This window comes from Actinomadura meyerae (assembly GCF_900188445.1).
GTDB classification, from domain to species: Bacteria; Actinomycetota; Actinomycetes; order Streptosporangiales; family Streptosporangiaceae; genus Spirillospora; species Spirillospora meyerae.
Window position 1 is genome coordinate 1 of the sequence record NZ_FZOR01000016.1, and the last position, 165,283, is coordinate 165,283.

153 protein-coding genes and 2 rRNA genes are annotated in these 165,283 nt (G+C 72.5%); 53 read left to right on the top strand and 102 right to left on the bottom strand.

Translation table 11 applies throughout. The annotated features are described in order from the left end of the window. Nucleotides 1-506: 506 nt before the first annotated feature. From tyrS to argC, 10 genes are all read right to left on the bottom strand, one after another. A complete protein-coding gene (gene tyrS, locus CHF16_RS17755) occupies nucleotides 507-1,784 on the bottom strand; it encodes a tyrosine--tRNA ligase (RefSeq protein ID WP_089327179.1) in 1,278 nt (425 codons plus the stop codon). A 123-nt stretch (nucleotides 1,785-1,907) separates the two neighbouring features. Then, the gene (locus CHF16_RS17760; protein ID WP_089327180.1) at nucleotides 1,908-2,543 is read right to left on the bottom strand and encodes a DNA-3-methyladenine glycosylase; all 636 of its coding nucleotides are present in this window, start codon (nucleotides 2,541-2,543) and stop codon (nucleotides 1,908-1,910) included. A gap of 76 nt (nucleotides 2,544-2,619) precedes the next feature. Then, nucleotides 2,620-4,035 (bottom strand): argininosuccinate lyase, encoded by a 1,416-nt coding sequence (argH, locus tag CHF16_RS17765; protein WP_089327181.1) that lies wholly within the window; start codon nucleotides 4,033-4,035, stop codon nucleotides 2,620-2,622. A 149-nt stretch (nucleotides 4,036-4,184) separates the two neighbouring features. Then, nucleotides 4,185-5,387 (bottom strand): argininosuccinate synthase, encoded by a 1,203-nt coding sequence (locus tag CHF16_RS17770; protein WP_089327182.1) that lies wholly within the window; start codon nucleotides 5,385-5,387, stop codon nucleotides 4,185-4,187. 65 nt (nucleotides 5,388-5,452) lie between these two features. Then, entirely contained in the window at nucleotides 5,453-5,956 is a 504-nt protein-coding gene (locus CHF16_RS17775; RefSeq protein WP_089327309.1) for an arginine repressor, read from the bottom strand. A gap of 8 nt (nucleotides 5,957-5,964) precedes the next feature. Continuing rightward, the gene (argF, locus tag CHF16_RS17780; protein ID WP_089327183.1) at nucleotides 5,965-6,882 is read right to left on the bottom strand and encodes an ornithine carbamoyltransferase; all 918 of its coding nucleotides are present in this window, start codon (nucleotides 6,880-6,882) and stop codon (nucleotides 5,965-5,967) included. 2 nt (nucleotides 6,883-6,884) lie between these two features. Further along, complete coding sequence (locus tag CHF16_RS17785) at nucleotides 6,885-8,075, bottom strand: acetylornithine transaminase (RefSeq protein ID WP_281259369.1); 1,191 nt, start codon at nucleotides 8,073-8,075, stop codon at nucleotides 6,885-6,887. Then, a complete protein-coding gene (argB, locus tag CHF16_RS17790; protein ID WP_089327184.1) occupies nucleotides 8,072-9,010 on the bottom strand; it encodes an acetylglutamate kinase in 939 nt (312 codons plus the stop codon). The genes CHF16_RS17785 and argB overlap by 4 nt, the downstream gene beginning before the upstream one ends. Further along, nucleotides 9,007-10,164 (bottom strand): bifunctional glutamate N-acetyltransferase/amino-acid acetyltransferase ArgJ, encoded by a 1,158-nt coding sequence (argJ, locus tag CHF16_RS17795; RefSeq protein ID WP_089327185.1) that lies wholly within the window; start codon nucleotides 10,162-10,164, stop codon nucleotides 9,007-9,009. The genes argB and argJ overlap by 4 nt, the downstream gene beginning before the upstream one ends. Continuing rightward, nucleotides 10,161-11,189, bottom strand: a complete 1,029-nt coding sequence (argC, locus tag CHF16_RS17800; protein ID WP_089327186.1) for an N-acetyl-gamma-glutamyl-phosphate reductase — start codon at nucleotides 11,187-11,189, stop codon at nucleotides 10,161-10,163. The genes argJ and argC overlap by 4 nt, the downstream gene beginning before the upstream one ends. A 238-nt stretch (nucleotides 11,190-11,427) precedes the next feature. Between argC and CHF16_RS17805 the strand changes: the two genes are divergently transcribed. Genes CHF16_RS17805 through CHF16_RS17815 form a run of 3 tightly spaced genes read left to right on the top strand, consistent with a single transcriptional unit; the run spans nucleotide 11,428 to nucleotide 13,768 of the window. Next, the gene (locus CHF16_RS17805) at nucleotides 11,428-11,955 is read left to right on the top strand and encodes a MarR family winged helix-turn-helix transcriptional regulator (RefSeq protein WP_089327187.1); all 528 of its coding nucleotides are present in this window, start codon (nucleotides 11,428-11,430) and stop codon (nucleotides 11,953-11,955) included. Further along, nucleotides 11,952-12,920, top strand: coding sequence for an ABC transporter ATP-binding protein (locus CHF16_RS17810; RefSeq protein WP_089327188.1), 969 nt, complete (start codon nucleotides 11,952-11,954; stop codon nucleotides 12,918-12,920). The genes CHF16_RS17805 and CHF16_RS17810 overlap by 4 nt, the downstream gene beginning before the upstream one ends. Beyond that, nucleotides 12,917-13,768, top strand: a complete 852-nt coding sequence (locus CHF16_RS17815; RefSeq protein ID WP_089327189.1) for an ABC transporter permease — start codon at nucleotides 12,917-12,919, stop codon at nucleotides 13,766-13,768. The genes CHF16_RS17810 and CHF16_RS17815 overlap by 4 nt, the downstream gene beginning before the upstream one ends. Before the next feature lie 472 nt (nucleotides 13,769-14,240). Here the strand turns inward: CHF16_RS17815 and CHF16_RS17820 are convergent, their stop codons facing one another. From CHF16_RS17820 to infC, 10 genes are all read right to left on the bottom strand, one after another. After that, nucleotides 14,241-14,975 carry a DUF7873 family protein gene (locus CHF16_RS17820; protein WP_089327190.1) on the bottom strand — a complete coding sequence of 245 codons (735 nt, stop codon included), beginning with the start codon at nucleotides 14,973-14,975 and terminating at the stop codon, nucleotides 14,241-14,243. A 67-nt stretch (nucleotides 14,976-15,042) separates the two neighbouring features. Further along, nucleotides 15,043-16,662: an ABC-F family ATP-binding cassette domain-containing protein gene (locus CHF16_RS17825; RefSeq protein ID WP_089327191.1), complete on the bottom strand. Its 1,620-nt coding sequence runs from the start codon at nucleotides 16,660-16,662 to the stop codon at nucleotides 15,043-15,045. Between the two features lie 316 nt (nucleotides 16,663-16,978). Beyond that, nucleotides 16,979-19,462, bottom strand: a complete 2,484-nt coding sequence (pheT, locus tag CHF16_RS17830; protein ID WP_089327192.1) for a phenylalanine--tRNA ligase subunit beta — start codon at nucleotides 19,460-19,462, stop codon at nucleotides 16,979-16,981. Further along, a complete protein-coding gene (gene pheS, locus CHF16_RS17835) occupies nucleotides 19,462-20,571 on the bottom strand; it encodes a phenylalanine--tRNA ligase subunit alpha (protein ID WP_089327193.1) in 1,110 nt (369 codons plus the stop codon). The genes pheT and pheS overlap by 1 nt, the downstream gene beginning before the upstream one ends. A 135-nt stretch (nucleotides 20,572-20,706) precedes the next feature. After that, nucleotides 20,707-21,795, bottom strand: a complete 1,089-nt coding sequence (locus CHF16_RS17840; RefSeq protein WP_089327194.1) for a sensor histidine kinase — start codon at nucleotides 21,793-21,795, stop codon at nucleotides 20,707-20,709. Nucleotides 21,796-22,123: 328 nt separating this feature from the next. Then, entirely contained in the window at nucleotides 22,124-22,597 is a 474-nt protein-coding gene (locus tag CHF16_RS17845) for an anti-sigma factor antagonist (RefSeq protein ID WP_218826716.1), read from the bottom strand. Nucleotides 22,598-22,947: 350 nt separating this feature from the next. Continuing rightward, on the bottom strand, nucleotides 22,948-23,763 hold the full coding sequence (locus CHF16_RS17850) for a TrmH family RNA methyltransferase (protein ID WP_089327196.1): 816 nt from the start codon (nucleotides 23,761-23,763) through the stop codon (nucleotides 22,948-22,950). A gap of 34 nt (nucleotides 23,764-23,797) precedes the next feature. Continuing rightward, nucleotides 23,798-24,175 (bottom strand): 50S ribosomal protein L20, encoded by a 378-nt coding sequence (gene rplT / locus CHF16_RS17855; protein WP_089327197.1) that lies wholly within the window; start codon nucleotides 24,173-24,175, stop codon nucleotides 23,798-23,800. A gap of 69 nt (nucleotides 24,176-24,244) precedes the next feature. Next, a complete protein-coding gene (gene rpmI, locus CHF16_RS17860; RefSeq protein WP_067468638.1) occupies nucleotides 24,245-24,439 on the bottom strand; it encodes a 50S ribosomal protein L35 in 195 nt (64 codons plus the stop codon). A gap of 183 nt (nucleotides 24,440-24,622) precedes the next feature. Then, complete coding sequence (infC, locus tag CHF16_RS17865) at nucleotides 24,623-25,168, bottom strand: translation initiation factor IF-3 (RefSeq protein WP_217711773.1); 546 nt, start codon at nucleotides 25,166-25,168, stop codon at nucleotides 24,623-24,625. 583 nt (nucleotides 25,169-25,751) lie between these two features. On the opposite strand from infC, the gene CHF16_RS17870 reads away from it, so the two are divergent. Both CHF16_RS17870 and CHF16_RS17875 read left to right on the top strand, forming a co-directional pair. Further along, complete coding sequence (locus CHF16_RS17870; protein WP_089327198.1) at nucleotides 25,752-26,246, top strand: NUDIX domain-containing protein; 495 nt, start codon at nucleotides 25,752-25,754, stop codon at nucleotides 26,244-26,246. 7 nt (nucleotides 26,247-26,253) lie between these two features. After that, nucleotides 26,254-27,192 (top strand): carbohydrate kinase family protein, encoded by a 939-nt coding sequence (locus CHF16_RS17875; RefSeq protein ID WP_089327199.1) that lies wholly within the window; start codon nucleotides 26,254-26,256, stop codon nucleotides 27,190-27,192. Here the strand turns inward: CHF16_RS17875 and CHF16_RS17880 are convergent. After that, nucleotides 27,168-27,896 (bottom strand): HIT family protein, encoded by a 729-nt coding sequence (locus CHF16_RS17880; RefSeq protein WP_089327200.1) that lies wholly within the window; start codon nucleotides 27,894-27,896, stop codon nucleotides 27,168-27,170. The two genes, CHF16_RS17875 and CHF16_RS17880, sit on opposite strands and share 25 nt — an antisense overlap. Nucleotides 27,897-28,066: 170 nt before the next feature. On the opposite strand from CHF16_RS17880, the gene CHF16_RS17885 reads away from it, so the two are divergent. After that, nucleotides 28,067-29,473 (top strand): prenyltransferase/squalene oxidase repeat-containing protein, encoded by a 1,407-nt coding sequence (locus tag CHF16_RS17885; RefSeq protein ID WP_143228029.1) that lies wholly within the window; start codon nucleotides 28,067-28,069, stop codon nucleotides 29,471-29,473. Between the two features lie 6 nt (nucleotides 29,474-29,479). Here the strand turns inward: CHF16_RS17885 and CHF16_RS17890 are convergent, their stop codons facing one another. From CHF16_RS17890 to CHF16_RS17920, 7 genes are all read right to left on the bottom strand, one after another. Next, nucleotides 29,480-30,298: a shikimate dehydrogenase gene (locus CHF16_RS17890; RefSeq protein WP_089327202.1), complete on the bottom strand. Its 819-nt coding sequence runs from the start codon at nucleotides 30,296-30,298 to the stop codon at nucleotides 29,480-29,482. After that, a complete protein-coding gene (gene mltG / locus CHF16_RS17895; protein ID WP_089327203.1) occupies nucleotides 30,295-31,464 on the bottom strand; it encodes an endolytic transglycosylase MltG in 1,170 nt (389 codons plus the stop codon). Before mltG ends, CHF16_RS17890 begins: the two co-directional genes overlap by 4 nt. Further along, entirely contained in the window at nucleotides 31,461-31,919 is a 459-nt protein-coding gene (gene ruvX / locus CHF16_RS17900) for a Holliday junction resolvase RuvX (protein WP_089327204.1), read from the bottom strand. The genes mltG and ruvX overlap by 4 nt, the downstream gene beginning before the upstream one ends. Before the next feature lie 40 nt (nucleotides 31,920-31,959). After that, nucleotides 31,960-34,629, bottom strand: coding sequence for an alanine--tRNA ligase (gene alaS, locus CHF16_RS17905; protein ID WP_089327205.1), 2,670 nt, complete (start codon nucleotides 34,627-34,629; stop codon nucleotides 31,960-31,962). Nucleotides 34,630-34,631: 2 nt separating this feature from the next. After that, a complete protein-coding gene (locus CHF16_RS17910) occupies nucleotides 34,632-34,967 on the bottom strand; it encodes a hypothetical protein (RefSeq protein ID WP_089327206.1) in 336 nt (111 codons plus the stop codon). Beyond that, complete coding sequence (locus tag CHF16_RS17915) at nucleotides 34,964-35,380, bottom strand: DUF948 domain-containing protein (RefSeq protein WP_089327207.1); 417 nt, start codon at nucleotides 35,378-35,380, stop codon at nucleotides 34,964-34,966. The genes CHF16_RS17910 and CHF16_RS17915 overlap by 4 nt, the downstream gene beginning before the upstream one ends. A 103-nt stretch (nucleotides 35,381-35,483) precedes the next feature. Further along, nucleotides 35,484-36,746, bottom strand: coding sequence for a replication-associated recombination protein A (locus tag CHF16_RS17920; RefSeq protein WP_179271581.1), 1,263 nt, complete (start codon nucleotides 36,744-36,746; stop codon nucleotides 35,484-35,486). Nucleotides 36,747-36,977: 231 nt separating this feature from the next. On the opposite strand from CHF16_RS17920, the gene CHF16_RS17925 reads away from it, so the two are divergent. The 4 genes from CHF16_RS17925 to CHF16_RS17940 all read left to right on the top strand — a co-directional run bounded on the left by CHF16_RS17925 (nucleotide 36,978) and on the right by CHF16_RS17940 (nucleotide 39,360). Next, nucleotides 36,978-37,385 carry a hypothetical protein gene (locus CHF16_RS17925; protein WP_143228030.1) on the top strand — a complete coding sequence of 136 codons (408 nt, stop codon included), beginning with the start codon at nucleotides 36,978-36,980 and terminating at the stop codon, nucleotides 37,383-37,385. Between the two features lie 102 nt (nucleotides 37,386-37,487). Continuing rightward, the gene (locus CHF16_RS17930) at nucleotides 37,488-38,105 is read left to right on the top strand and encodes a thioredoxin-like domain-containing protein (RefSeq protein ID WP_089327210.1); all 618 of its coding nucleotides are present in this window, start codon (nucleotides 37,488-37,490) and stop codon (nucleotides 38,103-38,105) included. Next, nucleotides 38,102-38,728, top strand: coding sequence for a DUF305 domain-containing protein (locus tag CHF16_RS17935; RefSeq protein ID WP_089327211.1), 627 nt, complete (start codon nucleotides 38,102-38,104; stop codon nucleotides 38,726-38,728). Before CHF16_RS17930 ends, CHF16_RS17935 begins: the two co-directional genes overlap by 4 nt. Before the next feature lie 65 nt (nucleotides 38,729-38,793). Beyond that, a complete protein-coding gene (locus CHF16_RS17940) occupies nucleotides 38,794-39,360 on the top strand; it encodes a TIGR03086 family metal-binding protein (protein WP_089327212.1) in 567 nt (188 codons plus the stop codon). Nucleotides 39,361-39,634: 274 nt separating this feature from the next. Here the strand turns inward: CHF16_RS17940 and CHF16_RS17945 are convergent, their stop codons facing one another. Beyond that, complete coding sequence (locus CHF16_RS17945; RefSeq protein WP_089327213.1) at nucleotides 39,635-40,870, bottom strand: DUF349 domain-containing protein; 1,236 nt, start codon at nucleotides 40,868-40,870, stop codon at nucleotides 39,635-39,637. Nucleotides 40,871-40,942: 72 nt separating this feature from the next. Then, the gene (locus CHF16_RS17950; RefSeq protein ID WP_089327214.1) at nucleotides 40,943-41,689 is read right to left on the bottom strand and encodes a peptidylprolyl isomerase; all 747 of its coding nucleotides are present in this window, start codon (nucleotides 41,687-41,689) and stop codon (nucleotides 40,943-40,945) included. 212 nt (nucleotides 41,690-41,901) lie between these two features. Between CHF16_RS17950 and CHF16_RS17955 the strand changes: the two genes are divergently transcribed. The 3 genes from CHF16_RS17955 to aspS are packed head-to-tail and all read left to right on the top strand — an operon-like array spanning nucleotide 41,902 to nucleotide 45,646. Beyond that, a complete protein-coding gene (locus CHF16_RS17955) occupies nucleotides 41,902-42,597 on the top strand; it encodes an MBL fold metallo-hydrolase (RefSeq protein WP_089327215.1) in 696 nt (231 codons plus the stop codon). A gap of 11 nt (nucleotides 42,598-42,608) precedes the next feature. After that, nucleotides 42,609-43,889, top strand: a complete 1,281-nt coding sequence (hisS, locus tag CHF16_RS17960; protein WP_089327216.1) for a histidine--tRNA ligase — start codon at nucleotides 42,609-42,611, stop codon at nucleotides 43,887-43,889. After that, complete coding sequence (gene aspS, locus CHF16_RS17965; protein WP_089327217.1) at nucleotides 43,886-45,646, top strand: aspartate--tRNA ligase; 1,761 nt, start codon at nucleotides 43,886-43,888, stop codon at nucleotides 45,644-45,646. The genes hisS and aspS overlap by 4 nt, the downstream gene beginning before the upstream one ends. 106 nt (nucleotides 45,647-45,752) lie before the next feature. Here aspS and CHF16_RS17970 read toward each other — a convergent pair whose 3' ends face one another. From CHF16_RS17970 to pgsA, 17 genes are all read right to left on the bottom strand, one after another. After that, a complete protein-coding gene (locus CHF16_RS17970) occupies nucleotides 45,753-48,317 on the bottom strand; it encodes a RelA/SpoT family protein (RefSeq protein WP_218826722.1) in 2,565 nt (854 codons plus the stop codon). A gap of 304 nt (nucleotides 48,318-48,621) precedes the next feature. Beyond that, nucleotides 48,622-49,146, bottom strand: coding sequence for an adenine phosphoribosyltransferase (locus CHF16_RS17975; RefSeq protein WP_089327312.1), 525 nt, complete (start codon nucleotides 49,144-49,146; stop codon nucleotides 48,622-48,624). A 16-nt stretch (nucleotides 49,147-49,162) separates the two neighbouring features. Beyond that, entirely contained in the window at nucleotides 49,163-50,350 is a 1,188-nt protein-coding gene (secF, locus tag CHF16_RS17980; RefSeq protein ID WP_089327218.1) for a protein translocase subunit SecF, read from the bottom strand. Nucleotides 50,351-50,353: 3 nt separating this feature from the next. Continuing rightward, entirely contained in the window at nucleotides 50,354-52,156 is a 1,803-nt protein-coding gene (gene secD, locus CHF16_RS17985) for a protein translocase subunit SecD (RefSeq protein WP_218826717.1), read from the bottom strand. A gap of 42 nt (nucleotides 52,157-52,198) precedes the next feature. After that, the gene (gene yajC / locus CHF16_RS17990) at nucleotides 52,199-52,705 is read right to left on the bottom strand and encodes a preprotein translocase subunit YajC (RefSeq protein ID WP_089327219.1); all 507 of its coding nucleotides are present in this window, start codon (nucleotides 52,703-52,705) and stop codon (nucleotides 52,199-52,201) included. A gap of 177 nt (nucleotides 52,706-52,882) precedes the next feature. Continuing rightward, nucleotides 52,883-53,950: a Holliday junction branch migration DNA helicase RuvB gene (gene ruvB, locus CHF16_RS17995; RefSeq protein ID WP_089327220.1), complete on the bottom strand. Its 1,068-nt coding sequence runs from the start codon at nucleotides 53,948-53,950 to the stop codon at nucleotides 52,883-52,885. After that, nucleotides 53,947-54,549 (bottom strand): Holliday junction branch migration protein RuvA, encoded by a 603-nt coding sequence (gene ruvA, locus CHF16_RS18000; protein ID WP_089327221.1) that lies wholly within the window; start codon nucleotides 54,547-54,549, stop codon nucleotides 53,947-53,949. The genes ruvB and ruvA overlap by 4 nt, the downstream gene beginning before the upstream one ends. Next, on the bottom strand, nucleotides 54,546-55,139 hold the full coding sequence (gene ruvC / locus CHF16_RS18005; RefSeq protein WP_245868723.1) for a crossover junction endodeoxyribonuclease RuvC: 594 nt from the start codon (nucleotides 55,137-55,139) through the stop codon (nucleotides 54,546-54,548). The genes ruvA and ruvC overlap by 4 nt, the downstream gene beginning before the upstream one ends. Before the next feature lie 215 nt (nucleotides 55,140-55,354). Further along, complete coding sequence (locus CHF16_RS18010; protein ID WP_089327223.1) at nucleotides 55,355-56,110, bottom strand: YebC/PmpR family DNA-binding transcriptional regulator; 756 nt, start codon at nucleotides 56,108-56,110, stop codon at nucleotides 55,355-55,357. A gap of 3 nt (nucleotides 56,111-56,113) precedes the next feature. Further along, complete coding sequence (gene pdxT / locus CHF16_RS18015) at nucleotides 56,114-56,731, bottom strand: pyridoxal 5'-phosphate synthase glutaminase subunit PdxT (protein ID WP_089327224.1); 618 nt, start codon at nucleotides 56,729-56,731, stop codon at nucleotides 56,114-56,116. 109 nt (nucleotides 56,732-56,840) lie between these two features. Next, nucleotides 56,841-57,455: a DUF6928 family protein gene (locus tag CHF16_RS18020; RefSeq protein WP_089327225.1), complete on the bottom strand. Its 615-nt coding sequence runs from the start codon at nucleotides 57,453-57,455 to the stop codon at nucleotides 56,841-56,843. A 107-nt stretch (nucleotides 57,456-57,562) separates the two neighbouring features. Then, complete coding sequence (gene pdxS, locus CHF16_RS18025) at nucleotides 57,563-58,486, bottom strand: pyridoxal 5'-phosphate synthase lyase subunit PdxS (protein WP_089327226.1); 924 nt, start codon at nucleotides 58,484-58,486, stop codon at nucleotides 57,563-57,565. Nucleotides 58,487-58,616: 130 nt separating this feature from the next. Then, nucleotides 58,617-59,654, bottom strand: coding sequence for a DUF3048 domain-containing protein (locus CHF16_RS18030; RefSeq protein ID WP_089327227.1), 1,038 nt, complete (start codon nucleotides 59,652-59,654; stop codon nucleotides 58,617-58,619). A gap of 110 nt (nucleotides 59,655-59,764) precedes the next feature. Further along, the gene (locus CHF16_RS18035) at nucleotides 59,765-60,307 is read right to left on the bottom strand and encodes a LemA family protein (RefSeq protein ID WP_089327228.1); all 543 of its coding nucleotides are present in this window, start codon (nucleotides 60,305-60,307) and stop codon (nucleotides 59,765-59,767) included. Nucleotides 60,308-60,318: 11 nt separating this feature from the next. Beyond that, entirely contained in the window at nucleotides 60,319-61,485 is a 1,167-nt protein-coding gene (locus CHF16_RS18040; protein WP_089327229.1) for a glycosyltransferase family 4 protein, read from the bottom strand. A gap of 10 nt (nucleotides 61,486-61,495) precedes the next feature. Further along, nucleotides 61,496-62,443 carry a phosphatidylinositol mannoside acyltransferase gene (locus CHF16_RS18045; protein WP_089327230.1) on the bottom strand — a complete coding sequence of 316 codons (948 nt, stop codon included), beginning with the start codon at nucleotides 62,441-62,443 and terminating at the stop codon, nucleotides 61,496-61,498. Then, nucleotides 62,440-63,102 (bottom strand): phosphatidylinositol phosphate synthase, encoded by a 663-nt coding sequence (gene pgsA / locus CHF16_RS18050; protein ID WP_089327231.1) that lies wholly within the window; start codon nucleotides 63,100-63,102, stop codon nucleotides 62,440-62,442. Before pgsA ends, CHF16_RS18045 begins: the two co-directional genes overlap by 4 nt. A 330-nt stretch (nucleotides 63,103-63,432) precedes the next feature. Between pgsA and CHF16_RS18055 the strand changes: the two genes are divergently transcribed. From CHF16_RS18055 to CHF16_RS18065, 3 genes are all read left to right on the top strand, one after another. Continuing rightward, complete coding sequence (locus CHF16_RS18055; RefSeq protein ID WP_089327232.1) at nucleotides 63,433-65,601, top strand: elongation factor G-like protein EF-G2; 2,169 nt, start codon at nucleotides 63,433-63,435, stop codon at nucleotides 65,599-65,601. A 118-nt stretch (nucleotides 65,602-65,719) separates the two neighbouring features. Further along, nucleotides 65,720-66,175 (top strand): hypothetical protein, encoded by a 456-nt coding sequence (locus tag CHF16_RS18060; protein ID WP_089327233.1) that lies wholly within the window; start codon nucleotides 65,720-65,722, stop codon nucleotides 66,173-66,175. Next, nucleotides 66,172-67,113 carry a hypothetical protein gene (locus tag CHF16_RS18065; RefSeq protein WP_089327234.1) on the top strand — a complete coding sequence of 314 codons (942 nt, stop codon included), beginning with the start codon at nucleotides 66,172-66,174 and terminating at the stop codon, nucleotides 67,111-67,113. The genes CHF16_RS18060 and CHF16_RS18065 overlap by 4 nt, the downstream gene beginning before the upstream one ends. Before the next feature lie 21 nt (nucleotides 67,114-67,134). Here the strand turns inward: CHF16_RS18065 and CHF16_RS18070 are convergent, their stop codons facing one another. Together CHF16_RS18070 and CHF16_RS18075 are read right to left on the bottom strand one after the other, a co-directional pair. Further along, entirely contained in the window at nucleotides 67,135-67,578 is a 444-nt protein-coding gene (locus CHF16_RS18070) for a thiol-disulfide oxidoreductase DCC family protein (RefSeq protein ID WP_245868737.1), read from the bottom strand. After that, entirely contained in the window at nucleotides 67,578-68,204 is a 627-nt protein-coding gene (locus CHF16_RS18075; RefSeq protein WP_245868739.1) for an HIT family protein, read from the bottom strand. Before CHF16_RS18075 ends, CHF16_RS18070 begins: the two co-directional genes overlap by 1 nt. A gap of 155 nt (nucleotides 68,205-68,359) precedes the next feature. Here CHF16_RS18075 and CHF16_RS18080 point away from each other — a divergent pair, with 155 nt between their 5' ends. Beyond that, nucleotides 68,360-68,980 carry an Asp23/Gls24 family envelope stress response protein gene (locus tag CHF16_RS18080; protein WP_089327235.1) on the top strand — a complete coding sequence of 207 codons (621 nt, stop codon included), beginning with the start codon at nucleotides 68,360-68,362 and terminating at the stop codon, nucleotides 68,978-68,980. Here the strand turns inward: CHF16_RS18080 and CHF16_RS18085 are convergent. From CHF16_RS18085 to CHF16_RS18100, 4 genes are all read right to left on the bottom strand, one after another. After that, the gene (locus tag CHF16_RS18085; RefSeq protein ID WP_089327236.1) at nucleotides 68,962-69,573 is read right to left on the bottom strand and encodes a hypothetical protein; all 612 of its coding nucleotides are present in this window, start codon (nucleotides 69,571-69,573) and stop codon (nucleotides 68,962-68,964) included. The two genes, CHF16_RS18080 and CHF16_RS18085, sit on opposite strands and share 19 nt — an antisense overlap. Before the next feature lie 130 nt (nucleotides 69,574-69,703). After that, nucleotides 69,704-71,689, bottom strand: a complete 1,986-nt coding sequence (gene thrS / locus CHF16_RS18090; RefSeq protein WP_089327237.1) for a threonine--tRNA ligase — start codon at nucleotides 71,687-71,689, stop codon at nucleotides 69,704-69,706. Nucleotides 71,690-71,954: 265 nt separating this feature from the next. After that, on the bottom strand, nucleotides 71,955-73,418 hold the full coding sequence (locus tag CHF16_RS18095; RefSeq protein WP_089327238.1) for a sugar porter family MFS transporter: 1,464 nt from the start codon (nucleotides 73,416-73,418) through the stop codon (nucleotides 71,955-71,957). A gap of 52 nt (nucleotides 73,419-73,470) precedes the next feature. Further along, entirely contained in the window at nucleotides 73,471-74,103 is a 633-nt protein-coding gene (locus CHF16_RS18100; protein ID WP_089327239.1) for a class I SAM-dependent methyltransferase, read from the bottom strand. Between the two features lie 160 nt (nucleotides 74,104-74,263). Here CHF16_RS18100 and CHF16_RS18105 point away from each other — a divergent pair, with 160 nt between their 5' ends. Both CHF16_RS18105 and CHF16_RS18110 read left to right on the top strand, forming a co-directional pair. Further along, nucleotides 74,264-75,529: a sensor histidine kinase gene (locus tag CHF16_RS18105; protein ID WP_089327240.1), complete on the top strand. Its 1,266-nt coding sequence runs from the start codon at nucleotides 74,264-74,266 to the stop codon at nucleotides 75,527-75,529. A gap of 10 nt (nucleotides 75,530-75,539) precedes the next feature. Then, on the top strand, nucleotides 75,540-76,214 hold the full coding sequence (locus tag CHF16_RS18110) for a response regulator (RefSeq protein WP_089327241.1): 675 nt from the start codon (nucleotides 75,540-75,542) through the stop codon (nucleotides 76,212-76,214). Between the two features lie 36 nt (nucleotides 76,215-76,250). Here CHF16_RS18110 and CHF16_RS18115 read toward each other — a convergent pair whose 3' ends face one another. Together CHF16_RS18115 and CHF16_RS18120 are read right to left on the bottom strand one after the other, a co-directional pair. Next, nucleotides 76,251-77,207 carry a quinone oxidoreductase family protein gene (locus CHF16_RS18115; RefSeq protein WP_089327242.1) on the bottom strand — a complete coding sequence of 319 codons (957 nt, stop codon included), beginning with the start codon at nucleotides 77,205-77,207 and terminating at the stop codon, nucleotides 76,251-76,253. Nucleotides 77,208-77,235: 28 nt separating this feature from the next. Further along, on the bottom strand, nucleotides 77,236-77,982 hold the full coding sequence (locus CHF16_RS18120) for an SDR family oxidoreductase (RefSeq protein WP_089327243.1): 747 nt from the start codon (nucleotides 77,980-77,982) through the stop codon (nucleotides 77,236-77,238). Nucleotides 77,983-78,028: 46 nt separating this feature from the next. On the opposite strand from CHF16_RS18120, the gene CHF16_RS18125 reads away from it, so the two are divergent. Next, the gene (locus CHF16_RS18125; RefSeq protein WP_089327244.1) at nucleotides 78,029-79,252 is read left to right on the top strand and encodes an acyl-CoA dehydrogenase family protein; all 1,224 of its coding nucleotides are present in this window, start codon (nucleotides 78,029-78,031) and stop codon (nucleotides 79,250-79,252) included. Next, on the top strand, nucleotides 79,249-79,911 hold the full coding sequence (locus CHF16_RS18130; protein WP_089327245.1) for a TetR/AcrR family transcriptional regulator: 663 nt from the start codon (nucleotides 79,249-79,251) through the stop codon (nucleotides 79,909-79,911). The genes CHF16_RS18125 and CHF16_RS18130 overlap by 4 nt, the downstream gene beginning before the upstream one ends. Nucleotides 79,912-80,103: 192 nt before the next feature. Here CHF16_RS18130 and CHF16_RS18135 read toward each other — a convergent pair whose 3' ends face one another. The 8 genes from CHF16_RS18135 to CHF16_RS18170 all read right to left on the bottom strand — a co-directional run bounded on the left by CHF16_RS18135 (nucleotide 80,104) and on the right by CHF16_RS18170 (nucleotide 86,862). Further along, nucleotides 80,104-80,307, bottom strand: a complete 204-nt coding sequence (locus CHF16_RS18135; RefSeq protein ID WP_067468803.1) for a cold-shock protein — start codon at nucleotides 80,305-80,307, stop codon at nucleotides 80,104-80,106. Between the two features lie 172 nt (nucleotides 80,308-80,479). Beyond that, nucleotides 80,480-81,748, bottom strand: a complete 1,269-nt coding sequence (gene kynU / locus CHF16_RS18140) for a kynureninase (protein ID WP_245868742.1) — start codon at nucleotides 81,746-81,748, stop codon at nucleotides 80,480-80,482. After that, complete coding sequence (locus CHF16_RS18145) at nucleotides 81,745-82,788, bottom strand: amidohydrolase family protein (protein ID WP_089327246.1); 1,044 nt, start codon at nucleotides 82,786-82,788, stop codon at nucleotides 81,745-81,747. Before CHF16_RS18145 ends, kynU begins: the two co-directional genes overlap by 4 nt. 10 nt (nucleotides 82,789-82,798) lie before the next feature. Then, nucleotides 82,799-83,371 (bottom strand): 3-hydroxyanthranilate 3,4-dioxygenase, encoded by a 573-nt coding sequence (locus tag CHF16_RS18150; RefSeq protein WP_089327247.1) that lies wholly within the window; start codon nucleotides 83,369-83,371, stop codon nucleotides 82,799-82,801. After that, nucleotides 83,368-83,874 (bottom strand): RidA family protein, encoded by a 507-nt coding sequence (locus CHF16_RS18155; RefSeq protein WP_218826718.1) that lies wholly within the window; start codon nucleotides 83,872-83,874, stop codon nucleotides 83,368-83,370. The genes CHF16_RS18150 and CHF16_RS18155 overlap by 4 nt, the downstream gene beginning before the upstream one ends. Beyond that, complete coding sequence (locus tag CHF16_RS18160) at nucleotides 83,871-84,614, bottom strand: 2-keto-4-pentenoate hydratase (RefSeq protein ID WP_089327249.1); 744 nt, start codon at nucleotides 84,612-84,614, stop codon at nucleotides 83,871-83,873. Before CHF16_RS18160 ends, CHF16_RS18155 begins: the two co-directional genes overlap by 4 nt. Next, complete coding sequence (locus CHF16_RS18165) at nucleotides 84,614-85,414, bottom strand: 2-keto-4-pentenoate hydratase (protein ID WP_281259370.1); 801 nt, start codon at nucleotides 85,412-85,414, stop codon at nucleotides 84,614-84,616. Before CHF16_RS18165 ends, CHF16_RS18160 begins: the two co-directional genes overlap by 1 nt. Before the next feature lie 11 nt (nucleotides 85,415-85,425). Beyond that, nucleotides 85,426-86,862, bottom strand: a complete 1,437-nt coding sequence (locus tag CHF16_RS18170; RefSeq protein ID WP_089327250.1) for a 2-hydroxymuconic semialdehyde dehydrogenase — start codon at nucleotides 86,860-86,862, stop codon at nucleotides 85,426-85,428. Between the two features lie 254 nt (nucleotides 86,863-87,116). Between CHF16_RS18170 and CHF16_RS18175 the strand changes: the two genes are divergently transcribed. Genes CHF16_RS18175 through CHF16_RS18195 form a run of 5 tightly spaced genes read left to right on the top strand, consistent with a single transcriptional unit; the run spans nucleotide 87,117 to nucleotide 91,612 of the window. After that, nucleotides 87,117-87,404, top strand: coding sequence for a hypothetical protein (locus tag CHF16_RS18175; RefSeq protein ID WP_089327251.1), 288 nt, complete (start codon nucleotides 87,117-87,119; stop codon nucleotides 87,402-87,404). Between the two features lie 49 nt (nucleotides 87,405-87,453). Next, nucleotides 87,454-87,774, top strand: coding sequence for a hypothetical protein (locus CHF16_RS18180; protein ID WP_089327252.1), 321 nt, complete (start codon nucleotides 87,454-87,456; stop codon nucleotides 87,772-87,774). A 3-nt stretch (nucleotides 87,775-87,777) separates the two neighbouring features. Next, nucleotides 87,778-88,806, top strand: coding sequence for an MvdC/MvdD family ATP grasp protein (locus tag CHF16_RS18185; RefSeq protein WP_089327253.1), 1,029 nt, complete (start codon nucleotides 87,778-87,780; stop codon nucleotides 88,804-88,806). Then, nucleotides 88,806-90,641 carry an ABC transporter ATP-binding protein gene (locus tag CHF16_RS18190; protein ID WP_089327254.1) on the top strand — a complete coding sequence of 612 codons (1,836 nt, stop codon included), beginning with the start codon at nucleotides 88,806-88,808 and terminating at the stop codon, nucleotides 90,639-90,641. The genes CHF16_RS18185 and CHF16_RS18190 overlap by 1 nt, the downstream gene beginning before the upstream one ends. Before the next feature lie 44 nt (nucleotides 90,642-90,685). After that, nucleotides 90,686-91,612, top strand: coding sequence for a LysR substrate-binding domain-containing protein (locus CHF16_RS18195; RefSeq protein ID WP_089327255.1), 927 nt, complete (start codon nucleotides 90,686-90,688; stop codon nucleotides 91,610-91,612). Here CHF16_RS18195 and CHF16_RS18200 read toward each other — a convergent pair. The 3 genes from CHF16_RS18200 to CHF16_RS40320 form a co-directional block, all read right to left on the bottom strand. Further along, nucleotides 91,602-92,471 carry an alpha/beta hydrolase gene (locus CHF16_RS18200; protein ID WP_245868745.1) on the bottom strand — a complete coding sequence of 290 codons (870 nt, stop codon included), beginning with the start codon at nucleotides 92,469-92,471 and terminating at the stop codon, nucleotides 91,602-91,604. The two genes, CHF16_RS18195 and CHF16_RS18200, sit on opposite strands and share 11 nt — an antisense overlap. Before the next feature lie 69 nt (nucleotides 92,472-92,540). Next, nucleotides 92,541-92,948 (bottom strand): ATP-binding protein, encoded by a 408-nt coding sequence (locus CHF16_RS18205; RefSeq protein WP_179271576.1) that lies wholly within the window; start codon nucleotides 92,946-92,948, stop codon nucleotides 92,541-92,543. Then, nucleotides 92,945-93,262 carry a hypothetical protein gene (locus CHF16_RS40320; RefSeq protein WP_179271577.1) on the bottom strand — a complete coding sequence of 106 codons (318 nt, stop codon included), beginning with the start codon at nucleotides 93,260-93,262 and terminating at the stop codon, nucleotides 92,945-92,947. The genes CHF16_RS18205 and CHF16_RS40320 overlap by 4 nt, the downstream gene beginning before the upstream one ends. 184 nt (nucleotides 93,263-93,446) lie before the next feature. On the opposite strand from CHF16_RS40320, the gene CHF16_RS18210 reads away from it, so the two are divergent. Together CHF16_RS18210 and CHF16_RS18215 are read left to right on the top strand one after the other, a co-directional pair. Continuing rightward, nucleotides 93,447-94,316: a helix-turn-helix domain-containing protein gene (locus CHF16_RS18210; RefSeq protein WP_179271578.1), complete on the top strand. Its 870-nt coding sequence runs from the start codon at nucleotides 93,447-93,449 to the stop codon at nucleotides 94,314-94,316. A 23-nt stretch (nucleotides 94,317-94,339) separates the two neighbouring features. Further along, nucleotides 94,340-94,543: a DUF397 domain-containing protein gene (locus CHF16_RS18215; protein ID WP_089327258.1), complete on the top strand. Its 204-nt coding sequence runs from the start codon at nucleotides 94,340-94,342 to the stop codon at nucleotides 94,541-94,543. A 244-nt stretch (nucleotides 94,544-94,787) separates the two neighbouring features. Here the strand turns inward: CHF16_RS18215 and CHF16_RS39520 are convergent, their stop codons facing one another. The 3 genes from CHF16_RS39520 to CHF16_RS18225 all read right to left on the bottom strand — a co-directional run bounded on the left by CHF16_RS39520 (nucleotide 94,788) and on the right by CHF16_RS18225 (nucleotide 105,965). After that, on the bottom strand, nucleotides 94,788-95,219 hold the full coding sequence (locus CHF16_RS39520; RefSeq protein WP_143228031.1) for a hypothetical protein: 432 nt from the start codon (nucleotides 95,217-95,219) through the stop codon (nucleotides 94,788-94,790). An 11-nt stretch (nucleotides 95,220-95,230) separates the two neighbouring features. Next, nucleotides 95,231-101,920, bottom strand: a complete 6,690-nt coding sequence (locus CHF16_RS41880; RefSeq protein WP_143228032.1) for an RHS repeat-associated core domain-containing protein — start codon at nucleotides 101,918-101,920, stop codon at nucleotides 95,231-95,233. Nucleotides 101,921-102,050: 130 nt separating this feature from the next. Then, nucleotides 102,051-105,965, bottom strand: coding sequence for an RICIN domain-containing protein (locus tag CHF16_RS18225; RefSeq protein ID WP_179271579.1), 3,915 nt, complete (start codon nucleotides 105,963-105,965; stop codon nucleotides 102,051-102,053). Between the two features lie 1,125 nt (nucleotides 105,966-107,090). On the opposite strand from CHF16_RS18225, the gene CHF16_RS41460 reads away from it, so the two are divergent. Together CHF16_RS41460 and CHF16_RS18230 are read left to right on the top strand one after the other, a co-directional pair. Next, nucleotides 107,091-107,411 carry a hypothetical protein gene (locus CHF16_RS41460; protein ID WP_245868777.1) on the top strand — a complete coding sequence of 107 codons (321 nt, stop codon included), beginning with the start codon at nucleotides 107,091-107,093 and terminating at the stop codon, nucleotides 107,409-107,411. Then, nucleotides 107,408-107,989 (top strand): LLM class flavin-dependent oxidoreductase, encoded by a 582-nt coding sequence (locus CHF16_RS18230; RefSeq protein WP_245868771.1) that lies wholly within the window; start codon nucleotides 107,408-107,410, stop codon nucleotides 107,987-107,989. Before CHF16_RS41460 ends, CHF16_RS18230 begins: the two co-directional genes overlap by 4 nt. 123 nt (nucleotides 107,990-108,112) lie before the next feature. Here the strand turns inward: CHF16_RS18230 and CHF16_RS18235 are convergent, their stop codons facing one another. Next, complete coding sequence (locus tag CHF16_RS18235) at nucleotides 108,113-108,760, bottom strand: NAD(P)-dependent oxidoreductase (protein ID WP_089327261.1); 648 nt, start codon at nucleotides 108,758-108,760, stop codon at nucleotides 108,113-108,115. Between the two features lie 87 nt (nucleotides 108,761-108,847). Between CHF16_RS18235 and CHF16_RS18240 the strand changes: the two genes are divergently transcribed. Further along, entirely contained in the window at nucleotides 108,848-109,264 is a 417-nt protein-coding gene (locus tag CHF16_RS18240) for a winged helix-turn-helix transcriptional regulator (RefSeq protein WP_089327262.1), read from the top strand. A 74-nt stretch (nucleotides 109,265-109,338) separates the two neighbouring features. Here the strand turns inward: CHF16_RS18240 and CHF16_RS18245 are convergent, their stop codons facing one another. Both CHF16_RS18245 and CHF16_RS18250 read right to left on the bottom strand, forming a co-directional pair. Next, a complete protein-coding gene (locus tag CHF16_RS18245; protein ID WP_089327263.1) occupies nucleotides 109,339-109,788 on the bottom strand; it encodes a hypothetical protein in 450 nt (149 codons plus the stop codon). Nucleotides 109,789-109,886: 98 nt separating this feature from the next. Continuing rightward, on the bottom strand, nucleotides 109,887-110,804 hold the full coding sequence (locus CHF16_RS18250) for a MerR family transcriptional regulator (protein WP_089327264.1): 918 nt from the start codon (nucleotides 110,802-110,804) through the stop codon (nucleotides 109,887-109,889). An 82-nt stretch (nucleotides 110,805-110,886) separates the two neighbouring features. On the opposite strand from CHF16_RS18250, the gene CHF16_RS18255 reads away from it, so the two are divergent. Beyond that, complete coding sequence (locus CHF16_RS18255; RefSeq protein ID WP_245868750.1) at nucleotides 110,887-111,414, top strand: putative immunity protein; 528 nt, start codon at nucleotides 110,887-110,889, stop codon at nucleotides 111,412-111,414. Here CHF16_RS18255 and CHF16_RS18260 read toward each other — a convergent pair. Genes CHF16_RS18260 through CHF16_RS18270 form a run of 3 tightly spaced genes read right to left on the bottom strand, consistent with a single transcriptional unit; the run spans nucleotide 111,411 to nucleotide 113,752 of the window. Beyond that, on the bottom strand, nucleotides 111,411-112,007 hold the full coding sequence (locus CHF16_RS18260) for a dihydrofolate reductase family protein (protein ID WP_089327265.1): 597 nt from the start codon (nucleotides 112,005-112,007) through the stop codon (nucleotides 111,411-111,413). The genes CHF16_RS18255 and CHF16_RS18260 overlap by 4 nt on opposite strands. 36 nt (nucleotides 112,008-112,043) lie before the next feature. Continuing rightward, nucleotides 112,044-112,820, bottom strand: coding sequence for an ABC transporter permease (locus tag CHF16_RS18265; protein WP_089327266.1), 777 nt, complete (start codon nucleotides 112,818-112,820; stop codon nucleotides 112,044-112,046). Continuing rightward, on the bottom strand, nucleotides 112,817-113,752 hold the full coding sequence (locus CHF16_RS18270; protein ID WP_089327267.1) for an ATP-binding cassette domain-containing protein: 936 nt from the start codon (nucleotides 113,750-113,752) through the stop codon (nucleotides 112,817-112,819). The genes CHF16_RS18265 and CHF16_RS18270 overlap by 4 nt, the downstream gene beginning before the upstream one ends. Nucleotides 113,753-113,819: 67 nt before the next feature. On the opposite strand from CHF16_RS18270, the gene CHF16_RS18275 reads away from it, so the two are divergent. Further along, nucleotides 113,820-114,635 carry a TetR/AcrR family transcriptional regulator gene (locus CHF16_RS18275; RefSeq protein WP_089327268.1) on the top strand — a complete coding sequence of 272 codons (816 nt, stop codon included), beginning with the start codon at nucleotides 113,820-113,822 and terminating at the stop codon, nucleotides 114,633-114,635. On the opposite strand, the gene CHF16_RS18280 is transcribed toward CHF16_RS18275, so the two are convergent. Further along, nucleotides 114,581-116,152 (bottom strand): ABC-F family ATP-binding cassette domain-containing protein, encoded by a 1,572-nt coding sequence (locus CHF16_RS18280; protein ID WP_089327269.1) that lies wholly within the window; start codon nucleotides 116,150-116,152, stop codon nucleotides 114,581-114,583. The two genes, CHF16_RS18275 and CHF16_RS18280, sit on opposite strands and share 55 nt — an antisense overlap. 74 nt (nucleotides 116,153-116,226) lie before the next feature. Between CHF16_RS18280 and CHF16_RS18285 the strand changes: the two genes are divergently transcribed. Further along, a complete protein-coding gene (locus CHF16_RS18285) occupies nucleotides 116,227-116,886 on the top strand; it encodes a TetR/AcrR family transcriptional regulator (protein ID WP_089327270.1) in 660 nt (219 codons plus the stop codon). On the opposite strand, the gene CHF16_RS18290 is transcribed toward CHF16_RS18285, so the two are convergent. Genes CHF16_RS18290 through CHF16_RS18305 form a run of 4 tightly spaced genes read right to left on the bottom strand, consistent with a single transcriptional unit; the run spans nucleotide 116,873 to nucleotide 121,571 of the window. Then, a complete protein-coding gene (locus CHF16_RS18290) occupies nucleotides 116,873-119,227 on the bottom strand; it encodes a penicillin acylase family protein (protein WP_089327271.1) in 2,355 nt (784 codons plus the stop codon). The two genes, CHF16_RS18285 and CHF16_RS18290, sit on opposite strands and share 14 nt — an antisense overlap. Nucleotides 119,228-119,287: 60 nt before the next feature. Next, nucleotides 119,288-119,713 (bottom strand): NUDIX hydrolase, encoded by a 426-nt coding sequence (locus CHF16_RS18295; RefSeq protein ID WP_218826720.1) that lies wholly within the window; start codon nucleotides 119,711-119,713, stop codon nucleotides 119,288-119,290. Between the two features lie 14 nt (nucleotides 119,714-119,727). Continuing rightward, complete coding sequence (locus tag CHF16_RS18300; protein WP_089327273.1) at nucleotides 119,728-120,366, bottom strand: LuxR C-terminal-related transcriptional regulator; 639 nt, start codon at nucleotides 120,364-120,366, stop codon at nucleotides 119,728-119,730. Continuing rightward, on the bottom strand, nucleotides 120,354-121,571 hold the full coding sequence (locus CHF16_RS18305; protein WP_089327274.1) for a sensor histidine kinase: 1,218 nt from the start codon (nucleotides 121,569-121,571) through the stop codon (nucleotides 120,354-120,356). The genes CHF16_RS18300 and CHF16_RS18305 overlap by 13 nt, the downstream gene beginning before the upstream one ends. A 184-nt stretch (nucleotides 121,572-121,755) precedes the next feature. On the opposite strand from CHF16_RS18305, the gene CHF16_RS18310 reads away from it, so the two are divergent. From CHF16_RS18310 to CHF16_RS18345, 8 genes are all read left to right on the top strand, one after another. Continuing rightward, the gene (locus tag CHF16_RS18310) at nucleotides 121,756-122,595 is read left to right on the top strand and encodes a DUF4253 domain-containing protein (protein ID WP_089327275.1); all 840 of its coding nucleotides are present in this window, start codon (nucleotides 121,756-121,758) and stop codon (nucleotides 122,593-122,595) included. Between the two features lie 234 nt (nucleotides 122,596-122,829). Further along, complete coding sequence (locus tag CHF16_RS18315) at nucleotides 122,830-123,663, top strand: STAS domain-containing protein (RefSeq protein WP_089327276.1); 834 nt, start codon at nucleotides 122,830-122,832, stop codon at nucleotides 123,661-123,663. After that, a complete protein-coding gene (locus CHF16_RS18320) occupies nucleotides 123,663-124,037 on the top strand; it encodes an STAS domain-containing protein (protein WP_171068859.1) in 375 nt (124 codons plus the stop codon). The genes CHF16_RS18315 and CHF16_RS18320 overlap by 1 nt, the downstream gene beginning before the upstream one ends. Next, on the top strand, nucleotides 124,034-124,444 hold the full coding sequence (locus tag CHF16_RS18325) for an anti-sigma regulatory factor (RefSeq protein ID WP_089327277.1): 411 nt from the start codon (nucleotides 124,034-124,036) through the stop codon (nucleotides 124,442-124,444). Before CHF16_RS18320 ends, CHF16_RS18325 begins: the two co-directional genes overlap by 4 nt. Then, the gene (locus tag CHF16_RS18330) at nucleotides 124,432-125,490 is read left to right on the top strand and encodes an ATP-binding SpoIIE family protein phosphatase (protein ID WP_089327278.1); all 1,059 of its coding nucleotides are present in this window, start codon (nucleotides 124,432-124,434) and stop codon (nucleotides 125,488-125,490) included. Before CHF16_RS18325 ends, CHF16_RS18330 begins: the two co-directional genes overlap by 13 nt. 3 nt (nucleotides 125,491-125,493) lie before the next feature. Further along, nucleotides 125,494-127,215, top strand: a complete 1,722-nt coding sequence (locus CHF16_RS18335) for an ATP-binding protein (protein ID WP_089327279.1) — start codon at nucleotides 125,494-125,496, stop codon at nucleotides 127,213-127,215. A 5-nt stretch (nucleotides 127,216-127,220) separates the two neighbouring features. Beyond that, nucleotides 127,221-128,816 (top strand): SpoIIE family protein phosphatase, encoded by a 1,596-nt coding sequence (locus tag CHF16_RS18340; RefSeq protein ID WP_089327321.1) that lies wholly within the window; start codon nucleotides 127,221-127,223, stop codon nucleotides 128,814-128,816. A gap of 61 nt (nucleotides 128,817-128,877) precedes the next feature. Next, on the top strand, nucleotides 128,878-130,041 hold the full coding sequence (locus tag CHF16_RS18345; protein ID WP_089327280.1) for a VldE C-terminal domain-containing protein: 1,164 nt from the start codon (nucleotides 128,878-128,880) through the stop codon (nucleotides 130,039-130,041). 34 nt (nucleotides 130,042-130,075) lie between these two features. Here CHF16_RS18345 and CHF16_RS18350 read toward each other — a convergent pair whose 3' ends face one another. The 8 genes from CHF16_RS18350 to CHF16_RS18385 all read right to left on the bottom strand — a co-directional run bounded on the left by CHF16_RS18350 (nucleotide 130,076) and on the right by CHF16_RS18385 (nucleotide 139,446). Beyond that, complete coding sequence (locus CHF16_RS18350) at nucleotides 130,076-132,085, bottom strand: ATP-binding SpoIIE family protein phosphatase (RefSeq protein ID WP_245868753.1); 2,010 nt, start codon at nucleotides 132,083-132,085, stop codon at nucleotides 130,076-130,078. A gap of 61 nt (nucleotides 132,086-132,146) precedes the next feature. After that, nucleotides 132,147-132,920: an SDR family oxidoreductase gene (locus tag CHF16_RS18355; RefSeq protein ID WP_089327282.1), complete on the bottom strand. Its 774-nt coding sequence runs from the start codon at nucleotides 132,918-132,920 to the stop codon at nucleotides 132,147-132,149. Between the two features lie 17 nt (nucleotides 132,921-132,937). Further along, the gene (locus CHF16_RS18360; RefSeq protein WP_089327283.1) at nucleotides 132,938-133,798 is read right to left on the bottom strand and encodes a spermidine synthase; all 861 of its coding nucleotides are present in this window, start codon (nucleotides 133,796-133,798) and stop codon (nucleotides 132,938-132,940) included. Nucleotides 133,799-133,857: 59 nt separating this feature from the next. Then, the gene (locus tag CHF16_RS18365) at nucleotides 133,858-134,877 is read right to left on the bottom strand and encodes an ABC transporter ATP-binding protein (protein ID WP_089327284.1); all 1,020 of its coding nucleotides are present in this window, start codon (nucleotides 134,875-134,877) and stop codon (nucleotides 133,858-133,860) included. Beyond that, complete coding sequence (locus CHF16_RS18370) at nucleotides 134,861-135,883, bottom strand: ABC transporter ATP-binding protein (protein ID WP_179271580.1); 1,023 nt, start codon at nucleotides 135,881-135,883, stop codon at nucleotides 134,861-134,863. Before CHF16_RS18370 ends, CHF16_RS18365 begins: the two co-directional genes overlap by 17 nt. Nucleotides 135,884-135,890: 7 nt before the next feature. After that, nucleotides 135,891-136,883: an ABC transporter permease gene (locus CHF16_RS18375; protein ID WP_143228033.1), complete on the bottom strand. Its 993-nt coding sequence runs from the start codon at nucleotides 136,881-136,883 to the stop codon at nucleotides 135,891-135,893. Between the two features lie 7 nt (nucleotides 136,884-136,890). After that, entirely contained in the window at nucleotides 136,891-137,817 is a 927-nt protein-coding gene (locus CHF16_RS18380; RefSeq protein ID WP_089327285.1) for an ABC transporter permease, read from the bottom strand. A gap of 6 nt (nucleotides 137,818-137,823) precedes the next feature. Continuing rightward, nucleotides 137,824-139,446 carry a peptide ABC transporter substrate-binding protein gene (locus CHF16_RS18385; protein WP_143228034.1) on the bottom strand — a complete coding sequence of 541 codons (1,623 nt, stop codon included), beginning with the start codon at nucleotides 139,444-139,446 and terminating at the stop codon, nucleotides 137,824-137,826. 224 nt (nucleotides 139,447-139,670) lie between these two features. Here CHF16_RS18385 and CHF16_RS18390 point away from each other — a divergent pair, with 224 nt between their 5' ends. Beyond that, entirely contained in the window at nucleotides 139,671-140,972 is a 1,302-nt protein-coding gene (locus tag CHF16_RS18390; protein ID WP_089327287.1) for a M20/M25/M40 family metallo-hydrolase, read from the top strand. A 75-nt stretch (nucleotides 140,973-141,047) separates the two neighbouring features. On the opposite strand, the gene CHF16_RS18395 is transcribed toward CHF16_RS18390, so the two are convergent. From CHF16_RS18395 to CHF16_RS18405, 3 genes are all read right to left on the bottom strand, one after another. Further along, nucleotides 141,048-141,884: an ABC transporter permease gene (locus CHF16_RS18395; protein WP_218826721.1), complete on the bottom strand. Its 837-nt coding sequence runs from the start codon at nucleotides 141,882-141,884 to the stop codon at nucleotides 141,048-141,050. Continuing rightward, nucleotides 141,881-142,858 carry an ABC transporter ATP-binding protein gene (locus CHF16_RS18400; protein WP_089327288.1) on the bottom strand — a complete coding sequence of 326 codons (978 nt, stop codon included), beginning with the start codon at nucleotides 142,856-142,858 and terminating at the stop codon, nucleotides 141,881-141,883. Before CHF16_RS18400 ends, CHF16_RS18395 begins: the two co-directional genes overlap by 4 nt. Before the next feature lie 144 nt (nucleotides 142,859-143,002). Next, on the bottom strand, nucleotides 143,003-143,647 hold the full coding sequence (locus CHF16_RS18405) for a PadR family transcriptional regulator (protein ID WP_089327289.1): 645 nt from the start codon (nucleotides 143,645-143,647) through the stop codon (nucleotides 143,003-143,005). A gap of 111 nt (nucleotides 143,648-143,758) precedes the next feature. Here CHF16_RS18405 and CHF16_RS18410 point away from each other — a divergent pair, with 111 nt between their 5' ends. The 3 genes from CHF16_RS18410 (at nucleotide 143,759) to CHF16_RS18420 (ending at nucleotide 146,547) form a co-directional block, all read left to right on the top strand. Further along, nucleotides 143,759-144,721, top strand: a complete 963-nt coding sequence (locus tag CHF16_RS18410; protein ID WP_089327290.1) for a hypothetical protein — start codon at nucleotides 143,759-143,761, stop codon at nucleotides 144,719-144,721. 81 nt (nucleotides 144,722-144,802) lie between these two features. Next, nucleotides 144,803-145,840, top strand: a complete 1,038-nt coding sequence (locus tag CHF16_RS18415; RefSeq protein ID WP_089327291.1) for an MBL fold metallo-hydrolase — start codon at nucleotides 144,803-144,805, stop codon at nucleotides 145,838-145,840. Between the two features lie 68 nt (nucleotides 145,841-145,908). After that, nucleotides 145,909-146,547: a pyridoxamine 5'-phosphate oxidase family protein gene (locus tag CHF16_RS18420; RefSeq protein WP_089327292.1), complete on the top strand. Its 639-nt coding sequence runs from the start codon at nucleotides 145,909-145,911 to the stop codon at nucleotides 146,545-146,547. 55 nt (nucleotides 146,548-146,602) lie between these two features. Here the strand turns inward: CHF16_RS18420 and CHF16_RS18425 are convergent, their stop codons facing one another. Further along, nucleotides 146,603-146,791 (bottom strand): DUF5302 domain-containing protein, encoded by a 189-nt coding sequence (locus CHF16_RS18425; protein WP_089327293.1) that lies wholly within the window; start codon nucleotides 146,789-146,791, stop codon nucleotides 146,603-146,605. A 144-nt stretch (nucleotides 146,792-146,935) separates the two neighbouring features. Between CHF16_RS18425 and CHF16_RS18430 the strand changes: the two genes are divergently transcribed. Both CHF16_RS18430 and CHF16_RS18435 read left to right on the top strand, forming a co-directional pair. Beyond that, nucleotides 146,936-148,330, top strand: a complete 1,395-nt coding sequence (locus CHF16_RS18430) for a cytochrome P450 family protein (RefSeq protein ID WP_089327294.1) — start codon at nucleotides 146,936-146,938, stop codon at nucleotides 148,328-148,330. 79 nt (nucleotides 148,331-148,409) lie between these two features. Beyond that, nucleotides 148,410-148,808 carry a DUF2795 domain-containing protein gene (locus CHF16_RS18435; RefSeq protein WP_245868757.1) on the top strand — a complete coding sequence of 133 codons (399 nt, stop codon included), beginning with the start codon at nucleotides 148,410-148,412 and terminating at the stop codon, nucleotides 148,806-148,808. Here CHF16_RS18435 and CHF16_RS18440 read toward each other — a convergent pair. From CHF16_RS18440 to CHF16_RS18465, 6 genes are all read right to left on the bottom strand, one after another. Continuing rightward, nucleotides 148,802-150,766 (bottom strand): aconitate hydratase, encoded by a 1,965-nt coding sequence (locus CHF16_RS18440; protein ID WP_089327296.1) that lies wholly within the window; start codon nucleotides 150,764-150,766, stop codon nucleotides 148,802-148,804. The genes CHF16_RS18435 and CHF16_RS18440 overlap by 7 nt on opposite strands. 4 nt (nucleotides 150,767-150,770) lie before the next feature. Beyond that, nucleotides 150,771-152,327 (bottom strand): FAD-dependent monooxygenase, encoded by a 1,557-nt coding sequence (locus CHF16_RS18445; RefSeq protein WP_089327297.1) that lies wholly within the window; start codon nucleotides 152,325-152,327, stop codon nucleotides 150,771-150,773. Between the two features lie 120 nt (nucleotides 152,328-152,447). Further along, nucleotides 152,448-154,049 carry an acyl--CoA ligase family protein gene (locus CHF16_RS18450; protein ID WP_089327298.1) on the bottom strand — a complete coding sequence of 534 codons (1,602 nt, stop codon included), beginning with the start codon at nucleotides 154,047-154,049 and terminating at the stop codon, nucleotides 152,448-152,450. Between the two features lie 80 nt (nucleotides 154,050-154,129). Next, complete coding sequence (locus CHF16_RS40325; protein ID WP_089327299.1) at nucleotides 154,130-154,993, bottom strand: hypothetical protein; 864 nt, start codon at nucleotides 154,991-154,993, stop codon at nucleotides 154,130-154,132. A 73-nt stretch (nucleotides 154,994-155,066) separates the two neighbouring features. Further along, nucleotides 155,067-156,368, bottom strand: coding sequence for a UDP-N-acetylglucosamine 1-carboxyvinyltransferase (gene murA, locus CHF16_RS18460; protein WP_089327300.1), 1,302 nt, complete (start codon nucleotides 156,366-156,368; stop codon nucleotides 155,067-155,069). Between the two features lie 81 nt (nucleotides 156,369-156,449). Continuing rightward, entirely contained in the window at nucleotides 156,450-156,872 is a 423-nt protein-coding gene (locus CHF16_RS18465; protein ID WP_089327301.1) for a nuclear transport factor 2 family protein, read from the bottom strand. Between the two features lie 87 nt (nucleotides 156,873-156,959). Between CHF16_RS18465 and CHF16_RS18470 the strand changes: the two genes are divergently transcribed. The 3 genes from CHF16_RS18470 (at nucleotide 156,960) to CHF16_RS18480 (ending at nucleotide 159,338) form a co-directional block, all read left to right on the top strand. Further along, nucleotides 156,960-157,730, top strand: a complete 771-nt coding sequence (locus tag CHF16_RS18470; protein ID WP_089327302.1) for a helix-turn-helix domain-containing protein — start codon at nucleotides 156,960-156,962, stop codon at nucleotides 157,728-157,730. After that, the gene (locus CHF16_RS18475; RefSeq protein ID WP_089327303.1) at nucleotides 157,727-158,614 is read left to right on the top strand and encodes a phosphotransferase family protein; all 888 of its coding nucleotides are present in this window, start codon (nucleotides 157,727-157,729) and stop codon (nucleotides 158,612-158,614) included. The genes CHF16_RS18470 and CHF16_RS18475 overlap by 4 nt, the downstream gene beginning before the upstream one ends. A gap of 223 nt (nucleotides 158,615-158,837) precedes the next feature. Continuing rightward, nucleotides 158,838-159,338, top strand: a complete 501-nt coding sequence (locus CHF16_RS18480) for a tetratricopeptide repeat protein (RefSeq protein ID WP_245868759.1) — start codon at nucleotides 158,838-158,840, stop codon at nucleotides 159,336-159,338. 20 nt (nucleotides 159,339-159,358) lie between these two features. Here CHF16_RS18480 and CHF16_RS18485 read toward each other — a convergent pair whose 3' ends face one another. Continuing rightward, nucleotides 159,359-161,836, bottom strand: coding sequence for a hypothetical protein (locus CHF16_RS18485; protein ID WP_089327305.1), 2,478 nt, complete (start codon nucleotides 161,834-161,836; stop codon nucleotides 159,359-159,361). 41 nt (nucleotides 161,837-161,877) lie between these two features. On the opposite strand from CHF16_RS18485, the gene CHF16_RS18490 reads away from it, so the two are divergent. Next, nucleotides 161,878-162,804, top strand: a complete 927-nt coding sequence (locus CHF16_RS18490; RefSeq protein ID WP_143228035.1) for a hypothetical protein — start codon at nucleotides 161,878-161,880, stop codon at nucleotides 162,802-162,804. Between the two features lie 33 nt (nucleotides 162,805-162,837). Further along, nucleotides 162,838-163,572: an alpha/beta hydrolase-fold protein gene (locus CHF16_RS18495; RefSeq protein ID WP_089327307.1), complete on the top strand. Its 735-nt coding sequence runs from the start codon at nucleotides 162,838-162,840 to the stop codon at nucleotides 163,570-163,572. Nucleotides 163,573-163,674: 102 nt separating this feature from the next. On the opposite strand, the gene CHF16_RS18500 is transcribed toward CHF16_RS18495, so the two are convergent. From CHF16_RS18500 to CHF16_RS18510, 3 genes are all read right to left on the bottom strand, one after another. After that, entirely contained in the window at nucleotides 163,675-164,760 is a 1,086-nt protein-coding gene (locus CHF16_RS18500) for a DUF6461 domain-containing protein (protein ID WP_089327308.1), read from the bottom strand. Between the two features lie 145 nt (nucleotides 164,761-164,905). Further along, a 5S ribosomal RNA gene (gene rrf / locus CHF16_RS18505) occupies nucleotides 164,906-165,022 on the bottom strand. A 157-nt stretch (nucleotides 165,023-165,179) separates the two neighbouring features. Beyond that, nucleotides 165,180-165,283, bottom strand: a 23S ribosomal RNA gene (locus CHF16_RS18510); the annotation flags it as partial.

Consider the following 165,283-nt stretch of genomic DNA (forward strand, 5'->3'; position numbering starts at 1 on the left):
GCCACGGGGCGACTCAACCCTCCGAAGAGGACCGAGCCGATAAAGGCACTGGCTTTTAACACGCTGTTGAGTTCTCAAGAAACGGACACCCACCGCGCCGAACCCCGCTCTCGCGGACCCCGGCTCCGGGGCAACCCTTCAAGCTTATCCGATCTGTCCCGTTAGTCCAACTTCGGGGTAGATCGTCCTCGTACGTCCCAATCGACGGAGACGTGCGTCCCCACCGTGCTGGTCTGTAGAGGATCCCCGTCGGGGCCGGCCGCCTGCTCGGCGTCCCGCTCCCCCTTGGGGCGAGTAGAACACTAGATCCACCCGCCAGGAGCGTCAAATCAGCCCCTGCTACCGCGTAACCCCAGGTCAGATGTAGTTTTCCGGCCTTGGATGATGCCCCGTAGGGGCCCTCGTAACCGCACTGTGACGTGTATCTACCGAAGTTTGACCGTTCATGGCGAACGCCCGCCCGGTCGCCGGACCGGACGGGCGTTCGCGGGACGGTTCCCGGCGGCTCAGGCCGTCGCCACCTCCACGCCTCCCACGTTCCGCTTCCCGCGCCGCAGGACGAGGAACCGGCCGTGGAGGAGGTCGGATGGCGCCGGCACGGCGTCCTCCGACTCGACCTTGGCGTTGTTGAGGTACGCGCCGCCCTGGGCGATCGCGCGGCGCGCCTCCGACTTGCTCTTGCACAGGCCGGACCGCGCGAGGAGGTCCACCACGCTCGGCAGGTCACCGGACGGCACCTCGGCGCGCGGCACCTCCGCGAGCGCGGCCTGCAGCGTCCGCTCGTCCAGCTCCTCCAGGGAGCCCTGGCCGAACAGCGCACGGGAGGCCGCGATGACGCGGGCGGTCTCGTCCGCGCCGTGGACGAGCGTGGTCATCTCCTCGGCGAGCGCCCGCTGCGGGGCGCGGGCCGCGGGACGGTCGGCGCCCTGCTTCACCAGCTCCTCGATCTCCTCGCGGGAACGGAAGCTGAAGAACTTCAGGAACTTCTCCACGTCCCGGTCGTCGGCGTTGATCCAGAACTGGTAGAACGCGTACGGCGAGGTCAGCTCCGGGTCGAGCCAGTAGGTCTCGCCGCCGGCGGTCTTGCCGAACTTCGACCCGTCCGCCTTGGTCAGCAGCGGCGTGGTGAGCGCGTGCGCGGTGCCGCCCTCGACGCGGCGGATCAGGTCGACGCCCGCGGTCAGGTTGCCCCACTGGTCGCTACCGCCGGTCTGGAGCAGGCAGCCGTACCGCCGGTACAGCTCCAGGAAGTCCATCGACTGGAGCAGCACGTAGCTGAACTCGGTGTAGCTCATGCCGGTCGAGTCGAGGCGGGCCTTGACCGTCTCGCGGGCGAGCATCCGGTTGACCGGGAAGTGCTTGCCGATGTCGCGCAGGAACTCGATGGCCGACATCGGGCCCGTCCAGTCGAGGTTGCTGACCATGGTGGCGCCGGTCGGCCCCTCGTGGAAGTCGAGGAACTTCGACACCTGCCCGCGGACCCGCTCGACCCAGGCGGCGACGGTCTCCTCCGAGTTCAGGACGCGTTCGGCGCTCTTGCCGCTCGGGTCGCCGATCAGGCCGGTGGCGCCGCCGACGAGGCCGATGGGCCGGTGGCCGGCCCGCTGGAAGCGCCGCAGCGTGAGGATCTGGATCAGGTTGCCGAGGTGCAGGGAGGGCGCCGTCGGGTCGAAGCCGCAATAGAGCGTGACCGGTCCCGCGGCGAGCAAGGCCCGCAGTTCGTCCAGGTCGGTGGACTGCGCGATCAGGCCGCGCCACGCGAGATCGTCCAGGATGTCGGTCACGGTCTCCCTCGTCTCCGGCTTGCTTCCGTACGCCCACCAGCCTGCACGGGCGGGCGCGTGTCACGCCAACGATATTTCAACGGCCGGGGACCGCGCGGCCCGCGGTGGGCAGGACGCCGCGAGTCAGCCGTCGGCGGGGACCTTCCGGCGCTGCCGCGGGACGTGCGCGCGGTACGGGGACACGGTCGGATCGCCGTCGATCCAGAACCGCCACGGCACCTCCTTGGCGCCGTTCACGCCGGTGCGCGGGCCGTTGCGGATCAGCGCCGGGTCCGCGGGCTCGCCCGCGAGGACGGTCATCTCCCCGCCGGGCGTGCACACGTCCAGGCCGTTCTGCTCCCGGGCGACGCCGAGCGCCTGGCAGAGCCGCGCCGGGCCGCGGGCCAGGTCCCGGACGGTCGAGCGGGGGCGGCGCGCCCGCGCGAGATCCTCCCCCGCGATGATCTCGCCCGCGCGCAGCAGCACCGCCATGGACGTCCCGTCCGGCCCGCAGACGAGGTTCATGCAGAAGTGCATGCCGTAGGTGAAGTACACGTAGACGTGCCCGGGCGGCCCGAACATGACCTCGTTGCGCGGGGTCCGGCCGCGGTAGGCGTGGGACGCGGGGTCGAGCGGCCCCGCGTACGCCTCCACCTCGGTGAGCCGGGCGGCGACCTCCCCGTCCGGGGTGCGGTGGGCGATGACGTGGCCGAGCAGCGACGGCGCGACCTCCTCCACCGGGCGGTCGAAGAAATCCCGTGGCAGCAGCGCTCCGTCCATCGCCTCACCGTGGTCTAGGGGGCCGTTCTCCGCCGCCCAGCGTATTCCTCCGCCCGCACCGCCGCGGACGCGCCCGTCAGTCCTCGGCGGACGCCCACGCGGCGTGGTCGTTGACCAGGGCCCGCAGCGACTCGATCTGCTCGCGGACGCGGTCGGGCGCCGTCCCGCCGTACGCCTTGCGGGACGCCAGGGCCCCCTGGACGTTCAGCACCTCGCGGACGTCGGGCGTCAGGTGCGGCGACACCTTGGCGAGCTCCTCGTCGGTGAGGTCGTCGAAGTCCTTGTCGTTGACCTGGCACCAGACGACGAGGTGGCCGACGACCTCGTGCGCGTCGCGGAACGCCGTGCCGCGCCGGACGAGCAGCTCGGCGAGGTCGGTGGCGAGGGCGAAGCCGTCCGGGGCGAGGGCCTCCAGGCGCTCGGTGTTGACCCGCATCGTCGCGATGAGCCCGGACATGGCGGGCAGGACGAGCAGCAGCGTCTCGACGGCGTCGAACGCGCCCTCCTTGTCCTCCTGCAGGTCGCGGTTGTAGGTGAGGGGCAGGCCCTTGAGGGTGGTGAGCAGGCCGACGAGGTGGCCGATGAGGCGGCCCGCCTTGCCGCGCGCCAGCTCGGCGACGTCGGGGTTCTTCTTCTGCGGCATGATCGACGACCCGGTGGCGTAGGTGTCGTCCATCTCGATCCAGCGGAACTCCTGCGACGCCCAGAGGCAGATCTCCTCGCCGAGGCGCGACAGGTGCACGCCGATCAGCGCGGCGGCGAACAGGAACTCGGCGACGAAGTCGCGGTCGGCGACGGCGTCCATGGAGTTCGGCGCGGCGGCGTCGAAGCCGAGTTCGGCGGCGGTGGCCTGCGGGTCCAGCGGCAGCGACGAGCCGGCGAGGGCGCCGGAGCCGAGCGGGGAGACCGCCGCGCGCCGGTCCCAGTCGCGCAGCCGGTCGATGTCGCGGGTGAGCGGCTGGACGTGCGCGAGGAGCTGGTGCGAGAACAGCACGGGCTGGGCGTGCTGCAGGTGCGTCATGCCGGGCGCGGCGACGCCGAGGTTGTGCTCGGCCTGCGCGATCAGCGCGGTCTCCAGCTCGACCAGCCGGGAGACGATCTGCCGGGCGTGGTCGCGCAGGTAGAGGCGCAGGTCGGTGGCGACCTGGTCGTTGCGGCTGCGGCCCGCCCGGAGCTTGCCGCCGAGGGCGCCGAGGCGCTCCAGCAGGCCGCGCTCCAGGGCGGTGTGGACGTCCTCGTCGGCGACCGTCGGGCGGAACTCCCCGGAGCGGCACGCCTCCTCCAGGTCGTCCAGGGCACCGATCATCCGCTGCAGCTCGTCGTCGGTGAGCAGCCCCGCCCGGTTGAGGACGCGGGCGTGCGCGCGCGAGCCCATCAGGTCGTAGGGGGCGAGCCGCCAGTCGAACTGGACGCTCACCGAAAGCCGCGCGAGCGCGTCCGACGGTCCGCCCTCGAACCGGCCGCCCCACAGCCGCGTCGGTGCCTTCGTCACGAAATTCCCTCTTCTTCCCAACCGGTGATCGTTTGTCGTCCGCGCGCCACGCCCCGGCGCGCGGGAACGCCCGTGGAGAGCGTCCCCGCGCGCGGTGGCACGTCCGCCACAGGGTACGGCGAAACCGCCGTCCCCCGCGGCGCGTCCCGTCAGGCGCCCAGGTCGCGGTCGCGCTTGGCGGCGATCTTGCCGGGCAGGCTCCAGAGCTCGACGAACCCCTTGGCGAGGCTCTGGTCGAAGGCGTCGCCGGTGTCGTAGGTGGCGAGGTCGTAGCTGTAGAGCGAGGCGTCGCTGCGCCGGCCGGTGACGACGGCGCGCCCGCCGTGCAGGGTCATCCGGACGTCGCCGGACACGTGCTTCTGCGCGTCGGCGATGAAGGCGTCCAGGGACTGCTTGAGCGGCGAGAACCACAGGCCGTCGTAGACGAGCTCGCCCCAGCGCTGGTCGACGGACCGCTTGAAGCGGGCGAGGTCGCGCTCGACGGTGACGTTCTCCAGCTCCATGTGCGCGGCCATCAGCGCGATCGCGGCCGGGGCCTCGTACACCTCGCGGCTCTTGATGCCGACGAGCCGGTCCTCGACCATGTCGATGCGGCCGACGCCCTGCGCGCCCGCGCGCCGGTTCAGCTCGGCGACGACCTGGTACGGGGTGAGCGGGCGGCCGTCCAGCGCGACCGGCACGCCGGACGCGAAGGTGATGACGACCTCGTCGGCCTCGCGCGGCTCGGCCGGGTCGGCGGTGTACTCGTAGACGTCCTCGATGGGCCCGTTCCAGATGTCCTCCAGGAAGCCCGTCTCGACGGCGCGGCCCCACAGGTTCTGGTCGATGGAGTACGGCGACTTGGCCGACACGTCGATCGGCAGGCCCTTGTCCTCGGCGAACGCGATGGCCTTGTCGCGCGTCCAGGCGAAGTCGCGGGCGGGCGCGATGACCTTGAGGTCGGGGGCGAGGGCGGACAGGCCGGCCTCGAACCGGACCTGGTCGTTGCCCTTGCCGGTGCAGCCGTGCGAGACGGTGGTGCCGCCGAACTCCTTGGCGGCCGCCACCAGGTGCTTGACGATCAGCGGCCGGGACAGCGCCGACACCAGCGGGTAGCGGTCCATGTAGAGGGCGTTGGCCTGCATGGCCGGGACGCAGAAGTCGGCCGCGAACTCCTCCCTGGCGTCCACGACGACGGCCTCGGCGGCGCCGCAGGCGAGGGCCCGCTTGCGGATGGTGTCGAGGTCCTCGCCGCCCTGGCCGACGTCGACGGCGACGGCGATGACCTCGCCGCCGGTCTGCTCGGCGAGGTACGGGATGGCGACGGAGGTGTCCAGGCCCCCGGAATATGCGAGTACGACGCGCTCGCTCATGGTCTGTGTCTCCTGTGCGAAGTGTTCGGATTCGGAACGCTGGGATGCGGGGCCGCGCGCGGCCCCTAGCTTCGTCGTTCGCGCCCGCCGGTCAGCCTGAGGAGCGCCTGCGCGACGTCCTCCCCGCCGGTCGGGTCGCGGGCGATGACGAGGATCGAGTCGTCGCCCGCGACGGTCCCGAGGATCGTCGGCCACTCGGCGTGGTCGATCGCCGAGGCCAGGTACTGCGCGGCCCCGGGCGGGGTCCGCACCATGACCAGGTTGGCCGACGCCTCGGCCGAGACGAGCAGCTCCGCGGCGAGCCGGGAGAGCCGTCCGGTGAAGGTCTCGGCGGCCCCGGTGCGGGCCCGCCGGATCCGCTCGCCGCCCTCTCCGGGGACGGCGTAGATCAGGCTGCCGTCGTCGGCGCGCAGCTTCACCGCGCCGATCTCGACCAGGTCGCGCGACAGCGTGGCCTGGGTGACCTCGACGCCCTCGTCGCCGAGGAGCTTGGCGAGCTCCCCCTGCGAGTGGACGGGGTGCCGGGTCAGCAGCTCGATCACCCGGGCGTGCCGGGCGGCCTTGGTCATGGGGGTGGTCACCGGGAGCGCTCCAGCAGCCAGACGAGCAGCGCCTTCTGCGCGTGCAGCCGGTTCTCCGCCTCGTCCCAGACGCGGCTCTGGGGGCCGTCCAGGACGGACGCGGCGATCTCCTTCCCGCGGTAGGCGGGCAGGCAGTGCAGGACGACCGCCGCCGGGTCGGCGAGGGCGAGCAGCTCCTCGGTGACGGCGTACGGCTCGTAGCGCGAGGTGTCCTTGCCGTCCTGGCCCATCGAGACCCAAGTGTCGGTCGCGAGGACGTCGGCTCCGGCGGCGGCCGCCGCGGCGTCGGCGGTGACGGTCACGGACCCGCCGGTGGCGGCGGCGATCTCGGTGGCGCGGGCGACGACCGCGGGGTCGGGGGGCGTCGCGGCGGGGGCGCCGACGCGGACGTGCATCCCGGCGGTGGCGCAGCCGAGCAGGTAGGAGTGCGCCATGTTGTTGGCGCCGTCGCCGAGGTAGGCGAGGACGGCGCCGGCGAGGGCGCCCTTGGCCTCCCGGACGGTCTGCAGGTCGGCGAGGATCTGGCAGGGGTGGAACTCGTCGGTGAGGGCGTTGACGACCGGGACGGTGGTGCCGGCGGCCATCTCGTCGATGCGCTCCTGCCCGGCCGTCCGCCACACGATGGCGCTGACCTGCCGCTCCAGCACGCGGGCGGTGTCGGCGATCGTCTCGCCGCGGCCGAGCTGGCTCGTTCCGGCGTCCATGACGATGGGGTTGCCGCCGAGGTCGGCGATGCCGACGGTGAACGACAGCCGGGTCCGGGTGGAGGGCTTGTCGAACAGGACGGCGACCGACTGCGGGCCCTCCAGCGGCCGGTGGGCGAACCGGTCCTTCTTCACGGCCGCGGCGAGGTCGAGGACCTCGGCCTGCTCGGCGGGGGTCAGGTCGTCGTCGCGGAGGAAGTGCCTGGCCATGGTCACCCTTCCTGCGGGGAGGCGGCGTCGAGGATCGCGGGGAGCGCGTCGGTGAACGAGCGCGCCTGGGCGGCGGTGAGGACGAGCGGCGGCGCGATGCGCACCGCGTCCGGCTGCACCGCGTTGACCAGGAAGCCGGCGTCGCGGGCGGCGGCCTCCACGGCGGGCGCGTGCGGCCCGGTGAGGACGGCGGCGCGCCACAGCCCGCGGCCCCGCACGCCCGCGAGCAGCGGGTGCTCGACGGCGGCGATCCCGTCGGCGAGGACGTCGCCGACGGCGACGGCGTTGGCGAGCAGGCCGTCCTTCTCGATCGTGCCGAGGACGGCGAGGGCGGCTGCGGCGGCGACCGGGTTGCCGCCGAAGGTGCTGCCGTGGTCGCCCTTGGCGAACAGGTCGCCGTGCGGGCCGAACGCGACGCACGCCCCGATCGGCAGGCCCCCGCCGAGGCCCTTGGCGAGGGTGAGGACGTCGGGCCGCGCGCCCTCGTGCTCGAACGCGAACCAGGTGCCGGTGCGGCCGATCGCCGACTGGATCTCGTCGCCGACCAGCAGCGCGCCGGCGGCGTCGCAGATCTCGCGGGCGGCCGCGAGGTAGCCCGCCGGCGGCGGGACGACCCCGCCCTCGCCCTGCGCGGGCTCCAGGAACACGGCGGCGCAGTCCGCGCCGACGGCGGCCTTCAGCGCGTCCGCGTCACCGTAGGGGACGAACCGGACGTCGATGCCGAACGGCTCGAACGGCTCCCGGATCGACGCCTTGCCGGTCAGCGACAGCGCGCCCATCGTCCGGCCGTGGAACCCCTTCTCCGCGGCGACGAAGTACGACCGGCCGTTCGCCCTGCCGTACTTGATCGCGAGCTTGAGCGCGCACTCGTTGGCCTCGGTACCGCTGTTGGCGAGGAACACCCTCCCCTCGCCGCCGAGCAGCTCCCGCAGCCGCTCGGCGAGCAGCACCTCCGGCTCGTGCAGGAACAGGTTGGAGGTGTGCGCGAGCGTCGCGACCTGCGCCGACACCGCCTCGACGAGGGCCGGGTGCCCGTGCCCGAGCGAGCTGACCGCGATCCCGGCGATCAGGTCGAGGTACTCGCGGCCGGCGGTGTCCCACACCCGGCAGCCCTCGCCGCGGGCCAGCGCCAGCGGCGGCACGCCGTAGTTCGGCATGAACGCGGCCTCGAACCGCTCCCTGAGGCCGCTCACGGCGCCACCTCCGGGGACGCGCCCGGGAGGCTGGGCAGCACCATCGTTCCGATCCCTTCGTCGGTGAAGATCTCCAGCAGCAGTGAGTGCGGGACGCGGCCGTCCAGCACGTGGGCCTGCGGGACGCCGCCGCGCACGGCGGTCAGGCAGGCCTCCATCTTCGGGACCATGCCCGCCGACAGGCCCGGCAGCAGCGCGGCCAGCTCGTCGGTGGTGAGGCTGTCGATCACGTCGTCGCTGTCGGGCCAGTTCGCGTAGAGGCCGTCGACGTCGGTGAGGACGACCAGCTTCGCCGCGTCCAGCGCCACGGCCAGCGCGGCGGCGGCGGTGTCGGCGTTGACGTTGTAGACCTCGCCGTCGTCGCCGCGCGCGATGCTGGACACGACCGGGACGCGGCCGTCGTCCAGCAGTGCCCGCAGGGCGCCGACCTGGACCTCGACGATCTCGCCGACCTGGCCGATGTCGACGCGCTCGCCGTCGACGACCGCGTGCTTGCGCTCGGCGGTGAGCAGGTTCGCGTCCTCGCCGGACATGCCGAGCGCGAACGGGCCGTGCCGGTTGATGAGCCCGACCACGTCGCGCTGCACCTGCCCGGTCAGCACCATCCGGACGACCTCCATGGCCTCCGGCGTGGTGACCCGCAGCCCGGCGGTGAACGTCGAGTCGATGCCGTTGCGGGCGAGCGCCGCGTTGATCTGCGGGCCGCCGCCGTGCACGATCACCGGCTTCAGCCCGGCGTAGCGCAGGAACACGATGTCCTCGGCGAACGAGTGCCGCAGGGCCTCGTCCGTCATCGCGTGCCCGCCGTACTTGATCACGACGGTCTTGCCGTGGAACCGCTCCAGCCACGGCAGCGCCTTGATCAGCGTCTCGGCCTTCGGCAGCACGCCCGCCCGGTTGCCGCGGATCCGCGCCCCGCTGGTGACCGCGCTCATGTCGAGTACGCCGAGTTCTCGTGGACGTAGTCGGCCGTGAGGTCGGTCGTCCAGACGGTGGCGCTGTGCGGGCCCGCGGCGAGGTCGACGGTGATCGTCACGTCGCGGGGCCGCAGGTCGACCTTGTCGCGGTCGTCGCCGGACGCGCCGTTCCGGCACACCCACACGCCGTTGATCGCGACGTTGAGGTGGTCGGGCTCGAACACCGCGTCGGTGGTGCCGACCGCCGACAGCACCCGGCCCCAGTTCGGGTCCTCGCCGTGGATCGCGCACTTGAGCAGGTTGTTGCGGGCGATGGAGCGCCCGACGGCGACCGCGTCGTCCTCGGACGCGGCGCCGACGACCTCGATCGCGATGGCCTTGGACGCGCCCTCGGCGTCCACCAGCAGCTGCCGGGTCAGGTCGGCGCACACCTCGGTGAGCAGCGCGGTGAACTCCTCCTCGTCCGGGACGGTCCCGGCGGCGCCGGACGCCAGCAGCAGGACGGTGTCGTTGGTGGACATGCAGCCGTCGGAGTCGAGCCGGTCGAGGGTGGCGCCGGTCGCCGCGCGCAGCGCCCGGTCGAGCGTCGCGGCCGGCAGGTCGGCGTCGGTGGTGACGACGCAGAGCATGGTCGCCAGGGACGGCGCCAGCATGCCCGCGCCCTTGGCCATCGCGCCGATCATGTAGCCGCCGGCGCCCTGCCGGAAGGAGATCTTGGCGACGGTGTCGGTGGTGCGGATCGCGTCGGCGGCGGCGAGGCCGCCGTCGCCGCGCGACAGCTCGGCGGCGGCCTTGTCGACGCCGGGCAGCAGCAGGTCCATGTCCAGGCGCTCGCCGATCAGCCCGGTGGAGCAGACCGCGATCTCGCCGGCGGAGTCGTCCAGCAGCTCGGCGGCCTTCTCGGCGGTGGCGTGGGTGTCCTGGAAGCCGGGGGCGCCGGTGCAGGCGTTGGCGCCGCCCGCGTTCAGCACGACCGCGCGGACGCGGCCGCCCTTGAGGACCTGCTCGGACCACAGGACGGGCGCGGCCTTCACGCGGTTGCGGGTGAAGACTCCGGCCGCCGCGCGGGACGGCCCGTCGTTGACCACGAGGGCCAGGTCGCGGTTGCCGCTGGGCTTGAGCCCGGCGACGACGCCCGCTGCGCGGAAACCCCGGGGGGCGGTGACGCTCAAGGGGACACTCCGATCGTGGTCAGCCCGAGTTCTTCCGGGAGGCCGAGGGCGATGTTGGCGCTCTGGACCGCGCCGCCCGCGGTGCCCTTGGCGAGGTTGTCGACGGCGGCGACCACGACGATGCGGCCCGCCGCCTCGTCCAGGGCCGTCTGGAGGAGGACGGTGTTCGCGCCGAGCGTCATGGACGTGGCGGGCCACCGGCCCTCGGGGAGCAGGCCGGCGAACGGCTCGCCGGCGTAGGCCGCGGTGTAGGCGGCGCGCAGCGCCTCGGCGGTCACCCCGGGGCGGGCCTTGGCCGTGCAGGTGGCGAGGATGCCGCGGCTCATCGGCGCGAGCGTCGGGGTGAAGGAGACCGTGACCGGCTCCCCCGCGGCGGCGCTCAGGTTCTGCACCATCTCGGGCGTATGCCTATGCGTCCCGCCGACGCCGTAGGCGGACATCGAGCCCATCACCTCGCTGCCGAGCAGGTGCGGCTTGAGGGCCCGTCCCGCCCCGGAGGTGCCGGACGCGGCGACGACGACGGCGTCGGGTTCGGCGAGCCCGGCCGCGTACGCCGGGGCCAGCGCGAGCGACACCGCGGTCGGGTAGCAGCCCGGGACGGCGATCCTCCTGGCGCCGCGCAGCGCCTCCCGGTGGCCGGACAGCTCGGGCAGGCCGTAGGGCCAGGTGCCGGCGTGGGGGGTGCCGTAGAAAGCCTCCCAGGCGGCGGCGTCGCGGAGCCGGTGGTCGGCGCCGCAGTCGACGACCAGGACGTCCTCGCCGAGCTGCGCGGCGAGCGGCCCGGACTGGCCGTGCGGCAGCGCCAGGAACACCAAGTCGTGGCCGGACAGGGTCTCGGGGGTGGTCTCGGCCAGGACGCGCCCGGCCAGGGATCGCAGGTGGGGCTGGTGCGCGCCCAGTTCGGTGCCCGCGTTGGAGCCCGCCGTCAGCGCGCCGATCTCGAACTCTGGATGTCCCGCCAGGATGCGCAGCAGCTCGCCGCCCGCGTACCCGCTGGCGCCGGCGACCGCCGTCCGGATTCCCATCTCCCTGCCCTCTCGAAGACAACAAGCAAGAGTATGCAGGACCCTGGATGTCTATTCAACGCCGGGGCCCGGTTTTCCCACCTGTCGAGACGAGCGCCACACCGCGCGCCTCCTGCACGTCAACCGAAGTTGACATCACCCCAGCGTCAACCTATGTTGACGAGCATGGAGCTGCGAAGCGAGTATTTAGGGGGCTAAAGATTTGCTATCTAAAGTTCAGGCCCCTAACATCACCGCCATGGGGAACTTCGGGATCGACGACCTCAAGCTGTACGGCCCCATGGAGGAGTGGCCGGTCGGCCGGCTCTTCGCCGCGGCCTCGCGGCTGGCGGGCCCCGTCGTCTGGCGGATCGTCGAGAAGCACGGCATCAGCCCCGCCGGGTACTTCCTGCTGCGCCTGCTGATCGTCGAGGACGGCCTGCGCCCCGGCGAGGTCGCCAAGCGGCTGCACGTGACCCCCGCCACGGTCACCTCGGTGGTCGACACGCTGGAGCGCAACGGGCACGTGCGGCGCGAGCCGTCCTACCGCGACCGGCGCGGGGTCATGCTGCGCATCACCGACTCCGGCCGGGAACTGCTCGCCGAGAAGGCGGAGCCCATCGGGCGGGACCTCGGCCGCCTCTACGACGTCGCCGACCCGGAGGACGTCGAGGCGGTCCGCCGGTTCCTGCTCAGGCTGATCCAGCGGCTCGAGAACTACCCCCACGACAACGACCTGCACGACGACAACGACGACGACGAGGAAGCGGAGGGAGACGGCGCATGACCGAATCCCCGGAAGCGGCCGTCCGCACGGTCGGCCTGCGGAAGACCTATCCCCCGTCCGGGCCCCGCCCGGAGGTGCGCGCGGTGCGGGGCATCGACCTGGACGTCCCGCGCGGCGAGTTCTTCGGGCTCCTCGGCCCGAACGGCGCGGGCAAGTCCACCACCATCGGCATGCTCACCACGCTGGTCGTGCCGACCGGCGGCAGCGCCCACGTGACCGGCCTGGACGTGGTGAAGGACGCGGTCGAGATCAAGCGGCGCATCGGCGTGGTGTCGCAGAACAACACCCTCGACAGCGACCTGACCGTGGCCGAGAACCTGGAGTTCCGCGGCCGCTACTTCGGCCTCGGCGCCCGCGACGCCCGGCGCCGGGCCGGCGAGCTGCTGGAGCTGTTCGGGCTCACCGAGCAGCGCGGCGGCAACCCGTTCGAGATCTCCGGCGGGCAGGCCAAGCGGGTGATGATCTGCCGGGCCCTGATGCACGGGCCCGAGGTGCTGTTCCTGGACGAGCCGACCGCCGGCCTCGACCCGCAGACCCGCACCAACCTGTGGGAGGTGCTGCGCGGCCTCCAGGCGGGCGGGCAGACGATCCTCCTCACCACCCACTACATGGAGGAGGCCGAGGCGCTCTGCGACCGGGTCGCGGTCGTCGACCACGGCGAGGTCCTGGCCAGCGGCACCGTCGACCAGCTGAAGTCCAGCGCCGGCGCCGACACCGTCATCACCGTCAGCTACGACGCCCCCGCGCCGCAGGAGATCAAGAAGCTCTCCGACCGGGACGGCATCAGCAAGGTCGAGGTCACCGACGGCCAGGTGCGGGTGTTCGCCTCGGCCCCCGACGGGATCCTCGGCGAGCTCGTCACGATCGGCTCGTCCGCCGGCGTCGGCGTCACCGACGCCACCCAGCTCCGGCCCAGCCTGGAGACCGTCTTCCTCACCCTCACCGGAAGGGACTACCGCGAATGACCGCCTCCACGGCCCCCGCCGTCCTCGCCCCCCCGCCGCCGGCGCGGGCGACGGTCCCGCGCACGTTCGCCGCGATGATGGCGCGCGAGGCGCGCGTCATGCGCAAGAACTTCCTGTCGACGTTCGTCCGGGTGCTGGTGCAGCCGGTGATGTTCGTGTTCGTGTTCGCCTACGTCCTGCCGAAGCTCGGCGGCGGCGCGATGGCGGGCGGGCCGGGCGGGCCGTCGTTCTCCACCATCCTGCTGCCCGGCCTGGTCGGCTCGTCGATCATCATGCAGGCGATGATGGCCGTGATCTTCCCGCTGATGATGGAGCTGACCTGGCAGAAGTCGATCACCGACCGGGCGCTGGCACCGGTGCCGGTCCCGCTGCTGGCCGCGCAGAAGATCATCGCGGCGGCGGCGCAGGGGCTGATCGGCGGGCTGCTGGTGTTCCCGGCGGTGCTGTTCATCCACGCCGAGGGCGAGGCGCCCGATGTGCACGTGGACAACTGGCCGGTGCTGATCCTGGTCATGGTGGCCGGGGCGCTGCTGTCGGCGGCGGGCGGCCTGCTGCTCGGCACCCTCATGAACCCGCAGAAGGTCCAGGTCCTGTTCGCGATGGTGCTGCTGCCGATGACGATGCTCGGCTGCGTCTACTACCCGTGGTCGGCGCTCGACAGCATCCGCTGGCTGCAGATCGCGAGCCTGTTCAACCCCCTCGTCTACGTCAGCGAGGGGCTGCGCAGCGCGCTCACCCCAGACATCCCGCACATGCCGGTCTGGGCGTTCCTGCTGGCCATCGTCGGCGGGACGGTCCTGCTGACCTGGGCCGCGATGCGCACCTTCACCAAGCGCGTCCTCACCTGACAGGGAACGACCTGACCGGGAACGAACTGACCGCGAGCGCGAGCGGGGCCCGAGGGTTTTGCCAGCCCCCGGGCCCCTGTGGTTGCCGCCCAGTTCGCACGCCGGTCCCGGATGAACGCGGATCAGTCTGAACGCTCCGGCGCGTTGCCGTTACGCCATCGCCCCACGAGCGGAGCGAGCCGGATTCGAACCGGCATTTCCGGAGTCGCGTCCACGTCCGGGCGGACCGGCGATGAGCGGCGGATGCTGAGCTTCGAGCGAGAATCTGAGGTTGAGCGGGCGGCTGCCTCTACCGGTTGGGCCACCCCGGCGCGGGTGCCGGGGGCGGGATTCGAACCCGCACTGAACGCTCACCCTGGTCAGCTTCGGCTTCAGCTTCAGCTTGCGCTCCTCGCGCACCCCCCGCCTGGCGGGGGGAGTCCATTCTGTCGTCGCGGGCGGCCGGCCGCGGCGCGGGCGCCGCGGCCGGGACTCACCCGAAGATGTAGCCGAACACCGCGTCCCCGACCCGCTGGTCGGTCACCTCGGTGCCGTTGGCCTCCTCCCGCGCGAACTTCACCGCGTCCCGGAGCCGCTCGACGCGGTCGAGCAGCTCGTTGACCCGCCGGGCGGGCAGCGCGCCGGAGAACTTCACCGTCGTCCAGTGGCCGACGGCGATGTCCTCGTAGTACACCTCGACCTGCGCCGGGTGCTTGTCGGTCGCCTCCGCCTTGACGTGGTTGCGCGGCACCTTCTTGGTCTTCACCGTGCGGACGGGCTCCGTCCGCCACACGTCGGTGGACGGGTCGAAGGTCCACGTCTCGGCCGCGTCCAGGATCGGCAGCTTCCGCAGGAAGGCGTGCAGGTCGGTCAGCTGCTTCTCCAGGAACAGCAGGTAGGTGACCGGCACGTCGCGCAGCAGTGTCGTGCCGTCCACCGCCACGTCGGCGCGGGCGAGGCAGTTCGCCCAGTCCTTGGTGGCGGTGACGTCGAGCAGCCGCGTGAGCGAGCGCGTCACGTCGCGCAGGACGCCCTCCACCGTGACCTGCACGCGGGTGGACTCGGCGGGCAGCGGCTCGCCGTCCTCGTCCTTCGGCTGGTAGGTCCGCGAGATGCCCGACAGCAGCGGGGCCTTCTGCGTCGACTGGTGCGCCGCAGCCAGGTCCTGGGCGGACTTGCTCTTCACGCCCTTCTCGACCGCGATGATCTGGTTGAGCTTGGTCGGCATCGTTCACTTCCCCTCGTTCGCGACACGACCGTAGCAGCGGCGATATCGCATGATCACACCATTTTCGCTACTCCTCCAGGTCGGTCTCGGTGAGGCCGGACGCGCGGTCCATGCGCAGCCGGCGGGTCAGGCCGAGGGTCCGCAGGAACCGCAGGTCGTGGCTGACCACGATCAGCGCTCCCTCGTAGGCGGACAGGGCCTGGGCGAGCTGCGCGGCGCTGGCCATGTCGAGGTTGTTCGTCGGCTCGTCCAGCAGCAGCAGCTGCGGGGCGGGCTCGGCGAGCAGCAGCGACGCCAGCACGGCGCGGAACCGCTCGCCGCCCGACAGCGTCCCGGCGCGCTGCTCTGCGCGCGCGCCGCGGAACAGGAAGCGCGCGAGCCCGGCCCTGATGTCGGTCACCTTGGCCGAAGGCGCCTGGGCGCGGACGTTGTCGATGACGCTCAGGTCGTCGTCCAGGACGTCGAGCCGCTGCGGCAGGTAGCGGACGCCGTCGACGCCCATCGCGACCTCCGTCCCGGCGGGGACGCGCTCACCGGTGAGCATCCGCAGGAACGTCGTCTTGCCGGACCCGTTCGGGCCGGTCAGGGCGATCCGCTCCGGGCCCCGGACGATCAGCTCGGTGAGCGTCCCGGCCTCCGGCTCGGGCGCCGCCAGGCCGGTCACGGTGACGACCGTGCGGCCCGCCGGGACGCGGGTCGCCGGCAGCGCGACGCGGATCTCGGCGTCCGTGCGGACGGCCTCCTCCGCCTCGCTGAGCCGGGTCCGGGCACCGTCCAGCTTCTCCTCGTGCATGATGCGGTGCTTGCCGGCCGCGACCTGCGCCTGCCGCTTGCGCTCCTGCATGATGATCTTCGGTTCGCGCTTGCTCGCGTACATCTTGTCGCCGTACCGCCGGCGCCTGGCGAGTTTGACGTGGGCCTCCTCCAGTTCGCGCTTCTGCCTGCGCAGGTCGGTCTCGGCGGCCCTGACCGTGCGCTCGGCCGCCTCCCTCTCCACGGCGAGCAGCTCCTCGTAGCCGGTCAGGTTGCCGCCGAACGTCCGGATCGCGCCGTCCCGCAGGTCGGCGATCTCGTCGACGCGGTCGAGCAGCTCCCGGTCGTGGCTGACGAGCAGGAGCACGCCCGTCCAGGAGCCGACCGCGTCGTAGAGGCGCCGCCGGGCGTCCAGATCGAGGTTGTTGGTGGGTTCGTCGAGGAGCAGGACGTCGGGCCGGGCGAGGAACTGCGCCGCCAGTCCGACCATCACGGCCTCCCCGCCGGACAGGGTCGCGACGGTGCGGTCCAGGTCGAGGCGGTCGAGCCCGAGCCGGTCGAGCTCGGCGCGGGCGCGCTCCTCGACGTCCCAGTCGTCCCCGACCGCGGCGAAGTTCTCCTCGGTGGCCTCGCCGCGCTCGATAGCGTGCAGCGCGGTGCGGGCGGGGGCGATGCCGAGCAGGTCCGCGACGGTGGCCGCGCCGTCCAGGACGAGGTTCTGCGGCAGGTAGCCGACCTCCCCGTCGACGGCGACGGTGCCCGACGCGGGCCGCAGCTCACCGGCGATGATCCTCAGCAGGGTGGACTTGCCGGAGCCGTTGACGCCGATCAGCCCGGTCCGGCCGGTGCCGAACGCGGCGTCCAGGCCGTCCAGGACGACGGTGCCGTCGGCCCAGGCGAAGGACAGGTTCGAGCAGACGATGGCGAAAGACATGTGGGGCGGTCTCCATGGGTGTCGAAGCGGTTTCGGGCTGCATGGAGACACCGCGGGTCGCGCTACGCGCCGGCGGGCATGAGAAAGCCCGGCGGGACGAGAGTCCGCTCTGAGGTCACGTGCGCGGGCCGCCGACGGCCATACGCGCGGTGTCGGACCTCAGATCCTCAATGGACTCCCCTGCCGGGCGACAATGTGACGGCGTCAAGGTTACCCCACGCCTTAACGCAACACAAGTAGCAATAAGAGCCGATCCTGGAACGCGACCGCGCCCCCGGACCCGCGTCGGCGGGAACCGGGGGCGCGGCGGGACGCGTCAGGCGCCGCGGAGCACGGCTCCGGTGCGGTCGGACGCCACCGCCACGGCGGCGTCGCGGGCCTGCGACGCCTCCTCGGCGGTCAGCGTGCGGTCCGGCGCGCGGAACCGCAGCGAGTACGCCAGGGACTTGCGGCCCTCCCCCACCTGCTCGCCGGTGTAGACGTCGAACAGCCGGATCGACTCCAGCAGCTCGCCGGCGCCGTCGCGCAGCGCCGACTCGACCTCGGCGGCGGGCACCGCGGCGTCGACGACCAGCGCGACGTCCTGCGTGGCGACCGGGTAGGACGACACGTGCGGCGCGCGGACCGCGACCGGCTCGCCCAGGCGGCGCAGCTCCAGCTCCATCGCGCACGACCGCGCCGGCAGCCCGTACGCCTTGGTGACGCGCGGGTGCAGCTCGCCGGCGTGCCCGACGAGGGTGTCGCCCGCGTACAGGGCGGCGCAGCGGCCCGGGTGCCAGGGCGCGTGCTGGTCGGCCCGGACCGTCAGCTCCACCCCGACCTCGCGGGCCACCGTGCGGGCGGCCTCGATCGCGTCCGCCCACAGCGCCGGGCGCCCCTCGCCCCACCAGCCGGCCGGCTCGCGGTCGCCGGACAGCGCGACCGCCACCCGGTGCGGCTGGTCCGGCAGCGCCGCCTCCAGCTCCGCGACCTCCGCGGCCGTCGGGCCGCGGTCGACCGCGAGGCGGGGCGCGCGGTCCGGGGCGTCCGGGCGCGGCCGGAACACCACGCCCAGCTCGAACAGGGCGGTGTCGGGGAAGCCGCGCCCCACGTTGAGCGCCAGCGCCTTCAGCAGCCCCGGCAGCAGCGTGGTGCGCAGCAGCGGCTCCTGCTCCGACATCGGGTTGGCGAGGCGCAGCGTCCGGCGCCGCGCGTCGTCGTCCGGGAGCTGGAGGCCGTCCAGGTCCTTCTCGGCGATGAACGGGAAGGCCAGCGCCTCCACGTAGCCCGCGCCGGCGAGGGCGCGGCCGACGCGGCGGCGCAGCCGCTGCCGCGCGGTCAGCCCCTTCCCCGCCGCCGGGCGGGGCGCCCGCGCCGGGATGTCCTCGTAGCCCTCGAGGCGGATGACCTCCTCGGCGAGGTCGTTGGGGTCGGTCAGGTCGGGCCGCCACGACGGCGGGACCACGGTCAGCACGTCCTCGCCGGTCACCGCGCAGCCGACCTGCTCCAGCCTGCGGACGACCGCGTCCCGCCCGTAGGAGACGCCCGCGACCCGGTCGGGATGCCCGGCCGGAATCGTGATCTCGACCCGCTCGACCGGGGCCTGCACGTGCGTCACGCCCGGCACGACCTCCGCGCCGCCGAGCTCGGCGAGCAGCCGGACCGCCCGGTAGGAGGCGTACAGCGGCAGCTCGCGGTCGACGCCGCGCTCGAACCGGTGCGACGCCTCGCTGTGCAGCCGGTGCCGGCGGGCCATTCGGGCGGTGCCCATCGCGTCGAAGTGCGCGGCCTCGATGACCATGTCGGACGACCGCTCGTCGATCTCGGTGGCGAGCCCGCCCATCGTGCCGGCCATCGAGATCGGCCCCGACTCGTCGGTGATGAGGATGTCGTCGGGGTCGAGGGTCCGCTTGACGTGGTCGAGCGTCTCCAGCATCTCGCCGGGCGCGGCGCGCCGCACCGTGATCGGGCCGGTGAGCTTGCCGCGGTCGAACGCGTGCAGCGGCTGGCCCAGCTCCAGCATCAGGTAGTTGGTGACGTCGACCGCGAGCGACACCGGCCGCATCCCGGCGCGGTGCAGGCGGACCTGCATCCACATCGGGGTCCTGGCGTCGGGGTCGAACCCGCGCACCTCCCGCAGCACGAACCGGTCGCAGGCGGACGGGTCGCCGATGCCCGCCGGGTACGCCCCGCCCTGCTCGTCCGCGGCCGGGAGCTCCACATCGGCCGGGTCCCGGAACGGGACGCCGTAGGCGGTGGCCGCCTCGCGGGCGATGCCGCGGATCGACAGGGCGTAGCCGCGGTCGGGCGTGACGGCGATGTCGAGGACGTCGTCGCGCAGCCCGAGCAGCTCGACCGCGTCGGCGCCGACCGGCGCGTCCGGCGGCAGGACCAGGATGCCGCCGTGGTCGTCGCCGATGCCGAGCTCGGTGACCGAGCAGATCATGCCCTCCGACATGCGCCCGTAGGTCTTGCGCGCGCCGATCTCGAACCCGCCGGGCAGGACCCCGCCGGGCAGGACCACCACGACGCGGTCGCCGACCGCGAAGTTGGTGGCGCCGCACACGATGCTCTGCGGCTCGCCGGTGCCGTTGGCGTCGCCGACGTCCACCCGGCAGTGCCGGATCGGCTTCTTGAAGCCGGTCAGCTCCTCGATCTCCAGCACCTCGCCGACGACGAGCGGGCCGGCGATGTCGGCGCCGGCCTCCTCGACCGTCTCGACCTCCAGGCCCGCCGCGATCAGCTCGGCGGCCAGGGCCCGGCCCGTGACGCCGGCGGGCAGCTCGACGTACTCGCGCAGCCAGGAAAGCGGGGCCCGCATCAGATCTCCATCCCGAACGGGAGGGTGAACCGGACGTCGCCCTCCACCATGTCGTACATGTCCTCCACGCCGTGCCGGAACATCAGCGTCCGCTCGACGCCCAGCCCGAACGCCCAGCCGCTGTAGCGGTCGGCGTCGACCCCGCACGCCACCAACACCCGCGGGTTGACCATGCCGCAGCCGCCCAGCTCGATCCAGCCCTCCGAGCTGCACGTCCGGCACGGCTCGCCGCCCGGCTCCGCGGACGCGCCGCGGCACACGAAGCACTGCATGTCCACCTCGGCGGACGGCTCGGTGAACGGGAAGTACGACGGGCGGAACCGCGTCTTCAGCCCCTCGCCGAACATCCCGGTGACGAACGCGTCGATGCCGCCGCGCAGGTCGGCCATCGTCAGCCCCTCGTCGACCGCGAGGCCCTCCAGCTGGTGGAAGACGGGGCTGTGCGTGGCGTCCAGCTCGTCGGTGCGGAACGTGCGCCCCGGCGCGACCACGTACACCGGCAGCTCCCGGGACAGCAGCGACCGGATCTGCATCGGCGAGGTGTGCGTGCGCATCACCAGGCCGGACCCCTCCGACTCCACGAAGAACGTGTCCTGCATGGTGCGGGCCGGGTGGTCGGGCAGGAAGTTGAGCGCGTCGAAGTTGTACCACTCCGCCTCGACCTCGGGGCCCTCGGAGACCTCGAAGCCCATGGAGACGAAGACGTCGGCCATCCGCTCCTGCATCGTGGTCAGCGGGTGGCGGGCGCCGCGGGGCGCCCGGTCCCACGGGAGGGTGACGTCGACGGTCTCCTCGACGAGGACGCGCCGGTCGCGCTCCTCCTCCAGCTCCGCCTGGCGCTCCTTCAGCGCCTTGGACACCGCGCCGCGGGCGGCGCCGATGCGCTTGCCCGCCTCGGCGCGGGCGGCGGGCGGCAGGGCGCCGATCTCGCGGTTGGCCAGGGCCAGCGGGGAGCGGTCGCCGGCGTGCGCCAGGCGGACCTGCTTCAGCGCGTCGAGGTCGGGCGCCGCGGCGATGGCCGCGAGCGCCTCCGTGCGGGCCCGCTCCACCTCCTCGGGCTTCAGCGCGGAGACCTCGACGGGGTCATAGGACTTGTTGGGTGCAGACATGGTGGTGTGATCGACTCCGGTCGGCGTGGGACGCCCGCAGTCTAGTCCGCGGGCGGTGAAGATCCGGAAAGTGTGCGCGTGACGCGCTGGCCCGATCAGGGGCCCGGTGCCGTGCCGGCGGCGGCGGCGCGCCGCTCAGCCGGCGTAGTCGGGGGCCCCTGCGGGCACGGTAAATCGGAACTCGGCGCCGCCGCCGGGCGCCCGCCGCACGGTGATCACGCCGCCGTGCGCCTCGACCAGGCCCTTGACGATGTAGAGCCCGAGGCCGGTGCCGCCGCGGCGGTTGCCGCCGGGGCCGCGCCAGAACTGCCGGAAGACGCGCTGGGCGGCCTCGGGCGGGATGCCCTCGCCCTCGTCGCGCACCGACACGGCCGCTCCCTCCTCATGCGCGTCCGGCTCCACCACGATTGTGACGGTACCCGCTCCGTGCCGCACCGCGTTTTCCAGAAGGTTGCCGAGGATCTGGTCCATCTTGTCGGGATCGAGCCACATCTCGGGCAGCTCGCCGCGCGCCTCGAACCGGAACCGGTCGGCCGGGTCGCCGGCCGCGACCCGGCCCGCGATGACCTTGCGGACCTCCTCGGGCAGGTCGACGACCTGGCGGCGCATCTCCAGCCGGCCCGCCTCGATGCGGGACACGTCCAGCAGCTCGGTGATCAGCCGGGTGACCCGGTCGGCGTCGGCGTTGACGGTCTCCAGCATGACGCGCTTCTGGTCGTCGTTGAACCGGTGCCACTTGGCCAGCAGCGTCGCGGTGAAGCCCTTCACGCTGGTCAGCGGCGAGCGCAGCTCGTGCGCCACGGTCGAGACGAGGTCGGCGCGGTCGCGCTCCTGGCGGGCGCGGTGCACGGCGTCGCGCAGGCAGACGGTGAACCGTTCCACCCGGCCCCGCTCGTCGCGCCGGTACGCGGCCGTCACCAGGACCTCGGTGCCGCCCGGCAGGAACAGCACGCGCTCGGGATGGCGGGTGCGGGTGCGCAGGCCCTCGTAGGGGGCCAGGCACTTCCACCAGTCGCGGCCCTCGGCGTCGTGCAGCGACAGCACGTCGCGGAAGTCGCGGCCGACGGCCGACTCGGCGCGGACGCCGGTGATCCGCGCGGCGGCGGCGTTGAACACCAGCACGCGGGCGTCCCGGCCGGCGACCAGCAGCCCGTCGGGCAGGTCGTCCGCGGCGTCCCACCCGGTGCCCGCCGCGTCCCCTCGCCCGGGCACGCGCGCGGCCACGAGAGGGGACTCCTCTCCGCCCACAGCGGCCTCCAGAACACCGTTGAGAACGCGGCCTGTCGAAAAGAGACTCTAGCCGGAACCGGCCGTCTTGCGGGACCCGGAAACCGCCCGGCGGCAAGGCATCTGTAGCCTCCCGGGCGGGGTGCCGCCCCGCCCGGAGGCGGCCTCACCAGCCCGTACCCGTGCCCCGCGCACGGCGCCCGGGGCGGGCTCCTGACCCGGGCCCCTGACCCCGGCTCCGGTGATCACGGCTCCGGTGATCACGAGCCCGGTGATCACGAGCCCTGCGAGCGCGGCCGGGTGACCGCGGCCCCGGCCGGGGCCCTCAGCGGGACCCCGCCGACGGGCCGTAGGCGGCGCACGCGGCGTCGGCCCCGGCGTTGATCGCGAACAGCCGGTGCAGCCCGGTGATGCGCAGCAGCCGCAGCTGGGCGGGCCGCACCCCGGTCAGCGCGATCTCGCCGCCGTCCGCCGCGATCTGGTTGTGCGCGGCGACCAGCGCGCCGAGCCCGGCCGCGTCGCAGAACGGGACGGCGCCGAAGTCGGCCACCAGCCGGCGCGTCCCCGTGCCGCGCAGCCGGCCGTGCAGCTCGACGAGCCCGTCGCGCAGCGCGCCCGCGGTGCGCAGGTCGATCTCCCCGGCCACGGTCACCACGGCCGCGTCGCCGCGGACCCGGGCGACCTCGATCCGCAGCCCGGCGGCCACCGCCGGGCCCGCCGCGGAACCCGCCGCGGGGGCGGGCGCCCCGCCCGGGGCGCGGCCCGCGGCCGCCCCCGCCCGGCACCGGACCTCCGGCACGCGCCGGCCCGATCTCCCGGCCGGCCTGCTCCCCTCGGTCATCACGTTCGCCCCCACTCTGCTCGGCGTCCTCGCCGCCCCTGGTCGACGCACTGGTCAACGCACTGATCAACACGGTAGGCGCGGGCCCGGGGCGGCGTTGTCCCCCGCCGGCCCCAACCCGGCCTCCTCCCTGCGGACGAGCCGCACGGCCGCGGCGGGCCCCCGCCTGCCGCGTGTGCGCGATCCATCCTCCCAGCTCAACCGCCGGAGAGCGGCACTGAACGCGACCGCTTGCGGCCATCCGATCACAGATCGCAGTGAACCGCCGCGACCTTCCGCCCGTACGGCGCCGGGTCGGCGCGCGGGCGTCACGCGCCGCGCTGGGCGCGCGCCGAGGCGTAGAGGCATACGGCTGCGGCCGTCGCCAGGTTCAGGCTCTCGGCCCGGCCGTAGATGGGCACGCGCACGACCTCGTCCACGTGCCGGAGTATCTCGTCGGGCAGGCCCCAGGCCTCGTTCCCGAACACCCATGCGGTGGGCCGGGCGAGCAGCCCCGCGTCGATCGCGTCGTCGAGGGTGCGCTCGCCCGCGCCGTCGGCGGCCAGCACGGTGAGCCCCGCGCCCTTCAGCTCGGGGATCAGCGCGTCGAAGCGCGGGCCGGTGACGACCGGCAGGTGGAACAGGCTGCCCGCCGACGCCCGCACGCACTTGCCGTTGTAGGGGTCGACGGACGCGTCGGTGAACACGACCGCCTCCGACCCGGCCGCGTCGGCGGTGCGCAGGACCGTGCCCGCGTTGCCGGGGTCGCGGACGTGCGCGAGGACGGTCACCAGCCGCGGCCGGGCCCGCAGGGCCTCGGCGAGCGGCACGTCGACGAACTCGCAGACCGCCAGCAGCCCCTGGGGGGTGACGGTCTGCGCCAGTTCGGCCATGACCTCGCCGCTGACCCGCAGCACCGGCGCGCCGGCGCGCTCGGCGGCGGCGACCAGTTCGGGGTGGCGGGCCTCCGCCTCGGCGGTGGTGAACAGCTCGGCGAGGCCGCCGGGGATCTCCAGCGCCTCCCGGACCGCCTGCGGCCCCTCGGCGAGGAACCGGTTCTCGCGGCGCCGGAAGGCTCGCTTGGCGAGCCGCCGAGCGGACTTCACCCGTGGTGATCGGAGGGAGGTCAGCTCGCGGCCCGCCATGTCGCCGTACTCGCCCGTATGCCGGTCGCCCGGCTCAGGCCGCCTCCGAACCCTCGGTGGGCAGGGCGTCCTTGGCGACCTGGACGAGCGCGGCGAACGCCGCGGCGTCGTTGACGGCCAGCTCGGCGAGCATGCGGCGGTCGACCTCGACCTCCGCGGCCTTCAGGCCCTGGATGAACCGGTTGTAGGTGATGCCGTTGGCGCGGGCCGCGGCGTTGATCCGCTGGATCCACAGCCGGCGGAACTGGCCCTTGCGGTCCTTGCGGTCCCGGAACGCGTAGGTCATCGAGTGGAGCTGCTGCTCCTTGGCCTTGCGGTACAGGCGCGAACGCTGACCGCGGTAGCCGCTCGACCGCTCCAGGACGACCCGACGCTTCTTGGCGGCGTTGACTCCCCGCTTCACGCGTGCCACGTGCTGAACTCCTTCGTGGGGGCCGGGCCGCACGGGCCTCGGCCGGTCGCTGATGTTCCTGGTCGAGTGCTACTTGCGCAGCAGCTTCTTGATGTTCTTGGCGTCGGCGTCGGCCACCACGGCCGGGCCGGACAGGCGGCGCGTCCGCTTGGTGGGCTTGTGCTCGAGCAGGTGGTTCTTGTTGGCGCGGCGGCGCATCACCTTGCCGGAGCCGGTCAGCTTGAAGCGCTTCTTGGCACCGCTGTGGGTCTTCGTCTTCGGCATGGTCGCCGTCGTCTCCCTCTTTCCCGGCCCCCGTGCTCCCGCACGGGGGCGCGCCTGATCGGCGCTCCGCACGGGGATCCGTGGGGCGCCGGGTCAGGCTTCAATGTACGTGCGCCGCGACCCCGCTCAGCCGCGAGGTCGCGGAGTCGGGGCCCGCCGCGCTCGGCCGGTCCCGGGCGGCCGTCAGGCGGTCTCGGTCTCCTGCCCGCGGGCCGCCTTCTTCTTGTGCGGACCGATCACCATGATCATATTCCGGCCGTCCTGCTTGGGGCGCGACTCGACGAAGCCGAGCTCCTCGACGTCGTCGGCGAGCCGCTGCAGGAGCCGGTACCCGAGCTCGGGGCGGGACTGCTCACGACCACGGAACATGATCGTGACCTTCACCTTGTCCCCGGCCTTCAGGAACCGCACCACGTGACCCTTCTTGGTCTCGTAGTCGTGCGGGTCGATCTTCGGGCGGAGCTTGATCTCCTTGATGACCGTGTGCGCCTGGTTCTTCCGCGCCTCACGCGCCTTCATCGCGGACTCGTACTTGAACTTGCCGTAGTCCATGAGCTTCGCGACGGGCGGACGCGCGGTGGGCGCCACCTCGACGAGGTCGAGGTCCGACTCACGCGCGAGTTCAAGGGCCTTGGCGATGGGCACGATGCCCACCTGTTCGCCGTTCGGGCCGACGAGCCGGACCTCGGGCACGCGAATGCGGTCGTTGATACGCGGTTCGGCGCTGATGGGACCTCCTTGGGGCCGTTCTCAAGTTCGTTGGACCGGTCGTACCCCGAGGCTTCCACGAGAAAAGCCCCGCACGACTCACGCACGGGGCCACCTTCGGTCTCCCAGGACGGCGGAGCCGTCCGAGGACGACGGCGCGACGGACACTCCGTGCCCGTTCGCCGGACCGATGACCCACCGGCCTTGCGGCCGGTCAGGTGGGAGGTGGCCTCCGCTTGAGCGCCCGGCGCGCACCATCGCTCGGATCGCGCGCACTGGGCCGGTCGACCACCAATAATACCACCTTCGGAAGCCGCCCGGAGCAGGCTCCGCCGACCGCCGGAGGGCGCCTCCCGATCCGCGTGCCGGACGGGTCCGCCCCGCGGCGAGTACGTCTTGGCGGGGTACGTCATTCATCTCAACGGTTGCGAGGGCCTCGCAATTCCCCCGCGCGCCCGTGCCGCGAGGCGGTTCCGCCCGCTGGGGCCGGGCGGAGAGGTGAGGGTGTTGTGGCCGGTCGGGCGTCTCGGCGCTCGGGACGGTCGTTGTTACGGTGGAGCGGAGACGGCCCCGCGGGGCCGGCACCAGGGAGGTTGTTCCCGCGATGCCCCCGGTCGACGCCGGCGCCGCCGGTCCCCTGGGCGCGCTCGCGCCCGTCGCGCTGCAGTTCGCGCAGAAGGCGTTCATCGTGTCCGCGCGGCGGCTGCTGCTGGTCCGCAAGGCCGCGTCCGACCCGTTCCAGCCGGGCCGCTGGGAGGTGCCGGGCGGGCGCCTGGAGGTGGCCGCCGACCTCGACCTCGACGACCACATCCGGCGGGAGGTCTGGGAGGAGGTCGGCCTCAAGGTCGACCCGGGCCCGCCGTTCCACCTGTGGCAGTGGTTCATGCCCGATCGCGGCGGGCCGCGCGGCGCGCGCGTGCGGGTCGTCGCGGCGGCGCGCCGCTGCCGGCCGGTGACGCTGGACGCGACGCTCGGCAACCAGGACGCGGGCGACCACCTGGACGGCTGCGCCTGGGTGCCGCTGGCGGAGATCGGCGGGTACGACCTCATCCCGAGCCTGCGCCCGGTGATGCGGGCGTTCCTGGCCGCGGACCGCTGACGGCCGCGTGGTGCCGCCGCGGTCGCCCGCCGAGTGGCCCGGCCTGGACGGCGCCGCCGAGCGCCGGTTCGGGCTGCTGGTGATCGGCGACGCGGGGATCGAGGTGCGCGCGTCGCTGCCGGACGCCCGGTTCACCGACCTGCGGGCCGACCGGCTCTGCTACGCCCCGGCGCGGGCGGTGGTCGCCGGGACGGCGGTCAACCTGGCCCGGTGCGCGGTCCGCCATTTCCGCCGGGTGGGCGTGCTGGCGAAGGTCGGGCACGACGCGTACACCCCCGTCATCCGGCGGGAGCTGAGGCGCATCGGCGCGGCCGACCACCTGGCGGTCGAGGAGGGCGCGCCGAACGGCGTGTCGGTGATGCTGCGCGACCGCCCGCGCGGCGCCGGGGCGGGCGTGCGGCTGCTGGTCGTCCAGGACGAGCCGCCCGGCCGCCGGCTCACCGCGGCGGAGGTCGCGGCGGCGGCCCCCGCGATCGCGGACGCGGACGTGCTGGTCCTCGACGGGTACTCGGTGCTGTCCCCGGTCTCGCGGGCGGCGCTGGAGGAGGCGGCCCGGATCGCGGTCGCGGCGGGGACGCGGGTCGCCTTCGACCTCGTCCCGCACGACATCGACGCGCGCCTGCCCGCGGCGGACGTGCTGCCGGCGCTGGCCCGCGCCGACCTGGTGTTCTCCGAGGCGCACACGCTGGCGCGCCTGCTCGGGCAGCCGCCGCCGTCCGGCGGGGAGGCGCCGCGCGCGCTGCCGGCCGTGCTGGACGGCGCGGTGCCGGGCCGCCCGCTGTGGCTGCTGCGGTACGGCCCGACGTCGCTGGAACGGGTGCTCGCCTACCGGCGGGGGCGGCTGCTGATGGAGTACGCGACCGGCTACGGGAACGGCGTGGAGCGCGCGGGTTTCGGGGACCGGCTGGCCGCCGGCGAGCTCTACTGGTGGCTCTCGGGCGGCTGACCGCCGTCCGGCGGGGCGGGCGGAGGCTCGGTGAGGACGGCGCGCAGCGTGGTGAGGGTGCGCAGGAAGCGCCGCCTGCCGGCGGGGAGGCCGAACGTCTCCTGCCAGCGCCATGCCCGGCCCGCCGCCCCGCCCGCGAGGGCGGTCGCCGCGGCCCGCCGCAGGAGCTGGCTCTCGGCGCCGTCCCCCGGGTGGACGGTCATGGCGCCGGCCTCCTCGATCAGCAGGTAGGAGCGGCCCGCACGCAGGCGGGCGCGGAGGGCGGCGCGATCGGCGGGCGTCCCGGGTCTGCCCCACCCCTCGACCACGGCGCGGACGCCGGGCGTCCCCGGCAGCAGGTGCCAGTGCGCGTGGTCGATGCACGCGCCGCCGCCCTGCGGGGCCGCGGGCCCGTGCTCGAACAGCAGCAGATCGCCGCTGCCGTAGGCGGCGCGGTAGAGCCCGGCGACGCGGTCGCGCCAGCGCAGCGCCCGCTCCCACATGAGCGCGCCGAACTCCCCGGCGCAGGCGTGGTGGTCGCGGGTCACCAGCAGGACGTGGCCCTCGGCGAGCGGTGCCACGTCCGGGATGAGCAGGAAGTCGCGGTCTGCGGCGATCACTCCGGTCTCGCCCGGCAGGCCGGCCATGCCGTTGAAGCGGAACCGCAGCGGCGGGCACAGGACGCAGTCGCGACCGGGCTCGCGCCACGCCGTCGGCTCGGCCAAGCCTCCTCCAGCACCTGTGGGACGGGGGCATCCGCTCTCCCTCCAGCGTGCCCGGCGCCCGGCCCCGGCGATCTGTGCGGCCGCGGCCACATACCCGGGACCCCAGGGGTAGAAAGCCTGCCCCTAAGGGAACAAAAAGGATAAAGAGCTACTAACTACATCGAAATAGAGTGAATCTGACACCCCCGCCTCTGCGGCCGCCCCAGCGGCCGGCTCCCCGCACCGGCGCCCCGGCCATCGACATGGCCGTCCTCGAGACCCGGCTGAACGAGTCGCTCGACGTGCTGCGCGACACCTACACCCCCGCGCTCGGCTCCGGCGGCGGCTGGTACCACGAGCTGGCGCGGCCCGAGCCCGGCACCACCGCGACGGCCCTCGGGCTGCTGGCGTTCACCGAGGCGGGGCGCCCCTTCGAGCACTTCGACGCCGGGCTGGCCTTCCTCGCCGCCCGGCAGGCCCGCTCCGCCGACCCGCTGCGCGACGGCGGCTGGGCCACCAAGACCAGCCTCGGGATGCCGGTGGTGGAGGCGACCGGCTGGATCGCGCGGTTCCTCGCCCGCGCCCGCTGCGGCCTGCGCGACGACGCCCCCGACACGCGCCGCGCCTACCGGTGGCTGCTGCGCAACCAGAACCCCGACGGCGGCTGGGGCTCGCTGCGCGGCTGCGCGTCCCGGGTGTGGCTGACCTGCCTGGCGCTGCGCGCGCTCAGCCAGCTCAACCCCTACGACCCGGCGGTCGGCCGGGGCGTGGAGTGGCTGACCGCCGACCGGACCGCGCACCGCCCCGGCTGGGGCCCGACCCCCGACTCCCCGCCGACCGTCACCCACACCGCGTTCGCGCTGGTGACGCTGGCCGAGGCGCGCCCGGACCTGCGGACCGAGCGGCTGCTGGACGCCTACGACTGGCTGCTCGAGAACCTGGACCCCGACGACGACCACACCTGGATCGAGACGTACGACGTCTCCCCGCACGACACCGGCGAGCACAGGACGGGCGAGCACGGCTCCGACTCCGGCTCCGGCTCCGGCTCCGACCGGGTCTGGCGGCTGGCCCTGTGGCACTACGGGCTGCCCATCGCGCTGACCGCGCTGCTGAAGGATCCGCGCGGCCCGCACGGCGCCGTCGTCGCGCGGGCGTTCCGGACGCTGGCGCGCGGCGAAGGCGCCGATCCGCGCCGCAACGGCCCTCCCGGCAGCGCGCGCACGTCGCTGTGGACGCTGTGGTGGCGGCTGGAGACGCTGATCGCGCTGCGCCGCGTCCCGCTCGCCGGGGCGGCCGACGTCCTGCACTGGCTGCCGGACGCGGCCGTCGTCCAGCGCTCGCACGCACGGGAGCGGGCGCTGGGCGAGCTGCTGCCGCGGCGCCGGATCGTCGACCCGGCGGGCCTCGCCCGCCGGCACTGGGCGGCGTTCCTGCTGAGCCTCGTGTGCGCGGCCAGCGCTCTCGGCGTCGCCGCGGGCCTGTGGGGGTGGAAGGACTTCTGGCTGAGCGTGATCCTGCCCGTCGTCCTCACCGGCGTCGACGAGTCGGTGAAGCGGCGCCGCACCCCGCGCGGCCCGCCGCCCGCACCGCCCTGACCGGCGTCAGGCGCGGCGAGCCAGCTCGGCCTCCCCGGCGGCGCGCATCGCCGCGACCGGGACGTCCGCGCGGCCCGTCATCAGCTCCACCTGCCGGACGGCCTGGTGCAGCAGCATCGCGAAGCCGCCGACGACCGTCCCGCCGGCCCGCTCCACCGCCGCCGCGAGCGCCGTGGGCCACGGCGCGTACACCACGTCGAACAGCGCGCCGCACGACCCGGCGACCTGCCCGGCGAGCGCGTCGGCCGCGCGGCCCGGAAGCGTCGAGACGACCAGGTCCGCCGGCAGGTGCGCGGCGATCCGGTCCAGCGGCACGACCCGGACGGCGAGCCCGGACCGCTCCCCCACCGCGGCGGCGCCGGCGGCGCGCTCGGGGGTGCGCGCGGCGAGCACCGCCTCCGCCGTGCCGAGCCGGGCGAGCGCGGCCAGCGCGGACGCCGCGGTCGCGCCGCCGCCCAGCACCAGCGCCGACGGCGGGGCCTTCACGCCCGCCTCGGCCAGCGCGGTCTCGATGCCGTGCACGTCGGTGTTGTCGGCGTGCCGGCGCCCGTCCCGCAGGACGAGCGTGTTCGCGCCGCCGACCCGCGCCGCGAGGTCGGACACCGTGTCGGCGAGGTCGAGCGCGACCCGCTTGAGCGGCATGGTCAGCGACAGGCCCGCCCACTCGGGGCCGAGGCCGCCGAGCAGCGCGGCGAGGCCGTCCTCGCGGCACTCGATCGCCTCGTAGGACCAGCCGTCCAGGCCCATCGCCGCGTACGCCGCGCGGTGCAGCACCGGCGACAGCGAGTGCGCGACCGGCGACCCCAGGACCGCCGCGCGAGTCACTGGCCGGGGTGCTTGCGCTGCCACTCGCGGAACTCCTCCTCGATCTTGACCCGCTGCGCCTCGGTGGTGGCGAACTTGGTGATCTTGTTGGTCGGGTCGGTGGCGATGAAGAACAGCCACGTCCCCTCTTCTGGGTTCAGCGCCGCCTCGAGCGCGTCCGGCCCGGGGTTGGAGATCGGGCCGGGCGGCAGGCCCGCGTGCAGGTAGGTGTTGTACGGCGACGGGGTCTGCAGGTCCTTCTCGGTGACCGTCAGCCGCCGCTCGTTCAGCGCGTACAGCACCGTGGTGTCGAACTGCAGCTTCATGCCCTTCTCGACCCGGTTGTAGATCACCCGGGAGATCTTGGGCAGGTCGCTGGGCTTGCCGCCCTCGGCCTGGACGAGGCTGGCGAGCGTGACGACCGTCGCCGGGTTCATCTTCGCCTGGCGGGCCTTCGCGACGAGGTCGCTGCCGCGCGCCTCCTCGTTGAACCGCGCGACCATCTGCTTGAGGATCTGCTCGGCCGAGCCGTTCGGGTCGAGGTCGTAGCGGCCCGGGAACAGGTACCCCTCCACCTTGCCCTTCGCGTACGACGGCAGCCCGAGCGCCTTGCCCTTCTTCGCGGCCGCCTGGAACTCCTTGACCGGGATGCCGGTCTTCTTCGCCAGCAGCTCGTAGGTCTCGACGGCCCGCTTGCCCTCCGGGATCGTGATCTGGTTCCCGGCCCGCGACTTCGGGTTCAGCAGCAGCGCCATCGCCGCCGACGACGACATCTCCCGCCGCATCTGGTAGAAGCCCGGCTGGATGCTGGAGGCCCGCGTCTCCTTGGTGTACACCTTCACGAACGCGCGGGCGCTCTTGACCACGCGGTGCTCCTCCAGCGTCGCGCCGATCACCGAGCCGCTGGCGCCCTCCTTGATCTGGACCGTGACGGCGCCGGTCCCCTGGCCGGAGTAGTCCGGCGGGTTCCACTTGTTGTCGAGCCACGCGTACCCGAGGACGCCGCCGGTGCCGAACACCGCCACCAGGAACGCCATCGCGAACAGCGCGGCGGCGCGGCCGTTGCGGCGGCGCCGCTTCTGCCGCTTGCGGACGCGCCGCTGGTCGCGGCCGCTCCGCCGGCCGGGCGGCCGGCCGTCCCCGTACGGGTCGTGGTACGGGTCTGAGAAAAGGTCCAAGTCGTTCATGAGCTCCCCCGGACGATCTCCCCTGGGGGGGTGCCCGTCAACCGTTCCGCGTCGAGCGCGGCCTGGAGCAGCACCGCCGCGGCGGCCTGGTCGACGACCTTGCGGCGCGCCTGGCCGTGCACGCCGCCGGCGCGCAGCCCGCTCTCGGCGGTCACGGTGGTGAGCCGCTCGTCGTGCAGCCGGACCGTCCCCGGGGGGAGGCGGTCCGCGAGGCGCGCCGCGAACCTGCGCGCCGACGCCGCGGCCGGGCCCTCCCGGCCCGACAGCGACGTCGGCAGGCCGACGACGACCTCGATCGCCTCGTACTCGGCGGCGAGCGCCACGAGCCGGTCGACGTCGCCCTTGCCGCTCTTCACCGTCTCCAGCGGGGAGGCGAGGATTCCCCCGGGGTCGCACTTGGCGACGCCGACCCGCACGCTCCCCACGTCGACCCCGAGCCGCACGCCCTGCCTCATGGCGCCGGCTCCGGTCGCGTCATGCCCCGTGGTGCCGGGCTCACGCGGCCCCTACTGCTCGTTCGACCGCGGCGAGCGCGTCGCCGACGGCGGCCGGGTTCGCGCCGCCGCCCTGCGCCAGGTCGTCCTTGCCGCCGCCTCCGCCGCCGAGGGCCTTGGCGGCGAGGCCGACCAGCGCGCCCGCCTTGAGGCCGCGCTCGCGCGCCCCCTCGGTGACGGCGACGACCACGACCGGGCGGTCCTTCGGCACGCCCGCGACCATCACGACCGCGGGACGGGAGATCAGCCGGCCGCGCACGTCGACGGCGAGCTTGCGCAGGTCGTCGGCGCCGGTGCCGTCCGGAACGCGGTACCCGACGAACGCGATGCCGTTGACGTCCGCCGCCCCCTCGGCGAGCGACCCGGCGATCGCGAGGACCTGCTGGGAGCGGAGCTTCTCCAGCTCCTTCTCGGCGTCCCGCAGCCGGGAGACGACGCCGGAGATCCGCTCGGGCAGCTCCTCCTTGCGCGCCTTCATCTGCTCGGCGAGCTGCGCGACGAGCACGCTCTCGCGGGCCAGGAAGCGGAACGCGTCGATGCCGACGAGGGCCTCGACGCGGCGGACGCCGGCGCCGATCGACGACTCGCCCAGCACCTTGATCAGGCCGAGCTGGCCGGAGCGCGCGACATGGGTGCCGCCGCACAGCTCGCGGGAGTAGTCGCCGACCTCGACGACCCGGACCTCGTCGCCGTACTTCTCGCCGAACAGCGCGAGCGCGCCCATCGCGCGGGCCTCGTCGATCGAGGTGTGGAACGCCCGGACGTCCAGGTCGCCGATCAGCACCTCGTTGACCTCGTCCTCGACGTCGCGCAGCACGCTCGGCGGGACCGCGCCGGAGGCGGTGAAGTCGAACCGGAACCGGCCGGGCGAGTTCTCCGAGCCGGCCTGCGCGGCGGACTCGCCGAGCGCGCGGCGGAACCCGGCGTGCACCAGGTGGGTCGCGGTGTGCGAGCGGGAGATCGCGCGGCGGCGCTCCACGTCGACCTCGGCGTAGGCGGTGTCGCCGGCCTGCGCCTCGCCGCTGCGGACCCGCCCGCGGTGCACGATCAGCCCGGCGAGGGGCGACTGCACGTCCGTCACCTCGATGACGGCGCCGTTGCCGAGCCGGATCAGGCCGTGGTCGGCGAGCTGGCCGCCGCCCTCGGCGTAGAACGGGGTGCGGTCGAGGACGACCTCCACCTCGGTGCCCTCGCCGGCGGCGGGCGCGTTCGCGCCGTTCACGAGCAGCCCGACGAGGCGGGCGTCGCCGGCCAGGCTGCCGTAGCCGGTGAAGTCGACCCGGCCGCCGGCGCCGGTGAGCAGCTCGTCCAGCACCGAGACGTCGAGGTTGCCGGTCTTCTTGTCGCGGGCGTCCTTCTTCGCGCGCTCGCGCTGCTCCTGCATGAGCCGGCGGAACCCGTCCTCGTCGACCTGGAGGCCCTGCTCGGAGGCCATCTCCAGGGTGAGGTCGATCGGGAAGCCGTAGGTGTCGTGGAGCTTGAACGCCTGCTCGCCCGCCAGCGTCGCGCCGCCGGAGCGCTTGGTCTCCTCGACGGCCGTGTCGAAGATCGCGGTGCCGGTGCGGAGCGTCTGGAGGAAGGAGTCCTCCTCGGCGTCGATGACGGTGTGGATGTTGGCGGCGGTGCGCTCCAGCTCCGGGTACTGCTCGCCCATCGCGCCGATCGCGACGGCGGTCAGCTCGTGCATGAGCCCGGCGTCCTGCCCGCCGAGCAGCCGCAGGTTGCGGATGGAGCGGCGCAGGATGCGGCGCAGCACGTAGCCGCGGCCCTCGTTGCCGGGGCGGATGCCGTCGGCGACCATCATCGTGCCGCTGCGGACGTGGTCGGCGACGACGCGCAGCGACACGTCGGCGCGGTGGTCGCGGCCGTACTTGGCGCCGGTCAGCTCCGCGGCGCGGTCGAGGACCCGCCACAGCGTGTCGGTCTCGTAGATGTTGTCGACGCCCTGCAGGATCGCCGCCATGCGCTCCAGGCCCATGCCGGTGTCGATGTTCTTGGCGGGCAGGTCGCCGAGGATCGGGAAGTCGGTCTTGCTCTGCCCGGGGCCCCGCTCGTACTGCATGAAGACGAGGTTCCAGACCTCGAGGTAGCGGTCCTCGTCGGCGACGGGGCCGCCCTCGCGCCCGTACTCGGGGCCGCGGTCGTAGTAGATCTCCGAGCAGGGCCCGCAGGGGCCCGGCACGCCCATCGACCAGAAGTTGTCCTCCATGCCGCGCCGCTGGATGCGGTCGAGGGGGACGCCGACCTTGTCGTGCCAGATGCCCTGGGCCTCGTCGTCGTCCTGGTAGACGGTGACCCAGAGCTTCTCCTCGGGGAACCCGAAGCCGCCGTCCTCGCGGGAGCGGGTCAGCAGCTCCCAGGCGAACGGGATCGCCTGCTCCTTGAAGTAGTCGCCGATCGAGAAGTTGCCGAGCATCTGGAAGAACGTCGCGTGCCTGGTGGTCTTGCCGACCTCCTCGATGTCGGGCGTCCGCACGCACTTCTGCGCGCTGGTCATCCGCACCGACGGCGGGGTGCGCTGGCCGAGGAAGTACGGCTTGAACGGGACCATGCCGGCGTTCACCAGCAGCAGGGTCGGGTCCTCGGCGACCAGGCTGGCCGAGGGCACCACCGTGTGCCCGCGCTCCTCGAAGAACCTGAGGAAGCGGCGTGCGACCTCTGCCGACTCCATGATCAGTGGCCATCCTTGTCGTCGTCGATGATCGTGTATCGCGCCTTCAGCACCCGGCGCGGCGGGGAGCCCCGCAGGCCGGGGACCTCGGCGTCCGGCGGAGCCTGGTCCATGCGGACGGCCTCGCGCAGCTCCTCCTCGCGGGCCCGCATCTCGGTACGGACGTCGGCGGCGAAATGCCTCAACCGCTCCCCGGTGCCCTTACCGGTCGCCACCGCGCGCATCGCGACCCCCTCCGGGGACAGGCTCCGCGCGACCCGCTCCACGCGCCGCTTCACGCGGTGGGTGACGTAGACGCCGGCGCCCGCGCCGACGGAGAGCCAGAACAGCCGCCTCATCGGCGCCCCTTCCCGGTGGAGCGGGCCTGGAGCTGCGGCCGGCCGGACGCGGCCCGCCCGTCGCCGTCGCCGTTCCGCAGGGCCTTGCGGACGCCGTAGGAGAACGCCGCCGCCTTCACCAGCGGCCCGCCCACCACGGACGTCATCACGGTGGTGACCGCGGAGACGTTCTGGGTGACGCCGGCGACCTGCTTGGTGATGACGTCGGTGCGGCCGAGCTGCTCGTTGGCGCGCTTGACCGTGCGGGCCATGTCGTCCATCAGCGGGCCGGCCTGGTCGCCGAGCTCGCGGACGAGGTCGCCCGCCTCGCCGAGGAGGCGGGAGAGCTTCAGCAGGGTCAGCGCGATGAACGCGACGAGCACCGCCCAGAAGACGGCCACGATGAGACCTGCGAGCTGTCCACCAGTGAGCATCGGGCTTTCCGTTCGTGCGAATTCGGTTCGGGCCGGTAACGGCGTGACAGACCTTACCGGTCGGCACGGCCTTGTGCCGGTATCACCGGTCCGGCGGGAACGATCAGTGCCGGTCACCGGTGCCGCGCAGCACCGAGCGGATCCGCGCGAGCACCTCGGTGAACCGCGACTCGGCGCCGTGCCTGGTCGGGCGATAGTACTCCCGTCCGTCCACGGAGTCGGGCGCGTACTGCTGGCGGACCACCCCGCCGGGGTGGTCGTGCGCGTACTTGTAGCCCTGCCCGTGGCCGACCTTCGCGGCGCCCTTGTAGTGGGCGTCGCGCAGATGCCCGGGGACGGGCCCGGCGAGGCCCTTGCGGACGTCGCCGAGCGCCCCGTCCACCGCCATGATCACCGCGTTGGACTTGGGCGCCAGGGACAGGTGGATGACCGCCTGCGCGAGGTTGATGCGGGCCTCGGGCAGCCCGACGAACTCGACCGCCTGCGCGGCGGCGACCGCGGTCTGCAGGGCGGTCGGGTCGGCCATGCCGACGTCCTCGCTGGCGTGCACGATGAGCCGCCGGGCGATGAACCGGGGGTCCTCGCCGGCCTCGATCATGCGGGCGAGGTAGTGCAGCGCCGCGTCGACGTCGCTGCCGCGGATGCTCTTGATGAACGCGCTGATGACGTCGTAGTGCTGGTCGCCCTCGCGGTCGTAGCGGACGGCGGCCCGGTCGACGGCCCGCTCCAGCACGTCCGCGTCGATGACGCCGCCGCCGTCGACGACGAGGGACGCGGCCTCCAGGTAGGTCAGGGTGCGGCGGGCGTCACCGCCGGCGAGCCGGACGAGGTGGTCCTCGGCGGCGGGGTCGAGGGTCACCGCGCCGGCGAGGCCGCGCTCCTCGGTGAGCGCCCGGCGGATCACCTCGCGCAGGTCGTCGTCGCCGAGCGGCTCCAGCGTGAGCAGCAGCGAGCGCGACAGCAGCGGGCTGATGACGGAGAAGAACGGGTTCTCGGTGGTGGCGCCGATGAAGGACACCCAGCGGTTCTCCACGGCGGGGAGCAGCGCGTCCTGCTGGGCCTTGTTGAACCGGTGGACCTCGTCGACGAACAGGACCGTCTGCCGCCCGGTCATGCCGAGCTCGCGGCGGGCCAGGTCGATCTCGGCGCGGACCCGCTTGACCCCGTCGCTGACCGCGGAGATCTCCACGAACCGGCGGGACGTGACATGGCTGACGACCGTGGCGAGCGTCGTCTTGCCCGTCCCCGGCGGGCCCCACAGCACCAGCGACATCGGCACGTCGCGGTCGACGAGCTGCCGGATCGGGGTACCGGGCCCGAGCAGGTGGCCCTGCCCGACGACCTCGTCGAGGGCGCGCGGCCGCATCCGCACCGCGAGCGGCTGCTCCGCGCCCGGCGCGGCGGCGACGGCCGGCGGCGGCGCCGCGACCGGGCCGGACGGTTCCCGCCCCGGCGCGTCGAAAAGGCCCTCAGGCTCGCCCGAATCCGCCCTGCTGGTCACGCTCCGACACTATCTCGCGGCACGGACAGGCCGGGACGGGGAACCCGGCGGCGGGCTGCGGCGTTGGAACAGCCCGGAAGGCGCATCTTCAGGAGCGTGACGGTGTCCGGTACGGCCCCTCGGAGTCGCCACGGGACGGCTGGGCTGCTCGTGGCGCTGTTCGTCGTGGCCGGGCTGGTGTTCAGCTACGGGCTCGGCGGCCACGGCCCGCCGCTCCGCGTCTGCACCGAGCACGCCGTGACCGCGCCCGCCGACACGGCGCCCGCGGCCGGGGACGCCCTTCAAGCGTCCGCGATCGGCGCGCCCGTCAAGGCGCCCGCGCCCGCGCTGGACCTCTGCCTGTGCATGGCCGTCCTGTTCACCCTCGTGCTGCTCGCGCTCGCCCTCGGGCTGCGCCGCCCGCTGTCCCGCCTGCCCGCGCGGGCCGGCTGGTCGCTCGCGCCGCCGCCCGGCACGGCGTCCGCCGCCGCGTTCCCGCCCGTCCTCCAGGTGCTCCGGCTGTGATGAGCCGGCCGTAAGGCCGCACGCACCGCCGTATCGCCGTCGCGATGCGGCGCTGCCCGCATCCCCGTACGGATCCACAGCACCCCTGAGAGGACCGCTCTCATGTCCAAGAGCGCCCGTGTCAAGAACGCACGCACCCAGAACGCCCGCAAGAAGAACGCGCTGACGCAGCGCGAGGTCCCGTGGGGCGGCATCGCCTTCTTCGCCGTCATCGGCCTGGTCGCGGTCGTCGCGATCGGCGTCACGTTCATGCAGACCAGGTCGTCGTCGGCGGACGCGTCCATCGCGGGCGTGGTGACCAGGGACGACCTCGGCCGCGACCACACCACCGGTGCCGTCAGGTACGACGACACCCCGCCGATGGGCGGCGACCACAACCCGGTGTGGCAGAACTGCGACGGCCGCGTCTACGACGCGCCGCTGCAGAATGAGAACGCCGTGCACTCCCTGGAGCACGGCGCCGTCTGGATCACCTACCGCCCCGGCCTCGCCGCCGCCCAGCTGGACGCGCTCAAAGCGAAGGTCTCCGGCACCGACTACACGATGCTGAGCCCCTACCCGTCCCAGGACGCGCCGGTCAAGCTCACCGCCTGGGGCCACCAGCTCAAGCTGGACGACGCCTCCGACGCCCGGGTGGACGAGTTCCTGCGCGCCTACGTCAAGGGCCCGCAGACGCCGGAGCCGGGCGCGGCCTGCGACGGCGCCAAGGACGCGGCGTGAGCGAGGGCACCGCCGCACCGCGCGGGCGGCGGGCCACCGCCGTCCTCGCGGTGCTCGTCCTGGCCGCCGGCGCCGTGCTGGTGGCGCTGGCGGTCGCCCGCTCGGACCGGCCCGGCACGGACGGCCCCGAGGCCGGGTTCGCCCGCGACATGAGCGCCCACCACGCGCAGGCGGTGCGGATGTCGTTCATCGTCCGGGACCGCACCGACGACCCCGACGTGTCGCTGCTGGCTTACGACATCATCACCACCCAGCAGGCGCAGATCGGCATGATGACGGCCTGGCTGGACGAGTGGGAGCTGCCGAAGGCCGACCCGTCCGGCCCGATGCGCTGGATGTCCGGGCACGGCGGCCACCGGGGCGGCTCGTCCGCGATGCCGGGGATGGCCACCCGCGAGCAGCTCGCCGAGCTGGAGCGGGCGTCCGGCAGGGACGCCGAGACGAGATTCCTGCGGCTGATGGTCGCCCACCACCGCGGCGGGGTCGCGATGGCGGAGGCGGTGCTGGCCCGCACCGGGCACGACCGGGTCCGGCGCCTGGCCCGCACCATGGTGGAGGGCCAGCGGTCGGAGATCACCCTGATGAACGGGATGCTCCGGGAGCGGGGCGCCGCCGCCGCGTGATCCGTGGCCCGCGACCTTGGCGATAGCGCTTGACAGCGCGCCCGGATCGCGGGTCACTGACCACCATGGCTCAGAACCTCAGCGGCTACCACCGGGCCCTCGACCTGTTCGAGGGCCTCGTCGCCGGCGTGTCCCGCGACGGCTGGGACGCGCCGTCGCCCTGCGCGGGGTGGACCGCGCGGGACGTCGCCGGCCACGTGACCGGCGGCCAGCACCTGATCCGGGCACTGGCCGACGGCGAGCCCGAGCCCGACGTCCACCGGGACCCGGAGCGCTTCGTCCCGGGCGACGTCCTGATGAGCTGGCGGACGGCGCGCAAGGAGTGCGCCGCGGCCCTCACCCCCGACGCGCTGCGCCGCCCCATCCCGTTCGGCGGCCTGGGCGACCTGCCGCTGGCCGACTACCTGGAGGGCTACATCCTGGAGCCGCTGGTGCACGCCTGGGACCTGGCCAAGGCCACCGGCCAGCCGTCCCGCCTGGACCCGGACCTCGTCCACCACGCCTTCGCAACGGCCCAGGTGGTAGCGGCCCCCCTACGCGCCAAAGGCCACCTGGCCCCACCCCGACGCCCCCCACAGGGCGCAGACGAACAAACCAGAATGCTCGCCTTCCTCGGCCGAGAAAGCACGTAGAACAAGCCCCCAGGGCCGGGAATCTCAAACCTCAACCCCCAACACGGGTCGGGCGGCCGGAGGGCGCTCTAGCGCCCGGAGGCCGCACGACCCGCCGAGCCGGTCGACCGCAGCGACACGGTCACCAACCCGCACGGTCACAGAAACCCGCACCGTGGCGTGAGGATCGACCGGCTCGTGACGGGGGTTCCAGGGGGTCGCCCCCCTGGGCCAACACAGCGTGAGGATCGACCGGCTCGTGACGGGGGTTCCAGGGGGTCGCCCCCCTGGAAAACTACGAGAATTCGGCGAGGGTGCGTTCGGCCTCTTCCAGCCATGCGCGGCGGGCGGTGAGGGCCTCTTCGGCTTCCTTGACGTCCTTGTCGCGGCCGGCGTCGCGGGCCTTGGCGAGGCGCTTCTCCAGTTGCTCGATGGAGTTGCGCAGCTGGCCGACGGTGGCCTCGGCGCGGGCGCGGGCCTCGGGGTTGGTGCGGCGCCACTCGTTCTCTTCGGCGGAGCGGATCGCGTCCTCGATCTTGCGGAGGCGGCCTTCGAGGCGGTCGCGCTGGTCGCGCGGGACCATGCCGGCGGCCTCCCAGCGCTCCTGGATGGCGCGCAGCGCCTGGCGGGCCTGCCGGACGTCCTTGACGGGGACCAGCCGCTCGGCCTCGGCGAGGATCTTCTCCTTCTCCTCGGCGTTGCCGCGGAACTCGGCGTCGCGTTCGGCGAAGGCGGCGCTGCGGGCCTGGAAGAAGGTGTCCTGCGCGCCTTTGAAGCGGGCCCACAGCTCCTCTTCGGCGTCGCGGGAGGCGCGGCCGGCGACCTTCCAGCGGCGCATCAGGTCGCGGTAGGCGGCGGCGGTCTCGCCCCAGTCGGTGGAGCCGGCCATCGCCTCGGCCTCGGCGACGAGGCGCTCCTTCTCGCGGCGGGCCTCCTCGCGCTGGTCGTCGAGGGTGGCGAAGTAGGCCTTGCGGCGCTTGGTGAAGGCGTTGCGGGCCGACGACAGCCGCTTCCACAGGGCGGTCTCGGTGGGCCGGTCGATGCGGTCGGCGGCCTTCCACTCCTCGACGAGCTGGCGGAGGCGCTCGCCGCCGTTCTTCCAGTGGGTCTCCTCGGCGGCGATGCGCTCGGCCTCGGCGACGATCCGCTCCTTGATCTCGCGGGCCTCGTGGCGGTGCTGCTCGCGCTGGGCCTTGACCTCCTCGCGGCGGCGGCCGACCTGGTCGGTGAGGCCGTCGAGGCGCCGGGTGAGGGCGTCGAGGTCGCCGACGGCGTGCGCCTCGGCGACGGCTTCGCGGAGCCGGTCGATGCTCTGCTGCGCCTGGGCGGGCTGCAGGTCGGTGGTGCGGACCCGCTGCTCGAGCAGGCCGATCTCGGTGACGAGCGCGTCGTACTTGCGCTTGAAGTAGGCCAGGGCCTCTTCGGGCGCGCCGGCCTGCCAGGAGCCGACGACCCGCTCGCCGCCGGACGTCCTGACATAGACGGTGCCGTCCTCGTCCACCCGGCCCCAGGGATCGGTCGCGCTGGACACCCTTGCCTCCTGAATCGCGGGTCCGGACAACTTACGCTCTCCGGACCCTCCACACCTTAGTATCCCGTTCGCCTATTTCCCGGCGATCGTGACGTCCTGGATTTCGACCTTCTTCTTGGGCTTGCCGTCCCCCTTGGAGTCCGATCCGCCCTTGGCGATCTTCTGGAGCACGTCCAGCCCCTTGGTGATCTTTCCGAACACCGTGTAGTCCGGCGGGAGCTGCGAGTCCTTGTAGACCATGAAGAACTGGCTGCCGTTGGAGTCCGGCAGTTTCGAGTGCGCCATCGCGAGGGTGCCCTCGGTGTAGGTGGCGCCGCTGGTGTTCTCGTTGGCGAACCGGTAGCCGGGGCCGCCGCTGCCCGACGCCGTCGGGTCGCCGCACTGCAGCACGTTGAGGCCGCCACTGGTCAGGCGGTGGCACTCGGTCTTGTCGTAGTAGTCCTTCTGTGCCAGGAACGCGAAGGAGTTCACCGTGCACGGCGCCTTGTCGCCGTACAGCTGCATGACCACGTCGCCCTGGTTCGTCTTGACCGTGGCCTGGACGATGCCGGGGTGCGCGGGGTCGCCCGGCGGGCGCCCGACCTTCTTCGGCACGCTGCCCTGCTCGTCGGTCTTGTAGACGCACCGCGGGGCGGCCGCGGTCGACTCGTCCTCCCTGACCACCATGAACACCGCGACGCCTGCGGCGACGACCGCCACCGCGGCCACCGAGCCGATGATCTTCAGCCGGCGCGCCCGCGCCGCCTCCCGCGCCAGGCGCTCCTGCTGGCGCTCGTACCGCTGCCGTGCGAGCTGCTTCTTGCGGTCCTTCCCCGCCACGGTGCCTCGCCCCTCCGGTGTGATCAGGTGAACGTGCAGCGCATAGTAGCGGTACCCGGGAGTAAACGCGCTTTCGCGTTCAGGAATCGCCGCCGGGCCCCGCGCCGGCGCCGGACGCGACACGGCGACGGCCCCAACTCGTTCGCGGTGGCCGCGGCGCCGCCGGTACCCTCGGACACGCCCACCCGAGATGGTTCTAAGGAAGGACGACCGTGCTCGTCGCCGGGTTCCCCGCTGGATCGTTCGCCGCGAACTGCTACGTCGTGGCGCCCGCCGCGGGTGAGGAGTGCGTGATCATCGACCCCGGGCAGGACGCCGAGGGCGGGATCGAGGAGATCCTGCGCGAGCACCGGCTCAAGCCGGTCGCGGTGCTGCTGACGCACGGCCATATCGACCACGTCTGGTCGGTGGCGCCGGTCTGCGGCGCCAAGGACGTCCCGGCCTACGTCCACCCCGACGACCGCGACCTGCTGACCGACCCGGCGAAGGGCCTGTCGCTCGGCCCCGGGCAGCAGCTGTTCGGCGGCCTGGAGCTGGCCGAGCCGGACGACGTGCGGGAGCTCGCGGACGGGGCGGCGCTGGAACTGGCCGGGCTGAGCTTCACCGTCGACCACGCGCCGGGCCATACCCCCGGGTCGGTGACGTTCCGCACCCCGAGGAGCGAGCAGGTCCCGGACGTGATGTTCACCGGCGACCTGCTGTTCGCGGGGTCGATCGGGCGCACCGACCTGCCGGGCGGATCGTACGAGGAGATCCTCGCCAGCCTGTCGCGGGTGTGCCTGAGCATGCCCGACGACACGGCCGTGCTGCCCGGCCACGGTGAGCAGACCACAATCGGCCGCGAGCGCGCCACCAATCCGTTCCTCACCGGGCTCGCGCCCGCGGACGGACCCAACAAGGGATTCTGAGCCGAGAGACCATGAGTTCGAGCTTCCGGGCCCCGAAAGGGGTCAGTGAATACGTTCCGCCGCGCGCGGACCTCTTCTACGCCATCCGGGAGGCGTTCGCCGAGCAGGCGCGGCTGGCCGGCTACGGCTACCTGGAGCTGGCCGTCTTCGAGGACACCAACCTGTTCCGCCGCGGCGTCGGCGAGTCCACCGACGTGGTGTCCAAGGAGATGTACACCTTCGAGGACCGGGGCGGCCGGTCGCTGACGCTGCGCCCCGAGTTCACCGCGTCGGTGCTGCGCGCCGTCCTGGAGAACAACCTGCACAAGGGCGCGCTGCCGGTGAAGGTGTGGACGACGGGCGCCGCGTTCCGCGCCGAGCGCCCGCAGCAGGGCCGCTACCGCCAGTTCTACCAGCTCGACCTGGAGGCGATCGGCAGCGAGGACCCGCAGGTCGACGCCGAGACCATCGCGATCGCCGCGAACTGGTACCGCTCCCTCGGGCTGACGCGGGTGCGGCTGCTGCTGAACTCGCTGGGCTGCAAGGAGTGCCGTCCCGCCTACCGGGCCCTGCTGCAGGAGTTCCTGCGCGGCCTCGACCTCGACGAGGACACCCGCGCCCGCGTGGAGATCAACCCGCTGCGGGTGCTGGACGACAAGCGGCCCAGGGTGCGCGAGCAGCTCGCCGGGGCGCCGCTGATGGCCGACCACCTGTGCCCCGCGTGCAAGGCCCACCACGACCGCGTCCGGGAGCTGCTCGCCGACCTCGGCATCGCGTGGGAGGACACCCCCACCCTCGTCCGCGGCCTGGACTACTACACCCGGACGACCTACGAGTTCGACCACCCGCTCCTCGGCGCCCAGTCCGGCATCGGCGGCGGCGGCCGCTACGACGGCCTGTCCGAGGACATCGGCGGCCCCCCGCTGCCCGGCATCGGCTTCGGCCTCGGGCTCGACCGCACCATCCTCGCGCTGGAGGCCGAGTCGCGGGAGCGGCAGGGCGCGGCGTTCGCCGCGAAGCCGCGCTGCGAGGCGTTCGGCGTCGCGCTCGGCGACACCGCCGAGCGGCGCATGTTCGCGCTCGTCGCCGAGCTGCGCCGCGCCGGGATCGCCGCCGACATGGCGTTCGGCGGCAAGAAGCTGAAGGGCGCCATGAAGGACGCGGACCGCTCCGGCGCCCGCTACGCCGTGATCCTCGGGGAGCGAGATATCGCGGACGGCGTCGCCCAGGTCAAGGACCTGGCCGAGGGCGAGCAGACCGCCGTCCCGCTCACCGACCTCATCACGACGTTGAAGGAGAGGCTCTCCAAATGATCCGCACCCACGAGGCGGGCACGCTCCGCAAGGAGCACGCCGGGCAGCAGGTCACGCTGGCCGGCTGGGTCGGCCGCCGCCGCGACCACGGCGGCGTCACGTTCATCGACCTGCGCGACGCCTCCGGCACCGCGCAGGTCGTCTTCCGCGAGGAGGACGCCGCCCACGACCTGCGCTCGGAGTTCTGCGTGAAGGTCGTCGGCGAGGTGCGCGTCCGCCCCGCGGGCAACGAGAACCCCGAGCTGCCGACCGGGGACATCGAGGTCGCCGCCACCGACATCGAGGTGCTGTCGGACGCGGCGCCGCTGCCGTTCCCCATCGAGGGGGACGTCAACGTCAACGAGGAGATCCGGCTCAAGTACCGGTACCTCGACCTGCGCCGCGACGCCGTCGCCCGCGCGATGCGGATCCGCTCGGAGGCGTCGTTCCTCGTGCACGACGTGATGCGCGAGCACGGCTTCGTCAACGTCGAGACGCCGACCCTCACCCGGTCGACGCCCGAGGGCGCCCGCGACTTCCTCGTCCCCGTCCGGCTCAAGCCCGGCCACTGGTACGCGCTGCCGCAGTCGCCGCAGCTGTTCAAGCAGCTGCTCATGGTCGGCGGCCTGGAGCGCTACTACCAGATCGCGCGCTGCTACCGCGACGAGGACTTCCGCGCCGACCGGCAGCCCGAGTTCACCCAGATCGACATCGAGATGTCGTTCGCCGGCCAGGACGACGTCCTGGCGGTCGGCGAGGACCTCGTGGCCCGGCTCTGGAAGGACATCGCCGGCTACGAGATCCCCCGGCCGATCCCCCACATCACCTACGCCGACGCGATGGCCCGGTACGGCTCCGACAAGCCCGACCTGCGCTTCGGCCTGGAACTGACCGACATGACCGAGTACTTCGCCGGCACGTCGTTCCGCGTGTTCCAGGCCCCGTACGTCGGCGCGGTCGTGATGCCGGGCGGCGCCGCCCAGACCCGCAAGGAGCTGGACGGCTGGCAGGACTGGGCGAAGGCCCGCGGCGCCCGCGGCCTCGCCTACGTGCTCGTCCAGGAGGACGGCACCCTCGGCGGCCCGGTCGCGAAGAACCTGTCGGACGCCGAGAAGGACGGCCTGGCCGCCAAGACCGGCGCCGCCCCCGGCGACGCGGTCTTCTTCGGCGCCGGCAAGCGGCACGCCACCCAGGAGCTGCTCGGCGCGGCCCGCCTGGAGATCGGCCGCCGCCGCGGCCTGATCGACGAGTCCGCCTGGGAGTTCGTCTGGGTGGTGGACGCCCCGATCTTCGAGCCCGTCGAGGACGACAAGGGCGAGCAGATCGGCTGGACGTCCGTCCACCACCCGTTCACCGCGCCGAAGCCGGAGTACGCCGACACCTTCCACGAGGACCCGGGCAGCGCCCTCGCCGACGCCTACGACCTCGTCCTGAACGGCAACGAGATCGGCGGCGGCTCCATCCGCATCCACCGCGCCGAGATGCAGCAGCGGGTCTTCGACGTGCTCGGCCTGTCCAAGCAGGAGGCGGAGTCGAAGTTCGGCTTCCTGCTGGAGGCGTTCAAGTTCGGCCCGCCCCCGCACGGCGGCATCGCGTTCGGCTGGGACCGCACGGTCATGCTCCTCGCCGGCCAGGACTCGATCCGCGACGTGATCGCCTTCCCGAAGGCGGCGTCCGGCTACGACCCCCTGACCGCCGCCCCGACCCCGATCACCGAGCAGCAGCGCGCCGAGGCCGGCGTGGACGTCGTCCCCGAGGACGAGCCCGCCGAGGGCTGACCCCCGGCACCCTCCGCACGACGAAGGCGGCCGCCGTCCGGCGGCCGCCTTTCGCGCGTCTCCGCTGTCCCGGCTCCGCTGTCCCGTCTTCCTGGACCGCCCGCTGCTACCTGGTGGCGCCGCTCGTCACCCGGTAGACGTCGTAGACGCCGTCGATGGAGCGGACGGCCTTCAGCACGTGGCCGAGGTGCTTGGTGTCGCCCATCTCGAAGGTGAAGCGGCTGACGGCCACCCGGTCGCGGGAGGTGGTGACCGAGGCCGACAGGATGTTGACGTGCTGGTCGGACAGGACGCGGGTCACGTCCGACAGCAGCCGCGGCCGGTCGAGCGCCTCGACCTGGATCGCGACGAGGAAGACCGAGTCCTCGCTGGGGGACCACTTGACGTCGATCAGCCGGTCGGGCTGCGACTTCAGGCTGGCGACGTTGGCGCAGTCGGCGCGGTGCACGGACACGCCGTGGCCGCGGGTGACGAAGCCGACGATCTCGTCGCCGGGCACCGGGGTGCAGCACCGCGACAGCCGCACCCACACGTCCGGGTCGCCGGCGACGACGACGCCGGGGTCGCCGGCGGGACGGCCCCGCTTGCGGCGGGTCGGCAGGGCGATCTCGGCGAGGTCCTCCTCGGCGCTCTCCACCCCGCCGAGGGCGTCCACCAGCCGCTGGACGACGTGCTGCGCGGAGACCTGGCTCTCGCCGACCGCGGCGTACAGGGACGAGACGTCCGGGTAGCGCATGTCGCGGGCGAGGGCGAGCAGGGCCTCGCCGGACATCATCCGCTGGAGCGGCATGTTCTGCTTGCGCATCGCGCGGGCGATGGCGTCCTTGCCGGACTCGATCGCGGTGTCGCGCCGCTCCTTGGAGAACCAGTGCTTGATCTTGTTGCGGGCGCGGGCGCTCTTGACGAACCCGAGCCAGTCGCGGGAGGGGCCCGCGTCCGGCGACTTGGAGGTGAAGACCTCGACGGTGTCGCCGTTGTCGAGGGCCGATTCGAGGGGGACGAGCCGCCCGTTGACGCGGGCGCCGATACATCGGTGCCCGACCTCGGTGTGGATCGCGTACGCGAAGTCGACGGGCGTCGCCCCCTGCGGCAGCGCGATCACGTCGCCCTTCGGGGTGAACACGAACACCTCGGAGACCGACAGGTCGAAGCGCAGCGACTCCAGGAACTCGGCCGGGTCGGCGGTCTCCTTCTGCCAGTCGAGGAGCTGCCGGAGCCACTGCATGTCACCGGCCTTGCGGCCGCCGACCGTCTCCTCCTTGTACTTCCAGTGCGCGGCGACGCCGTACTCGGCGCGGCGGTGCATGCCCCAGGTGCGGATCTGCAGCTCCACGGGCTTGCCCTCGGGGCCGATCACCGTGGTGTGCAGCGACTGGTACATGTTGAACTTCGGCATCGCGATGTAGTCCTTGAACCGGCCGGGGACCGGGTTCCACCGCGCGTGGATCGAGCCGAGGGCGGCGTAGCAGTCGCGGACGCTGTCGACCAGGACCCGGATGCCGACCAGGTCGTAGATGTCGTCGAAGGAGACGTCCCGTGCGATCATCTTCTGGTAGATCGAGTAGTAGTGCTTCGGCCGGCCGGTCACGGTCGCCTTGATCCGGGCGTCGCGCAGGTCGGTGGAGACGTTCTCGATCACTTCCTGCAGGTACACGTCGCGGCGCGGGGCGCGCTCGGACACCAGCCGGGCGATCTCGTCGAACCGCTTGGGGTACATCGTGGCGAACGCGAGGTCCTCCAGCTCCCACTTCAGCGTGTTCATCCCGAGGCGGTGCGCGAGCGGCGCGAAGACCTCCAGGGTCTCGCGGGCCTTCTTCTCCTGCTTGTGCCGCGGCATGTAGCGCAGCGTGCGCATGTTGTGCAGCCGGTCGCCGAGCTTGATCACCAGGACGCGGATGTCGCGGGACATCGCCACGACCATCTTGCGGACGGTCTCGGCCTCGGCGGCCTCGCCGTACTTGACCTTGTCGAGCTTGGTGACGCCGTCGACCAGCGCGGCGATCTCCTCGCCGAACTCGGCGCTGAGCTGGTCGAGGGTGTAGGGGGTGTCCTCGACGGTGTCGTGCAGCAGCGCCGCGCAGAGCGTCTCGGTGTTCATGCCCAGCTCGGCGAGGATGGTCGCGACCGCGAGGGGGTGCGTGATGTACGGGTCGCCGCTCTTGCGCTTCTGGTTGCGGTGGTAGTGCGCGGCGACGTCGTAGGCGCGCTCGATGAGCCGGAGGTCCGCCTTCGGATGGGTGTTGCGGACCGTCTTGATCAGTGGTTCCAGTACCGGGTTCATAGCGGATCCGCGCTGGGCGCCCAGCCGGGCGAGCCTTCGGCGCACCCGGGCGGCGGACGGTGGGATCGTGGCCGGCGTGGGCCTGGACGGGGCATCGGGCTTGGACGCGCCATCGGCGTCCTCCGTGGATCCTGGGGCCTCGGCGGGGGGGCTCTGCGGTCGGGGGGCCCGCGCGGCGGGCCTCCCCTGCTGGGGATCGCTCTGCTGGGGGGCGCTCTGCTGGGGACCGTCGGCGGGAGCCTCGGTCGCCGGTGCCGCGCTCGCGGCGGTCGCACCGGCGGGGGCCTCGACCTCAGGTGTCCCGGCGGTGCCGGTCTCCGCGGTGTCCGGCTCTGCGGCGGATGTTTCAGTGGCGGATGTCTCGGTGGCGGATGTCTCGGTGGCGGGGATCCCGTTGGCCGGGGGGCCTTCGGCGGGCGGCCCGGACGGCTGCGGCGGCGGCCGGCGGTCGGCCCGCCGCGCCGGCGCGGTGGAGGCCCCGGCCGCCTTGACGGCCCGCTCCCCCGCGGTCTCCCGCGCGGAGCGCGCCGCGGCCTGGTGCGCCGCGGCCGTGTCGCTCACCGCGCCGGTCGATACCGCCTCACCGGGCACCCAGCCTCCTCTGACGATCCCGGGCACCGCCCTGCACACCCCGCGGGGAGCGCCCGTCTCACCGGACCCTGATGGCGCCAGTGTATCCGGCGGCCATTTCGCTCTAGACCGTAACCAGCGAATGGACGTCCAGATTCCCCAGCTTGTCGCGGCCGTTCAGGAACGACAGCTCCAGCAGGACCGACAGCCCGGCCACGTCACCGCCGCCGCGGCGGACGAGCTCGGCCGCGGCGCGGGCCGTCCCCCCGGTGGCGAGGACGTCGTCGACGATCAGCACGCGGTCGCCGGGTTCGAGGGCGTCGGCGTGGATCTCGATCGTCTCGGTGCCGTACTCGAGATCGTAGGTCTCCCCGTGCGTCGCCGCGGGCAGCTTGCCCTTCTTGCGCACCGGGACGAACCCGGCGCCGAAGTGGTAGGCGACGGGCGCGGCCAGGATGAAACCGCGGGCCTCGATACCGACGATCTTGTCGATCGTGCCGCGGCCGTGGTGGTTGACGATCGTGTCGACCACGCCCGCGAACGCGACGTGGTCGGCCAGCAGCGGGGTGATGTCCTTGAACATCACCCCGGCCTTGGGATAGTCGGGGATGTCGCGGATCCGCTCCTGGATCAGCTTTCCGAGGTCCACTTCCGGCACTCCCCGCCTACTTGCCGCCGCGGCGCTGCTGCCGCGTCCCGCGCTTGGGCTGCTGCCGCGGCCCGGTCTGCACGACCTTGCGCACCGTGACGGCGCCGCGGACGTCCTCGCCACCGCCGCCGGAGCCGCCCTCGCCCGCCGGGTCGTCCGCGTTGGAGCCGCCCCCCTCGTCCGGGGCCGGATCGCCCGGCGCGCCCGCGCCGGCCTTGACCTTGGCGGTCTTGACCTGCTTGGCCGCGTTCCGCTCGCGGCGGGCGATGTTCTCCCGGATCTGCCGGTACAGCGGCTCGCGCTCCTTCAGCTGGACGAGCAGCGGCGTCGCCACGCAGATCGACGAGTACGTCCCGACGATCATGCCGACGAACAGCGCCAGCGAGAGGTCCTTGAGCGTCCCGGCGCCGAACAGCGTGGTGCCGATGAACAGGATCGCGCCGACCGGCAGGATCGCCACCAGCGAGGTGTTCAGCGAGCGGACGAGCGTGCTGCTGAGCGCCTGGTTCGCGGCCTCGCTGTAGGTGGTCTTGGAGGTCGGGCCGAGCGGCTTGGTGACCTCCTTGATCATGTCGAAGACCACGACCGCGTCGTACAGCGAGTAGCCGAGGATCGTCAGGAAGCCGAGCAGTGTCGCCGGGGTGACCTCGAACCCGGACCAGGCGTAGATGCCCGCCGTGATCACGAGGTCGTGGACCAGCGCGACCACCGCGGCCACGGCCATCCGCCACTCGAACGCCACCGACAGGTAGGCGATGATCAAGATCATGAAGACGATCAGCGCCTGCCAGGCCTTCTTCTGGATCTCGCCGCCCCACGAGGCGCCGACGACCTGGGTGCTGACCTTGGCGGCGGGGACGTCGAGCCGCTCGGTGACGCTCGTCTTGACCTCGGTCACGCGGGTGGAGCTCATGCTCTCCGTCGTGACCCGCCAGTCCTCGCCCGCCTTCTGCACGATCACCTGGTGGGCGCCGCCGTCGTGGACGGCGGTGCGCACCTGCTCGATCGAGGCGCTCGGCGCCTTGAAGGTGAAGACGGAGCCGCCCTTGAACTCGACCCCGAAGTTCAGCCCCTGGACGAGCAGGCCGGCGATCGACAGCGCCAGCAGCAGCCCGGAGATGGTGTACCAGATCTTCGGGCGGCCGACGATGTCGGCGCTGATCTCGCCCCGGTAGATCCGCGAGGTGGCCGCGCGCAGTCCCATGGGTCAGGCCTCCTGGCTCGTCTTGCGGGCGGTGCCGGCGGCGGCCGCGTCCCTGGTGGGCTGGTGCAGCCGTTTCGGATCGAGCCCCGACATCGGATGCCCCCGGCCGAAGAACTTGGTCCGCGACAGCAGCGCGACCAGCGGCTTCGTGAAGAAGAAGACCACGACGACGTCGATCAGCGTGGTGAGGCCCATCGCGAACGCGAACCCGGCGACGCCGCCGACCGCGAGGAAGTACAGCACCAGCGCGGCGAGGAAGGTGACGGCGTCGGCGACGAGGATCGTGCGCCGCGCCCGCTTCCAGGCGGTCTCGACCGAGGGGCGCAGCCTGCGGCCGGCTCTCAGCTCGTCCCGCACCCGCTCGAAGTAGACGATGAACGAGTCGGCGGTGATGCCGATCGAGACGATCAGGCCGATGATGTGCGGCAGGGAGAGCCGGAAGCCCATGCCCTCACCGAGGATCACCACCGACAGGTAGGTGATGACGGAGGCCACCACGAGGCTGGACACGGCGACCAGGCCGAGGCCCCGGTAGTAGAACATGCAGTACAGCACCACCAGGCCGAGGCCGATCGCGCCGGCGATGAGGCCGCCGGTGAGCTGGTCGGAGCCCAGCGTGGACGACACCTCGTCGATGGAGCTCTGCGTGAACTCCAGCGGCAGCGCGCCGTACTTCAGGACGTTGGCGAGGTCGGTCGCGTACTGCTGGTCGAAGCTCTCGGGCGGCCCGTCGATGCTGGCGGTGCCGCCGGTGATCGGGCCCTCCCGGATCGCGGGCGCCGAGACGACCTGGCCGTCCAGCACGATCGCGACCTGCGCCTGCGGGGCCGACGGGTTCGCCTGGTAGGCGCGGGAGGCGTCGGTGGTGACCGCGCCGAACTGCTTGGCGCCCTTGCCGTCGAACTTCAGCGACACCGACCAGCTCGCCTGGCCCTGCTGGCCGTTCGGCGGCATCGCGTCGGCCGCGTCGACGTTCTCGCCGAGGACCCGGACGGGCCCGAGGATGTACTTGGTGACCTGGCCGTTCTCCTCGTCCTGGTCACAGGCGGCGACGAACTGGCGGTTCGGGTCGTTCGCGCCCGGGGCGTGCCGGTCGCCGCCGTAGCAGTCGAGGGCCTCGAACTGCTTGATGACGGCCTTGTCGGTCACGCCCGGGTAGTCGCCGCCGGCGGCGGGCTGCCCGGACGGCGGGATGAGCGGCGACGACGGCGACGCCGACGGGCTCGCCCCGTCCGACGGCTTCGGCGTCGGGGCGGTCAGCGCCCCGGACAGCGCCCGGCCGCGCGGGCTCGCCGTCTCCGACGGTTTCGCGCTCTCCGACGGCGACGCCGACGATGACGGCGAGGCCGACGGGGACGGGCTCTTGCCGCCGCTCCCGGCGGTGCTGCCCGGCGAAGGCGACGGCGCCGCCGCGGTGGCCGGACGCCCGTCCGCGCTCGCGAACACCTGGCGGAACTGCAGCTTCGCCGTGGTGCCGATCAGGCTGACGACGCGGCTCTGCCCCTCACCGGGGACGTTCACCACGATGTTGTTGCTGCCCTGCTTGGCGACCTCCGCGTCGGAGACCCCCAGACCGTTGACGCGCTGCGTCATGATCTTCACGGCCTGGTCCATCTGGGCGGCCGGGGGGTTCTTGCCGTTCGGGGTCTTGGCCGTGAGGGTCACGGTCGTCCCGCCGGCGAGGTCGAGTCCGAGCTTGGGCGTGGTGCGCCCCTGCCAGACCGCCAGGCCGGCGAGGACGACGAGGACCGCGAACAGCGCGAGGAGCGTGCGTCCGGGCCTGGGAGCGTTGCTGGACGGAGCCACTGGTCGTCGTACTTCCCGTCTTTGTCGTCGCCGTGGGAGGGGTCAGGCGGAGGGCTTGTCCGCCGCCTCGACCTTCGTTTTCCCCTTCGGCTCGGACGCGGGCTCGCCGTCCTCGTCCGACGCGGTGTCCTCGGCGCGGGGCTCGCCGTCCTTCGACAGGTCGACCTCGGCGCCGTCCTTCGACAGGTCGACGGCGTCGTCGTCCTCGTCGCCGCCGTCCTCGTCGAGCTCGTCGTCGATCTCGTCCGGCTCGTCGTCCTTCAGGACCTGCATGACGGCCTGCTTGACGAAGTGCACCTCGACACCGTCGGCGATCTCCAGCAGGAGGCCGTCGTCGTCGACCTCGACCACGGTGGCGCGCATGCCGCTGGTCGTCAGCACGCGGGCACCGGGCTGGATGTCGTTCTGCATCTGCATCTGCTCTCTGCGCCGCTTGCTCTGCGGGCGGATGAGCAGGAAGTAGAAGACAAGCGGAATGGCCAGGAGCAGGAGCAGATTGAAGGCTCCGCTGCCGCCGGATTCCGCCGCGAGAATCATGTCGCTGCCCATTACGGGAGCATCCTTCCGATGTCGATTGCCCAGCCTGTGGCCGGAACGGCCACGCGCACGGGACCGCCGGCTGGAGACGGTGAACCAAGTCCCGGAGTCTAGAGAGTACGCGAGACCCCGGCAACGACGCGACGAGCGGCGACGCCGGGAAGTTCCCAAGCCGTTACCGGATGATCACTATTCCGGTGAGGCGGCGTCCTCGTCCACGTCGAACAGGGTCCCCGCCAGCGGCGCCGTCGACGGCTGGGCGAGACCCAGATGCGCCCACGCGGCGGCCGTGGCGACCCGCCCGCGCGGCGTCCGCGCCAGCAGTCCCTGCCGGACGAGGAACGGCTCGGCGACGACCTCGACGGTCTCCGGCTCCTCCCCCACCGACACGGCGAGGGTGGACAGGCCGACCGGGCCGCCGCCGAACTTGCGCATCAGCGACTCCAGGACGGACCGGTCGAGCCGGTCCAGCCCCCGTTCGTCCACCTCGTACAACGCGAGTGCCGCCCGGGCTGATTCCTGGGTGATGACGCCGTCGGCGCGGACCTCGGCGTAGTCGCGGACGCGGCGCAGCAGCCGGTTGGCGATGCGGGGCGTGCCGCGGGACCGGCCGGCGACCTCGGCGGCGGCGTCGTCGGTGATCTCCACGTCGAGCAGCTTCGCCGACCGGCGGACGATGACCTCCAGTTCGGCGGGCTCGTAGAAGTCCATGTGCGCGACGAAGCCGAACCGGTCGCGCAGCGGGCCGGGCAGCATGCCCGCCCGGGTGGTGGCGCCGACCAGCGTGAACGGCGCGATGTCGAGCGGGATCGCGGTCGCGCCCGGCCCCTTGCCCACGACGACGTCGACCCGGAAATCCTCCATCGCCATGTAGAGCATCTCCTCGGCGGGGCGCGCCAGCCGGTGGATCTCGTCCAGGAACAGGACCTCGCCCTCGGCGAGGGTGGACAGCACCGCCGCGAGGTCGCCGGCCCGCTCGATCGCGGGGCCGGAGGAGATCCGCAGCGGCTGCCCGAGCTCCGCCGCGATGATCATGGCGAGGGTGGTCTTGCCGAGGCCGGGCCCGCCCGACAGCAGCACGTGGTCGGGCGTCCGGCCGCGCCGCAGCGCGCTGTGCAGCACCAGTGACAGCTGCTCGCGGACCCGCTCCTGGCCGACGAAGTCGTCCAGCTTCTTCGGCCGCAGCGCGGCCTCGATCCGCTGCTCCTCGGCGCCGTCGGCGCCCGCCGAGACCAGCCGCTCGAAATCCTCGCTCATTTGCTCAGCTTCTTCAGGGCGGCCTTCAGCAGCGCGGCCACCGGCGGGGTCTCGCCGCCGTCGAGGTCGGCGGCGACGGCGTCCACGGCGGCGTCGGCGTCCTTGGCCGACCAGCCGAGGTTCACCAGGCCCATCTGGACCTGGTCGCGCCATGCCTCGCCGCGCGCGGGGGCGCGAACGTCGTCGCCGCCGCCGACGGGCCCGCCGAGGCGGTCCTTGAGCTCCAGGACGATGCGCTGGGCCCCCTTCTTGCCGATGCCGGGCACCTTGGTCAGGGCGGCGACGTCCTCGGCGGCCACGGCGCGGCGCAGCGCGTCGGGGGTGTGGACGGCGAGCATCGCCAGCGCGAGCCGCGGCCCGATGCCGCTGGCGGTCTGGAGCAGCTCGAACACCGCGCGCTCGTCGTCGTCGGCGAACCCGAACAGGGTCAGGGAGTCCTCGCGGACGACGAGGGACGTCGGCACGTGCGCGGGGTCGCCGACCCGCAGCCCGGCGAGGGTCGCGGGCGTGCACTGCACCGACAGGCCGACGCCGTGCACGTCGATCACCGCCCCGTCGGGCCCGGCGGCGGCCACCCGGCCGCTGACGAAGGCGATCACTGGACACTTCCTCCTCTGCTGCGCGCGGCGAGCCGCGCCCGCTCGGCCCGGGCCGCCTCCTCGACGCGCGACCGTCGGGCCTGTGCGAGCCGCTGCTGGGCTCCCCCGCGCCACACGTGGCAGATGGCGAGGGCGAGCGCGTCGGCCGCGTCGGCCGGGCTGGGCGCCGTCTCCAGGGCCAGCAGCCGGGTCACCATCCGGGTGACCTGCGCCTTGTCGGCGCGGCCGTTGCCGGTGACGGCGGCCTTCGCCTCGCTCGGGGTGTGCAGCGCGACGGGCAGCCCGCGGCGGGCCGCCGCCAGCATCGCGATGCCGGCGGCCTGCGCGGTCCCCATCACGGTGCGGACGTTGTGCTGGGAGAACACCCGCTCGACGGCGACGGCGTCGGGCCGGAACTCCTCCATCACGGCCTCGATGCCCGCCTCGATGCCCACCAGGCGCAGGGCGTGGTCCTCGTCGGCGGCGGTCCGCACGACCGACACGTGCACCAGGCGGAGCCGCTTGCCCGGGGCGCCGTCGACGACGCCCACCCCGCACCGGGTGAGCCCGGGGTCCACCCCCATCACCCGCACGGCCGCTCCTTCGATCATCTGTTCGGCCGCCAACGCTACCAATCCGGAGGGCCTCGCGTGGAGGGGCTCCGCGGGCGTGTCCCCGGCGGGGCCGGGCCCGACGCGCGACGCCGCCGCGTCCCGGGCGGGGCGCGGCGGCGTCGGAGCCCGAAGGCGCGCCGTCGGGCGTCAGTCGTTCAGGCGTTCAGTCGTCAGGCCGTGCGCACCAGGCGGTGCGCACCAGGCGGTGGGCGTCAGGCGTCGATGGACGCCATGACCTCGTCGGACACGTCGAAGTTGGCGTAGACGTCCTGGACGTCGTCGGAGTCCTCCAGGGCGTCGAGGAGGCGGAACACCTTCTTGGCGTTGTCCTCGTCGAGGGGGACGGTGACGCTCGGCAGGAACTTGCTCTCGGCCGACTCGTAGTCGATGCCGGCCTCCACCAGGGCGGTGCGGACCGCGACCAGGTCGCCGGCCTCGCTGACCACCTCGAAGTTGTCGTCGTCGAGGTCGTTGACCTCCTCGGCGCCCGCGTCGAGGACGGCCATCATGACGTCGTCCTCGCTGGTGCCGGCCTTGGGGACGATCACGACGCCCTTGCGGTTGAACATGTACGACACCGAGCCCGGGTCGGCGAGGGAGCCGCCGTTGCGGGTGAGCGCGACGCGGACCTCGGAGGCGGCGCGGTTGCGGTTGTCGGTGAGGCACTCGATCAGGACGGCGACGCCGCCGGGCGCGTAGCCCTCGTAGGTGATCGTCTGCCAGTCGGCCCCGCCGGCCTCCTCGCCGGCGCCGCGCTTGCGGGCCCGCTCGATGTTGTCGTTGGGGACCGAGTTCTTCTTCGCCTTGTAGATGGCGTCGTAGAGGGTGGGGTTCGCGTCGGGGTCGCCGCCGCCGGTGCGGGCCGCCACCTCGATGTTCTTGATCAGCTTCGCGAAGAGCTTGCCCCGCTTGGCGTCGAGGGCCGCCTTCTTGTGCTTGGTCGTCGCCCACTTGGAATGGCCGGACATCTGTCACTCCTCCTCTGTCGTCCGGCGCACCAGATCGGCGAAGTAGTGGTGCACGCGGAAGTCGCCTGTCAACTCCGGATGGAACGAGGTCGCCATGAGACGTCCCTGACGAACGGCGACGATCCTACCGGCGTTCGGACCGCTCTCGGCGCGTCCGAGGATCTCGACGGCGGCGCCGACGGACTCGACCCAGGGCGCGCGGATGAAAACGGCGTGGTACGGCGTGTCCCCCATGCCGGCGAGCGGCACCGCGGCCTCGAAGGAGTCGACCTGCCGGCCGAACGCGTTGCGCCGCACGGTCATGTCGATCCCGCCGATGGTCTCCTGCCCGGCGGCGCCGTCCCGGATCCGGTCGGCCAGCATGATCATGCCGGCGCAGGACCCGTAGGCGGGCAGGCCCGCCTCGATCCGCTTGCGCAGCGGGTCGAGCAGCTCGAACGAGCGCGCCAGCCGCCACATGGTGGTGGACTCTCCGCCGGGCAGGACCAGCCCGTCGACGCGCTCCAGCTCCTCGGGGCGGCGCACGGCCAGGGTGCGCGCGCCCGCCGCCTCCAGGGCGCGGACGTGCTCGCGCACGTCGCCCTGGAGGGCGAGCACACCGATCGTCGGCTCAGTGGTCACGAGGGAACCTTCCGGGATGAGGGGGCCGCGTCAAACCCTAGACGTTGCTTACAACACGGCGCGACCTGCCCGGTCTTCCCCCCGGACGCGCGGGCGCCTCAGGCGGCGGTCAGGCCAGTTTGAAGCGGCGCAGCGGCAGTTCGAGGGGCAGGAAGCCGTCCTTGCCGCGGTCGGCGATGCCGCGGCCGAACATGTGCGCGGCGGCGAGCGCGAGCCCGAACTCCTCGGGGTCGAACGGCAGCGGGACGTCCGGCGCGCCCGCGTCGACGGCATGCCAGAACGGGCGCTCGGCGGGCAGCCGGGCGCCCTGGTCGACGACGACGCCGTCCTCGGCGGTGACGAACACGTCGCGCAGCAGCGTCCCCGACTCGTACCAGCGGAACCAGCAGCCGCGGATCACCGTGTGCAGGACGAGGACGCCGCAGCGGGACCCGGGCAGGGCCGCCGCCGCGGTGTCGGCGATGCGGCGGGCGTCGTCGTCGAGGCAGAACAGCCGCCGGTCGCACAGCAGCAGCGCGCGGTCGAACGCCCCGACGAACAGCTCGTCCTCGTACGGCCAGAGCGCGAAGTCCAGGACCGTGTCACCGGTCTCGGTCAGGGCGGCCGCGGGATAGAGCCGGTGGGCGATCCGCGCGGCCCCGTCCGGGTCGGGCGCGAGGCCCGGCCCGAACACCTCGGTGGGTTCACCCGCGCTCGCGCAGGCCAGCGCGACCGACCAAGCCATGCTCTCCCCTCCCGCGGCCGGACACCGCCCGAGGGTGCGCCCCTCGCCGGCCACGCCGCCAGGTTAACCCTGCCGGGCGGCGCTGTGGAGCCCGGGTCCCGGTCACCTCACCAGCCGCGGCCCGCGAACTTCTGGTCCTCGCCGAGGGAGGCCGCGTTGATGCCGACCATGGCCTCGCCGAGCCCGCGGGACACCTTGGCGATCACGTCGGGGTCGTCGTGGAAGGTGGTGGCCTTCACGATGGCCTCGGCGCGCTGGGCCGGGTTGCCGGACTTGAAGATCCCGGAGCCGACGAAGACGCCCTCGGCGCCGAGCTGCATCATCATGGCCGCGTCGGCCGGGGTGGCGATGCCGCCGGCGGTGAACAGCACGACGGGCAGCTTGCCGTCCCGCGCGACCTCCTTGACCAGCTCGTACGGGGCCTGGAGCTCCTTGGCGGCGACGTACAGCTCGTCCTCGGGCAGGTTCTGCAGCCGCCGGATCTCCTGCCGGATCCTGCGCATGTGGGTGGTCGCGTTGGAGACGTCCCCGGTGCCGGCCTCGCCCTTGGAGCGGATCATCGCCGCGCCCTCGGTGATGCGGCGCAGCGCCTCGCCGAGGCTGGTGGCGCCGCACACGAACGGCACGGTGAACGCCCACTTGTCGATGTGGTTGTCGTAGTCGGCCGGGGTGAGCACCTCGGACTCGTCGATGTAGTCGACCCCGAGGGCCTGCAGCACCTGGGCCTCGACGAAGTGCCCGATGCGGGCCTTGGCCATCACCGGGATGGAGACCGCGCTGATGATCCCGTCGATCATGTCGGGGTCGCTCATCCGGGAGATGCCGCCCTCGGCGCGGATGTCGGCGGGCACCCGCTCCAGGGCCATGACGGCGACCGCGCCCGCGTCTTCGGCGATCTTCGCCTGGTCGGGCGTGACGACGTCCATGATCACGCCGCCCTTGAGCATCTCCGCCATGCCGCGCTTGACGCGGGCGGTCCCGGTCTCGGGAGCGGCGTTGTCAGTGGCGGGAGTGGAAGTGGACACGGGCATTCCTCACGTGGACGGACGACAAATCACTTTCCATGATATTGCCTGCTCGCGGGACCTCTCGACCCCGCAGAGTGTCAGTCGCCACGGCCGTCCGCTTACGGAGTGACCGCCGCCCCCTCCTGGCGGAGCGTCAAGGGGTGTAGGGCTTGCCGTCGTTGACGAGCACCACCCAGACCTGGCCAGGCGCGAACGTCATCGGCTCGCCGTCGGCGGTGGTGAAGGTGGTCCCCTTGTCCTCCGAGGGGCGCGACCACTTGGCCTTGTAGGACTTCCCGTCGCGGAGGACGACCGCCCGCCCGCTCCCGGTGGTGTGGATCAGCGGCGTGTAGCTGCCGAGGAAGTCGTGGAACTTCGAGCGGGTCGTCTTGGCGTACTGGATGACGACGGTCTTGCCGCCGAGCCGGCCGCCCTCGGCGGCGCGGTCGGGCCTCCCGCCCCAGCTGGCCAGCCACCGCTTCTGCTCGGCCGACCACGTGAACCCCATCGTCGCGCTGGGCCAGCGCGCGGTGAAGGACCGGGCCGGCTCGCCGCCCTCGGGCGCGGCCCCGAACCGGAAGCCGATGTCGCGCGGCTTCGCGGCCTTCGGCGCCCGCTTGAGCAGGTCCTTCGGGTCGGCGTACAGGTTGTAGGGGATGCGCTTGGCGCTGGAGCGGGAGTAGGCGCCGCCGGCCTTCTCCTGGGAGAGGTCGTACACCGGCGCCTTGCGGATGTACTTCTTCATCTTGCTCTGGACGCCGGAGAACGCGAAGGCGGGGCGGCCGAACTGCGGCAGGATGTGCAGGTCGGAGATGCGGGCGCTGCGCACCGGCCCGACCCGCTTCGGCAGCCTGGACGAGTAGACGGCCATCAGCCGGGTCTCGCCGCCCTCGACCTGCTCGACGTAGACGATGTCGGCGTCCTTCACCCCGCTCTGCGGCAGCGCCGGCGCGGTGTTCTCGATCTTGACGGCGAGGACCGGGCCGGTCAGCCCCTTCCGGCCGCCGTTGAACGGGTGCACGGCGGGCTCGGGCGTCCCGGACGGCGGCGCGGGCGTCCCCGTGCTGCGGGGCGGCGGCGCGCTGTCCGGCTTCTCCGAGCCGGAGCAGGCGGCCAGGCCGGCCCCGAGGACGAGGGCGCCCAGGCCCGCGGCCGCGCGGCCGCGGGCGGTGCCGGTCCAAGCGGATCGCACGATGTACCCCTCCCTGTGGACGATCTGCCAGAGGGTAGCGAACGCCGCCGCGTGCGCCCGCCCGTCCAGCGGTACGGCCGCGGGGCGGCGCTGTGATCAACGTCGCACCGTCAGATTCCGGGCGGGTCGTCGTCGATCTCGAAGAAGTCGGGGAGCGCGGCGCGGCCGGCGAGCGGCAGCACCCTGATGAGCAGCTTGCGGCGCGCGGTGCGGGCCTGGGCGACCGCGTCGTTGTAGAAGCGGCGGGCGTAGGCGACCTTCGCGGCGGCCGACGACAGCTCGTCCAGCACCTCCCCGCCGTCGCCCGCGCCCCGCTCGGTGATCGTGCGGACGAACTCGGGCTGGTCGACGACCGCGCGCAGCGCCCGGGACAGGTCGCTCTCGGCGAACTCGCGGCGCTCGGCGTCGGCGGTGCGCGCCTCGTGCGCGGCCGTCGCCAGCACCAGGCTGGTGGCGGGGTCCAGCAGCCGGGACGCGGCCAGCTCCAGCGCGGCCGCGGCCCGCCGCACGAGCGCGGCGTCCAGCGCGGCGCGGGCGGTCTCGACCCGGACGTGCAGCCGGTCGAGGCGGGTGGCGCGCCACGACACGTACACGCCGACCAGGAAGACGACGGCGATCCAGAACAGGACGTCGATGATCCAGTCGTAGGACATGCGGTGCGCTCCTAGAGCCCGGGGCCGGACTCGACGACCCCTTCGCCGCCGCCGGTGACGGTCTCGTACACCCGCAGCACGTCGCGCGCCACCGCCGACCAGTCGTAGGCGCGGACTGCGGCGCGGGCCTCCGCGGACAGCTGCTTGCGCCGCGCCGGGTCGTCGAGGAGCTCACCGGCCGCCGCCGCGAGCGCCTCGTGGTCGCCGACCGGGAACAGCGCGCCGGCGCGGCCGCCGAGCAGCACCCGGTCGAACGCCTCGATGCCGCTGGCGAGGATCGGGGCGCCCGCCGACATCGCCTCGGCGAGCACGATGCCGAAGCTCTCGCCGCCGAGGTTCGGCGCGACGAAGACGTCCACCGAGTGGTAGGCGCGGACCTTGTCGGCCTCGCTGACCATGCCGAGCACGGCGACGCGGCCGCGCAGCTCGGGCGACACCCGGGCGAGGACGTCGCCGGCGTCGCCGGGCCCGGCGAGCAGCAGCCGCAGCCCGGGGCGGCGGCGGCCGAGGATCTCGAAGGCGCGCAGCAGCACCGGCAGGCCCTTGCGGGGCTCGTCCATCCGGCCGAGGAAGCCGAGCGCGCCGCCGTCGCCGTCGCCGGCGCCCGGGGCCTCGGTGCGGCCGCGCCAGCCGGGCAGCGGCTCGGCCATCGCGTACCGCTCGGTCGCGACGCCGTTGGGGATGAGCACGGCGTCGCCGCCGAGGTGCTCGACGAGGGTGGTGCGGGCGGCCTCGGACACGGCGATCCGGCCGGTGATCTTCTCCAGGGCGCTCTGCAGGATCGGCGCGGTGACCGACACCACCCGCGACTTCTCGTAGGACGCGTGGAAGGTGCCGACGATCGGCCCGTCCGCGGCCCAGCAGGCCAGCAGGCCGAGCGAGGGCGCGGCGGGCTCGTGGACGTGCAGGACGTCGAAGCCGCCCTCGCGGATCCACCGGCGGACCCGCCCGGCGGACAGGAACCCGAACGACAGCCGCGCCACGGACCCGTTGTAGGGGACGGGGACGGCGCGCCCGGCGGACACGGCGTAGGGCGGCAGCTCGGCGTCGTCGTCGGCCGGCGTGATCACCGAGACGTCGTGGCCGAGCCCGATCAGCGCCTCGGCGAGGTCGGCGATGTGCCGCTGCACGCCGCCGGGGACGTTCCAGGTGTAGGGGCAGACGATCCCGATCCTCATCGGCCGGCCCTCATCTCCCGCCGCCCGCTCCCCGGCCTCCGGCCAGGTCGTCCACCCAGACCTTCTGCAGCATGTGCCAGTCCTCGGGGTGCGCGGCGATGCCCTCCTCGAAGGCGTGCGCCAGCTCCTGGGTCATCGCCTGGATCTTCTCCTGTCTGGCGCCCTCGTCCGGGACGGGGATCTCGTCGTGGACGCGGGCCGCCCAGTACTCCCCCTCGTACCAGAGTGTCACGGGGATGAGGGCGGCGCCGGTCTGGACCGCGAGCGCGGCGGAGACGGCCGGCATCCGGGCGGTGGCGCCGAAGAACTCGACGTCGACCCCGCTGTCGGTGAGGTCGCGGTCGACGACGAGGCAGACCGGCCGCCCGGCGCGCAGCCGCTGCGCCATCCGCCCGTAGGCGGACGCGCCCTTGTGCGGGAGCACCTCCATGCCGAGGCTCTCGCGGAACTCGACGAACCGGTCGAACAGCGACGCCGGCTCCAGCCGCTCGGCGACGGTGGTGAACGGGTACCCGCAGTGCACCAGCCACGCGCCCGCGTGCTCGTAGTTGCCCATGTGGGGCAGCGCCAGGATCACGCCGCGCCCGGCCTCGAGGTTGGTGAAGATCTTCTTCTCGCCGGTGACGCGCATCCGGCCGAGGATCCGGGCCCGGTCGTACTCGGGCAGCCGGAACACCTCCAGCCAGTAGCGCAGGTAGGAGCGCAGCACCTTCTTGCTGAGGACGCGGACCTCGTCGTCGACGGCGTCCTTGCCGAGGACGCGGCACAGGTTCTTCTCGAGCTGCCGCACGCCGGCCCCGTACCGGTGCCAGGTGCGGTCGGCGATCGCGGCGAAGACCAGCCGCGCCGCGCTCTCGGGCATCTTGCGGACGACCGTCCAGCCCAGCGCGTAGACGGCGTCGGTCACCTCGTCGCGGAGGGAGGGCGGCGCGCCGTCGCGGCGGCGGGGCGTGGTCACGGTCGCGGCTCCGGCGTCTTCGCGGCGCCGTTCCCCTTCTTCGCACCGGCCGCGGCCGGGGAGTCGTCCCTGGCCTGGACGTACACGGTGGCGAACCGCTGCCCGACGGTGACGGTGCTGAGCACGGCGAGCGCCCACAGGGCGACGGCGAGGATGAACGGGACGCCGAGGCCGTCGAACCCGGCGGCGACGAGCGCGACGATGAGGCGCTCGGCGCGCTCGGCGATGCCGACGTCGCAGGTGTAGCCGAGCCCTTCGGCGCGGGCCTTGGCGTAGGACACCACGACCCCGGCGACGAGGCAGTACAGCGCGACCCCGGCGAGCGGCTCCTGGCCGTCCCGGTACAGGCCGATCATCAGCCCGGCGAAGATCGCGGCGTCGGCGACGCGGTCCATGGTGGAGTCCAGGAACGCGCCGAACTTTGAGATCTTGCCGGTGACGCGGGCGACCGCGCCGTCCAGCATGTCGAACAGGACGAACGCGGTGATGACCAGCGTCCCCCAGAAGAACTCCCCGCGCGGGAAGAGCACGAGCGCGCCGGCGGCCACGCCGACCGTGCCGATGACGGTGATGGCGTTGGGCGAGACTCCGGTCCGCGCGACCGCCTGCCCGATCGGGGTGAGGACGCGCCCCAGCGCGGGCCTGATCTTGTTGAGCATCGCCGTCCGTTCTCGTGTCTCTCGGGGGTGCGGGCCCTGCTCCGGCCTGGGGGCGGGCCTCCGCGGCGGGCCCAATCGTAGTGCGGCCGGGGCGGCGGCGTGGTCGGCCCGGGGTTTGGGGGCCGGGCGGCCGGGACAGATGACGGTTGATTGCGGTTCCCCCCTTGTGGTCCCGGCCATCACGGGAAAGGGTGGTGGTACGGGTGTGACGTCGGTCACGCGCGATGGGACGAGGTCGGACGCCGCACTCGGACGTCGGGGCCGGGCCCGCCGGGCCGGGCCCAAGCCGCACGCGGGCCTCCGCGCGGAGACCCGTCCGAGGAGGTAGTCATGGCGGACAAGGGAGGCCACCCGGGAGCCCCCGGCAGGGCACCGGAGGCCGGCGGGTGCGACAGGGTGCGCAACGTCGCGCTGGTCGGCCATTCGGGAGCCGGCAAGACCACGCTGGTGGAGGCGCTGCTCGCCGCGACGGGCACGCTGCAGCGGGCGGGCAAGGTCGAGGACGGCACCACGGTCAGCGACTTCGACGAGGTCGAGGTGCGCCAGCAGCGCTCGGTGAACCTGGCGCTCGCCCCGCTCATGCACGGGGACGTCAAGGTCAACCTCATCGACACGCCCGGGTACGCCGACTTCGTCGGCGACCTGCGCGCCGGGCTGCGCGCCGCCGACGCGGCGCTGTTCGTGATCTCCGCGGTGGACGGCATCGACGGCCTCACCCGGATGCTGTGGGAGGAGTGCGCGGCGGTGCGGATGCCCCGCGCGGTCGTCATCACCAAGATCGACCAGCAGCGCGGCGACTTCGACGACGTCGTCATGACCTGCCAGGACGTCTTCGGCGAGGGGGTCGCCCCGCTGTACTTCCCCGTGTCGGACGGGGACGGCGGGCTGAAGGGCCTGATCGGGCTGCTGTCGCAGCGCTGCCTCGACTACTCCACCGGGCGGCGCACCGAGTGCGAGCCCGACCCCGAGTACCTGGAGCAGATCGCCGAGCAGCGCGCGTCGCTGATCGAGGGGATCATCCAGGAGAGCGAGGACGAGACCCTCATGGACCGGTACCTCTCCGGTGAGGACATCGACGTCAAGGCGCTCATCGGGGACCTGGAGACCGCGGTCGCGCGGGGCAGCTTCCACCCCGTCCTCGCGACGTCGGTCCCGCACGGCGACCACCCCGGCCCGGTCGTCGGCATGCTGGAGCTGCTGGAGGTCGTCACCCAGGCCTTCCCGTCCCCGCTCGAGCACGGCATCCCCCCGGTCACCGCGGTGAGCGGCGGCCCGCCGAAGGAGATCTCCTGCGACCCCGAGGGCCCGCTGGTCGCCGAGGTCGTCAAGACCACCTCCGACCCGTACGTGGGGCGGATCTCGCTGGTCCGGGTGTTCTCCGGGACGCTGCGCCCCGACTCCACGGTGCACGTGTCCGGGCACGGCATGGCCGACCGCGGGCACGAGGACCACGACGTCGACGAGCGGGTCGGCGCGCTCACGTCCCCGCTCGGCAAGACGCAGCGCACCGTGTCGTCCTGCTCGGCGGGCGACATCTGCGCGGTGGCGAAGCTGAGCCGCGCCGAGACCGGCGACACCCTCTCCGACCCGGGCGCGCCGCTGCTGATGGCGCCCTGGTCGATGCCCGACCCGCTGCTGCCCGTGGCGATCCGCGCCAAGTCCAAGGCCGACGACGACAAGCTCAGCCAGGCGCTCGCCCGGCTCGTCGCCGAGGACCCGACGCTCCGCCTGGAGAACAACCCCGAGACGCGGCAGCTGGTGCTGTGGTGCATGGGCGAGGCCCACGCCGACGTCCTGATCGACCGGCTGAAGACGCGGTACGGCGTCGAGGTCGACCGGGTGGAGCTGCGCGTCCCGCTGCGGGAGACGTTCGGCGCCCCGGCCAAGGGCCTCGGCCGGCACGTCAAGCAGAGCGGCGGGCACGGCCAGTACGGCATCTGCCACATCGACGTGGAGCCGCTGCCCTCCGGCGAGGGCTTCGAGTTCGTCGACAAGATCGTCGGCGGGGTGGTGCCGCGGCAGTTCATCCCCTCGGTGGAGAAGGGCGTCCGGCAGCAGATGGCGCGCGGGGTGTCGGCCGGGTACCCGCTCGTCGACATCAAGGTCACCCTGCACGACGGCAAGGCGCACTCGGTCGACTCCTCCGACATGGCGTTCCAGGCCGCCGGGGCGCTGGCGCTGAAGGACGCGGCGGGCCGGGTGCCGGTCCTGCTGCTGGAACCGGTCGACGAGGTGGAGGTGCTGATCGCCGACGAGTACGTGGGGCCGATCATGTCCGACCTCACCTCGCGGCGCGGCCGGGTGCTCGGCTCCCAGGCGGTGCCCGGCGGCCGCACCATGATCAAGGCGGAGGTGCCGCAGCTGGAGATCGTCCGGTACGCGATCGACCTGCGGTCGATGTCGCAGGGCACCGGCACGTTCAACCGCACGTTCCTGCGCTACGAGCCGCTCCCGACGCACCTGGCCGACAAGGTCGCCGCCGAGTCCCGCGACGACTAGCCGCACTCGTCGCCGTACTCGGCCACGGCCCGGCGCCGCGGCCGGCTGCGGCGACCGGCGCCGCGCGCGTGCCGCAAGCCCCGCCCGGGACGGCCGGGCGGGGCTCTAGGCTTTGCCTGTGGATCTTCCTGCCCTCCGGCTGGGGCCGCGCGCGCGGCTCTGGCGGTCACTCTCGGGCGCCGCCGTCGTCGGCGCCCTCTGCTACACCAGCGCGTACGGGAGCAACGACGACTTCCCGCTCGGGCCGATGACGCAGTTCGCGTTCTCGGTGAAGAACGACGGCGGCGTGATCGGCTCCTACTGGCTGGAGGCCGACACCGCCGCGGGTGAGCACGTGAAGCTGTCCTTCGACGCGGTCGGGACGGGCATGAAGCGCGCCGAGATCGAGGGGCAGATGCCGCGCATCGTCCGCGACCCCTCGCTGCTGCAGGGCATCGCCGACGCGCAGCGCAGGCTCCACCCCGAGCAGCCCCGCTTCACCCGGATCTACGTCGTCCGGGAGATCAGGAAGCTGGAGCACGGCAAGGTCGTGTCGACCTCGCGGCAGAACCGCGTCGTCTGGGACGTCCGGTGACGGCCGCGGCGACGCCGGAAGCCCCCCGGCCCGTCCGGCCCGGCGCGGACGCGCCCGAGCCCGCCCGCAACCCGTGGGACCGCTGGTGGTTCGGGCCCGTGCCCCGCGCGCGGATCGCATGGCTGCGGGTCATCGGCTACGTGTTCCTGCCGTTCGACATGCTGCTGCTGACCGGCAGCACGCTGTCGCACGCGCGGCTGCCCGCCGACCTGTACCAGCCGGTGCTGGTCGGACGGCTGCTGCACCTGCCCGCGCCCACCCTGTGGTCGATGTACACGCTGCTGGTGGTGACGGTCGCGTCCGGGCTGGTCGCCATGACCGGGAAGGTGCTGCCCCGCGCGAGCGGCTACGTCGCCGCGTGCGGGTACCTGTGGTGGGTCACGATCAGCATGTCGTACGGCAAGGTCGACCACGACCACCTAGCCCTGATCGTTGCGCTGTTCGTGCTGCCGAGCGTCGGCCGCGCGGGCGTCGGGGACGCGCGGCGCTGCGAGGCATCGGCGTGGTCGGTACGCTGCGTCCAGATCGGGGTGGTCGCGGCGTACTTCCTGTCCGCGTGGGCGAAGGTGCGCATCGGCGGGTTCCCGGCGTGGCCGAACGGGTCGACCGTCCAGTGGGCGCTGAGCCGGCGCGGGACGCCGATCGGCCGCGCCCTCATCGACTACTCGGTGCTGCTGAAGGCCAGCCAGTGGTTCATGTTCCTCGCCGAGGCGCTCTCCCCGGTGATGCTGTTCCTGCGCGGCAGGCCGCTGTACGCGCTCGTGCTGTTCTTCGCCGGCTTCCACGCCGTCACCTACGCGCTGATGACGATCCACTTCCTGCCGCACGCGATCTGGCTCGCCGCGTTCCTGCCGCTGGAGCGGCTGACGGGGCTGCTGCCCGAGCGCCTGCGCGGCCCGGAGCCCGCCGCCGGGCCGGCCTCCGGTTCCGTCGGCTGAGGGAGGCGCGCCGGCGCCGGGTCAGGTCCCGGCGCCGGGACGCCGGTCGGCGGGCAGCATGCACGCCGCCGTCCCGCCCGGCATCCGGTGCCGGTTGTTCGCGACGAGCCGGTAGACGCCGTGCGCGAGCCAGCTCGCCGGCGGGACCCGCAGGAGCACACCGGGCACCCGCCACAGGCCGCCGGCGGCCGTCAGCATCCGCCCGATGGCCTCCGCTCCGCCGCTGACGCGCCCGGCCCGGTCGACCCACAGGACTTCGTACTGGGCCCGCTCCGCCGTGGTGCCGAGGGCGTCGAGGTCGGTGAACTGCCAGGCGACGACCGCCGCCCGGACGGGCACGCGCCGCTCCAGGAACCGCGCCGACGACGTGCAGAACCCGCAGTCGCCGTCGAACACCAGCACCGGCGGCTCCGGCACGCCCGCCACAGGTCCGGCCCCGCCCATCAGGCCACCGGCCCCGCCCATCAGGCCACCGGCCAGGCGTCGGCGAGCATCTGGCGGGTGTCGCGCAGCAGCTGCGGCAGCACCCGGGTCCGCCCGACCACCGGCATGAAGTTGGTGTCGCCGCCCCAGCGGGGGACGACGTGCTGGTGCAGGTGCGCGGCGATCCCGGCGCCCGCGACGAGGCCGAGGTTCATGCCGACGTTGAAGCCCTGCGCGCCGCTGGCCTTGCGCAGCGCGGCGAGGGCGCGCTGGGTGTACGTCGCCAGCTCCACGTACTCCCGCTCCTCCAGCTCCGTGTAGTCGGCGACGTGCCGGTAGGGGACGACCATCAGATGCCCGGAGTTGTACGGGTAGAGGTTCAGCACCGCGAACACCGACTCGCCGCGGGCCACGACGAGGCCCTCCTCGTCGGCCATCTTCGGGATCTCGCAGAACGGGCAGCCGTCGCCCTCGCCCGCGCCCGTCGGCTTGCCCTCGCCCTTGATGTAGGCCATCCGGTGCGGGGTCCAGAGCCGCTGGAAGTCGTCGGGCGTGCCCGCGCCGCCTCTCTCCTCCTCGAAGCGGGGCGTGCGCGCGTTCCCGGCACCGGCCCCGGGCGCGTCCTCGCGCCCCTGCTGCACCACGGACTCCTCCGGCTCTGCGGTCAAGGCGGCGGTCTCCTTTTGTTCACGGCCTGACCAGCAGCATAGAGAGACGAGGGGCCGGGGCTGTAGCCGGGATGCCCTTCGGGGCACCGGTCCGCGCGTGACGTTTGCCCGCGACTCCGACACCATGGTCATCTCACCACACCACGGGAGCGATCATGACCGGGCTCGACAGGCGGCAGAGCGGCGGCGGCGAGCCGAGGCCGGACCCCGGCGCCAAACCGTTCTTCCCGGGTGCGCCGGACCGCGCGACGACCGTCCCGCCGCCCGGCGTGCCGCTGCCCGCCCCGCCGCCCCCGGGTCCGGCGGGGCCCGGTCCCGGCGCGTCCGGCCCGGCGGCGTCCGGCCCGGCGGCGTCCCGGCCGGGTCAGGCACCCGCGCCTCCGGCGTCCGGGGCCACCGCGCCGCCGATGACGCTGCACGGCTCCCCCTCCGACGTCACCGTGGCGGTGGAGGGCCGCGTCACCATCGACGACGCCGTGCTGGGGAAGATCGCCGAGCTGGCGGCGCTGGAGGTGGCCGGGGTCGCCTGCCTCGCCCCGGCGGGCGCGCGCATCGCCGTGGGCGAGGAGGAGGCCACCGTCGACGTCGCCATCGCGGTCGAGTACGGCACCGTGATCAAGGACGTCGCCGCGATGGTGCAGGGGAACGTCGCGCGGGTCGCGGGCGTGATGCTCGGCTCGCGGGTCGCGGCGGTCAACGTGTCCGTGGCCGACGTGCGGATGCCCGCGGCGCCGGCCGGCGGCCGCGGCGGGGCGGGTCAGACGCCGCGCGCGTAGCAGCTCTGCATGCCGCCGCCGACCGAGACCGTCGTGACCTTCACCCGTTCGATGAGGTTCGCGGAGACGCCGGCGAAGTAGAAGCTGTGCGGCCGGCCCGCCTGCGCGGTCGCCTGCTGCGACTTCGGCGCCCGCCCCTTCAGCATGACCTCGGCCCGGATCAGCCCGCTGGCCGACACGGTCACGAGCACGTTCACGCCGGCGGACGTGACCCGGTAGAGGCCCGTCCCGTCGGGGCACCAGTCGGCGGCGGAGCCGCCGGAGTTCTGCTCGGGGATCGTGGGCCCGCCGCCCTGCCCGCCGGACCCGGCGCTCGGATACGGGCTGCCGCCGCCGTTCTGCTGCGGCACCGGGTTGGTCGGCGTCGCCGACGCCCCCGGAACGCCCGGGGCACCGGCCTGCCCGGGGACGGCCGGCGCGGACGGGCTCACCGCGCCCCGCGCCCCGGCCGCGCCCTTGTCACCGTCGTCCATGAGCGGCTGGAGCAGCACGAGGACGGCCGCGACGACGAGCGCCAGCGTGCCGCCGTAGCCCGCGATCCGGCCCCAGAGCCGGGCCCGCAGGCTCCGCCGCGCCGGCCTCCTGGACTTCATCTCCGCCGTCTCCCCGTCGTGGCATGTGATCGAAGAGGCTACCAACTCCGGGCGGCCCGCATCCCGCCGTCGCCCGGGCCCGCCGGTGCCGCACCGGCCCCGGCGGGCCGGGTGCGGCACCGGCCCGCGGTCAGACCTGGACGCGGGCCTCGACGGCCTTGACGATCTCCTCGACCGCCTCGCCGATCGGGACGCCGTTCTTCTGCTCCCCGCTGCGGTACCGGAACGACACCGCGTCCTTGGCCACGTCGTCGTCGCCCGCGAGCAGCATGTACGGGATCTTCTGCTTCTGCGCGTTGCGGATCTTCTTCTGCATCCGGTCGGAGGAGGTGTCGACCTCGACGCGGATCCCCCGCTCGCGCAGCCTCGCCGCGACCCGCTCCAGGTGCGGGACGTGCGCGTCGCCGATCGGGATGCCGACGGCCTGCACCGGCGACAGCCACGGCGGCATCGCGCCCGCGTAGTGCTCGACGAGCACGCCGAGGAACCGCTCCACCGACCCGAACAGCGCCCGGTGGATCATCGCGGGGGTCTGCCGGGTGCCATCCGCCGCCTGGTACTCCAGCCCGAACCGCTTCGGCTGGTTGAAGTCGAGCTGGATGGTGGACAGCTGCCAGGTCCGGCCGATGGCGTCCTTGGCCTGCACGGAGATCTTCGGCCCGTAGAACGCGGCGCCGCCCGGGTCGTCCACGAGCTCCAGCCCGGACTCCCCGGCCGCCTGGCGCAGCGCCTCGGTGGCCTCCGCCCAGTCGGCCTCCTCGCCGATGAACTTGTCGGAGTCGTCGCGGGTGGACAGCTCCAGGTGGAACTCCGACAGGCCGAAGTCGCGCAGGACGCTGAGCACGAAGGTAAGCAGCGACTTGATCTCCTCGCCCATCTGCTCCTTGGTGGTGTAGATGTGCGAGTCGTCCTGGGTCATGCCGCGCACGCGGGTGAGCCCGTGCACCACGCCCGACTTCTCGTACCGGTACACCGACCCGAACTCGCAGAGCCGCAGCGGCAGCTCGCGGTAGGACCGGCCGCGCGCCCGGAAGATCAGGTTGTGCATCGGGCAGTTCATCGGCTTGACGCGGTATTCGACGTCGTCGACCTCGAAGGGCGGGAACATGTCCTCGCCGTAGTACGGCAGGTGGCCGGAGGTCTCGAACAGCGACGACTTGGTGATGTGCGGGGTGTTGACGAACTCGTAGCCGGCCTCCTGCTGCCGGCGGCGCATGTAGTCCTCCATCTCCTTGCGGATGATGCCGCCCTTGGGGTGGAAGACCGGCAGGCCGCTGCCGAGTTCCGGCGGGAAGGAGAACAGGTCGAGCTCGGCGCCGAGCCGGCGGTGGTCGCGCTTCTCGGCCTCCTCCAGGAACTTCAGGTACTCGTCCTGCTTCTCGCGGGACTCCCAGGCGGTGCCGTAGATCCGCTGGAGCTGCGGGTTCTTCTCGCTGCCGCGCCAGTAGGCGCCGCCGGAGCGCATCAGCTTGAACGCGGGGATGACGCGGGTGGACGGCAGGTGCGGGCCGCGGCACAGGTCCTTCCAGCGCAGCTCGCCGGACTTGGCGTCGAGGTTGTCGTAGATGGTCAGCTCGCCGCCGCCCACCTCGACGTCGGCGCCGTCGGCGGCGTCCCCGACCGGGCCGGAGCCCTTCAGGCCGATCAGCTCCAGCTTGTAGGGCTCGCCGGCCAGCTCCGCGCGCGCGTCGTCGTCGGAGACGGCGCGGCGGGAGAACCGCTGGCCCTGCTTGACGATCTCGCGCATCCGCTTCTCGATGCGCTTCAGGTCGTCGGGGGTGAACGGCTCGGCGACGTCGAAGTCGTAGTAGAAGCCGTTCTCGACCGGCGGGCCGATGCCGAGCTTCGCCTCGGGGAACAGCTCCTGGACGGCCTGCGCCATCACGTGCGCGGCGGAGTGCCGCATGATCGCCCGGCCGTCGGCCGAGCCGATCTCGACGGGCTCGACGGCGTCGCCGTCGCGCAGCTCTGACGCGAGGTCGCGCAGCTCGCCGTTGACCCGGGCGGCGATCACGGTGCGGCCGTCGGCCTCCAGGGCCTCGCCCGCGGTGGTGCCCGCCGGTACCGCCCGCTCGCCGCCGTCGAGTCTGATGCGCAGTTCGGGCACGGTGGACACGGGTACTCCTCGCGATGGTGGTCTGGGATCAGCGGGTTCCGATGCTATCGACTCGTCGTCCGCGCCGGACGCATCCGGTTCCATCGGGTCTCCTCTCGTGGGGAGGGCCCGCGGGCGGTCCCGGGAACGCCGAAGGGCCCCGGGGATCGCTCCCGGGGCCCTTCCGCGTTGCAAGGTCAGTGCATGCCGCGGCGCCGGGAGTGACCCGGCGTCGTCGTCTCCACGTGGACGTGCGGCATGCAACCACTGTAGCCGAGGGGCGCGGTCACGCGCGTGCCCTCGGCCCGGCGAGCTTGTCCATGTCCTCCAGCTCGCGCCCCTTCGTTTCGGGGACGGCCCGGAGCACGAACACGACCGCGAGGACGGAGAACAGCGTGTAGAGGCCGTAGGCGAGGCCGAGCGAGAAGCCGGAGATGCCGGGGAACGTGGTGGTGATCACCCAGTTGGCGATCCACTGCGCGGCCGCGGCGACCGCGAGCGCCGACGCGCGGATGAAGTTGTTGAACATCTCGCCGAGCATCACCCACACGACCGGTCCCCAGGTCGCGGCGAACGACGCGACGAACACGTTGGCGGCGACGAGCGCGACCGGCCCGGCCACGTTCCCGAGGTGCGGCTCCCCGTCCACGACCGGGGCGGTGGCGAAGCAGACGGTGAGGGTGCCGAGGGACAGCGCCATCCCGGTGGCCCCGCCGAGCAGCAGCGGCCGCCGCCCGATCCGGTCCACCAGCGCGATCGCGACCAGCGTGAACGCCACGTTCACCAGCGAGTTGATCACCGAGGTGAGCATCGCGTCGTTCTCGGAGAACCCGACCGCCTGCCACAGCGACGACGAGTAGTAGAAGATCACGTTGATGCCGACGAACTGCTGGAAGACCGACAGCAGGATGCCGACCCACACGATCGGCAGCAGGCCGAGCCGGGGCCCGCGCAGGTCCCGCAGGTGGACGGGGCGGTCCTCGGCGATCGACCGGACGATCTCCCTGATCTTGCCGTCCACGTCGCCGTGCCCCATCACTCGCCGGAGCACGTCGCGGGCGCGGGCCGTCTGGTGCTTCTTGACCAGGTAGCGGGGCGACTCGGGGATGGTCGTGGCGATCACGCCGTACATGACGGCGGGCACGACCGCGCTGGCGAACATCCAGCGCCACGCGTCCCCGCCCCAGGGGAACGTCCCGGAGGCGCCGCCGTCCGACACCCGCGCGATCACGTAGTCGACGACGAGGGCGGCGAAGATGCCGAGGACGATCGCCATCTGCTGGAGTGAGCCGAGCCGGCCGCGCAGCTCCGCGGGCGCGATCTCGGCGATGTAGGCGGGCGCGATCACCGACGCGGCGCCGATGGCCAGGCCGCCGACCACCCGCCAGGCGGTCAGGTCGGCGGCGCTGAAGGCCAGCGCCGAGCCGATCGAGCTGACCACGAACAGCACCGAAGCGATGAGCATCGTGCGGACGCGGCCGATGCGGTCGGCGATCGGCCCGGCGAACCAGGCGCCGGCGGCGCAGCCGAGCAGCGCGGCCGACACCACGAACCCGACGGCGAAGCCGCTCAGCTCGAACCGCTCCTTCAGCGCGTCCACGGTCCCGTTGATCACCGAGGAGTCGTAGCCGAACAGGAACCCGCCGAGGGCGGCGGACCCGGCGAGCAGCACGGCGGTGGCGGTGGCGTGGGAGGGGCCGTCCCCCTCCGGGTCGTCCGAGGGCCGGGGCGCGGTGCCGGAGGTCGTCATGGGCCCTGATCTTCCCCGGGAGACGGGCCTTATGCGGGGTTCCGGACGCGCCTCAGTCGCGCACGGCGACGCCGAGGACGTGCGGCGAGGCGGGGTTGCCCCGGCCGCCCTCGGGGAAGTCGAAGCGCCGCTCGGTCCGCACGGTGAAGCCCGATCCGGCGATGTAGGCGTCCGTCGGGCGGGAGACGTGGCAGCCCGCGGCGAAGAACGGCCACAGCACGTCGGCGTACCGCTGGAACCGCCGCTTGCCGGGCGTGGGTCCCCGGACGTGCTCGTAGTAGCGCAGCTCGCCGCCCGGCCGAAGGACGCGCCGCAGCTCGGCCAGCGCCCGGACGGGGTCGCGGACCGAGCACAGCACGAGCGAGGCCACCGCGACGTCGAAGGAGGCGTCGTCCAGGTCGAGGTCCTCGGCGCGGCCGGGCCGCACCGTGACGGGGACGGGCGCCCGCGCGGCGTTCCGGTCGGCCTGCGCGCGCAGCCGCGGCTCCGGTTCGATCGCGACCACCTCGGTCACCTCGGGCGGGTAGTGCGCGAAGTTGGCCCCGTATCCGGCGCCGACCTCCAGCACCCGGCCGGACGCCCCGGCGAGCAGCTCGGCACGGTGCGCGGCCCCGCCCGCCCTGGCGCAGCCCGCGTCGAGCCGCGGGTAGAGCCGGGCGAAGATCGGGTGGCTCAGATCGGTCATGCCCGCAGTCTCCGCCGCCGCGCCCGGTCACCGCAAGATCGCAGGCGGGCGGCCGCCCAGTTCAGGCCGCCCAGTTCAGGCTGATACCGCAGGGGCGGGTCGGATCTCCCTCCCCGGGGTCAGGCCGTCCGGGCGCGGCGGGTTCTAGGCTTCCGGGCAAATGAACGATGCAGACCGCGCCGCCCCAACCGCCCGCACCCGGCTGGCCGCCGGGGTCCGGGCCGCCCTGCTGCCCGGCGGGGACGGCCCGCCCGTCACCCTGCTGCCCGGGGCCCTGCCGCTGCGGGTGCCGATCCTGCTGGTGCTCGCCGCGCTGACGATCGGCCTCACCGCGGGCTCGATCGCGATCGCGATCACGGCGTACCACGTCGATCCCGGGCTGGCGTGGCCGCTCGGCCTGCTGCAGGGGGCACCGCTGATCTTCGCGGTCCGGTGGCCGCTGGCCGCGTGGCGGACGGCGGCGGCCGGCATGCTGCTGACGGTGCTCGTCCGGCACGGCGAGGGCTTCATGCCGTGGCCGGTCACGGCGTTCCTCGCGCTCGTCGTGATCCTGTTCTTCACCGGTGTCGGCTCGGACCGGCAGACCACGGTCGGCGTGGGCGCGGTGACGGTCGCCGGCGTGCTGGTGCCCGCCGTGCTGTTCGGCATGCCCGGCTGGTTCGGCATGATCCTCGCGGGGATCGCGGTGGTGGCGCTGACCTTCGGCGACGCGGTCGGCGGGCGGCACTCCGCGGTGGAGGAGCTGCGCCGCCGCGAGGAGCAGCACCGGCAGGACCTCGCCCGGCAGGCGGTGCTGGAGGAGCGCGCCCGCATCGCCCGCGAGCTGCACGACGTCGTCGCGCACCACATGTCGGTGATCGCGATGCAGGCGGAGGCCGCCCCCTACAAGATCCCCGACCTGCCGGACGCGGCGCGGCAGACGTTCGGGGTGGTGCGGGACGCGGCGCGCGAGGCGCTCACCGAGACCCGCCGCGTCGTCGGGCTGCTGCGCGCCGACGGCGAGGGCGCCGAGCGCGCCCCGCAGCCGGGCCTGGACCGGCTGGACGACCTCGTCGCCGCGGCCCGCCGCTCCGGGCTGTCGGTCGCGACCGTCGTGGTCGGGCTGCCCCGCCCGCTGAACGCGGGGGTGGACCTGTCGGCGTACCGGATCGTGCAGGAGTCGCTGAGCAACGCGTCCCGGTACGCGCCGGGCTCGCAGGTGCACGTCGAGGTGAAGTACGCGGCCGAGGCGCTGTCGGTGACGATCACCGACGACGGCGCCCGCGAGGAGCCGGAGGAGTCGCAGGGCGGCGGCCACGGCCTGGTGGGGATGCGCGAGCGGGTCATGATGCTCGGTGGCCGGCTGGAAGCGGGCCCCCGCGCCGGCGGGTGGTCCGTCACGGCCGAGCTCCCCTACGGGGACGCGGACCGACCGCCGGGTCCGTAGGCTTTGCGTCGTGACGATTCGGGTGCTTATCGCCGACGACCAGGTGATGATCCGCGACGGGCTCGCGGCGCTGCTGTCCTCCGACCCCGGAATCGAGGTGGTCGGGCAGGCGGGGAACGGCCGGGAGGCGGTGGAGCTGGCCCGGGCGCTCGACCCGGACGTCGTCGTGATGGACATCCGGATGCCGGAGATGGACGGCCTCGCCGCCACCGCCGAGCTGGCCGGCGCGCCCGATCCGGACGCCGACCCGGCCGACGCGCGGCCGAAAGTGCTGGTGCTCACCACGTTCGACCTGGACGAGTACGTCTATGAGGCGCTCGGCGCGGGCGCCAGCGGGTTCCTGCTGAAGGACGCCTCGGCCGCCGACCTGGTGAACGGGGTGCGGGTGGTGGCGGCGGGCGACGCGCTGCTCGCCCCGTCCATCACCCGGCGGCTGATCGGCGACTTCGCGCGCCGGCGCCGGCACCAGCGGCCGAGCCCGCAGGCGACCGCGGGGCTGACGCCGCGCGAGCTGGACGTCCTGCGGCTCATGGCGCGCGGGCTGTCCAACGCCGAGATCGCGGCCGAGCTCGTCCTGGCCGAGCAGACGATCAAGACGCATGTCGGGCACGTGCTGACGAAGCTGGCGCTGCGCGACCGCACCCAGGCCGTGGTGTACGCGTACGAGAACGGCCTGGTGGGCTGACCGCGCGGGCTGACCGGCGGGTGGGTCAGCGGCGGCCTACCGCGAGGGGTCCAGGACGAGCTTGCCGGTGGTGCGGCGGGCCCGCAGGTCCTCGTGCGCCCGGCGGGCCTCGCTGAGCCCGTACTCGCCGCCGCCGATCACGCGGAGCCGGCCTTCGGCGACGAGGCCGAACAGCTCCCCGAGGGCGGTGCGCATCACGTCGCCGGGGAGCTGGAAGACGTGCGCCAGCCACATGCCGGAGATCGTGGTGGAGTGCGCCATCAGCGTGGCGGGGCGGACGGGCGAGGGCTCCTTGCGCGACGCCATCCCGTAGAAGGCGAGGCGGCCGAACGGGGCGAGGGCGCGCAGGCTCTGGTCGGTGACCTCGCCGCCGGTCATCTCCAGGACGGTGTCGACGCGGCGGCCGCCGTTGGCGTCGATGAGCGCGTCCTTGAGGTCGGGCTGCCCGGCGTCGATGGCGACGTCGGCGCCGAGTTCGAGGGCGAGGGCGCGCTTCTCCGGCGAGGAGGCGGTGGCGATGATCCGGCCGGCGCCCCAGGCCCTCGCGAGCTGGACGGCGAGCGTGCCGACGCCGCCGGCGGCGGCGTGCACGACGACGGACTCGCCCGGCGCGAGGTGGACGCTGCGGCGCAGCAGCACCCACGCGGACGCACCCTGGATGATCATGCCGAGGGCGGTGACGTCGTCGATGCCCTCGGGGACGTCCCAGGCGAGCGCCTCGGGCGCGACGGCCTTCTCGGCGTAGCCGCCGGTGCCGGTGAGCGCGACGACGCGGCGGCCGTCCGGGGTGGTGCCGACGACCTCGCCGCCGGGCACCATCGGCAGCGTGGACGCCGACAGGTAGCTGTTCTCGGCCTGGTGGGTGTCGGCGTAGTTGACGCCGGCCCGGGAGACGTCGATGAGCAGGTGCCCGGGGCCGGCCTCCGGCTCGGGCAGCTCGGTGACGGTGAGGACCTCCGGCCCCCCGAACTCGGTGATCTGTATCGCGCGCATGTCTCTCCTGTCGTCTCGGGCGGGCGGCTCAGCGGGGTCCGGGGACGCCGCGGAACCTGAACGGCTCGGACGGGCGGCCCGGCACCACGTACCAGGCCTCGCCGGCGCCGTCGGCCTCCAGGACCCGCATGAAGGCCTCGACGACGTCGGCGACGTCCAGGATCGGGAAGCCCGTCTCCTCGAGTTGCCCCTTCATCGGCACGAGGATGTCGGTGTCGGCGAACGAGGGGCACAGGGCGTTCACCCTGATGCCCTCCGGGGCGAACGTGGGGCCGAGGGCGCGGACGAGCCCGACGACGGCGGCCTTGTTCGCGCCGTACACCGGGTCGAACGGGGTCGCGGTGAGCGCCGCCATGCTGGCGGTGGCGATGATGTCGCCGCCGCCGCGGGCGCGCAGCGCGGGCAGCGCGGCGTGCACGCCGAAGAAGACGCCGTCGAGGTTGATGCCCATGGCGCGCCGGTAGGCGGCGAGGTCGAAGTCGTCGCCCACTCCCCCGCCGCCGGCGACGCCGGCGTTCAGGAACGCCACGTCGAGGCCGCCGAACCGCTCGACCGCGGCGGCGACGGCGGCCTCGCTGTCGGCCGGTTCGCGGACGTCGCAGCGGACGAACGCGCCGTCCAGCTCCTTCGCGAGCCCGGTCCCCGCGGCGGTGTCGACGTCGGCGAGGACGACGCGGGCGCCCGCGGCGGCGAGGCGGCGCGCCACCGCGGCCCCGATGCCGTTGGATCCGCCCGTGATCAGCGCGACCTTGCCGGTGCCGTCGAAGGCTGCCATGGGGACTCCCTCCCAAAGTAACTGACTAGTCAGTTACTCTAGCGGAATGGACTTCGGTTTGAGCGAGCGGGCCCAGGAGTACCTCGGCCGCCTCCAGGACTTCATGGACTCCCACGTCTACCCGGCCGAGCCGGTCTACGCGGCGCAGCGGGCGGAGCTGCGCGCGGCCGGGCAGGAGCACACCGTGCCCCCCGTCGTCGAGGACCTCAAGGTCGAGGCGCGCGAGCGCGGCCTGTGGAACCTGTTCCTGCCCGGCAGCGAGGACCCGGCGCACGGCCTGAGCGTCACCGACTACGCCTCCCTCGCCGAGGTGACCGGCCGCTCCCCGAGCCTGGCGCCCGAGGCCACCAACTGCGCGGCGCCCGACACCGGCAACATGGAGGTACTGCACCTGTTCGGCACGCCCGAGCAGAAGCGGACCTGGCTGCGGCCGCTGCTGGACGGCGAGATCCGCAGCGCGTTCGCGATGACCGAACCGGACGTCGCGAGCTCCGACGCCACCAACATCTCCACCCGCATCGAGCGGGACGGCGACCACTATGTGATCAACGGCCGCAAGTGGTGGATCAGCGGCTCCGCCGACCCGCGCTGCAAGATCATGATCGTGATGGGCAAGACCGACCCGGACGGCCACCCGTACCGGCAGCAGTCGATGGTGCTGGTGCCGCTCGACACGCCCGGGGTGGAGGTCGTCCGGCCGCTGCCCGTGTTCGGCTACTCCGACCAGCACGGCCACTGCGAGATCACCTTCACCGACGTCCGGGTGCCGGTGGAGAACCTCGTCGGCGAGGAGGGCGGCGGCTTCGCGATCGCGCAGGCCCGGCTCGGCCCCGGCCGCATCCACCACTGCATGCGCGCGATCGGGATGGCCGAGCGGGCGCTGGAGCTGATGTGCGAGCGCGCGGTGTCGCGGGTGGCGTTCGGCGGCCCGCTGGCCAAGCAGGGCGTCGTCCGGCAGCAGATCGCCGAGTCGCGGATGGCGATCGAGCAGGCCCGGCTGCTCACCCTCAAGACCGCCTGGCTGATCGACAAGCACGGCGTGCAGGCGGCCCGGTCGGAGGTCGCGGCCATCAAGGTGATCGCGCCGCGGGTCGCGCTGGACGTGGTCGACAAGGCGATCCAGGTGCACGGCGGCGCGGGCGTCAGCGACGACACCCCGCTGGCCGCGATGTGGGCGGGCCTGCGCACGCTGCGGCTCGCGGACGGCCCGGACGAGGTGCACGTGCGGTCGGTGGCCCGCGCGGAACTGGGCAGGTACCTCGCTAAATGACCGGTGATACGGGGGAGGCGGCGGGCGTGCGGCGGCGGATGCCGTACGCCCGGCGCCGCGAGCAGCTGCTGCAGGTGGCGCTGGCGGAGTTCGGCCGCCGCGGCTACCACCTGACCCAGATGGAGCACGTGGCCGGGGCGGCGCAGGTGTCCAAGGCGCTGCTGTACCAGCACTTCGCGTCCAAGGAGGAGCTGTTCGCCGAGGTGACGGAGGCGATCGTCGGCGAGCTCACCGCGCGGCTGAACGAGGCCGTGCTCGCCGCGCACGGCTCCGCCGGCGGCATCCGGGCGATGATCCGGGTGCTGTTCGACTACGCCACGGCCGAGCCGGACGCGTGGGCGCTGCTCGTCCGGCACATCGACAAGCCGGAGGTGGGGCTGGAGCTGCGGGAGCTGCGCGACCGGCTCGGCGCGGCGTTCGCCGACCTGCTGCTGCGCCGCCGCCGCGCCGACCCGGCGCTGTCCCCGGCCGCGCTGGAGGTCAACGAGCGGCGGGCGCGGCTGCTCGTCCCGCTGATGTACGGATCGATGCTGTCGATGGTGTCGTGGTGGCTGGACCATCCCGACACGCCGCGCGAGCGCGCCGAGCAGATGGCGGTGGAGTTCATCTGGCTCGGCCTCGACCGGCTCCGCACCGGCGAGCGCCTGCCCAAGGCGTAGCCGCCGGACCGGAGGCCGGCCGAAGATCTCGCCGAGGGCGGCCGGCACGGCCTCGCGCCGCACCGCCGTGCACCTATCCCCGTCGACCTATCCGAGGTGACGGGCGCGGACATGCGAAAGGCCGGGGACGGCGACCGTCCCCGGCCTTCCACCGGGTCTAGACCAAGGGTCTATATCGAGAAGGGCGAAGCCTTAGAGCGGGTAGACGCCCTCGGCCTGCGGGCCCTTCTGGCCCTGGGTGATCTCGAAACCGACGCGCTGGTTCTCGTCCAGGCTGCGGTACCCGCTGGTGGTGATCGCCGAGTAGTGGACGAACACGTCGGGGCCGCCGCCGTCAGGCGCGATGAACCCGAAGCCCTTTTCGGCGTTGAACCACTTCACGGTGCCTTCGGCCATGCTGTCTTTCCTTCTGGTGTAACCTCACCGGCCCGCCGGACGGCTGACCGGGCTGCAAGCGGACTCATCCCACGTCCGCCGGTCACCCGGAAAAACGCTTCGAGACTGCTAGACGCCGGCGTGGCCGACGTCATCGTGCAACGTGTTCGAACCTACCCGATACCGGCCCGGCTCATGCACCGACACACCTAACAAGATCCGACAGTGCCTCGGCGGCGCGGTGGCAGTCGTGGAACGTGCAGTACAGCGGGACGGGCGCGAGCCGGACGACATCGGGTTCGCGGGCGTCGGCGACCACGCCGTGCGCCGCGGCGAGCCGCCGGACGAGCCCGCCCGCGTCCGGGACGCGCAGCGACAGCTGGGCGCCCCGCGCCGCCGGGTCGGCCGGGGTGATGACCTCGACGCCGCCGGCGGAGGCGAGCCGGCCGGCCAGGTAGCCGGTGAGGCGCTCGCTCTTGGCGCGCAGCGCGGCCATCCCGACCCGGTCGAAGATCTCCAGGGAGGCCAGGACGGGCGCGAGCGCGAGGATCGGCGGGTTGGACACCTGCCAGGCGTCGGCGGACGCGGGCGGCGCGATCTCGGGATCCATCCGGAACCGGACGGCCGGGTCGGTCCCCCACCAGCCGGACAGCTTGGGCACGGAGGCGTCCCGGACGTGGCGCTCGTGCACGAAGCAGCCCGCGACCGCGCCCGGACCGGAGTTCAGGTACTTGTAGGTGCACCAGGCGGCGAAGTCGACGTCCCAGTCGTGCAGCCGCAGCGGGACGTTCCCGGCGGCGTGGGCGAGGTCCCAGCCGACCGCGGCGCCGGCGGCGCGGCCCGCCTTGGTGATCGCGGGGATGTCCATGAGCTGGCCGGTCAGGTAGTTGACGCCGCCGAGCAGGACGAGCGCGACCGTGCCGCCCTCGCGTTCGAGGAAGGCGAGGACGTCATCGGTGCGCAGGTTGTCCTCGCCGGGGCGCGGCTTGAGCCGCACGACGGTCGCGGCCGGGTCGAGCCCGTGGTGGACGGCCTGGCCCGCGACGGCGTAGGAGTCGGACGGGAACGCCGAGTCCTCGATGACGATGCGGGTGCGCTCCCCGGCGGGCCGGTAGAAGCTCGCCATCAGCAGGTGCAGGTTGACCGTGAGCGAGTTCATCGCGACGACCTCGTGCGGCAGCGCGCCGACGAGACGGGCGGAGGGTTCGCGCAGCAGCTCGTGGTAGTCCACCCAGGGGCGGCGGCCCTGCGTGTGGGCTTCGACGGCGAGGCGCGCCCAGTCGTCCAGCTCCTCGCGGAGCCGTGCCGCGACGGTGCGCGGCTGGAGGCCGAGGGAGTTGCCGGCGAAGTACGCGGCCTCCTCGTACCGGCCGCCGGGCGCGGGCGGGACGAGGAACTCGCCGCGCAGCGTGGGCAGCGGGTCGGTCTCGTCGAGCCGCCGCGCCTCGTCTTCCAGGGTCACTGCGTCCTTCCTTCGGTGGTCACGAGTGCGGGCGCGGGCTCGGGCGCCTCGAGGGCGAAGAACTCCGCCGCGTTGCCGCCGAGCAGGCGGGCGCGGTCGGCGTCGTCCAGCCCGGGGCACGCGCGGATCGTCGCGCCGGGCTCCTGCTCGCCGAGCGGGAACGGGTAGTCGGTGCCGAGCATGACGTGGCCGGGCCCCATCACGTCCACGAGCAGCCGGAGCGCGCGCGGGTCGAACACGGCGGAGTCGACGTGGAACCGGTCGAGGTACTCCGACGGCGGGCGCGGCGAGTCGGCGCGGACGATGTCGCGGCGGTGCCAGGCGTTGTCGGCGCGGCCGAGCAGGAACGCGAAGCTGCCGCCGCCGTGGCAGAAGCACAGCCGCAGCGACTCCGGGATGCGCTCGAACGCGCCGGACAGCATCAGCCCGAGGATGCTGAGCTGCGTCTCGGCGGGCATCCCGGACAGCCACGGCAGCATGTGGCCGCGCATCCGGTCGGCGCCGAGCATGTCCCACGGGTGCGCCAGGACGGGCAGGCCGAGGTCGGCGCAGTGCGCGAGGAACGCGGTGATGCCCTCGTCGTCGAGGTTGCGGTCGCCGACGTGGTTGCCGATGTGGACGCCGCGGTGCCCGGCCGCCTTCGCGCGGGCCGCGACCCGGCAGGCGAGCTCAGGGTCCTGAAGGGGGACCTGGCAGAGCGGGAGCAGCCGGTCGGGGGCGTGCGCGCAGAACGCGAGGATGCGCTCGTTGACCAGGTCGCACCAGTCGGCTGCGCGGGACGGCTCGGCCGCGTACCCGAACATCAGCGGGGTGGAGGAGACGGCCTGGACGTCCACGCCGGCGGCGTCCATGTCGGCGACGCGGCGCGCGGGGTCCCACAGGGCCGCGCCGACCGGCCGGTACTCCTCGTCCCCGGACATCATCATGCCGGTGCCGCCGCCGTCGGCGCGCAGCCACGGCTGCCCCTCGTCGGCGAGCACGCGGCCCTCGTCGCGGGTGATCTCCGGGAAGACGTGGGCGTGGACGTCGATGACCGTCACGGCGCCCCCGTCAGGCCCGGGGCGCGGTGGTCGGCGTCATCGCCCGCGGCCACGTCCTGCCCGGGTGGACGGCCCCGCAGTTCGGGCACTTCCGGTCGCTGTTGTAGAAGCCCTCGAAGGCGGGCGGCAGGTCGTCCACGATGGAGCGGACCTGGAGCTCGGCGCGGTGGACGAGGTGGTGGCACTCGGTGCAGTACCACTCGAACGCCTCCGTGAGGCCCTCCGGCCGCGGGATCTCCACGACCAGCCCGATCGAGCCGGGCTCGGGGCGCTGCGGCGAGTGCCGGACGTGCGGCGGCAGCAGGAAGACGTCGCCCTCGTTGATCTGCACGTCGGTCGGCGGGCGGCCCTCCTCCTCCATGACGCGCAGCACCATGTTCCCCTTGAGCTGGTAGAAGAACTCCTCGGTCGGGTCGTCGTGGAAGTCGGTGCGCTGGTTCGGGCCGCCGACCACCATGATGATCAGCCCGGCGTCCTCGAACACCTGGACGTTGCCGACGGGCGGCTTCAGCAGGTCGCGGTGCTCGTCGATCCAGCCCTGGAAGTTGAACGGTCGTCCGTGCGACAGCTGCGGCAGGGTCATGCCCCGGCCTCCTTGCCTCTCGGGTGCGGGCCTCTCTGCTGGCCTTGCGGGCTCTGCGGGCTCTGCGGGCCTTGCGGGGTTTGCGGGCCCTGCGGGATGTACGCGACGCACGAGATCTCGATGAGCAGGTGCGGGTGCGGGAGCTGGTGGACGGCCACCGTGGTGCGGGCGGGGCCGCTCTCGTCGAAGTACTCGCCGTAGACCTCGTTGTAGCCGCCGAAGTCGTTCATGCTCACCAGGTAGGTGGTGACGTTGACGACGTCGCTCAGGTCTCCCCCGGCGGCGGCGAGCAGGTCGCGGATGTTCTCGATGACGGCGCGGGTCTGCGCCCGGACGTCGAGGTCGGTGACGCCCATCGGGTCGGCGCTCGCCCCGACGAACGTCCCGTCGGGGCGGCGGGAGCTGGTCCCGGACACGAACACGAAGTCGCCGGCCCGCTTGAGGTGCGGGAACCGCCCCCGGGGCTTGGCCTTGCCGTCGACGAGGAACGCGTCGCCCATCATGTGGTCACCTCCACCGAGCCGAGGCCGGCCCCGGTGACGCGGACGTGCGCGTCCTTCGGCAGCGGGACGGCGGCCGTGGCGGCGCCCGCGAGGACGATCCAGCCGGGTTCGAGCGCGATCCCGGCGCCGAGCGCGAGCCGCGCCGCCGCGCGCAGCGACCGTGCCGGGTCGCCGAGGATCGCGGCGGACGACCCGGCCTGCGCCGGCCGCCCGTCGATCTCCAGGAGGAGCCCGGCGTTCGACAGGTCGCGCGGCGCGTGCCACGTCCCGTACCCGTACAGCGCCGCCGAGGCGTTGTCGGCGATGACGTCCGGGAGAGTGAACTCGAAGTCCCGGTAGCGGGAGTCGAGGATCTCGAACCCGACGGCGACCCCGGCCACGGCCGACTCGGCCTCGGCGGGCGAGCGGACCTCCCGCCCGATCAGGTAGGCGATCTCCGGCTCGACGCGCGGGTGGATGAGGCGGGACACGTCCACGGTCGGCCCGGCGAGCATCCGGTCGGTGAGCAGGCCCCAGATGACGTCGTCGACGCCCATCTGCACCATCTTGGCGCGGCTGGTGAAGCCCATCTTCACCCCGGCGGCCCGCTCGCCCCGGCGGCGGCGCAGCTCCATCCCGGCGCGCTGCACCGCGTACGCGGCGGGCACGTCGAGCGGTGCCGTGCCGGTCAGCTTCGGGACCGCCCGGACGTCGCGGGCGGCGTCGTCCAGGATCCGCGCGAGCGCTTGCACGTCGACCATCAGGAACCCTCCCCGTCCCGCTCGGCGCGGCCGAAGGCGACGCGGACGTCGCCGAGCCCGTCGATGCGGGCCTCGAACACCTCGCCGGGCGCGGCCGGGACGACCGGGCCGAGCGCGCCGGTCAGCACCGTGTCGCCGGCGCGCAGCGGGCGGCCGACGCGCACCAGCGTGTCGGCGAGCCACAGCGCCGCGTTCAGCGGGTGGCCGAGGCAGGCGGCGCCGTTGCCGGTGGAGACCTGCTCGCCGCGCCGCTCCATCACCATCCCGCACAGCCGCAGGTCGACGTCCTTGAGGGGGACGGGCCGGTTGCCGAGCGCGTACATGCCTGAGGAGGCGTTGTCGGCGACGGTGTCGGCGAGGGTGATGTCCCAGTCGCGGACGCGGCTGCCGACGACCTCGATCGCGGGCAGCGCGAACGCGGTCGCGCGGATGACGTCGGCGACGGTGTGGCGCTCGTGGGTGAGGTCGTGCTCCAGCACGAGCGCGACCTCCGCCTCGGCGCGAGGCTGCAGGACGGCTCCGGCGGGGATCTCCTCGCCGTCCGGGACGGCCATGTCGGCGAACAGCATCCCGAAGTCGGGGCTGTCCACGCCGATCTGCCGCTGGACGGCCTTCGAGGTCAGCCCGATCTTGCGTCCGGCGAGGCGGCGGCCCTCGGCCAGCCACCGCTCGGTGAGCCGGTCCTGGACGGCGTAGGCGTCGTCGGCCGTCGTGATCAGGTCGCGGACGGGCGCGCACGGGGTGCCGCTCGCGTAGGCGCCGAGCAGCCGGTCGGCGGCTTGGTCGATGGTGGTCGTCACGGGGCTCGCTCTCAGATCTGGATGCAGACGTTGACGGGTTCGGAGAAGAAGTCCAGGGAGTACTCTCCCCCTTCCCTGCCGATTCCGGACGCCTTGACACCGCCGAACGGGGTGCGCAGGTCGCGCAGGTTCCAGCAGTTCACCCAGACGATCCCCGTCTCGATGCGCGGCGCCACCCGGTGCGCCCGCGACAGGTCGGTCGTCCAGACCGTGGAGGCGAGGCCGTAGGGGCTGTCGTTGGCGAGGTCGAGGGCCTCGTCCTCGGTGTCGAACGGCGCGACGTGGCAGACCGGGCCGAAGATCTCCTCCCGGACCGTGCGGGCGGTCTCGGGCAGGCCGGTGAGGACGGTCGGCTCGACGTAGAAGCCGCCGTCGCGCTCGTCGCCGAACTCCGGGACGCCGCCGCCGGCGAGGACCGTGGCGCCCTCCTCGCGGGCGAGCCGGTAGTACGACAGGACCTTGTCGCGGTGCTCGGCCGAGATCATCGGCCCGTACCCGTCGAGTTCGCGCGCGCGGGCGCCGAGCCGCTCCACGAACTCCTCGAAGACCGGCCGCTCGACGTAGACGCGCTCGGTGCACAGGCAGATCTGGCCGGAGTGGGTGAAGGACGAGCGGACCGTCCCGTCCACGGCGGCGTCGAGGTCGGCGTCGGCGAAGACCAGTGCCGGGTTCTTGCCGCCCAGCTCGAACGACACGGGCGTCACGTGCTCGGCGGCGCTGCGCATGATCGCGGCGCCGGTCGCCGACTCGCCGGTGAACGCGATCGCGTCCACCCCGCCGTGCCCGGTGAGGAACTCCCCCGCCGCGCCCGCGCCGTGCCCGTGGACCAGGTTGAACGCGCCGTCCGGGAGCCCGGCCTCGTCGATGACGCGGGCGAGCAGCGTCGCGGTGGACGGCGTCTCCTCCGACGGCTTGACCACGACCGCGTTCCCGCACGCGAGCGCCGGGGCGATCTTCCAGGTGGACAGCAGCAGCGGGAGGTTCCACGGCGAGATGATCGCCACGACGCCGAGCGGCCGCCGCACCGTGTAGTTGAGCGCCTCGCCGGTGCCCGTGCTCCACCCCGGGACCCGCGTCGTGTAGGCCCGCTCGGGACGGCCATACAGCAGGTCTGCGTAGGCGCGGAAGTTCCCGGCCGCGCGCGGCACGTCAACGGTCTCGGCGAACGAGCGCGGCCGGCCGGTGTCGGCGACCTCGGCCTCGACGAACTCCTCGAACCGGGCGTCGATGCCGTCGGCGACGCGCCGCAGCGCGGCGGCCCGCTCCTCGGCTCCTGCCCGGCCCCACTCGCCCTTCAGCGCGGCCCGCGCCGCCGTGACGGCGTCGTCGACGACCTCGCGGGTGGCCTCGGGGACGGTGCCGAGCTCGGCGCCGGTCACCGGGTCGACGAGCGGGAAGCCGGGGCCGTCCGAGCGGAAGACGCCGCCGACGTAGTGCTCAGCCTTCATCCGTGTGTCCTCCCGCGTGGCTCGACACGTCCGATCCTCTGTCCGCCGAGCTATGCCTGGCAAATACCAAATCCCCTAGCCGGTATCACTCACCGGATATAGACCCGCCGGCCGGCGACGTGGCCGGATGCGGCCAAGATCGCGGCCTTGCCGGGACCGGCCGCCCGTGTCACTTTGATCATGTACCGCCGGTGATCTTCGGGAGGCCCCGAGCATGACCCACGGCACCGGAGCATGACCCGGGGAACCGCAGCATGACCCGCGGCGCCCGCCCCCTCGACCCGCCGTCCTTCCTCCGCCTCGACCCGCCCGAACTCGACGGCGGCGACCTCGTCGTCCGCGCCCGGCCGACCGCGTCCCGCGCCCGGACCCGCACCAGCCCCTCCGCCCCGCTCGCCTACCTCTACGAGACTCCGGACGAGCACGAACCCGAGCACACCACCCGACTCGCGGCCGGCCACTACGACACGACCACCCTCACCTGGTCGTTCTCCGGCGACATCCCGGGGATCATCGGGCTCACCGAGCCCACCTCCCCGTAGCGGCCCCGCGCACGAGTGTCCGGCAACCCCCGTCCCGAAAGGCACAGCCATGCCCGGAACCCTGACCAGGCCCGCCCTGCGCACGACCCGCGCGTTCATCTCACCCGACCACGCCGGCTTCGACCCGGCGGCGATCCCGACCCCGGACGGCGACGAGCGGCCGTTCGGCTACGCCTACTCCACCCCGTGGGGGACGCCCGACGAGGGCGCCCCGGCCGCCGACCCGCAGGCGGGGCACTACGACCCCGCCACCCAGACCTGGGTCGGCCCCAACGGTGAGGACATCACCGCGGGGTACAGCTCGTACACCGTCACCGGCTCGGGCCAACCGCCGTGGGGCGACAAGATCCTCGACGATGTGTGCGCCTGACGCGTGAACGACGATCGGCCAGAGGTCCTGATCCTCACCCAGGACTTCGACCCGACGGTCGACCCGGTCGTCCGAAGCCTCACGGCCAAGGGCGCCCGGGTCTTCCGGGTCGACACCAGCTACTTCCCCCGCCGGCTCAGCTTCGCCACGTCCGACTTCGACGGCGCGGACCGGGCCGTCATGCGCCACCACGACGGCGAGATCGACCGCGAGGTCGACCTCAACGCCCTGTCCGGCGTCTGGTACCGGCGGCCCACCGCGTTCGAGTTCGGCGACGACATGGGCGAGGCCGAGCGCGAGTTCGCCCGCTACGAGGCGCAGCACGGCGTCGGCGGCATCTTCCGCTCGACCGACTGCCTCTGGATGAACCGACCCGACCTGGACGCGGTCGCCGACCTGAAGCCCTACCAGCTGAAGCTCGCCAAGAAGGCCGGTCTGCGGGTCCCGCGGACACTGCTGACCAACGACCCGGACGAGGTCGCGCGGCTGGCGAAGCAGGAGGGCGAGGGCAAGCTCGTCTACAAGTCGCTCAGCGGCGGGGTGATCCACTACCCGGGCGCGTTCCCGTCCGGCCTGTTCACCGCCGTGCTGGGCGAGGAGATCGACGAGCACCTCCCCCGCGTCCGGCACACCATCTGCCAGTTCCAGGAGTACATCGAGAAGGCGTACGAGGTCCGGCTCACCGTCATCGGCGACAGCTACTTCCCCGTGGTGATCGACTCGCAGGGCGCGGAGCGGACCAAGGTCGACTGGCGGGCCGACATCCAGATGAACTACGGCGACTACCGGCCGCTGCCAGAGGACGTCGTCCGCCGCACCCGGGCGCTGCTCGACGAACTCGGGCTCGTCTACGCCGCCGTCGACTTCATCGTCACCCCGGACGGCGAGCACGTGTTCCTGGAGTCCAACCCCAACGGCCAGTTCATGTGGATGCAGAACGACCTCGGGCTGCCGATGAGCGACCGCATCGCCGACCTGCTGATGAAGGGCCATGCGGGCCGGACCGGTGAAGTGGAGCAAATCGGCTACTGATGGACGATCCACCGCCCGTCACCGCGGCCGAGTGGTCGCAGCCGCCGCAGGTCGGCCTGCGGCGGCTGCCCCGGCTCGTCTGGGGCGCCGTCCGCCTCGCGGCGTCGGCGGCGCCCCGGGAGTACGCCCTCATCACGGCGCTCCAGGCCGTCGCCGGCCTCGGCCTCGTGCTGCCGCTGCTCGGCGGACGTCACCTCCTCGACCAGGCGCTCGGCGGCGCCGACACCGCCGACGTTCTACTGCAGGGCGCGGTCGTCCTCGCGATGACGGGGCTGATCGCCGTCGCGGTCTCGGTCGCGTCGTCGCGAGACGACGTGCTGAGCGAGTTGCTCAACCGGTACGCGATGGGCCGGATTCTGGACGTCGCCTGCACGGTCGACCTCGCGGAATTCGAACGCCCCGCCTTCCACAACCGGCTTGAGCGCGCCTCGATGAGCGCTCGGATCCGGCCGCATCAGGTCGTCCAAGGGCTGGGGGCGCTGACCAGCGCGCTAATGGCCACCGCCGGGGTCGCGTTGGCGCTCGCGGCGATCGAGCCGTGGCTCGTCCCCGCAACGCTGGCCGCAGGGGCGCCGCTGTGGCTGGCCGGGCTGAAGAGCGGGCAGGTGCTGTACGGCGCACTGTTCCGGCTGACCCCTGCCGAGCGGGAACGCAGCTATCTGCAGGACGTGCTGACCAGCCGCCGCTCGGCTGCTGAGGTCCGGGCGTTCGGCTTGGCCCCGCACCTGCGCGGACGCTGGGAGGCGCGGACCGAGGAGCGTCTTGAAGAGATCCGCCGTACGGTTCGGACCCGCCTGCGCATTACGTTGGCGGCGCGGTGCGTGAGCGGCATCGCGCTGGGGGCTGTGCTCGGACTGCTGCTGGCGTACACGGCGACCGGCGGAATGCCGGTGGCCGACGCGGGCGCCGCCGCCACCGCCGTCATGCTGCTGGCCGCACGTCTTCGGATGTCCGCTGCGGGTACTGACCAGCTCTTCGACGCGGCGCCCTTCGTCCAGGACCTCACCTCGTTCCTGACCCCGCCGGAGCGCGGGCCGGTTGGGTCGCCGCCTCCGCCGTTCGGCGTGCTGACGGCTGAGAACCTTTCGTTCACGTATCCGTCTGCCGCGCGTCCTGCTGTTGACGGCGTTGATCTGCGGATCGAGGCGGGGCAGGTCGTCGCGCTGGTGGGCGAGAACGGGTCGGGTAAGACGACTCTGGCGAAGCTGCTGTCGCACCTGTACCGGCCGGAGTCGGGGCGGATTCTGTATGACGGCGTGGACGTCTCAGGCGCTTCTGCTGACGGCCTGCGCGAGTCGATCGCCGTGCTGTTCCAGGACTTCGAGCGCTACGTGCTCCCGGCGTCCGACAACATCGCGCTGGGCCGCCCTGAGGCACCAGCCGACGCCGAGGCCATCGCGCGGGCCGCCCGCGCGGCCGGGGCGGACGGGTTCTTGCGCGGCCTGCCGGACGGCTATTCGACCTTGCTCGGCCCCCAGTTCGCAGGAGGCACGGACCTGTCGGGCGGCCAGTGGCAGCGGGTTGCACTGGCCCGCGCGTTCTTCCGGGACGCCCCGTTCGTCATCCTGGACGAGCCGACCGCGACGCTGGACGCCCGTGCGGAACACGAGTTGTTCGACCGCCTGCGGACGTTGCTCGCCGGACGGACCGTCCTGCTGATCTCGCACCGGTTCTCGACCGTCCGGATGGCGGACCACATCTACGTGCTGGCGGACGGTCAGGTCGCAGAACACGGCACCCACGACTCGCTCATGGCCGCAGGCGGGCGCTATGCCGAGCTGTTCACGCTCCAGGCCGAGGCGTACCTGGACCCGTCAGACATACCCAGCGCTTGAGGTTGACGGATCCCGCTATCACCGTCCTGTGATACCAAGTCGGCATGCGCGCGATCGACCTCCTCAACGGACGGCTGAAGCTCCGGCACCTGGTGCTCGTCGTCGCCATCGCCGATCAGGGCAGCGTCCTGCGGGCCGCCGAGCACCTGCATCTGGCACAGCCCGCCGTCACCCGCAGCCTGCGCGAAGTCGAGGGCATCCTCGGCGTCGACCTGTTCACCCGAGGCCCGCGAGGCGTGACACCAACGCTGTTCGGGGAGGCGTTCATCGAGCACGCGCGCGCCGTCCTGGCCGAACTCCGCCGCGCCGGCGACCGCATCACCGGCCTGGCGGACGGCGAAGTCGGCACGGTCACGATCGGCACTCTCCTGGCGGGCTCGAACGTCCTGCTCCCCCGGGCGATCGCCGCGCTCAAGAAGGACCGGCCGGGCATCACCGTCATCGTCCAGGAGGCGACGTTCGACGCCCAGGTGCCGCGCCTCCTGGACGGCGAGATCGACCTGATCCTCGGCCGCCTCAACCCGATCGACGACCTGCGCGGCCTCCGCCAGCTCACCCTCTACGGCGAACCAGTTCTCCTGGTGGCCCGCCAAGACCACCCGGCTCGCGCCGTACCCGACCTCACGTTGGCCGACCTCCTCGCCTACCCGTGGGTGCTGCCCCTGGAGCAGACGGCCTTGCGCACCGAACTGGAACAGGTCTTCCGCGCCTCGGGCCTGACGCTTCCCGGCAACCTGGTCGAGTGCACGTCCGTCCTGACCGTCCGGACCCTGGTTCGCGACACCGACATGATCGCCGCGCTCCCGGAACTGGTGGCCCGCACCGACGTCGACATAGCGCCGCTGCCCGTCCCGCTGGAGACGGTCCGCCGCCAGGTCGGCGTGACACTCCCCGCAGGCCGCACCCCGACGCCGTCGGCCCGCCTGATGCTCGACCACCTCGAACGCGAGGCGGCGGCGCTCACCGCCTGATCAGGCGCATCAGCTCCGTGCTCACCCGCGACTCCGGATCGGCGAGATCGAGCACGACGTCAAAGTGGTCGCGGCCGGGCACGATCATCAGCTCACCGGCACCCCACTGCGGCTGGAACAGCCTCGACTGCTCCAAGAACCCATCCCCGTCGTCCTCCGCGACCGCGAAGACCGCAGGACACCGATGGTCGGCGTCCAGCAGAGCGGGGCTCAGCGCGGCAGCCCGCTCCAGATCAAGCTTCACGTACTCGTTGACATACACCCGAGTGATCGGCCGGATGTCGAACAGCCCGCTGAACGGCATCGCGGCCTTGACCACGTCCCGCGGAAGCCCGAAGTCGTCCTGCCAGCCGCCGACCATCGTCATCCCGGTCAGATGCCCGCCCGCCGAACTGCCGCCCACCACGATCCACTCGGAATCGAGGCCGAACTCCCGTCCATGCCGATACACCCACGCCACAGCGGCCCGCACCTGCCGGACGATCTCCTCAAGCGACGCCTCCGGCGCCAGCGTGTAGTCAGGCACCACGGTCGCGACGCCCTGCTCGTACAGGGCACGCGCCATGAAGGACGACACGTCCCGCGAGAGCGCCATCCAATAGCCGCCGTGCAGGAAAACGAACACGGGCCGCAGGCCGTCGTCCCCGGTCCCCCACACATCGAGCCGCTCGCCGCTGGCCTCGTCGTAGACGATCCCTGGATGGCCGGGCAGCCCGTCCACGGCCTGCTCCGAAAGCTCCCGGTACCGCACCATATGCCGCTCGAAGAGCTCCGGCCCGGCCTTCCGCCGCACGTTGTAGGCGACGTCCAGTTCCTCGTCGCTGAGCCCGCTCCCCGGCCAGTCATCTAGATCGTCCACGCTCCCACCCTCCTCCCACCCCGCACGACCGGGCAAATACCGATTCACCCGGCGGCTATCACCACTCTGCTATCCGCTCGCCACCTCGAACCACACGGAGACCCCGTCCTGGCCGTCGACGATCCCCCACCGGTCGGCGAGCCCGTCCACGATCATGAGCCCCCGCCCGGACTCGCTCAGCCCGCCCCGCTGAGCCGGCACGATCGGCCGCCCCCGCGCCCCGCCCTCATCCTGAACCTCGACCCGCAGCCGGGTAGCCGAGACGAGCACGGACACCCGCACCCCACCCCCGGGCAACCCACTGTCCGTGTGACGGACGGCGTTAGTGGCGATCTCGCACACCATCAGGTCGACGTCGTCCAGGTCGAAGGAGTGCTCAACCCCTTCCAGCGCCCGCCTCACGTAAGTACGAATGTCCCGCACGCCCAGCCCCTCGCTGGACGACAGCCGAACATCCCTCCGCTCCCAGACGATCACGACGACACCCCGGCGATCCGCCGAGCGGCCAGCCGCACCGACTCGGCCGGTACCTTGCAGGCCGCGTCCCACAGGTAGGCCCATCGCCCGTCCCGCTCCTGGACGCCGAGCACCGCCAGCGACCGCCGCCGCGCGACCAGCGGAACCGAGAGCACGGGCTCCGCCGTGGCGTCGAGGTAGAGCACGGACCCCTGTCCGACCTCCCGCAACGCCCACATGAGCCGAACCAGCACCCGGAACCGCTCCAGCGTCACCCCGTCCCGCCCCGGCCCGCCAGGCACCTCACGCTCCGGGGGCTTCGGTAGATTGCACACAGTCCGACTCCTTTCCAGTCGGGCGAGGCCCCGGGGCTCGGTGTGGCCGCACCGCCCGGGGCCGCTCTCTTCGTTTCTCTGCGCCACTCGTCCAGTCGGTGGCACTCTGTGTTCGCAAGAATGCACTACGCACACACGCTGCGCAATACTGCATACGAAATCCGGCTTAGACAGGAGACACCTTGTGACCGGCAAGCAAGATCGAAGTCACAGCCCGCTCCTCCGCGCCCGCCGCCTCGCCCTGGAGCTGACGAGGCGCCGGGAGGCCGCCGGCCTCACCCGCGACGAGGTGACGCGCCGCCTCGAGTGGGCGAACTCGACTCTGTTCCGCATCGAGACCGGCCGCACCAAACCGCAGCCCCGCAGCGTGCGCGAGCTCCTCGACCTCTACGGCGTCACCGGCTCCCAGAAGGAGGGGCTCATCCAACTCGCCCGCGAGGCTCGCCAGCCTGGCTGGTGGTACTCCTTCCGAGACGTTCTGCCCGATCCATATGAGGTCTACATCGGCCTTGAGGCGGATGCTGCGGTCATCCGCGCATTCCAGCCCCTCGTGGTGCCCGGTTTTCTCCAAACTCCCGACTACGCACGCGCGATGATCCGCAGCGGCCCCCAGGAATTGGAGTCGGACGAGGTCGATCGGAGGCTGCATGTGCGCATGGCACGTCAGCAGGTCCTCAGGCAGGCACATCGTCCACGTCTCTGGGCGGTATTGGACGAGGCTGCGCTGCATCGTACGGTCGGCAGTAAGACGATCATGCGAGAGCAGTTGATGCACCTGGCATCGATGGCCGACGCGGGGAAGGCGACCATACAGATCATTCCGTTCAGCTGCGGCGCCCACGCTGGCACTACCGGCCCATTCGTCATCCTGAGCTTTGCTCAGCCGACCGACCCGAACGTGGTGTACCTCGAGACGATCCCAAACGGTATCTACCTGGAACACACAAGCGACATTGAGGCATATATGATTGCATTCGACCATCTACTCACGGCCGCCCTGGACCCCGATGACTCGATATCCCTGATCAATCGGGTCGCGGACGCGATCGTCTGAGTTCTACGAACAGGAAGTACGCGATGGGCAACCCGCAGTCATCTCATGCCATCTGGCGCAAGAGTTCTCGCAGCGGCCAGAACGGCGAGTGCGTCGAAGTCGCCCAAGTTGAGGACGTGATCGCCGTCCGCGACAGCAAGGCTCCCACATCCGGCCAACTCGTGCTCAGCCAGAAAGATTGGACCGCTTTTGTCGACCAAGCACGGGCCGGACGCTACGACCGTTAGCCAAACACCAGGATGCGTCATACACCGCAGCAAACTCACGCACACGACATGACGCAAGGGCCGCACAACCAACAACGGCGTTCAGCCCCCAGAACTGGACCGCGTTCGTGACCGATGCACGAGAGGGCCGCTACGACCTTCCATGAACCCGTCTGCCTCCACTCCGACCACCACCCACCCTCCGGGAGACACGGCATGGACGCCACCTACTTCTCGCCAACGACGTTCAAGATGCAACCAAACGCTACAGACTGCGACGAAGCCACGCTCGTCGATAAGCATCCTGCTCTGCCACTGTCCCTACCTTCGACAGAGATGCGGAGGAGAATATGTACCGATAATTAATCTTCGGAAAGAAAAAACTAATGATATTGTAGATCATCATTTGGACTCCAGGTCGACGATGGACAGCTATCTTCATTCCACCCATTTGGCTACCCATTCGCGTTGGCCAGCAGTCTACTCTTGCCCCCACGACCAGGAAGCGAACACCATGCCGTTCGGGCTCCGTCCGCGCAGCGCGGAACGCATCAAAAAGATCATCCCCCTCTCCCACCCAAAGCGCACCATCCCCACCGTTGACCTCAACCTTCCACTTCAGATTTTCGTAGTCAGCCAGCAATGTCCACACGAGCACGCCCTCGTGGGGCACTAGAACCGAGATACCCTCTTTCACGCAATCACCTTTCACTGCGGAAATGGCAACCAATCCCCAACTGGAACTCCTCCTCTATATTCACGATATTCAGTGATAAACTGAGCGTCAATCACCTCCTTGAAGGCAACTTCGCGCTCACCCGGAAAGCCGTTCCTCATCATCCAAAACAGCCCCAGCGTCTTGTTTACATCAATACCATCTGGCGCGCCTTCGATCTTGTAGACATACCCACGCATCCCCGTCTTACTACGCATGGTGAACTGCACTGCCATTTTGAGTTTTTTGGAAGTTGAAATAAAAATAGATGGCTCGTTGGAAGTCACGTAAAGTTTGAGGTCATCAGTTCCGCCCTTAGCTTTGAATCCTCCGGCTTTTGCAATGGCCTCGGGCGGTCGTTGATCTCCACGATAGACCGGCCGACTAGCGGTAGGGGCATGACTCGTCGCCTTTCCTGTGTTTTTGGCCGATGCTGGTGCTGCTTTGGCTACGCTGCTGCCGGCACCTGGAGGTCCGCCCTTGGCTCTGCCAGCGAGCTTTTGGATGATCTTGGGGGCGACTCTCTTGAGTAGCGGAGCCGCGACTTTGGCGACTTTCGCCCCCGTGATGGTTAGGCCGACTTCTATTACTGCGCCGGTGAGGCTGGCTTTGAAGCCACCCAGGAGGGTTTGCTGGTCGGCGGGTGTGTTCTGGTGATAGCTGACTGCTCCGTAGACCCATCCGGCGACGGCGGCGCAGCCTACGGTTCCGGTGCCGCTGGTTGCGGCTAGGCATATGCCGCCGGCTGCGAGTCCGGCGATCGTGGCCTGGTGTTTCTTCAGGAAGCCGCCGACCTTGCCAACCTTGCAACTCCAGCCGCAGTGTTTCTTGACCGGTACCGACTTTGCTCCCACGCTGCCGTTGCAGCCGACCCAGCAACCACCACCCGAGGGGATGGACGGCACGACGTAGATCGTCCCGCCGCCCCCATACTTGAAGTTGTTGCGGTGCTGGTTGTTGATATCTTCGCGTTCGGTCCTATTGGAGTTGGGCAGGGTGCCGTGTGCCCCGCCGTCGAGGAGCATGCCGGTGGGGTCGGAGTGGTCGATGGGGTTGTTGCCGGCGTAGGAGTAGCCATTGGCGGTGAGGGGGTCGCCGCCGCCGGTGATCGGGTCGGCGCTGAGGAAACGGCCGGTGACCGGGTCGTATTCTCGGGCGCCGAGGTGGGTCAGCCCAGTGGTGTTGTCTTTGGTGCCGCCGACGTAGCCCTTGTCCATGAGGGCAGGCCAGGTTCCCATTGGACTGCCGCGTTCGGCGCCGAAGGGCGCGAACCGGCGGACGCTCCAGGTGTTCTGGTCGACGGCGTTGACGGTGGTGTCGGCGCTGCCCTGGTAGTCGGGAATGAGGAACTGGATGGTGGAGCTGGAGGTGCCGGTGCGGTAGGCGATGGTCTGGCCAGCGTGGCTGTAGTAGCGAGTCGCGGTGACGGTTCCGCTGGTGGAGACCTTTACCTCTTGGCTGGCCAGGTACAGGGTCGAGCCGTTGGTGTCTTTGCGGATGAGACGGTTGCCAGCGGCGTCATAGATGAAGCTGGCCAGTTCCTTGCCGGAGTCGTCGGTGACCTTGGACAGGTTGCCTTCGGCGTCCCAGACGAGTTTCTGGCCGGGGCGGGTGAGGGTGTTGCCGACCTGGTCGTAGGTGTACAGGTCGGTAGTGCTGGTGGTGCCGTCGGTTTCGGTGAGCGACTTCAGCGCGTGCGGGCTGGTGACACCGCTGTCGCCGAGAGGGGCGGGATAGGTGTATGTGCGGGTCTTGTCGGCGGTGGGGCCGCCGGCGAAGGAGTGCTGGATCTCCTTGGTGCGGTTGCCGACCTTGTCGCCGTGGTTGCCGTTGGGGTCGTACTCGTAGCTGGTCCAGTAGGGAGCGGGGCCGCCGATGGTGGTGGCGGTCGGGGCGGCGGTGCAGTCGGTGTTGGTGGTGGACCAGGCTTCGGTCAGCCGCTGGGCGTAGTCGTAGGTGAAGCACTGCCGATCAGCGGATTTGCCTGCGGCGTTGGTCAGGATCGACCTGATGGAACCGGCGTCCGTGTAGTCGTACTTCGTTTCCAGATCGAAGGTGGCAGTCGAGGCCTGGCGTTTGACGGTGGAACGGGTCAGGCGGTTGGTGGCCGGGTCCCGGTCGAAGGTCTGCCAGAGGAACTTGTCCGACACCGCTGCCATGGCCAGCTGGGTGATATCGCCATGGCCGTTGTAGGTGGTGTCGGCGACGTAGGCGGCGAGGCCGTGCGTCCATTCGGGCAGGCCGGCGTCGTTGTACTCGGTGGTGACGTTCTCAGTGGGGAGTCCCGTGCTCCCGCCGACCGCCGGGTAAGAGGTGGTGAGCGGGGAGCCGTTGAAGTTGTAGGACTGTGTGGTGGTGTAGGTCCCGGCGAGCGCTCCCTGGGACGCGGGGATCGTGACGGTCGTTCCCTCGGCGTTGTAGAGCCCGTCGTAGCCGGTGATGGCGGTGGTGTACTTGTCGGTGCCGATGTGGCGGGTGGAGGTGGCGGGCAGGCCCTTGGCGTAGGGGACGGTGTCGTAGGTCATGGAGGTCAGCGGCGTGCTGCCGTTCTTGACCTCCAGGGGGCGGCCGAGCTTGTCGTAGGTGCGGTTCAGCGTGGTGCCGCGGGCGTCGGTACTGGTGGCGACCTGGTCGAAGTGGTCGTAGGTGACGGTCGAGGTGCCCTTGTCAGGGGTGGTGCTCGTGACGGGGCGGCCCTGGACGTCGTAGGTCGTCTTCCAGACGTTGCCGGCGGCGTCATGGGACTCGGCGGGGCGTCCGGCGCCGTCGTAGGTGATGGTGGTCGCCAGGTAGGGGCCCGTCAGATTGGCGGTCTTGTACTGGCGGGTTTCGACCGTGCGGCCGAGGGCGTCGGTGAGGGTCGCCGAAGGCATCGCACCTGAGGGCGGGATGACGGTGGTGCGCTCGCCGTCGTACCGGTTGGTCGTGGTCCATTTCTGGGTGGAGTAGCTGTAGAGCGTGGTGGTCAGGATCCGCTCGGCGCCGTCGTAGGTGCTGAGGGTCTGGCTGGGGATCTGGTTGTCGTCGGCTGTGGTCAGCACACCGGACGGGTCACCTGTGAGCACGTAGGCTGCGTTGGTCTTGAAGACCAGGCCGCGGCTGTCGTACTTGGTGTCGGTGACGATCCGGCCGCCGCCGACGGCCTCGTTCTGTGACTGGCGAGGCCGCAGCAGGCCGTCGAGCAGGTCGACAGAGGTTTCGTAGGTGGCCGGGTCATCGTTGGTGAGGGTCTTGGTGGTGACCGAGACCGGGTTGCCGTCGGTGGGGAAGGTGTAGGTGTAGATGGTGGAAGGCCGATCGGGGTGCCTGCTGCGCATGTTGTTGGGCAGCCAGGCCCGAACGAGACGGCCGAGTCCGTCATACTCGCCTTCACCTACGCGGCCGTTCGGGTCGGTGACCTTGGTGGGGGTGCCGCGGGCAGGGTTGTACTGGGTCGTGGTGGTGAATCCGGCCGGTGTGGCACCGCCGACACTGACCGGCGGAGTGGTGAGGGTGCTGGATTTCAGCCAGCCCTCGGGGGCGTTGGTGTAGGTGGAGGTGGTGGTGCGGTCGTCGTCAGGGGTGGCAGGGTCACCGACATCGGTGGTCTCCAGAACACGGCCGTACCCGTCGTAGGTGGTGGTCACGGCGGGCACCATGGTGGAGCGGCCGCCCGAGACACCGGTGGCCTTTTCCGTACGGGTGACATTGCCGACGGTCGGGTAGGCGCCGTATGCCTTACCGTCATACATGATCTTCGTGTCAGAGATCATGTCGGCGGGGACCAAGTTCGGTTCGTGACTGGCGTCGTTGTCGCAATCGACCGCTACCGAAAGGTTGCGGATCGGCTGGGACTGGATCGCGCCGGCGGGCGCCGCGCCGCTGGGGAAGACGGTACGGGTGCAGGTGTCGTCGGCGGCGGTGGTGACGTCGCCTTCGTTGTCGACGGCGACGGTGCGGCCCAGCGAGTCGTAGTCGAAAGTGGTCTCGGTGTTGAAGTCGGTACCGTCGGCCTTGCGCGACCGGCCCTTGGTCCACTGCGGTTGGACGCGTCCGCCGTCAACGGTGATGTCGTCGTCGGAGTTGGTGTCGTGAAAGGTGCGGCTGATGGTCTTGGTCCACTTGGGCCGCGATACGCTCGCCGAGACTTCGGCGGCGTCGGTGAAGGCGCCGTTGAAGCTACGGGACTCCAGGACGGCACCAGCGAGCGGATCGAGGTCGCTGATCCCACCGAGCAAGTTCTTGGAGTCGGTGACCGTCACGCTCTGGCGCGGGTTGCCTTTGCCCTGGTAGTTGCCGTCCATGCCTCGGGCATAGGTGGTCTCGGTGCGCGACTGCTGTTCACCGTTCTGACCGTCGCCCGTAACGGTCCGGACTTTGGCGTAGCCGCGCCACTGGGACCAGGTGCGCCATTTGTCCTTGGTCATCCCGTCGTCCTCGGCGTATCGCCAGGCGGCGTCGCCGAGGTAGGTGTAGCGCGTGATTTGAGACCTGGACTGGCCGGTGTTGTCAGCCTCGATGACGTAGCTGGCGACGTACTTGTGGTACCAGTCGTTGACCAGCGTGCCGTCGGGTTGTGTCCACTTCACCGGGAAGCAGCGTTTGGTGTTGCTCTTTGGATCGGGCATGCCGCCGGCCGAATAAACGCACTCTCCGGCCGGTGTGGGGCTGGCGTAGGGATCGGAGTAGCCGACGCTTGTGGTTCCACCAGTGCCGTTGTCGATCCCGACCAGGCGGGGCCGGTCGTACCCGGGCAGAGCGTCCACTCCGGTGCCGGACCGTCCAGTGATCACCCGGTTGGTCATGAGCTGGCCGAACAGGGTGATGCGCGGAGCCTGGGTGTCGATGCCGTCGTGGCCGGTCTGGTCGATGGTGTGCAGCCAGAGCGCGCCGTTCTGGTAGGTCTGGCCAAGGTCCCAGCTGTCGACGATCTTGTAACCGGGGTCCTCAGTGGCGACCGTCCCGTCTTTGCGAAGCTTGGTGGTGATCTTGGTCAGGCGCTCGCGGTTGAAGAACGTCGGCGAGGTCTTGCCGTAGCCGCAGGTTTCACCGCTGTCGCAGATCCGGTCGTCGGGCAGGTCCGTACGTGACGCAACGGAGAAGCGGACGCGGGCGGTGGCCGGAGTGGCGTAGGTGGAGCCCTTGCGCTGGCCGTAGTCGATGCGGCTCAGGTAGCCGCCGGAGTCGTAACGGGTCCCACCGGTGGTTTGCTGATAGCGGGTGTAGTAATTGGTCTCTTTCTCGTAGAAATAGGTGATGGTGCTGTTGTGTGGATCGACGACGTGGTCGAGATTCCATCGCCATGCCTGCTGGCACCAGGCGTCCTTGAATGTGCTGTCGTAACAGGGTTCACCACTGCTGTCGCCGAAGACCGGGACCGTCCAGGTCGAGTCGGTCTCCTTCTCCCCGCTCTCCCAGTCGTCGGGACGGTTGATGCCGAAGTAGTACTCGACGCCGTCCAGGTCAGTCAGCTTCCAGTACTCACCGTTGTCGTCGCCGTTGGTGGCGCCTGTCAGCCGCTCGATGGTGGAGCCGTCGTCGTTGCGTGGACGCCAGGTCTGAGCAGCGCTGTCATACAGCAGTTCGGTGGAGCGTCCGTTCAGGGACAGCACCGCGTTGTGACGGCCCCAGCACAGGTCGCCAGAGGCGTGGCCGGCATCGATGCACGGCTTGTACTTGCGTTCGATGAAGCCAGGCCAGTAGTCGAAGCCATCGCCGATCCAGGAGGCCTGGGAGTTGTCGGCGGCGGTCTTGCCGTCCACCGCCCCGGAACTGTAAGCGACTGTGACCTCGGGCATCAACTCGCCGGGAACCGGCGGCAGCCGCATCGGATAGCTCCAGGAGAACTCTCCGGTGTTACTGCCCGCGTTCCAGTTGGACGCCGGGGACAGACTGGTGGCGCCCCAGTCACCAGTCGGGCCGGACGGGCCCGCCTCGGCGGCCAACACCGTCGCCTGCTCGGCCGCGGCGGTGCCGGTCTGCGCGGAGCCGTCGGTCACGGTGACATCGGCAGACAGTGTCGCGGTCTTGGTGTCGTTGACCGTGGGCAGGACGGTGCGCTGGCGGCAGTGCGCCTGTTCGGGGGTGCTCAACGCGCACGCCGGTAGTTTCACCAGGCGCAGCCGGGACGCCCAATCGCCACCGTGGGCGTCCTTGAATTGCGCATAGGAGAGCCCGACTCTGACAGTTCCCGCATGCGGGGCGGATACCGCCATGACTGCCTCAGTGCGTGTGGCCTTCGCGGTCTTGCGGTCAGCCATCTCCACGTGCACGCGCGGCGGCACCGCCGAGCGGGCCGTTCGCTCGCCCCTACGGGCGGCGGGTGCGCCCGCCCAGACCGGTAGCTTGCCGGCCCGCGCCCATCCGTTGGAGGCCTGACCGTCCTTGCTCTTGCCTGCCCCCAGCGCCGACAAGTCCGCGGTGCCCTGGCCCGGTTCCGGCCAGACCGGAGCAGGAGGCTTGGACGTGATCGGTGTGCCGGCCGTGCCCGGAAGCTTGCTCTCCCGGGCTTTGACGGCCTTGCCCTTTATCCGAGCAGTTTTCTGGGTGGCCGGACGACGGTCGGTCCCGTCCTCCGAGAGTCTGGGCCGCACCGCCGCAGCCGCCTCGCCCGCCACTCCGGCAAGCAGAGCCAGGGCGAGCATGACCGCCACAGTGGCGATCAGCCCATGCGCCCGGCCCAGCGCACGCAACACACCTTTCACAGACGCCTCATCTCCGTCGAAGGCACCTCGGTTGCCACGGCGCTTGCTGGCCGGGCGGTTGAACAGGCTCTAATCGACTTTTGCTGACCACACACGGGATGACTTCGGCGGTACTATCGCGGTGGCTTCGTCACTGGTATTCCAACTTCCAGATCTGATGCGCGGGAATCGGCTCCACGGGATTGGCTTGGAGCACCCGTGCGTCCTCTGGTGCTCCTTCGTCACGCGCATCGGCGACAAGGCCACTGTGCTTGGCGATCAGCCGGTAACCGAAGTTGCCGTCGTCGGCGACGCCAACCACCTTCCACAGTTGGTGCTCCGCGCCCGGTTCGCAGGTGCCCTGCTGGACTGCGGCGTCAGGCTGGGTTTGCGCATCAGCCACTTCCAGACATCGGACCGATCCCGGGTCACCGTTCATCGTGTTGACGTTGGTAAGCATGTAGTAGCCGTCCCCGTAGTCAGAAAACTTCCATTTCTGCCAAGGACCACCATTGCATTCCCAGGGCATAACGAAGATTGCATCAGCAGTGGAACCGCCTGCGACGTCCATACATTTCGACTGGTCAGTTTGCTCATTTGTGACGAGCAGTCGATGGGTGATTCCATCGAGGTGGTGACGCTTCAGAGCAGTGATGCTCCACAACTGCTCTTCGACTATCGGGTCCGTACAGGACCACTGCGAAACATTAGTCCCAGGCGCTGGTGAGGCGCTGTCGACCGCCAGGCACTTGTCACTTCGCCGAGATTTAAGCCAGTACCCGCCGGCCTTCTTCTCCGGCTTCCATTGCTGGCCCGTACTGCCGTTGCACTCGTACTGCCAGACGTTGCGCCCATCCGCGGTGCCCGAACCGTCCGTGCCGTCCACATCTAGACACTTGCCGCTGTTGGGACTGGTCAGCGTGTAGTAGCCGTCACCGACATCCGTGAACTGCCAGTCTTGCGCCGGGTGTGCATTGCAGTTCCACTGCTGCACGTTCGTACCGTTCTCCATTCCGGCGCCGACGACGTCCAAGCAATGGCCGGAGTTCACGTTCACCAGACGCAGCGTCTTCCCAGCAAATTCGTGATCCTGAACCGATTCGGCGTAGATCACCTTCAAGACCGACTCGTCGGGGTGCGCCAGCGGCCACAACTGCGAATCGTCAATCCAACCGTTCCAGAACGCGCTCTTGCTGGAACCATTCACCGTCGCACCGACAAGCAGAGCGCCCGCACCCGGCGCTGGCGTCCACGTTGAGGAAGCCGTTTTCATCTCTGGCGGCATCACTCGTTTGGTCGAGCAAATCCAGGGTGCGTCGGGATCACATACCTTGCTCTCCCCCTCGGCCTGAGTGCGCAGCCAGACCTCCTGCTTGACAGGATCGTAACCACCCATCAAGGAAACCCAGTGAGCACTCCACGGCTGCCCGTCCCCTGCCTCGGGCATGTCGCGAGTGACAGCAGTCAGGACGGCGCCGTCGGCCGCGCGATGCCGGAACGTCCATTTGCCGCTGAGCCATCCGAGTTCAAAGGCCGTCCCATCTGCAGCAGCCTGACTGACCGCGATCTGATCGCCCTGGACGGAGGCGAGCTTCAGCCACATGGAGAACATGAACCGCTGGCTGGTGTCCACCAGCGTGACCGCATTCCCTTCCGGATCAGTCCATGGCTTGACCTCACCGAACTGCGTTGAGCCGTTGAGGCGGACCGCGCGGTCGGTGGGGGAACCGGCACCGAGATTGCCCGCCTCGCCGAAGACCGGGCTGCCGCTGAAGACCAGATCGGCGTTCGGGTTGACCGCTCCGCTCGGCCCGACGGCATGGGCAGTGTCACCGCTGGGCTCATCCATCGACCAGGCCGCGTCCCGCGGCGGCTGCGTTACGCCGAACTCGTACTTCTTCGTCGGGCTGTAGTTTCCGGCCCGGTCGTAGGCCGTCACTTCAACCCATTGCGGCCCGAACCGCTTCGGTATCCACGAAATGTTCGCCGATTCGCCCGCAGCAACCGTTTTCGTCCCCGCGGTCCCGTCGGTGAATTTGTAGTCGAACTTCACTACATCGCCGGAACCGCCGGGCGCGAAGGTGAAGTTGCCGGGGACATACTTGCGTGCGGCCGCGTCATAGCCCGATGTCACACCGGCCGGGTATTCGGGCGATGACACTTCGGGTGCATTTGGTCTGCGAGCGTCCACCGTGTACTCACACCATGCCGACCAAGGCCCGTACAAGTTGGTGTCATCCATCCCGCGCACGCGCCACATCCAGCTCGTGCCGCCATCAGCGGTCGCCGGGAAGTCATCACCCTTGACGGTGGTCAGCGACGTGTGCAGGTAGCCGTCGGCGCCGGCGTGCTGGAACGCACCGCCTGAAGGCACGTACCGCTTCCAACTCTCTGCGGGCTTCCCTAGGGGCGCCAACTCGTACTCGGCCGCCAGCAGTTGTCCCTGGGCGCCACCCTCGTTGTCACCGTCATAGTCAGTGATCATCGCGTTGGCGGTCCGGTCTCTGGAGACGCCCATCCACGGGCGGCCGCTACCGCGCACGCACGCATACTTGGCCGTCCCACCGTTCCTCATGTGGACGTCCTTGGCCGGCATCGGGTACCGGGAGAACTTCACGACCATCCTGGGATCGACATCCATCACCTTCCAGGTGTGGGTGTCGTTGTAATCCGCGTCCGGAAACAGCCCGAGCGTGAAAATATCCCACTTGTGGTCAGTCGCCCACTGGAGAAGACGAGGCAGGTTACCTCCGCTGAACTTCACGTCGTTGGACGTTCCCGCGTCACCGCAGTCCGGGCGTCCCACCTTTACTGCTGCGGCTTGAAGGAAGCTGCTACTCCAGCCCGATCCCTCAGGGATGAAGGCCCCCGGACGCTCGTCCCACGTCATACCTGAACTGATGTGCGTGGTGTTGTACAGCCTCACATCGCGGGAGACACAGGACCATGCATGGAGGGTGTCGAAGGTGATGTCAACCGAGTTGACCTTCACCTGGACGTTTCCGGACCACTGGTGGAGCGCCGATGCGTCCATCCGGATGTAGGACCGCTTGTCGGTGCCATCCTCGATCTCGCGGCCAGTCGGCAAGCGGTCCGGCTTCCAGTAGGCCGAGTTCGGCCACGTGCGGTCGACATACGCCCAACCCGCCTCCTGGCTGCCGTATCCATCACCGTTGTCTTCACGGCCCGCGTTCCACGTCTGCCAAGACGGGTCGAGAACGATGGGGAACTTGGTCTCTGGGCCGGTCAGCAGTCCAGGATCAGGGGTCAAGGTGAGAACACCACCCCCCACCTCAACCGACATCGGAGCCGCACTGGCCTTAGGGGCCGGCCCGGCCGCAATCTCCTCCGTGCTCGTGGGCACTGCGGGCGCCTCGGCCGGAGCTGTCTGCCCCTCCCACATCAGCGGTTCCGGCGCGCTGAAGAGCTCGTTGCCGGCTTCGTCCACAGCCGCCAGGCGACTACCGGAAAGCTCCTTCAGTTGCAGCCCAGAAGTACGCACACCGAACTCGATCTTCGCCAACGCGGGATCAGCCGCCGCCTCCGGCGTCTTCACCACCACGTAGTGGGACCACCCGGTCGGCATCGACCGCACCACCAGATCCACGCCAACACCGCCACCGTCAACGAAAGTAGCGCTCGGGCCATCCAACTGAGGAACCGGCAGCACGGCCCCTGGCCAAGTCAGTGTCAGGCTCTTGCCGTCCTTGGTCATCGTGGCCAGCACATCATCGCCGCCGGCGCCGAAGGTCACACCGTTGACCGACATCCGTGACGCGTACTTGCCATCAGCCGTGCGCTCCAGCGTCAGGTCAGCCTCATGGAACACACCATCCCGCTCCACCCGGACTGGGACCGGCGCCGTCTCCAGCGAGAACTGACCGTCGGGCCACGCGGTCAACTTCTTGGTTTCCGACGTCCGACCCGCGACTTCGACCGGACTTCCCGTCTCCTTGGCCTTCGCCACCGCAGCGTCCAGGGTCGTCGACTCGGACGGACTCGTCTCAGCCGCATTCACCGAGGTCACGGGCGTTGACAGCAATGATGCGACCAGCACCAATGGCATCAATCCGGCGAGCCATCGGGTGCGTCGACACATTCTGTCAACAACTGATGACCGGAAGAACGAACCCCGAGCAGCACGGACATGCACGATGACCTCGCAGGATAAAGCCCGAGTAAAGCCCGCTAAACATAAGCTGAAGATCAGCAGACTTGGAAGAAGATCGACTGAGGCAAGTTTGTGACCTATGTCACACTCACACTCGTCAACCAATTGTCTACTTCAAGCGTCTAGCGGCTGATGTCATCAGCCTTTGACATTCGGAAGGGCTACTGCCAATAAGACGACTGCATCAGCCCATTGTTAGGCACAGTTCACTGCTAACCTGACGACCCGTTCTTCCATGACCTCACAAGGTGACAACATGACCGATCGGACCGATCGCCGAACTGCTGGCTACCGAATGCTCCGCGACTGGATCGCAGCCTTCGCGACTGCCTTCCTAGCCGCGTTGGCGGCTCGTATCGTGTTGGGCGGAGAGACAGGATCGATCGGTAACGTAATGGTTTTCTCAGCGCTGCTCGCTACTGTCCTGGTCGGCGTCCGTATCTTCCAGCACCGATATAGGCGCTGAGGACTGACCGTACGCCGAACTTGCGAGAATTTTGCCCGCACAGGTCAACGACGGATTGTCAGAGGCAGCAGTTGGAGCGGCGAGAATGAGACGCTTCGATAGATCTTCTGCCAGCAGCACGCACAAGGCGTCATCGCAAACGACTTGCCCTCTGATACCAGTGCGCGATGAAGTTTCCGAGCAATCGTACGGTCCAGCAGGTCAACCATGATCCGGGTCTTGTTGCGACCTTGGCCGGGGAAGTCTTCCGACTGCGACTCCGACTTGTTCTTGCCCTCGTAAGGGGTGATGACGGCCGAAGCCGCGGCTCCTAACTTAGCAACGATGGCCTACAGAGCCCGCGAGGTGATGTTGTGGTGGCCGGGTCTGCGCCAGAGCCTTATCGCCGATCCGATCTTCGATCACGAAGGATTGATGGCCTAATTCAGTGTCGCGTGTGGCGATCATGCTGGTCGTGGGTGGCGTCGCTTTTGCCGGGGGCCGCTTATGCGGGCGGGGAGAATGGAGGGCCGGTGTGGACCAGGGCGAGGAGGCGGCCGAGGAGGCGAGGGTCTGTGGAGCTTTGCTCGCTGGCCCGAGGCGATGGCGTTGGCGAGCTTGAGCAGATCGGCGATGTCGAGCTCCGCCGGTGCGTTGCCCTCGTGCTGGGCGCGGGTGAGGAGCATGCCCCCGGTGATCAGGATCGCTTCGCGTGTCCTGCAGGGGGGAGTGCCTTCGAGCACGGGCTGACCAGTGTGTGGGCGGCGCAGGCCTTCGGCTGGGACGCCCTGACCGCCCTGCCCCTGGCCGGCACCGCAGCGCCCGGGATCGAGTTGGGGACGGCGGTGGTGCCCGTCCCGCAACCCACCCCCTTGTCCTGGCCGGTCAAGCCCTGAGCGTCCAGGCGGCGACCGGCAACCGGCTCATCCTGGGCCTCGGGGCGGGCATCTCGATGATGGTCACCGGCATGTACGGTCTTCCGGCCGGTCGTCCTGCCACGAGGATGCGTGAGTACCTGTCGGTCCTGCGTCCCCTCCTGTGCGGGGAGGCGGTCTCTCATCAGAGTGAGACGCTCACGGCCGTGGGTCAGGTGAGCGTTCCGGGGACGACGCCGCCGCCGATATTGCTGGCCGCCCTGGCCCCCGCGATGCTGCGCTTGGCCGGCGAACTCGCCGACGGCACCGTGACCTGGATGACCGGCCCCCGAACCTTGGCCGACCACATCGTTCCCTCGATAACCAGGGCCGCCCAGGCCGCGGGGCGCCCCGCTCCGCGGGTGGTCGCCGGGCTGCTGGTCAGCGTGACGGCCGACGCATCCGGCGTCCGTGACCGGGCCGCCGAACAGTTCGGCCTGGCCGGACACGTCCCCGAATATCGGGCAGTGCTGGACCGCGAGCAGGTCACTGGTCCGCAGGATGTCGTCATCGCCGGGGAATGCTTGCGCGGCACGTCCAGGTCCGCCCACAACATCTGATCGATCACCGGCTTGAACGGAAGCACCGTCCAACGATGCACCCCGTACTTGCGCCGCACCTCACGGGTCGGTGGGGCCACGGCTCGTTCTTGGAATCAGGCTGTTCCAGGTGCGGGTGGAGTGTTAGTGGGCGAGGTTGACCTGTGTTCTGTGGTGGTCGCCTTTGTCGATCAGGTCGACGAAACCTAGGGCGTAGTCGGCGGCGGAGATCGCGCCGCCGTCATCGGGCTGGACCGCGACGTCGTCGCCGAGGCGGTAGCGGCCGAGTGGTTCGGCGGGCATGTGCGCGCCGAACCTGAGCGCCGGGCTCACGAAGACCCAGTCGAGGGTCGCGGGCGTGGCCGGGAGGTCCTCGATGATGAGCGCCGCACCCGCGCGGATCTCGCCGTGGAGCTCTTCGGGAACGCGGCTGAGGTCGGTGACGAATCGATCCGCCCCAGGCGCGGGACGCAGTGATGAGTAGCCCCCGACGACGAACAGGCGCGCGCCTGCGGCGTCGGCCAGACGCGCGACGGTCCTGTAGACGTCGCGGAAGGTGCCGGTCAGCGGGCCGCGTGGGGCGAGTGCGGCCACTACGACATCCGAGCCCTCGATGGCTGCGGCGAGCGTTGCTTCGTCGGAGGCGTCGCCTTGGACATAGGTCACGTCAGGGATCGGCGCGGCGGGGCCTGAGCGGCTCAGTGCGGTGACCTGGTGGCCGCGAGCGGCTGCCTCCGCAGCGATGGCCGAACCGGCATAGCCGGTGCCTCCGAGAACGGTAATGCGAGACATGAGGTGCCCTTCTCCGGGACGGGTGGCGCCGAACGGGCGCAGTGGTTACCATACGAGCCCAACTCTCCATCGGGAAGAAGGCACTTTGTGGTAACCACCCCGGACGAGCCGGTGCTCCGCGGCAGCCCCTACCGCGCGGACTGCCCGACCCGCCGCATCCTGGATCGCATCGGCGACCGCTGGACCGTGCTCATCGTGGGCGCCCTCTGGGACGGCACCGCCCGTTTCTCGGAGCTGCGCCGACGCATCGAGGGCATCTCCCAGAAGATGCTCACCCAGACCCTCCGCGGGCTCGAACGGGACGGGCTCGTGCACCGCACCGTCCACCCCGAAGTACCGGTCCGCGTTGAGTACTCCCTCACCGAGGCGGGCCGCACCCTGCGCGAGCCGCTGCGCGCGCTGGAGGAATGGGCGATCGCTTACCTTGACGACTGGTCGGCGGCGCAGGAAGCGTACGACCGCGCGAATCGGCCTTCTTCCGACTCCGGGGATCGCGACAAGTAACGCCCCGATATCGGAGCTGCTTACCGCTGACGGGCGTAACTCAGTCGTGTCGTCGCGGCGAGACGGTGGCTACTTCATGTGGTTGGGCGCCATCGGAACCAGTAGTTCACGGACTCGGCCTCGTCAGGGTCTCTGGCGACGAAACGCATTTCGCGCTTCATCCGGCGCGCATTGTCAGGTGCTTGCCGGTGTGGTGCGAGTAGGGCGTCCAGCTCGTCGTAGCGGGCGTTGCCTCCATGGCCGGGGTGGGTCTCGGGCCCTACCTCCCCTGCCCGGTAGCGCTCGCTCCACTTGACGAAAATCTCGGACTGCTCGCGCTCCCACTCCAGCGCTTCAGTGCTCGCAGGCCAGACCTCGTACTCGTCGTCTTCGTGGTAACGCTCGTAGTGGTGGCCCTTGAAGTAGTGGGGCCGGCCGTCGATATCGGCGACGCCGACGCGCGGGCCGTCGTACCAGTCCAGCTCGACGTGCGCGCGCTCGAATCCGTCCGCGATCAGCTGCGCTTCGTCCCAGATCTCAGCCACACTCGTACGCTACCGACAAGTTGGCCCCATTCGTGATCACATTTTCGGCTGGAGCAGCCTATGCAGCGTGATGACGTCTTTCGCCGTTGGTCTTACGGCTAGTGCTCAGTCTGAGCCATTGCTGTCAGGAACCAGCGCAGTTCCTTGCTGGGGTAGTTGGGCGGGTCCCAGCCGTTGATGATCGACAGTAGCTCCGAGTAGCGTTCGCGGCGCGGATCGGCGGCGGCGGTCAGGTAGGCCGCGAGGCTTTCGCGCAGGGCTGCGTCGTCTGTCTGCTCTTGGACGGCGGCGTAGGCGGTGGTGATTTGTTTGACGGCCTGAGCCGCTTCCGGGGAGTTGGTGGTGACGCGGGCGGTCAGCAGCAGGGCCACGGTCTCCGCGACGCGCGCGACGATGGGCTTGCGCGGTGGGGCCGTTTCCAAGGCGGGGTGCTCGGTGAACAGGCCGCGCATCAGTGACCGGAACTCCGGGTCTTCGGCGAGTTCGGCCAACTCCACCCATGCCTCCAACTGCTCGGACGTGGGGTCATCGGCCAGTTCGGGTGCCATGGATCGGTGCAGGACGCGCGAGAGCGGGCCCGCGTCGGGATCCCCGAATGCGCTGTGCAGGAAGTCGTCGACGAGGGCGTCACGCTCAGCGGCGGAAAGGCGGGCGAGTCGGTGCATGAAGTCCATCTCCTCGGGTGTGGAGCCACGCCTGGCCGCTGCTGAGAGCACCGCGTATCGCAGCCGCAGCACTCGCATCTGCACCGCTACTGCCTCGGCGTGGGTGGCGGCGGCCTCTGCGGCCGGTAGTCGGCGGTCCAAGATCTTCTCGATGGTGGCCAGGTCGATTCCGAGTTCGCGTAGCGTCCGTACCAGGCCGAGGCGCACTACGGCTTCCGGTGCGTACCGCCGATGCCCTGCCGCGCTTCTGCCAGCCTCCGGCACCAGTCCGCGCTCCGAGTAGAAGCGCACGGCCTTCACCGTGACTCCGCCGAGCCGCGCCAGCTCGCCGATCGAGTAGCCACCGTCCATGCCTGAAGCCTGGCACCTCCCCCAAGGGGAGCTTCAACCTGTAATGATCTTCTGCGGATCGTGGTGTGGAGGGGGCTGACTGGTGTCCGGTGACTTTGAGTTGACCATGGACGAGCTTCGGGTCGTGGCGCGTTTCGTGGCGGAGAGTGCGCAGGGCGTCCTGCCGGTGTTCGAGGAGGCCGTTCCCGGGGATTCCCGGCCGCGTGCGGCCCTTGATGCCGCTTGGGAATTCGTCAACGGTGCCAGGCGGACGAAGTTGCAGCGTGTGACGTCGTTGGACGCCCACCGGGCGGCGAAAGAGGCAGGTACCGAGGCCGCGCGGCTTGCCGCGCAGGCCGCCGGGGACGCCGCGTCCGCCGCCTATCTGCATCCGATCGCGCGGGCCACTCAGGTCGGGCACATCTTGCGGGGTCCGGCCAACGCGGCACGGATCGGCGAGTTGCAGGCCGGAGATGATTACGCGGTCGGAGACATGCTGATCGAGCAGACTCGGGGACGGGCCACGCCCGTGCTGGTCGATGTCCTGTCGCGGTATCCGCTTGCACCGGCCGGTAAGAGTCGCGCTGCCCAGCTCATGAGTGCTCTGGACGCTTCCTTGCGAGCCCGCTAAAGGACGTCGTAGGTCAGGTGTGTCGCGGTCGATGTCGGGATCACCGTGCGCTGCACCAGCGTGCGTGGTGCCCCGCCCCTGAAGAGGGGTGTTCCGGCGCCTAGGACGACAGGGGCCAGGTGAAGGGCCAGCACGTCGACCAGCCCGGCTTCGAACGCCGAGGCGACGGTGGCGCCGCCGCCCATGAGGATGACGTCCTTGTCCACCGCCTCGGCTTGCCGCCGGGCGGCGGCTACGGCGTCCGGCAGGCCCGTCGTGACGAACGTCCAGTCGAGGCCGGTGAGCCGAACCGACTCTGGCCGCGAGCTCGTCACGACGAAGAACGCGGGCTTGCCCACCTCGCCGGCGCCGTAGCCGGTCGTGTCGTCCCAGCCGCCGGGTCCGTCGACGATGTCGAAGAGGTTGCGGCCGAGGATGACGGCACCCGAGCGGGACGTCCCCTCACGGAGGATCCGGCGGTCGTCGGGGTCGTCGGAGAAGGCCCAGGTGTGCAGGGCCTCGCCACCGGTGCCGAGACCGTTCTCCAGGCTCGGGTCAGGGCCGGTGACGAAGCCGTCCAGGGAGACCGAGATGTCCGCGATGATTTGCGTCATGTCCAGGCTGACTCGCTGCGCCCCTGAGACTCATCGCTACGCCGAGGTCCTGCGGCGGAACAGAACGGCCGCGAGCGGCACGCTGATCACCACCGTGCCCAGGAGCCAGGCCGCCGCCACCGCGGCGGAGGAGCCCATCGGCTGGTCCAGGAGCAGTGAGCGGAGTGCTTCCACGATCGGTGTGATCGGCTGGTTGTCGGCGAAACCGCGCAGGGCGGCCGGCATGGTCTCGGCCGGGACGAACCCGTCCGACATGTACGGCAGGAACAGGACGAGGAAGCTGAACGCACCCGCCGCTTGGACCGACTTGACCAGGAGCCCCCAGAGCACCGCCAGCGACGACACCGCCACCACGTAACCCGCCAGTAGGGCCAGCGTGAACGCCCAGTCGACGAGTCCGGCGTCCGGGCGGAAGCCCAGGGCGACCGCAGCGACCAAGGCGATGCCGCACGCCACGACGTTGCGGACCAGCGAGGCGACCACATGCCCGGCCGGGACCGTCCAGCCGCTGATCGGCAGGGTGCGGAAGCGGTCGATCATGCCGCCGGTCATGTCCTCGGCGATGGCCGAGGCGGTCAGCGCGGCGCCGTAGCCGCCGGACATGAGCAGGATGGCGGGCACCACGAAGTCGATGTAGGCGAGGCCGCTGGAGCCGGTGTCGATCGCCCCGCCGAAGACGTGCACGAACAGCACCATCATGATCACCGGCAGCGCGGTGTTCACGATGAGGCCGTCGAGGAGGCGCAGTTCGCGGCGCAGGTCGCGGACGACGAGGCGGCGCAGATCACCCGCCGCGGTCAGGACGGCGCTCATGCCGCTCCCTCCGTGAGTTCGAAGAAGACGTCGTCGAGGGTGGGGGCGCGCAGCTCCACGCGCTCGACGGTGACGCCCGCGCGGTGCATCAGGTCCAGCGCGTGGCGCAGGTGGTCGGGGCCCTGGACGGCCATGGTGACCTCCCGTGCCTCCGCGTCGAGACGCGCCGAGGTGTCGCCGTTGAGCGCCGTCGCGGCGCGCGGTACGTCACCGGTCGCCGCCAGGCGCAGCAGCAGGCGCTCGGCGCCCACCTGGCGCTTCAGCGCGGCGGGAGAGTCGTCGGCCGCGACGCGGCCGTCGTTGATCACCACGACGCGGTCGGCGAGCCGGTCGGCCTCCTCCAGGTACTGGGTGGTGAGCAGGATGGTGGTTCCGGCGGCCAGCAGTTCCCGGATCACCGACCACAGCTCGGCGCGGCTGCGCGGGTCGAGCCCGGTCGTGGGCTCGTCCAGGAACAGGATGCGCGGCTCCGACACCATGCTCGCCGCGAGGTCGAGCCGGCGCCGCATGCCGCCCGAGTAGGTCGCGACGCGCCGGTTCGCGGCGGCGGCGAGGCCGAAGCGCTCCAGGAGTTCGCCCGCCCGCCGCCGGGCCCGGCGCCCGCCGAGGTGGCTGAGGCCGGCGAACAGTTCGAGGTTCTCCCGCCCGGTCAGCAGCTCGTCCACCGTGGCCTGCTGGGCGGTCAGGCCGATCGCCCGGCGCACCGCGACGCCCTCGCGGACGACGTCGTGCCCGCCGACGGTCGCCGTGCCGCCGTCGGGGGCGAGCAGCGTGGTCAGGATGCGCACGGTCGTGGTCTTGCCCGACCCGTTCGGGCCGAGGAGGGCCAGGAGCGACCCGGTGGGCACGGTCAGGTCGATCCCCTTCAGGACCGGGGTCCCCCCGAACGACTTCGTCAGGCCACGGGCCTGGATCGCTTCTGTGAATGTCATACTGTGTATCGCGTTCACTGTTTTGAGTATGCACAATTTCAGCAGCGGGTCAAGAAGGAGGGGTTCCATGGCGGACGACCGGACGCTGCCGCCGGTGCTGCGGCGCATGTGGGGACGCGAACCGGCGCCGCGCCGCGGGCCGCGGCCGCGGCTGGACCTCGCCGCGATCACCGCCGCCGCCATCGAGATCGCCGACGACGAGGGGCTCGCCGGGGTCTCGATGGCCAGTGTCGCCGCCCAGGTGGGCGTGGCGGCGACGGCCCTCTACCGGTACGTCGGCAGCAAGGAGGAGCTGCTCATCGCGATGACCGACGCCGTCGTGCCGGAGCCGCCCGAGCCGGACGGCCTCCCCTGGCGCGACTACCTCGCCCTCTGGTGCCGGGCGCAGCGCGACGCCGTCCTGCGGCACACGTGGCTGCTGTCCGTCGACCGGCTCGCCCCGCCGCTCGGCCCGCGCCGGCTGCTGTGGCTCGACCGCGCGCTGGCCTCCCTCGGCGGCACCGGGCTGCACGACGGCGAGAAGGTCAACGTGGCGACCGCCCTCGCCGGGTACGCGATCACCGACGCCGCGTTCGTCCACGGGGTCGGGGGCGGCGACCCGCAGATGGAGGCCGCCGAGATCGGCGGCGCCGCCGACTACGGCGACATGCTGGCCGAACTGCTCGACCCGGCGACCTATCCGGCCCTGTCGGCGGCGATGCGCTCGGGAGTCATGCACGGCGCGGAGGGCTGGTCGGACGACGGCGACTTCGTCTTCGGCCTCGACCTGCTGCTCGACGGCATCGAGGCGCTGATCGAGCGGCGCCGTGCGGCTCGGCCGGGTGCGTCTCAGGCCGGAGTGGACGACTCGTGCACGCGGCCGGAGGAGCCGAAGACCAGGTAGCGGTCGAAGTCGGCGGCGAACCAGCGGTCGTGGGTGACGGCCAGGACGGTTCCCGCGTAGGACGCCAGGCCCTCCTGGAGGGCTTCGGCGCTGGCCAGGTCGAGGTTGTCGGTCGGTTCGTCCAGGAGGAGCAGCGTCGCGCCCGACAGTTCGAGGAGCAGGATCTGCAGGCGGGCCTGCTGACCGCCGGAGAGCGTCTCGAACGGGCGGGAGCCCGCGGGGGCCAGCTCGTAGCGGGCGAACGCGGCCATGGCGTCGTTGCGGGTGAGCGCGTGCCGCGCCATGACGATGTCCGCCGGGGTGCGGCCGTGCAGGTCGGGGCGCGTGTGCGTCTGGACGAAGAGGCCGGGCACCACGCGGGCGCCGAGGCGGAACTCACCGGCGTGCGGGACGTCGTGCCCGGCCAGCAGGCGCAGGAACGTCGATTTGCCCGAGCCGTTCGAGCCCAGCACCGCGACGCGTTCGCCGTACCAGATCTCGGTGGCGAAAGGGCGGGTCAGACCGGTCAGCTCCAAGGATTCGCAGATCAAGGCTCGTTTGCCGGTGCGGCCGCCGCGCAGCCGCATCCGCACGTTCTGGTCCTTGGGCGCGCTGCGGGGCGGGCCCGCCTCTTCGAAGCGCGCCAGGCGGGTGCGGGCGGCCTGGTAGGACGAGGCCACCGCGTCGTTGTTGGCCGCGCGCTGGCGGAGCAGGTGGACGAGCTGCTTCAGGCGGGTGTGCTCCTCGTCCCAGCGGCGGCGCCGCTCGTGGAGGCGTTCGGTGCGTTCGCGGCGTGCCTGCGCATAGCCTGCGAAACCGCCGCCGTGGACCCAGATGTCGCGTGACTCCACGGTGATGATGCGGTCGGCCGTGTCGGCGATGAGCTGCCGGTCGTGAGAGACGAGGAGGACGGTCTTGGCCGTGGCGCGCAGCTTCTCCGCCAGCCATTCCTTCGCGGGCACGTCAAGGTAGTTGTCGGGCTCGTCTAGGAGGAGCACCTCGTCCGGGCCGCGGAGGAGGGCTTCCAGGACGAGACGCTTCTGCTCCCCGCCCGAGAGGGTCGTCACGCCGCGCGTCTTCGCCTCGTCGAACGGCAGGCCGAGTGCGGCGGTCGTGCAGGCGTCCCAGACGACCTCGATGTCGTAGCCGCCCGCATCCGTGTAGTCGGTGATCGCCTCGGCGTAGGCGAGCTGGGTGCGCTCACTGTCGTCCAGGTCGCGTTCAGCGCGGGCCAGGCGCTCCGCCGCGCCGCGCACTCGTTCGGGCGCCACCGACAGCAGCAGGTCGTGGACGGTCCGGCCGTCGCGGATACCGCCGATGAACTGCCGCATCACGCCGAGGCCGCCGGTGCTCGTGACGACACCGTCCGACGGCTGGACGTCGCCGGCGATCAGCCGCAGAAGCGTCGTCTTGCCCGCGCCGTTCGGGCCGATGAGCGCGGCCTTGGCCCCCTCCCCCACGCGGAAGGAGACGTCGTCCAGCAGGAGTCGCCCGTCGGGCAGGGCGTAGCTCAGCCGGCTCACCTCGATGTGCCCCACACACTCTCCTAGTACAGCGGTCGAGTTACTAGACCAATGAGCCGGTACTCGTTCAATGTACTAGTCTCGGTCGCATGACGGAGAGCGTGTGGTTGCGCGAAGGACGCCGGTCACGGCGGGAGGGGCCGCCGCTGTCCCGGGAGCGGATCGTGGCCGAGGCCGTGGCGCTGCTGGACGAGGAGGGCGCCGGGCGGCTCACCATGCGGCGCCTCGCCGAGCGCCTCGACACCGGGTCCACGACGCTGTACTGGCACGTCAAGACCAAGGACGACGTGCTCGAACTGGCCCTCGACAGCATCTTCGGCGACGTGGCGCTGCCGCACGGCGACCAGGACTGGCGCGCCGCCGTGGTCACGCTGATGTCGGGCTGGCGGCGCGCGATGCTCGACCATCCGTGGTCGGCGGCGGTCCTGGGCGGACGCCCCCTGCTGGGCCCCAACGTGCTCGCCCGCACGGACTTCCTCTACGCGACGCTCGCCGCGACGGGACTGACCGGTGCGCGCCTCGCCACCGCCGCGTACGCGGTGGCGAACTACGTCATCGGGTCGGCGCTCATGGAAGTCGGCGCGCAGGATTCCACCCCCAGCGCCGCCGCCGAGCATCTCGCCCGCAGCCGCGACCTGTACCCGGCTCTCGCCGAGCACGGCCACCTGGACGACGGCGACTGGGACGCCGCGTTCGTCCAGGGGCTCGACTACCTCCTCGACGGGATCGGCGGCGTCACTTCCCCGTGAGGGTGACGACCTTGAGGCCCGGTGCCTTGTTGATCTCGCCGGCGCAGAACCGCTCGGTGACCCACTGCTTCTTGGAGAAGAGGCGGGTCTGGTCCGCGTAGTGCGGAGACGTCGGGTCGGTCGACTGCGAGTAGGTGAGGAGGGTCCGGGTGTCGGGGCACTTGTCGCCGTCGAACGAGACGACCTGGACGTAGCTGGAGCCCGTGGTGATCTCCGTGTAGCCCTTGCCCGGCGCCCACGTGCCCTCGACCTTGTTCAGGATGCCGAGGTTCTCGGTGCCGCCGCCGATCGGGATCCGCTCGCCGTTGCGGGTGACGTACTGGTGGTCGCCGAGCGGCGCGTCCAGCGGGATGTTCGACTTCTTCAGCTCGTCCACCGCGTCCAGCAACGCCTTGCGGGCGGCCAAGGAGCCGGTGTTGAAGTCGCGTGGCGTGTTGACCGGGTCGGACGCGTTGAACGGCGTCTTCCACAGGTCCCACGCGGAGAGCGCCTTGCGCCAGTACCGGTCGAAGAGGAGCGCGCCGCGGCTGCCGGTGTCGGCCGTCTTGTCCCACTTGGCCAGGACGTCGCAGGGCTCGCCGAGGCCCATGTCGCGGCACATCGTCACCGTTCCGGCCGCGGCGAGTTCCCCCGCGTGGTTGCGGTTGGCGAAGACCAGGTCCTGCATGTCGGCGCGGGTGAACTTGCTCGCGGCGAGCTGGTCCTGGACGGAGACGATGCCGCTCCTCGTGCGGAGGCTGCGGGCGGCCTTCTCGTCGCCGATGATGCGGTCGTAGCCGGTCAGCGGCTTCTCCGGGTTGGACAGCCAGTAGCTGTCGTTGGAGTTGGTGACGTAGTCGCCGCGGGTCAGCACCGGGTACCGGTCGGGGTCGAGAATCCCCGGCTGGACGGTCCCCGGCGCCTTGCCCGGTGCGCAGGACGACCGGGTGCCGTCCAGGATCGCGAGGCCCGCCTGCCGCAGCGTCAGGTGGCCGAGGAGGGAGTTGCAGCGGTCCGCGAACGCGTTCGTGACGTTCGGCAGCACCTGGATCTGGGCGAACAGCGCCTTGCCGCGCGCGTCGGCCGCGATGGTGTTCACCCAGGGCAGGCCCTGGGTCTGCTTCAGCGCGCGGACGGCGTCATCGGTCGTGCGGGCCTTGCCCAGGGCGAGCGAGGTGTTCGCCAGGCGCAGGTTCGTGGCGTTCGGGTCGGTGAGCGCGTAGGCGTTCCAGGTCGTCCACGGCAGCCCGATGGACGAGACGGACGTGACGATCGGCCCGTAGCGGCTCCGCCACTGCGTCCTGGTGACCGGCTTGACCGAGCCGTCCGCCTGCTTCGCCTGGACGGTGACCCGCCGCTGGGTCATCTTCTCGACCTTGCCGTCCACGAAGTAGGACGTCGGGTCGCCCGGCACCAGCCGCAGCTCGGTGAGGCTGAACGGGACGCCGGTCGCGACGGTGTGGCTCCACGCGAACGTCGAGGTGTGGCCGATGTTGACGGACGGCGACCCGAGCAGCGCGGCGCCGCTCACGTTCAACTTGCCGGGGATCGTCTGCTGCATCTGCCAGAAGCGCCGCCCGTTGTGCCACGGGTAGTGCGGGTTGCCGAGGAGCAGGCCGCGCCCGTTCGCGGTGGCGCCGCCGCCGACGGCGATGGCGTTGCTGCCCATGTCGGCGTCCGCCAGCAGCTTGCGGGCGCCCTCGGCGGCCTTCGCGAGGGGCGGCGCCTTGGCCTGCGCGGCGTCCGGAGGCGCCGCCACGGTGATCTGGTCGGTGACCATGCCGGAGCCGCCGAGCATGGCGAGGGCGTAGCCGCGCCGGTAGACGTCCAGCTCGGTGATGGGCCGCAGCCACGCGGCGCCCTTGCACGCCGGGTCGGTGATCTTGCCCTCGCGCAGGTAGCGGTTGTAGCCGGCGGCCCAGCCGCGGCTGAGTTCGCGCACCTCGGTGCTCGGGCCGTAGGGGGCGGGCGCGGCGGCCAGCCGCTCGACCACCTTGCTGTCGTTGATGCCGGTGAAGAACACGTCGCTGGCGAGGTTGGTGGACGCCGACGACAGCGCCCTGTCCGGTGCGCCGTCCGGGCCGAAGTACCTGGAGCGCTCCCCGCTCAGCGTGACGACACCCTGCGCGAGCAGGCACAGGTCGTCCTTGGCCGCCGCGTAGCCGGTGCCGTACCCGAGGCCGGCGTAGTCCGGCGCGGTGATGTGCGGAATGCCGTACTCGGTGTAGCGGATCGTCGCCGACATGGGGCGCTCGCTGGTCGCGGCGGCGGACGAGGTCACGGCGGCGGACGAGGTCACGGGCGTCAGGACGGCGGCGGCGACCACCGCGGCTCCGGCCGCGCGCAGGACGGTACGCGACATGGGACTCCTTGATCACAGAAGTCCCGCAAAGTTCGCACAAGTGATCGTTCCTGGCAAGACCTACGGGAGGAGGCCGGGGAGGTCGGCCGCGTGGTCCTGGAGGTAGGCGGCGAGCGTCTCGGGGATCAGGTCGATCGCGGCCAGGTCCCCAGGGGTGCACGGGACGAGGTCGACGTCGTAGCGGCCCCGCGCCGGGTCCTCGAACTCGGGGCCGTGGCGGCGGGACAGGTCCATCGAGGCCAGCCGGCAGACGTAGAAGGTGTTGAGGCGGTACAGCCCGGGCGACTCCTCCCCGCACGCGAACACCTGCCGGACGGGCCCGGCGGTGGCGCCGAGCTCCTCGTCCAGCTCGCGGCGCAGCGCGGCCTCCGGGGACGCGTCGTCCGGCTCGATCTTCCCGCCCGGGGTCGTCCAGTAGACGGGCCGGTCGGGGCGGGTGCGGCGCAGCAGGACGAGCGCGTCGCCGTCGAGGAGGAGGGCGCGCACGGCCCGGCGGACCCTCACGAGTTCAGGTAGGCCAGGACGGCCAGGACGCGGCGGTGCCCGCTGTCGGACGGCGGCAGGCCGAGCTTGGCGAACACCGCGCCGATGTGCTTGCTGACCGAGCGCTCGGTGATGACGAGGGTGGCGGCGATGGTGGCGTTGTCGAGGCCCTGCGCCATCAGCCCGAGGACCTCGCGCTCGCGCGGCGTGAGCGCCTGCAGCGGGTCCTGGCGGGTGGTCATCAGCTGGGACACGACCTCGGGGTCGAGGGCGGTGCCGCCCGCCGCGACGCGGTCGAGGGCGTCCAGGAACTCGTCGACCCGGCTGACGCGGTCCTTCAGCAGGTAGCCGATGCCCTCGGCGCCGCCGGCGAGCAGCTCGGCGGCGTAGGTCTCCTCGACGTACTGCGACAGCACGAGCAGCGGCAGGCCGGGGATCCGCTTGCGCGCCTCGATCGCCGCGCGCAGCCCCTCGTCGCGGAACCCGGGCGGCAGCCGCACGTCGAGGACGGCGGCGTCGGGCCGGTGCTCCAGGATCGCGGGCAGCACCTCGGGCCCCTCGCCGGCGACGGCGACGACCTCGTGACCGCCCGCGTTCAGCAGCATGACGAGGCCCTCGCGGAGGAGCACGTTGTCCTCGGCGATCACGATCCGCACGGCAGCTCCACCTCGAGCGTCGTCCCTTCTCCGTCGGGGCTGTCGATGCGGGTCGTCCCGTCGAGCGCCGCCACCCGGCGGCGGATGCCGGCGAGCCCGCTGCCCCGGTCCGGATCGGCCCCGCCCTTGCCATCATCCCGCACGCTGATCACCAGGCGGGCAGGGTCGCGGCGCAGCACCACCCGGCCGTGGCGCGCGCCGCTGTGCTTGGCGATGTTGGTGAGGGCCTCGGCGACGACGAAGTAGGCGGCGGCCTCGACGGCGGCGGGCGCCCGGCCGTCCGCTACGTCCAGCTCCACCGGGATCGGCTGGCCCGCGGCGAGCGCGCGCAGCGCCCCGGCGAGGCCCCGGTCGGACAGGATCGGCGGGTAGATGCCGCGGATCACCGTGCGGAGCTGGGTGAGCGCCTCCTCGATGCCCTCCCTGGCCTCCAGGAACAGGGTGCGGGCGGCGTCCGGGTCGGTGCCGAAGCGGCGGTCGGCGAGGCCGAGCCGCAGCGCGGCGGCGACGAGCTGGGCCTGCGTCCCGTCGTGCAGGTCGCGCTCGATGCGGCGCAGCTCGGCGCCGTGCGCCTCCAGCGCCTCGGCGCGGGTCTCGGTCAGCTCCTCGACCCGCTCGCTGAGGCTGGTGCGGTGGGTCGGGCCGAGCAGCGCGGCGGCGAGCCGGGCCTGCCAGCGGACGAGCCGCGGCACCAGCCACAGCAGGACGAGCAGGTCGAACGCCCCCTGGACGAACGGCATCGTCAGCGCCTTCGGCCAGCTGTCCAGCGTGATGAACGCCGACTGGGAGCCCTCGGGCGCCGCCCACCACCACAGCGGCAGCGACAGCGTGAAAGGGATCGCCGGCCAGATCGCCACCGCGATCAGCGCGGCCTGCAGGCCGGTGAGGCCGTGCACCGCCATCCAGGCCGCGTCCCGCCAGGTCGTCCGCGATGCCAGCAGCCGCCGCCCCTCGGCCAGGCCGTCGCCCACGGGGCGGTACGGCTCGGGGATCTCGCGGCCGAGCAGCCGGCCGGCCCGGCGCCGCTCGGCGTTCGCGAGCCGGCGCAGCGGCCGGACGGCCGACGGCAGCCACGGCAGCACGACGGGCAGCAGCACCAGGAAGGCGATCAGCGGGGCCAGCCCGAACAGCGCGGGCGCGGCGGTGCGCAGGGCGCCGACCAGCTCGCGGGTCGCGTCCACGCTGCGTTTCAGTGCGGTTCTCATGTCACCTCGCCATCACGGTAGGCGACGGTGGGGCCCCGCGCAGCCGGGCCCGCACCCCTGACGAGGGTGTAGCCCGCTCCACCATGGACTCGTCCGGGACGACCGAACCGCACAGGTCGTCCCCCAGGCGGCCTCTCCGCCGTTACGATCGCCACTGGCATGCTCTGTACCGGAACGGCGTGAAATGGATGATGTGGAGGTCCGGCACCTGCCGGGCGATCTGCCGCAGCTGTTCGACGACGGTGTCGGGGACGACACCGCCGCGCGGACGCTGTCGGTGCCTCTGCCCGACGGGGACCTGGTCTGGCCCGACCCCGGCTACCCGCAGCGGCGGCCGCTCATGCGGCCCGCGCTCTGGCTGAGCGACGACCCGGTCCGCGGCGACCTGTGGGCCGCGCTGCGCGCCGAGCACCACCGGTCGGGGCTCTGGCCGCTGCTGATGGACGAGAGCGACCAGCCGTGGGCGGCCGGGCAGATCGCGCCGGAGCCGGTGAGCGAGGTCGCGAACTACCATCCGCACGCCTTCATGTACGAGGTGTGGGCCGACTTCGCCGAGCAGGCCGCCGACGGCGACCTGGAGGACCTCGCCCCCTACGGCCGGCACTGCCCCGGCCCCGCCCCGGCCGGGGTGCCGCTGGACGACCCGGGCAGCGTGGCCGACCGCCACGCCCGCCTGCTCGCCGCCCGCGGGCTCTCGCTGGGGCTCGTCGCGGTGGAGCGGGGCGCCGACGCGCTGGCCGCCGTCGGCTGGCAGGGCGCCCTCAACCACAACGAGTGGACGGCGCCGCTGTCGGCCGTCCTGCGCAGCTGGGAGGACCGGTTCGGCGCGCGCGTCGTCGGGCTCGGCTTCAACACGCTGGAGCTGAGCGTCGCCGCGCCTCCCGTCACCACCCGGCACGCCGTGCAGGTCGCGGCCGAGCACTGGGCGTTCTGCCCCGACATCCTGTTCCAGGGCCCGGGCACCCTCACCGGGTACGCGGAGGAGATCCGCGGCAAGACCTACTGGTCGTTCTGGTGGGACTGACCGGCCTTCGGGCCGGCCGGCCCTGACCGGCCGCCGCTGACCGGCCGACCGGCCAAAAGGTCGGTCATGGCGTGTGAACCTCCAGGTCATTTGCGCCGGTAACTCCCTGAGGGACGGTTACGGTGGGGCGGGTGAGCACCGGGTGGCGCGGCCCGGACGGGCCCCGGGCGACCCGCGCGGGCGGCACCCTCGCGCGTCCGCCGTCCGGTCCGGGGGCACTGAGGGGGCGCTGCCATGACCGATGGAGCGGGCGACGGGCACATCACCGAACTGCTGCGCGCCTGGCGGGAGCCGGTGCTGAGCCGCTGGACCGAACTGGTCGGGACGAGCGTCCGCGGGCGCATCACCGAGGCCGAGCTCCGCTCGGAGCTGGACGAGATGTACGGGCTGGTCGAGCGGGCCCTCGGCGGCGACGAGACCGCCGCCGGGGAGCTGCGGGCGACGCTCGCGGAGATCTCCCGCGGGCGGGCCCGGCAGGGCTTCAGCCCGACCGAGGTCGCGATCGGCGTGTTCGCGCTGAAGCAGGCGCTGTACGAGCAGGTGCGCGCCACCCAGGACCGCCGGGCCTACGGCGAGCTGATCGACTTCTCCGCCTACGTCGACGAGCTGGGCCTCGCCACGTTCGAGACCTACGCCGCCGCCCGCGAGCAGGTCATCGCCGACCAGGCCGAGCAGCTGCTGGAGCTGTCGACGCCCGTCGTGAAGCTGTGGGACGGGATCCTCGGCGTCCCCCTCGTCGGCACGCTGGACTCGGCCCGCACCCAGGTGGTGATGGAGACGCTGCTGGAGACGCTGGTGGACACCGGCTCCCGGTTCGCGGTGATCGACATCACCGGGGTGTCCGCCGTGGACACCGAGGTGGCCCAGCACCTGCTGAAGACCGTCATGGCGGCCCGGCTGATGGGCACCGAGTGCGTGATCTCCGGCGTCCGGCCGCAGATCGCGCAGACGATCGTGACGCTCGGCATCGAGTTCGGCGACATCGTGACGAAGGCCGACCTCGCCGACGCGCTGGCGTACACGCTCGACCGCAGCGGCGTGCGCCTGGCCCGCGAGGAGGGCGCCTGATGGACCGCGTGCCCATCCTCAAGATCGGGAACGTCCTGCTGGTGTCGATCCAGCTCGACCTGCAGGACCAGACCGTCCTGGCGCTCCAGGAGGACCTGGCCGACCGGATCACCGCCACCGGCGCGCACGGCGTCATCATCGACATCACCGCGGTGGAGATCGTCGACTCGTTCATCGGCCGCATGTTCGCCACCATCGCCGCCATGTCGCGGCTCATGGACGCCGAGACGGTGGTGGTCGGGATGCGCCCGGCGGTGGCGATCACGCTGGTGGAGCTCGGGCTCTCGCTCGGCGGGGTGCGCACCGCGCTGGACCTGGAGGAGGGCATGCGGCTGCTCGGCACGGGTGCGCGCGGCGGGGCGGGCGGCCCGTGACGTCCCCGCCCGGCGAGGAGGTGCCGATCGTGTCGGGCGATGACGTGGTGCGCGTCCGGCAGCTGGTGCGCGCCGCCGCGGCGGCGGCCGGGCTGTCGCTGGTCGACCAGACCAAGATCGTCACGGCGGCGAGCGAGCTGGCGCGCAACACCTACGCGTACGGCGGCGGCGGCACGATGCGGATCGAGCAGGCGGTGGACGACCGGGGCCGGACGGGCGTCCGCATCGTCTTCCACGACGACGGCCCGGGCATCCCGGACGTCGAGCGGGCCCTGTCGGCGGGCTGGTCGAGCGGCACCGGGCTCGGCCTCGGCCTGTCCGGCGCCCGCCGGCTGAGCGACGAGTTCGACCTGACCAGCGAGGCCGGGAAGGGCACCACGGTGACGGTGGCCAAATGGCCGCGCTGACCGGCGCCGGCTGGACCACCAGCCCGTCCGCCGACGACACGCTGCGGGTGCGGGTGGAGGAGGAGAGCGCCGCGGCGGGCGTGCGGCGGCGCGTCACCGCGCTCGCCGAGCGGCTCGGGTTCGCCGGGGAGCGCCTCGAACAGGTGCGGCTGGCCGCGACCGAGGCCGCGACGAACCTCGCCCGGCACGCCCGGCGGGGCGAGATGATCCTGCGCATCGTGCGGCACGACCGGACCGCGGTGGTGGAGTTCGTCGCCTTCGACCGGGGCCCCGGCATCACCGACGTGCCGGTGTCCCTGCGGAACGGCTACTCGACCCGCGGGACGCTCGGGCTCGGGCTGGGCTCGATCGAGCGGCTCGCCGACCGGTGCGCCCTGTACTCGCTGCCCGGGGCCGGCACCGTGCTGTACGCGCGGTTCCGGCCGCCCGGCGCGCCCGCCGGCGACGCCGCGGCCGACCCGCCGTTCGCCGGCCTGACGGTGCCGATCGACGGCGAGGAGCAGTGCGGCGACGCCTACACCGCCCGCCTCCTGGACGGCACCGTCTACGCGCTGCTCTGCGACGGCCTCGGGCACGGCCCGCTCGCCGCGCGCGCGGCCTGGGAGGCCGTCCGGGCGGCGCACGAGACGGCGCTGCCCGCCTCCCCCGCCGACGTCCTGATGAGCGTCCGGCGGCGGCTCATCCCGACCCGCGGCGGCGCCGTGGCCGTCGCGGTCGTCGACCCGGCCGCCGGGCGGGTGCGCTACGCCGGGATCGGCAACATCGCCGGGTGGATCGTCGCGCCGGACCGCCGGCAGGGCATGATCTCCGTGCCGGGGATCGCCGGGACGACCGCCGGGCGGATCCGGGAGCACTCCTACACGCTGCCCCCGGGCGCGGCCGTGGTGCTGCACTCCGACGGGCTCACCGGCCGCTGGAGCCTCGCCGACCGGCCGGGCCTGCACCTGCGCGACCCGCTGCTGATCGCGGCGACGCTGCTGCGCGACGCCGGCGCGCACCACGACGACCGGTCCGTGCTCGCGATCGCGACGGACGGGCGGTGGTGAGGCGTGGCCGAGGACCTGGTCCGCATGGAGATCTCGGACGAGGAGGGCGTGTTCACCGTCCGGCGGGCGGGCCGGCAGGTCGCCGCCGCGGTCGGCCTCGAACACCAGGACCAGGTCCGCGTCGCGACCGCGCTCAGCGAGGTCGGCCGGGAGCTGTACGCGTGCTCGGGGCTCGTGTCGGTGGCGTTCCGGCTCGACCCGGGGCGGCACCCGGCGCTGGTGGTCGAACTGGACCTGCGCCCGCGCCCGGACGCGGTGCGGACGACCGCGTGCCAGGTCGCGGCGGCGCGGCTGGTGAGCCTGCTGGAAGAGGAGGAGACCGCGGAGGGCGGCGTCCGCCTCCGGCTGCGCAAGGACCTGCCCTCCGGCGCCGCGCCGGTCGGCGAGGGAGAGCTGAGCAGGCTCCGCGCGCGGCTCTCCCGGCTGCACCCCCTGCCCGCCCTGGAGGAGCTGCAGACGCAGAACACGGAGCTGACCGCCGCGCTCACGGATCTGCAGCGGCGGCAGGAGGAGCTGCGGACCCTCAACGCGGAGCTGGAGGAGACCAACCACGGGGTCATGGCCCTCTACAGCGAGCTCTCCGAGGAGCTCGAGGAGACGAACCGGGGCGTCGTGGCGCTGTACGCCGAGCTGGAGGAGAAGTCCGACCAGCTGCGCGAGGCCGGCGAGGCCAAGAACCGGTTCTGGGCCGGCATCAGCCACGAGCTGCGCACGCCGGTGAACGGCGTCATCGGGCTCACCCGGCTGCTGCTCGACCCGTCCGCCGACCCGCTCACCGAGGAGCAGCGGCAGCAGATCACCCTGATCCGCGACACCGGCGGCACCCTGCTGTCGATGGTGAACGAGCTGCTGGACATGGCCAGGGCCGAACAGGGCCGGCTGGAGCCGAACCCGGCGCCGGTGGACGTGCCGGCGCTGCTGGCGGAGCAGGCGGAGCTGCTGAACCCGATGGCCGAGCAAGCCGGTCTGTCCCTCGTCGTGGACGACGCGGACGCGCCGCGCGACTTCGTCACCGACCCGGAGATGCTGTCCCGGATCCTGCGGAACCTCGTGGGGAACGGCCTGAAGTTCACCGAGGAGGGCGGGGTGCGGGTGTCGGCGCGGCGGGCCGGCGAGGACGTGGAGTTCGCCGTGGCCGACACCGGGGTGGGGATCCCGCCCGACGAGCGGGAGCGGGTCTTCGAGGAGTTCCACCGGGTGCCCGGCAGCGGCGGCACCGGCACCGGGCTCGGCCTGCCCTTCGCCCGCCGGCTCGCCCGCATCCTCGGCGGCGACGTGACCCTGGACAGCGCCGTGGGCGAGGGGACGACCGCCACCGTGCGGCTGCCGCCGTACCGGGACATGGCCCACCTCGACCTCGGCCACGTCCTGATCGTGGACGACGACGCGACGGCCCGCCGCACCCTGCGCGACCTGGTGGACGCGGCCGCCGACCGGATCAGCGAGGCCGCCGACGGGAACGCCGCGCTGGCCGCCGCCGCGGCGGACCCGCCCGACCTCGTCCTGCTGGACCTGCGCATGCCCGGCCGGGACGGCTACGACGTCCTCGCCGGGCTGCCCGCCGGGACGCCGGTCGTCCTGGTCACCTCGGCGAACGCCGCCGCGTCCGACGACCCCCGGCTCCGCCGCGCCGACGCGGTGCTCGGCAAGGACCGGATCGGCCCCGAGCCGCTCGCCGCGGCGATACGCTCCGCTCACGCCCGCCGGGCACGGGAGGGTAGGTGACCGGCATGGGGACCTGGACGACGCTGGTGGTGGACGACAGCGACACCAAGCGCTACATCGTCGGCCGCTGGCTGCGCCGCGCCGGGCACACGGTGGTGGAGGCGGCGTCCGCGGCGGAGACCTGGCGGCGGCTCGCCGAGCACGACGTCGACCTGGTGGTGCTCGACGTGAAGCTGCCGGACATGAGCGGCATCGAGGTGTGCGAGCGGATCAAGTCCGCGCCGGACACGAACTCGCTGCCCGTCATCCACATCTCCGCGCAGGCCGTGGACGTCGCCGACCGCACCCACGGGCTGCGGCGCGGCGCCGACGCCTACATGACCGACCCGATCGACCCGGGCGAGTTCCTCGCCACGGTCGAGGCGGTGCTGCGCTACTACGAGGCGCGGCGGCGGGCCGAGCGGATGGTCGGCCGGATGGCCGAGTTCACCCGGACCTCGCTGGCGATCAACGCGGCCACGTCCTTCGACCAGCTGGCGGAGGTCGCCGCGAGCGGCGCCCACGCGATCTTCGAGGTGCCGGCCGCGGTGTTCATCGTGCCGCCGGCCGGCCGGCCGCGGCGCGCCGTCGAGGCGGACGGCGGCCCCGAGCACCGCGACTACCCGCCGGGCCTCATCGAGCGGCTGATCGGCCGCACCGGGCTGGGCGACGACACCGGCACCGAGATCACGCGGGTGCCGCTGCGGGAGTGGCGGGACCTGGTGCCCGACCCCGTGCTGCGCGGCGACGCCCTGCTGGTGGTGTCCCGGCTCAAGCACGGCCACCCGCCCATCTGCATCGCGATCGACGCCCGGGGCGCGCAGGAGGACGCCGAGACCAACCTGCTGCGCCAGCTCGGGCAGGCGGTGGCGCTGGCGCTCGCCGCGCTGCGCAGCTACACCGAGGAGCACACGATCTCGCTGACCCTGCAGCGCAGCCTGCTGCCGGCGTCGCTGCCGCGGGTGCCGGGCTGGGAGCTCGCGGTCCGCTACGAGCCCGCCGGCGACCAGGCCGAGGTCGGCGGCGACTTCTACGAGGTCCTCGACCTCGGCGACCGCGTACTGGTGGCCATCGGGGACGTGCAGGGCCACTCGCTGCGGGCCGCGACGGTGATGGCGGAGGTCCGGCACGCGCTGCGCGCGTTCGCCGCCGAAGGGCACGGCTCCGTCCAGATCCTCCGGCTGCTGAACGGGGTGATGGAGCGCTACCACGACGACCAGACCGTCACCATGACCCTGATGACGCTGGACCCCCGCAGCGGCCGGCTGCACATCGCCAGCGCCGGGCACCTCCCGCCGCTGCACATCGCCGCCGGCCAGGCCCGCTACGGCAAGGGCGGCGGCGTGATCCTCGGCTTCCCGGCCGACGGCGTCGCGGTCGAGGAGACCGTGGTCCCGCCGGGCGGCACCGTCGTGCTGATCACCGACGGGCTGATCGAGGACCGCGGCATCCCGCTCGCCGACAACATGGAGCGGCTGCGGGCCATCGCCGCCCACGTCGAGGACGACCTGGAGCACTTCAGCGACCGCGTCATCGCCGAGTTCGGGCACCGCGAGGACGACGTCGCGCTGGTCGCCCTGCGCCGCGGGCCCGACCCGGGGCCCGCGGAGGGCGCGCACTGACCCCGCGCGGCGGCCCGCTCCCCTACGATGCGGCCAGGGACGGCGAGGGGATCGGGGTCGGATGCTGCGGCGTGGAAGAGTGCTCTCCGGGGTCATCGCGGCGGCGGTCGTCGGCACGCTCGCGGCCGACATCACCGTCATCGCGTCCGGGCGGCTGGAGGACGAGCGGCCCGCCGCGTCCGGCGACCTGGTGTCGGTCGACCGGGGCGCCGCGCCGCAGGCCCCGGCCGTGGCCCCGCTGACCCGCCGCTACACGCCGCACCTGCTGGTCGCCGGCACGTCCCCGCTGCCGCCCGCGGCCATCGAGCGGGCCCGCCGGCTGAAGGGCGTCGCGCGGCTCACGGTCGTGGACGCCGCCCGCGTCGGCGTCGCCGGGCGCCGCATGGGCCTGCTGGGCGTCGACCCGTCGGCGTTCCGGGCGTTCGTGCCGGAGGCGACCGCCGAGTCCGACCAGCTGTGGCAGACGGTCGCGTCCGGCGGTCTCGCGGTGTCGTTCGAGCAGAGCCGCGACGGGGCGCTGCCGCTCGGCTCCGTCGTCCAGGCGGGCCGCAGCAGCGCCCCCGGGCAGGTCCGCGTCGGCGCCTACGCGACGATGGGCATCGGCGACATCGACGCCGTCGTGTCCCGCGAGCAGGCCCGCGCGCTGGGCCTGCCGGACGGCAACGGCCTGGTCATCAGCGCCCCGAAGGCCGACCACGCGAAGCTCGCCAAGCGGCTCCAGAAGGTCCTCCCGCGCGGGACGAAGGTCGCGACGCTGACCCCGCCGCCGAAGAAGCGCGCGGCGCAGCCGGGCCGGCCGGGTCGGCCGGGCCTCCCGCAGGTCACGGGCCGGCCGGACGGGGCGGCCGGCGAGCGCACCCCGATCACCGGGAACAGGATGACGCCCACGATGCGGACCGTCCTGCTGGAGATCGCCGGCATGTTCGGCCCGTTCCCGGTGATCGGCTGCTACCGCTCCACCGGCGACCCGCAGGACCACGGCGACGGCCGCGCCTGCGACTTCATGGAGAGCACCGGCGGGCGGATGCCGAGCGCCGGCGCGCAGCGGCACGGCGACCAGGTCGCCCGGTACGCGGTCGCGAACGCCCGGCGGCTCGGCATCTCCTACGTCATCTGGAAGCAGCAGATCTGGAACGTGCGCGGCGGCGGCTGGCGGCCGATGGAGGACCGCGGCAGCATCACCCAGAACCACTACGACCACGTGCACATCTCGGTGCTGCGCTAGCCGCGCCCGGCCGCCGCGCGGCGCGGGGAAAGCGTCAGGACAGCTCCTGCTCGCACCAGACGACCTTGCCGCCCGCGGTGCGCCGCACGCCCCAGCGCTGCGCCAGCCGCCCCACGACGTGCAGGCCGCGGCCCGACTCCATCGCGTCGTCCTCGTCGTCGTGCAGCCGGATGCGGGGGCGCCCGTCGGAGGAGTCGGCGACCTCGCAGACCAGGCCGCCCTCCCGCACCAGCCGCAGCGTGACGCGCCCGCCGACGTGCTGGATCGCGTTGGTGACCAGCTCCGACACCAGCAGCATCGTGCTGTGGGTGAGGTCGTCGAGGTCCCAGCGGGCGAGCCGGTCGCGGACGAGGCCGCGGGCGCGGCGGACGGCGGCGGGCTCGGCGGGCAGCTCCCAGGTGGCGTGGTGGTCGGCGGGGATGCGGGCCAGCCGCGCCACCAGCATCGCGATGTCGTCGCGGTGCTCGTCGTCGTAGACGCCGTCGAGGGCCGCCTGGCACAGGTCGTCCAGCGGGCGGGCGGCCGCGCCCGGCCCGAACGTGGCGAGCAGCCGCGCGAGCCCGTCGTCGATGTCGCGGGCCCGGTTCTCCACCAGCCCGTCGGTGTAGAGGAACAGCAGCGTGCCGTCCTCGACGGTGAACTCGCGGGTTACGATCGGGCCGTCGCCGCCGACGCCGAGCGGCGGCGCGGGCGGCACCGGCAGGTACTCCGGCTCGGCGCCGGGCGGGGCGAGCAGCGGCGGCAGGTGCCCCGCGCTCGCGACCTCGCACCGGCCGGTGACCGCGTCGTAGACGACGTAGGCGCAGGTGGCGAAGTGCGGCTCGCGCTCGCCGAGGGTCCGCATCAGCGAGTCGAGGCGCTCCAGGGCCTCGGCGGGCGGCAGCTCCAGCCCGGCGAGCGTGTGGATGGCGGTGCGGAGCCGGCCCATCGTGACGGCGGCCTTCACACCGTGCCCGGCGACGTCGCCGACCACCAGCGCGACCCGCCCGCCGGGCAGCGCGATCGACTCGTACCAGTCGCCGCCGACCTCGATGCGGCGGCTGCCCGGCAGGTAGCGGTGGTGCACCTCGACCGTCGACGGCGCCGACAGGCCCGTCGGCAGCAGGCTGCGCTGGAGGGTGAGGGCGGTCGCGCGCTCCCGCGAGTACTGGCGGGCGCTCTCCACGAAGATCGACGCCCGGTTCGCGAACTCCATCCCGATCTCGACGTCGTAGGCGTCGAACGGCCGGTGCGCCGCGTTGCGGGTGCAGACGAAGAACCCCAGCACGCCCGCCGCGGACGTGATCGGGAGTAACAGCATCGACGCGCCCTTGAGCAGCTCGGCCACCGGCGGGCGGCGCCACGCGCTCGCGAGCCGGGCCGCGCCCTCGCCGCCGAGGGCGCGCAGCACCGGCTCGCCGGACTCCAGGCACAGCGCGTGCGGCGTCCCCGGCGGGTAGACCAGCGACTCGCCGGTGGGGAACGTCGCGTCCCAGGCCGGGTCCTCGTCGTCGAAGCCGATCGCCATCCGGCGCAGCTGCGGCCCGTCCGGGCCCTCCGGCGGCTCGTCGGCGTCGATGTGGCTCTCGGCCAGCAGCAGCGCGCCGGAATTGCAGAAATGCGGGACGAGCACGTCCATCAGGCCGCGCGCCAGCAGTTCCAGGTCGAGGGTGGAGCCGATGCGGGGCAGCGCGTCGTCCAGCAGCGCGCGGCGGATGACGGCCGGGTCGACGAACCGGTCGGCGAGCGGCACCGGCACCCGGATCACCGCGAGCGCCGCGAGGCCCGGGGCGTCGGGCGCGCCGCCGCTCATCGGGTGGACGGTCACGACCGCGTCCAGCATGGCGCCCGCGGGGGTCTCCACGGCGAGCATGGCGGTGCGCTCGCGGCCCGCCTTCAGCGCCTCCAGCAGCGGTTCCCGCGCGCCGGGGATCACCTCGTCCAGGTAGGCGCCCCGCAGGTCGTCCGCGTTCCGGGAGAGCACGGCGGCGGCGTTGCGCTCGAACTGGAGAATTCTCCCCGACGATTCCATGCCGAGAATGAGAATCCGGGTGGACGACTCCATCGCTCGATTATGGGACATCGGACGCCCGGATGCGGCCGATACGGGCGGGGAAGATCGGTCCCTAACCCCCGGCGTGGGCCTCCTCCAGGTACTGCTTCCAGGTCCGCTCCCCGGCGGCGTTGCCGGGGACGAGGTGGTGGCCCTCCCGGAACCCGCGCCCGGCCTTCCCCGGCAGCGGCAGCGGCACCCGGACGGGCCGCCGCAGCCCGCGGGCCGCGAGGTAGTCCCCGAGCATCTCCTCGGCGGTGAGCACCTCGGGGCCGCCCATGTCGTCGACCCGCCGCGCGGGGCCCGGTTCGAGCGCCAGCCCGGCGAGCCGCCCGGCGACCTCGGCCACGTCGATCGGCTGGTCGCGCAGCCCCTTCGGCACGAACACCACGCCGGGGACCTTGGTGAGGACGTTGAACACCATGTCGGGCAGCGTGTGGAACTGGGTCGTCCGCAGGATCGTGTACGGCAGGCCGGACTCCTCGATCAGCCGCTCGACGGCGTGCTTCGTCCGGTAGTACCCGTACGGGATCTTGTCGACGCCGACGATCGAGATGTACACCAGGTGCGGGGCGCCCTCGGCGCGCGCGGCCTCGACCAGCCGCCGGGTGGCGGGCAGGTCCCGCTTGGAGTGGAACGGGTCGCTCGCGCAGTGCACGATCGTCTCCGCGCCGGCCACCGCCGCGGCGACGCCCTCGCCCTTCCACAGGTCGCCCTTGTGCCAGGTGATGCCCGGTTCGGCGGCGCGTTCGCGCCGGCTCAGCCCGTGCACGTCCGCGCCGGCCTCGGCCAGCCGCCGCGCGACCACCCGGCCGAGCGTGCCGCTCGCCCCGGTCACCAGGATCATGATGCCTCCTCGATCGGTCAGGAACTCCCGAAGACCTGCGGCGGCGGGACGGGCGCGACGATCTCCTCGCCGTCGCGCAGCGGCGCCGCGCCGGCGCAGAACGCGGCGAGGTCGCCGCCGTCCATCACCCGGGCGCGGACGGCGCCGCCCGCCGCGCGGCGGGTCAGCTCGGCCACCGGCAGCGGCGCCTCCGACCCCGCCACGATCAGGTTGCCGAACCGGCGGCCCCGCAGCACCCCCGGGTCGCCGAGCAGCACCGTGTGCCGGAACACCGAGCGGATCGTGGCGGCCACCCGGCGCGCGAACGGCAGCCGGAACCCGTCGGCCACGTTGACGACGTAGACGCCGCCCGGCCGCAGCACCCGCGCGGCGTCCAGCACGAACTCGCGGGTGGCGAGCTCGGGCGGCATGGACGCCTCGGCGAACGCGTCCATCACCACGAGGTCGTCGGCGTCGTCGGCCAGCGCCGCGACGCCCGCGCGCCCGTCGGTGACGCGGATGCGCAGGCCGGGGACGCCCTTCACCGGCAGCCGCTCCCGGACGAGCTGCACCAGCTCCGCGTCCGGCTCCAGGACGACCTGCCGCGACCCCGGCCGCGTCGCGGCGATGTAGCGGGGCAGCGTGCAGCCGGCGCCGCCGATGTGGACCGCGTCGAGCGCCGCGCCGTCCGCGACGGCGCAGTCGACCACGTCGCCGATCAGCCGCATGTACTCGAAGTCGAGGTAGGTGGGGTCGGACAGGTCCACGTAGGACTGCGGTACCCCGCCGACGAGCAGCATCCAGCCGCCGTCGCGGTCGGCGTCGCGCAGCAGCTCGGCCTCACCGCCCGCGATGCGGTACGTCCGCGGGGGCGGGCCGTGCCTGCGCTTGCGTGCCATGCCCCCACCCTACGGAGCCCCCACCCTGCGGACACACCGGACGGTGCGCGCCGCGACCGTCAGGTGCGCTCGGTGAGCGCCGCCTCGGACGCGAAGTGGCACGCGCTGGGATGGGCGGAGCCGTCGCGCTCCTCCAGCGCCGGGGCCTCGTCGGCGCAGACGTCGCGGGCCTTCCAGCAGCGGGTGCGGAACCGGCAGCCGGACGGCGGGTCCAGCGGCGACGGCGGCTCGCCCTCCAGCCGGATCTGCCCCGCCCAGCCGGGCGCGTCCGGGTCGGGCACCGGCACGGCCGACAGCAGCGCCTGCGTGTACGGGTGCGTCGGATGGTCGTAGATCTGCGTCTCGTCGCCGGTCTCCACGACCTTGCCGAGGTACATCACCGCCACGCGGTCGGAGATGTGCCGGACGGCCGCCAGGTCGTGCGCGATGAACACGTACGCCAGGCCCAGCTCGCGCTGCAGCTCGGCGAGCAGGTTCATCACCTGCGCCTGGACGGAGACGTCCAGCGCCGACACCGGCTCGTCGCACACGATCACGTCCGGGCGCAGCGCGAGGGCGCGGGCGATCCCGACCCGCTGGCGCTGCCCGCCGGAGAACTGGTGCGGGTACCGGTTGACGTGCCCGGGGTCGAGGCCGACCAGTTCCAGCAGCTCCTGGACGCGGGCGCGGCGCTCCCCCTTCGGCGCGGCGTCCGGATGGATCGCGAACGGCTCGCCGACGATGTCGCCGACCGTCATCCGGGGGTCGAGCGAGGAGTACGGGTCCTGCATCACCATCTGGATGCGGCGGCGCAGCGCCCGCAGCTCGGCCCGCCGCATGGCGAACACGTCCCGGCCGTCGAAGCAGACCGTCCCGGCGGTGGGCCGCTCGGCGGCGAGCAGCAGCTTCGCCAGCGTCGACTTCCCGCACCCGGACTCGCCGACGATGCCGAGGGTCTCGCCGCGGCGCAGCTCCAGGTCGACGCCGTCGACGGCCTTGACGTGCCCGACCGCGCGCTTGATCACCACGCCCCGGGTCACCGGGTAGTGCTTGACGAGCCCCTCCACCTGGAGGATCGGCGGGTCACTCGGGTCCGGCACCGTGCACCTCCGCGGCGAAGTGGCAGGCGGCCGCGTGGCCGGGCGCGACCGCGGTGAGCGGGGGCCGCTCCGCCGCGCAGACCGCCTCGGCGCGCGGGCAGCGCGGCTGGAACGGGCAGCCCGGCGGCAGCGCGGCCGGGTCCGGCGGCGCCCCCTTGATCGGGACGAGCGGCGCGCCGCGCCGGTCCAGCCGCGGCACCGACGCCAGCAGGCCCCGCGTGTAGGGGTGGGCGGGCCGCGCGTACAGCTCCCGGGCGGGCGCCTGCTCGGCGACGGACCCGGCGTACATGACGACGATGCGGTCCGCGACGCCGGCGACGACGCCGAGGTCGTGGGTGATCAGCACCATGCCCATGCGCAGCTCCTCCTGGATCCCGGCGAGCAGCCGCATGATCTGCGCCTGGACGGTCACGTCCAGCGCGGTCGTCGGCTCGTCGGCGATCAGGACGTCCGGCTCCAGTGCCAGCGCCATCGCGATCATGATGCGCTGGCGCATGCCGCCGGAGAACTGGTGCGGGTAGTCGCCGAGCCGCCGGGCCGGGTCGGGGATCCCCACCCGGTCCATCAGCTCGACGGCCCGGTCCCGGGCCTCCCGGCGGCCGAGGCCGCGGTGCACCCGGTACATCTCGCGGAGCTGGTCGCCGACGGTGAACACCGGGTTCAGCGCGGTCAGCGCGTCCTGGAAGACCATCGAGACGCGGTCGCCGCGGTAGCCGCGGCGGCGCCGCTCGGGCAGGCCGAGCAGCTCCTCGCCGCGCAGCCGCACCGACCCGCGCTCGACGCGGGCGGGCGGGGAGTCGAGGATGCCCATCACCGCCTGCGCGGCGACGCTCTTGCCCGACCCCGACTCGCCGAGGATCGCGAGCGTCTCGCCCTCGTCGAGGGTGTACGACAGGCCGTTCACCGCGCGCACGTCCCGGCCGCGCACGCGGAACACCACGTGCAGGTCGTCGACGCTCAGCAGCGGCGGCGGCGCGGGGGCATCGTCCATCACGTCCGTGGGCATTCCGGGATCACCGCAGCTTCGGGTCGAGGGCGTCGCGGACGGCGTCGCCGAGCATCAGGAAGCTCAGCACCGTCGCCGACAGGAACACGGCGGGGAAGACCAGCAGGTGCGGGTGGTCGATGAAGGAGTCCTTCGCCTGGTTCAGCTGGAGCCCCCAGGAGACCTCCGGGTACTGCAGGCCGACGCCGAGGAAGTCCAGCGTGGCCTCGCCCACGATCACGTTGCCGACGTTGAGGGTGGCGACCACGATCACCGGGGCGAGCGCGTTCGGCAGGATGTGCCGGGCCATGATCCGGGCGTCGGACGCGCCGAGCAGCCGCGCCGCCTGCACGTAGTCGGCGTCCCGGACGGAGATGACCTGGCCGCGCATGATGCGGATCATCGTCGTCCAGCCGAGCAGCACCAGCACCAGCGTCATCGCCCACACGCCGTGCGAGGGGAACGCCACCAGGATCACCGTGGCGCCCAGCACGAACGGCAGCCCGAAGAACACGTCGGTGAGCCGCGCGATCACCGCGTCCAGCAGGCCGCCGTAGTACCCGGCGAGCAGCCCGAACACCATCGCGATCAGCAGCGCGAACAGGGTGACGGCGACGCCGATGAGCAGCGTCGGGCGGGCGCCGTGCACGACGTGCGCGTAGTAGTCGCAGCCCGCGAGGTCGGTGCCGAACCAGTGGCCGCCCGACGGGCCGGCCTTGGCGGCGTTCGGGTCGCAGCCCTCGTTGACGTCCGTGGCGGTGAACAGCCGCGGCAGGACGGCCATCACCGCGACGAACGCCAGGATCGTCACCGAGATCCAGAACACCCAGCGGCGGCGCAGGTCGCGCCACGCGTCGTCCCACAGCGACGCCCGGCCGATCTCGCCGCCGGCCGCGGCGACGGCCGCCGCGCCCGCCCCGGCGGTCGTGCCCGCCCCGGCGGTCGTGCCGGCGAGCGCCCCGGCCGCGCCGGGTGCCGGTTCGGGCTCGGCGCCCGGCGGGCCGGCGTCCTTGATCGTCATGCGCGCCTCACTCGTACCTGATCCGCGGGTCGAGCACCCCGTACAGCAGGTCCACGACCAGGTTGACCAGCAGGAAGATGAGGACCAGCACGGTGACCGCGCCGACCACGACCGGGCCCTCCTTCAGCTGGATCGACTGGAACACCTGCTGCCCGATGCCCGGCAGGTTGAAGATGCCCTCGGTCACGACCGCGCCGCCCATCAGGTTGCCGAAGTCGACGCCGAGGTAGGTCACCACCGGGATGAGCGAGTTGCGGAGCGCGTGCCGGCCGACCACCCGCGCCCGCGACAGGCCCTTGGCGTTCGCGGTGCGCACGTAGTCGGCCCGCAGGTTCTCCGACAGGCTCGTGCGCGTCAGCCGCGCCACGTACGACAGGCCGAGCGAGCCGAGCACGATGCCCGGCAGCAGGTAGCTCACCGGCCAGCCCTCGTCCGTCCCGGCCGTGGGGAAGATCTGCCAGTGCAGTCCGAACAGCAGCTGCGCGGCGTACCCGAGGACGAACACCGGCACCGCGATGACCAGGGTCGTCCCGCCGAGGACGAGGGTGTCGGCGAGCCGGCCGCGGCGCAGCCCCGCCCACACGCCGAGCGCGATCCCGATGGCCAGCTCGAAGATCCAGGCGGTGAGGGCGAGCTGCGCGGTCACCGTCCACCGCCCGCTGAGCATCTCCGACACGCTCTGGCCGGTGTAGTTCTCGCCCAGGTCGCCCTGGGCGAGGCCCCACATGTACTTCCCGTACTGCACCAGCAGCGGGTCGTTGAGGTTGTACCGGTCCCGGAGCGTCTGCAGGACGTTGTCCGGGACCGGCTTGTCCCCGGCGAGCGCCTGAATGGGGTCGCCCGGAAGCGCGAACACCATCACGTAGATGAGCAGCGTCGTGCCGAAGAAGACGGGGACCGCCTGCAGGAGCCGCCGTAGGACGTACCTCCACATCGCCGGTTACTTCACCGTCACATCGGTGGCGACGAGACCCGTCGAGTACGGGGTGATCACGACGTTGTCGACGTTCTTCGAGCGGCCGCCCTCGCCCGCCCAGGTCCACAGCGGGATCATCGGCATCTCCCGGAGCGCGATGTCCTCGGCCTGGTTGTAGAGCGCGATGGCCTGCTGCTGGTCGGCGGCCTGGTTGGCCTTGGCGATCAGGTCGTCGAACTCCTTGTTCTTCCAGCCCATGCGGTTGTCGGCCGAGCCCCACATGTTCTCGAGGTAGTTCTGCGGGCTCGGGAAGTCGGCCTCCCAGTTCTGCCGGTAGGGGCCCTTCTCCTTGCGCTCGCGCAGCATCGAGAAGTAGTCGGACGCCGGCACCTGCCGGAACTGGACGTCGGTGATGCCGAGGTTGTCGCGCAGCGAGTTCGCGACGATCTGCATCCACTGCGCGTAGGTCGGCTGCGCGTTGGAGAAGTACAGCTCCATCGTCCCCTTGAACCCGCCGGCCTTGTCGAACAGCTGCTTGGCCTTCGCCGGGTCGTAGGTGCACAGCTCACCGCAGGCGTTGTCGCGGTGGCCGGGGATGATGGACGGGATCAGCGAGTCGGCGGGGAAGTAGCCGCCGTTGTAGACCGCCTTGTTGATGCCCTGGCGGTCGATGACCATCGAGATGGCCTTGCGCAGGTCCGGGTTGGCGAACCGCTTGTCGAACACCGGGAAGCCGAGGTAGTCGGTGGTGCTCATCTTCCGGGCGAGGAACCGGTCCCCCAGCAGGCGCTTGGCCTCGGGGACCTTCGCCGACGGGATCGTCTGCAGGACGTCGATCCGGCCCGCCCGCAGGTCGGTGTAGGCCGTGTCGGCGTTGGAGTAGCTCTTCCAGGTCACGCCCTTGTTCTTCGGCTTGCGCGGGCCCGCGTACCCGGGGTAGGCGACGAGCTTGATCTGCTTGTTGCGCTCCCAGTTGCCGTCCATCTGGTACGGGCCGTTGCCGATCGGGTGCTCCTCGAACGCCTTCAGGTCCTTCAGCCCGGCCTTCGGCATCGGCGCGTACGCCGGGTACGTCAGCAGCAGCGGGAACTGGCTGAACGGCGCGTTCAGCGTGACCTTGAGCGTGTCCGGCCCGGTGACCTCCAGGCCCGACAGCGTGTCGGCCTTCGGCTTGGCGTTCTCGTCCTCGGGGTTCATCTCCTCGTAGCCCTTGATGTACGAGAAGTAGGAGTTGGCGCTCATCGCGTTCGGCCCGTACGCCGCGTTGTTCCACGCGTCGGCGAAGCTCTGCGCGGTCACCGGCTCGCCGTTGTGGAACTTCTGCCCCGCCCGCAGCTTGACCGTCCAGACCTTCTGGTCGGAGGAGGTGACGGACTCGGCGGCCAGCGGCTCCGCCTTGCCGTCCGCGCTCAGCGTCATCAGGTTGTCGAACAGCTCGGTGATCACGTCGAAGGCGTAGCTGCTGGTCGTGTTGGCGGGCACCAGGTGGTCGGGCTCGGAGTGCCCGACGGTGAACGTCCCGTCGCTCGCCCCCGCCTCGTCACCGCCGCCGCAGGCCGACAGCCCCAGCGCCACCGCGAGCGCCACCGCGACGGCTCCCGCGGCCTTCTTCCGCACGCCCTTCCGCACGCCCCATTGGCCGATCATGCAATCCTCCGCCCCGCTCCACGGGCGCTTGGCCGCCCGCCGCACCTCGATTGTTGGCAGGGTGGTCCGTGCGGCGACGTTTTGCACACTGCGCTGACGGAGTCGAAACCGGATCGATACGTTCTTGATCATGCGTTCCCGGTTCCGGGCGCGACACGCCGCCGCCGCGTTGACACGGGCCGGTCCCCGGGGACAATGAACCCTCGTCGCGTATCGGAGGTTCGATGGAGGACGGGGCGGGCATCGAGGCCGGCCGGATCTGTGCTGAGCTGATCCGTTTCGACACCACCAACCAGGGCGAGGGGGTGGCCCGTCCGGAGCGTCCCGCGGCCGAGCACGTCGCCGCGCTGCTGGCCGAGGTGGGCGCGGAGCCGCGCGTCGTGGAGTCGGCGCCCGGCCGGGCGAGCGTCCTCGCGCGGATCCCCGGCACCGACCCGTCGCATCCGGCCTTCCTGATCCACGGGCACCTCGACGTGGTCCCCGCCGACGCCGCCGACTGGGCCGTGCCGCCCTTCTCCGGCGAGGTGCGGGACGGGTGCGTGTGGGGGCGCGGCGCGGTCGACATGAAGGGCAGCCTCGCGATGACGCTCGCGGCCGTCCGGCAGAGGCTGCGCGAGGGGCGACGCACGCGCGGCGACCTGGTGCTGGCGTTCCTCGCCGACGAGGAGTGCACCGGCGAGTACGGGTCCCGGTACGTGGCGCGCGAGCACCGGGAGGTCTTCGAGGGCTGCACGGAGGCGATCAGCGAGTCCGGCGGGTTCAGCGTGGAGGCCGGCGGCCGGCGGATCTACCCGGTCGCCACCGGCGAGCGCGGCACCACCTGGCTGAGGCTGACGGCGCGCGGCACCGCCGGGCACGGCTCGAAACCGGCGCCCGACAACGCGGTCGCCGAGATCGCGCACGCGGTGTCCCGGCTGGCCGCGCACGAGTGGCCCGTCCGGCTGACGCCGGGCGTCCGCGCGCTGCTGGACGGGCTCGCGAAGGCGCTCGGCACGACCATCGACCACGACCGCCTCGACGCGGAGGCCGCGCGGCTCGGCCGGGCCGGGCACCTGTTCGCCGGGACGATCCGCAACTCGGCGAACCCGACCCGGCTGGAGGCCGGCTACAAGGTCAACGTCGTGCCCGGCACCGCGACCGCGCAGGTCGACGGCCGCTACCTGCCCGGCACCGGCGAGGAGTTCCTCGCCACGATCGACCGGCTGCTCGGCCCCCGGGTCACCCGCGAGTTCATCAACTACGAGGAGGCCCCGGCGGCCGACCCCGCGGGGCCGACGTTCACCGCCCTCGCCGACGCGCTCCGCGCCGAGGACCCGGAGGCCCATCCCGTCCCCTACGTGATGGCCGGCGGCACCGACGCGAAGTCGTTCCACCGCATCGGCATCACCAGCTACGGCTTCGCGCCCCTGCGCCTGACGCCCGACCTCGACTACTTCGGCATGTTCCACGGCGTCGACGAGCGCGTCCCCCTCGACGGCCTGGCCTTCGGCACCCGGGTCCTGGACCACTTCCTCGACACCCGCTGACTCCCGGACACCCGCTCCGCATCCACGGCCCGAAGGGCCCGGCCGCCCGCGGGCGGCCGGGCCGGAACGGGCGCGTCAGCGGGACTTCTGGTAGCCCCGCACCGAGTGGACCGCCAGTGCCACGGCCGCCGCGGCCAGTACCAGCAGCCCTGAGCCGTGCCGTGCGGCCGACGCCCAGTCCGGGTCGGCGGACAGGGCCGCGCGGGACGCGTCGAGCGCCCAGCTCACCGGGTTGGCGGCGGCCACGCGGTCGATCCACGAGGGCATCAGGTTCGCGGGCATGAACGCCGACGACAGGAACGTGAGCGGCAGCAGCAGCATCACGTTCAGGCCGATGATGGTGTTGCGGTCGCGCGCGAGCAGCGCCAGCGTGTTCGACAGGGCGGCGAGGACGACGCCGACCAGCACCGAGGCGGCGACGAGGACGGCGAGGCCCGCGGCGCCGCCCGGGTAGGCGGCGCCCGCCGCCGCGCCCAGCAGGATGATCACCAGGGACTGGAACGCCGTGCTGAGGGCCTGCTCCACGACGCCAGCGTGCACGATCGCGCCGCGGCGCACCGGGGTGACGAGGAAGCGGTCGAGGGTGCCGCGCTCGATCTCGTCCATCGTCGCCATCCCGGCGAACGTGTTCAGCGACACCGCGTTCATGACGACGACGCCCGGGACGATGTAGTCGAGGTAGGACGCGGCGCCGAACCCGGGCAGCTCGGCGACCCGCTCGAACAGCTCCCCGAACAGGAACAGCCAGATCATCGGCTGCGCCAGCGTCATGACGAGGACGGCCGGGTTGCGCAGCAGCGCCGACAGGCGCCGGTGGGTCATCCACCAGGTCCCGGTCACCAGGCCGGTGATCGCGGCGCTCATCGGGGTGGTCGCCGGGGTGGTCGCCGGGGTGGTCATCGGGGTGGTCATCGGGTGCCTCCCGCGGTCGCGGGCTCGGAGCCGGCCAGGCGGCGCCCGGCGTAGCGGAGGTAGACGTCGTCCAGGGAGGGCCGGGCGACGGTGGCGGACGCCGCTGGGACGCCGGCCTGGTCGAGGGCGGCGAGGACGGCCGGGACGGCGGCGGCCCCGTCGCCGGTGCGGGCGCTGAGGCGCGGCCCGTCCAGCACGATCTCGCGGACGCCGGGGAGGCGGCCGAGCGCCTCCCGCACGAGCGGCTCCGGCGGCGCCTCCGGCCAGGCGACGTGCACGGCGTCGCCGCGCAGCTCGCCCTTGAGGCCGTCGGGGGTGCCCGAGGCGACGACGCGGCCCCCGTCGACGATCGCGAGCCGCCCGGCGAGCCGGTCGGCCTCGTCGAGGTAGTGGGTGGTCAGCAGGATCGCCAGGTCGTCGTCGCCGGCGAGCCGGGCGATCTCGGCCCACACGGCGGCGCGCGCCTCGGGGTCGAGCCCGGTGGTGGGCTCGTCGAGGAACAGCACCCGCGGGCGGTGGACGAGGCCGAGCGCGATGTCGAGGCGCCGCCGCATGCCGCCCGAGTAGGTCTTCACGCGGCGGTCCGCCGCGTCGTCCAGGCCGAAGCGGGCGAGCAGCTCCGCGGCCCGCCGCCGCGCCCGCGCGCCGGGCAGCCCGTACAGGCGGCCCTGAAGGACGAGGTTGGCGCGGCCGCTCGCCTCGGGGTTGGCGCCGGACTTCTGCGCCACGACCCCGATCCGCCGGCGGACCCGGTCGGGCCGGCGCAGCACGTCGTGCCCGGCCACGGCGGCGGTGCCGGCGTCGGGCCGGACCAGGGTGGTGAGGATCTTGACGGTGGTGGACTTGCCGGCCCCGTTGGGGCCGAGCAGCCCGAGGATCTCGCCCTGGGCGGCCGTGATGGTCAGCCCGTCCAGGGCCCGGACGTCGCCGGGATAGGTCTTCACGAGGCCCTCGGCCTCGATGGCGTGCGCCATGGTTCCTCCGTGCTCGGCGGAGGGGTCCCGGATAGGCTTGAGGTGCGTGCTCGCCGCCGGTCCCGCTCCGCGCGGATCTTCTCGGTGGTGGGTTCTCCGGCCCGGCGGGGGTGTTGCCGCACCGCCGCCGGGCCGCTCTCGCCGCTACTGCTCCTCTGGGGCTCCCCTCTCCGCCATCTCGGCGATCTCGGGCGGCAGCTCTCCGGTCTCGTGGAACGCGCGCCACGTGTCGAGGTGGGGCAGGGTGCCGTCCTCGATCTCGGCGAGGAAGCCGCGCACCCAGGCGGCCTCGGCGCGCCTGATCGCCAGGTCGTACTCCCCCTCGATCAGGAAGACGCGCGGCACGCCGGCCTCCGCGAGCGCCGCCGCGTCGGCGGCGATCCGCCGCTCCAGCGCGTCCAGGCGCCGGCGCAGCAGGGCGGCGACCTCGTCCGGGCCGAGCGCGCCGAGGACCGACAGCCCCGCCTCGAACCGCGGCACCTCCGGCTCGGGCACGGCGATCAGCTCGCGGACCCAGTCGGCGAGCTCCGCCCTGCCCGCGTCCGTGATGCGGTAGACGGTCCGCTCCGGCCGCGCCCCTTCCCGGACGCTGCCCTCGACGGCCAGGAAGCCGTGCTTCTCCAGATTGCCGACGACGGTGTAGAGCGACCCCCACTTGATGCCCATGTCGCGGTCCTTCCCGCGGGCGCGCATCACGGCGGCCATCTCGTAGGGGTGCATCGGCTTCGCGGAGACCGTCGACAGCACCGCGAGGCCGAGGAGGTTGCCGACCTTCCGCCGCTTGGCCATCCCGGACTCCTCGTCAACGAATACTCGTGTGCGAGTATAAGCGCCGCGCTCTCCCCCGTCCAGACCCTCGGCCCTCGGTCCGGGCTGCGCGGCACGGGGTAGAGAGCAGGCGTGGACTTCACCAGTGCGGCCGACGAGCTCTACGGCGTGCCGCCCGCGCGGTTCGTGGAGACGCGCAAGCGGCTCGCGCGGGAGGCCAAGGACGGCGGCGACGCCGCCCTCGCCAAGCGCATCGGCGCGCTGCGCCGCCCGACGCTGTCGGCCTGGGCGGTGAACCTGCTCAGCCGCTCCGCCGCCGACGAGCTGGAGCGGCTGCTGGACGTGGGCGCCGAGTTGCGCTCGGCATGGAGCGAAGGCGGAGGCGGCGGCGGGTTGCGCGACCTGGAGCAGCGCCGCGCCGAGCTGGTCGCCTCGCTCGTGCGGACGGCGGGCGAGCTCGCCGCGGAGGCGGGCAACGGGCTGCGGGAGCAGGCCGTCCGGGAGGTGGAGGACACGCTGCAGGCCGCCACCGTGGACGCGGAGATCGCGGACGAGGTCCGGGCGGGGCGGCTGACGCAGCCCCGGAGCCACACCGGTTTCGTCCCCGCCGGCTTCCCCATGGCGCCCCCAGAGGAGCGGCCCGCGAAGCGGAAGCAGAAGCCGGAACCGGAGCCGAAGCCGGAACCGGAGCCGAAGCCGGAACCGGAGCCGAAGGCGGAATCGGAGGCGGAGGCGGAGCCCGCACGGAGGAAGAAGGAGAAGCCCGACGGCGCCGCGCCGAACGTGACGCGCACGAGCGCGGCGCGGGCGCGGCGGGCCGAGACGCTGCGCAGGCGCGCCGAGGAGGCCGAGCGCAAGCTGGCCGAGCGCACGGACCGGGCGGACGCCGCCAAGCGCGCGGCCGGGGAGGCGTCCGCGGAGGTGGCGCGGCTCCGCCGCGAGCTGGAGCGCGCGACCGCCGACCGGGACGCCGCGGCCCGCCGCGCCGAGCGCGCCGAGCAGAACCGGGCGCGGGCGGAGGAGGCCGCCCGGGAGGTCCGCGCGGCCGCCGCCGAGGCCCGCCGCGCCGCCGACCGTGACGCACGGCACGGCTGACCGGCCCCCTGGCGGCGATCCGGACGATCGGCATCAAGTAGGTTCTAGTAGAACGTTATTCGAGTATTGAGGGGGCGCGCGGTGACGGCACCGGTCGTGGAGCAGCCGACTGACTGGACCGAACCGGGCGCCCATCCGGTGGTGCCCGGGGTCTACCGGATCCCCCTGGCGCTGCCCATCCCGTCGCTGCACGCCGTCAACGTCTACGTGATCGAGGACGACGGCGGCCCCGTCGTCGTGGACTCCGGCTGGGCCATGCCCGACACGCGCGCCGCCATGGAGAAGGCCCTCCGCTCGCTCGGCCACGGGCTGGACGACGTGGCGCAGTTCCTCGTCACCCACGCGCACTGGGACCACTACTCGCAGGCCCTCGCGCTGCGCGAGTCGTTCGGGACGCGGGTGCGGATCGGGCGCGGCGAGCGCCCGTCGATCGAGGCGTTCGACGTCCGGCGCGGCCTGCACCCCCGGCAGGTCGAGCTGCTGCGCCGCTGCGGCGCGGACGCCCTCGCCGCCGAGATCGCCGGGACGCCGGTGGACCGCTCCGAGCGGGACGTCCCGCACACGCTGCCGGACGCCTGGCTCGACGACGGGGAGCGGGTCGGCCTCACCGCCCGGGACCTGGACGTGTTCGCCACGCCGGGGCACACGCGCGGCCACATCGTGCTGCGGGACGCCGCCGCCGGGCTGCTGTTCGCGGGGGACCACATCCTGCCGCACATCACGCCGTCCATCGGGCTGGAGACCGAGCCGGAGCCCAAGCCGCTGCGCAGCTACCTGGAGTCGCTGCGGCTCGTCCGCGACATGCCGGACACGCTGCTGCTCCCCGCGCACGGCCCGGTGCGGCCGAGCGTGCACACCCGGGTCGACGAGCTGCTGGAGCACCACGCCGAGCGCCTCGACGCCGCGGCCGCGCAGGTCCGGGCGGGCCGCGACACGGCGTTCGCGGTCGCCGAGGCGATGCCGTGGACCCGCCGCCGGCGCAGCCTCGCCGACCTGGACGCGTTCAGCCGGATGCTGGCCGTCCTGGAGATCGAGGCGCACCTGGACGTCCTCGCCGATCGCGGCGTCCTGGACGTCCACGAGGAGGGCGGCGTCCGCCGCTACGCCGCGAAGGGCTGACCCCGGCCGGAACCGCCCGGTCTCCGCCGGGTTACGCTGATCATCGTTCTCCAGCGGAAGGAGCGGCGATGACGCTCGCCCCCGAGTTCACTGCGATCACGTCCGCGGCGGAGCTGCGCGAGCTGCTCGGCACGCCGATGCGGCGGGCGATCGACAAGGAGCGCGCGACCCTGCACGCCTGGGACCGCGAGTGGCTCGCCCGCTCCCCGTTCTGCCTGATCTCCACCAGCGACGCGGACGGCAACTGCGACGTCTCCCCCAAGGGCGACCCGCCCGGGTTCGCGCACGTCATCGACGACACCACGATCGCCGTCCCGGACCGGCCGGGCAACCGCCGCGCGGACGGGTTCCTGAACATCCTGAGCAACCCGCACGTCGGGCTGATCTTCCTGGTGCCGGGGCGGGGCGAGACGCTGCGGATCAACGGCCGGGCCACCCTGGTGCGGGACGCGCCGTTCTTCGACGAGATGGTCGTCAAGGGCCACCGGCCCGCGCTCGCGCTCGTCGTCCACATCGAGCAGATCTTCTTCCACTGCGCGAAGGCGCTGATGCGCTCCAAGCTGTGGAAGCCCGAGACCTGGGACCCGGAGGCGCTGCCGGCGCACGCCCGGATCGTCAAGGACGTCCAGTACACCGAGGAGACCCTCGAGCAGCTGGAGAGCCACTACTCCGAGGCGAGCTACTCGAAGAAGCTCTACGGGAGCTGACCCGGACGCGAAAGGACCCCCGCGCTCCGCGCGGGGGTCGGACGGTGGGTCGCGGTCAGCCGCTCTTGCGCCGGAACTGCCGCTGCTGGCCGGCGCGGTCGTGCGCGCCGCGCACCTTCGAGCCGCTCCTGCCGGACGCGCCGGCGTTCTTGGCCGCCGCTCCGCGCTTGCGCTCCAGGGCCTCCCGGAACCTGCGCTTGACGTCGTCCTCGCCTTCGGCGGGCTCTCCTGACGATTCGGCCATGCGGACCTCCAGCTCTCTTAGGGCTCCTCCAGCCTCACACATCGCGCGGGGATTCGGCCATCCGGGTCCGCCCGAAAGATCAATTTGGGCGATTCCGTCGCAATCGTCGTCGGCGGCGAACGATCTCTCCTATGGTTTGTGCACGTGGAGCCCCAGACGCCGCAGGCAGAACCCGCACCCGCGCACCCGCCGCTGGAGGCGCTCGCCGTCCAGCCCCTGCTGAACCGCGACTACGAGTCCCGCCCCGCGGTCTTCTACGAACGGCTGCGCGCGGAGTACGGGCCGGTGGCGCCGGTGGACGTCCTCGGCGTCCCGGCGTGGCTCGTGATCGGCTACGCGCAGACGCTCGACATCATGCGCGACGCGCGCGGCATCTGGAGCCGGCGCGTGGAGAACTGGCGCCGGTACCGGGAGGGCTCCGTCCCGGCGGACTGGCCGATGCTGCCGGTGGTGGAGTCGGGCAACTCGGCGTTCCGCGACGGCGCCGACTCCACCCGGCTCCGCAGCGCCTGGAGCGAGGGCCTGCGCCCCTTCCAGGAGCGCGCCCGGCCCGAGGCGAAGGCGCTGGAGCTGGCCGTCCGCCGGTACGCCGACGAGCTGATCACCGTGCTGTCGGAGGGCGGCGCGTCCGGCTGGGCCGACCTGTCCGCCCAGTACGCGCGCCCGCTGCCGCTGATGGTGATCGGCCGGCTGCTCGGCACCGGCGCGGACGGCGACGACGAGCTGATCATCGACCTGTGGCGGGTGATGGACGCCGGCCCGGACGCGCGGGAGGCGTCCGACCGGCTGCTCGCCCGGTTCGCGGACGTGTGCGCGGCGCGCGTCACCGAGCCCGGCACCGACCTGCCGTCCTTCATGCTCGCCGCCGTGCCCGACCTGACCGCCGAGGAGCTCACCCGCGAGATGGCGATGCTGTCGGGGCTCGTCGGCGACGTCACCGGCACGCTCATCTGCAACACCATCACCGAGGTGCTGATCGGCGACACCGGCGCCCGCGACAGCATGTCCGCCGGCATGATCCAGGAGGCGATCAACCGGGCGGCGGCCGCGAACCCGCCGATGGCCAACCTCTCGTTCCGGTGGGCCAAGTCGGACGTCCGGCTCGGCAGGTTCCAGATCGCGGCCGGCGACCCGGTCATGGTGTCACCCGCCGCCGCCCACCTGGACCCGGCGTTCACCGGCGCCACGGCGCCGGACGCGATCTACTCCTCCCGCGCCCATCTGGCCTGGAGCGCCGGCCCGCACGCCTGCCTCGGCCGCGACCTCGCCACCACCGTCACGATGATCGCGGTGGAGCGGCTGTTCGACCGGTTCTCCACGCTGCGGCTCGCGCTGCCCGCCGACCAGCTCCCCTGGCGGTCGTCCCCGCTGATGCGGGGCCTGCGGTCGCTGCCGGTCAACTACGAGCTGGCCGGGCCGCCGCCCGAGCCGCGGCCGGCGCCTCCCGCCGCCGAGGAGGACGCGGCGGACCGGGCACCGGAGGAGCCCGCCGAGACCTCGCTGGTGCGGCGCGTGCTGCGGCTGATGCGCCGGTCGTAGCCGCGCCGCCGCCGGGGGCGTCCAAGATCGGTTCCATGTTTGGACACGGCGGCCCGGGAACGCTCTTCCCATGCCAGACATGAGCGACAAGCACGGCCCCAGGGCCGACGACGAGATCGTCCGCGAGACCCACGGCATGATCAGCGGCGGGCACCCCACTCACGCCGAGGAGTTCAAGGAGCCCGAGCCGTTCTCCGACGACTACCCGGCGGACCCGAACGCGCCGGCCACCGGGGACCGCGAGGGCTCCCCGCCCGGGATGAGCGCCCGGGACGTGGAGGGCCGCAGCGCCCTCGCCCGGATGCTCACCGGCGTCCGCTACCCGGCCCGCCCGAACGAGCTGGTCCGGCACGCCGCCGAGGCGGGCGCCCCCGACGAGGCCGTCGACCAGCTGCGGACGCTGCCGAAGCGCGAGTACGAGAACGTCGCCGACATCGCCGAGGAACTCGGCTACGGCCGCGAGGAACGCCGCTACTGACCGGCCGCCTCCCTGCGGGCGCGGAGGAGCGGGATCTGGCCGCCGGCGGCGACCAGGTCCCGCTGGCGCGGTGACAGGCGGTGCCGCGCCCGGTACGTCTCGCCCTTGGTGGTGTTGCGGACGTCGATCTCGTTCCCGGCCTTCAGCGCGTCCCGAACGTTCTCCACGCGCAGCACGTCGCCCCGCTCCACCCGGTCGTAGTCGCCTTCTTCGGCGAACTCCAGCGGCAGGATCCCGAAGTTGACGAGGTTCTGCCAGTGGATCCTGGCATAGCCGCGCGCCAGCACGAGCCGCAGCCCGAGGTGGCGAGGCGCGATCGCCGCGTGCTCGCGCGAGGAGCCCTGGCCGTAGTTGCGGCCGCCGACCACGGCGTGCGGGCCCATCTCCCGGGCCCGGCCGGAATAGTCCTCGTCGAACTGGTCGAAGGCGAAGTCGGCGAGCCGGGCGATGTCGCTGCGGTACGGCAGGGCCCGCGCGCCCGCCGGAAGGATCTCGTCGGTGGACACGTCGTCGCCGACCTTGATGGCGACGGGCAGCTCCAGCTCGTCGGGCAGCGGGTCCAGTTCGGGCAGCACGCCGATGCTCGGCGCCTTCTCCAGCTCGACGCGGCGGGCCTCGTCCGCGGGCGGCGGCCCTTCGAGCATGTCCCGGTTGACGCTGGAGGCGGCCGGGAGGCGGACGGCCGGCGGGTCCATGCCGAGGTCGCGCGGGTCGGTGATCCGGCCGGTGAGCGCGGCGGCCGCGGCGGTCTCCGGCGAGCACAGCCAGACCAGGTCGTCCCGGGTGCCGGAGCGGCCGGGGAAGTTGCGCGGCATGGTCCGCAGGCTGTTGCGGCCGATCGCGGGCGCCTGCCCCATGCCGATGCAGCCCATGCAGCCGGCCTGGTGGATGCGGGCGCCGGCCTGCACGAGGTCGGCGGTCGCGCCCATCCTGGTCAGGTCGACGAGGATCTGCCGGGACGTCGGGTTCACGTCCAGCGACACCCGCGGGTGCACCTGGCGCCCCTTCACGATCGCCGCGACGGACGCGAAGTCGCGCAGCCCGGGGTTCGCCGACGAGCCGACCACGACCTGGTGGACCTCCTCCCCCGCGGCCTCGCGCACGGGGACGACGTCGCCGGGCGAGCTCGGGCGGGCGATCAGCGGCTCCAGCGCGGACAGGTCGATCTCCTCGTCGACGTCGTAGCGCGCGTCCGGGTCGGCGGTGAGCTCGGTGAAGTCGCCCTCGCGGTCCTCGGCGCGCAGGAACGCGCGGACCTGCTCGTCCGCCGGGAACACCGTCGTCGTCGCGCCGAGCTCCGCGCCCATGTTGGCGATGACGTGCCGGTCCATCGCGGTCAGCCCGGCGAGGCCGGGCCCGTGGTACTCGATGATCCGGTTGACGCCGCCGCGCACCCCGTGCCGGCGCAGCATCTCCAGGATCACGTCCTTGGCGCTGCACCACGGCGGCAGCTCCCCGGTCAGCCGGACGCCCCAGATCTCCGGCATCGTCACGTGCAGCGGCTCCCCGGCCATCGCCATCGCGACCTCCAGCCCGCCGACGCCGATCGCGAGCATGCCGAGCGATCCCGCCGCGCAGGTGTGGGAGTCGGAGCCGACCATGGTCGCGCCGGGCACGCCGAAGCGCTGCATGTGCGTCGGATGGGACACGCCGTTGCCGGGCTTGGAGTACCAGAGCCCGTACCGGCGGGCGGCGGACCGCAGGAAGATGTGGTCGGCCATGTTGCGCTCGTCGGCCTGCAGCAGGTTGTGGTCGACGTACTGGACGGACACGTCCGTCCGGACCCGGTCGAGGTCGAGCGCCTCCAGCTCCAGCATCACCAGCGTGCCGGTCGCGTCCTGGGTGAGGGTCTGGTCGACGCGGATCCCGATCTCGGCGCCCGGCCGCATCTCGCCGCTCACCAGATGCGAGGCGATCAGTTTCCGCGCGACGCCGCGGCCCCCCGTGCCGGCTGCCATGGTCTCAACTCCTCCGTTGGTCGCCGTCGCCCGGGAGGCTCCCGATGCGGCGGGGTTCGTGGACGGCGCGGTCGGCGGGCGGCCCGCACCAGTGGCCCAGCGCGTCGCGGATCTCGGCGGCGCGCCGGTCCGGGGCGGTCTCGTCGGTGGCCCACGCGATGTAGCCGTCCGGCCGCACCAGCGCGGTCGTGCGGGTGGCGCCCCCGGCCAGCGCGCAGTGCACCCGGCCCGCCCACCGCTTCGTCGCCAGGTAGGTGACCGCCGGGTCGTTCGCCGCGACGACGAGGACGAACATCCCCTCTCCGAGCAGCTCGTACAGCCGGGACGGGCTGCCCGCCAGCGGCACGTCGGGGGCGCGGCGGCCGGTGAGCCGGTGCGCCCCGCGCGGCGCCGGGTAGGCGGTGTCGATGCCGGAGACGGCGCCCGCCATCCGCCGCGCCACCGGCCGGACGTGCGTCGCCGCCCACGCGGCGGCGCCGCGCGCCGCGCGCAGCCAGTACGGCTCGGCGAGCGCGAACCGCAGCAGCGCCCCGCTGCCCCGCAGGACCTGCCGCCCGACCGGGTACCGCTCCTCGTGGTAGCTGTCGAGCAGCCAGGACGGCGCCCATCCCCACAGCTCGGCGGCGATCTTCCAGCCGAGGTTCGCCGCGTCCTGGATCCCGGTGTTCATGCCCTGCCCGCCCGCCGGGGAGTGGACGTGCGCAGCGTCCCCGGCGAGGAACACCCGGCCCACCCGGTACCGCGGGACCTGCCGCTCGTCGCTGTGGAACCGGGACGTCCAGCGCGGGTCGCGCATGCCGTGGTCGGTGCCGAGCGCGCGGCGGACGGTCTCCCGCAGCTCGGCCATGTCGACCGGCTCGGAGTCGGGCGCCTGGTGCCGGCGGTTCCAGGCGATCACCCGGTACCAGCCGTCGCCGAACGGGGCGACGAACGCGAACGCGTCGGCGGCGGCGCCGACGGTCAGGGTGGCGGCGGGCGCCTCGTCCAGCCGCACGTCGGCGAGCATCACCGAGCGCACGGCCGCCCGTCCGGGGAACGGCAGCCCGAGCTCCCGCCGGACGGTGCTGCGCACCCCGTCGGCGCCGACCACGTAGGAGGCGCGGCGGGTCGCGGTGCCGCCGCCGGCGGTCCGCACGTCGACGTCCACGCCCGCGGCGTCCTGGCGGAGCGCGGTGACCTCGGCGCCGTGCACGATCTCCGCGCCGGCCGCGAGCGCCCGCTCCTTCAGGACGCGCTCGGTCTCGTACTGCGGGACGACGAGGACGAACGGGAAGCGGCCGGGCAGCCGCGACAGGTCCAGGGCGGTCGCGCCGAGCAGCCGCAGCGAGCCGACGCGGGTACCCGCGGCGATCAGGGGGTCGGCGGCTCCGCGCGCGTCCAGGGTCTCCAGCGTGCGGGCGTGCACGGCGAACGCCCGCGTCAGGTTGCTCGTCTCCTCGGCGCGGCGCTCCAGCACGGTGCAGCCGATGCCCGCCGCGGCCAGGTCCCCCGCCAGCAGGAGCCCGGTCGGGCCCGCCCCCACGATCAGCACGTTCCCGGTCGGCCTCCCGGTGGGCGCCATCACGCTCCCCTCTCCGCGGGCGGCCGGCGGCCCGGCACCCGCGCAGGGAACACTTCCCACGATCGGCGCGTCCTCACACCGGCGGGAGCGCCGATGCGGCAAGGGCTCCGGGCCTCCCGATCAGCCCTGGACACGGCTGTCCCGCCCGGCCCACTCCCGCTCCCGCAGCTGGAACTTCTGGATCTTCCCGGTGGACGTCTTCGGCAGCTCGGCGACGAACTCCACCGCGTCGGGCGCCTTGTAGCGGGCGATGCTCGCCCTGACGTGCTCGATCAGCTCGTCCCCGGTGGCGGCGTGCCCGTCGCGGAGCACGACGAACGCCTTGGGGCGCTCGCCCCACTTGTCGTCGGGCACGGCGACGACGGCGACCTCCAGCACGGCCGGATGGGAGTCGATGGCGCGCTCGACCTCGACCGTCGAGATGTTCTCGCCGCCGGAGATGATGATGTCCTTGGACCGGTCGCGCAGCTCGACGTAGCCGTCGGGGTGGCGGACGCCGAGGTCGCCGGAGTGGAACCAGCCGCCGCGGAACGCGCGCGCGGTGGCCTCCTCGTCCCGGTGGTAGCCCTTCATGACGTTGTTGCCGCGCATGACGATCTCGCCGAGCGTCTCCCCGTCGGCGGGGACGTCGCGCATGGCGTCGTCGACGACGCGCAGCCCGTCCGTCTGGACCATCCCGACGCCCTGCCGGGCCAGCAGCCGGGCCCGGTCGCCGGCGGGCAGGCCCGGCCAGCCCGGCTGCGGCTCGCACACCGAGTACGGCCCGTAGGTCTCGGTCAGGCCGTAGACGTGCACGATGCGGGCGCCGAGCCGCTCCATCTCCCCGATGATCGTCGGGCTCGGCGGCGCGCCCGCCGTCGTGACCGTCAGCGGCCGGTCCAGCGGGTGCGCCTCCGCCGCGTTCGCGATCGCGACCAGCACGGTCGGGGCCCCGTTGAGGTGGGTGACGCCCTCGGCGTCGATGAGCCGCCACACCTCGGCGGCGTCGACGGCGCGCAGGCACACCTGCGTCCCGCCGATCGCGGCGAGCGCCCACGGCGTGCACCAGCCGTTGCAGTGGAACATCGGCAGCGTCCACAGGTAGACGCTGGCGGGGGTGTGCGCGGAGTGCAGGACCTCGCCGAGCGCGTTCAGGTAGGCGCCGCGGTGGGTGTAGACGACGCCTTTGGGGCGTCCCGTGGTGCCGGACGTGTAGTTGATCGAGATGGCGGCGTTCTCGTCCTGGACGTCCCAGGGCAGCGGGTCGCCGGAGCCGCGCGCCAGCAGCTCGCCGTAGCCGATGCCGCCGACCGCCGGGGCCGGGTCCGCGCCCGGCGCCGGAACCGTGACGACCTGCGGCAGCCCGTCCGCGATCGGCGCCACGGACGGGTGCAGCCCGGCGTCCACCACCAGCGCCTTGGCACCCGAATGGTCCAGGATGTAGCGGATCTCCTCGGGCGCGAGCCGCGTGTTGATCGCGACGAGCACGGCCCCGGCGAGCGGCACAGCGAAGTGGGCGGTGAGCAGCTCGGGGACGTTCGGCGCCAGGTAGGCGACGCGGTCGCCGGGCCCGATCCCGGACGCCCGCAGCGCGTGCGCCAGCCGCGTGGCCTCGGCGGCGAACTCGGCGTAGGTGGTGCGGCGGTCCCCGTGGACGTGGGCGGTCTTGCCGGGGAACACCTCCGCCGACCTCTTGAGGAACGCGAGCGGGGTCAGCGCCGTGTAACCCGGGCCGTTGTCCATCGGTGAGCCTCCGGTGCCGTCTGCTGGGCGTCCGGCGCCTCAGCGCGGATGGGACCCCTCATGGTCCCACGGCGAGGGGCTCAGCCAGCGGCGTTGCGGGTCAGGATGGAGACTGCCTTGACGGTCTGATGGCCGCGCCATTCCAGCTCGGCGGCCGGGGAGTAGCTGGCGAAGTCGACGCGCCACCCGCCGTCGTCCTGCTGCTCCGCGTCGAGGCGCCGCAGCTCGGCCGCCACGACCTCGTCCTTGAACAGCGCCCTTACGGGGCGTCCCGGATAGGGCGCGAAGTCGAGGGGCCGCATCATCTCGTCCTCCAGGCCGCCCTGGACGTGCACGCACCCGTTCTCCGGGATGTGCCCGCCGAGCGCCTCGATGGTCTCGGTGTCCTCGACGGCGTCGGCGAGCCAGAGCACGAACGCCAGCTCCAGCGCGTGCAGCTCGTCCCTCGTCCGGACGGTGTCGAGGCAGTAGCGCGTCGCGCGCTCCAGCCACGGGTGCCCGGCGACGGCCTTGTCATGGACGGCGACGCGGTGCGCCATCGCGGCGACCACGGCGGTGATCTGCAGTGAGGACGACCCGGTGTCGGCGCCCGCCCAGAACGGCGCGCACCCGGCCGGGTCGGGCACGGGCAGCGCGAACGGGATGCCGCCGTCCGGCAGGGAGACCGATTCCAGCCAGTCGCACAGTGCGGCGGCCTCCGGCGCCGTGACGGGGGCGAGGTCCTCGAAGACCTCGAACGCGTGCAGGGCGGGGCCCGGCTGGCTCGTCCGCGACCGCAGGTCGGGCTCCAGCCCGTGCCCGTAGCCGCCGTCGGGGTTCCGGTAGGCGTTCAGCGCGGCCAGCAGCGCGTCCCGGTCACCGTCCCCCACCAGCACCTCGAAGCGGCGCCGGTCGAGGAGGCGGGCGTGCGTGGCCATGAACTCGGATGCCTTGTCGATGTCCATGGCTCCACCCTGACCCGCCGCCCCCGGCCCCGTCTTGTCGGTTTCGGTCATCACCGGGTAACGCTCGTCCCGGCTACCCTTCCCGCAGGGCGAGGCCCAGGGCGCGGAACTGCTCGACCGGGCGGTGGTAGCCGCGCTCGATGTGGTGGACGCCCCGCAGCGTGGACGGCCCTTCGGCGACGGCCGCGGCCAGCACCGCCGAGAATCCGGCCCGGATGTCGGGCATGGTCACGTCCCCGCCCCGGAGCTTGGTGACGCCCCGCACCACGGCCGAGTGCAGCGCCGCCGTGTCGTGGTACCGGCAGGCGGGCCCGCCCAGGCAGGTGTCGTAGACCTCGATCTCGGCGCCCATGCTCTGCAGCGCGGGCACGTACGCCAGCCGGTTCTCGTACACCGTCTCGTGCAGCACCGACATGCCCTCGGCCTGCGTGAACAGGACCATCAGCGGCGTCTGCCAGTCGGTGGCGAACCCGGGATGGGTGTCGGTCTGCACGGCCGCGGGGCTCAGCCCGTTCCGCGCGGACGCCATGATCCAGTCATCGGTGATCTCGAATTCGGCGCCCATCCGGGCCAGCGTGGTGATCGCGGTGACGAGCCGGTCCTGCGGGCAGCCGTGCACCCGCACCTCTCCCCTGGTCACCAGCCCGGCCACCAGGTAGGAGAACGCCTCGATGCGGTCGCCGTCCAGCCGCGTCTGGGCCCCGCTCAGCCGCTCGACGCCCTCGACGACGATCCGCCGGTCGGGGGCGAACGAGATCCGGGCGCCCATCCGCTGCAGGAACAGCGCCAGCTCGATGATCTCCGGCTCGGTCGCCGCGTTGCGGATGACGGTCTTGCCCTCGGCCCGCACCGCCGCCAGCAGCACCGTCTCGGTGGCGCCGACACTCGGGTACGGGAGCTCGACGCGGGTCCCGACCAGCCGCGTGGCCCGCGCGTGGATCCCGTCGGCCTCGTGCGTCACCTCGGCGCCGAACGCCCTGAGCGCGTCCACGTGGAAGTCGACCGGGCGCCGCCCGATCGGGTCGCCGCCGACCAGCGGCACGAACGCCTCGCCCGCCAGGTGCAGCAGCGGCCCCAGCATCAGGATCGGGATGCGGTTCAGCCCGGTGAACGCCTTGCCGACGCTCGGGTCCGCCACCGGCCCCGGCACCACGGTGACGTCCCCGCCGGAGCGCTCCACCGCCATCCCGATGTGCTCCAGCATGCCCGCGGTGATGCCGACCTCGCCGACGTCCGGCGCGTTGCCGATCGTGCTCGGCGTCTCGCCCAGCATCGCCGCGACCATGTGCTTGCTGACCGCGTTCTTCGCCCCGCGCACGGTGACGTCGCCGCGCAGCGGCCCCGACGGCTCGATCTGCCAAAGCTTCTCAGTCACCCGAGCAAGACTACGGCTTCTCCGCGGCCCCGCCCGCCGGGAACGGGCGCCGCCGCCCGTCCCCGGCGGCGGCGCCACGGGTCAGCGTCGCCCGCCGGGCTCCCACCAGCGCAGGTTGGCGGCGGCCCCGGCCACCGGCTCGATGATCTCCCACGCCTCGGCGAGCAGGCCGTCCTCGACGCGCAGGATGTCGACGATCGCGACCTCCGGATTGCCGCCGGGCAGCCGGCGCCGGGAGGACATCACGACGCGGTCGCCCTCGGCGACCACGTGCTCGATCTCGACCTCCATGCCGGCGAGCGGCCCGAGCGCCGCGCGCACCGCGGCGAGCCATTCCGCCTTGGTGGACGAGGTCGCGTCGGGCCGGTGGTGGACGAAGTCGTCGCGCAGGTACGCCCCGAAGGCGTCGACGTCGCCCGTCCCGATCAGTTCGCCCAGCGCCCGCTGGACGAGGTCCTTGTTCGCTGCGGCCGTGTTCTCTGCGGTCGTGTTAGCTGTGGTCATGGCCGCAGCTTTTCTCCGGTTCGCGGCGCTTGTCGATGAACTCCCATTTCATGGCGTCCCGCTCCGCGCTGAGTACTCTCGAGCACCGTGGACACGTTCGGGGACCTCCTGCGCGGGTGGCGGCACCACCGGCGGATCAGCCAGCTCGACCTCGCGATCGCCGCCGACGTCTCGGCCCGCCATGTCAGCCTGGTGGAGACCGGCAAGTCGAACCCGAGCGCCGCGATGGTGCTCCGGCTCGCGGAGCATCTCGACGTGCCGCTGCGGGAGCGCAACCGGCTGCTGCTGGCCGCCGGGTTCGCTCCCCGGTATCCCGAGCGGCCGCTCGACGGCGACGCGCTGCCCGCCGCGCGGGACGCGGTCGCCCGGGTGCTCTCCGCGCACGAACCGTTTCCCGCGCTGGTCTTCGACCGCCGCTGGAACATCCTGATGACCAACCGCGCCGTCGAGCCGTTCTTCGCATCCGTCCACCCCGACCTCCTGCGGCCCCCGGTCAACCTGATCCGGCTCGGCCTCGACCCGCGCGGCTTCGCTCCCCTGGTCGCCAACCTGGCCGACGTGCGCGCGGTCTTCCGCTCCCGGGTCGCCCGGCAGCTGGCGAAGGCCCCGGACCCCGAGCTCGCCGCGCTCTACGAGGAACTCCTCGCCCCCGGCGACGGCCCGCCCGGCCCGTCGGCCGACGCCGACGTCGTCATCCCGATGATCATCCGCATCGGCGGCCGGGAGGTGCGGCTCTTCTCGACCATCACCACGTTCGGCACGCCGATGGACATCACGCTGGACGAGATCGCCGTCGAGTCCTACTACCCGGCGGACGCCGACAGCGCCGCCTACTTCACCGCCCCGGCGGCCTCGTGACCGGGGAACGGCCGCCCGCCGAGGCCCTGGCGTGGGCCGCCGAGACGACCGGCGGCCCGGTGCGCGCCGTGCGCCGCCTGGCAGGCGGGACGCACGCCGCCACGCACCTGCTCGAAACGCCGCGGGGGCAGGCCGTCCTGCGCAGGTTCCCGCCCGGCGACACCGCCGCTCTGAACGAGGCCCACGTCCTCGACGTCCTGGACGGCCTGGACGGCCGGGCGCCGCGCCTCCTCGGCGCCGACCCGCACGGGGAGCGCTGCGGAGGGCCCGCCGTACTGATCACCCGGCTGCCGGGCCGCGCCGACATCACGCCCGCCGATCCCGGGGCGGCGGCCGTCCAGCAGGGCCGCGTCCTGGCCGGCCTCCACGCCGTCCCCGCCGCACGGCTCACCGGCTTCCGCGACGGCATGGCCGCTTCCACCGCCTCGCACCACCGCGACACCGGCACCGCTCCCGGAGCACCGCTCCTGGCGGCCCGCGGCCACCGCCTCACCGGGGCCGGATCCGTCCTCACCCACTTCGACTTCTGGGCGGGCAACGTCCTGTGGCAGGGCGGCGCCCTCACCGGTGTGGTCGACTGGTCGGGCGCGTCGCTGGCCCCGCGCGGGTTCGACGTCTCCTGGTGCCGCCTCGACCTCGTCCTCCTGCACGGCCCGGCCACGGCCGAGGCCTTCACCCGCGCCTACGAGGAGGAGGCGGGCGGCCCCGTCCCGGACCTCGCCCTGTGGGACGTCTTCTCCCTCACCAGCTCATACCGGTCCGTCGAGACCTGGCTGCCCAACTACCACGACCTGGGCCGGACCGACCTCACGGTGGACGACCTGCGCGAACGCCACACGAGCTGGACCCGGAACCGTCTCGCCGCCGCCTCGCGGGAGGTGTGACCCGCCGTCCGCCGCCGGCGGCCGTCGCGGCGCGGCCGCGCTCCCGGTGACCATGCCTCGGTGGCCGCGCCGGTGCAGATGTGTGGGTTGGCACCGACGCGACCATGGTCCCGATCTGTGTCGAGCGGTCCAATTGTGCCGCACGGCAGGTTGCAGCGGCGTTGCGGCCCCCGCGATCATGCGGCGCACCGGCCGCCTCCGCCGCTCCCCTATCCTCGCAGGCGTGATCACTCCGGATTGGGAGCGGCGGATCGCCGATCTCTGGGCCGCGTTCGACGAGTACGAGCCCGCCGGCTTCCTCACCGCGGTCGAGGCGCTGACCGGCGAGCTCCCGCCCGGCGACGCGGTCGCCGAGTACGAGCTGGCGTCGGCGCACGACGCGATCGGCGACGAGGCGCGGGCGGCCGTCCACTACGAGCGCGCGTTCGCCGCCGGGCTGGACGGGACGCGCCGGCGCGAGGCGGCCGTCCAGTACGCCAGCACCCTCCGCAACCTCGGCCGGGCCGAGGAGAGCGCCGCCCTCCTGACCGCGGAGCGCGAGGCCGTGTCCGACGCCCTCGACGACGCCGTCACCGCGTTCCTGGCCCTGGCGCTCACCGACCTCGGCCGTGAGCGGGAGGCGGTGTCGCTCGCCCTCGGCGCGCTCTCCCGCCACCTCCCGCAGTACAACCGCTCCGTCGCCGGCTACGCGACGGCCCTGATGCCGGACGAGGCCGCGGGCTAGCGACCCCGTCCGGCGGGCGCCTACGCGCGGACGTCCCGGCGGGCCTGCGCCAGAACCCGGTCCGGATCGTCCGGGTATCCCCAGGCGCGGTCGGGGGCCTTGGTGCGCCCGGCCTGGGCGAGGTGGTGCCTGGCCCGGTCGTGGTCTCCGGCCCGGTAGAACACCGCGCCGAAGTAGTGGTGCGCCTCCGGGTTCCGCGGATGCGGCCGCTCGGCGGACAGCCACCGGTCGGCGGCCTCCGCGAGGGAGGCGTGCACCGAGGGCCGGGCCAGGTAGCCGTTCAGGTCGTCCCAGGTGCCGATCTCGAGGCCGATCTCCACGTGCGCCAGCGCGAGCACGGCGGCGACCGGGTCGCCGGGCTCGGCCGCGGCGGCGGCCGACTGCGCGAAGTCGAGCAGTTCTGCGTCCGACCCCCACCACTTCTTGCACAGCGCCTGGGCGCGGGAGATGTGGCCCGCGTAGAGGAACGGGTCCCGTGCGGTGAGCTCCCGCCAGACGCGATCCAGTTCGTCCCGTCCGAGCTGCATGCCGATGCCGTGCCACTGGAGCCTGTCCCAGGGGACGGGGTCGGCGGGCAGCAGTTCGGCGGCGCGGTGGAGCGCGGGACCCGCGAGGGCCAGTCGCCGCCAGAAGCGGCCGAACTGCTCCTCGCCGACGTACTCGGCACGGTAGGCGCTGCGCGCCTTCCACGCCTCGCCGATGCGGGTGGCGCCGAGCCACAGGCACAGGTCCGGGTCGGCGGGGTCGTCCGCGGACAGCTCCGCCAGCCGCGCGCCCTGCCCGAGCGCGGCGTCGGTGAGGTTCTCCAGGTAGAGGCTGCGGGTCTCGGCGTCCTCACGGGTGCCGGCCAGCAGTTCCAGGCCCGCGCGCAGATCGCCGCCGCGCACCTTCGGCAGCGCCGCCGCGAGTGCCGCGTCCCGCCAGGCGGGCTCCCGCCGCCGCGCCCTCATCTTCGCGGGCAGCCCGAAGAGAGCGGCTACGGCACCCGGCCGCGCCGCGCCGCCCGCCGGGGCGTCCGGCTCGGCGACCGCCGTGCCGGTGCGGGGCGGGACGTGGTCGTCGGGACGCGCGGGCAGCGGCACGACCGCCTCGGCGGGCACGTGCCGGTCGATGTCCGCGACCGCCTGGGGACCGGCGTTCCAGACGTTCGGCTCGACCCTGACCATCAGGCCGTCCAGGCCGCACAGCACGCGTCCGCCGTCCGGCCAGGCGAGCATTGCGGCGCACTCGTCGTAGCGGACGGTGGCCATGACCGGGCCGACCATCGACGTGACCCCCTCCCCGCCGACGATCAGCCCGCACCGAGCCTCGTCGGGACGGGTGTGGACCCGGCCGTCGACCGCGACCGTCGAGGTCCGCGGCGCCGCCGCGAAGCGCGTGCCCTGCGGCTCCTCGCCGTCGGGGAGCATCAGCAGCGCGGTGTCGAGCATGGTCCGGCCGACCTTCAGGACGTCGTCCGGCCCCACCTCGTCCAGGGCGGCGAGGGCCTCCTCCATCGTGCGCCGCGGGGACCCCGTCAGCTCGGCCAGGCAGGAGGACATCGTCAGCGACGCGCGGGCCTCGTCCGTGCCGCCGCGGGTGCGCCGCGCCGCCACCACCTCGGCCAGTTCCGCCGCGTCCACCGGCTCGTCGGCGAGGCGTTCGATCTCCGCCCGGAACCGCTCCGCGAGTTCGGAGCGCGCCTCGGCGAGCCCGTCAGCGAACGCCAGGATCTCCCCGGTGTTCCCGGGGCGCGCCGTGAAATCGACGCCCGTCGTGTAGCTCAGCGCGTTCTCCCGCCGCAGGACGCGGTGCAGGCGGCGGCCGAGCAGGTCTCCGTACACGCTGGCGGCGGTGCCGCGCGGCACGACGCCGGTGAGCGCGACACCGTTGACGTCGGCGTTGAAGTAGGCGGGCGTCTGCGGCAGCGCGCTGCTCGGTGGCGGGCACGGCCGCCGCTCACCCTCGGGAAGCGGCAGGGTCAGCCCCTCCGGCGGAGGGCCGCCGATGAGCGCCAGCGCCGCGTTGTTCCTGGTGAACCAGCGCGCCGTCCATTCTTCGACGTCGCCGGGGGTGAAGGCGGCGAGACCGTGCTCGGGATAGGCGGGCAGACCGTAGGTGGCCGCTCCGTAACGCCACCTCAGCATCCCGACCGTCGATCCGAACTCGCGTCCCTCGGCCTCGGTCCGCAGGATGTTCTTCTCCGCTTCGAGGCGTTCCATGGGGAGTGCGCCGAGCGAATGACACACCGCCGTCAGGAAGGCGGCGACTTTCTCGGGTTCGCCATGGGTGACGAACGTGGTGGTGGTGGCGTCGACCGCGCCATTGTGGTGGTAGTCCGCATCGCCTACGGCATGCAGCACCAGATGCTCCACCAGGTGGGAAAGGCCGCCCCTCGCGAGGGTCTCGTCGGCCCGCCCCACACGGAACACCAGCGCCGCCTGGTAGCCGGGATCGCCCGCGGCACCCTCCGTCCAGAACACGGGCACGCCGTCGATCTCGGTCCGCACGATGTCCAAATGATCTCCCTTTCCAGGTCGCAAGATCGTACAATTCGCGGGTGCCAAAGAAGGTGACATATCGGTATCGGGTGCCGTTCGCCACGTCCTGGCGTTCCTATCTGGTGCCGGTCGGGCCGCTCGCCCTGCTCGTCCTGCTCACCGCGCTGTTCTGGGGAACGCACCACGCTCTCCTCACCGCGTCCACGGTCGACGCCGTCCGGCCCGGAAGCGTGCCCGGCGACGGGCGCGCGGTCCTCTGGGTGGACGAAGGCCTGCGTTACCGCGTGCACGTCATCGCGAGCGCCGAGGATCCCGGCACCTGCGTGCTGAGCGGGCCGAAGGGCACCTACCCGGTGATCCTGGACCGGGCACGGCACGGCGGCGACGAAGCCGAGATCAAGGGGTACCGGTGGGTCGGGGCGTTCCGCGCGCCCGCCACCGACTACGTCGCGGTCGCCTGCGACCGGTCAAGCGAGGCGCTCCGCATCAAGGTGGACGCTCCCGGGGCGGGCCTGCTGGTGGCGCTGCTCGTCCTGTGGCCGCTGGTCCTCATCTGGGCGGTCGTCAAGCTCTGGCGGATCCGGCGGCAGCAGACGAGCCGCACGCTCACCCGGCGCCCGTCCGACCCGCCGGCGCGCGCGCCATCGGCGGCGATCGCCGCCGGCGACCCGACGCAGACCACCGTGTACTTCCGCAACGGCACCTTCGTCCCGGCCGGGACCCGCGAGCCGGACGAGGCGGTGGCCTTCGCCGGTGAGCGGCTGGCCGCCCCGCGCGACCCCCACGACTTCCGGACCGGCCCGGCGAGCGACGGCGGCAGGCTGATCCTCTTCCCGGACCTCACCGTGTACCTCGCCCCGGGCGAGATCAAGCACACGGAAACGGCCGACCTCGGCCGCCAGGCCCTCGCGAAGATCAGGCTGGACGCCCGTACGCCGGAGGTGGCGCGCGTCCGTCCGGCCGAGGACCTCGCCGCCCGCGCCTGATCCCGGCGGGCCGCCGATCCGTTGGAGGCGCGCATGACCGCGAGCTGGACGGCCGGCCCGGTGGACGTGCCGGGGTCAGTGCAGTACACGCTGGTCACCGGAGACCGGCCCACGGACCGCTGGCACGTCTCCGTGGCGGTACCGCCTCCGGAACTGCGCGCCGACGCCGAGCAGCCGGTGGCGGTGATGTATCTCCTCGACGGGTTCCTCACCTTCACACCGACCAGGGCCACGTCCCGCTACCTGCTCGGCGAAACCCCGTACGGGACGGGCGGCGCCGGCGCGATGCTCGACCTGATCCGCGAAGAGGTGGCGCCGTTCGTGGAGTCGGCCCACTCGCTCGATCCCGACGATCGGGGACTCGGCGGATTCTCCCTGGGCGGGCTGTTCACCTGCTGGGCACTCGTCCGCCGTCCCGAGGGGTTCCGCCGGTATCTGGCGGTCAGCCCGTCGCTCTGGTGGGACGACCACCTGCTGCTCGACGGTCGGCGCGCGCCACTCGCGGACGGGGCGGGCGGCGACGTCTACCTGGCCGTCGGCGGGCGGGAGGACAGCCCGGACCATGGCTGGCCGGTGCTGCCCGCCGCGCTGCGGGAGGCTCTCTCCGGGCTCGACATGGTCGCCGACCTCGCCCGGTTCACCGCGCGCCTGCGCGGTGAACCGGCACTCGACGTCCGCAGCGAAGTGATCCCCGACGAGCAGCACGCCACCGTATGGCCGGCGGCCGTGACCCGTGGGCTCGTGCACCTCTACCGCGATGAGCCGTGACCGTCCGCCCTCAACTCCTGGTCAGCCCTGCGCAGCAGGGTCGCCCCTCAAGAGGGTCGGCCTCCTCGTCACGGGAAGGCCGAAGGCGTGGAACGCCAGGTGTCAGGTCGAGCGCGCGTCGCCGCGAAGGGCGCGCAGGACGGCGATCTCCTGAGCGGGGTCGAGGAGGCTGGGCGGCGCCTGCGTGAGCCCGCGGAGCACGGCGCGGGCCGCGGCATGCGGCTTCGGCCAGAGCGCGGCCCTCAACGTCCCCGCGAACCAGCCCAGCAGCGAGGCCGCCTCCCGTTCGTCCTCGCTCATGTTCCAGCGGTCGGACGGGGAGTTGAGCGACCCCCACACCTGTCGTGAGCGCGTCAACCAGGAACGGACGTGCATGCCGAGTTCCGAGGTCGGTGACACCTTCACCTCCTCACCGCGCTCGGCCGCGGCGACCGCCTCGGCCAGGCCGGGTGTTCCGTCCACGCCGAGGACGGACGCCTGGCGCATCGTCTCCCGCGCCGCGACGGCACGAAGCACGTGCGGCGGGGCGCCATCGAGGGCCGCGATCATATCGGGATCCTTCGGCCCGTAGGCGAGGCTGGGCTCGGCGGCACTGAACCAGGGCTCGATCTGGGCGGACAGGATCCGCCCGGAGAAGGCGTCCTGATGCGGAAGCACGCCGGTGACCAGTCCTGCGAGCAGGAGAGCCGGGACGTAGGCACCCGACACGAAGTCGTCCTCGTCGTCCATGTCCGGATCGAGGCCCGCCGTGCGCATCTTGCCCAGCAGGCGGTCGGGGTCGGAGCCCCAGCGGCGACCGGGCCAGGTGGGCTCGAACCCGGTCACCAGCGTCCCGTCGACGGCGTAGCCGAACCCATGGTCGGCGTAGTCGTGCCGCTGAACCGTCACGAGCTCCGTGCCCGTGGAAAGCGCCCTCTGCGTCTCGATGGAGGCCGCCTGAAAGCCATCGGGCTCGACCAGCATCGTCCAGGCGCCGAGGTCCAGAGCGAACGCGAAGTTCGGGTAACCCGCGTCGTAAGAGGCGTACATTTCGCTCGCCTCCTCGAAGGTACGGGGGCGAAACATGTCCGGAAGACCCCCTAGACGCAACAATGCTTCGTCTTCCCCGACGCCTTTGAGTAAGGCGAAACAGTAGATCTCGTTGAACGACTCAGCCCATTTGACGTCGTCATACGAGACGCTGAGCATGACTCCTCCGAAAGGTCGGCGGCACGGCCCGAAGATCACCGCGGCATCGTGCGATGCGCGGGCTTCCTGTGCCGACATCCTCCAGTGAGCCACTGACAAAACGAGAAAGGCCCCGCCGTGACGGCGGGGCCTTCCTGCAATATAAGTCCGGCGGTGTCCTACTCTCCCACACAGTCTCCCATGCAGTACCATCGGCGCTGAAGGGCTTAACTTCCGGGTTCGGAATGGGACCGGGTGTTTCCCCTTCGCCAAAACCACCGAACGCCTCAACGCACCACCCGTTGCCAGGCGGGCAAATCAACGTCCGAGCGACTCAGCTCGGTATGTATTTTTAATGACTGCGGTTCCCGGATTGTTTCCTGAGAACCACACAGGGACGCGAACAAACCCACAACAGCGACTCGCTTTGAACGTTCAGTGTGTTCAAGCCACTCGGCCTATTAGTACCGGTCGACTCCACACGTTACCGCGCTTCCATCTCCGGCCTATCAACCCGGTCGTCTACCGGGGGCCTTACACCCAC

Bases quoted from the DNA above. Each gene is read 5' to 3' on its own strand.
- argF (WP_089327183.1), bottom strand. From the start codon at position 6,882: ATGGCCAGGCACTTCCTCCGCGACGACGACCTGACCCCCGCCGAGCAG.
- CHF16_RS18315 (WP_089327276.1), top strand. From the start codon at position 122,830: ATGACCGATGGAGCGGGCGACGGGCACATCACCGAACTGCTGCGCGCC.
- CHF16_RS17810 (WP_089327188.1), top strand. From the start codon at position 11,952: ATGACCGAATCCCCGGAAGCGGCCGTCCGCACGGTCGGCCTGCGGAAG.
- CHF16_RS17805 (WP_089327187.1), top strand. From the start codon at position 11,428: ATGGGGAACTTCGGGATCGACGACCTCAAGCTGTACGGCCCCATGGAG.
- CHF16_RS18195 (WP_089327255.1), top strand. From the start codon at position 90,686: ATGCGCGCGATCGACCTCCTCAACGGACGGCTGAAGCTCCGGCACCTG.
- CHF16_RS18355 (WP_089327282.1), bottom strand. From the start codon at position 132,920: ATGATCCTGGTGACCGGGGCGAGCGGCACGCTCGGCCGGGTGGTCGCG.
- CHF16_RS18095 (WP_089327238.1), bottom strand. From the start codon at position 73,418: ATGACGACCTCCGGCACCGCGCCCCGGCCCTCGGACGACCCGGAGGGG.
- CHF16_RS18265 (WP_089327266.1), bottom strand. From the start codon at position 112,820: ATGAGCGCCGTCCTGACCGCGGCGGGTGATCTGCGCCGCCTCGTCGTC.
- CHF16_RS18080 (WP_089327235.1), top strand. From the start codon at position 68,360: ATGACCGGGCTCGACAGGCGGCAGAGCGGCGGCGGCGAGCCGAGGCCG.
- CHF16_RS40325 (WP_089327299.1), bottom strand. From the start codon at position 154,993: ATGGACATCGACAAGGCATCCGAGTTCATGGCCACGCACGCCCGCCTC.
- CHF16_RS17815 (WP_089327189.1), top strand. From the start codon at position 12,917: ATGACCGCCTCCACGGCCCCCGCCGTCCTCGCCCCCCCGCCGCCGGCG.
- CHF16_RS18330 (WP_089327278.1), top strand. From the start codon at position 124,432: ATGGCCGCGCTGACCGGCGCCGGCTGGACCACCAGCCCGTCCGCCGAC.
- CHF16_RS18360 (WP_089327283.1), bottom strand. From the start codon at position 133,798: ATGGCACGCAAGCGCAGGCACGGCCCGCCCCCGCGGACGTACCGCATC.
- CHF16_RS18155 (WP_218826718.1), bottom strand. From the start codon at position 83,874: ATGATGGGCGACGCGTTCCTCGTCGACGGCAAGGCCAAGCCCCGGGGG.
- CHF16_RS17820 (WP_089327190.1), bottom strand. From the start codon at position 14,975: ATGCCGACCAAGCTCAACCAGATCATCGCGGTCGAGAAGGGCGTGAAG.
- CHF16_RS17760 (WP_089327180.1), bottom strand. From the start codon at position 2,543: ATGGACGGAGCGCTGCTGCCACGGGATTTCTTCGACCGCCCGGTGGAG.
- CHF16_RS18020 (WP_089327225.1), bottom strand. From the start codon at position 57,455: ATGGCTTGGTCGGTCGCGCTGGCCTGCGCGAGCGCGGGTGAACCCACC.
- pheS (WP_089327193.1), bottom strand. From the start codon at position 20,571: ATGTCTGCACCCAACAAGTCCTATGACCCCGTCGAGGTCTCCGCGCTG.
- CHF16_RS18010 (WP_089327223.1), bottom strand. From the start codon at position 56,110: ATGTCCGGCCATTCCAAGTGGGCGACGACCAAGCACAAGAAGGCGGCC.
- CHF16_RS18035 (WP_089327228.1), bottom strand. From the start codon at position 60,307: ATGTCCTACGACTGGATCATCGACGTCCTGTTCTGGATCGCCGTCGTC.
- CHF16_RS18055 (WP_089327232.1), top strand. From the start codon at position 63,433: ATGGCGGACAAGGGAGGCCACCCGGGAGCCCCCGGCAGGGCACCGGAG.
- CHF16_RS18120 (WP_089327243.1), bottom strand. From the start codon at position 77,982: ATGGCAGCCTTCGACGGCACCGGCAAGGTCGCGCTGATCACGGGCGGA.
- CHF16_RS18215 (WP_089327258.1), top strand. From the start codon at position 94,340: ATGGGCAACCCGCAGTCATCTCATGCCATCTGGCGCAAGAGTTCTCGC.
- alaS (WP_089327205.1), bottom strand. From the start codon at position 34,629: ATGGAGTCGGCAGAGGTCGCACGCCGCTTCCTCAGGTTCTTCGAGGAG.
- ruvC (WP_245868723.1), bottom strand. From the start codon at position 55,139: ATGATCGAAGGAGCGGCCGTGCGGGTGATGGGGGTGGACCCCGGGCTC.
- CHF16_RS17775 (WP_089327309.1), bottom strand. From the start codon at position 5,956: ATGACCAAGGCCGCCCGGCACGCCCGGGTGATCGAGCTGCTGACCCGG.
- CHF16_RS18130 (WP_089327245.1), top strand. From the start codon at position 79,249: ATGACCGGTGATACGGGGGAGGCGGCGGGCGTGCGGCGGCGGATGCCG.
- CHF16_RS18450 (WP_089327298.1), bottom strand. From the start codon at position 154,049: ATGGACAACGGCCCGGGTTACACGGCGCTGACCCCGCTCGCGTTCCTC.
- hisS (WP_089327216.1), top strand. From the start codon at position 42,609: ATGAGTTCGAGCTTCCGGGCCCCGAAAGGGGTCAGTGAATACGTTCCG.
- CHF16_RS18465 (WP_089327301.1), bottom strand. From the start codon at position 156,872: ATGACCACAGCTAACACGACCGCAGAGAACACGGCCGCAGCGAACAAG.
- CHF16_RS18235 (WP_089327261.1), bottom strand. From the start codon at position 108,760: ATGTCTCGCATTACCGTTCTCGGAGGCACCGGCTATGCCGGTTCGGCC.
- CHF16_RS18375 (WP_143228033.1), bottom strand. From the start codon at position 136,883: ATGACGATCAAGGACGCCGGCCCGCCGGGCGCCGAGCCCGAACCGGCA.
- ruvX (WP_089327204.1), bottom strand. From the start codon at position 31,919: ATGAGGCAGGGCGTGCGGCTCGGGGTCGACGTGGGGAGCGTGCGGGTC.
- CHF16_RS18085 (WP_089327236.1), bottom strand. From the start codon at position 69,573: ATGAAGTCCAGGAGGCCGGCGCGGCGGAGCCTGCGGGCCCGGCTCTGG.
- CHF16_RS18105 (WP_089327240.1), top strand. From the start codon at position 74,264: ATGAACGATGCAGACCGCGCCGCCCCAACCGCCCGCACCCGGCTGGCC.
- CHF16_RS17940 (WP_089327212.1), top strand. From the start codon at position 38,794: ATGGCTCAGAACCTCAGCGGCTACCACCGGGCCCTCGACCTGTTCGAG.
- CHF16_RS18125 (WP_089327244.1), top strand. From the start codon at position 78,029: ATGGACTTCGGTTTGAGCGAGCGGGCCCAGGAGTACCTCGGCCGCCTC.
- CHF16_RS18345 (WP_089327280.1), top strand. From the start codon at position 128,878: ATGCTGCGGCGTGGAAGAGTGCTCTCCGGGGTCATCGCGGCGGCGGTC.
- rpmI (WP_067468638.1), bottom strand. From the start codon at position 24,439: ATGCCGAAGACGAAGACCCACAGCGGTGCCAAGAAGCGCTTCAAGCTG.
- CHF16_RS18400 (WP_089327288.1), bottom strand. From the start codon at position 142,858: ATGGCGCACGCCATCGAGGCCGAGGGCCTCGTGAAGACCTATCCCGGC.
- CHF16_RS18370 (WP_179271580.1), bottom strand. From the start codon at position 135,883: ATGCCCACGGACGTGATGGACGATGCCCCCGCGCCGCCGCCGCTGCTG.
- CHF16_RS18445 (WP_089327297.1), bottom strand. From the start codon at position 152,327: ATGGCGCCCACCGGGAGGCCGACCGGGAACGTGCTGATCGTGGGGGCG.
- CHF16_RS18150 (WP_089327247.1), bottom strand. From the start codon at position 83,371: ATGACCCTGCCGCAGCTGTCGCACGGACGACCGTTCAACTTCCAGGGC.
- CHF16_RS17915 (WP_089327207.1), bottom strand. From the start codon at position 35,380: ATGCTCACTGGTGGACAGCTCGCAGGTCTCATCGTGGCCGTCTTCTGG.
- ruvB (WP_089327220.1), bottom strand. From the start codon at position 53,950: ATGAGCGAGGATTTCGAGCGGCTGGTCTCGGCGGGCGCCGACGGCGCC.
- CHF16_RS17850 (WP_089327196.1), bottom strand. From the start codon at position 23,763: ATGGCGGGCCGCGAGCTGACCTCCCTCCGATCACCACGGGTGAAGTCC.
- CHF16_RS18435 (WP_245868757.1), top strand. From the start codon at position 148,410: ATGAGCGACAAGCACGGCCCCAGGGCCGACGACGAGATCGTCCGCGAG.
- pheT (WP_089327192.1), bottom strand. From the start codon at position 19,462: ATGCGGGCCCCGCTTTCCTGGCTGCGCGAGTACGTCGAGCTGCCCGCC.
- CHF16_RS17910 (WP_089327206.1), bottom strand. From the start codon at position 34,967: ATGAGGCGGCTGTTCTGGCTCTCCGTCGGCGCGGGCGCCGGCGTCTAC.
- CHF16_RS18160 (WP_089327249.1), bottom strand. From the start codon at position 84,614: ATGGTCGACGTGCAAGCGCTCGCGCGGATCCTGGACGACGCCGCCCGC.
- CHF16_RS18115 (WP_089327242.1), bottom strand. From the start codon at position 77,207: ATGCGCGCGATACAGATCACCGAGTTCGGGGGGCCGGAGGTCCTCACC.
- CHF16_RS18340 (WP_089327321.1), top strand. From the start codon at position 127,221: ATGGGGACCTGGACGACGCTGGTGGTGGACGACAGCGACACCAAGCGC.
- CHF16_RS18070 (WP_245868737.1), bottom strand. From the start codon at position 67,578: ATGGGCGGGGCCGGTGGCCTGATGGGCGGGGCCGGACCTGTGGCGGGC.
- CHF16_RS18290 (WP_089327271.1), bottom strand. From the start codon at position 119,227: ATGTCGCGTACCGTCCTGCGCGCGGCCGGAGCCGCGGTGGTCGCCGCC.
- CHF16_RS18385 (WP_143228034.1), bottom strand. From the start codon at position 139,446: ATGATCGGCCAATGGGGCGTGCGGAAGGGCGTGCGGAAGAAGGCCGCG.
- argB (WP_089327184.1), bottom strand. From the start codon at position 9,010: ATGAGCGCGGTCACCAGCGGGGCGCGGATCCGCGGCAACCGGGCGGGC.
- CHF16_RS18420 (WP_089327292.1), top strand. From the start codon at position 145,909: ATGACGCTCGCCCCCGAGTTCACTGCGATCACGTCCGCGGCGGAGCTG.
- CHF16_RS18350 (WP_245868753.1), bottom strand. From the start codon at position 132,085: ATGGAGTCGTCCACCCGGATTCTCATTCTCGGCATGGAATCGTCGGGG.
- CHF16_RS18390 (WP_089327287.1), top strand. From the start codon at position 139,671: ATGGAGGACGGGGCGGGCATCGAGGCCGGCCGGATCTGTGCTGAGCTG.
- CHF16_RS17930 (WP_089327210.1), top strand. From the start codon at position 37,488: ATGTCCAAGAGCGCCCGTGTCAAGAACGCACGCACCCAGAACGCCCGC.
- pgsA (WP_089327231.1), bottom strand. From the start codon at position 63,102: ATGCTCAACAAGATCAGGCCCGCGCTGGGGCGCGTCCTCACCCCGATC.
- CHF16_RS18190 (WP_089327254.1), top strand. From the start codon at position 88,806: ATGGACGATCCACCGCCCGTCACCGCGGCCGAGTGGTCGCAGCCGCCG.
- CHF16_RS18395 (WP_218826721.1), bottom strand. From the start codon at position 141,884: ATGACCACCCCGATGACCACCCCGGCGACCACCCCGGCGACCACCCCG.
- CHF16_RS18270 (WP_089327267.1), bottom strand. From the start codon at position 113,752: ATGACATTCACAGAAGCGATCCAGGCCCGTGGCCTGACGAAGTCGTTC.
- CHF16_RS18380 (WP_089327285.1), bottom strand. From the start codon at position 137,817: ATGTGGAGGTACGTCCTACGGCGGCTCCTGCAGGCGGTCCCCGTCTTC.
- CHF16_RS18040 (WP_089327229.1), bottom strand. From the start codon at position 61,485: ATGAGGATCGGGATCGTCTGCCCCTACACCTGGAACGTCCCCGGCGGC.
- CHF16_RS17770 (WP_089327182.1), bottom strand. From the start codon at position 5,387: ATGAGCGAGCGCGTCGTACTCGCATATTCCGGGGGCCTGGACACCTCC.
- CHF16_RS18250 (WP_089327264.1), bottom strand. From the start codon at position 110,804: ATGGACGGTGGCTACTCGATCGGCGAGCTGGCGCGGCTCGGCGGAGTC.
- CHF16_RS18170 (WP_089327250.1), bottom strand. From the start codon at position 86,862: ATGAAGGCTGAGCACTACGTCGGCGGCGTCTTCCGCTCGGACGGCCCC.
- CHF16_RS18275 (WP_089327268.1), top strand. From the start codon at position 113,820: ATGGCGGACGACCGGACGCTGCCGCCGGTGCTGCGGCGCATGTGGGGA.
- CHF16_RS17870 (WP_089327198.1), top strand. From the start codon at position 25,752: ATGCCCCCGGTCGACGCCGGCGCCGCCGGTCCCCTGGGCGCGCTCGCG.
- CHF16_RS18320 (WP_171068859.1), top strand. From the start codon at position 123,663: ATGGACCGCGTGCCCATCCTCAAGATCGGGAACGTCCTGCTGGTGTCG.
- CHF16_RS18180 (WP_089327252.1), top strand. From the start codon at position 87,454: ATGCCCGGAACCCTGACCAGGCCCGCCCTGCGCACGACCCGCGCGTTC.
- CHF16_RS18310 (WP_089327275.1), top strand. From the start codon at position 121,756: ATGGATGATGTGGAGGTCCGGCACCTGCCGGGCGATCTGCCGCAGCTG.
- CHF16_RS18425 (WP_089327293.1), bottom strand. From the start codon at position 146,791: ATGGCCGAATCGTCAGGAGAGCCCGCCGAAGGCGAGGACGACGTCAAG.
- argC (WP_089327186.1), bottom strand. From the start codon at position 11,189: ATGGGAATCCGGACGGCGGTCGCCGGCGCCAGCGGGTACGCGGGCGGC.
- CHF16_RS18135 (WP_067468803.1), bottom strand. From the start codon at position 80,307: ATGGCCGAAGGCACCGTGAAGTGGTTCAACGCCGAAAAGGGCTTCGGG.
- pdxS (WP_089327226.1), bottom strand. From the start codon at position 58,486: ATGCCCGTGTCCACTTCCACTCCCGCCACTGACAACGCCGCTCCCGAG.
- CHF16_RS18440 (WP_089327296.1), bottom strand. From the start codon at position 150,766: ATGGCAGCCGGCACGGGGGGCCGCGGCGTCGCGCGGAAACTGATCGCC.
- CHF16_RS17825 (WP_089327191.1), bottom strand. From the start codon at position 16,662: ATGTCTTTCGCCATCGTCTGCTCGAACCTGTCCTTCGCCTGGGCCGAC.
- yajC (WP_089327219.1), bottom strand. From the start codon at position 52,705: ATGGGCAGCGACATGATTCTCGCGGCGGAATCCGGCGGCAGCGGAGCC.
- secF (WP_089327218.1), bottom strand. From the start codon at position 50,350: ATGGGACTGCGCGCGGCCACCTCGCGGATCTACCGGGGCGAGATCAGC.
- aspS (WP_089327217.1), top strand. From the start codon at position 43,886: ATGATCCGCACCCACGAGGCGGGCACGCTCCGCAAGGAGCACGCCGGG.
- CHF16_RS18495 (WP_089327307.1), top strand. From the start codon at position 162,838: ATGACCGCGAGCTGGACGGCCGGCCCGGTGGACGTGCCGGGGTCAGTG.
- CHF16_RS18305 (WP_089327274.1), bottom strand. From the start codon at position 121,571: ATGAGAACCGCACTGAAACGCAGCGTGGACGCGACCCGCGAGCTGGTC.
- CHF16_RS17920 (WP_179271581.1), bottom strand. From the start codon at position 36,746: ATGCGGCCGCGCGCCCTCGACGAGGTCGTCGGGCAGGGCCACCTGCTC.
- CHF16_RS18405 (WP_089327289.1), bottom strand. From the start codon at position 143,647: ATGGCCAAGCGGCGGAAGGTCGGCAACCTCCTCGGCCTCGCGGTGCTG.
- CHF16_RS18100 (WP_089327239.1), bottom strand. From the start codon at position 74,103: ATGACCGATCTGAGCCACCCGATCTTCGCCCGGCTCTACCCGCGGCTC.
- CHF16_RS18285 (WP_089327270.1), top strand. From the start codon at position 116,227: ATGACGGAGAGCGTGTGGTTGCGCGAAGGACGCCGGTCACGGCGGGAG.
- CHF16_RS18260 (WP_089327265.1), bottom strand. From the start codon at position 112,007: ATGACGCAAATCATCGCGGACATCTCGGTCTCCCTGGACGGCTTCGTC.
- CHF16_RS18175 (WP_089327251.1), top strand. From the start codon at position 87,117: ATGACCCGCGGCGCCCGCCCCCTCGACCCGCCGTCCTTCCTCCGCCTC.
- CHF16_RS18225 (WP_179271579.1), bottom strand. From the start codon at position 105,965: ATGCCATTGGTGCTGGTCGCATCATTGCTGTCAACGCCCGTGACCTCG.
- mltG (WP_089327203.1), bottom strand. From the start codon at position 31,464: ATGAACGACTTGGACCTTTTCTCAGACCCGTACCACGACCCGTACGGG.
- CHF16_RS18500 (WP_089327308.1), bottom strand. From the start codon at position 164,760: ATGCTCAGCGTCTCGTATGACGACGTCAAATGGGCTGAGTCGTTCAAC.